This window comes from Streptomyces sp. NRRL S-244 (assembly GCF_000717915.1).
In the GTDB taxonomy this organism is placed as follows: Bacteria; Actinomycetota; Actinomycetes; order Streptomycetales; family Streptomycetaceae; genus Streptomyces.
In genome coordinates this window covers 56693-280700 of record NZ_JOCX01000001.1, presented here as the reverse complement: position 1 = coordinate 280700, position 224008 = coordinate 56693, and the positions used below count along the sequence as shown (strand labels likewise).

The 224008-nt window shown below is 71.3% G+C and carries 217 protein-coding genes, 2 tRNA genes and 4 pseudogenes (2 of these 223 cut by a window edge); 121 read left to right on the top strand and 102 right to left on the bottom strand.

Features of this window, described 5'->3' with window-relative positions:
- Window positions 1–101, bottom strand: the beginning of a protein-coding gene (locus tag IF02_RS0101345; protein WP_030153056.1) for a DUF1266 domain-containing protein. The gene continues 1120 nt to the left of window position 1, outside the view; only the first 101 of its 1221 coding nucleotides appear in the window; its start codon is at window positions 99–101; its stop codon lies beyond the left edge, outside the window.
- 292 nt (window positions 102–393) lie between these two features.
- On the opposite strand from IF02_RS0101345, the gene IF02_RS34680 reads away from it, so the two are divergent.
- The 3 genes from IF02_RS34680 to IF02_RS0101330 all read left to right on the top strand — a co-directional run bounded on the left by IF02_RS34680 (window position 394) and on the right by IF02_RS0101330 (window position 4067).
- A complete protein-coding gene (locus tag IF02_RS34680; protein WP_051695421.1) occupies window positions 394–1638 on the top strand; it encodes a hypothetical protein in 1245 nt (414 codons plus the stop codon).
- A 173-nt stretch (window positions 1639–1811) separates the two neighbouring features.
- Window positions 1812–3701 carry a C1 family peptidase gene (locus IF02_RS0101335; RefSeq protein ID WP_030153053.1) on the top strand — a complete coding sequence of 630 codons (1890 nt, stop codon included), beginning with the start codon at window positions 1812–1814 and terminating at the stop codon, window positions 3699–3701.
- A gap of 18 nt (window positions 3702–3719) precedes the next feature.
- The gene (locus tag IF02_RS0101330) at window positions 3720–4067 is read left to right on the top strand and encodes a protease inhibitor I42 family protein (protein ID WP_030153051.1); all 348 of its coding nucleotides are present in this window, start codon (window positions 3720–3722) and stop codon (window positions 4065–4067) included.
- On the opposite strand, the gene IF02_RS0101325 is transcribed toward IF02_RS0101330, so the two are convergent.
- The gene (locus IF02_RS0101325; RefSeq protein WP_030153049.1) at window positions 4024–5229 is read right to left on the bottom strand and encodes a DUF418 domain-containing protein; all 1206 of its coding nucleotides are present in this window, start codon (window positions 5227–5229) and stop codon (window positions 4024–4026) included. The genes IF02_RS0101330 and IF02_RS0101325 overlap by 44 nt on opposite strands.
- A 145-nt stretch (window positions 5230–5374) precedes the next feature.
- Here IF02_RS0101325 and IF02_RS0101320 point away from each other — a divergent pair, with 145 nt between their 5' ends.
- Together IF02_RS0101320 and IF02_RS0101315 are read left to right on the top strand one after the other, a co-directional pair.
- Window positions 5375–6040, top strand: coding sequence for a GntR family transcriptional regulator (locus IF02_RS0101320; RefSeq protein WP_030153047.1), 666 nt, complete (start codon window positions 5375–5377; stop codon window positions 6038–6040).
- Window positions 6041–6138: 98 nt separating this feature from the next.
- Window positions 6139–7437, top strand: a complete 1299-nt coding sequence (locus IF02_RS0101315; RefSeq protein ID WP_051695518.1) for an MFS transporter — start codon at window positions 6139–6141, stop codon at window positions 7435–7437.
- A 183-nt stretch (window positions 7438–7620) separates the two neighbouring features.
- On the opposite strand, the gene IF02_RS0101310 is transcribed toward IF02_RS0101315, so the two are convergent.
- Both IF02_RS0101310 and IF02_RS0101305 read right to left on the bottom strand, forming a co-directional pair.
- Window positions 7621–8646, bottom strand: coding sequence for a helix-turn-helix domain-containing protein (locus IF02_RS0101310; protein ID WP_234318054.1), 1026 nt, complete (start codon window positions 8644–8646; stop codon window positions 7621–7623).
- A 127-nt stretch (window positions 8647–8773) separates the two neighbouring features.
- Window positions 8774–9604, bottom strand: coding sequence for a maleylpyruvate isomerase family mycothiol-dependent enzyme (locus tag IF02_RS0101305; RefSeq protein WP_030153042.1), 831 nt, complete (start codon window positions 9602–9604; stop codon window positions 8774–8776).
- Window positions 9605–9753: 149 nt separating this feature from the next.
- Here IF02_RS0101305 and IF02_RS0101300 point away from each other — a divergent pair, with 149 nt between their 5' ends.
- The gene (locus tag IF02_RS0101300) at window positions 9754–10530 is read left to right on the top strand and encodes a carbon-nitrogen family hydrolase (RefSeq protein ID WP_030153040.1); all 777 of its coding nucleotides are present in this window, start codon (window positions 9754–9756) and stop codon (window positions 10528–10530) included.
- Between the two features lie 180 nt (window positions 10531–10710).
- The gene (locus IF02_RS32080; protein ID WP_051695412.1) at window positions 10711–11058 is read left to right on the top strand and encodes a hypothetical protein; all 348 of its coding nucleotides are present in this window, start codon (window positions 10711–10713) and stop codon (window positions 11056–11058) included.
- Here IF02_RS32080 and IF02_RS0101290 read toward each other — a convergent pair.
- Entirely contained in the window at window positions 10994–11515 is a 522-nt protein-coding gene (locus IF02_RS0101290) for an LURP-one-related/scramblase family protein (RefSeq protein WP_037835266.1), read from the bottom strand. The two genes, IF02_RS32080 and IF02_RS0101290, sit on opposite strands and share 65 nt — an antisense overlap.
- Before the next feature lie 32 nt (window positions 11516–11547).
- On the opposite strand from IF02_RS0101290, the gene IF02_RS0101285 reads away from it, so the two are divergent.
- From IF02_RS0101285 to IF02_RS0101275, 3 genes are read left to right on the top strand one after another with little or no spacing between them, the layout of a single operon-like run.
- A complete protein-coding gene (locus IF02_RS0101285) occupies window positions 11548–12351 on the top strand; it encodes a hypothetical protein (protein WP_030153035.1) in 804 nt (267 codons plus the stop codon).
- Window positions 12352–12391: 40 nt separating this feature from the next.
- Window positions 12392–12913, top strand: a complete 522-nt coding sequence (locus IF02_RS0101280; protein ID WP_030153033.1) for a DUF4240 domain-containing protein — start codon at window positions 12392–12394, stop codon at window positions 12911–12913.
- Window positions 12914–12973: 60 nt separating this feature from the next.
- On the top strand, window positions 12974–14812 hold the full coding sequence (locus IF02_RS0101275) for an NHL domain-containing thioredoxin family protein (RefSeq protein ID WP_030153032.1): 1839 nt from the start codon (window positions 12974–12976) through the stop codon (window positions 14810–14812).
- 72 nt (window positions 14813–14884) lie between these two features.
- Here IF02_RS0101275 and IF02_RS0101270 read toward each other — a convergent pair whose 3' ends face one another.
- The 4 genes from IF02_RS0101270 to IF02_RS0101255 all read right to left on the bottom strand — a co-directional run bounded on the left by IF02_RS0101270 (window position 14885) and on the right by IF02_RS0101255 (window position 20317).
- Window positions 14885–16012: an SMP-30/gluconolactonase/LRE family protein gene (locus IF02_RS0101270; protein WP_234318053.1), complete on the bottom strand. Its 1128-nt coding sequence runs from the start codon at window positions 16010–16012 to the stop codon at window positions 14885–14887.
- A gap of 237 nt (window positions 16013–16249) precedes the next feature.
- Window positions 16250–17542 (bottom strand): M18 family aminopeptidase, encoded by a 1293-nt coding sequence (locus IF02_RS0101265; RefSeq protein WP_030153028.1) that lies wholly within the window; start codon window positions 17540–17542, stop codon window positions 16250–16252.
- A gap of 101 nt (window positions 17543–17643) precedes the next feature.
- A complete protein-coding gene (locus tag IF02_RS0101260; RefSeq protein ID WP_030153027.1) occupies window positions 17644–18393 on the bottom strand; it encodes a hypothetical protein in 750 nt (249 codons plus the stop codon).
- Window positions 18394–18487: 94 nt separating this feature from the next.
- The gene (locus IF02_RS0101255; RefSeq protein ID WP_030153026.1) at window positions 18488–20317 is read right to left on the bottom strand and encodes an acyl-CoA dehydrogenase; all 1830 of its coding nucleotides are present in this window, start codon (window positions 20315–20317) and stop codon (window positions 18488–18490) included.
- Between the two features lie 238 nt (window positions 20318–20555).
- On the opposite strand from IF02_RS0101255, the gene IF02_RS0101250 reads away from it, so the two are divergent.
- Together IF02_RS0101250 and IF02_RS0101240 are read left to right on the top strand one after the other, a co-directional pair.
- Window positions 20556–21014: an SseB family protein gene (locus IF02_RS0101250; protein ID WP_030153025.1), complete on the top strand. Its 459-nt coding sequence runs from the start codon at window positions 20556–20558 to the stop codon at window positions 21012–21014.
- A 184-nt stretch (window positions 21015–21198) separates the two neighbouring features.
- On the top strand, window positions 21199–22185 hold the full coding sequence (locus IF02_RS0101240) for a pirin family protein (protein ID WP_030153024.1): 987 nt from the start codon (window positions 21199–21201) through the stop codon (window positions 22183–22185).
- Window positions 22186–22190: 5 nt separating this feature from the next.
- Here IF02_RS0101240 and IF02_RS0101235 read toward each other — a convergent pair whose 3' ends face one another.
- The 8 genes from IF02_RS0101235 to IF02_RS0101200 form a co-directional block, all read right to left on the bottom strand.
- Complete coding sequence (locus IF02_RS0101235) at window positions 22191–23516, bottom strand: ABC transporter permease (protein ID WP_078621786.1); 1326 nt, start codon at window positions 23514–23516, stop codon at window positions 22191–22193.
- Window positions 23513–24232: an ABC transporter ATP-binding protein gene (locus IF02_RS0101230; protein WP_037835265.1), complete on the bottom strand. Its 720-nt coding sequence runs from the start codon at window positions 24230–24232 to the stop codon at window positions 23513–23515. The genes IF02_RS0101235 and IF02_RS0101230 overlap by 4 nt, the downstream gene beginning before the upstream one ends.
- A complete protein-coding gene (locus IF02_RS0101225) occupies window positions 24229–25746 on the bottom strand; it encodes a hypothetical protein (RefSeq protein ID WP_030153019.1) in 1518 nt (505 codons plus the stop codon). The genes IF02_RS0101230 and IF02_RS0101225 overlap by 4 nt, the downstream gene beginning before the upstream one ends.
- A 57-nt stretch (window positions 25747–25803) precedes the next feature.
- Window positions 25804–26343 carry a hypothetical protein gene (locus IF02_RS0101220; protein ID WP_030153018.1) on the bottom strand — a complete coding sequence of 180 codons (540 nt, stop codon included), beginning with the start codon at window positions 26341–26343 and terminating at the stop codon, window positions 25804–25806.
- The gene (locus IF02_RS0101215; RefSeq protein WP_030153015.1) at window positions 26340–27311 is read right to left on the bottom strand and encodes a hypothetical protein; all 972 of its coding nucleotides are present in this window, start codon (window positions 27309–27311) and stop codon (window positions 26340–26342) included. Before IF02_RS0101215 ends, IF02_RS0101220 begins: the two co-directional genes overlap by 4 nt.
- A 121-nt stretch (window positions 27312–27432) precedes the next feature.
- Window positions 27433–27744: a hypothetical protein gene (locus tag IF02_RS32920; protein ID WP_051695408.1), complete on the bottom strand. Its 312-nt coding sequence runs from the start codon at window positions 27742–27744 to the stop codon at window positions 27433–27435.
- 322 nt (window positions 27745–28066) lie between these two features.
- Window positions 28067–29110: an AI-2E family transporter gene (locus tag IF02_RS0101205; protein WP_037835343.1), complete on the bottom strand. Its 1044-nt coding sequence runs from the start codon at window positions 29108–29110 to the stop codon at window positions 28067–28069.
- Between the two features lie 48 nt (window positions 29111–29158).
- Complete coding sequence (locus IF02_RS0101200) at window positions 29159–31357, bottom strand: SpoIIE family protein phosphatase (RefSeq protein ID WP_030153010.1); 2199 nt, start codon at window positions 31355–31357, stop codon at window positions 29159–29161.
- A 136-nt stretch (window positions 31358–31493) separates the two neighbouring features.
- On the opposite strand from IF02_RS0101200, the gene aspS reads away from it, so the two are divergent.
- Window positions 31494–33311, top strand: coding sequence for an aspartate--tRNA ligase (aspS, locus tag IF02_RS0101195; protein ID WP_030153009.1), 1818 nt, complete (start codon window positions 31494–31496; stop codon window positions 33309–33311).
- A gap of 78 nt (window positions 33312–33389) precedes the next feature.
- Here aspS and IF02_RS35050 read toward each other — a convergent pair whose 3' ends face one another.
- On the bottom strand, window positions 33390–34841 hold the full coding sequence (locus tag IF02_RS35050; RefSeq protein ID WP_037835264.1) for a VWA domain-containing protein: 1452 nt from the start codon (window positions 34839–34841) through the stop codon (window positions 33390–33392).
- Window positions 34842–35195: 354 nt separating this feature from the next.
- On the opposite strand from IF02_RS35050, the gene IF02_RS0101185 reads away from it, so the two are divergent.
- On the top strand, window positions 35196–37289 hold the full coding sequence (locus IF02_RS0101185; protein ID WP_030153005.1) for a PhoX family protein: 2094 nt from the start codon (window positions 35196–35198) through the stop codon (window positions 37287–37289).
- A 117-nt stretch (window positions 37290–37406) separates the two neighbouring features.
- Here the strand turns inward: IF02_RS0101185 and IF02_RS0101180 are convergent, their stop codons facing one another.
- The 4 genes from IF02_RS0101180 to IF02_RS0101165 all read right to left on the bottom strand — a co-directional run bounded on the left by IF02_RS0101180 (window position 37407) and on the right by IF02_RS0101165 (window position 42503).
- Window positions 37407–38729, bottom strand: coding sequence for a sensor histidine kinase (locus IF02_RS0101180; protein ID WP_037835262.1), 1323 nt, complete (start codon window positions 38727–38729; stop codon window positions 37407–37409).
- 16 nt (window positions 38730–38745) lie between these two features.
- A complete protein-coding gene (locus IF02_RS0101175) occupies window positions 38746–39468 on the bottom strand; it encodes a hypothetical protein (protein ID WP_234318052.1) in 723 nt (240 codons plus the stop codon).
- Between the two features lie 89 nt (window positions 39469–39557).
- Entirely contained in the window at window positions 39558–41555 is a 1998-nt protein-coding gene (locus tag IF02_RS0101170) for an FUSC family protein (RefSeq protein WP_078621785.1), read from the bottom strand.
- 120 nt (window positions 41556–41675) lie between these two features.
- Window positions 41676–42503 (bottom strand): hypothetical protein, encoded by an 828-nt coding sequence (locus IF02_RS0101165; protein WP_030152998.1) that lies wholly within the window; start codon window positions 42501–42503, stop codon window positions 41676–41678.
- A gap of 148 nt (window positions 42504–42651) precedes the next feature.
- Between IF02_RS0101165 and IF02_RS0101160 the strand changes: the two genes are divergently transcribed.
- Entirely contained in the window at window positions 42652–43056 is a 405-nt protein-coding gene (locus IF02_RS0101160) for a hypothetical protein (protein WP_030152996.1), read from the top strand.
- A gap of 80 nt (window positions 43057–43136) precedes the next feature.
- Here IF02_RS0101160 and IF02_RS34675 read toward each other — a convergent pair whose 3' ends face one another.
- The 5 genes from IF02_RS34675 to IF02_RS0101135 all read right to left on the bottom strand — a co-directional run bounded on the left by IF02_RS34675 (window position 43137) and on the right by IF02_RS0101135 (window position 45705).
- Window positions 43137–43307 carry a hypothetical protein gene (locus tag IF02_RS34675; protein WP_158708434.1) on the bottom strand — a complete coding sequence of 57 codons (171 nt, stop codon included), beginning with the start codon at window positions 43305–43307 and terminating at the stop codon, window positions 43137–43139.
- A 57-nt stretch (window positions 43308–43364) separates the two neighbouring features.
- Window positions 43365–43736 carry a hypothetical protein gene (locus IF02_RS0101150; RefSeq protein ID WP_030152995.1) on the bottom strand — a complete coding sequence of 124 codons (372 nt, stop codon included), beginning with the start codon at window positions 43734–43736 and terminating at the stop codon, window positions 43365–43367.
- Between the two features lie 113 nt (window positions 43737–43849).
- Window positions 43850–44431 (bottom strand): class F sortase, encoded by a 582-nt coding sequence (locus IF02_RS32910; RefSeq protein ID WP_051695405.1) that lies wholly within the window; start codon window positions 44429–44431, stop codon window positions 43850–43852.
- A gap of 275 nt (window positions 44432–44706) precedes the next feature.
- Window positions 44707–45462 carry a CbtA family protein gene (locus tag IF02_RS0101140; RefSeq protein WP_030152991.1) on the bottom strand — a complete coding sequence of 252 codons (756 nt, stop codon included), beginning with the start codon at window positions 45460–45462 and terminating at the stop codon, window positions 44707–44709.
- 30 nt (window positions 45463–45492) lie between these two features.
- Window positions 45493–45705 (bottom strand): CbtB domain-containing protein, encoded by a 213-nt coding sequence (locus IF02_RS0101135; protein ID WP_030152990.1) that lies wholly within the window; start codon window positions 45703–45705, stop codon window positions 45493–45495.
- Window positions 45706–45895: 190 nt separating this feature from the next.
- Between IF02_RS0101135 and IF02_RS0101130 the strand changes: the two genes are divergently transcribed.
- Window positions 45896–46348, top strand: a complete 453-nt coding sequence (locus IF02_RS0101130; protein WP_324603743.1) for a histidine phosphatase family protein — start codon at window positions 45896–45898, stop codon at window positions 46346–46348.
- Window positions 46349–46351: 3 nt separating this feature from the next.
- Here IF02_RS0101130 and pucL read toward each other — a convergent pair whose 3' ends face one another.
- Window positions 46352–47269 (bottom strand): factor-independent urate hydroxylase, encoded by a 918-nt coding sequence (gene pucL / locus IF02_RS0101125; protein ID WP_030152986.1) that lies wholly within the window; start codon window positions 47267–47269, stop codon window positions 46352–46354.
- 243 nt (window positions 47270–47512) lie between these two features.
- Window positions 47513–48865 carry an aspartate aminotransferase family protein gene (locus IF02_RS0101120; protein WP_030152984.1) on the bottom strand — a complete coding sequence of 451 codons (1353 nt, stop codon included), beginning with the start codon at window positions 48863–48865 and terminating at the stop codon, window positions 47513–47515.
- Between the two features lie 136 nt (window positions 48866–49001).
- Between IF02_RS0101120 and IF02_RS0101115 the strand changes: the two genes are divergently transcribed.
- Together IF02_RS0101115 and IF02_RS0101110 are read left to right on the top strand one after the other, a co-directional pair.
- Window positions 49002–49898: a sigma-70 family RNA polymerase sigma factor gene (locus IF02_RS0101115; RefSeq protein WP_030152982.1), complete on the top strand. Its 897-nt coding sequence runs from the start codon at window positions 49002–49004 to the stop codon at window positions 49896–49898.
- A 168-nt stretch (window positions 49899–50066) separates the two neighbouring features.
- Window positions 50067–51335, top strand: a complete 1269-nt coding sequence (locus tag IF02_RS0101110; protein WP_030152980.1) for an ATP-binding protein — start codon at window positions 50067–50069, stop codon at window positions 51333–51335.
- Here the strand turns inward: IF02_RS0101110 and IF02_RS0101105 are convergent.
- From IF02_RS0101105 to IF02_RS0101090, 4 genes are all read right to left on the bottom strand, one after another.
- The gene (locus IF02_RS0101105; protein ID WP_030152978.1) at window positions 51332–51604 is read right to left on the bottom strand and encodes a hypothetical protein; all 273 of its coding nucleotides are present in this window, start codon (window positions 51602–51604) and stop codon (window positions 51332–51334) included. The two genes, IF02_RS0101110 and IF02_RS0101105, sit on opposite strands and share 4 nt — an antisense overlap.
- 74 nt (window positions 51605–51678) lie before the next feature.
- Window positions 51679–51957 (bottom strand): hypothetical protein, encoded by a 279-nt coding sequence (locus IF02_RS0101100; protein ID WP_030152977.1) that lies wholly within the window; start codon window positions 51955–51957, stop codon window positions 51679–51681.
- Window positions 51958–52052: 95 nt separating this feature from the next.
- Complete coding sequence (locus IF02_RS0101095; RefSeq protein WP_158708433.1) at window positions 52053–52241, bottom strand: hypothetical protein; 189 nt, start codon at window positions 52239–52241, stop codon at window positions 52053–52055.
- A gap of 5 nt (window positions 52242–52246) precedes the next feature.
- The gene (locus IF02_RS0101090) at window positions 52247–52822 is read right to left on the bottom strand and encodes a DUF5994 family protein (protein WP_030152973.1); all 576 of its coding nucleotides are present in this window, start codon (window positions 52820–52822) and stop codon (window positions 52247–52249) included.
- A 348-nt stretch (window positions 52823–53170) separates the two neighbouring features.
- Between IF02_RS0101090 and IF02_RS0101085 the strand changes: the two genes are divergently transcribed.
- Window positions 53171–53671: a DUF5994 family protein gene (locus IF02_RS0101085; RefSeq protein WP_030152971.1), complete on the top strand. Its 501-nt coding sequence runs from the start codon at window positions 53171–53173 to the stop codon at window positions 53669–53671.
- Window positions 53672–53744: 73 nt separating this feature from the next.
- Here the strand turns inward: IF02_RS0101085 and IF02_RS0101080 are convergent, their stop codons facing one another.
- The 4 genes from IF02_RS0101080 to IF02_RS0101070 form a co-directional block, all read right to left on the bottom strand.
- Window positions 53745–53948 (bottom strand): hypothetical protein, encoded by a 204-nt coding sequence (locus tag IF02_RS0101080; RefSeq protein WP_030152970.1) that lies wholly within the window; start codon window positions 53946–53948, stop codon window positions 53745–53747.
- A 311-nt stretch (window positions 53949–54259) separates the two neighbouring features.
- The gene (locus tag IF02_RS0101075; RefSeq protein ID WP_030152968.1) at window positions 54260–55006 is read right to left on the bottom strand and encodes a hypothetical protein; all 747 of its coding nucleotides are present in this window, start codon (window positions 55004–55006) and stop codon (window positions 54260–54262) included.
- Between the two features lie 58 nt (window positions 55007–55064).
- Window positions 55065–55277, bottom strand: a complete 213-nt coding sequence (locus tag IF02_RS34670; RefSeq protein ID WP_158708432.1) for a hypothetical protein — start codon at window positions 55275–55277, stop codon at window positions 55065–55067.
- A 299-nt stretch (window positions 55278–55576) separates the two neighbouring features.
- A complete protein-coding gene (locus IF02_RS0101070) occupies window positions 55577–56515 on the bottom strand; it encodes an alpha/beta fold hydrolase (protein WP_030152966.1) in 939 nt (312 codons plus the stop codon).
- 128 nt (window positions 56516–56643) lie between these two features.
- Between IF02_RS0101070 and IF02_RS0101065 the strand changes: the two genes are divergently transcribed.
- Together IF02_RS0101065 and IF02_RS0101060 are read left to right on the top strand one after the other, a co-directional pair.
- On the top strand, window positions 56644–57279 hold the full coding sequence (locus IF02_RS0101065) for a TetR/AcrR family transcriptional regulator (RefSeq protein ID WP_030152964.1): 636 nt from the start codon (window positions 56644–56646) through the stop codon (window positions 57277–57279).
- Between the two features lie 388 nt (window positions 57280–57667).
- The gene (locus tag IF02_RS0101060; RefSeq protein ID WP_030152962.1) at window positions 57668–58531 is read left to right on the top strand and encodes a helix-turn-helix domain-containing protein; all 864 of its coding nucleotides are present in this window, start codon (window positions 57668–57670) and stop codon (window positions 58529–58531) included.
- 236 nt (window positions 58532–58767) lie between these two features.
- On the opposite strand, the gene IF02_RS32905 is transcribed toward IF02_RS0101060, so the two are convergent.
- Together IF02_RS32905 and IF02_RS0101050 are read right to left on the bottom strand one after the other, a co-directional pair.
- Window positions 58768–60444, bottom strand: coding sequence for an ice-binding family protein (locus IF02_RS32905; protein WP_234318051.1), 1677 nt, complete (start codon window positions 60442–60444; stop codon window positions 58768–58770).
- A gap of 759 nt (window positions 60445–61203) precedes the next feature.
- Window positions 61204–62103, bottom strand: a complete 900-nt coding sequence (locus tag IF02_RS0101050; protein WP_030152959.1) for an NAD-dependent epimerase/dehydratase family protein — start codon at window positions 62101–62103, stop codon at window positions 61204–61206.
- Between the two features lie 840 nt (window positions 62104–62943).
- On the opposite strand from IF02_RS0101050, the gene IF02_RS0101045 reads away from it, so the two are divergent.
- Both IF02_RS0101045 and IF02_RS0101040 read left to right on the top strand, forming a co-directional pair.
- The gene (locus IF02_RS0101045; RefSeq protein ID WP_030152957.1) at window positions 62944–63675 is read left to right on the top strand and encodes an ANTAR domain-containing protein; all 732 of its coding nucleotides are present in this window, start codon (window positions 62944–62946) and stop codon (window positions 63673–63675) included.
- A 5-nt stretch (window positions 63676–63680) separates the two neighbouring features.
- Complete coding sequence (locus IF02_RS0101040; protein WP_030152955.1) at window positions 63681–64409, top strand: GAF and ANTAR domain-containing protein; 729 nt, start codon at window positions 63681–63683, stop codon at window positions 64407–64409.
- A 443-nt stretch (window positions 64410–64852) separates the two neighbouring features.
- On the opposite strand, the gene sigJ is transcribed toward IF02_RS0101040, so the two are convergent.
- Entirely contained in the window at window positions 64853–65806 is a 954-nt protein-coding gene (sigJ, locus tag IF02_RS0101035) for an RNA polymerase sigma factor SigJ (RefSeq protein WP_030152953.1), read from the bottom strand.
- Window positions 65807–65977: 171 nt separating this feature from the next.
- Here sigJ and IF02_RS0101030 point away from each other — a divergent pair, with 171 nt between their 5' ends.
- The 3 genes and pseudogenes from IF02_RS0101030 to IF02_RS33395 form a co-directional block, all read left to right on the top strand.
- Window positions 65978–66382 (top strand): hypothetical protein, encoded by a 405-nt coding sequence (locus IF02_RS0101030; protein ID WP_030152951.1) that lies wholly within the window; start codon window positions 65978–65980, stop codon window positions 66380–66382.
- Between the two features lie 309 nt (window positions 66383–66691).
- Window positions 66692–67291: a hypothetical protein gene (locus IF02_RS0101025; RefSeq protein ID WP_158708431.1), complete on the top strand. Its 600-nt coding sequence runs from the start codon at window positions 66692–66694 to the stop codon at window positions 67289–67291.
- 147 nt (window positions 67292–67438) lie between these two features.
- Window positions 67439–67986: pseudogene (locus IF02_RS33395) on the top strand (hypothetical protein); the annotation flags it as partial.
- A 667-nt stretch (window positions 67987–68653) separates the two neighbouring features.
- Here the strand turns inward: IF02_RS33395 and IF02_RS0101015 are convergent.
- The 4 genes from IF02_RS0101015 to IF02_RS0101000 all read right to left on the bottom strand — a co-directional run bounded on the left by IF02_RS0101015 (window position 68654) and on the right by IF02_RS0101000 (window position 71382).
- Entirely contained in the window at window positions 68654–68995 is a 342-nt protein-coding gene (locus tag IF02_RS0101015; RefSeq protein ID WP_030152948.1) for a MerR family transcriptional regulator, read from the bottom strand.
- A 963-nt stretch (window positions 68996–69958) separates the two neighbouring features.
- Entirely contained in the window at window positions 69959–70402 is a 444-nt protein-coding gene (locus IF02_RS0101010; protein ID WP_030152946.1) for a DUF2267 domain-containing protein, read from the bottom strand.
- 50 nt (window positions 70403–70452) lie between these two features.
- Window positions 70453–70848 (bottom strand): DUF2267 domain-containing protein, encoded by a 396-nt coding sequence (locus IF02_RS0101005; RefSeq protein ID WP_030152945.1) that lies wholly within the window; start codon window positions 70846–70848, stop codon window positions 70453–70455.
- Window positions 70849–70947: 99 nt separating this feature from the next.
- A complete protein-coding gene (locus IF02_RS0101000) occupies window positions 70948–71382 on the bottom strand; it encodes an Hsp20/alpha crystallin family protein (protein WP_030152943.1) in 435 nt (144 codons plus the stop codon).
- Window positions 71383–71511: 129 nt separating this feature from the next.
- On the opposite strand from IF02_RS0101000, the gene IF02_RS0100995 reads away from it, so the two are divergent.
- From IF02_RS0100995 to IF02_RS32055, 4 genes are all read left to right on the top strand, one after another.
- Window positions 71512–72174: a hypothetical protein gene (locus IF02_RS0100995; protein ID WP_030152941.1), complete on the top strand. Its 663-nt coding sequence runs from the start codon at window positions 71512–71514 to the stop codon at window positions 72172–72174.
- A 322-nt stretch (window positions 72175–72496) separates the two neighbouring features.
- On the top strand, window positions 72497–72934 hold the full coding sequence (locus tag IF02_RS0100990; RefSeq protein WP_030152940.1) for an NUDIX hydrolase: 438 nt from the start codon (window positions 72497–72499) through the stop codon (window positions 72932–72934).
- Window positions 72935–73123: 189 nt separating this feature from the next.
- The gene (locus tag IF02_RS32060) at window positions 73124–74197 is read left to right on the top strand and encodes a hypothetical protein (protein ID WP_158708430.1); all 1074 of its coding nucleotides are present in this window, start codon (window positions 73124–73126) and stop codon (window positions 74195–74197) included.
- Window positions 74194–74985 carry a DUF3152 domain-containing protein gene (locus IF02_RS32055; RefSeq protein ID WP_051695395.1) on the top strand — a complete coding sequence of 264 codons (792 nt, stop codon included), beginning with the start codon at window positions 74194–74196 and terminating at the stop codon, window positions 74983–74985. Before IF02_RS32060 ends, IF02_RS32055 begins: the two co-directional genes overlap by 4 nt.
- Window position 74986: 1 nt before the next feature.
- Here the strand turns inward: IF02_RS32055 and IF02_RS0100980 are convergent, their stop codons facing one another.
- Window positions 74987–75391, bottom strand: coding sequence for an SsgA family sporulation/cell division regulator (locus tag IF02_RS0100980; RefSeq protein ID WP_051695392.1), 405 nt, complete (start codon window positions 75389–75391; stop codon window positions 74987–74989).
- Between the two features lie 269 nt (window positions 75392–75660).
- Here IF02_RS0100980 and IF02_RS32050 point away from each other — a divergent pair, with 269 nt between their 5' ends.
- The 7 genes from IF02_RS32050 (at window position 75661) to IF02_RS35045 (ending at window position 82318) form a co-directional block, all read left to right on the top strand.
- Window positions 75661–76596, top strand: a complete 936-nt coding sequence (locus tag IF02_RS32050) for an SPFH domain-containing protein (RefSeq protein ID WP_051695390.1) — start codon at window positions 75661–75663, stop codon at window positions 76594–76596.
- 213 nt (window positions 76597–76809) lie between these two features.
- Complete coding sequence (locus IF02_RS0100970; protein ID WP_234318050.1) at window positions 76810–77982, top strand: peptidoglycan-binding protein; 1173 nt, start codon at window positions 76810–76812, stop codon at window positions 77980–77982.
- Window positions 77983–78088: 106 nt separating this feature from the next.
- Complete coding sequence (locus tag IF02_RS32895) at window positions 78089–79384, top strand: sensor histidine kinase (protein WP_158708429.1); 1296 nt, start codon at window positions 78089–78091, stop codon at window positions 79382–79384.
- Window positions 79381–80049, top strand: coding sequence for a response regulator (locus IF02_RS0100960; protein ID WP_030152932.1), 669 nt, complete (start codon window positions 79381–79383; stop codon window positions 80047–80049). The genes IF02_RS32895 and IF02_RS0100960 overlap by 4 nt, the downstream gene beginning before the upstream one ends.
- A 110-nt stretch (window positions 80050–80159) precedes the next feature.
- On the top strand, window positions 80160–80807 hold the full coding sequence (locus IF02_RS0100955) for a hypothetical protein (RefSeq protein WP_030152931.1): 648 nt from the start codon (window positions 80160–80162) through the stop codon (window positions 80805–80807).
- A gap of 2 nt (window positions 80808–80809) precedes the next feature.
- Window positions 80810–81325, top strand: coding sequence for a signal peptidase I (locus tag IF02_RS32890; RefSeq protein WP_051695383.1), 516 nt, complete (start codon window positions 80810–80812; stop codon window positions 81323–81325).
- A gap of 81 nt (window positions 81326–81406) precedes the next feature.
- Window positions 81407–82318: a hypothetical protein gene (locus tag IF02_RS35045; protein ID WP_199809155.1), complete on the top strand. Its 912-nt coding sequence runs from the start codon at window positions 81407–81409 to the stop codon at window positions 82316–82318.
- 29 nt (window positions 82319–82347) lie between these two features.
- Here IF02_RS35045 and IF02_RS0100940 read toward each other — a convergent pair whose 3' ends face one another.
- Window positions 82348–82680, bottom strand: coding sequence for a hypothetical protein (locus IF02_RS0100940; protein ID WP_158708427.1), 333 nt, complete (start codon window positions 82678–82680; stop codon window positions 82348–82350).
- Between the two features lie 285 nt (window positions 82681–82965).
- Between IF02_RS0100940 and IF02_RS0100935 the strand changes: the two genes are divergently transcribed.
- Complete coding sequence (locus tag IF02_RS0100935) at window positions 82966–83325, top strand: hypothetical protein (RefSeq protein WP_030152924.1); 360 nt, start codon at window positions 82966–82968, stop codon at window positions 83323–83325.
- An 852-nt stretch (window positions 83326–84177) separates the two neighbouring features.
- A complete protein-coding gene (locus IF02_RS34665; RefSeq protein ID WP_158708426.1) occupies window positions 84178–84765 on the top strand; it encodes a hypothetical protein in 588 nt (195 codons plus the stop codon).
- 35 nt (window positions 84766–84800) lie between these two features.
- Here the strand turns inward: IF02_RS34665 and IF02_RS0100930 are convergent, their stop codons facing one another.
- From IF02_RS0100930 to IF02_RS32045, 3 genes and pseudogenes are all read right to left on the bottom strand, one after another.
- Window positions 84801–85049, bottom strand: a complete 249-nt coding sequence (locus IF02_RS0100930; RefSeq protein ID WP_030152922.1) for a hypothetical protein — start codon at window positions 85047–85049, stop codon at window positions 84801–84803.
- A gap of 32 nt (window positions 85050–85081) precedes the next feature.
- A complete protein-coding gene (locus IF02_RS33390; RefSeq protein WP_078621782.1) occupies window positions 85082–85972 on the bottom strand; it encodes a hypothetical protein in 891 nt (296 codons plus the stop codon).
- Between the two features lie 454 nt (window positions 85973–86426).
- Window positions 86427–86930 (bottom strand): annotated as a pseudogene (locus tag IF02_RS32045) (serine hydrolase); the annotation flags it as partial.
- On the opposite strand from IF02_RS32045, the pseudogene IF02_RS33380 reads away from it, so the two are divergent.
- Window positions 86862–87191, top strand: a pseudogene (locus IF02_RS33380) (site-specific integrase); the annotation flags it as partial. The pseudogenes IF02_RS32045 and IF02_RS33380 sit on opposite strands and share 69 nt — an antisense overlap.
- Before the next feature lie 227 nt (window positions 87192–87418).
- On the opposite strand, the gene fxsT reads toward IF02_RS33380, so the two are convergent.
- From fxsT to IF02_RS0100910, 4 genes are all read right to left on the bottom strand, one after another.
- Complete coding sequence (gene fxsT / locus IF02_RS0100920; protein ID WP_267880877.1) at window positions 87419–90145, bottom strand: FxSxx-COOH system tetratricopeptide repeat protein; 2727 nt, start codon at window positions 90143–90145, stop codon at window positions 87419–87421.
- Window positions 90146–90378: 233 nt separating this feature from the next.
- Complete coding sequence (locus IF02_RS34660) at window positions 90379–90816, bottom strand: hypothetical protein (protein ID WP_158708425.1); 438 nt, start codon at window positions 90814–90816, stop codon at window positions 90379–90381.
- A gap of 525 nt (window positions 90817–91341) precedes the next feature.
- Complete coding sequence (locus IF02_RS0100915; RefSeq protein WP_030152917.1) at window positions 91342–92046, bottom strand: restriction endonuclease; 705 nt, start codon at window positions 92044–92046, stop codon at window positions 91342–91344.
- Window positions 92047–92790: 744 nt separating this feature from the next.
- Window positions 92791–92861, bottom strand: a tRNA-Gly gene (locus IF02_RS0100910).
- 486 nt (window positions 92862–93347) lie between these two features.
- Here IF02_RS0100910 and dcd point away from each other — a divergent pair.
- Window positions 93348–93935, top strand: coding sequence for a dCTP deaminase (gene dcd, locus IF02_RS0100905; RefSeq protein WP_030152916.1), 588 nt, complete (start codon window positions 93348–93350; stop codon window positions 93933–93935).
- Window positions 93932–94432: a phosphoribosyltransferase gene (locus tag IF02_RS0100900; protein WP_030152914.1), complete on the top strand. Its 501-nt coding sequence runs from the start codon at window positions 93932–93934 to the stop codon at window positions 94430–94432. The genes dcd and IF02_RS0100900 overlap by 4 nt, the downstream gene beginning before the upstream one ends.
- 110 nt (window positions 94433–94542) lie before the next feature.
- Here IF02_RS0100900 and IF02_RS0100895 read toward each other — a convergent pair whose 3' ends face one another.
- Window positions 94543–95472: a Yip1 family protein gene (locus tag IF02_RS0100895; RefSeq protein ID WP_030152912.1), complete on the bottom strand. Its 930-nt coding sequence runs from the start codon at window positions 95470–95472 to the stop codon at window positions 94543–94545.
- 229 nt (window positions 95473–95701) lie between these two features.
- Here IF02_RS0100895 and IF02_RS0100890 point away from each other — a divergent pair, with 229 nt between their 5' ends.
- Window positions 95702–96829, top strand: coding sequence for a hypothetical protein (locus tag IF02_RS0100890; protein WP_030152910.1), 1128 nt, complete (start codon window positions 95702–95704; stop codon window positions 96827–96829).
- Window positions 96830–97697: 868 nt separating this feature from the next.
- On the opposite strand, the pseudogene IF02_RS32035 reads toward IF02_RS0100890, so the two are convergent.
- Both IF02_RS32035 and IF02_RS0100880 read right to left on the bottom strand, forming a co-directional pair.
- Window positions 97698–99923 (bottom strand): annotated as a pseudogene (locus tag IF02_RS32035) ((Fe-S)-binding protein); the annotation flags it as partial.
- A 121-nt stretch (window positions 99924–100044) separates the two neighbouring features.
- The gene (locus IF02_RS0100880) at window positions 100045–100674 is read right to left on the bottom strand and encodes a sugar transferase (RefSeq protein WP_078621778.1); all 630 of its coding nucleotides are present in this window, start codon (window positions 100672–100674) and stop codon (window positions 100045–100047) included.
- 246 nt (window positions 100675–100920) lie between these two features.
- On the opposite strand from IF02_RS0100880, the gene dnaK reads away from it, so the two are divergent.
- From dnaK to IF02_RS0100860, 4 genes are read left to right on the top strand one after another with little or no spacing between them, the layout of a single operon-like run.
- Window positions 100921–102768, top strand: a complete 1848-nt coding sequence (gene dnaK / locus IF02_RS0100875; protein WP_030152904.1) for a molecular chaperone DnaK — start codon at window positions 100921–100923, stop codon at window positions 102766–102768.
- Window positions 102768–103433: a nucleotide exchange factor GrpE gene (gene grpE, locus IF02_RS0100870; RefSeq protein WP_030152902.1), complete on the top strand. Its 666-nt coding sequence runs from the start codon at window positions 102768–102770 to the stop codon at window positions 103431–103433. The genes dnaK and grpE overlap by 1 nt, the downstream gene beginning before the upstream one ends.
- Window positions 103434–103472: 39 nt before the next feature.
- Window positions 103473–104663, top strand: a complete 1191-nt coding sequence (gene dnaJ, locus IF02_RS0100865; RefSeq protein ID WP_030152900.1) for a molecular chaperone DnaJ — start codon at window positions 103473–103475, stop codon at window positions 104661–104663.
- Window positions 104664–104665: 2 nt separating this feature from the next.
- Window positions 104666–105118 (top strand): heat shock protein transcriptional repressor HspR, encoded by a 453-nt coding sequence (locus IF02_RS0100860; protein WP_030152898.1) that lies wholly within the window; start codon window positions 104666–104668, stop codon window positions 105116–105118.
- A gap of 103 nt (window positions 105119–105221) precedes the next feature.
- On the opposite strand, the gene IF02_RS0100855 is transcribed toward IF02_RS0100860, so the two are convergent.
- The gene (locus IF02_RS0100855; protein WP_030152897.1) at window positions 105222–106235 is read right to left on the bottom strand and encodes a hypothetical protein; all 1014 of its coding nucleotides are present in this window, start codon (window positions 106233–106235) and stop codon (window positions 105222–105224) included.
- A gap of 326 nt (window positions 106236–106561) precedes the next feature.
- Here IF02_RS0100855 and IF02_RS0100850 point away from each other — a divergent pair, with 326 nt between their 5' ends.
- The gene (locus tag IF02_RS0100850) at window positions 106562–106876 is read left to right on the top strand and encodes a hypothetical protein (RefSeq protein WP_030152895.1); all 315 of its coding nucleotides are present in this window, start codon (window positions 106562–106564) and stop codon (window positions 106874–106876) included.
- A 189-nt stretch (window positions 106877–107065) separates the two neighbouring features.
- Here the strand turns inward: IF02_RS0100850 and IF02_RS0100845 are convergent, their stop codons facing one another.
- The gene (locus IF02_RS0100845) at window positions 107066–107479 is read right to left on the bottom strand and encodes a pyridoxamine 5'-phosphate oxidase family protein (protein ID WP_030152893.1); all 414 of its coding nucleotides are present in this window, start codon (window positions 107477–107479) and stop codon (window positions 107066–107068) included.
- Window positions 107480–107607: 128 nt separating this feature from the next.
- On the opposite strand from IF02_RS0100845, the gene clpB reads away from it, so the two are divergent.
- Complete coding sequence (gene clpB, locus IF02_RS0100840) at window positions 107608–110208, top strand: ATP-dependent chaperone ClpB (protein WP_030152892.1); 2601 nt, start codon at window positions 107608–107610, stop codon at window positions 110206–110208.
- Between the two features lie 46 nt (window positions 110209–110254).
- Here clpB and IF02_RS0100835 read toward each other — a convergent pair whose 3' ends face one another.
- A complete protein-coding gene (locus tag IF02_RS0100835) occupies window positions 110255–110770 on the bottom strand; it encodes a hypothetical protein (RefSeq protein ID WP_158708423.1) in 516 nt (171 codons plus the stop codon).
- Window positions 110771–110896: 126 nt separating this feature from the next.
- Between IF02_RS0100835 and IF02_RS0100830 the strand changes: the two genes are divergently transcribed.
- Window positions 110897–111442 carry a YbjN domain-containing protein gene (locus IF02_RS0100830; protein ID WP_030152889.1) on the top strand — a complete coding sequence of 182 codons (546 nt, stop codon included), beginning with the start codon at window positions 110897–110899 and terminating at the stop codon, window positions 111440–111442.
- A 10-nt stretch (window positions 111443–111452) separates the two neighbouring features.
- On the opposite strand, the gene IF02_RS0100825 is transcribed toward IF02_RS0100830, so the two are convergent.
- Together IF02_RS0100825 and IF02_RS0100820 are read right to left on the bottom strand one after the other, a co-directional pair.
- Entirely contained in the window at window positions 111453–112541 is a 1089-nt protein-coding gene (locus tag IF02_RS0100825; protein ID WP_030152888.1) for a membrane protein, read from the bottom strand.
- A 207-nt stretch (window positions 112542–112748) separates the two neighbouring features.
- Window positions 112749–113939, bottom strand: coding sequence for a pyridoxal phosphate-dependent aminotransferase (locus IF02_RS0100820; protein WP_106977184.1), 1191 nt, complete (start codon window positions 113937–113939; stop codon window positions 112749–112751).
- Between the two features lie 618 nt (window positions 113940–114557).
- On the opposite strand from IF02_RS0100820, the gene IF02_RS0100810 reads away from it, so the two are divergent.
- The 10 genes from IF02_RS0100810 to IF02_RS0100765 all read left to right on the top strand — a co-directional run bounded on the left by IF02_RS0100810 (window position 114558) and on the right by IF02_RS0100765 (window position 124393).
- Window positions 114558–115100, top strand: a complete 543-nt coding sequence (locus IF02_RS0100810; RefSeq protein ID WP_030152885.1) for a DUF2617 family protein — start codon at window positions 114558–114560, stop codon at window positions 115098–115100.
- Window positions 115101–115239: 139 nt separating this feature from the next.
- The gene (locus tag IF02_RS0100805; RefSeq protein WP_030152884.1) at window positions 115240–116880 is read left to right on the top strand and encodes a polyamine aminopropyltransferase; all 1641 of its coding nucleotides are present in this window, start codon (window positions 115240–115242) and stop codon (window positions 116878–116880) included.
- Window positions 116881–116995: 115 nt separating this feature from the next.
- Window positions 116996–117889: an SRPBCC domain-containing protein gene (locus IF02_RS0100800; protein ID WP_030152883.1), complete on the top strand. Its 894-nt coding sequence runs from the start codon at window positions 116996–116998 to the stop codon at window positions 117887–117889.
- Window positions 117890–117918: 29 nt separating this feature from the next.
- Window positions 117919–118704, top strand: a complete 786-nt coding sequence (locus IF02_RS0100795; RefSeq protein WP_030152878.1) for an aldose epimerase — start codon at window positions 117919–117921, stop codon at window positions 118702–118704.
- A 29-nt stretch (window positions 118705–118733) separates the two neighbouring features.
- Entirely contained in the window at window positions 118734–119273 is a 540-nt protein-coding gene (pyrE, locus tag IF02_RS0100790; protein WP_030152877.1) for an orotate phosphoribosyltransferase, read from the top strand.
- Window positions 119274–119560: 287 nt separating this feature from the next.
- Window positions 119561–120583 carry a class II fructose-bisphosphate aldolase gene (fbaA, locus tag IF02_RS0100785; protein WP_030152875.1) on the top strand — a complete coding sequence of 341 codons (1023 nt, stop codon included), beginning with the start codon at window positions 119561–119563 and terminating at the stop codon, window positions 120581–120583.
- A gap of 100 nt (window positions 120584–120683) precedes the next feature.
- Window positions 120684–121097, top strand: a complete 414-nt coding sequence (locus IF02_RS0100780) for a DUF3151 domain-containing protein (RefSeq protein ID WP_030152874.1) — start codon at window positions 120684–120686, stop codon at window positions 121095–121097.
- 195 nt (window positions 121098–121292) lie between these two features.
- Window positions 121293–122138, top strand: coding sequence for a tryptophan 2,3-dioxygenase family protein (locus IF02_RS0100775; RefSeq protein WP_030152872.1), 846 nt, complete (start codon window positions 121293–121295; stop codon window positions 122136–122138).
- The gene (gene kynU / locus IF02_RS0100770; protein ID WP_030152871.1) at window positions 122131–123342 is read left to right on the top strand and encodes a kynureninase; all 1212 of its coding nucleotides are present in this window, start codon (window positions 122131–122133) and stop codon (window positions 123340–123342) included. Before IF02_RS0100775 ends, kynU begins: the two co-directional genes overlap by 8 nt.
- Before the next feature lie 166 nt (window positions 123343–123508).
- Complete coding sequence (locus IF02_RS0100765; protein WP_030152869.1) at window positions 123509–124393, top strand: alpha/beta hydrolase family protein; 885 nt, start codon at window positions 123509–123511, stop codon at window positions 124391–124393.
- On the opposite strand, the gene IF02_RS0100760 is transcribed toward IF02_RS0100765, so the two are convergent.
- The gene (locus tag IF02_RS0100760) at window positions 124318–124692 is read right to left on the bottom strand and encodes a hypothetical protein (protein WP_324603742.1); all 375 of its coding nucleotides are present in this window, start codon (window positions 124690–124692) and stop codon (window positions 124318–124320) included. The two genes, IF02_RS0100765 and IF02_RS0100760, sit on opposite strands and share 76 nt — an antisense overlap.
- Before the next feature lie 227 nt (window positions 124693–124919).
- Between IF02_RS0100760 and IF02_RS0100755 the strand changes: the two genes are divergently transcribed.
- The 3 genes from IF02_RS0100755 (at window position 124920) to IF02_RS0100745 (ending at window position 128868) form a co-directional block, all read left to right on the top strand.
- Entirely contained in the window at window positions 124920–125771 is an 852-nt protein-coding gene (locus tag IF02_RS0100755) for a helix-turn-helix domain-containing protein (RefSeq protein ID WP_030152865.1), read from the top strand.
- Window positions 125768–126013 (top strand): DUF397 domain-containing protein, encoded by a 246-nt coding sequence (locus tag IF02_RS0100750; protein ID WP_030152864.1) that lies wholly within the window; start codon window positions 125768–125770, stop codon window positions 126011–126013. Before IF02_RS0100755 ends, IF02_RS0100750 begins: the two co-directional genes overlap by 4 nt.
- 80 nt (window positions 126014–126093) lie before the next feature.
- Window positions 126094–128868: a PKD domain-containing protein gene (locus IF02_RS0100745; protein WP_030152862.1), complete on the top strand. Its 2775-nt coding sequence runs from the start codon at window positions 126094–126096 to the stop codon at window positions 128866–128868.
- A 68-nt stretch (window positions 128869–128936) separates the two neighbouring features.
- Here IF02_RS0100745 and wrbA read toward each other — a convergent pair whose 3' ends face one another.
- Window positions 128937–129554 (bottom strand): NAD(P)H:quinone oxidoreductase, encoded by a 618-nt coding sequence (wrbA, locus tag IF02_RS0100740; protein ID WP_030152860.1) that lies wholly within the window; start codon window positions 129552–129554, stop codon window positions 128937–128939.
- A gap of 111 nt (window positions 129555–129665) precedes the next feature.
- Between wrbA and IF02_RS0100735 the strand changes: the two genes are divergently transcribed.
- Together IF02_RS0100735 and IF02_RS32880 are read left to right on the top strand one after the other, a co-directional pair.
- Window positions 129666–130280 (top strand): TetR/AcrR family transcriptional regulator, encoded by a 615-nt coding sequence (locus IF02_RS0100735; protein ID WP_030152859.1) that lies wholly within the window; start codon window positions 129666–129668, stop codon window positions 130278–130280.
- A gap of 102 nt (window positions 130281–130382) precedes the next feature.
- Window positions 130383–132086: a PKD domain-containing protein gene (locus IF02_RS32880; RefSeq protein WP_158708422.1), complete on the top strand. Its 1704-nt coding sequence runs from the start codon at window positions 130383–130385 to the stop codon at window positions 132084–132086.
- A gap of 82 nt (window positions 132087–132168) precedes the next feature.
- On the opposite strand, the gene IF02_RS0100725 is transcribed toward IF02_RS32880, so the two are convergent.
- Window positions 132169–133452 (bottom strand): adenylosuccinate synthase, encoded by a 1284-nt coding sequence (locus IF02_RS0100725; protein ID WP_030152855.1) that lies wholly within the window; start codon window positions 133450–133452, stop codon window positions 132169–132171.
- A 184-nt stretch (window positions 133453–133636) separates the two neighbouring features.
- On the opposite strand from IF02_RS0100725, the gene IF02_RS0100720 reads away from it, so the two are divergent.
- A complete protein-coding gene (locus IF02_RS0100720) occupies window positions 133637–134443 on the top strand; it encodes a diacylglycerol kinase (protein ID WP_078621776.1) in 807 nt (268 codons plus the stop codon).
- Between the two features lie 126 nt (window positions 134444–134569).
- Here the strand turns inward: IF02_RS0100720 and IF02_RS0100715 are convergent, their stop codons facing one another.
- Window positions 134570–135079, bottom strand: coding sequence for a GbsR/MarR family transcriptional regulator (locus IF02_RS0100715; RefSeq protein ID WP_051695510.1), 510 nt, complete (start codon window positions 135077–135079; stop codon window positions 134570–134572).
- A 75-nt stretch (window positions 135080–135154) separates the two neighbouring features.
- Between IF02_RS0100715 and IF02_RS0100710 the strand changes: the two genes are divergently transcribed.
- The gene (locus tag IF02_RS0100710; protein ID WP_078621775.1) at window positions 135155–136114 is read left to right on the top strand and encodes an ABC transporter ATP-binding protein; all 960 of its coding nucleotides are present in this window, start codon (window positions 135155–135157) and stop codon (window positions 136112–136114) included.
- Window positions 136111–137685 (top strand): ABC transporter permease, encoded by a 1575-nt coding sequence (locus IF02_RS0100705; protein WP_030152847.1) that lies wholly within the window; start codon window positions 136111–136113, stop codon window positions 137683–137685. Before IF02_RS0100710 ends, IF02_RS0100705 begins: the two co-directional genes overlap by 4 nt.
- 24 nt (window positions 137686–137709) lie before the next feature.
- On the opposite strand, the gene IF02_RS0100700 is transcribed toward IF02_RS0100705, so the two are convergent.
- Window positions 137710–138906, bottom strand: coding sequence for a cytochrome P450 (locus tag IF02_RS0100700; RefSeq protein ID WP_030152846.1), 1197 nt, complete (start codon window positions 138904–138906; stop codon window positions 137710–137712).
- Window positions 138907–139147: 241 nt separating this feature from the next.
- Here IF02_RS0100700 and IF02_RS0100695 point away from each other — a divergent pair, with 241 nt between their 5' ends.
- Entirely contained in the window at window positions 139148–139696 is a 549-nt protein-coding gene (locus IF02_RS0100695; protein WP_037835318.1) for a DUF6232 family protein, read from the top strand.
- Entirely contained in the window at window positions 139693–140049 is a 357-nt protein-coding gene (locus tag IF02_RS0100690) for a hypothetical protein (RefSeq protein ID WP_030152843.1), read from the top strand. The genes IF02_RS0100695 and IF02_RS0100690 overlap by 4 nt, the downstream gene beginning before the upstream one ends.
- Before the next feature lie 42 nt (window positions 140050–140091).
- Here the strand turns inward: IF02_RS0100690 and IF02_RS0100685 are convergent, their stop codons facing one another.
- The 6 genes from IF02_RS0100685 to IF02_RS0100660 form a co-directional block, all read right to left on the bottom strand.
- Window positions 140092–140751 (bottom strand): response regulator, encoded by a 660-nt coding sequence (locus tag IF02_RS0100685; RefSeq protein ID WP_030152841.1) that lies wholly within the window; start codon window positions 140749–140751, stop codon window positions 140092–140094.
- Window positions 140748–142100 (bottom strand): sensor histidine kinase, encoded by a 1353-nt coding sequence (locus IF02_RS0100680; protein ID WP_051695380.1) that lies wholly within the window; start codon window positions 142098–142100, stop codon window positions 140748–140750. The genes IF02_RS0100685 and IF02_RS0100680 overlap by 4 nt, the downstream gene beginning before the upstream one ends.
- Before the next feature lie 87 nt (window positions 142101–142187).
- Entirely contained in the window at window positions 142188–142868 is a 681-nt protein-coding gene (locus IF02_RS0100675; protein ID WP_030152837.1) for a response regulator, read from the bottom strand.
- A gap of 8 nt (window positions 142869–142876) precedes the next feature.
- Window positions 142877–144202, bottom strand: a complete 1326-nt coding sequence (locus tag IF02_RS0100670) for a sensor histidine kinase (RefSeq protein WP_234318047.1) — start codon at window positions 144200–144202, stop codon at window positions 142877–142879.
- Between the two features lie 10 nt (window positions 144203–144212).
- Window positions 144213–145436, bottom strand: coding sequence for an acyltransferase family protein (locus IF02_RS0100665; RefSeq protein WP_078621774.1), 1224 nt, complete (start codon window positions 145434–145436; stop codon window positions 144213–144215).
- Window positions 145429–146307 carry an alpha/beta hydrolase gene (locus IF02_RS0100660; RefSeq protein WP_420708061.1) on the bottom strand — a complete coding sequence of 293 codons (879 nt, stop codon included), beginning with the start codon at window positions 146305–146307 and terminating at the stop codon, window positions 145429–145431. The genes IF02_RS0100665 and IF02_RS0100660 overlap by 8 nt, the downstream gene beginning before the upstream one ends.
- A gap of 391 nt (window positions 146308–146698) precedes the next feature.
- Here IF02_RS0100660 and IF02_RS0100655 point away from each other — a divergent pair, with 391 nt between their 5' ends.
- Complete coding sequence (locus IF02_RS0100655) at window positions 146699–147181, top strand: HIT family protein (RefSeq protein WP_030152831.1); 483 nt, start codon at window positions 146699–146701, stop codon at window positions 147179–147181.
- 131 nt (window positions 147182–147312) lie between these two features.
- Here the strand turns inward: IF02_RS0100655 and IF02_RS0100650 are convergent, their stop codons facing one another.
- Complete coding sequence (locus tag IF02_RS0100650; protein ID WP_030152829.1) at window positions 147313–147789, bottom strand: MarR family winged helix-turn-helix transcriptional regulator; 477 nt, start codon at window positions 147787–147789, stop codon at window positions 147313–147315.
- Entirely contained in the window at window positions 147782–148417 is a 636-nt protein-coding gene (locus IF02_RS0100645) for a DJ-1/PfpI family protein (RefSeq protein WP_030152827.1), read from the bottom strand. Before IF02_RS0100645 ends, IF02_RS0100650 begins: the two co-directional genes overlap by 8 nt.
- 204 nt (window positions 148418–148621) lie before the next feature.
- Between IF02_RS0100645 and IF02_RS0100640 the strand changes: the two genes are divergently transcribed.
- The 4 genes from IF02_RS0100640 to IF02_RS0100625 all read left to right on the top strand — a co-directional run bounded on the left by IF02_RS0100640 (window position 148622) and on the right by IF02_RS0100625 (window position 154162).
- Window positions 148622–150004 carry an aspartate aminotransferase family protein gene (locus IF02_RS0100640; protein ID WP_030152826.1) on the top strand — a complete coding sequence of 461 codons (1383 nt, stop codon included), beginning with the start codon at window positions 148622–148624 and terminating at the stop codon, window positions 150002–150004.
- Between the two features lie 100 nt (window positions 150005–150104).
- The gene (locus IF02_RS0100635) at window positions 150105–150785 is read left to right on the top strand and encodes a GntR family transcriptional regulator (protein WP_030152824.1); all 681 of its coding nucleotides are present in this window, start codon (window positions 150105–150107) and stop codon (window positions 150783–150785) included.
- Window positions 150782–153295 carry a glycosyltransferase gene (locus IF02_RS0100630; RefSeq protein WP_078621773.1) on the top strand — a complete coding sequence of 838 codons (2514 nt, stop codon included), beginning with the start codon at window positions 150782–150784 and terminating at the stop codon, window positions 153293–153295. The genes IF02_RS0100635 and IF02_RS0100630 overlap by 4 nt, the downstream gene beginning before the upstream one ends.
- Window positions 153296–153511: 216 nt before the next feature.
- Window positions 153512–154162, top strand: a complete 651-nt coding sequence (locus IF02_RS0100625) for a hypothetical protein (RefSeq protein WP_030152821.1) — start codon at window positions 153512–153514, stop codon at window positions 154160–154162.
- Between the two features lie 69 nt (window positions 154163–154231).
- Here the strand turns inward: IF02_RS0100625 and IF02_RS0100620 are convergent, their stop codons facing one another.
- Window positions 154232–154996: an SLATT domain-containing protein gene (locus IF02_RS0100620; protein WP_030152819.1), complete on the bottom strand. Its 765-nt coding sequence runs from the start codon at window positions 154994–154996 to the stop codon at window positions 154232–154234.
- 267 nt (window positions 154997–155263) lie between these two features.
- Between IF02_RS0100620 and IF02_RS0100615 the strand changes: the two genes are divergently transcribed.
- The 7 genes from IF02_RS0100615 (at window position 155264) to IF02_RS34655 (ending at window position 161412) form a co-directional block, all read left to right on the top strand.
- Window positions 155264–155608 carry a YbaB/EbfC family nucleoid-associated protein gene (locus tag IF02_RS0100615; protein WP_078621772.1) on the top strand — a complete coding sequence of 115 codons (345 nt, stop codon included), beginning with the start codon at window positions 155264–155266 and terminating at the stop codon, window positions 155606–155608.
- Between the two features lie 39 nt (window positions 155609–155647).
- Window positions 155648–156247 carry a recombination mediator RecR gene (recR, locus tag IF02_RS0100610; protein WP_030152816.1) on the top strand — a complete coding sequence of 200 codons (600 nt, stop codon included), beginning with the start codon at window positions 155648–155650 and terminating at the stop codon, window positions 156245–156247.
- Complete coding sequence (locus IF02_RS0100605; RefSeq protein WP_030152814.1) at window positions 156240–156896, top strand: DUF5063 domain-containing protein; 657 nt, start codon at window positions 156240–156242, stop codon at window positions 156894–156896. Before recR ends, IF02_RS0100605 begins: the two co-directional genes overlap by 8 nt.
- A gap of 131 nt (window positions 156897–157027) precedes the next feature.
- Window positions 157028–158302 carry an aspartate kinase gene (locus tag IF02_RS0100600; protein WP_030152812.1) on the top strand — a complete coding sequence of 425 codons (1275 nt, stop codon included), beginning with the start codon at window positions 157028–157030 and terminating at the stop codon, window positions 158300–158302.
- The gene (locus tag IF02_RS0100595; protein ID WP_030152810.1) at window positions 158299–159375 is read left to right on the top strand and encodes an aspartate-semialdehyde dehydrogenase; all 1077 of its coding nucleotides are present in this window, start codon (window positions 158299–158301) and stop codon (window positions 159373–159375) included. The genes IF02_RS0100600 and IF02_RS0100595 overlap by 4 nt, the downstream gene beginning before the upstream one ends.
- A 169-nt stretch (window positions 159376–159544) precedes the next feature.
- Window positions 159545–160315 carry a SigE family RNA polymerase sigma factor gene (locus IF02_RS0100590; RefSeq protein WP_078621771.1) on the top strand — a complete coding sequence of 257 codons (771 nt, stop codon included), beginning with the start codon at window positions 159545–159547 and terminating at the stop codon, window positions 160313–160315.
- Window positions 160312–161412: a hypothetical protein gene (locus tag IF02_RS34655; protein WP_030152806.1), complete on the top strand. Its 1101-nt coding sequence runs from the start codon at window positions 160312–160314 to the stop codon at window positions 161410–161412. The genes IF02_RS0100590 and IF02_RS34655 overlap by 4 nt, the downstream gene beginning before the upstream one ends.
- Here the strand turns inward: IF02_RS34655 and IF02_RS0100580 are convergent.
- Window positions 161384–162238, bottom strand: a complete 855-nt coding sequence (locus IF02_RS0100580; protein ID WP_051695377.1) for an SURF1 family protein — start codon at window positions 162236–162238, stop codon at window positions 161384–161386. The two genes, IF02_RS34655 and IF02_RS0100580, sit on opposite strands and share 29 nt — an antisense overlap.
- A gap of 67 nt (window positions 162239–162305) precedes the next feature.
- Window positions 162306–164108 (bottom strand): prolyl oligopeptidase family serine peptidase, encoded by a 1803-nt coding sequence (locus tag IF02_RS0100575; RefSeq protein WP_030152803.1) that lies wholly within the window; start codon window positions 164106–164108, stop codon window positions 162306–162308.
- 100 nt (window positions 164109–164208) lie between these two features.
- Between IF02_RS0100575 and IF02_RS34650 the strand changes: the two genes are divergently transcribed.
- From IF02_RS34650 to IF02_RS0100495, 15 genes are all read left to right on the top strand, one after another.
- A complete protein-coding gene (locus tag IF02_RS34650) occupies window positions 164209–164376 on the top strand; it encodes a hypothetical protein (RefSeq protein WP_158708421.1) in 168 nt (55 codons plus the stop codon).
- Between the two features lie 119 nt (window positions 164377–164495).
- Window positions 164496–165791: a cytosine deaminase gene (gene codA, locus IF02_RS0100565; RefSeq protein ID WP_324603741.1), complete on the top strand. Its 1296-nt coding sequence runs from the start codon at window positions 164496–164498 to the stop codon at window positions 165789–165791.
- A 32-nt stretch (window positions 165792–165823) separates the two neighbouring features.
- Entirely contained in the window at window positions 165824–166417 is a 594-nt protein-coding gene (locus IF02_RS0100560; RefSeq protein ID WP_030152799.1) for a DUF5956 family protein, read from the top strand.
- A 581-nt stretch (window positions 166418–166998) separates the two neighbouring features.
- Complete coding sequence (locus IF02_RS0100555; protein ID WP_158708420.1) at window positions 166999–167781, top strand: hypothetical protein; 783 nt, start codon at window positions 166999–167001, stop codon at window positions 167779–167781.
- Window positions 167781–168104 carry a PqqD family protein gene (locus IF02_RS0100550; RefSeq protein WP_030152796.1) on the top strand — a complete coding sequence of 108 codons (324 nt, stop codon included), beginning with the start codon at window positions 167781–167783 and terminating at the stop codon, window positions 168102–168104. The genes IF02_RS0100555 and IF02_RS0100550 overlap by 1 nt, the downstream gene beginning before the upstream one ends.
- A gap of 64 nt (window positions 168105–168168) precedes the next feature.
- A complete protein-coding gene (locus tag IF02_RS0100545) occupies window positions 168169–170166 on the top strand; it encodes an AfsR/SARP family transcriptional regulator (RefSeq protein ID WP_078621770.1) in 1998 nt (665 codons plus the stop codon).
- A 102-nt stretch (window positions 170167–170268) separates the two neighbouring features.
- Window positions 170269–171576, top strand: a complete 1308-nt coding sequence (gene purB / locus IF02_RS0100540) for an adenylosuccinate lyase (RefSeq protein ID WP_078621769.1) — start codon at window positions 170269–170271, stop codon at window positions 171574–171576.
- Complete coding sequence (locus IF02_RS0100535) at window positions 171563–171967, top strand: GNAT family N-acetyltransferase (RefSeq protein ID WP_030152790.1); 405 nt, start codon at window positions 171563–171565, stop codon at window positions 171965–171967. The genes purB and IF02_RS0100535 overlap by 14 nt, the downstream gene beginning before the upstream one ends.
- A 66-nt stretch (window positions 171968–172033) precedes the next feature.
- On the top strand, window positions 172034–173770 hold the full coding sequence (locus IF02_RS0100530) for a hypothetical protein (RefSeq protein ID WP_158708419.1): 1737 nt from the start codon (window positions 172034–172036) through the stop codon (window positions 173768–173770).
- Window positions 173760–175280 carry an amidase gene (locus tag IF02_RS0100525; RefSeq protein ID WP_106977182.1) on the top strand — a complete coding sequence of 507 codons (1521 nt, stop codon included), beginning with the start codon at window positions 173760–173762 and terminating at the stop codon, window positions 175278–175280. Before IF02_RS0100530 ends, IF02_RS0100525 begins: the two co-directional genes overlap by 11 nt.
- The gene (locus IF02_RS0100515; RefSeq protein WP_078621768.1) at window positions 175277–176839 is read left to right on the top strand and encodes a glutamine synthetase family protein; all 1563 of its coding nucleotides are present in this window, start codon (window positions 175277–175279) and stop codon (window positions 176837–176839) included. The genes IF02_RS0100525 and IF02_RS0100515 overlap by 4 nt, the downstream gene beginning before the upstream one ends.
- Window positions 176817–178769, top strand: coding sequence for an FAD/NAD(P)-binding protein (locus IF02_RS0100510; RefSeq protein ID WP_234318046.1), 1953 nt, complete (start codon window positions 176817–176819; stop codon window positions 178767–178769). The genes IF02_RS0100515 and IF02_RS0100510 overlap by 23 nt, the downstream gene beginning before the upstream one ends.
- Entirely contained in the window at window positions 178769–180235 is a 1467-nt protein-coding gene (locus IF02_RS0100505) for a lyase family protein (protein WP_030152781.1), read from the top strand. Before IF02_RS0100510 ends, IF02_RS0100505 begins: the two co-directional genes overlap by 1 nt.
- A gap of 61 nt (window positions 180236–180296) precedes the next feature.
- The gene (locus IF02_RS0100500; RefSeq protein WP_051695366.1) at window positions 180297–180980 is read left to right on the top strand and encodes a hypothetical protein; all 684 of its coding nucleotides are present in this window, start codon (window positions 180297–180299) and stop codon (window positions 180978–180980) included.
- Entirely contained in the window at window positions 180980–182215 is a 1236-nt protein-coding gene (locus IF02_RS0100495; protein WP_051695363.1) for an MFS transporter, read from the top strand. Before IF02_RS0100500 ends, IF02_RS0100495 begins: the two co-directional genes overlap by 1 nt.
- Window positions 182216–182267: 52 nt before the next feature.
- On the opposite strand, the gene IF02_RS0100490 is transcribed toward IF02_RS0100495, so the two are convergent.
- The 10 genes from IF02_RS0100490 to IF02_RS34645 form a co-directional block, all read right to left on the bottom strand.
- A complete protein-coding gene (locus IF02_RS0100490; RefSeq protein WP_030152776.1) occupies window positions 182268–183491 on the bottom strand; it encodes a GNAT family N-acetyltransferase in 1224 nt (407 codons plus the stop codon).
- A gap of 52 nt (window positions 183492–183543) precedes the next feature.
- On the bottom strand, window positions 183544–184593 hold the full coding sequence (locus IF02_RS32875; RefSeq protein ID WP_051695360.1) for a methyltransferase domain-containing protein: 1050 nt from the start codon (window positions 184591–184593) through the stop codon (window positions 183544–183546).
- On the bottom strand, window positions 184590–185537 hold the full coding sequence (locus IF02_RS0100480; RefSeq protein WP_030152772.1) for a TauD/TfdA family dioxygenase: 948 nt from the start codon (window positions 185535–185537) through the stop codon (window positions 184590–184592). The genes IF02_RS32875 and IF02_RS0100480 overlap by 4 nt, the downstream gene beginning before the upstream one ends.
- Window positions 185538–185543: 6 nt before the next feature.
- Window positions 185544–186869, bottom strand: coding sequence for a biotin carboxylase N-terminal domain-containing protein (locus tag IF02_RS0100475; RefSeq protein WP_030152770.1), 1326 nt, complete (start codon window positions 186867–186869; stop codon window positions 185544–185546).
- A 66-nt stretch (window positions 186870–186935) separates the two neighbouring features.
- Window positions 186936–187700 carry a metallophosphoesterase gene (locus IF02_RS0100470; RefSeq protein WP_030152769.1) on the bottom strand — a complete coding sequence of 255 codons (765 nt, stop codon included), beginning with the start codon at window positions 187698–187700 and terminating at the stop codon, window positions 186936–186938.
- On the bottom strand, window positions 187697–188809 hold the full coding sequence (gene aepY / locus IF02_RS0100465) for a phosphonopyruvate decarboxylase (RefSeq protein ID WP_030152767.1): 1113 nt from the start codon (window positions 188807–188809) through the stop codon (window positions 187697–187699). Before aepY ends, IF02_RS0100470 begins: the two co-directional genes overlap by 4 nt.
- The gene (locus IF02_RS0100460; protein ID WP_051695356.1) at window positions 188806–189660 is read right to left on the bottom strand and encodes an isocitrate lyase/phosphoenolpyruvate mutase family protein; all 855 of its coding nucleotides are present in this window, start codon (window positions 189658–189660) and stop codon (window positions 188806–188808) included. The genes aepY and IF02_RS0100460 overlap by 4 nt, the downstream gene beginning before the upstream one ends.
- Entirely contained in the window at window positions 189660–190361 is a 702-nt protein-coding gene (locus tag IF02_RS0100455) for a class I SAM-dependent methyltransferase (protein ID WP_051695354.1), read from the bottom strand. Before IF02_RS0100455 ends, IF02_RS0100460 begins: the two co-directional genes overlap by 1 nt.
- A 19-nt stretch (window positions 190362–190380) precedes the next feature.
- Window positions 190381–192570, bottom strand: coding sequence for an asparagine synthase (glutamine-hydrolyzing) (asnB, locus tag IF02_RS0100450; RefSeq protein WP_030152762.1), 2190 nt, complete (start codon window positions 192568–192570; stop codon window positions 190381–190383).
- A gap of 527 nt (window positions 192571–193097) precedes the next feature.
- Complete coding sequence (locus IF02_RS34645) at window positions 193098–193391, bottom strand: hypothetical protein (protein WP_158708418.1); 294 nt, start codon at window positions 193389–193391, stop codon at window positions 193098–193100.
- 462 nt (window positions 193392–193853) lie between these two features.
- Between IF02_RS34645 and IF02_RS0100445 the strand changes: the two genes are divergently transcribed.
- Entirely contained in the window at window positions 193854–194354 is a 501-nt protein-coding gene (locus IF02_RS0100445) for a DUF4429 domain-containing protein (RefSeq protein ID WP_051695488.1), read from the top strand.
- Between the two features lie 104 nt (window positions 194355–194458).
- Here IF02_RS0100445 and IF02_RS0100440 read toward each other — a convergent pair whose 3' ends face one another.
- On the bottom strand, window positions 194459–195214 hold the full coding sequence (locus IF02_RS0100440; protein WP_030152757.1) for a GntR family transcriptional regulator: 756 nt from the start codon (window positions 195212–195214) through the stop codon (window positions 194459–194461).
- Window positions 195215–195293: 79 nt separating this feature from the next.
- Here IF02_RS0100440 and IF02_RS35330 point away from each other — a divergent pair, with 79 nt between their 5' ends.
- Window positions 195294–195572 carry a hypothetical protein gene (locus IF02_RS35330; RefSeq protein ID WP_030152755.1) on the top strand — a complete coding sequence of 93 codons (279 nt, stop codon included), beginning with the start codon at window positions 195294–195296 and terminating at the stop codon, window positions 195570–195572.
- A 185-nt stretch (window positions 195573–195757) separates the two neighbouring features.
- Here IF02_RS35330 and IF02_RS36045 read toward each other — a convergent pair whose 3' ends face one another.
- Complete coding sequence (locus tag IF02_RS36045; protein ID WP_199809154.1) at window positions 195758–196003, bottom strand: hypothetical protein; 246 nt, start codon at window positions 196001–196003, stop codon at window positions 195758–195760.
- 41 nt (window positions 196004–196044) lie between these two features.
- Here IF02_RS36045 and IF02_RS0100420 point away from each other — a divergent pair, with 41 nt between their 5' ends.
- Window positions 196045–196773 (top strand): GntR family transcriptional regulator, encoded by a 729-nt coding sequence (locus IF02_RS0100420; RefSeq protein ID WP_030152752.1) that lies wholly within the window; start codon window positions 196045–196047, stop codon window positions 196771–196773.
- On the top strand, window positions 196770–197096 hold the full coding sequence (locus IF02_RS33360) for a hypothetical protein (protein WP_078621766.1): 327 nt from the start codon (window positions 196770–196772) through the stop codon (window positions 197094–197096). The genes IF02_RS0100420 and IF02_RS33360 overlap by 4 nt, the downstream gene beginning before the upstream one ends.
- Before the next feature lie 240 nt (window positions 197097–197336).
- Here the strand turns inward: IF02_RS33360 and IF02_RS34640 are convergent, their stop codons facing one another.
- From IF02_RS34640 to IF02_RS0100405, 5 genes are all read right to left on the bottom strand, one after another.
- Window positions 197337–198221, bottom strand: a complete 885-nt coding sequence (locus tag IF02_RS34640) for a hypothetical protein (RefSeq protein ID WP_158708416.1) — start codon at window positions 198219–198221, stop codon at window positions 197337–197339.
- Window positions 198218–198799: a DUF6932 family protein gene (locus IF02_RS0100415; RefSeq protein WP_030152750.1), complete on the bottom strand. Its 582-nt coding sequence runs from the start codon at window positions 198797–198799 to the stop codon at window positions 198218–198220. Before IF02_RS0100415 ends, IF02_RS34640 begins: the two co-directional genes overlap by 4 nt.
- Window positions 198800–198959: 160 nt before the next feature.
- On the bottom strand, window positions 198960–199538 hold the full coding sequence (locus IF02_RS34635) for a hypothetical protein (protein ID WP_158708415.1): 579 nt from the start codon (window positions 199536–199538) through the stop codon (window positions 198960–198962).
- A gap of 660 nt (window positions 199539–200198) precedes the next feature.
- On the bottom strand, window positions 200199–200411 hold the full coding sequence (locus IF02_RS0100410; protein ID WP_030152748.1) for a hypothetical protein: 213 nt from the start codon (window positions 200409–200411) through the stop codon (window positions 200199–200201).
- On the bottom strand, window positions 200408–200872 hold the full coding sequence (locus IF02_RS0100405) for an NUDIX hydrolase (RefSeq protein WP_030152746.1): 465 nt from the start codon (window positions 200870–200872) through the stop codon (window positions 200408–200410). The genes IF02_RS0100410 and IF02_RS0100405 overlap by 4 nt, the downstream gene beginning before the upstream one ends.
- A gap of 18 nt (window positions 200873–200890) precedes the next feature.
- On the opposite strand from IF02_RS0100405, the gene IF02_RS0100400 reads away from it, so the two are divergent.
- The 10 genes from IF02_RS0100400 to IF02_RS0100355 all read left to right on the top strand — a co-directional run bounded on the left by IF02_RS0100400 (window position 200891) and on the right by IF02_RS0100355 (window position 207891).
- Complete coding sequence (locus tag IF02_RS0100400) at window positions 200891–201673, top strand: GntR family transcriptional regulator (protein ID WP_030152744.1); 783 nt, start codon at window positions 200891–200893, stop codon at window positions 201671–201673.
- A gap of 139 nt (window positions 201674–201812) precedes the next feature.
- On the top strand, window positions 201813–202151 hold the full coding sequence (locus tag IF02_RS0100395) for a hypothetical protein (RefSeq protein WP_030152743.1): 339 nt from the start codon (window positions 201813–201815) through the stop codon (window positions 202149–202151).
- 2 nt (window positions 202152–202153) lie between these two features.
- Window positions 202154–203512, top strand: a complete 1359-nt coding sequence (locus IF02_RS0100390) for an FtsK/SpoIIIE domain-containing protein (RefSeq protein ID WP_030152741.1) — start codon at window positions 202154–202156, stop codon at window positions 203510–203512.
- A gap of 80 nt (window positions 203513–203592) precedes the next feature.
- Window positions 203593–204222, top strand: coding sequence for a DUF2637 domain-containing protein (locus tag IF02_RS0100385; protein WP_030152740.1), 630 nt, complete (start codon window positions 203593–203595; stop codon window positions 204220–204222).
- Between the two features lie 11 nt (window positions 204223–204233).
- Window positions 204234–204425, top strand: coding sequence for a mobile element transfer protein (locus IF02_RS0100380; RefSeq protein WP_030152738.1), 192 nt, complete (start codon window positions 204234–204236; stop codon window positions 204423–204425).
- Between the two features lie 21 nt (window positions 204426–204446).
- Entirely contained in the window at window positions 204447–204605 is a 159-nt protein-coding gene (locus IF02_RS34175) for a hypothetical protein (RefSeq protein ID WP_106977180.1), read from the top strand.
- A 23-nt stretch (window positions 204606–204628) separates the two neighbouring features.
- Window positions 204629–204943: a hypothetical protein gene (locus IF02_RS0100370; RefSeq protein WP_030152736.1), complete on the top strand. Its 315-nt coding sequence runs from the start codon at window positions 204629–204631 to the stop codon at window positions 204941–204943.
- Window positions 204944–205118: 175 nt separating this feature from the next.
- A complete protein-coding gene (repSA, locus tag IF02_RS0100365; protein WP_030152734.1) occupies window positions 205119–206510 on the top strand; it encodes a replication initiator protein RepSA in 1392 nt (463 codons plus the stop codon).
- Window positions 206507–206728, top strand: a complete 222-nt coding sequence (locus tag IF02_RS0100360) for a helix-turn-helix domain-containing protein (RefSeq protein WP_234318045.1) — start codon at window positions 206507–206509, stop codon at window positions 206726–206728. Before repSA ends, IF02_RS0100360 begins: the two co-directional genes overlap by 4 nt.
- Entirely contained in the window at window positions 206725–207891 is a 1167-nt protein-coding gene (locus IF02_RS0100355) for a site-specific integrase (RefSeq protein ID WP_030152730.1), read from the top strand. Before IF02_RS0100360 ends, IF02_RS0100355 begins: the two co-directional genes overlap by 4 nt.
- Window positions 207892–207969: 78 nt before the next feature.
- Here the strand turns inward: IF02_RS0100355 and IF02_RS0100350 are convergent.
- A tRNA-Pro gene (locus tag IF02_RS0100350) sits at window positions 207970–208043 on the bottom strand.
- Between the two features lie 101 nt (window positions 208044–208144).
- Window positions 208145–209083, bottom strand: a complete 939-nt coding sequence (locus tag IF02_RS0100345; RefSeq protein WP_030152729.1) for a metallophosphoesterase — start codon at window positions 209081–209083, stop codon at window positions 208145–208147.
- Between the two features lie 67 nt (window positions 209084–209150).
- Here IF02_RS0100345 and IF02_RS0100340 point away from each other — a divergent pair, with 67 nt between their 5' ends.
- The gene (locus IF02_RS0100340; protein ID WP_030152727.1) at window positions 209151–209612 is read left to right on the top strand and encodes a GatB/YqeY domain-containing protein; all 462 of its coding nucleotides are present in this window, start codon (window positions 209151–209153) and stop codon (window positions 209610–209612) included.
- A 103-nt stretch (window positions 209613–209715) separates the two neighbouring features.
- On the opposite strand, the gene IF02_RS0100335 is transcribed toward IF02_RS0100340, so the two are convergent.
- Complete coding sequence (locus tag IF02_RS0100335) at window positions 209716–212016, bottom strand: transglycosylase domain-containing protein (RefSeq protein WP_030152725.1); 2301 nt, start codon at window positions 212014–212016, stop codon at window positions 209716–209718.
- 397 nt (window positions 212017–212413) lie between these two features.
- Between IF02_RS0100335 and IF02_RS0100330 the strand changes: the two genes are divergently transcribed.
- Window positions 212414–212773 (top strand): WhiB family transcriptional regulator, encoded by a 360-nt coding sequence (locus IF02_RS0100330; RefSeq protein ID WP_030152724.1) that lies wholly within the window; start codon window positions 212414–212416, stop codon window positions 212771–212773.
- 105 nt (window positions 212774–212878) lie between these two features.
- Here IF02_RS0100330 and IF02_RS0100325 read toward each other — a convergent pair whose 3' ends face one another.
- Window positions 212879–214201, bottom strand: coding sequence for an ArsA family ATPase (locus IF02_RS0100325; protein ID WP_030152722.1), 1323 nt, complete (start codon window positions 214199–214201; stop codon window positions 212879–212881).
- A gap of 17 nt (window positions 214202–214218) precedes the next feature.
- Window positions 214219–215199 (bottom strand): ArsA family ATPase, encoded by a 981-nt coding sequence (locus tag IF02_RS0100320; RefSeq protein ID WP_030152720.1) that lies wholly within the window; start codon window positions 215197–215199, stop codon window positions 214219–214221.
- Between the two features lie 72 nt (window positions 215200–215271).
- Here IF02_RS0100320 and IF02_RS34170 point away from each other — a divergent pair, with 72 nt between their 5' ends.
- The 5 genes from IF02_RS34170 (at window position 215272) to IF02_RS0100295 (ending at window position 218204) form a co-directional block, all read left to right on the top strand.
- A complete protein-coding gene (locus IF02_RS34170; protein ID WP_007264966.1) occupies window positions 215272–215433 on the top strand; it encodes a DUF4177 domain-containing protein in 162 nt (53 codons plus the stop codon).
- Complete coding sequence (locus tag IF02_RS0100310; RefSeq protein WP_030152718.1) at window positions 215430–215900, top strand: RidA family protein; 471 nt, start codon at window positions 215430–215432, stop codon at window positions 215898–215900. The genes IF02_RS34170 and IF02_RS0100310 overlap by 4 nt, the downstream gene beginning before the upstream one ends.
- A 275-nt stretch (window positions 215901–216175) precedes the next feature.
- The gene (locus IF02_RS0100305) at window positions 216176–217075 is read left to right on the top strand and encodes an NUDIX hydrolase (protein WP_030152717.1); all 900 of its coding nucleotides are present in this window, start codon (window positions 216176–216178) and stop codon (window positions 217073–217075) included.
- Entirely contained in the window at window positions 217072–217917 is an 846-nt protein-coding gene (locus tag IF02_RS0100300) for an MBL fold metallo-hydrolase (RefSeq protein WP_030152715.1), read from the top strand. Before IF02_RS0100305 ends, IF02_RS0100300 begins: the two co-directional genes overlap by 4 nt.
- Complete coding sequence (locus IF02_RS0100295) at window positions 217914–218204, top strand: hypothetical protein (protein WP_030152714.1); 291 nt, start codon at window positions 217914–217916, stop codon at window positions 218202–218204. Before IF02_RS0100300 ends, IF02_RS0100295 begins: the two co-directional genes overlap by 4 nt.
- Window positions 218205–218307: 103 nt before the next feature.
- On the opposite strand, the gene IF02_RS0100290 is transcribed toward IF02_RS0100295, so the two are convergent.
- On the bottom strand, window positions 218308–218982 hold the full coding sequence (locus IF02_RS0100290; RefSeq protein ID WP_003981529.1) for a Crp/Fnr family transcriptional regulator: 675 nt from the start codon (window positions 218980–218982) through the stop codon (window positions 218308–218310).
- 358 nt (window positions 218983–219340) lie between these two features.
- Here IF02_RS0100290 and nth point away from each other — a divergent pair, with 358 nt between their 5' ends.
- From nth to IF02_RS0100275, 3 genes are all read left to right on the top strand, one after another.
- A complete protein-coding gene (gene nth / locus IF02_RS0100285) occupies window positions 219341–220126 on the top strand; it encodes an endonuclease III (protein WP_106977189.1) in 786 nt (261 codons plus the stop codon).
- A 169-nt stretch (window positions 220127–220295) separates the two neighbouring features.
- Window positions 220296–221060, top strand: coding sequence for an NUDIX hydrolase (locus IF02_RS0100280; protein ID WP_030152707.1), 765 nt, complete (start codon window positions 220296–220298; stop codon window positions 221058–221060).
- Window positions 221061–221073: 13 nt separating this feature from the next.
- Entirely contained in the window at window positions 221074–222276 is a 1203-nt protein-coding gene (locus tag IF02_RS0100275) for a MarP family serine protease (protein WP_030152705.1), read from the top strand.
- Window positions 222277–222737: 461 nt separating this feature from the next.
- On the opposite strand, the gene IF02_RS0100270 is transcribed toward IF02_RS0100275, so the two are convergent.
- Complete coding sequence (locus tag IF02_RS0100270; RefSeq protein WP_030152704.1) at window positions 222738–223700, bottom strand: alpha/beta fold hydrolase; 963 nt, start codon at window positions 223698–223700, stop codon at window positions 222738–222740.
- Window positions 223697–224008, bottom strand: partial view of a phage holin family protein gene (locus tag IF02_RS0100265; protein ID WP_030152702.1) — the 3' portion only. The gene runs 147 nt beyond the window's last position; the window shows 312 of its 459 coding nt (coding positions 148–459); the start codon falls outside the window, past its right edge — the gene reads right to left on this strand; its stop codon occupies window positions 223697–223699. Before IF02_RS0100265 ends, IF02_RS0100270 begins: the two co-directional genes overlap by 4 nt.

Here is a 224008-nt window from a genome sequence, read left to right as displayed (position 1 = left end):
CAGGCGCCGGCCAGGGCGTCGAAGTAGGCGGGCCAGTCGTTCCTGAGCTTGGCTTCGTACAGCTCTCGTTCTATGACGCTCGGCGCGATCCAGGTCCCCATACGGGAAACCCTAACGGGGCCCTCCGACGCCGAACTCGCCCCATGCGGCCTCGAGCGCACGCTGTGATCTTCCTGCGGGATGGTTGCTGAGAGTGATGGTGTCACGAGGGTGCAGCACTGCTGGCAGAGCTGAAAGGGGAAGCCATTCATGCAGGTGGCGGCCGTGGGGGCGGTGGATCGGGGCAGGTTTCGGGGATCCGAGGGCCGGTTTCCGGTTGCCGAATGTGACCGGGTGGCGGTGAGTGGACAGGGGCACACCCGATGCCCCGCCACTCTGAACAGGAGAGAGAACTTGCACCGCATCACCCGCTACACCCTCCCCGCCGCCCTGTGCGTGACGCTGCTGTCCGTTTCCCCCGCTCTGGCCGGTGCGGCCGTCGCCCCGGCGAAGCCGTCGGCGCCGGTGGCGAAGAAGGCCATCCCCGGTGCCGAGGCGCTGACCGCGCAGGTGGCTTCCCTGGGGTCCGCCGGCAGCCTGATCACGCCTGTCACGAACTTCCTCGGGGAGGTCCTGAGGTCGCCGGACGGAAAGCTCCCGGAGGCGGACCTGGCCGCGCACAGGCAGAAGATCGACGCGGCGCTCGCCGGCCTGAAGCAGACCTTCGCGGCGGCCGCCCCGGCTGCCCCCGCGGCCCCCGCCGTGCCGGAGGCCGTGGCCAAGCCCCCGGCGAACGCTCCGATGACCCCGGTGGTCCTGCCGAAGCCGCCCGCGGACGAACCCCCGGCCGAGGTGGCGAAGCCGCCGGCGGACGCCGCGAAGCCGCCGGTGGAGGCTGCGAAGCCGCCGGTGGAGGCTGCGAAGCCGCCGGTGGAGGCTGCGAAGCCGCCGGTGGAGGCTGCGAAGCCGCCGGTGGACGCCGCGAAGCCGCCCGTTGAGGCTGCGAAGCCGCCGGTGGACGCCGCGAAGCCGCCCGTTGAGGCTGCCAAGCCGCCCGTGGAAGCGGCCAAGCCGCCCGTCGAGGCCGCGAAGCCGCCGGTTGAGGCCGCGAAGCCGCCCGTGGAGGCCGCGAAGCCGCCTGTGGAGGCTGCGAAGCCGCCCGTGGAGGCTGCGAAGCCGCCCGTTGAGGCCGCCAAGCCGCCGGTGGAAGCGGCCAAGCCGCCCGTCGAGGCCGCGAAGCCGCCGGTTGAGGCCGCGAAGCCGCCCGTGGAGGCTGCGAAGCCGCCCGTTGAGGCTGCCAAGCCGCCCGTGGAGGTGGCCAAGCCCCCGCTCGACGCCGCCAAGCAGCCGGCCGAAGCGGCCAAGCCGCCCGCCGCCGTCGCGCAGCCCGTCACGCTCCCGGCCGTCGCCCCGGTCGTCGCCGCGAAGCCCAAGGCCGTGGATCCCGCCCGCGTGGACGCCGTCATCGCCGCCGTCGACCACCTCAAGGCTTCCGTCGACGAAGTCGCCAAGGCGGCCGGTCCCAACGGCCGCGCCACCGACGCCAGGACCAAGGCCAACGACGTCGTGAACGACCTCGGCGCCACCGTGGTCGCCCTGTTCACCGGCCTCGGCATGCCCGGCATGCCGGCCGCTGCCGCCCCCGCCCCGGCGGAGTAGGCCCCACCCGCCCCACCCCCGCCCCCGGCGTCCCTGCGACGCCGGGGGCGGACGGGCGCCTCGTACGACCCCCCGTGCGACCGCGCGACCGTGCAGACACCCTTGACGCGCCCCGCCGCCCGATGGACGCTCCCGGGTCTCGCATACGAACGGTGTCAGCTGGGGGGCCGGTCATGCCGGAGCAGTCTGTCCAGACGGTGGGGGAGCTACGCGCGCAGCTCGTATCGCGGCGAGCGCGCTGGTCCGTCATCGAACATCTCGCCGACGAGGAGCCCGTACCCCGGCCCTCCCTCGGCCTGGAACCGGGTACGAACCTCACGCCCGCCGAGCAGATCGGCGCCATCGACCTGCGGGCCCTCATCGGCCACGAGAGCGCCAATCCGCATCTCACCCGCCGCCGCGCCGCCCACGGCCTGCTGCCCGACACGCCGCCGGCGGGACCCGGGGCCCGCCCGGCCGCCGTCGACTGGCGCACCCGCTGGGGCTGGCCCTGGATCACCAAGGTCAAGGACCAGGACCCGTGCGGCTCCTGCTGGGCCTTCGGGGCCGCGGGCCTCGTCGAGTCCATGGCCCGCATCGAGCACAACGTCTGGGCGAAGCGCTCAGAGGGGGACGTCCACGACGGTCTGAAGTTCACCTGCGGCCAGGGCTCCAACCCCGAGACCGCCCTCGACTGGGTCAAGGACAACGGCGGCCTCGCCGATCCCGACTGCTGGCCCTACTCCCCGCCCCCGCCGACCGTCCCGGCCGACCGCCGCGACGCCTGGCGCGCCGAGTACACGCCCAGCTGGGACCGGTCCGGCCGGACCGTCCGGATCACCGACTACGTCCGCCTCGGCGACGTCGGGCAGCAGAAGGTCTGGCTCGACACCGTCGGCCCGCTCACCGCCTGCTTCGACGTGTACGACGACTTCTTCGGCCTCGGCTCCGGCGTCTACCACCGCACGAGCGAGCGTCTCGCGGGCGGCCACTGCGTGCTGATCGTCGGCTACGACGACGCCGCGGGCTGCTGGCTGTTCAAGAACTCCTGGGGTACGGGCTACCACGTCGGCGGGTACGGGCGCATCGCCTACGGCGAGGTCAACATCGACTACTGGGCCAAGTGCGGCCTGCGCGGCACCAACATCGACCCGTGGAGCAAGCGCCGCCTGCACGCCGGCAACGTCTACGAGAGCGGCAACGGCCGCGCCCACCGCAACTTCGAGCTGTGCGCCACCACCGGCGGCGGCCGCCTCCAGCACTGGTGGCGCGAGGGCGACGCCCCCTTCCCGTGGGCCCGCTCCCGGTCGTACGCGAACGACGCCTCCGGCCAGCCCGCCTTCACCGGGACCACGTACAACCGGAACATGGAGTCCCTGCACGTGACCACCGGTGGCCGGCTGCGCCACTGGTACTACGAGCAGTCCGCCGGCGTCTGGCGCGACGGCGGCGCCTTCGGGCCGGGCGACGCCGCGATCGGTTCGACCCCGGCGTTCATCCAGAGCGACTACGGCAAGCCGGGCAACTTCGAGGCGGTCGTCCGCACGGCCGACGGCCGTCTGAACCACTGGTGGCGGATCAACGGCGCCCCCTGGACCTGGAACGACGGCGGCCGCTTCGCCTCCGCCATCGCCCACTTCGGGCCCGCCCTGATCCAGACCCGCAGCCGCCACCTGGACCTCGTCGCCACCCGTACGGACGGCCGGATGCAGCTGTGGTGGCGCGACGACCCGAACGGCTTCGCCTGGCGCCCCGGCGAGGTCTTCGGCAGCGCGATCACCTCCGCGCCCTGCCTGATCGAGGCCCAGTACGGGGCGGCCGACGAGGACACCGCCGGGAACTACGAGCTCTGCGCGGTCGGCGCCGACGGGCGCGTCGAGCACTGGTGGCGCGGCAACGCCTCCGGCTCCGCCTGGAGCCGCGGCGCCGTCTTCGGCCACGACGCGCTCGCCGTCACCGGGATGCTCCAGGGCAGTTTCGGGTTCAACCTGGAGGTCATCGTCCTGCGCACGGACCGGCAGCTGCAGCACTACTGGCGTGACGGGGCGGGCTGGCACGAGGGGCCGGTGATCGGCCCCGCCTGAGCCGGGAGGTCTTCGCGGGTGGAGATACGCCAGATCGCCCTCGGCGCCGGTGAGTCGTACGAGCTGCGGCTCACCGGGCGCGGGGCGCGCGGGTACGTGTGGACCTGGCAGGTCACCGGGGACGCGGACGCCGTCTCCGTCAGCGATGTGAGCGAGTCCCCGCCGCCCGCGGAGGTCCTGCCCGGCGCCCCGCTGGAGCGGACGTACGTCGTCCGGGGCCGCTGCCCGGGCGGGCGGGCCCGGATCCGCTTCGCGCAGATCCGGCCGCCGTATCCGCAGGAGGCCCCGTACGACGAGTTCGTCCTGGAGGTGGAGGTGGAGGTCACGGGCGCTGCTCAAGGGGCCCACGGGGGTTACGAGGGCTGAGCGCCCAGTGCTGTACGGCCTCCAGCGGGCCCCGCTCGAAGCGGCGCAGCCAGAGCCGCGACGCGGCGGCCAGGACGAGGCCGACCCCCGCCCACAGGCCCATCACCCACCAGGGCCCGGTCCCGCCCAGCCGGTCGGCGAGCCCGAGCCCGATGCCGTAGCAGAGCAGCATGCAGAGCAGGTTCTGGCCGACGTAGCAGGACAGGGCGGTGCGCCCGACGGAGCCGAGCGCGCCGGCCCCCGGGACCCGGAAGCGGTCCAGGGCGCAGCCGATCAGGCCGATGTACCCGACGGCGATCAGCGGGGCGATCCCGTAGCGCCCCAGGACGAAGAAGTCGGGGCCGCCCAGGGCGGCGGCGGTGCCCAGCGGCAGCCCGAGGCCGAGCCCCCACCCGGCCATCCGGACCCGGATCCGGCGCCCGTCGGCGCTCGCCGCGAAGGCCCCGGCGCGATGCAGCCGGACCCCGAGGAGGAAGAGGAAGACCAGCAGCCCGAAGGAGAAGACGGGCTCGACGCGCAGCGCGGGGGCGTGGCCGAGCCGGAAGGCGATCTGGTCGAGGTAGCCGCCCTCGGCGTACAGCCGGACGGCCGCCGCACCGGGGCCCGCGGGAGGCCCGGATTCAGGGCGGGCCAGGCTCCCGAGCGTGACGAGGCCGATCAGGGCCAGGTGCAGCCCGCCCGCGGTCCACATCGCGGCCCGCCGCACCCTCTCGGAGCGGGCCAGCAGCCAGGCCACGAGCAGGGCGGTGACGGCGTACCCCATCAGCACGTCCCAGGCGAAGACCAGGACGAAGTGGACGGTCCCCTCCAGGAAGAGGAACGCGGCCCGCCGCGGGTAGCGCCCTGGCCAGGGCTCGCCGCGGCGCGCGGCGGAGTCGTACTGGATGGCCAGGCCCACCCCGAACAGGATCGTCAGCAGGGACAGGAACTTCCCGTCGGCGAGGAAGCGGAAGACGCTCTCGGCGAGGTGCGCGGCGGAGGGGTCGGCGAGCGGGTCGGGCGGGTTCAGGCCGCCCTGGAGCACGCCCCACTCGGAGCCGGGGGACGCGAAGATCCAGACGTTGGTCATGAGCGTGCCGAGGATGGCGGCGCCGCGCAGGACGTCGAGGAGGGGCAGCCGGGTCGCGGTCACATCGGGGGCGGAGAGGGTCGTGTGGGCCATGACCCCAGCGTCCCGGCGCGCGGGGCCCGTTACGTCCTGCGGCCGGACGAAGCCCGGGTACACCCTTCGATGCAGCGGTGCGCGGCGGCTGTCCACATCCCGGACGGGGCGACCGGTGCACCCTTCATGTATCTATCCTGTGCGCATGCCGCCAGCCGCACCCCCCGTCCAAGCCGCCGCCACCGCCGCCGAGCGCGTGTACCGACACGTGAAGCAGGCCGTGCTGGTGGACCGCCGCTACGAGGGCGGCACCCTCCTCACGGAGGGCGAACTCGCCGACGCCGTCGGGGTGTCCCGTACGCCGGTCCGCGAGGCGCTGCTGCGGCTGGAGACCGAGGGGCTGCTGAAGCTGTACCCGAAGAAGGGCGCGCTGGTGCTGCCGGTCTCCGCGCAGGAGATCGCCGACGTCATAGAAACCCGGCTGCTGGTCGAGGAGTTCACCGTGCGCAGGGCCGTGCCGGCGCCGCCGGGCCTGCTGGAGCGGCTCGCCGGACTGCTGGAGGAGCAGCGCCGGCACGCCGCCGAGGGGGACCTCGCGGCGATGATGGCCGCCGACCGGGGCTTCCACGCCGAGATCGTGCGCAGCGCCGGCAACCAGATCCTGAGCCGGCTGTACGACCAGCTCCGCGACCGGCAGCTGCGGATGGGCGTGGCCCTGCTGCACGCGCACCCCGAGAGGGTGGAGCGGTCGCTGGCCGAGCACGCGGAGATCCTGCGGGCGCTGCGCGCCGGGGACGCGGAGACGGCGGCCGCGGCCGTACGGGGCCACGTGGGCCGGGTCGAGGCACTGGTGCGGGGGACGGGCCGGTGAGCGGGAACGGCGGCAACGGCGGTAACGGGGGCGGCGGAGTCAACGGCGTCAACGGCGTCAACGGCGTCTTCCGGGACCCGCCCGGCGGCCGGAAGGCGGTGGCCGTCTGGTCCATCGGCGTCGCCGTCTACTTCGTCGCGGTGATCTTCCGTACGAGCCTGGGCGTGGCCGGACTGGAGGCGGCGGACCGCTTCCACGTCAACGCCTCGGCGCTCTCGACCTTCTCCATCCTCCAACTCCTGGTGTACGCGGGCATGCAGGTGCCGGTGGGGCTGATGGTGGACCGGTTCGGCACCAAGAAGGTGCTGACGCTGGGCGCGGTCCTGTTCACGGCCGGCCAGATCGGCTTCGCGCTCTCGCCCTCGTACGGGATGGCCCTCGCGGCCCGCGCCCTGCTGGGCTGCGGCGACGCGATGACCTTCATATCCGTCCTGCGGCTGGGCACCCGGTGGTTCCCGGCCCGGCGCGGCCCGCTGATGGCGCAGCTGGCGGGGCTGGTCGGCATGGCCGGCAACCTGGTCTCCACGCTGGTGCTGGCCCCCGTCCTGCACGGGGTCGGCTGGGTCCAGGCGTTCGCGGGCAGCGCGGTGGCCGGCGTGGCGGTCCTGATCCCCCTGACGCTCTTCCTCCGGGACCACCCGGAAGGCCACGAACCGCCCTCGGCGGGGGGCGCGGGCCAGGGCTTCGTACGCCGCCAGATCCGGGACTCCTGGAAGGAACCCGGCACCCGCCTGGGCCTGTGGGTGCACTTCACGACGCAGTTCCCGGCGATGGTGTTCCTGTTGCTGTGGGGCATGCCGTTCCTGGTCGAGGACCAGGGGCTGGCGCGGACCACCGCGGCGGGGCTGCTGACCCTGGTGGTGGCCTCGAACATGGCCTTCGGCCTCGTCTACGGCCAACTGATAGGCCGCCGCCAGTCGGCGAGGATCCCCCTGGCCCTGGGCACGGTGGCGATCACGGCGCTGCTGTGGGCCTCGACCCTGGCCTACCCCGGCCCGCACGCCCCGATGTGGCTCCTCGTCACCTTGTGCGTCGTCCTGGGCACGTGCGGCCCGGCCTCGATGATCGGCTTCGACTTCGCCCGCCCGGCGAACCCGCCGGAGCGCCAGGGCACCGCGTCGGGCCTGACGAACATGGGCGGCTTCCTGGCCTCGATGACGACCCTGCTGGCGGTCGGCCTCCTCCTGGACGCCACCGGCGACGACTACCGGATCGCCTTCTCGTCGGTCTTCGCGGTGGAGCTCCTGGGCCTCACCCAGATCCTCCGCCTGCGCCCCCAGGCCCTGACCCGCGAGCGCACCCGCCTGATCGCGGCCCCGGCCCGGCCCGCGTCCGCCTCCGTACCCTCCGCCGCGCCGGCGGACCCGGCCGACTCCCCGCGGCCGACGCCCGCGTAGCCCGCACACGGCGCCGCCCCCGGAAGCACGGGCGCCGCCCGGGGCCGCTCGCGCAGCGACGCGGCACCCACATCCGGCTCCCCCGCAGGGGCCCGGCGGGACAGACCCCCGTCCAGTCCCGCCGGAGCCACCACCCCGGCGCAGCCGCCGGCACCTGCACGGCACGGCTGACGATTGCCGACCCTACGGCCGCGCGACACCCCCGGATGTGCCGGGCGCGCAAGGCTCGTTGATCTTGCGCGCAAGGGCCTCCCGGACCGCCCGGTGCCGGAACTCCGTGGGGCTCGTCCCGTACGACTCCCGGAACGTCCGGCTGAACACCGAGGCGTTGGTGAACCCCCACCGCCTCGCCACGGTGTGGACCGGGCTGGTCAGGAGCCCCGGGTCCGCGAGATCGGTCCGGCACCGCTCCAGCCGGCGCCGCCGGATCCCGGCCGCCACCGTTTCGCCCCGGTCGTGGAACAGCTGCTGGAGGTGGCGCAGCGAGATGCCGTGCCGGGCGGCGACGGCGGACGGGGTCAGCTCCGGATCGCCGAGGTTGTGGTTGACGAAGACCTCGATCCGCTCCAGCAGGGCGCGGCTGCGGGCTTCGGGCGAGAGCTCGTCCTGCGCGCCGAGGTGCCCGGCCAGGCAGGCGCCGACCAGGTCGTGGGCGACCGTACCCAGCCGGTTCAGCTCCGCCGGCCCGCAGTCGGCGGCGTGCGCCGCCAGCGACCGCATGTACTGGGCGAGGATCGCCCCCATGCCGTGGCCGCCCGCGATCCGGTGGGCCAGCAGCCGTTCCACCCGGGCGCCGCGCAGCGGCATCGCATCGCGGGGGAAGGACAGGATGATCGCCCGCACCCGGCCCCCGTCCACATCCGGGACGGCGTCCGACTCCATCGGCAGCGAGGTGTCCCAGAGCACCATGTCCCCGGTGAACAGACCCGATTCGTTCCGGTTCTGGGCGAGCGACATGGCTCCGGTGGTCACGAGCCCCAGCTGGTACTGCTCGGGATCGCTGCGCCGCACGTGGGCGGCGGTGCGCAGGGAGCGCAGCGAGCTGAACTCGAACGAGGACACCTGTACGCCGCCGAGGTCCAGGACGGACGCCTCGGCCCAGAAGTCCCGGACGCGTTCACTGCGGATCGCCGTGGGCACGAGCTCCTGCGCGATCACGTCGGTGAACCAGTCGAGCCGCTCAGACGCGGGTACCTCGGCAGCCGACATCCTTGACCACACCCCGGAAACCCCCTTCTCCCGCTCCGCGTTGTCCGTCCATGACAGGGACGCGACAACTGCGGGAGTGGTTCTCGCCGCCGGCGCCCGACCGCCCGCCGGCTACGGGGTCACGGCGCTACGGCGTGACGGCGAAGTGGGCCAGGATCGCGTCCGCCAGCTCGGCGTCGCCCTCGACCTTCACCCGGTCCGCGACGGCGCCCGCGCGGACCCGCCCCGCCGCGAGGCGGACGTACGTCTCCCAGTCCGTCGTCAGCGTCACGGCCGGCCCCAGCGAGGGCGTCCCGTCCACCGAGCCGCGTCCCTGCGCGTCCACGCGTACCGTCCGCATGAACTCCACCGGCCCGTGCACGTCGATCACGACGGCCGAGTTCGCCGGCGCCCCGGCCAGCTTCGCGACCACCTTCGGCAGCCCGGCCAGCAGGATGTCCCGCGCCACGTACGCCCCCGGCGAGTCCCAGTTCCCCGGCACGCCCAGCGCCGCCCGCAGGTCCTGCTCGTGGATCCACACGTCGAACGCCCGCAGCCGCAGTGCGAACTCCAGGGTCACCTGGTCGCCCAGCGGCCCCCGCACCATGGTGTCCGGATCCCGCTTCTCGTTCCGCAGCTGACGCGACCGCCGGATGATCGTGTACTCCAGCTCCGAGGTCATCTCCGGCGCGGTGTGGTGGCGCCGGACGTCGACCTGGACCTCCATGTACCGGCTGAACTCGTCGACCACGTGCCGCAGGTCCCTTGCGACGGTGTGGATCGGCCGCGGGTCCCCCAGCTGCTCGCATTCGATGCCGATGATGTGTGACACCACATCACGGACGGACCAGCCGGGGCACGGGGTCGCCCGGTTCCACTCGCCCTCCGCCAGGGGGAGGACCAGCTCGGATATCGCCTCGATGGAGTGGGTCCACGCGTCGGCATAGGGCTGGAGGCTGGGATGCGGCTGGACGGTCAACGGGACCCCTCGCGTGCTGTTCAGTGGCGCGTTTTCTGGAAGCGTGTGGACTGCTTCCAAAACTACGCTGCCGGTGAGCGCCCCGGCAGTGCTTTCGTGTGACGATCGTAGGCCCGAGTTGACGGCTTGAATGCCAGGACGGTGGTAATGTGCGCGCCTCGCTGATCCAAATCGCGGTGTCCGACGGGGAGTCGGTCGCCTCACGCCGTGCCCGGGCGGCCGATCTCGTACGGGAGCAGGCCGGCTCGGACCTGGTCGTGCTGCCCGAACTGTGGACGGTGGGCGCCTTCGCCTACGAGCAGTTCGAGACCGAGGCCGAGCCCCTGGACGGCCCGACGTACGAGGCGATGTCGAAGGCGGCGAGCGACGCCGGGGTCTGGCTGCACGCCGGCTCGGTCGTGGAGCGCGCGGGCGACGGCTCCCTCTACAACACCGCCCTCGTCCTGTCCCCGTCCGGCGAGCTGGCCGCCACCTACCGCAAGATCCACCGCTTCGGCTTCGACCAGGGCGAGGCCGTCCTGATGTCAGCCGGGGACTCCCTGACCACGGTGACCCTGCCGGAGCAGGTCCTCGGCATCGCCACCTGTTACGACCTGCGCTTCCCGGAGCTGTTCCGCGGCCTGGTGGACGCCGGGGCCACCACGATGGTCGTGGCCGCGGGCTGGCCGGCCCGCCGCCGGGCCCACTGGACCCTGCTCAACCGGGCGCGGGCCGTCGAGGACCAGTCGTACGTGCTCGCCTGCGGGCTGGCCGGTACGCACGCGGGCGTCGAGCAGGCCGGGCACAGCCTGGTGGTGGATCCCTGGGGCGAGGTGCTGGCCGAGGCGGGCCCCGGCGAGGGCGTCCTCACCGTGGACCTGGACCCGGCGAAGGTGGCCGAGACCCGGGAGCAGTTCCCGGCCCTGAAGGACCGCCGCCTGCACTGACCGCCGCCCCGGGGCCGGCGGGCCCGGCGCCGCGGAAGGGCCCGGCCCCGGAAGGCCCCGGCCGTGGAAGGTCCCGGCCGCGGAAGGCCCCGGTTGACGCCGGGGTTTCCGGGCAGAGGGGAGGAGTGGGCGGCGCCGGACGCCCGTTCCGCGACGAGGAGACGAGGAGGCGGGTGCGCCGTGACGGATGAAGCAGAGGACGCGCTGGAGGCCGCCCTGGAGCCGCACGAGCCCGCCGCCGCCGAGATCGAGGCCCGCCGGCGCGTCCGGGACCGGGCCACCGGCATGGCCCACCACGAGGCGCAGGCCGCCCTGGAGGCCGTGCTCGCCGACGCCGGCGACCTGGAGTCCGCGGACGCCGCCGTCCGCGCCGAGGCCGCCGAGTGGCAGCGCATCACCGGCCTTCTGCTGGACCACGGAGGCCCGTACGCGCCGGACACCGACGCCTACGTCCAGGGCCAGCTCACGGCCCGGGATCTCCATCGGGACCGGCGCCGCCCTCCCGCTCCTTCTCCGCCAGCCGGATGACGCACACGGCCACGGCGATCAGCAGCGCCGCGTCCGTGTCCTCCCGGATCACGTCCACGGCGTACGTCTCGCGGATCCGGTACCACTGGCGGGAGACCAGCGCGAGGAGCTCCCCTTCGTACTCGATCTTGAACTCCCGGTCCAGGAGCCGCCCGCTCACGTCCAGTTCGGTGCCCTCGACCAGCGTCACGAGGTAGTGGCCCCGCAGCAGGGAGAGCCGCTTGCGGCGGATCACGGCGAGACGGCGCTCGTCGCGCTCCAGCGTCATCGCGTCGCGCAGGGTGAACAGCTTCTCCCGCAGCGTGATCAGGATCTGCCCGTCCGGGTCCTTCAGTTCCAGCGTGTCCCGGAAGCGCAGCGCCTTGCCGTCGACGAGGAACGCGTGCCTGCCGTCCTCGTCCTCGATCCAGTAGTCGTCCCCGAGGGCCAGCATTTTGTCCCGAACCAGGTATTTCATGCCCGGATCGATGCCCGCGATAGGTTGCGGCCATGCCTCTGCTCTATGTGACCGACCTGGCGTACCCGGCGCGCGGCCGCCGCTACTGCGACGAGGACATCCTCCTCAGCTCCCGGCTGCGCGAGCACTTCCCGCTCGCCCTGTGCCATCCGCTGGACGCGGCGGCCATGATGGCGGACTTCGACGCGGTGATCGTCCGCAACAGCGGGCCGGTCCTGCACTACCAGGAGGCGTACGACGCCTTCCGCGCGGCGGCCCTCGCCGCCGGCACCCGCGTCTACAACCCGCTCACGGGCCGCGGCGACATGGCCGGCAAGCAGTACCTCCTCGACCTGACGGCCGCCGGCCACCCCGTCATCCCCACCATCGACGACCCCGCCGACCTCGCGCTGCTCCCCGCGGTGCCCTCGTACGCGGTGAAGCCCAAGCAGGGCGCGGACTCCATAGGCCTGACCTTCACCCCGCACCCGGCCGGACCGGCGGGGGTGAACCTCATCCAGCCGCGCATCGACTTCGCGTACGAGGTCTCCTTCTACTTCGTCGACGACGCCTTCCAGTACGCCCTCCACGCCCCGGACCCGGCCCGCCGCTGGGAGCTGGAGCCGTACGAGGCCACGGCGGCAGACCTCGATTTCGCCCGCGGCTTCATCGCGTGGAACACGCTGTCGCACGGCATCCAGCGGGTGGACGCCTGCCGCGCCCCCTCCGGTGAGCTCCTCCTCGTCGAGCTGGAGGACCTGAACCCGTACCTCTCCCTGGACCTGGTGTCCCCGGCGGCGCAGGAGGCCTTCATCACCGCTTTGACAGAATCCCTCCACTCCTTCCTCACCGTCTGACGGCACGTCCGATGTCAGAGGGGGATGCCAGGCTTCCCCCATGGACAAGCAGACGTTCTGGAAGCTGATCGACACGGCCCGTACGGAGGCCGGTCCGGACCAGGTGGCGGCGCGCGCCTCGCAGTTGCTGGCGCGCTGCCCCGAGGCCGAGATAGCCGCCGCCCAGCAGGTGCTGTGGGACCTGCTGGCGGAGTCCTACCGCAGCCCCCTGTGGGCCGCGGCGTACGTGATCAACGGCGGCTGCTCGGACGACGGCTTCGACTACTTCCGCGGCTGGCTCCTGACCCAGGGCGAGCAGGCCTTCGCCCGGGCCCTGGCCGACCCCGACTCCCTCGCGGACCACCCCGCGGTCCGCGAGGCGGCGGCGCAGGGCCTGGAGCTGTGGGACGAGGAGGCCCTCTCGATCGCCTGGGCGGCGTACGAAGCGGCCACGGGCCGCGAGCTCCCGGCGGACTCCTTCACGATCAGCTACCCCGCCCTGGACCCGACCTGGGACTTCGACTTCGACGACACGGAGGAGACCTCCACCCGCCTCCCCCGCCTGAGCGCCCTCTTCGACTAGGCCGTGTCCGGGCGGGACGGCCGTGAGGGGGCGTTCGCGGGCGGATGGCAAGCTTGAAGCATGAACGATGCCGCCCCGGCGCACACCCCCGCGCCCCGCCGTGCCCGCCTCCGTGCTCCCGAGCTGGTCGGGAAGGGGGGCTGGCTGAATACGGGTGGGAAGGATCTGAGCCTCGCCGAACTGCGCGGCCGGATCGTCATCCTCGATTTCTGGACCTTCTGCTGCATCAACTGCCTGCACGTCCTGGACGAGCTGCGCGAGCTGGAGGAGAAGCACCGCGACACCGTCGTGATCATCGGCGTCCACTCGCCGAAGTTCGTGCACGAGGCCGAGCACGCGGCCGTCGTCGACGCCGTCGAGCGGTACGAGGTGCACCACCCCGTGCTCGACGATCCCGAGCTGGCCACCTGGAAGCAGTACGCCGTACGGGCCTGGCCGACGCTCGTCGTCATCGACCCCGAGGGGTACATCGTCGCGCAGCACGCCGGCGAGGGGCACGCGCACGCCATCGCGCGGCTCGTGGACGAGCTCGAAGCCGAGCACGCGGCCAAGGGCACGCTGCGCCGCGGTGACGGGCCGTACGTGGCGCCCGAGCCGGTCGCGACCGACCTCCGCTTCCCCGGGAAGGCGCTGGTGCTGCCGAGCGGGAACCTGCTCGTGTCGGACTCGACGCGGCACCAGCTCGTGGAGCTGGCCCCCGACGGCGAGAGCGTCGTACGGCGCATCGGCAGCGGCGAGCGCGGCTTCACCGCCGACGGCTTCAGCGAGCCGCAGGGCCTCGCGCTGCTCCCCGACGGGACCGTGATCGTCGCCGACACCGTCAACCACGCGCTGCGCCGCTTCGACCCCGCGACGGGCGCCGTCGAGACCGTCGCCGGGACCGGCCGGCAGTGGTGGCAGGGCTCCCCGACCTCCGGTCCGGCCCTGGAGGTGGACCTGTCCTCGCCGTGGGACGTCGCCTGGTGGCAGGGCAAGGTGTGGATCGCCATGGCCGGCGTGCACCAGCTGTGGACCTGGGACCCGCAGACCGGGACCGTCGAGGTCTCCGCCGGAACGACCAGCGAGGGCCTGCACGACGGCCCCGCCCTGGAGGCCTGGCTCGCCCAGCCGTCCGGGCTCGCGGCCGCCGGGGACCGGCTGTGGATCGCCGACTCCGAGAACAGCGCCCTGCGGTACGTGGAACCCGCGGGCGAGGGGGGCGACGGATACGCCGTACGGACCGCCGTCGGGACCGGCCTGTTCGACTTCGGGCACCGGGACGGCGACGCCGCCCAGGCCCTGCTCCAGCACCCGCTCGGGGTGACCGCGCTGCCGGACGGCTCGGTCGCGGTGTGCGACACGTACAACCACGCACTGCGCCGCTTCGACCCGGCGACCGGTCAGGTCTCCACCCTGGCCACCGACCTGCGGGAGCCCAGCGACGCGGTGCTGGTCGGCGAGGACATCGTGGTCGTCGAGTCCGCCAGGCACCGGCTGACCCGGCTGCGGCTGCCGGAGGAGGCGGTACGGGTCGACGCCGTCGCGCACCGCACGCAGCGGGCCGCCACCGAGGTCGCCCCGGGCACGCTCCGGCTCGACGTGGTGTTCCAGGCGCCGACCGGCCAGAAGCTCGACACCCGCTACGGGCCGTCGACACGGCTGCTGGTGTCCTCGACCCCGCCGGAGCTGCTGGTGGGCGGCGAGGGGACCGGGACGGACCTGTTCCGGGAGCTGGCCCTGAACCCGGAGGTCACGGAGGGCGTGCTGCACGTCTCGGCGATGGCGGCCTCGTGCGACGACGACCCGGCCAACGAGTACCCGGCCTGCCACGTGCACCAGCAGGACTGGGGCGTGCCGGTGACCGTCACGGCCGACGGCGCCACCCGGCTGCCGCTCGTCCTCGCCGGACTGGACGCCTAGGGGTCTCCGGCAGGACGACGTCGTACGGCCGGGACCCGCAGCGGGTCCCGGCCGTACGGCTTCGGCTCGGCCTCAGTGCCTGCCGTCGTCCTCGCGCTGCTGCCCGTGGTCCTTGGGCTTGCCGTGGTCCTCGTCCTGGTCCTCGTCCTGGCCCTCGTCCTGGCCCTGCTTCTCGGGCTTGCCGTGGTCCTCGGGCTTCTCTTCGCCCTTCTCCACGTCGGCGACCAGCAGGTTCGGGTCGATGCCCGTGAGGAAGGCGCCGCTGGTGACGAAGACCCTGTGGTGGCGGACCGCCACGGCCGTGGGTCCGGACAGCCCGTCCTTCCCGGTCAGCACGACGGTGTGGGTGCCGTCGGGCCGGACCAGGGCGAGCTCGCTCGCGGTGGTGTTCAGCGCGGCGAGCACCGTCTTGCCGTGCCCGGCGAACGCGAAGTCGTCGATCCCGGTCAGCCCGGTGGCGTGCGTCCTGATCTTCCCCGCGGACCCGTCCGGGTCGACCGGGATCCGCAGCAGCGAGCCCCGGTCGTAGTTCGACACCCAGACCGCGTGGTCGCGCACCTTGATGCCGTTCGCGCCGAAGAAGGTGGTCGGCTCCAGCGCCGCGCCGGTGGCCCAGGCCGTCGCCTCGGGCTCGTCGTCGTCCAGGGAGATCCGCCACACCGTGCCGAGGACGGAGTCCGCGGCGTAGATCAGGCCGAGGTGCTCGTCGAGGGCGAGGCCGTTCACGAAGCCCTTCGGTGACATGTCGACGAGCTTGGAGACCTTGCGGTCGGGCGTGATCCGGTAGATGCCGGTCTCGGCCGTTCCGGTGTTGTAGCCGACGTAGAGCGTGCCGTCGTGGGTGCGGACGATCCCGCTGACGACGGCGACGCCGAGCAGCGGCGTCTGCGGGTCCGCGACGTCGGGCAGGGTCGCGAGGACCCGTTTGCCGCCGTGCCGGTCCACCCGGACCACCTGGCGGGCGAGGGCGAAGGTCAGATCGGCGGAGCCGTCGGGCTCCAGGGCGATGTTCTCCGGCGTCTGGCCGGCCTCGAAGTCGAAGTGCGCGACGATCCGCGGGTCCTTGAGGGAGAACGGTGCGTCCGGGGACTGCGACGGCTTCGGATCGGCGGCCGCGGGGGCGGCCACGAGCAGCGCGAGGGCGACGCCCACGGCGCCCGCGATGCGCGGCATGAGGAAGAGGCGGAACAGGCGGAGCACGGGACTCTCCTTGTCGGCCGGGAAGGACGGAACCCCAGCACAACATGACGGAGTGTCACCATAGGTTCATCGCACCGCGTCGCCGCCCAGATCGACCCGCCCGGCCGAATCCCGGAGCCGAATGCCGAAGCCGAATCCCGGAGCCGAATCCCGCACCGAGTCCCGCGCCGGATCCCGCAGCCGGATCCCGCGCCGCCCCCCGGTCCGGGAGGCGGAGCGGTCCGTACGACGGGGGCGTCAGCCCTCCAGGAACGCCACCAGCGCGTTCGCGAGCAGGTACGGGTCGTCCGCACCGCACAGTTCGCGGGCGCTGTGCATCGACAGGATGGCGACGCCGATGTCCACCGTCTGGATCCCGTGCCGGGCGGCCGTGATCGGGCCGATCGTCGTCCCGCACGGCATCGAGTTGTTCGAGACGAAGGTCTGCCACGGCACGCCGGCCCGCTCGCACGCCGCCGCGAACACCGCGCGCCCGCTGCCGTCCGTCGCGTACCGCTGGTTGACGTTGACCTTCAGGATCGGGCCGCCGTTGGCGCGCGGGTGGTGCGAGGGGTCGTGCCGCTCCGCGTAGTTGGGGTGCACGGCGTGGCCGGTGTCGGAGGACAGGCAGATGGTGCCCGCGAAGGCCCGCGCGCGGTCCTCGTACGTGCCCCCACGTGCGAAGACGGAACGTTCCAGCACGTTCCCCAGTAGCGGCCCGTCCGCACCCGTGTCCGACTGCGAGCCGTTCTCCTCGTGGTCGAACGCGGCCAGCACCGGGATGTGGTCCAGCTTCTCGGCGGTCGAGGCGGCCGCCAGCGCCGCGACGCCCGCGTGCACCGAGACCAGGTTGTCCATGCGCGGGCCGGCCACGAGCTCGCGGTCGCGCCCCAGGTACGACGGCGGCTCGATCGAGTGGACCATCAGGTCCCAGCCGGCCACCGAGCCCTGCGGCAGGCCCTCTTCCTCCTCCAGGAAGGCGATGAGGTCGCCCTCCTGGACCTCGCCCAGACCCCAGATGGGCTGCATGTGGCGCTGCTTGTCGAGCTTGAGCCCTTCGCTGTTGACCGACCGGTCCAGGTGAACGGCCAGCTGCGGGACGCGCAGCAGCGCGCGGTCCACGTTCACCAGCCGCTCGCTGCCGTCGCGCAGGCTCAGCCGGCCCGCCAGGCCCAGGTCCCGGTCCAGCCAGGTGTTGAGCAGGGTGCCGCCGTAGATCTCGACCGCGATCTGCCGCCAGCCCTGTGAGCCCGTGTCAGGCAGCGGCTTGACGCGCAGGTTGGGGGAGTCGGTGTGCGCGCCGACGATCCGGAACGGCATGTGGGCGGTCGCGCCCTCCGGGACGAACCAGGCGATGAGCGCTCCGCCGCGCAGGACGAACCGGCCTCCGCTGCCCGAGTCCCAGGCGTCCGTTTCCGACAACTGCCTGAAGCCTGCCTTTTCCAGCCGCTCGGCCGCGTTGGCCACGGCGTGGTACGGCGACGGACTGGCCGTCAAAAAGGTCATCAGATCGTCGGTGTGGCCGCGGTCGAAGCGGGCGGGAGAGCTCATGTGGTTCACCTTAACGACGGTCGTGTTCGCCATGGTCGGACTGCGGCGGATAGCCGAAACGCCGGGACCGCGGGCCGTGTGGTCCACTTCCCGGCGGCTTTTCAGCCCGGCGGGCGCTCGAATCTGCGCTGCAGCTGCCTGCGCTCGCCCCGGCGGATGCGCGGGAGCATCTCCGGGGTCGTCGCGGAGCGCTGCGCGCGTCTCTTGCGTCCGGCGCAGAAGATACAGGCCTCACCGGGCGGCGCGTCCGGGTCGATGGGCGCACCGGGGTGCTCGGAGCAGCCGGAGGCGTTGCGCGGCCGGGACAGCTCGCGGGCCACGATGAACGCCCGGTGGAGGTCGTCCGCTATCCGGACGAACTCCTCGGCGGGGGAGGAGAAGCCCAGGTGGAAGCGGCGGTCCTCGACCGTGCGGAGGTGGTCGCGCAGGGACTGCAGCGTGTACGGAGGCTCCGGCACGGGATAGCCCAGCCGGCGCTGCTCCCCCGCGGGCGGGGCGGCGGCCGCCGCGCGGGCGCCGCGGGCGCCCTGGGCGCGCAGCCCGAGGCGGCGCCGGTCGTTGCAGATCAGGCAGCGGCCCCAGCCGTCGGGCGCCTCGGGGTCCAGGGCCCCGTTGGGGTGCTCGGAGCAGCCGGTGTAGCTCTTGGCGGGCGCGAGCCCGGCGGCCGTCTGGAAGGCGGTGTACAGGGCATCGGCGACGGCCTCGTACTCCGCGGGGTGGGCGCCGTCGTACAGCTCCCGCAGATGGTCGCCGAGGCTGCCCAGGGCAGCCTGCAGCTCCTTGAGGGCGTACGGCCGCCCGGTCGGGACGGAGTACCCCCTGCTGTGGCCGTGCTGCTCTGCTGGGCTCATGCCTACGAGCGTCCCACGAACCACCGACAACCTGTGAATGCCGACGGCCGGGCCCCCAGCGGGGGCCCGGCCGTCGGGCGGGTGACCGTAGGGGCTAGAACGCGGCCTCGTCGAGCTCCATCAGGGAGTTGTCGACGACCTCGGCCAGCGCGCGGGCGACCGAGACGTTCGGGAGCACCTGCGAGGCGAAGAACTTCGCCGCCGCGATCTTGCCGGTGTAGAAGGGGACGTCCTTCGCGGGGGCGCCGGCGGCCAGCTTCTCGGCGGCCACGGCCGCGCCCTTGAGCAGCAGGTAGCCGACGACCACGTCACCGGAGGCCATCAGCAGGCGGGTGGTGTTCTGGCCGACCTTGTAGATGTTCTTGACGTCCTCGCCGGTGGCGGTGAGGTCGACGATCATCTGCCCGACGATGGCCTCCAGGTCCACGGCGGCCTTGGCGAGCGCGTCGCGGGCGCCGGCCAGCTCCTCGCCGCCGACGGCCTCGGCCAGGAACTTCTTGATCGTCTCGGAGAGGACGTTCAGCGAGGCACCCTGGTCGCGGACGATCTTCCGGAAGAAGAAGTCCTGGCCCTGGATCGCCGTGGTGCCCTCGTAGAGGGTGTCGATCTTGGCGTCGCGGATGTACTGCTCGATCGGGTATTCCTGGAGGTAACCGGAACCGCCGAAGGTCTGCAGCGACTGCGCGAGCTGCTCGTACGAGCGCTCCGAGCCGTAGCCCTTCACGATCGGCAGGAGCAGGTCGTTCAGGCCGATCTCGGCGGAGGCGTCCTCGCCCGCGGCCTGCTTGAGCTGGATCGCGTCCTGGACGGAGGCGGTGTACAGCACCAGGGCGCGCATGCCCTCGGCGTACGCCTTCTGCGTCATCAGCGAGCGGCGCACGTCCGGGTGGTGCGTGATGGTGACCTTGGGGGCCGTCTTGTCCATGAAGTTGGCCAGGTCCGGACCCTGCACGCGCTCCTTGGCGTACTCCAGGGCGTTCAGGTAACCGGTCGAGAGCGTCGCGATGGCCTTCGTGCCGACCATCATGCGGGCGAACTCGATGATCATGAACATCTGGCGGATGCCGTCGTGCTTGTCGCCGATCAGCCAGCCCTTGGCGGGGTGCTGGTCGCCGAAGGTCATCTCGCACGTGTTGGAGGCCTTGAGGCCCATCTTGTGCTCGACGTTCGTCGCGTAGACGCCGTTGCGCTCGCCCAGCTCGCCGGTCTCCCAGTCGAAGTGGAACTTCGGGACGAGGAAGAGGGACAGGCCCTTGGTGCCCGGGCCGTGCCCCTCGGGGCGCGCGAGGACGTAGTGGAGGATGTTCTCCTCCATGTCGTGCTCACCGGACGTGATGAAGCGCTTCACGCCCTCGATGTGCCAGGAGCCGTCCTCCTGCTGGATCGCCTTGGTGCGGCCGGCGCCCACGTCCGAACCGGCGTCCGGCTCGGTGAGGACCATGGTGGAGCCCCAGCGCTTCTCGACCGCTATCTGGGCGACCTTCTTCTGCGCCTCGTTGCCCTCTTCGAAGAGGATGCCGGCGAACGCCGGGCCGGAGGAGTACATCCAGATGGCCGGGTTCGAGCCGAGCAGCAGCTCCGCGTAGGCCCAGATGAGGGAGCGGGGCGAGGTGGTGCCGCCGATCTCCTCGGGCAGGCCGAGGCGCCAGTACTCGGAGTCCATGAAGGCTTCGTAGCTCTTCTTGAAGGACGCCGGGACCGGCGCGGTGTTGGTGGCCGGGTCGAAGACCGGCGGGTTGCGGTCGGCGTCCGCGAAGGATTCGGCCAGCTCGTTCTCGGCGAGGCGGGCGATCTCGGACAGGACGCTCTTGGCGGTCTCGGTGTCCATCTCACCGAACGGTCCGGTGCCGTACAGCTTGTCGCGGCCGAGCACCTCGAAGAGGTTGAACTCGATGTCGCGGAGATTCGACTTGTAGTGCCCCATGGCGACGGCTCCGTTAAGGCTCGGGAAGACAGGTTCCTCGTACATACCAATCGGTAATGTCATGATGCTACCCGCGGGTAATAAGACGCAACCCCTGATGTGGCGACTGTGACCAGGGTCAAGCCGCGGGCCGTGGGCCGTGGCCGGCGGCCGGGTGGTCGGCGGTCGGGCGGCCGGTCCGCAACCCTGGCGGGAATGCGCGTCCACGGGGTGGGGGGCGCTCGGTAGGCTTCGCCCTATGTACGGCTACGACCAGAACGTGAGCGCAGGGCAGCAGTACGCCGCCCCGCAGCAGATGGCCGGCGGGTACGGCGAGCAGCCGCTGTACCCCGAGCCCTCGCCGCCGTCGCTCGCCGACGCGGTGCGGGCCTTCACGACCGGGTCGCTGTCCGCCGAGGACTTCCAGCAGATCTTCGCCACGTCGAAGGTCTACTGCCCGCGCGGCGAGACCCCGGGCTTCCTGGCGCTGCACAACACGCAGCAGCCGGTGATCCCCATGTTCACCACGCTCAAGGAGCTCCGCCGGTACGCCGGCAAGGAGTCCAAGTACTTCGTGATCACGGGCGCCGAGGTGATCGACCTGCTGCCGACCGGCTACGGCTTCGTCCTCGACATGGAGGGCGACCACCGCATGGTCTTCGACGCGAAGGCCGTGGAGCAGATGGTCGACTACGCGATGCGCCGCATGTACGGCTGACCGCCGCTGCCGCGCGGGCGGCCGATGGTGTCCGTCAGGTCGGTCATCGTCTCGCCGTACGGCATAAGTGCAGGTGGGAGACATCGGGCCCCGGGGGGAATTTCCCCGGGGCCCCTTCTGTTCTGTGAGGTGTGGCAGAAAGTTCGAGTTTCAACTAAACTCGAGGCAGAAGGAGGTTCCGACCATGCCTGCAGTGACTGTGGAGAACCCGTTGACGCTCCCCCGCGTCGCCGAGCCCGCTCAGGAGACCGCCGCCCGCAAGGTGCTGGCCGTCACGACCGCCCCGGGTGGGTTCGAGGGCGAGGGGTTCCCGGTGCGCCGCGCGTTCGCCGGGATCAACTACCAGCACCTCGACCCGTTCATCATGATGGACCAGATGGGCGAGGTGGAGTACGCGCCGGGCGAGCCCAAGGGCACCCCCTGGCACCCCCACCGCGGCTTCGAGACCGTCACGTACCTGATCGACGGAACCTTCGTCCACCAGGACAGCAACGGCGGCGGCGGAGTCATCAACGGCGGTGACACGCAGTGGATGACGGCCGGCTCCGGCCTCCTGCACATCGAGGCCCCGCCGGAGTCCCTCGTCGTGTCCGGCGGGCTCTTCCACGGCCTCCAGCTGTGGGTGAACCTCCCCGCCTCCGACAAGATGATGCCCCCGCGCTACCAGGACATCGGCGGCGGCCAGGTCCAGCTGCTCTCCACCCCCGACGGCGGCGCCCTGCTCCGCGTGATCGCCGGTGAGCTCGACGGCCACGCCGGCCCCGGCATCACCCACACCCCGATCACGATGATCCACGCGACCGTCACCCCGGGCGCGCAGGTCACCCTCCCGTGGCGCGAGGACTTCAACGCCCTCGCGTACGTCCTGGCCGGACGCGGCAGCGTCGGCACCGACCGGCGGCCCATCCACACCGGGCAGACGGCGGTCTTCGGCGAGGGCGGCTCGATCACGGTGCGGGCGGACGAGGCCCAGGACTCGAACACCCCGGACCTTGAGGTCGTCCTCCTCGGCGGGCGTCCCATCCGGGAGCCGATGGCGCACTACGGGCCGTTCGTCATGAACAGCCGGCAGGAGCTCCAGCAGGCCTTCGACGACTTCCAGGCGGGCCGGCTGGGGACCATCCCCACCACCGCCCGGGAGCGCACGAAGTCGGCGGACCAGCACTCGTAGCATCCCTAGCGGCGCAGGGCCTCCGCCGGTTGCGTACGGGAGGCCCGCCATGCCGGGTACAGGCCGGCCAGGACCCCGGTGACCAGTCCGATCAGCGGCGCCACGGCGACGGTGAGCGGCGACATCACCGGGGTCCAGTCGCGCAGCGCCGCCACCCCGACCACGGTCAGGGTGCCGAGCGTGGTGCCCACCAGCCCGCCCACCGCTCCCTGCGCGGCGGACTCGGCCAGGAACTGGGCGGTGATGTGCCGCCCGCGCGCGCCCAGGGCCCGGCGCAGCCCGATCTCCCCGGTCCGCTCCAGCACCGCGACGAGCGTGGTGTTGGCGATCCCGACCGCCCCGATGACCAGGCAGATCGCCGCCAGCAGCAGGAACAGCTGGTCCAGGTCCGACGTCACCCCCGCCCGCAGCGTCTTCGGGTCCGGCGGCGGCGCGGGCGTCAGCCAGTCGGGATGGTCCGGGCGCAGGGCAAGCGGCAGTTCCGCGGCCACCTGGCGGGCCGCCCCCAGCTCGGTCACCACCAGCATCCGCGCCCGCTGGGCGTTCTCCGGCGGCCCCCACAGCCTCTCGGCGGTGCCCCGGGGCACGATCACCGACAGCAGCAGGTCGGGCTTGCGGTCCGCGCCGCTCGCGATGCCGATCACGGTGAACGGGTGCTCGCCGATGAACACCGCGGGGCGGCTCTCCAGCGTCGTGATGCCGAGCCGCGCCGCCATCGCCGAGCCCACCACCGCGACCTGCTCGGCGCGCCCGTCGTGGAAGGCGTCGTACGCCCGGCCGGAGCCCAGTGTCAGTCCGGCGGCGCGCAGCATCCCCGGGGAGGCGGCGACGACGGGGATCCGCTCGCCGGTCGCCCCCGCGACCGGGGCGGACCGTACGGTGGTGTCGCCCAGCGGCACGGGCCAGAACACCCCTGCCGCGCGTACCCCGTTGAGGGAGCCCGCCCGGGCGTCCGCGTCCCGGGGGAAGGCGAGGGGCACCTGCTGCGCGAGCTTGGGGTCGGCGCCGCCCGCGGTGTCCTGGACGCCGACCTCGGTGGCCGTCAGCGCGTTGAAGCGGCTGTCGATCTGCGAGGAGGCGGTGGCCGTCAGCCCCAGGATCGCCACGAAGGTGCCCACCCCGAGGACCGTGCCGAGGCCGGTCAGCGCCGAGCGGGCGGGCCGCTGGAGCATCCCGGCCAGGGCCTCGGAGAGCAGGTCGCGCAGGGACAGCCGGGAGGGCGTGATCCCGGTGCCGGTGCCGGTGCCGGTGCCGGTGCCGGTGCCTGCGTCAGTGTCGGTGCCGCGGCGTCGCCCGATGCTCCTCAGGGGGTTCCTCCGGGGGTTCCTCATACGGGGACGACCTCGCTCAGGACCCCGTCGCGGATGGACACCGTCCGCCGGCCCCGGGCCGCCACGTGCGGGTCGTGCGTGATGACCAGGAGGGTCAGCCCGTCGGCGTGCAGCTCGTCCAGCAGCGCCAGTACGGCGCCCGCCGTGGCGGTGTCCAGGTTCCCGGTGGGCTCGTCGCACAGCAGCAGCGAGGGCCCGGCGACCAGGGCGCGGGCGATGGCCACGCGCTGGCGTTCGCCGCCCGACATCCGGGTCGGGAGATGGCCGGTGCGGTGCCCGAGGCCGACCCGCTCCAGCGCCGTACGGGCCCGCTCGGCGCGTTCCGCGCGCGGGACGCCGTTGTAGACCATGGCCAGGCGGACGTTCTCCAGGGCGCTGCGGTGCGGCAGGAGGTGGAAGGACTGGAAGACGAAGCCGATGCGCTGCCCGCGCAGGGCGGTCCGGTCGCGGTCGCGCAGGGTCCCGGTGTCGATGCCGTCGAGGAGGTACCGGCCGGCGGTCGGGGCGTCGATCAGCCCGGCGACGTTCAGGAAGGTCGACTTCCCGGAACCGGAGGGGCCGACCACGGTGACGTACTCGCCGCGCTCCACGGTCAGTTCGCAGGGCCGCAGCGCCTGGACGGGCGGCGGTCCGGGGTAGGTGAGCCCGACGCCCTCGAAGCGGACGACCGGGGCGGGGCCGGCGGCCGTGTCCCGCGCGGGGCCCGGGGCGCTCACGGTTTCGCCTGCGCGACGAGGACCCGGTCGCCGTCGGCGAGCGCGCCGCCGCCGACCGGCTCGACCTGGACCATTCCGTCGGCGGACATCCCGGCCCGGACCTCGACCCGGCGCCGGGCGTCCGCGGCGGCGGGGTCCTTGCCCAGCACCGTGACGGTGGTCCGGCCGTCGGCGCCCGCCGAGACGGCGGAGAGCGGTACCACCAGCACCGGTTCGCCGGAGGAGGCGGCGGTCACGGTGAGGCGGACGCCCTGTCCGGAGAGCCGGGCGTCGAGCGTCTGGCCGGGGGTGACGGTGAGCGCGTAACCGCCGGGGTCCTGCGCGGCGTTCTCCCCCGCACCGGAACCGGAACCGGGACCGGAACCCGCTCCCGCACCGGAGCCGCCGGAGCCGGAGCCGCCCGAGCCGCCCGGCGCGGCGCCGCCCGAGGCCGGGGTCGGGGCGGTGGCGACCGAGGCGACCGTCCCGGTGGCGGTGAGCCCGGTGGACTCGGACAGCACCTCTACCTTCATCCCCGCCTTGACCAGGTCCTTCTGGTGCGCCGGGAGCGAAGCTCGGATCACCGGGGCGCCCGCCGACAGCGTGAGCAGCCCGTCCGGGACGGATTCCCCGACCGCCGCCTTGACCGCGTCCACGCGCGCCGGGAAGCCCTTGACGAAGACGAGCTCGTCCGCCGGGACCATGGGGCCGGCCGCCGCCCGGGCAGCCTCCAGGCGGGTGGTGGCCTTGGCCAGGTCCTGCTGGGCGAAGGCGAGTTGCTGCTGTGCCTCCGCGGTGTCGGTGCCACCGCCCGCCTTGGCCTTGGCGAGGGCGCTCTTGGCGGTCGTGACCCCCCGCTGGGCGGTATCGGCGGCGTCCTCCGCCGCCTGGAGCTTCTCGGCGTCGCCGGGGTCGGCGGGCCGCGGGGTGTAGCCGAGCGCCGCGTAGAGCGCGGTCACCGCGGCCTTCGTCCCCGCGCCGTACGTGCCCGCCGGATCCTTGCCGGTGGGGTGGCCCAGCGCCTTGAGCCCCTCCTGGAGCTGCCCGACGTCCTTGCCGGTGGCCCCGGGCTTGAGGTCCCGGTACACGGGCAGGGCCCCGGCCAGCGCGAACACCGGCCGCCCCGACACCTCGACGAGTACGTCACCGGCCTGTACGGCGGCCCCGGGCTGTTTGTTGACCCGGGTGACCACGGGTTTCCCGCCCGTCCCGGCGGCCGCGGCGGCTCCGGCTCCCGGGGACACCGTCAGGGACTGCTCGGCGGCAACCGTGCCCCGTACGACCACCGAGGAGGTCAGCACCCGCCGTTCGACCCGGTCGGCCAGGACGGACGCGGGCGGCGGCGCGGCATCGGCCGCGACCTGGGCGGGGGAGCGGATGGTGGTGGCGAGGACCACACCGGCTCCGGTGAGGGCGACGGCGCCCGCGACGACCCAGATCAGGATCCGTCGCCGCCGGCCGAGCGAGGCCCGTACGTCGTCGGGCTCGACCGCGGCGTCCGACTCCTCGGGGGCGGCGGCCTCTTGATGTTTCACGTGAAACCCACTTTTCCGTTCAACAGCCGCCGGCGGCAGTCGCCGTCAGCAGTCGCGTCAGCAGTCGCCGAGCACCGAGACCGACGTGACCTTCCAGGGCGCGCCGAGCCGCTCGCGGACGAGGGTGAACGCGGACAGCTGGGAGGGCTTGTCCTGCAACTGGTCGGCGAGCGTGCCGCTCGCGCGGTCGTAGATGAGCCAGCGGTCGAGGTCCACGCAGTCCTGGACCACGCGGGTCTGCTCGCCGGAGACGTCCATGCCGTCGATCCGGTGGCCGACCTCGCCGCGGAGCACCTTTCCGCCCTCGCCGAAGTGCTTCAGCATGGCGCGCATGTCGTCCAACTGGGCCCCGGTGGCGATCTGGTCGAGCACCGGATCGGCGGGGTCGGCCTTCTGGCCGGCCGCCAGCCAGGAGGTCCAGTACGCGTCGTACGCCTGGCGGACGTCGGGGGTCGGCTCGACCAGCCCGTTCCCGCTCGCCGAGGGCGTGGCCCGGGCGGCGGACCCGGCGGCGGGCGAGGTGCACCCGGTGGCGGCGAAGGCCAGCGCCGCGCACCCGACGGCGACCGCGACGGCCGGGCCTGCGGGGCGCCTCACGCCGTACCGTCCTTGAGGACCTTCCCCGCGGTCTTCACCTGCTCGGCCAGGTTCTTCTTCTCCTGCCCGAGTCCGTCCTTGTTCTTCTCCACGGCGGTGTTCTGGTACGCCGTCAGCACAGCCGTCCAGGTGTCGGTCAGCTTGCTCTTCTGCTTGCACGACACGTCCGTGGTGGCGGCGGTGATCTCCTCGGAGGTGACCGGCCCGGTCCACCGGGTGCCCTCCATGTCCTGGAGCTCCCAGGGGGTCTTCACCTGGAACCCGGCGTCCCGCATGCAGACGCTCCACTGGCCGATGGCGGCCACGACCCGACTGTCGCCGCGCGCCCGGTCGTTGGTCTGCCGGGTCAGCTCGTCGAGCAGTTTCGTGCCGGTCTTTCCGCTCTGCGGGTACAGCTTGCGCGTCGCCTCGCCCGAGCAGCCGCCCTCCGGGGCGCCGGGCTGCGCGGGCGCTCCGTCCTGCGGACCGTAAAGGGCCGCCGTCTCGTTCGGGTCCTGCTTCTTCGTGTCCCTCGGGCGGTCCGGCGAGGCGCCGCCCGTCCGGTAGCCGAATTTCTTCGCGTATTCCGCGTCGACCAGGCCGATTCCGGTACTTCCGCGCTCGCCGCCGGTATTGGCGTACGTATTCGAGTTCTTGAACGCCGCGAATCCGAGCCGGTGCATGCACGCGTCCGTGAGAATGTCCTGGGCCTGCTGCATGACTTTCAGCTGCTCCTTGTCGAACGCGTAGGCGTCGAGCGGGAGTCCGGCGTGAACGGGATCCGTCTGCGGCGTGATGCTCACCTTGGGTTCCGCGCCGGGCAGGGACGCCGCACCCGTCTTGCCGGTGTCACCGGAACCTCCCGAACCTCCGGAGCCGCCGCTGCAGGCGGTCAGGGCGGCGGCGAGGAGCAGTGCGCCGAGCGGCAGTGCGCCGAGGTGCCCGGTGGATCGGAGCGGGCGGCGGGAGGTCCGGTTGGAGCGCGGCACGATCGACCTTTCCGTGGTGTGCGGGTGGCCCTAAACTGCCGGGCAAGCCCGGTGCCGGGACCGATTCCAGCGGTCCCGGCACCAGGTGCCTGCGGGCTGATTCACATACGGCCGTCGGCCGTCAGCAGTGCGGGTTGGCGATCTTGTTCAGCAGCGTCTCCGAGGCGAACCCGACCACGCCGGTGTTGTTGTTCTTGTGCTTGGTCCAGTACGGGTTACCGCTGACGGTCGTGCCCTCCGAGTAGCAGATGGGCGTGATCGTCTGGCTGCGGTAGCCGAGACCGTTGACGCGGGTGTCGCTCGTGTACGGGGTCTGGCGGATGCGCACCCCGTCGGTGTTGTAGTCGCCGGCCTGGGCGGCGGAGGCCGCCCCGATGCCGAACGCGGCGGTGGAAAGGGCGATGGCCAGGAACTGAACTGCCTTGCGACGCACGTTGTCATCCTCTCGATGAGCCGACAGATCGTTCGTGCAGCCGAGAGGAATTGCCGCGCCCGTTTGAGCCACGAGCGCTGAGCTGGTCCCCCCGGTCCGGTGAAAGACGATGGCACGAAGACGAATTCCGTACCAGTGGGTTCCAGGGCTGCGGGCGAGAGCGGCTGAATGTGTTCCGGGGGCGCACGGGCGCCGTTCGCACGGACGTGACCGATCCATTTCCGGAAATGCGCAGGAGAGGACGGTTGCCGTAAAACGGCCGCCTTGCCTCCTCCCCGACCGGATGATCAGGGACCGTTTCACGGTTGTCCGGAAAACGTCGCTACTCGGTGGGCTCCGCCTCCGCGTAGCGTCCGCGGACCTCCGACACCACGCCGAACGCGGCGGCGGTCAGCGGTACGGACAGCAGCATGCCGATGACCCCGGCGACGCTGGCGCCGGCGGTGATGGCGAGCATGACCACGGCGGGGTGCATCTGGACGGTCCGGCTCTGGATCAGGGGCTGCAGGATGTGGCCCTCCAGCACCTGTACGGCGAGCACCACGCCCACGGTCCACAGTCCGATGATCCATCCCCGCTCGGCGAAGGCGACGAGGACGGCCACCGAGCCGGAGATGAAGGCGCCCAGGTACGGGATGTACGCGCCGACGAACACCAGGGCGCCGAGGCCGACGGCCCCGGGGACGCGGAGCACGAGCAGTCCGACCGTGATGCACACGGCGTCGATCAGGGCGATGAAGGTGGTGCCGCGCATGAACCCCTCGACGGCCTCGAAGGCGCGGCGGGCCATCGCCTCCACGGTGTCGCCGGTGGCGCGGGGCGCGAGTGAGCGCAGGGTGCCTGCCGCGCGGTCCGAGTCGCGCAGGAAGAAGAACATCAGCAGGAGGGCGAGGACGGCGATGGCGAGCACCTCGCCGACGACGCTGATGCCGGTGATGACGCCGGAGGCGGCCGTACCGCCGAACTTCGCCAGCAGCTCCTTGGCGTTCTTCGCCAGGTCCTCCAGGGAGGTCCCGGCGGGCCCGAAGCGCTCGGCGAGGTCCTGTCCGGCCCGCGTGAGGGAGCCGAGGATCTGGTCGCCGGTGCTGATCAGGGCGTGGACGACCACGTACCCGGCCCCGCCGAACACCGCGACCACGCCGAGGCAGGTCAGTGCGGCGGCGAGGGAGCGGTGCATCCCCATCCGTACGAGGCGCCGGTGCATCGGCCCGAGCAGGGCGACTCCGAGCAGGGCGAGCAGGACGGGGGTGACGGCGGTCTTGAAGGTGATGCACAGCCACACGCCGACGGCGACCACGCCGGTGACGAGCAGGGCGACCACGCACCAGGCGGCCAGCCGCCTGACCGGCGGGGGGAGCAGAGTCAGCACCCGTGCATCCAACCACGGCGTTTCCGGCGGCGACGCCCGCAGCTGCTAGCCGTCGTCCTTGGCCTGTTCGTCCATCTCGAACCAGATCGACTTGCCCTCGCCGCGCGGGTCCACGCCCCAGGTGTCCGCCAGCATCTCCATCAGCAGGACGCCCCGCCCGCTCGACGCCATCTCGCCCGGGTGCCGCTTGTGCGGCAGCTCGTCGCTGGCGTCCGCCACCTCGATGCGCAGCCGCCGCGTCCCCAGCTCGCCCACCGCCTCCGCGACCAGCAGCGCGTCGCCGTCCGTGTGCATGAGGACGTTCGTGACCATCTCGGAGACCATGAGCACCGCCGAGTCCACCTGCTCCGCGTCCGCCCAGTCGTGCAGCAGCTCCCGGATCTGCCGACGCGCGCCCGCGATCCGCTCCGGCTCCGCCTGCGCCACGGTCAGCATGGTGCGGCGCGCCGGCCGCACCGGGTGCGCCGCCGGGGTCCCGCAGCCGCAGTCCGCGGCATCCCGGCACAGCAGGACGACGGCTATGTCGTCCTCGCGCCGGTCGGCCAGCGGGCCGGTGGTGTGGTGCGAGGAGGGCCCGTGCACGGCCTGGACCAGCAGGTCGGCCAGCTTCTCCAGGCCGTCGGACCCGTGGGGACCGTTCGGCCCGTCCCGCCCGTCCCGCCCGTTCGGCCCGTTCGGCCCGTGCGTATCGGACTCGAGGATCGCCCGCAGCCGCGCCCAGCCCGTGTCCAGGTCGTGCCCGCCGGTCTCGATGAGCCCGTCGGTGCAGAGCATCATCGTCTCGCCGGGCTCCAGCGTGAACCGCGTCGTCGGGTAGTCCGTGTCCGGGACGATGCCGAGCGGGAGGCCCCCGGCGGTCGGGCGCATCAGCACCGTGCCGTCCGTCATCCGGATCACCGGGTCGGGGTGGCCGGCGCGGGCCACCTCCAGCAGCCCGGTCGCCGGGTCGCACTCCACGTACAGGCAGGTCGCGAAGCGCGGACTGCGGAAGTCGGATTCCTCGTACGCATCGGCCCCGTCCGAAGAACACAGCCCGGCCAGGAAGCGCGAGGCGCGGGAGAGCACCGCATCCGGCCGGTGGCCCTCGGAGGCGTACGCCCGCACCGCGATCCGCAGCTGGCCCATCAGCCCGGCGGCCCGTACGTCGTGCCCCTGGACGTCCCCGATGACCAGGGCGAACCGTCCCGACGGCAGCGGGATCATGTCGTACCAGTCGCCGCCGACCTCCAGCCCGCCGCCGGTCGGGACGTACCGCGCGGCGATCTGCATGCCCGGGATGTCGGGGCCCAGCATTGGCATCATCGACCGTTGCAGGCCGGAGGTGAGTTCCCGCTCGGATTCGGCCACGCCGGCCCGCTGGAGGGCCTGGGCCAGCATCCGGGCCACCGTGGTCAGGACGGACCGCTCGTCCGGGGAGAAGGACACCGGGTGCTTGAACGCGGCCATCCAGGCGCCCATGGTGCGCCCGGTGACGATCAGGGGGAGGAAGGCCCAGGAGACCCGGCCGAAGCGCTGGGCGAGCGGCCAGGTGGCCGGAAACCGCCGCTTGTAGTCCTCGGGGCTGGGGATGTAGATCGCCCGTCCCGTCCGGACGACGTCGGCGGCCGGGTAGTCCGTGTCCAGCCGCATGTCCGTGAAGGGGGCCTCGTCCCCGGGGCCGTGCCCGTGGTGCCCGATGATCGACAGCCGGTCCCCGGCCACCCCGAAGACCGCCAGCCCGTCGGGGCTGAAGCCGGGCATCGACAGTGAGGCGGCGACCCGCAGCACCTCCGCCGTGGAGCGGGCCTCGGCGAGCGCCCGCCCCGCGTCCAGCAGGAACGCCTCGCGGGAGCGCCGCCAGTCGCCGGTGATCGGGGTGTGCGCGGCGGTGGTGCCGGGCTGCGGCTCGGCGATCTCCTGGATGGTGCCGATCAGCTCGTAGTCGACGCGGCCCTCGGCGGACCGGTTCTCCACGGGCTTGGAGCGGCTCCGTACGGTCCGCAGCACCCGACCGTCCTCGTCCATGATCCGCAGCCGGGCCTCCGCGAGGGTGTCCTCGGCCACCGCGAGATTGACGATTCCGTTGATCTCGTTCCAGTCCACCGGGTGAAACCGCGACCGTACGGCGACCTCCGGCAGCACGACGGGTTCCGCGGGCAGCCCGAGCAGCCGGGCGGCCTCGCTGTCGAGGGTGACCGTCCCGGAGGCGTTGTCCCAGCGCCACAGGCCCGTCGCGATGGCGGCCAGGACGTCCTCGGTGCGCACCCGGTCATCTTTACAGGTCATCCCCCCGCCGTGCCTGTTCACGGGGGCTGCCGGGCACGCCAGCACGGTCCCCGGCCCGGACGGTAACCTTGTGAGGGTTGAATCCACCCTGGTATCGCGAAGAACTGGATGACTGATGCATCGGTACAGGTCCCACACCTGCGGCGAGCTCCGCGCCTCTGACGTCAACGCCGACGTCCGGCTGAGCGGCTGGCTGCACAACCGTCGAGACCTGGGCGGCATCCTCTTCATCGATCTGCGCGACCACTACGGCATCACGCAGCTCGTCGCCCGCCCGGGCACCGCCGCGGCCGCCGTCCTGGACAAGCTCTCCAAGGAGACCGTCGTCCGCGTCGACGGCAAGGTCGTCTCGCGCGGCGCCGAGAACGTCAACGCCGACCTGCCCACCGGCGAGATCGAGATCGAGGCCGTCGAGGTCGAGGTGCTCGGCGCGGCCGCCCCGCTGCCCTTCACGATCAACACCGACGACGGTGTGAACGAGGAGCGGCGCCTGGAGTACCGCTTCCTCGACCTGCGCCGCGAGCGCATGCACCGCAACATCATGCTGCGCTCGGCCGTCATCGCCTCGATCCGCTCGAAGATGGTGGCCCTCGGCTTCAACGAGATGGCGACCCCGATCCTCACCGCGACCTCCCCCGAGGGCGCCCGTGACTTCGTCGTGCCGTCCCGCCTGAACCCGGGCAAGTTCTACGCCCTGCCGCAGGCGCCGCAGCAGTTCAAGCAGCTGCTGATGATCTCCGGCTTCGACCGGTACTTCCAGATCGCGCCGTGCTTCCGCGACGAGGACGCCCGCGCCGACCGCTCGCCGGGCGAGTTCTACCAGCTCGACGTCGAGATGTCCTTCGTCGAGCAGGAGGACGTCTTCCAGCCGATCGAGCGCCTGATGACCGAGCTCTTCACCGAGTTCGGCAACGGCCGCGAGGTCACCTCGCCGTTCCCGCGGATCCCGTTCCGCGAGTCGATGCTGAAGTACGGCAACGACAAGCCCGACCTGCGCGCCAAGCTGGAGCTCGTCGACATCACCGACGTCTTCGAGGGCTCGGAGTTCAAGGCGTTCGCCGGCAAGCACGTGCGTGCGCTCGCCGTCCCGGACACCGCCGCGCAGCCGCGCAAGTTCTTCGACGGCCTCGGCGAGTACGCGATCTCGCTGGGCGCCAAGGGCCTGGCGTGGGTCCGCGTGGGCGAGGACGGTGCGCTGACCGGCCCGATCGCCAAGTTCCTCACCGAGGAGAACGTCAAGGTCCTCACCGAGCGCCTGGGCCTGGTCCCCGGCCACGCCGTGTTCTTCGGCGCGGGCGAGTTCGACGAGGTCTCCAAGATCATGGGCCCGGTCCGGGTCGAGGCCGCCAAGCGCGCCGGCCAGTTCGAGGAGAACGTCTTCCGGTTCTGCTGGATCGTCGACTTCCCGATGTACGAGAAGGACGAGGAGACCGGCAAGATCGACTTCTCGCACAACCCCTTCTCCATGCCGCAGGGCGGCATGAAGGACCTGGAGGAGAAGGACCCGCTCGACATCCTCGCCTGGCAGTACGACATCGTCTGCAACGGCATCGAGCTGTCCTCCGGCGCCATCCGCAACCACGAGCCCGAGGTCATGCTCAAGGCCTTCGAGATCGCCGGTTACGAGGCCGAGACCGTCGAGCGCGAGTTCGCCGGCATGCTGCGCGCCTTCCGCCTCGGCGCCCCGCCGCACGGCGGCATCGCCCCGGGCGTCGACCGCATCGTGATGCTGCTCGCCGACGAGCCGAACATCCGCGAGACCATCGCCTTCCCGCTGAACGGCAACGCGCAGGACCTGATGATGGGCGCGCCCACGGTCCTGGAGGAGTCCCGTCTGCGCGAGCTGAACATCGCGCTGCGCAAGCCGGTCGAGACGAAGGCGGCCGACGCCAAGCCGATCGCCGAGGCCGTCCACCCGGACGCCGCGCGGTAATCGCCCGTACGCGAGACGAGGGGCCCGGGATCCATCGGATTCCGGGCCCCTCGTCTTGTGGGTGGGCGGCTACGGGGCTCAGAAGCTCTGGAGCAGCCCCTTGGCCAGCGCGGCGGAGGTCAGCCCGGCGGGAGCCGGACCGGCGTGGAAGAAGCCGGCGTTCTCGGCGTCCAGCTTGCGCAGGAAGTCGAAGGCCTTGGCCTCGTGGTCGCCAAAGGCGACGAACTGCCAGTACACGCCGGGTGCCGAGGCCGCGGCGTCGGCCAGGGCCTGCTTGGCGGGCCGGACGCTGTCGGGGGCGCCGTCGGTCTGGAACACGACGAGGGCGGGGCCTTCGCCACCGTCCTTCTGGTACCGCTCGACGACGGCCTCCACGGCCACGTGGTAGCTGGTGCGTCCCATGCGGCCGAGTTCGGCGTGGCGGGCTTCGACCCAGGCGTCGTCGTGGGCTTCGAGGGCCAGGTCGGCGGTGCCGTCCACGTCCGTGGAGAAGAACACGGTGTGCACGGTCGCCTCGTCGTCGAGGTGCGCGGCGAGCGCGAGGGCGTGGTCCGCGAGGTGCTGGGCGCTGCCGTCCTTGTAGAACGGGCGCATCGACCCGGACCGGTCCAGGACCAGGTAGACCTTGGCCCGCGCACCGGCCTTGCCCTTGCCCCGGAGCACCTGCCCGGCGGCCTTGTAGGCCGCGGCCACCCCGGGAGCCGCCCGCTTCACGTCGGCGAGCGCGTGGGCCGGCCCCTCGGGCTCGGCCGCGGGCGCTTCGGCGACGACTTCGGACTCGACCTCGACGACCGGCTCGGCCTCGGGCTCGGTGACGACCTCGACGACCTCAGCCTCGGCAACGACCTCGACGACCGGCTCCGCCTCGGGCTCGGTGACGACCTCGGCGACCTCGACCTCGGCGACCGGCTCCGCCTCAGGCTCGGCAACGACCTCGACCTCGGCGATGATCTCGGCGGTCGGCTCCGCCACCGCCTCGACCTCGGGCTCGGTGACGACCTCGGCTGCGGGCTCAGCCACGGCCACGGCCTCGACGGCGGCTTCGGCCTCGGCCTCGACCGCAGGCTCGGTCACTTCGGCTGCCGGCTCCGCCGCCGGGGTCTCCACCTCGGCCGCCAAGGGCGCCACAGCGATCTCGGGCTGCACCTCCGGCTCGGCCGCGACCTCGGCCACCGGCTCCGCCTCGGGCTCCACGACGAGCTCGGGTGCGGCCTCGGCCGCGACGGCCTCCGCCACGACCTCGGGCTCCGCCACAACCTCGGCCGCCGGCTCGGCGACCGGCTCGGCGACCGGCTCCGTCGCCGGCGTCACCGCCTCGACCGCCGGACGCTCCGGCTGGGGGCGCCGGGCCTCCGGGACCGTGGGGTCCGGGGCCGGAGCGGTGAGAAGCGTCCCCGGTTCACGGTCCCGCGGAGCGGACTGCGGGGGAACCGTCGGATTGTCGAAGGAGGCGGCGACCAGCTCGGCCGCCACGTCCAGGGGGGTGCGTTCCGCCTGGCTCGGGACGGCGGCCGAAGTGGCGTCCGTCATCTCCGGAACCGGCTCGGCAGACCGTCCGAACACCTTGCGCAACAAGCTCCGAATACCCATGGGCCAGGCCTTTCGCATGAGTGCGTGCGTCATTTGTCCGTGCTGCGCGGTTGATCCCTGCCCAGAGTGGACACGTAAGGTTATCGGCCGCTTGGCTGGAACTTCGGCAGGGGCGCCCTTCGTGGCGCCCGGCCCGCCCAGCACACACCCCATCTTGCCGAACTCCCGCACCGACGTGCCCGGTTCACCGTGCGTTCATTCCAGCGCCGCCGCTTCGGCGCAACCCGCGCCTACCGTCACGGCTTGGATTCGACCGACATGCTGTCGGCACCCGTGCATCTACGGAGGAAACTCGTGCGCAAGCTCCTGCCGCTCATAGGCAACTCGCATGGGGGCGGCCGCTCCGCCCTCACCTGCCGCTACCGCTGCGGCGACGCCTGCTTCCACGAGGTGCCGAACAAGAGCGACAACGAGTACGTGGGCGACGTCATCGCCCGCGCCTACTCGCGCCGCTCGATGCTGCGCTCTGCCGCCGTCGTCACGGTCGCGTCCGCCGCCGGTACCGCGATCACCCTCGGCAGCAACGGCTCCTCGGCCACCGCCGCCCCCACCGCCGACGCCCAGGGCGCCGCGGCCGACGCCGCGGGCGCCCGCGGTCTGCGCTTCAAGGCCATCGCGCCGAACACCGACGACCGCGTCACCGTCCCCGAGGGCTACGAGCAGAACGTGGTCATCCGCTGGGGCGAGCCCATCGTCAAGGGTGCTCCGGGGTTCAACGCCGACAAGCAGACCGCCGCCGCCCAGGCCGGTCAGTTCGGCTACAACAACGACTTCCTCTCGCTGCTCCCGCTCGGCGGTGACTACGAGCGCCAGCAGCTCCTCGTGGCCAACCACGAGTACACCGACGAGATCCTCATGTTCAAGGGCTACGACCCGGCGAACCCGACCCGCGAGCAGGTCGAGATCGCCTGGGCCGCGCACGGCCTCGGCGTCGTCGTCGTCCAGGAGGACCACCGCAGCGGCAAGCTGACCGCGGTCAACCGCCACCAGCTCAACCGCCGCCTCACCGCGACCAGCGAGTTCAAGCTCACCGGCCCGGCCGCGGGCAGCGCCCTGGTGAAGACCTCCGTCGACGCGACCGGCACCAAGGTCCTCGGCACGCTCAACAACTGCTCCGGCGGCACCACCCCGTGGGGCACCACGCTGCACGGCGAGGAGAACTTCAACCAGTACTTCGCCAACGCCGGCCAGGTCACCGACGCCACCGAAGCCGCCCGCCTGAAGCGCTACGGCGTCACCGCCGGCGCCACCGAGCGCAAGTGGGAGCGCTTCGACAAGCGCTTCGACGTGCTCCAGGAGCCCAACGAGTCGCACCGCTTCGGCTGGGTCGTCGAGCTCGACCCGTACGACCCGCAGTCCACCCCGCGCAAGCGCACCGCGCTGGGCCGTTTCAAGCACGAGGGCGCCCAGCCCCGCCTCACCGAGGACGGCCGCCCGGTCGTCTACATGGGCGACGACGAGAAGTTCGACTACTTCTACAAGTTCGTCTCGTCGAAGCAGATGAAGAAGGGCAACTCGCGCGCGGCGAAGGAGCACAACCTCACGCTGCTCGACGAGGGCACCCTCTACGTCGCCAAGCTGACCGGCGACTCCCCGGCCGCCGAGATCGACGGCACCGGCAAGCTCCCCTCCGACGGCCAGTTCGACGGCTCCGGCGTGTGGATCAAGCTCCTCACCTCCTCCCCCTCCGGCAACGTCTCGCACGTCGAGGGCATGACCGCCGAAGAGGTGGCCGTCTTCACGCGCGAGGCCGGCGACAAGGTGGGCGCCACCAAGATGGACCGCCCCGAGGACATCGAGCCCTCGCCGCGCACCGGCCGCGTGTACGTCGTCCTCACCAACAACAGCGACCGCGGCAAGGCCGGCAAGGCCGGTGCGGACGAGGCCAACCCGCGCAACCTGAACAAGCACGGCCAGATCCTGGAGCTCGCCGAGAACTTCGACGACCCGGCCGGTGACGGCTTCGCCTGGCGCCTGTTCCTGGTCGCCGGTGACCCGAAGGACCCGTCCACCTTCTTCGCCGGCTTCCCGAAGGAGAAGGTCAGCCCGATCTCCTGCCCGGACAACGTGACCTTCGACCCGCACGGCAACCTGTGGATCTCCACGGACGGCAACCAGCTCGGCTCCCACGACGGCCTGTTCGGTGTCGCCACCGCCGGTGAGCGCCGCGGTGAGCTGAAGCAGTTCCTGACCGTCCCCCGCGGCGCCGAGACCTGCGGCCCGCTGGTCCAGGACAAGCGCGTCCTGGTCGCCGTCCAGCACCCGGGCGAGATCGACGGTGCGTCCGTCGAGAAGCCCCAGTCGGTGTGGCCCGACGGCCCCGGCAAGATCGTCCGCCCGGCGGTCGTGTCCGTCTGGCGCAAGGACGGCAAGAACATCGGCGTCTGATCGGGCCGGTAGGCACGGTCAGTTGACCGGTTGAATCCACCAGGGTGGGCGGTGTTTCACGTGAAACACCGCCCGCCTATGGGCGTTTCACGTGAAACATCCTCCGTCGGGGTGTGCTCAGCTTGCGCCCGTCAGGCGTCCGACGGGGAGCCTGAGCGTGGTCATCGCCCCGCCGTCGGGTGCGTTGGCGAAGCTCAGGGCGATGTCCAGGACCGCCGCCTGGCCGACCACGATGGTCAGGCCCAGCCCGTGGCCCCGGCCGCGGCCCGGGTCCCCGGTGCGGAACCGCTGCGGGCCCTGCTCGATCAGCTCGGGAGGGTAGCCGGGCCCGTGGTCGCGTACGACCACCACGGGGCCCTCGACGGTCACCTCGACCGGCGGTTCCCCGTGCTTGTCGGCGTTGACCAGCAGGTTGGCCAGGATCCGGTCCAGCCGCCGCCGGTCGGTGAGCACCACCACGTCCCGGACGACCCGTACGGAAGCCTCCAGGCGGGTCGCCGCGACGGCCCGCCGTACCGCCTCGCCGAGTTCGACCCGGGCCAGGTCGGCGCGCTCGACGCCCGATTCCAGCCGGGAGATCTCCAGCAGGTCCTCGGTGAGCAGGTGCAGGGCCTTGAGCCGGTCGTTGATCATCTCCTTGGGGCGTCCCTCCGGCAGCAGGGCGGCCGCGGCCAGCGAGCCGGTGAGCGGGGTGCGCAGCTCGTGCGCGACGTCCGCGGTGAAGCGCTTCTCCGCTTCGATCCGCTCCTGGAGGGAGCGGGCCATCGAGTCGAGCGCCTGCGCGACGTCCCGCACCTCGTCGCGGTAGCGCGGCCGGCGCCGGCCGCCGTCTTCGGCGGAGTCGTCCGTGCCCCCGGTCCGGTCCTTGCCGTTCCCGTCGTCCCCGCCGTCCTGTTCGGCGGGGAACCCCACGCGCGCGTCCAGGTCTCCGGCGCTGATCCGGCGGGCCACGGCGGCCGTGGTGGTCAGCCGGCGGCTGATCCGGTTGGCGAGGAACAGGCCGGCCAGGGCCACGACTCCGGCGGCGAGCGCGGCGGAGGCGAGGATCGCGGTGTCGATGTCCCTCAGCCGGTGGCGGGTGCTCTCGTACGGGAGCCAGACGGCGAGGGTCTTGTCGTCGGCGGGCGCCGCAGCCCACATGACGGGTTTGCCGGCCTGCTGGCCGACCATGCTGCCGGTGCCTCCCCGCGCCACGAGTTTCCGCAGCTGCTCGGGGAGCTCGGGCGGGTCCAGGGCGACGTTCACATCACCGTGGGAGGTGCCGTACTGGTACTGGGCGAGGGCGTAGTCCAGGTCCCGGTCCACGTCCTTGCGGACCTCCCCGACGATCTGCCGGGCGACCACGTTGTGCACGAGGATCCCGAGGACCGCGGCGACGGCGCAGCACACGGCCGTGGTGGTCAGGGCGATCTTCCAGCGCAGACTGCTCGTCACCCGCATGGCGGCCCGGACCCTCTCAGCCCCGGCTCGGGGAGGCGCACGGGGTGGAGCTGTCCTTCATGCCGGGGCACTCGTCGAGGGTGAGCTGGGACAGGTTCATGATCCCGGCCTTGGGGTCCCAGACGTAGTCGGAGACGGAGACCTTCTCCGGGTTCGAGGTCGGCTCGCGGACCGCCAGGTGTTCGGCGGCCACCTCCACGCCTTCCAGCACCCCGCGCCGGGACAGGATCCGGGCGATCGATCCGTCGTCCCGGACGGTGTAGACGCGCAGCTCGCTGACCCGGCCGTCGATGTCCAGGGCGGTGATCAGCTCGTCGCGGCCGTTGCCCGTCACGTCGTGCAGCACCGCGGGCCGCACCGGGCAGTCCGGACCTCCGTCCACAGCCTGTGTACACAGCGCCAGCCGCTGCACCGCCCGGGGGTCGACGAGGCGCCCGGTCCCGCCGTCCTGGGCGGTGGCGGTGGTGATGTCGGCCCGTACGACCTCCACCGCGTTCACGCCCCGCATGCTGAGGCCGACGACCTTGGGCAGCCCCGGGACCACGGCGGCCGTACCGGGCTGCTGGCCCGGGCCCGGCGGGTCCGGGTGGATGTCCGCCCACAGGGACTGCGGGGCGTGCACCGTGCCCAGGTCGCCGTCGTCGTGCAGCCCGTCCACGTCGGCGCACCCGGCCGCCGCCGCGAGGACGGCGGCGAGGACCGGGGCCGCCGCGCGGCCGCGCCGGGAGAGGGGCCTCATGCACCGATGCTCTCCCGCCGGGGCCGCGCGGGCCCGGCCCCGGGACCATTCGGGCGACGCGCGCGCCCCGGCCCCCGGGGCGGTCCGTGTCAGTGCTCGTCGGCGGCGATCGCGCGGGCCGCGGCGAGCTCTTGGCGTACCGGGGCCAGGACGGAGGTCTCGTCCCCGAGCGGGAGCGCCGCGGGGTGCAGCTGGGTCGGCGTCCGGGCCCTGCGCACCCCCTCGGCGAGGGCCCGCAGATCGGCGATGACGGTCGCCACTTCCTCGGCGCGGGGGGCTTCGGCTCCGTGGTTGACCCGGACCCGGGCGGCGGTGGTCGCGTCCACGATCCGCTCGACGGCGACGACCAGCGGCCACCAGGCTGCGGCCCGCGCCCCCGTCGGCGGCGGCTCGGTCAGCGCCCGCTGGAACTCGTTGCGCACGCCCGACATCTCGCGGTAGATCCGCCGCCGGGCCTGGAGCCGCGCGGTCCGCGCCGCCCGCTGCCCGGCTTCCGTGGCGGGATGGGACCCGAAGGCCCGTTCCACGTACCGGGCCGCGTCGTCCACGGTGTCGGCGAGCCGGTCGCCGATCCGGGTGTGCCAGCTCTCGGGCCACAGCAGATAGCCGGCGACCAGGGTGATGGCGCAGCCGATCAGGCTGTCCAGCAGCCGGGGCCGGATCAGGTCGAAGCCCTGGTGGTTGAGGAGGTCGGAGAGCAACAGGATCACCGGTGTGATCGCGGCAGTCTGGAAGGCGTACCCCTTGGTGGAGAACACGGGGATCAGCGCGGCGAGCACCACCATCACCGGCACGTCCCACCAGCCGCGCGGTACTTCGGCGAGCACGGCGGCGGCGATGACCAGCCCGGCCGCCGTGCCCACGGCGCGCAGCACGGCCCGGGAGAACACCGAGCCGAAGTCGGGCTTGAGGACGAAGGTGACGGTCAGCGCGATCCAGTAGGACCGCTCGACCGGCACCACGGAGACCAGGGTCTGGGCGAGTCCGATGCACAGGGCGAGGCGCAGCCCGTACCGCCAGGAGGCGCTGGACAGCATCATGTCGCGCACGGCCCGCCGGGCGCGGACCGTCAGTGCGGCGGGCCGGCCGAGCCGGTCGTCGACGTTGTGCAGGTCCGGATCGGGCAGGTACACGATGGCCGCGGCGTGCCGCAGCGCCGCGTCGAGGGCCCGTTCGGCGGGGGTGTGGGGCGCGGGCAGCTCCAGTACGGGCTTTCCGGTGCTGCCGCGTTCCACGGTCTGCGCCAGCTCCCGTACGGCCGCCGGGATCTCGGGCGGCAGAGCTCTGCCCCGCAGGTGCATGGCGGGGGCGGCTTCCACCAGCGGGATCACCACGTTCAGCTGGGCCAGCATCCGTACGAGCGCGGGACTGCGGCCGTGGACCCGGGCGCGGCGGCCCAGGACCAGGTCGTAGGCCTGGTTCAGGGCGTGCGTGACCTGCCTGCGGCGCTCGTCGTAGTCCGGCCCGCCCGCGGCTTCCAGCGCGTCGGCGAGCGCCCGGTAGGTGGCCGCCACGGCGACGCGCTCCGGCTGGCGCCCGCGCAGCGGCCAGCCCAGCAGGGTCAGCAGCAGGACGAACAGCCCGCCCGCGCTGAGCAGCAGCGGGGCGGTCCACCAGGGCTTGGGGAGCGGCAGGCCGGCGCCGATCACGGCGTTGAGGAGCAGCAGCAGTCCGGACACGGACGCGACGGTGCCGATCGAGGAGATCATTCCGGAGACGAGGGCGATGAGGGTGAGGGCGCCGACGGCGAGCCAGCCGTGGCCGAAGACCAGGGTGCCCAGGGCGACTCCGATCGCGCCGAAGAGCTGCGGCACGGCGATGTTCAGGAGCCGCATCCGGTAGGCGTCGGCGGTGTCGCCGATGACCCCGGACAGGGCGCCCATCGAGACGAGGGCCCCGTACTCGGGTTCGTTGAGGGCGAAGCCGACGGCGAGCGGGACGGCCATCGCGATCCCGGCGCGCGCGGCGGCGGCCCAGGGGATGGGGGCGGTGCTCGGCCGCAGTCCCTTGAGCAGCCAGGCGGGCGGAGCCAGCGGACGGTGCCGGGGGCGCCCGGAAGGTATCTGTTCGGTGCGTTCGGTGCTCATTCAGCTTCCGTGCGGCCGCTCGTGAATCGGTTCTTCTGCGCTGTTCCGGGGTCTTGCGTTCTTCTTGGGTTCTTCTCGGCTTCTTCTGGGGCGTTCTGCACGCGCCGGTACGTTCCGAGCTTATGGGGTGCGGCGTAGCCGGCCCGTCAGCCAGGCGGCGAGTGCGGCGGCGAGCCCGATCGCCAGCACCACCCAGGCGGTGGTGCGCAGGAACGCGGTGAGCGCGTCGTACACCGCCGCGGCGGCCGCCCGGTCGATGTCCGCCGGCAGATCGTCGAGGGTGAGCCGGCGGCAGACGGCCACCGCGATCCACAGGAGGACCGCGCCGACGGCGATCCCCAGCCCGGTGGCGATCACGGCGCGGCGCCGGTGGACGGCGACGGCGATCGCCGTCGCCGCGAGCACGACGGTCAGCACGGGGAGCCAGATGCCGGCGATCTGGAGCATGCGGAAGCCCTTCCGGAGCGCGCCGAGGTCGTCGTACTCCATGACCTTCACCGATACGTGGGTCACCGGGATCCGGTCGGCGAACGGCACGCCGTCGGCGACGAGGTCCCCTTTGATCTGCTCGATCACGGGCGCGAGATCGATGGTGACGGCGTCGCCGTCACCGGTGGTGAGCGCCTTGAGGAAAGCGGCGTGCGCGGCGCGGTTGGCCGAGTCCCAGGCGGTGCGGTAGGCCGGGGTGCCGGCGAAGGAGCGCAGGGCCTCGCCGAGCAGGGCGTCGACCCCGCCCTGGAAGGGCCCGGCGTCGATCTGCCCGGCGAGCGCGCGGCCCGCCTGGGTGACGACGACGCCCTGGACGGCCGGGTCATCGGCCAGCGGGGACATCGCCGCGGTGTACCGGTCGGCGTTGCCCAGCTCGTGGTCCGCCCAGTACGCGACGGCGCCGGCGGGGACGAGGAGGGCCACCAGCGCGATGAGTACCGCCGAGAGGAAGGTGCGCACGTCACCAGGGAAAGCCGCCGCGGCGAGCGGCGCGAGCGGTGCTGCTGCGGGCGGGTGGCGCCGCGGGTGCCGGGCGCTGATCCACTGATCCACTTGCCGGTCGGGAGCGGCGGGTGTGCCCTGGATGATGGGAGAGAGGAGCCCTGTCATGGCACATGCGGCACCCACCGCCCCGAGGCGGCATTGGCAGGCGACCGGTACGGACGACATGTTCAAGGGCCAGCTGACGCGTGCGCTGCTCCTTGGACTGGTCTACGGCGTCTGGGCGGCCTTCATGAGGCGCGACACGGGCGGGGTCGATGCGGGAAACGTCTTCTACGGCATCCTGTGCGGCGCCGTCTTCGCCGGCATCATGTTCACCCTTGCCCGCTTCGGCCCGCGGTTGATGCGGGAGTTGCACGCCACGGCGTACGGCGCGTTCGGCGGGATCGCGGTGGGCTATCTGTACAGCATGGCCGACCACTCCATCCTCCGCTCGTGCTGGGTCGGCTTCATCACCGGCATCGCCATCGGGCTGGCGGCGTTCTACCGCTACTACACGCGCGAGCCATGAGCCGGAAGCGCGACAGACGGCCCTGAGCGCGGCAGGCGCCGGTCCCCGCACGGGACCGGCGCCTGCCCGTGTCGGGCGGCTCAGCCCTCGGACGGGGCCTCGGAGCCGTTGACCGGGGCGGTTGCCGTGGCCGCCGCGGGGGTGTCGTCGCCGTCGGTCCCACGGACCTGCGGCTTGGGTGCCGTCGGGGTGTAGCGGGTGACCTCGGCGCGGAGCATGGCGTTCAGGGCGGCGTACGGGTCGATGGGCATGCCGGAACCTCACGGTGTTCGGGGGTGTGTGGGGGTGTGCGCTGCCGCTCGGCCCGCTCAGCAGCGCAGGACCACACCCCGCTCCGTCCACGCGGACAGCATCGGCCCGTCCGTCCGGTAGGCGTCGGCGCGTACGGCCTGACCGGCGTGTTTCACGTGAAACACCGGACGCGGCAGCTGCCGTACTCCCGGCAGCCCGCGCACGACGAGCCGTACGGCGACCCGCACCTCGGGATCCGCGGCCGGGTCGGACTCCCCCTCGGCGGGGGCGCCCGGCTCGCTCGGCGCGCCGGAGGCGGTGGGTTCGACCGCGGCCGCCGCTGCGGCCGTCGTGACGGCGGGACCGGACGCGAACAGGCACAGCAGCACGACGCAGGCCGCTGAAAGGGCCCTGGCCAGTGCCGTGCGCGCGTACCGCGTCCCGCTCATGCGAGGGGTCTGCCCCGACACGCCGGACAACTCCCCGATCGGGCCGCAGAAGCCCCCGACCGGGGGACGAAGACACCCCCCTCGGATGACAGGAGGCCGCGGCGGCTGCCGGCTCAGCCGGTGCGGCGCTGGCCGGTCAACCGGGCCAGAACGGTGGTCTCACCGCTGACCAGCCGGAGTTGGGCGCGCCCGGGCCGCTGCCCGCGACCTCTGACCCCGGCGGGCGAGACCCGGTCGACGGTGAACACGGCGGTACGGCGGTCAGCGCGTGCGATCTCGATGGTCAGCCCCCGCCGCAGCTCGGCGAGCCGCAGATCGTCGGCGGTGACCACGGCGGTGCCGGCCGAGCCCGGGGCCGGGCTGTCGTGGTCCCAGGCGGCCTCCTCCGCGTCCCCGCCCAGCGGCAGGTCGACGCCCAGGCTCGGGACGCGCAGCCGCAGCGGCCGCGAGACCCGCAGCGGTGTGATGGCGGCGGCGCGCGCGGGCCGGGCCCCCTTGCCCGGTGCGTGCTGCCCGGCATGCTCCAGCTGCTCGACGAGCCGGCGGTGGCCGGACAGACCCAGTGCGCGGGAGGGCAGCGCGTCGGCGGCGGTGGCCGCCGCGGGCCGGGCGCCCTCGGTGCTCCGCAGCATGCCTACGCCGGCTCCCAGCAGAGCCACTGTCAGCACGCCGACCACCCACTTGGCGCGGGGCATGGAATTCCCTCCTGGTCCGATCCCCGGCTCCGGCGGCCGGGACTCCTGAGAGCAGTGGATCCCTTCCTTGCCCGTCAGTACTGCTTACAACGCCGAAGACTGACGCCGCGTCACAGGCGTGTCGCCACCCCGGCGCGGACGTCTTCCCAGCTGGCGACGGGTGAACCACCGCCATTCCGTGGATTGCGCAAGATACGACCGAACGAGTGGACCGGAGAAAAGACCGCGGCCCTGGCCGCCGGGGGCGGTCAGGGCCGTGGGTGCCGGGCTCGGCGTCAGCTCACGGGCTGTGCCTCTTGCCGGGGGGCGGCGGCCGGGATGAGGGAGCGCTCGGCGAGAACGCCGAAGGCCAGACCGAAGGTCGTCCACATCACGGCCTGGATGGCCAGGGTGGCGAGGCGGAACTGCCAGATCAGGGCGGCCGGGAAGTCGGCCGGGACCTCGTTGATGCCGGGCAGGGACGCGTAGGCGATGGCGACCGCCGCGACGAAGGCGACCGAGGCCACGATCGACGCGTTCCAGTTCCCGAGCTTGGGCGCCAGGCGCCGGCCCAGGATGAGCGCCGCCGCGGACAGCAGCACGCTCAGCGCGATCATCAGGACGTAGAGGGTGGTCCTCCGGACGACGGTGTCGGGGTCTCCGACGGCCGGCGGGTTGGAGGGGTACTTGAGGAACGGTACGAGGTTGAGGGCGACGAACAGGCCGCCCGAGACCAGCAGGGCCGTGACCCGCGGGCCGAAGCGGCCGATGCGGCCCAGGGCGTAGCAGAAGACGAGCGCGGCGATGCCGCCGAGCGCGATCCCGTACAGCAGCGTGCCGGTGCCGAGGCCGGCCGTGGCCTGGAGGGCCCGGCTGACCGGGGCCGCCTCCTCGCCGTGGTCGTGGGCGGCGTGGCCCGCCTCCTCGATGGCGATGGCCGCGTCGACCTTGGATTCACCCAGGACGTACGCGACGAGGAAGGCGGCCACGCCTGCGAGCAGACCGGCCAGCATGCCCCGGACCAGCAGGACGCGGGGGGAAATGGGGTTCATGGTTCGGTTCTTCCCTTGCGGAGGTGAAGATCAGTGGCAGGGGAAGCCGAGGAGGTGGCGACCGTCGTGCATCCACTCGTGGACGGTGTCGCCCTCGAAGAGCGCGGTGGCGCCCTGCTCGGCGCCGACGAGGTAGAGCAGGACCAGCATCAGGACGCCGACGAACAGGGCCCAGGGGGCGAGCGCGGAGAGCGAAATCGGGGCGACGGCAGGGGCCGTCGTGGGCACGGCGGAGTGAGCCATGGCAGTACCTCCAGAGGGAACACGCGTCCCGGTCAGTGGTGCTCGCGACGACATGGCGGGTCTGACTTTCCCTCCCCCTCCGGGAGGATTCACAGTGGCGCGACCGTGCCGGATTTTCACCGGTACTTCCGTCATACCGTCGTCTTTTTTAGGTTGTCGTCCGAGACCGTACCGCGTTTACGCTCCCCTTATGAAGAGTGCCGTGGTACGAGTTCAGTTCGTGACACGCCCGTTCGACGCAGCCTCGCGGCAGATACGTTTCGGCCACGGCGACCCCTGCCCCGGCCACGAGGGCCTGCGCGGCCCGGACGCGGGGGAATGGGCGGGCCGGACCCTGGACGAGGTCGCGGCCGAGGATCCGGCCGCCGTACAGCGATGGCTGACCGACCCCGACTACGCGCCGACCGGCGGGGAGTCCGTCACCGCGCTGATCGCCCGCGTCGGCTCCGCGCTCGCCGGCCTGGCCCCCGGCACGCACCGCGCCGTGGTCGACCAGGCGGTCGTACGGGCGGGCGTGGTGCACGCGCTGGAGCTGCCGGCCGCCGCGTTCTGGCGCCTCGACGTACGGCCGGACACGGTGACCACTCTCACCGGGCGGCTCGGCAGGTGGAACCTCCTGATCGGCCAGCCGATCGACACGTAGCCGCTACGCGGCGATCCAGTCGCTCGTCGCGATCACCGGCTGCACGCCGTCGCGGTGGATCGTGCCCTCGATCAGGCCGTACATCCGGTCCGCCGCGAAGTAGACCTCGTTGTCGTTCTTGAGGCCGAAGGGCTCCAGGTCGACCAGGAAGTGGTGCTTGTTGGGGAGGTTGAGGCGTACCTCGTTGACCCGCGGGCAGTTGTCGAGCACCCGCTCGGCCATCTGGTTCAGGGTCTGCTGGAGCGAGTACGAGTAGGTCTCGGCGAACGCCTCCAGCATGTTCTTGCGGACCTTCTTGTACGACTGGTCCCAGTCGAACGCGGAGTCGTCGGCGGCCAGCGCCGAGTGCGCCCAGCGCGCGGTGACCTTGGTCGCCAGGATCCGGTCGTACGCCTCCTTCAGCGTCGTGTACTTGTCCTTGATGTAGCCGTGGAACTCGGAGTTCGTCGAGTTCATCACGGTCAGGTCCTTCAGACCCGAGATGACCTGGAGGCCGGTCGTCTCGCTGTACGTGATCTGCGCCGTGCGCACCTCCTGGCCCTTGCGGACGAAGGAGTGCTGCTCCTTGCGCGTCGGGACCGGGATCCGCTCCCAGGCGTACTCCTCGATCCGGATCTGCGCCTCGCGGATCGGCGACTGGGAGGAGACGAAGTGCTTGGCGAGCAGGATGCCGAAGGCCTCGGGCGAGGCGATGCCGTGCTCCTTGCCGAAGGCGTACACCGTGTTCTTGGTGGTGTCGGTCGGCAGGCAGTTGGCGTTGTCGCCGGTCAGGTGGACGTCGCGGAACTCGCCGCGGAGCGCGACCGAGACGTTGAGGTCGCGGATCTCGTGCCACGACCCGTCGGATCCCTTGCGGGTGACCTTGACGATGCGGTTCTCGGCCTTGCCGTACTGGTTCTGCGCGAGGACGTGCTTGCTCATGGCTGTATTCCTTCGGGTACACGGAGTCCGACCGACTGGATCCCGTACGCCCGGCGTCCAGCGGTCGCCCCGCTCCCCGCCGTTCGGTCACGGAGGACCGCCCCGGGACTGACGTGCATCCCGGTCCGTAGGTGCTCTGTCGGATTCCAGCACGTTCACGTGGTGTTCGGAATGGCGCGGAACGTCCAAGACAGGCACCCACGGATTGGGTGACCGTGCATCCGTGCAGGTCAGGCCGTCTGCTCAGGCCATGTGCGCATCCGCGACGGACAGGGCCTCGTCGAGGATCTGCAGGCCCTTGGCCACGTCCTGCGGGCCGATGTTGCAGGGCGGGGCGACGTGGATGCGGTTGCCTGCGATCAGCGGCCACAGCCCGCCCTTCTTGCAGGCGGCCCCGAACTCGGCCATGGGCGCGTTGTCCGCCCCGGCCGCGTTGTACGGGACGAGCGGCTCGCGCGTCTGCCGGTCCCGTACGAGCTCCAGGGCCCAGAAGGTGCCCAGACCGCGGACCTCACCGACCGACGGGTGCTTCTCGGCGAGGGCGCGCAGGCCCGGCCCCAGCAGCTCCGCCCCGGTGCGGGCGGACTGCTCGACGATGCCCTCCTCCTCCATGACGTTGATCGTCGCCACGGCGGCTCCGCAGGCGAGCACGTGCCCGGAGTACGTCAGCCCTCCCGGGTAGGGCCGGCGCGCGAAGGTCCCGGCGATGGCGGCCGAGATGGCGACCCCGCCGAGCGGGACGTATCCGCTGGTCACGCCCTTGGCGAAGCAGATCAGGTCGGGGGTGACTCCCCAGTGCTCCGACGCGAACCACTTCCCGGTGCGGCCGAAGCCGACCATGATCTCGTCGAGGATGAAGACGATGCCGAAGCGGTCGCAGAGCTCGCGGACCCCGGCGAGATAACCGTCCGGATGGACGAGCACGCCCGGAGCGCCGCCGACGGTCTCCAGGATGATCGCGGCGATCGACTGCGGGCCCTCGAAGACGATCGTGTCCTCGAGGTGGCTCAGCGCGCGCTCGCACTCCTCGGCCTCCGTGGCCGCGTAGAACGGCGAGCGGTAGGTGAACGGCCCCCAGAAGTGCACGACGCCGGCGGTCGCGCTGTCGTTGCCGAAGCGGCGCGCGTCACCGGTCAGGTTGATCGCGGTGGCGGTGGCCCCGTGGTACGAGCGGTACGCGGACAGCACCTTGGGCCGGCCGGTGTGCAGGCGCGCCATCCGTACGGCGTTCTCGACGGCCTCGGCGCCCGCGTTGGTGAAGAAGATCTTGTCGAGGTCGCCGGGCGTGCGCTCGGCGATCAGCCGGGCCGCCTCCGAGCGGACGTCGACGGCGAAGCCGGGCGCGACGGTGCAGAGCTTGGCCGCCTGCTCCTGGATGGCCGCGGTCACCTTGGGGTGCTGGTAGCCGATGTTCGTGTAGACGAGGGCGCTGGAGAAGTCGAGGAAGCGGTTGCCCTGGTAGTCCCAGAAGTACGAGCCCTCGGCCCCGGCCACGGCGAGCGGGTCGATGAGCTCCTGCGCCGACCAGGAATGGAAAACGTGCTTCCGGTCGGCGTCTTTCACGGCGGCGAGCGCGTCGGCGGCTTCTGCGTTCATGTCCCGAGCGTAGTTGTCCATGATGTGGACCCCTGGGAGGGTCGGACGATGTTTCACGTGAAACACCGCTCCGGCGATGCGGCATCCGGTTAGCGTTTTCGGGTGCATTGACGATCGCGACGCGAGGACGTGACAGGTGAGCGAGCAGGACATCCTGGCCCGGCGCTTCGAGGAGCACCGCCCCCACCTGCGGGCCGTGGCCTATCGGATGCTGGGTTCGCTCAGCGAGTCCGAGGACGCCGTACAGGAGGCATGGCTGAAGCTCAGCCGCTCGGACGTCTCCGCCGTGCAGAACCTCGGCGGCTGGCTGACCACCGTCGTCGGCCGGGTGTGCCTGGACATGCTGCGCTCGCGCACCTCGCGACGCGAGGATCCGCTGTACGACCAGGACGGGTACGTCCGGCTGCCCGACCCCGTCGTGACGGGTCTCTCCGGCATCGACCCGGAGCGCGAGGTGCTCGTCGCCGACTCCGTGGGCATCGCCCTGCTGGTCGTCCTGGAGACGCTGGCCCCCGCCGAGCGGCTCGCCTTCGTCCTGCACGACCTCTTCGCTGTCCCGTTCGACGAGATCGCCCCGGTGCTCGGCCGTACCGCCGCCTCCACGCGGCAGCTCGCCAGCCGCGCCCGGCGCCGGGTCGAGGGCGCCGCGCCCACCCCCGACCTCGACCTGGTGCGCACCCGCGAGGTCGTGGACGCCTTTCTCACCGCCGCCCGCGGCGGGGACCTCGACGCGCTCGTCGACCTCCTCGACCCCGATGTCGTGGCCCGCTCCGACGGCGGCACGCTGCGCCCCAGCGCGGTCCGGCGCGGTGCGACCGACGTCGCCTCGAACGCGATCACCTTCGCCCGCTTCGCCGCGGCCGCCGTCCCGGTCCTGGTCAACGGCATACCCGGGGCACTCGCGATGGCGGACGGCAAGCCGCTGTCGCTCATGGCGTTCACCGTCAAGAACGGAAAGATCATCGCGCTCGACATCCTCGCGGACCCCGAGCGCCTCGCCCGGATCCCCCTGGGCCCCGCCGCGGCCGGCTGACTTCAGAACCCCGTATCGCCATCGATACCGGCGTCGGCGTCGGCGTCGGCGTCGATCGGCTTGATCCCCGCCGAGCCTGAGCGGCGGCTGGGGCGCGCGGGCTCTGCCGTGCGCGGCCCGTGCACGTCGGCTGATGATGGGAGTACGGCCGAACAGTCGGAGCTGATCATGACGGGTTGGCGTGTCAGGGACTACACCCAGGACGATCTCGAAGCGGTGATCCGCGTCGATGCGGAGAGCAGCAGGGCCGAAGAGGCCCCTCTCTTCCCGCTCTCGGACGCCGTCGCGGCCCTCCAGGCTCCGCACCCGGCGGTGGTCGCCACCGCGGACGAGGTGGTGGTCGGCGCCGCGGTGAGCAGGGTGGAGGGTGACCGGGCGTGGATCCTGCGCATCAGCATGGCGCCCGCCTGGCGGCACCAGGGGCTGGGCAGCGACCTGATCACGGCTCTGGAGCACCGGTTGTTCGCCGGTGGTGTGCGAACGGTGCACGCGGTCCTGCCCGACGGCGAGACCGGTGCCGCCGCCCTCCACAACTGTGGCTTCGGTGCCCGTCCGGGCCTGGTCTTCTTCGAGAAGCGCGGGCGAGTGACCCCTCAGGCGGTCAGCATGCTCTCGTCGCTCGGAGCGGAGCTGCCGCCCGGGGGACTGTGGGAGAAGGTCGTGGGCATGCAGAGGGAGAAGCGGCTCATCGAGCGGCGCCTGGTCCTGCCGCTGGCACATCCCGAACTGGCCACCCAGCACGGAGTGGAGCTGCCGCGGGCGGTGATGCTGTTCGGTCCGCCCGGGACCGGCAAGAGCACGTTCGCGCACGCGATAGCCAGCCGTCTGGGATGGCCCTTCCTCGAACTGTTCCCCGCCCGGCTGGCCGCCGAGTACGGGCTGGCGAGCGGGCTGAACCGGCGCTTCGACGAGATCGCCCGGCTCGACCACGTCCTGGTCTTCATCGACGAGGTCGAGGAGATCGCGGGGACCCGGAGCGGCGCGGACGCGACCGCGGTCGGCGTCGTCAACGAACTGCTCAAGGCGATCGTCCGGTTCCGGGGCCAGGACGGGCGGCTGCTCGTCTGCGCCACGAACGACGTGACCACGCTCGACCCGGCGTTCCTGCGGCACGGCCGTTTCGACTACGTGCTGCCGATCGGCCCTCCCGATGACCGCGCGAGGACCGCGCTGTGGGAGAGCCATCTGGCCCGCGCGGGCGCGGAGGCCGACAGCGCGGTGCTGGCGACCGCCAGCGAGGGGTTCACCCCCGCCGACATCACCCATGTGGCGCGCACCGTCTCCCAAGTCCAGTTCGAGCGCACCTTCGACACCGGAACCCGGGCCCGCCCCACCACCGAGGACTACCTGGGCACCATCGGTGAAACCAGGCCCACGGTCAGCGCGGCCATGGCTCTGGAGTTCGCCCACCAGACCGAGAAGTTCGCCCGCGTCTAGGCCGACTCTTCCTCCTCGGACTCCATGCGCCGGATTCCCTCGTGGGTGAGGGTGACCATCGCCGGGGTGTTGCCCGGCTCCCAGTCCACGGTGATCAGTCCTTCGCCCGCCAGGTAGGTGCAGGCGGCGGCCAGGTCCTGTTCCGGTACGTGGAGGTCGCGCCGCAGCTGCGTTCCGGTGATGCCGAGGAGGCGGTTGCCCTCGACGGCTTCGTACAGGACCCGGAGCACCTGATCGCGGTAGGTCTTGCGTTCGCGCAGCGTGGCCATGACCGCGTCCTTTCGTGCGTGTGCGTGTGCGTGTGCGGGGCGGGCTCCGGGTGCGGTCGGGGCTTCGGGGCTTCTCAGATCTCGTCGGAGTGGGCGCCGACGCCGACAGGGGTCCGGCTGGCGGCCAGCCAGGAGCGGGCGGGACCGGCGGGTGTCGTCGTGTCCACGGTGAGGTGGAGGCGGGTGTCGCCGTCGAGGCCGGGGTAGCTGCGCTGTTCCGCTCCGGCGAAGCACTGGCGGAGCGCCTCCGCCACCGCTCGGGCGGCCTCGGGAGTGTGCGCGATGATCCGTACCTCGGCGTGCCCGAGCGAGGGCAGTGTCTGTGTCTGTGTCTGTGTCTCGATGTACTTCACGGGGGCGTGGTTCCCTTCGGGCTGGGCGAGAGGCCGGCGGGTCGGGGCGCCGTGGCGCCCCGACCGCTGCCCCCGGTCGGAGGAAGGTCCGTTCCTCACCGGTCGGCATCCGTGTGGTGGGCTCGACGACCGGTGTCGTCCGGCAGGCCAGGAGGCCTCGGCAGGGGGGTGCTGAAGCGGTATGCCTCGATCCGCGCGTCGTGCTGGGCGTTCAGCAGGTGGATCCACCACATTCCGACGCCGATCATGAGGATGATCACCGCGATGAGGACGACGGTCTCCACGGAGCTCACCTCCAGCCGTTCGCGGGCAGCGGCAGGGCGGATCGGCCCATCGGGCTCCCGAAGGGGGACATGCAGGCCCCGCCTTCGCTCTCCCAGGTGGATTCCCGGCGGCGGGCATCGCGGATGCCGCGCCCGATGGCGGTCTCGTTGGCCATCAGGACGCCTGCCGTGAGGACGCTGCCCGGAATCGCTGCGGCGGCCATCAGCCGGGCCGCGGCGGCGGGTTCGGTCTCCGGCGGGATGACGAGGAGGTCCCAGCGGCCTACGCCGTAGGAGAGCAGGATCAGCTTGTCGGGGTCCTGTTCGGTGAACCAGCCCACGTGCAGTACGTGCCCGTCCACGGCGACCGTGTGCGGTACGACGGGCCAGCGGGTGGGGTTCACGGTGACGCGGGTGACACGGCCCCAGGGTTCCTGCAGGGTGGCGGCGAGCGCGGGAAGCTCTGCTTCGAGGTCGCGGGAGTGGGGCCACCAGGCCCCGTCCAGCTGGCCGGCGAGCGTGGTCTTCGGGGTGAGGGACAAGCGAGCCGGGACTTCTGCGGCGAGGTCGCGGGGCGCGGTCCGGTCGAGAGTACTGGTCATGGTGTGGACCTGCCCCCGGACTGCCCGTCGGCAGCCCGGTTTTTAGGCGATCGCCGGAAACGACACCCGCGTGAAAGCCGGTGCGCGAAGTACTTCCGGTGCTTTCACTGTACGCCTGTTCGGTGGGCCATGGCCGATCTGACCAGGTATTTTCCGGCGGGCGGTGGAGCGGGGGGCGGGAGTACCGTGAAAGGACGACAGGCCCGCGCACGTCGCCCGACCGGCAACGCCGGCATCGGCACCGACGCCGGCACTGATGCCGGCGCTGACGCCGGCACCGGCATCTACGCCGACACCGGTGCCGACCTGCGACGCAGTACGGCCGCACCCGTAGACGGGCGAACCCACATGGCTGACTCCGACATCCCCGACACGCCTCCACTGCTCCTGCCGGATGCGATCCACGAGGCGATCAAGCCGGGCACGGCCCTGCTGCGGCTGGAGACCACGCGGTCCCGGGAGGGGCTCCTGGACGGCGCGTGGTGGCCGCGCACGCGCGACATCGAGACCGAGCTGCCGGCACTGATCAGCGTGTTGACCGGGCACCTCGGGCCGATCACCCGGGTGGGCGTGGACGCGTCCGCCTGGAACGGCCTCCCGACCCGGCTGGTCATCGACGGCCAGGTCGTGCACCTCGACTCCGACCCGGTCGGGGACGACACCGTCCTCATCACCCGCGGCCACAACGACCACTTCGCCCTGCTGGTGGTTCCCCCGGACACCACCGCCGACGCCGCCCGCGAAGCCATGGCCCGCGCCGTCGACGCCGACAACATCACGCAGGCCGCTCAGATCCTCGTCGCCACGACATCCGAACCCGAGGACAGCGCCGCCGACGCGGCAGGCTGACCTCGAGCCGACCTCGAGCCGACCTCGAGCCGACCTCGGATCCTCGGCGGCCGAGCCGTCCGTGGTGCCCCGGTCAGAGCCCCTCGTCGTGCAGGTCCTCTTCGCGCAGCAGGTCGTCCTCGAGGCGGCGCGAGGTCTCCTTCTCGCCCGGCTTCCGGCCCTTCTCGCGGGACTGCTTGCCCGGCTGGGGCTGCGCGGGGTCTCCGGGGCGGCGGTGGTGTTCCTGCGCCCCGCGGCCCTTGCCCGGATCCTGACGCTTGTCCTGCGTACCGTCCATGACGGCGACTCCTCGTGATGCGTGGGGTACGGACTCCTCTCGGATCACGCTGACACGCGCAGCGACGGCCCGCATCATGTCGCCTGCGAAGCGGGGCACACGGATGACGCCCCGCCCCGGACCGGTCTCCCGGAGCGGTCCCCCGGGGCGAGAAGCCGGGAAACGGACTGCCGGGGTGGGGTGGCTCGAATGCCGGTGTGGTTGGAACTGCCGGACGGGCGTGGCTAACCTGGTTCGACGGCCTGCGGCCGTTCGCCCTCACTGCGATTGAGGGCGAACGGCCGCGGGTCTTGTTTCCGGCGAGGGGCCTGTCAGCTGGTGGCCTTGCCGATGCAGAACCACACCGTGCCCGCGCCCAGCCCTCCGGCGGCGGTGATGCAGGGCACGCAGGCCGCGCCGGCGGTTCCCACGCAGGCGGCGGCGCACGCGGTACCGATCAGCGCAAGGGTCCAGGACGAAACGCCCGCGCTGGCGAGGCAGTTGTTGAGTTTGCTCCAGCTGAAGCCGAAGGTGGAGAACTGCGGCTGCTTGACGCTCAGGTCCGTGGGGAGGTCCGCCGCGTTGATGATCTTGTCGGCTGTCAGGGAGCCGTTGCGCCACACCTGGGCGTGACCGGTCTTGTCGTCGTGGGTGAGCTGCATCTCCAGCGTCTCGATCAGCTTGCCGGAGGAGTCGTACACCGCGTTCAGGCTCGCGCCGACGACCTGGTCGCTGATGGGAACGGCGACCTGGGTGTTGCCGTTCTTGAACTTGTAGACGGTGGCGCCTTCCATCGCCAGGGACGAGCCGGGCTTCAGGTGCGTGGTGATGTTCTTGCCGTCCACGTCGGCGCCGACCCGCTTCACCCAGGTCTGCGCCTGCTCGCCCTCGATGACGGAGGACTGGCTCTGGAGGGTCTGGATGTTCTTCGCCAGCGCGGCGGTCTCGGGGGAGACGCCGCTTCCGGCGGACACCGGGGCGAAGGCCGAGGGGGTGAAAGCGTGGCTCTGCGCGGCCGTTGCGCCGACGAGGGCCACGGAGGCCAGGGTGGCGGTGGCTATGCGGTACGAGAGCTTCAAGGGAGCGTTTCCTTCTTGGTCACGGATATGTGGGAATGGCCCGCACGGATCGCGACCATCAGCGCTTGCGAAGGAGTACGAGGAAGACGAGTACGGAACTCGCGGCAGCAGCCACCCATGGAGTGGGGCCGTCGTCCCAGGTGACGACGGCCGCGCCGATGGTCAGGGCCGCGTTGAATCCTGCAATGCCCAGGATTGATACCGCTGTTCGCCTGTCTTCCATCTGTATCCCCTGCTGTGGTCGATCACCGCTGCGGTCGGAAATGACCATATGAGTGGGATAAGGGCCTCTCAAGCATGTTCGGGTCATACTGATGGTTTTCGGACAGGCTGGGGCGATGTTTCGGTGTCCGGGATGCTCGCTCGCGCCATGACTCAGTGGCGGGCAACGACGTCTTCCTCTGCTGGAGTTGACCGGTGGCGTCAATTCCAGGGGGACCCCCTGATGCGGCGATCGGCAGTCCGGGTGTGCCTCGACGAGATGTCCTGATTCGAGGGAACGAGCCCGGCCCCGGCCGGGCCCCGTGCAGGCACCGGCCGTCGCGGAGCGTCGAACTCCGGCCGCCCGCCCTATGCGCCGCCCTCGGCGGGGGCGAGGGAGTCGACGTCTTCCATGAAGCCGAGCATCCGGGCGTTGACCACATCGGGGTGGTCGATCTGCGGGCCGTGGCCCGTCGCGGCGACGATCTCGGCGCGGGCGCCCGGTACCAACCTCGGTACGCGCTCCAGCTGCCGCTTGGGGTGTACGAGCAGGCTGTGCTTGCCCATGATCACGTAGAGCGGGGTCCGGATGGACCGCAGCGCGTCCTCGGCCAGCGGTAGGGGTGCGGGGCGGCGGATCCGGTACGCGCGGGCGCCGAGCTGGATCCACTTGCGCATCTCGGGGATGGCGAGGACCGGCTGGTCCAGCCACTTGGCGAGCCGGGGGCGCAGCGCCTTCGGGGCGAAGGTGGCGAACAGGCTCACGAAGATCCAGGCGAAGAAGCGCAGGCCGACCTTCTCCAGGCCGCCGGGGTCGAGTGCGGTGACCGAGGCGAGCCGCCCGGGCCGTCGGTGGGCCTGGTTGAGGACGAGCCAGCCGCCATAGGAGGAGCCGACGAGGTGGACCTTGTCGAGGCCGAGGGCGTCGAGGGCCTCGTCCATCCACTGGGCGGCGCGCTCGGGCTGCCACATGGGTTCGCGGTGGACGCTGCGATTGGCGTCGCCGGGGGTGTCGAGGGCGTAGACGGGGCGGTCGAGGCTGAGCCCGGGGGTGTTGGGGTACCACATCGCCGAGCTGTAGGCGGCGCCGTGGATCAGGACGATCGGCGTACGGGACTCGGCCGCGGGGTCCGCGGGTCCGTACCGGTAGACGTGCGTGGTGCCGAAGCTGGTCTCGACGTCCGTCTCGGAGCGCAGGGGCGCCCCCATCGCGAAGAGCACGTCGGCGGCGGCGAAGTAGCGGTCGCGCAGGGTGTCGTTGACGTAGCGGCCGACATCGCGGCGCACGCGGGTCGTGTTCTTGGGCACGGGGCACCTCCGGGAAGATCCGTTCGTCGTGATACGACCGTACCATGATGTTGATACGGCGGTACCATAAAGGGGTCCGGTCCGAACCGGACCGCGAACCCACCACCGACGGGCGGAGAAACCGGCACATGCCAAAGCGCGTTGATCACGGAGAACGGCGGAGCCAGATCGCCGAGGCGCTCATCCGTGTCGCCGGACGGCGAGGTCTGCACGCCGTCGGCATGCGCGACGTGGCCGCCGAGGCGGGCGTGTCCCTCCGGCTCGTGCAGTACTACTTCGAGACCAAGGAGAAGCTGCTCTTCTACGGACTCCAGCACCTGACCGACCGCTTCACCGCGCGAGTGGGTGCCCGCCTGGCCGCCGCAGGTCCGGACCCGGGCCCGCGCGCGACGATCGAGGCGCTGCTGCTGGCCTCACTGCCGACCGACGAGGAGAGCCGCACCTTCCATCTCCTCTACAGCTCCTACTCGATCCTCTCGGTGACCGATGAGGCACTGGCCGCCCAGCCCTTCATCGACAACCCCGACGCCGCCGAGAACGCCCTGGCCGGCCTGCTCGAACAGGCCCAGGCGTCGGGCCTGGCCGACCCGGGCGTCGCCGCGCGCACGGAGGCGATCAGCCTGCTCGCGATGACGGCGACCATGGGCACCAGCATCCTGGTGGGGCAGCGGACCCCGGAGTCGGCGGTCGCGGTACTCCGTCACCACCTGGACCGGATCTTCACGGTCGCCGAGACGCCGTCGAACGGCGCGGGCCCGGTCTGACTCCGGCAGCTCCGAGTGAGTGGGCGCGGCCGTTCCCGCCTAGCCGCGGTGTCGTGGCGACCGCGACACAACGACCCCGGCACATTCACACGCCGGGGTCGCCCTTCCGGGCCGCCGCACGTGAGAGTGCATTGACCCACTTGTCATGGTATGCCCCGTGGCGAGTGCGCGACATAAGGGGCTTTTCGCCGCACCGCGGGCCGCCCTCTCCCGGCGCTGGCATATTGCGGGGAAACCTGCGCTGACCTGCGGTTCAGTCGGGCGCCCAAGGCCGCTCTTCGCCCGGCGCTCACCACCGTGCACGACACGGCGCCAAAGCGGATCCAGCTGTCCCGGCCGTGGCAATCTGCTCGCTCGGGCAAGGTTTTCGAGCGGAGGTACGCGTCCTGTGGGGGTCACTGTCAATCCCACCGTCAGCAGGCGCCGACTGGGGGCGGAGCTACGCCGGCTCCGGGAGAACTGCGGTTTGACGACGCAGCAGGTTGCGGAGCGCCTGTTGATCTCCCAACCCAAGATCAGTCTGTTGGAGAACGGCCGTCGCCTCGCCAAGCCGCGCGACGTACGCGATCTCTGCGGGCTGTACGGGGTTCAGGATCAGCGGCGAGTCGACCATCTGATGCAGCTGGCCAGGGAATCGGGTCAGCAGGGCTGGTGGAACTTCTACGGCGACATCCCGTACGGCGCCTACATCGGCCTGGAGGCCGAGGCGGCCGCGATCCGGCTCTACGAGCCGCTGGTGATCCCCGGCCTGCTGCAGACCCCGGCCTATGTCCGGGCGGTCATCGCAGGAACGATGCCTCACGTCACGCCCGAACAGGCCGCCGCACGCCTCCAGGTGCGGCTGCGGCGCCAGGACCGACTGAAGGCCCCGCGGAATCCCATGCGCTTATGGGCCGTACTGGACGAATCGGCACTGCGGCGCGTCGTGGGCAGTCGCGAGGTCATGCGCAAGCAGCTTGACCATCTGACCCACCTCAGCGCCCAGCCGCACATCACCCTGCAGGTCCTCCCTCACGATGTGGGTGCGCACCCGGGTGTCTCGGGGCAGTTCTCGCTGCTGGAGTTCGCCGACGCCACCGACGCGAGCGTGGTGTATCTGGAAAGGTTCACCAGCGACCTCTATTTGGAGAAACGATCCGACGCGCGGCTCTACAGCGACATATATGCGCACTTGCAGGCTCAGGCGCTGGGCCCGGACAGTACCCGGCGCCTCATCGACGAAGTCGTCGCGGCGTACGCCGGCCCGGGATGATGCGAGGGACGATCTCGGAGCTGTTCCCTCGCGAGTGCCGCTGAGCCCCTGGACGATGTGTCCAGGGGCTCAGCGGCCGAACGGCGGACGGTACGTCCTGCGCGCTTGACCGGGCTTCAGTCCCTGCCACCGACGCTTACGCAGCCGTCGGTGACGGGGGGACGGATCGTTCGCCGATCCGGCCGAGTGCCTGTAACCGGAGGGTCAGGGCGTGAGGCGGTCACGTCTGCGATGGGCTAGTCCTGTCGAGTCGCCGTACCTCGCCGGATTCGCTTCCTGGTGAAGAGGACCGAGCCTCCGATGAATGCCAGCAGTGCCGCAGAGGTGGCCATGATGCCGGTCCCGCTGCTTGAGCCGGCCCCCTCCGGCTGCTGACCGGTGGCGGCGCTCACGTGGGCGAAGTTGACGGTCTTGGCCGCGTTGCCGGGACCCGCGTTGCCGGGACCCGCTTGGACGGGACCTGGTTGGACGGGACCCTCTTGGCCGGGAGCACCGCCCTCGCTGTTCGGCAGGAAGTCGGCCCACGGCGGAGTGAACTCGTCGCGGTCGTCCCGACCGTTGTCGCCCTCGCCCTTGTCGTGGTCGTGATCGCCGTCCTCGTCCTTGTCGTGGCGGCCGTGCTCGCCGTTGTCCTCGCCCTGGTCCTGGTCCTTGTCCTTGTCGTGGCGGCCGTGCTCGCCGTTCTCGTCCTTGTCGTGGCGGCCGTGCTCGCCCTTGTCCTTGTCCTTGTCTTTGTCCTTGCCGTGGCCGTAGTGCCCCTTGTCGCCGCGAGGCCCCTTGGGTCCGGCGGGTCCAGCGGGTCCGGTGGGTCCTACAGGTCCTGCGGGTCCGGTCGGGCCGGGGGCACCGGCGGAGCCGGTCGGGCCGGGGGCTCCGGGGACACCGGGTGCGCCGGGGGCACCGGCGGAGCCGGTCGGGCCAGGGGCGCCAGGAGCGCCGGGTGCGCCAGGGGCACCGGGGCTGCCGGTCGGGCCAGGGGCGCCGGGGGCGCCAGGAGCGCCGGGTGCGCCAGGGGCACCGGGGCTGCCGGTCGGGCCAGGGGCGCCGGGGGCGCCAGGAGCTCCGGGTGCGCCGGGGCTGCCGGTCGGGCCGGGGGCTCCGGGGACACCGGGTGCGCCGGGGGCGCCGGTCGGGCCGGGGGAGCCGGTCGGGCCAGGGGCTCCGGGGACACCAGGAGCGCCGGTCGGGCCGGGGCTACCGGTCGGGCCGGGGCTGCCGGTCGGGCCGGGGCTGCCGGTAGGACCGGGGCTGCCGGTCGGCCCGGGAGGACCGCTCGGCCCGGGCGGGCCAACGACGCAGTCCGGCCTCGTAATGGTGTTGTTGTCCATCGTGACCGCGCCATTGCGCGCCAGGGCGCGGCCTTCGATCACGGCGCTGTTGTTCAGCGTGATGGACTGCATGGCCAGGATGGTGCCCTTGAACTGGGTGGTCGTGCCGAGGGTGGCGGAGCTGCCCACCTGCCAGAACACGTTGCAGGCATTTGCTCCGTTGATGAGGGCCACGACACTCGACGAAGCCGTGGTCAGGGTCGTGGGGATCCGGAAGATGAAGACGGAGTTGGGGTCGTTCTGGCCGTCGAGGGTGACCGTATTGGTGAGTTGCAGGGACGGCGGGGACGCCGGGGCCGTGTAGACGCCGGGTGCCAGCGTCAGTCCGCCGATCTCGTCCGAAGCGAGAATGGTCCCGGGCCCCCGGCCTGCCGCGTCGTCGTAGGCGACGACGAGGTCGGACTTCGCCTGAGCGGCGGCGGCGTTGGGGGCCACGCGCGTCACTCCGTTGACGATGCCGGGCGGGAAGCCGGTCACCGATGTGCCCGGATAGAGCCCCACGTCGCCGTTGATGACGGTGGGGTTCGTGTTGGTGACCGTCGAACCGGCCAGGACCCCGTAACTGGTGGTGGTCCCCAGCAACACGGTGGATTCCGCGGCGTGAGCGAGGTTCGGGACCAGGGCGGCCGACGCCAGGAGCGCTGCGGGGAGCAGGGCAAAGGCTCCCCGTTTGAGCAGACTGCGTTGAGGGCTTGTGTCGGGTGGAGCTGACCGGATGACGTCCAATGCCATAGCAGGACCTTTCTTGTTGCTTCGATCCGCAGTCCTCCCACAGGAGGATTCCGAGCGCCCGCGACGATGACTGCTCAGGGCCGCAAGCTCCCTACCTGCGCCGGCGCGCAGGCTCAACCTGGGCCGGGGATCGCGGAGTGACTCCCTGCCCGTGGCGATGATGCGCCGTCACCCGGCAGTATTGACGCATATTTCACAGCAATAGCCCACATATCGGAAAAAGGGTCTGCATGGGTGACGCAGCGTCAGGAAAGCGGATGTCCCGCACGCCCGTGCGAATCGGTTGCGCGGTCACAGTGGGGAGCGGGCGCGTACGGGCCGGACCTGATCCGCTTGGCGCGCGAGGCCGGCGGCTCAGCTGCCCCGCGGCCCTCGACGCGCGGGCGGACGTGGCGGGGGGGTCGGCGGCGAAGGCGGTGCGCCGGGCGCGCTGCGATCAGAAGGACGCGCACTTCGCAGCCGCCGAAGCCGGGCATCCGCTGCTGCCGCACGGCTGAACCGGCGGGCGTCCGTGGGCGACCCCGCTCCGCGGAGCCGAGTCCGAAGTCACGTGCGGACGCCATGCGTTGCCGGTCCGACCCCATGGCGGCGGGCTCCGTGGAGCCGCCCCGTTCAGCCGGCGCGCATACCCGCCCGGTGGTCCGGGTAGCGGGGGGTCCAGCCGAGTTCGCGGGTCGCCTTCGCGTGCGAGACCCGCAGCCGCGTGTCGAGCATGAGCGCCCCGAGGTACGGGACCATGAGGCGCAGCGCCCACCCGGGCAGCAGGAGCCGTCGTCCGCCGCGCGCCGCGGCGAGTTCGCCCCAGTGGGACGGCCGGTCGTCGGCGATGTTGTACGCCTCGCCCGCCCGGCCCCGCGTCAGCGCGGCGACGGTGGCCTCGGCGGCGTCCTCGACGTGGACCCACGGCACCACGCCGCCCCCGCCCATCGGGACGGGCGTGGCCCGGCTCCCCGGGGTGGGGTCGAACCAGGTCCCCGGGCCGTAGAACACCCCGTACCGCAGCGCGGTCCCCGCCACGTGACCGGCGGAGAAGAGCCGCCCCTCGGCCTCCAGGAGGCCGGTGATCACGTGGTCGGCGACGCCGCCGCCGCGGACCCCGAACGGGTCCTCCTCGGTGACGAACCGGTCCCCGTGGTCGTGGTAGCCGTAGCCGAGGACGAGGGACTGGGTGAGGAACCGGCCCGCCCCGAGGGCGCCGGCCGCCTCCAGCAGGTTCGCCGTGCCCCGCGCGCGCAGCACGTTGCCGGGATCGTCCGCGGTCAGCGTCCGCTTGGGCCTCTTGAGCGCGGTGAGTTGGTGGATCACCGCGTCGGCCGCCAGACCGTCCAGGGCGCGCAGCAGGCCGTCCCGGTCCAGCGCGTCGGCGCGTACGGGCTCCGCGCCGAGGGCGCGCACGGCCGCGGCGGAGCCGTCCGTCCGGGCGAGGGCCAGCACCTCGTGCCCGCCGCGTATCAGGGCGCGGGTCAGCGGACGGCCGATGGCACCGGTCGCTCCGGCGAGCAGGACTCTCATCGTCAACCTCCTGGGGCGGGCCGCACGGCTTCACGGGTACGCCCAGTGGACAACGGCCCCGGCCCGTACGTGACATGCCACCCGCCCCGGCCGCCGTGATCCGAGTCACGGCGTCCGCGGCCCGCGCAGCCGGTCCGGCCGCGGTGAGGCGACTCGAGCAACCCGACCCGGCCCACGGCGAGCGTGATCGACGCAGTCGCGTGCCCGGGGCCCCGGTGTCCATCGGCCCTGAAGGCGTTCCGTTCTTGCTGGTGGAGAGCCGTTGGCTCCCGCGCCCACACCCCGAGGGTGGGCCCGGGAACCACCGGTCGACCGTGCCCGGGCGCGACAGCCAGGGCACGGAAAGCCACGGCCGTCGGGCCGCGCACTCGTACAGCCACTCAAACAGCCACTCAGACAGCCACTCGTACAGGCATTCGTTCAGGACGGACGATCACGGGGTCTGGGTGATCGGTGACACGCCCTCCGCAGCCACGGGGTCCGGGTGGCTGTGAGGACCGGATGATCACGGGGTCTGGGTGATCACCGACGGCCGTGCCGACGCCCCGGAGCCGACTGCAACGGCCCGTGCAGGAGGCACGGGCGTACAGCGGTGACGGGCCGTGAACGGCTGGCCGGGACCCATGGTGGCAACACATATGGCGTAGCGGCAGCCGTGACGCAGCGCATTCACCCGATCGCTGAGAGAGTGACGTTTCTCCGTACTGACGCACAAACATCGGTACGCCCCGGCCCGGACCCGGCGTTCCGGAAGGCCCCGCCGGGGGGCCTTGACCAGGTCTAGGCTGGAGATGACCTCGCGGCCTGCGGGATCCGGGGCGGGGCGGGGAGGTGTGACGCATGGCGGGCAGCCCGGAGATGGCCACCGTCCTCGCCGACCTGCGTCCCGACGTGGGCAGCGCGGACTTCTTCGGCGGCGACCCCACCCGGTGCGCGATCGTGCTGGGCTTCGACGGGATCGCGGTCTCCCTCACCACCTCGCAGGGCTTCAGCGAGCTGGTCTGGTCCTCACCGGGCGTCAGCGCCCGCTTCGAGGACCTGCAGTTCACCCTCGGACAGGGGCCCGCCTGGGACGCGGCCGCCGGTCTCATCTCCGTGACCGAGCCCGATCTGCACACGATGACGGCGGACCGCTGGCCGGTGCTGGTGTCGGAAGCCGTCGCGCTCGGCGTCCGGACCGTGTTCTGCATGCCCCTGCACCTGGGCGGCGCCTGCCTGGGCACGGTGACCTTCCAACGCGCCACGCCCGGTCCCATGACGGCCCCGGCCCTTCTGGACGCCCGGCTCCTGGCGGCCGCCATGCTCGCCGTCATCCTCGACAAGCCCCCCACGGGGCAGGGGCCGACCACTGCCGGGGAACCCTCGAACTTCCACCGGGCGGCCGTGCACCAGGCCACCGGCATGATCAGCGTGCAGGCCGGCGTCACCCTCGCCCAGGCCCTGCTGCTCCTGCGCGCCTACTCCTACCGCCACGACCGCCCGGTGGCGGACGTCGCCGCCGACGTGGTGGCACGACGGGTGCATTTTCGAGAACAACCGGAGCCGGACGCATCTGGCCGAACGAAGGAGTGAAGGCCATGAACCGCGAGACCCGCGTCCTGGAAGTCGTCGTCGAAGCCGTCGACACCATGCTCGACGACTACGACCTGATCGACTTCCTGCAGCGCCTGTGCGAACGCTGCGTCGAGCTCCTCGACGTCTCCGCCGCGGGCGTCATGCTCGTCGACCACAGCGACACCCTCCAGCTCATCGCCGCTTCCGACGAGCACACACGGCTGCTGGAACTCTTCGCCCTCCAGCACGACGAGGGCCCCTGCGTCGAATGCCACCGCACCGGGCAGACCTGGCTCAACGTCGACCTCAACACCCCGGCCGCCACCGTCGGTTTCCCCGCGTTCGCGGCCCGCGCCCGCGAGGCCGGCTTCGCCACCACCCATGCCCTGCCCATGCGCCTGCGCCACCAGGTGATCGGCGCCCTCAACCTCTTCCACGAGCGCACCCGGACCCTCACCCCCGCCGACGTACGCCTCGCCCAGACCCTCGCCGACGTCGCCACCATCGCCATCCTCCAGCAGCGCACCATCGACCGCCAGACCGTCGAGCACCAGCAGCTGGAGGCGGCACTGAACAGCCGCATCACCATCGAACAGGCCAAGGGCATCCTCGCGGAACGCTGGCAGACCGACCCCGACGCCGCCTTCACCGCCCTGCGCCGCCACGCCCGTACCCACCGGATCAAACTCTCCGACCTCGCCACCCGCATCACCTCGGGCACGCTGGACACGGCCACCATCGACCGAACCTGACCGGCCACCCGCACCTGCCGAGGACGTACATCTGGAACGCGGAGAACCGCCTCACGGGGGCCACGAACTCCTACGACCCCCCGGGCCGCCGCATCGCCCGAACTCCAACGGGACTACAGGAGAGGCCGCAGCGCGTGCGCAACGGGGAGTGCAAGCCCCAATGCGGCTGCTTCCGGTCAGCTGGCGGTTGCCTCAGCCGTTGATCGGCACATTGCCGAGCCGGGTTGTCAGGAAGGACGCGAGGGTCAGCAGCCCTGCCGTACCCGCGATCAGCCGGGCGCGGCCGCGCGCCAGGGTCGCGAGAGTGAGGGGCTCAGCGCATGTTCGTTGGCTCCAGTGCATGGCTGCTTGTGGGGCCGGGGCCTGCCGACGGGTCTGAGTGGTGAAGGCGGGGGAGGACCCGGGTCAGACCTGTGGTGCGTCACCGCATTCACGGCGCCGGGTCAGCTCTGTCCGTTCTCGGTCCACGGACGGAGTTTCTCCGGGTTGCGGACCGCCCAGATGCGGGTGATGCGGCCGCCAGTGAGGCTGAACGCCGCCACGGTGACGGTGACGCCGGCGTGTTGGGCGACCAGGCCGGGCCGGCCGTTGACCGTCCGCTCCAGGAGCGTCAGCCCAGGGGCCTTGTCGGCGATGTGGATCAGGTACTGGGCGATGCGCTCGCTGCCCTCGACCGGGCGCAGGGCGGTGCCGACCATGCCGCCGCCGTCGGCGGTCATCGTGGCGCCGGGGTCGAGGAGGTCGACGAGGGCCTTGATGTCCTTGGCCTCCCACGCCTCCTTGAAATTCCGCACCAGACCCGCCTGCCCGGCCGTCGCAGCCGCCGGAGCCTGCGCGGCGCCAATACGCCGGCGGGCCGAGGACGCCAGCTGCCGGCAGGCCGCGGGCGTCCGGCCGACGATCTCGGCTACCTCGGCGAAGGGGTACCGGAAGACGTCGTGCAGGATGAACGCCACCCGTTCGGCCGGCGTCATCGACTCCAGCACGACGAGGAAGGCCATGTTCACCGACTCGTCCAGGGTGATCCGGTCGGCGGGGTCGGCCGGCTCGGTCCTGCCGCCGCTCGCCGATCCGCCGAACCACTCCGTACGGTCGGGCAGCGGCTCGGGTATCCATGCGCCGACGTAGCGCTCGCGCCGGGCCCTCGCCGAGCCGAGCATGTCCAGGCAGATGCGGCTGGCCACCGTCGTCAGCCAGGCGCCGGGAGACTCGATGGCCTCCTGCCGTTGGCGCGACATCGCGTACCAGCGGGTGTAGGTCTCCTGCACGGCGTCCTCGGCCTCGGACAGCGAACCGAGCAGCCGGTAGGCGAGATTGATCAGCTGGCGCCGCTCGTCGACGACGGCGCTCAGGCCCGGCTCGGACCGTTCATGCCCTGGCTCGAATGGGGTGCTCATGGTCGCGACCGCTCCCTGGTTCTTCTCGTCCGATTCCGCTCTCGACACTTCGACGAAACACCGCACCGGAGTGTGAGGTCGGCGCTTCGCCTCACATTTCGCGGAGCTGCGTCGTCGGACCACCGAGACACTACTGATCCATCGCCGCGAGGCAGATGAGGGGACCGCGTCATGGCCACACAGACGACGGCAGTACAGGGCAGAGTCACGTTCCCGCAGGTCGCGGTAGCCCTGCAGACGTTGGCCCTCTTCTTCCAGGCGGTCACCGCCGGAATGCTGCTGTCCTCGTCCCACGGCTACGTACTGCACGACGCCGGATCGAAGGTGATGTACGGCGCGTCGATGCTGTACGTACTCGCCACGATCCTGGCGTGGAGGCCGGGCGGCGGGTCACCCCGCCCCATCCTGTACGCGTCCGGCTTCCTCGTACTCGCTTCGGTGCAGGTGGTGCTGGGCGTCGCGCACATGCCGTCGTTCCATGTCCCCCTGGGCATCCTGATGTTCGGCTTGAGCGTGCTGGCGCTGGGCCAGGCGCTGTCCACCCGCTGGTCGGAGCGCACCGGCACCCGGTCGTAGCCGCCGCGCGATGCAGGCCTGCTGGGAAGAAGGCCGCCGAGCAGGGGCCAATCGGCGGCAAGTGGTCCGGGACTCCCGTAGCTCTGGCCAGACCGGTCAGCGACGGTCACACCAGCTCTGCCAAGGCCCCGGAGGGGCAGAAGCGGCCCGAGGCCGTTGCTGACGATGATGCATGTTGACTCTTGTGCGTGGGGACGGTTAGTCGGAGGCTGCTCGTCACCTAGGTCCGCGGGTTGCACCGGTCCGCGCCTGCACAGGTCGATATCGACAGGCGTCCTTGCGGGATCGTTTCTAAAACGGGGAGGGAATATGGAATGGGGGACAGTTATCGCCGTCCTCATCGGCGGACTTATCGGCTTGAGTGGTGACGCTATAGGAAGAATAGGGGCTCGCCGCCAAGCGCAGGTAGCCCGACGGGAAAATTTGGAGGACGCCGAGATAGCTCGACGCCAGGCCATTGAAGACGACAGCAGGAAGGAGAAGGGGGCCAGAGAGATGCGTGCTGTGGAAAGCATCCTCTCCGCCTATCTTGAGAACCCTATCGGGCTCGTGAATCAGCCCAGGGAAGAGACCGTGCTGAGCATCACCAAGATATTCACGGTCTTGGGGTTCGAGCAGTCCTTCATTCTCAATGGCGAGCTGCGTCAACGCGTCGCCGAGATATGTCACTTCCTGGATCTTGCGGCAGTAGGTGACGTGGGCGCGTACTCACCTGCAGAGGTGGGCTTCCTGGCCAGAAACGAGACCCGGATGCTGATGGGAGCGTGGGCTAGAGGGGAGGAATTGCCGGATTCCATCGAAGGGTGGGGAGAGATCCGGCGCAGCCGTGCAGAGATAGAGGCGCGCTGGCAGCAACATTTGCGCGATGCCGGCTTGAGGGTGAAAATACCGCCACTGTCCATCTATTAAGGTGCGGCCTGGTCCTGGATGGAGAGGTCGGTGGAGCCTCAATGGGTGAGCATCCCCCTTGAGTCATCTTGAAAACCGTCCTGGCACGAGTCACCCTGGGTTCAAAACACACACCCACCGCACGTGAACGGCCCCTGACCGGCTAGTGCGGGGGCGGTCAACTTCCGCGAGTACGCCGTTCAGCGGGTGGACGAGCGCGGTTTGGAGGAGACCACCGACGAGCTCTACCAGCGGTTGCTGCGGCTGCACATCCTGCCCACCTTCGAGGAACGGGACCTTGACCAGATCACCCCGCCCCATGTGCGCACCTGGCGCGCGGAACGTCTCAAGGTCACCGGAGGGACGACCGTCGCCAAGTCGTACCGGCTACTGAGCGCCATCATGGGGACCGCCGAGGATGATGAGTTGATCAGACGGAATCCCTGCCGGATCAAGGGTGCGGGGAAGGAATCGCCGGCCGAGTGGTCCACCGCCACCGTGGACCAGGTCGATGCCGTCGCCAAGGCCATCGGGTCACGCTGCGGTTGATGGTCTACATCGCCGCTTACGGTCCGGCTCGGCCCGAGGAACTGGCAGGCCTACCCGATGACTTCACCTTCTACGACCTTCGTCACACCCGGCACACCCTCTCGCCCCAGTCGGGGGCCATCCTGAATGGCACGATGGTGCGCGCCGGCCAGTCTTCGGAGAAGGCGGAAGCGCGCCGGCGGCCTGGGTGACACGGCCCAGCGCGGCGAGTGCGGCCAACGTGTCGGCCGCGGCCGCGGGGGCCTGCGGGGCGGAGACGCTGTGCGAGGAGCCCGCGGCGGGTGCCAACTCGGCTGCCTGCGCGGTGTAGGAGAGCAACCCAGCCGTCGCGGCCATCGTCAGGGCGAGACCGGTGGCGATGCAGGCATACGGCTTCCCTTTTCTGGTCGGCACATGGACATCACCGACAGCGATACCTGTCACACCGTCACCCGGGCGGTCACAGACCGCAACCGGACCGCACCCGTCCAGGGCAGGGGGCGCTCGGCGGCCTTCGGCCTGCCGGCTGCGGGGTGACTGCTGTCGAGAAGCACCAAGGACAGCTGCGCTCGAACCAGCACTCTGACGACGAGCGTCAGCAGGAGGTCGCCGGGGGCATCGACGCCAGAGTGCGCGCCGCCCGCGACAAGGGGTTGGTGAAGAGGCCGGCGAGGGGCGCCCGACGACGGGTGGGTGGGGAGGGCTTCAGGCTTCCCTCGCCCACCGACTCTGAGATTGGCTGCGTGTGCCGTTCGGCCGCGTCCGGCGGCCGGGGTACGGCACGGCACACGGCCTCGGTCGCTCCCGCTGTGAAACGCCCCGGCCCACGGCATCCTTGGCTCGTAGGCGCAGCCGTCACACTGCGGATGGTGGATTGGGTGTTCCGGTGGTGCGGCGGTATTCGGCGTTGATGCGCTGGGCTTCCGCGAGCTGGTCTTCGAGGATGACGATGCGACAGGCCGCCTCGATGGGGGTGCCCTGGTCGACGAGCTCTCGCGCGCGGGCGGCGATGCGCAGCTGGTAACGGGAGTAACGGCGGTGTCCGCCCTCTGAGCGGAGCGGGGTGATGAGGCGGGCTTCTCCGATGGCGCGGAGGAAGCTTTGGGTGGTGCCTAGCATGGCTGCGGCCCGGCCCATGGTGTAAGCGGGGTAGTCGTCGTCGTCGAGACGATCGTCGAACGATTCGTGTGCTGTCATTTGCACCTCTCTCCGTGGAACGCGTGGAGGGGCCCTGGTGCCGTACGGCACCAGGGCCCCGAAGGAACTGCTACACCATCTGCCGACCCTAGTACCGCGTCGGCCTTCTGTTTCCGCGGGCCTGGCCTGCACTCGGCCGGGGGCGCGGGGATCGCGGTTGCTTGACCGGAGACCACCTCACTATCGATGTCCTGCGGTACCCGGGCTCAGACTTCGACCCGGGCGATCCTGATGGCGGTCAACTCCTCCGTTCTTCCCTCTGGACCGATCACTTGCCAAACGGGGGACTGCGTACTGCTGGTACTGCGAACTGCACTTACTGAACTGCCACTGCGTCAACTGCGGTACTGCTCGTGGCAGCCCCTGATCACTGCGGGCCGCCCGGTCCGGTCGTCAGCCCCGTCGCCGTCCTGCGTCTGCTCTGGCTTCGGAACTCCACCACCGCACCGCCCTGCGTACTGCGTGAACTGATGCCCGGCAGTTCGTCTCTCCGGGCCTTGCTCGATCTTGGCTACGAGAGAAACCATAGCCATGCAGCAATCGAATGTCTACTGTGGCCATCACAGATTTTCATGTGTTCGACGAGGAGGTAATCGGGGTCGAACGCAACCCTGTATCCGCGGGCTGGGCAGCCGGCAGGTGCTACCGCCTCCAGCCGTCCCACCGCCTCGGCGGGCTGAGTGGGCGGATCGTAGGGGCCGGGCCGCCAGGGTGGGGCGAAGAACAGAGTCGGCTTCCATGTCGAAGCCTGACGCGTTGCTCGTGAGCGTCGCCGCCCTGGTGGAGTCCGGGCAGAGCAACCGGATGTCCCTGACCGTGGTCACCGGCGGTGCGGTCATCACTCCGACCACTGCCCCGCCACTACGACCAGAACCCGCCCTCACTCGTGTAGGGGGTGTGCCGACAGCGGCGCCCGCCCCTGCGGTCAGGCGTTGCGGAAGTCCGGGAACGGGTCGGGCGGGATCAGGCGGCGGGCTGGGGCTGCCGCAGTTCTGCCTGGCCGAAGAGGAGTGCGTAGCCGCCGGGAAGCCGGTGGAGGATTCGGGCGAGGAGGTCGGGGCCTGCGAGCCGGGAGACGACGGCGAGTACGGCGCCGGTGTCCCAGCGCGTGGTGGCAGGGGTGCCCCCGGTGCGGGCGGCCAGGTCTTTGACGAAGCCCCAGCCGGTGAGTTGTTCGGTGTCGGGGATCTGGGCGGTCAGGGTGAGGGCGGCCTCGACGGGCAGGCACTGCGCGAGGTCGACGCGTTCGTCCCCTGTGATCTGCCGGCCGAGGGCGGCCAGGACGGAGCGGACGGCTTCCTCGGCGCGTTCGCGAGTGGGATAGGCGCCTTCGTAGCGCACGCGTTCCAGCATCTGGTCGAACGTCATGGCCGCGAGGGACGGGTTCGCTCGAGGCTGGTCGTACATGGTGCTGAGGTTGCCTTTCTCTTCGAGGGCTCGGTTCATGCCGGCCGCGGTCAGGTGGGCTGGGGGTGGCCGAAGAGGAGGTCGTAGCCGGGCGGGAGCTGCAGCAGGACCTCGCGCATGAGGGCGTCTCCCGCCGCGGCGGCCACGGTGGAGAGGACCGCGCCGATGTCCCACAGGGCCGTCTTCTCGGTGGCGCCTTCGATCCAGGCCGCAGTCGCGCGGATGAAGCGTTCAGGTGAGAGCGGTTCGGCGGCCTGCAGGGGGTTGAGGAGGATCAGGGCGTACGTCTCGGGGAGCCGGGCGGCGAGCTCGGCCCGTACGGTGCCGACCAGGTGTGCGCCCAGCAGGGCCAGGACGACGCGGGCTGCCCGTTCGGCCTCCTCCCGGGTCTGATACTCGCCGCGTTCCTGGACGTGGTCCAGGAACGCTTCCCGGCTCATCGTCATCACGTCACCTCCGGATGGGGGTGAAGGGGCGAGAGTGCGGAGGACGGGGTGCCGGAGGGGGAATCGGTTCCCCGTCCTCCGCCGCTGGTGCCGGGCTCTTCAGCCGGAGATCTGCTTGCGGCCGGACTCGCCGCCGATGCTGATCTTCCGCGGCTTGGCGCGCTCGGCGATCGGGATCCGCAGGGTCAGGACACCCGCGTCGTAGTCGGCTTCGATGCGCTCGGTGTCGAGGGTGTCGGCCAGCATGATCTGGCGGGAGAAGACGCCGAGGGGTCGTTCGGAGAGCTCCATCTGCACGCCGTCGGACTTCTCCGCGGGCCGGCGCTCGGCCTTCACGGTGAGCATGTTCCGTTCGACGTCGATGTCGATCGCCTCGGTGCTCACGCCGGGGAGGTCGAAGGCGATCACGTACGCGTCGCCCTGGCGGTAGGCGTCCATCGGCATCACGGACGGCTTCGACCATGTGCCCGACGCACCAGAGAGCTGCTGAACGATCCGGTCCATCTCGCGGAACGGGTCAGTGCGCATCAACATCGCGAAACACCTCCAGTTGGTTCAGGCAGGAACTGCCAATGCGCTTCAACGTGCTCCCGTTGTAACATGTCATCGAAACGATGACAAGCAAGGAGTCATCTGGAGGATGACAGAGTCACGGAGAACGCAATGAACGAGGCCGCCGAGCCGACCACACCAGTCCCCTTCCTGGCTGCCGCCGCGGCACTGGAGGCCATCAACCAGGCCGTCAAGGACGCGCAGCAACCCTCCGCGAGAACAGCCGCTTCGCCGCCCGCGCCGGACTCGGGCCCGCACCCGGCTCTGGCTGCACTGCTGACGCTGCGCGAGATCCGTGAGCAGCTCGCCGGCTGGGAGAGCGGCCTGATCGAAACCGCCCGCGGGAACGGGGCGAGCTGGGCCGATCTCGCGGGGCCGCTCGGGGTCGCAAGTCGGCAGGCCGCCGAACGCCGCTACCTGCGCCTGCGCCCCGGCACCGCCGGAACCACCGGGGAACAGCGCGTCCAGGCCACCCGTGACACCCGCGCCGCCGACCGCACCGTTACCGCCTGGGCCCGCGACAACGCGGCCGCCCTGCGCCGACTCGCCGGGCAGGTCACCGCCCTCACCGGCCTCCCCGCCAACGCCCAGGGCGCCATCGGCGACCTGAACCTGGCCCTCGCCGACAACGACGCTGCCCGTCTCGTTCGCCCTCTGACCGCCACCCGGGCCCATCTGCGGCCCGAGGACGCCGAGCTCGCCGAACGTATTGACGCCCTGGCCCAGCACACGGACCAGCTCCGCCAGGACACCCATGACCAGCGGAACACGTGACACGGAACCGCGACCACACCGTCGCGGTCAGGCCCACGGTCGAGGCCGCCGAGCACTCCGCCGTCGCGGCCCTCGCGCCGAAGGGCCTGCGGCTCCGCCCTCGGCATGCTCGCCACCGTCCAGTCGCTCGGCAACCTCGCCGCCACCACGATCGCCGGCCTCCTGCGGACTCCGTTTCCCCGACCGCCGCCTTCGCCTACCTCGCCGCCTGGATGGGTGTCGCCCTCATTCCCGAACGTCGTTCATCGTTAGGCAGCCGTTCGACGCCAATGGCGGCCGGCTGCTGCACTGCGACCGCCAACGAGCATGGAGACAGAGCGAAATGATCGAACGAGTCCGCGCCGTCCTCGTCACCGCTGACGACACGATGCTGGTCATCCGCCGCACCAAGCCCGACATCCCCGAGTACTGGGTCCTCCCTGGCGGCGGCGTCGAAGCCGGCGACGAGTCCCGGGAAGCCGCCCTCCACAGGGAGATCCACGAGGAGATCGCGGGGAAAGCCGACATCGTCCGCCTCCTCCACACCGTGGAGTCCGACGAAGAGCGTCAGCTCTTCTACCTCGCCCGCATCGCGACCTGGTCCTTCGAGGACCGCACGGGTCCCGAGTTCAGCGCCGAGGGCCGCGGCGAGTACGCGCTGGAGGAAATCCCGCTGACCGTCGAGGGACTTGACGGCATCGACCTCAAGCCCGAGGAGATCGCCCACGTTCTGAGGGGCGCCATCAGTGCCGGAAGCCTTGGAGGCGAGGCAACGCACTGAGCCCTCGACACATCAACACATCGCCGGGGCCGTCCCCGGGCGGGGGCCATCCGAAGTGCCCCGTGGTGCCGGCTGCTGGGAGTTCACCGACGTGCGTCGGGTGGATCCCTTAAGTGGATGCCGATTTTTCCGTTTGGTCCGACCTGTCCCAGTAGCTTCTCCGGGAAGTGAGCTACTGGAGGCTTCCTGATGACATTTCTGTCCGCCACTGCGGCCACGCGGATCCCCCTGCTTCCGAGACCGGCCGTGTACCGTCCGCTCGCCGGGGTGTGGCGTGCGATGGACTGGTACGCGCAGGAGACCATGCAGGCCTCGAACGTGCGCGACGCGCGGTCGATCGCCACCGACCGGTGGAACGGACCTGGTGTGGCGTGTCTGGAGCGTCGGGTCCGCCAGCTCGCCAGGGGGCAGGTGGAGCCGGTGGCGCTGCGGCTCGCCGCGATCGGCGTCAGCTGCGGCTGGCCCTCGGTCGTGTCGGAGGGCGGCTCCGTACCGTACGGGGTTCCCGACAGGTTCGCGGCCCTGTGGGCGGCGGTGGCCCAGCGCATCGGAACCGTCAGGTTCGGTGCCGTGCCGCTGTTGGCGGTCGTCAACCACACCGCCACCGCCACCGCCACCGCCTCGGCCGGAGAGGCCTTCCAGCCCGTCCTGACGTGGGCGGACGCGGAAGAGTCCAGTCGGATCGACCTGTTGCTCGCCACCGCCGCGCGCATCGACGCGGTCAACGCGTCCGTCCTGCTGAAGTCCCATCTGCTGGAGTACGCGGGGGCCCGGCCGATGACCGCGGTGCGGGGTCTGCACCGCGTCGTCCGGGTCCAGAGCGTCGTGCACCAAGTGCTGCAACGCCGGCTCGAAGCCATGGCCGACACGGGTTGCACCCCGTCCGGGATCACGGCTGCGCTGACCCTCGCAGCCGACGCGCCCGGGGTTCGCGACCGCATCCCGCCGCGGCTCGTCACCCCCGTCCAGCAGGCGGTCGAGGCCATGCTCGGCATGCGGCAGCTGGACAGCGGACTGGTGTCCAGGCCGCGGGCGCGTCGGCACCTGGGGCGGGAGCAGGCCCAGGCGGTCGTGGCCTTCGACCAGATCGGCCAGCAGGTCCGCAGTCTCGCGCACGCCTGCACGGAGGTCGGCGCCGCGTACGACGAGGCGGTGGCCTCGGTCCGGCACAGCAACGTGCTCTACCGCAGGCTCATCGACGCCGCGGTACAGCCGGCCAACGTGCGGGGCAGGGCGCCCGGTTCCCGACCTTCGGTCATATGAAACGGCCTGGGAACGGGCGCCGCGGCGCCGGCCTCCGGAACTTCCTGGGGATCACCGGGTCCCTCGTGGCGGCCTGGTGGTGCCTCTCGTCGGCCACCCCCTCGCCCTTGCCCTCGCCGGACACGGAGCAGCAGGCCGTCCAGGCGGTCCGTCCGCCGGAGCCCGCCGCCCCCGTGGACGACGGCCGCCCGCGCCGGCCCCCGCTGGACCGCGCCCTCGCCCTCAGCGGGGCGTTCGCCGCGATGCCGGGCGGGGACCAGCCCGTACCCGTACGGGAAGGCGGAAGCAGGCTGCGCTACCGGGTGGACGTCGAGGACGGCCTCGCCGCCCTGGGGTTCGACGGGCAGCGCTTCGCCGCCTTCGTCCACGAGACCCTGAACGACCCCCGCAGCTGGTCCCGCGGCGGCAACGGCGGCGACCAGGTCTTCGAGCGGGTGTTCTCGCCGGATGCGGACTTCGTCGTCACCCTCGCGAGCCCCGGGACCGTCGACGCCTGGTGCGCCAGAGCCGGTCTGGACACCTCCGAGCAGACGGTGTCCTGCGACGCGCACAACACCGAACGGGTGATGATCAACGCGTACCGCTGGGCACAGGGTTCGCCCACGTACGGGGACGACATGACCGGCTACCGGCAGATGGTCGTGAACCACGAGGTCGGCCACCGCATCGGGTACGACCACGCGTCGTGCGGGGCGAGCGGCGCGCCCGCCCCGTTGATGATGCAGCAGACCAAGACCCTCAGCTCGGGTGATGCGACCTGCGTACCCAACCCCTGGCCGTACCCGTGAATCAGCCCAGGAACCGTTCGAGTTGCGTGTCGATGTCGAAGTGGAGCTCCTCCGCACCGCGCGGCACGAGCGCCTCCACCGCCTCGCACCAGGCGTCGATCGCGCGGGCGTCGGCGGACAGCACGCACTCGCCCGTGTCGGAGGCGAGGCTGAAGAACACGCGACGTCCGCCCGGGTACCACATGGGCCATATCCGGATGTCCCCCTGGCCCGTGAAGCAGTGCCGTCCGTCCAGCAGCAGTTCGCGGGCGAACACCCAGCTGTTCGGGCACTCGTCCTGTTGGTAGAAACACGCGGCCACCTCGAACGGCCGGTCGGTGCGGTAGCCGAATCGCGCCCGCACGGTGATCGGGCCGTCCAGGCCGTCCAGCCGCATGAGGACGTCGGCGCTGATGCTCTTGGTCATGGTGCCTGTTTCCGGGAGTCGTTGGTGAGCCGGGTGCGATCCCGGAAGGACGCTAGCCGCCGTGTCGTGCACCTTCGTGAATTCCGCCGCGCCCACCCCGGCACGGCCTCTGTCGTCGCCGCGGCCGTTCGCGGGCCGGAGCTTACGAACACATCCGAGAGGAATCCGAGGAGATGGCGGACAGCGTGTACCGAGAGCACCCGGGGCAGGGGCAGGGGCAGGGGCCGGGGCCCCGTGGCCCCGCGCCGAGGTCACCGCGCCTGCCCGAGGTGCGCGAGCGCCCGGGCCGGGCGCTCTCCGGCCGGGGTGCCGTGGCGGTGGCCGTGGTGGCTACGGCCGGCTGCCTGCTGGCGCTGGTACCCGTACTGGAAGGCGTACGCATCGCGGGGCACGAGCTGTCGTTCCCGGTCCGGCTGCCGGCACCGGCTGCCCTGCGGGAGGCCGCCGTGCCGATCTGCGCGATCACTGCGGTGGCTGCCGCGGTCTGTGCGTTCCTCGCGCTGGCCGGCCTGACCTGGGGACGTGACGGCTCCGCCGTGGTGCTCAGCCGCCGCGGCAGCTACCGGGGGACCGTGCGCCGGACCGGACTCCTGTGGGTCCCCCCGCTGTCGCTGCGCTACTCCGTCGACGTACGCCTGCGGCACTGGCGCAGCGAGGCGATACGGGGCGTCGACCGCGGCGGCGTGGCCTTCCAGGCAGTGGTGCTGGTCGTCTGGCGGGTGCGGGACACGGCGCGGGCGGTGTTCGGGGTGGAGAGCCACGAGGCCTGTCTCGGGACCGTGGTGGAGTCCGCCGTCTGCCAGGTCCTGGCGGCCACGGCGGCCCACGGCCGGGGCGGTCCCGACGCGCTCTACCCGTCGTACGACGCCGACGGGCTGGCGGCGGAGCTCACCGCCGCGGTCGCCGCGGAGTGCCGGGCGGTCGGCCTGGACGTGTACTCGGTGCAGCCCTTCCACATCGAATTCGCCCCCGACATCGCAGCCGCGATGCGTGGCTGGCAGCTGCGCGCCCTGGACGCGCAGCTGCGGCAGGCCGACGCCGATGACGTGGTCGCGGCCGTCACCTCCACCGTCGACCGCCTGCTGGAGCGGGACGTCCTCAGCTGCGACGACCGCCAGCGGTGCGAGCTGGTGACGGACCTGTCGATCGCCCTCCATGCCGCGCGCGGCGCCGGTCCGCTGAGGGGCGGGCCGGGGGAGCCGTAGCTCTCTGCCGGTTCCGGGCAGCGGTTCACTTCCGTGGCGGGGATCGTGCACGATCGGCCCGGCGCTCCCTTCCAAGATCACCACAGACCGTGTTGATCACCATGGAGAGAGCAGCAGATGATTCGGACAGGCCTGCCCGTACCCGCCTTTCGTGAACTGCCCCCCGACCCCGCCTGCGCCTGCCCCGGCTGCCGCACCGCGGGTCGGCAACCGATGCGGCCCACCGCTGCACCGGCGCCGGCCTGTACCCGGGCCACCCGGCTGGGCGCCCTGACGGCAGTCGCCGGTTTCGTGGTCGCCGGCTTCGGCGCCGCACAGGCGCAGGCGGCCCCGGCCCACCATGGGACGGAGGTGATGCCGACCGGGGCCACCGCGACCGCCACCGTTCGTACAGCGGCCGCATCCCGCCCGGCGACCACGCGCGAGCAGATCCTCGCGCGCGCCAGGAGCTGGGTCGATGCGGGCATTCCGTACAGCCAGAGCCGCTGGCACCAGGGGTACAGGACCGACTGCTCGGGCTTCGTCTCCATGGCCTGGGGGCTCGGTACGAGCCACTGGACGGGAGACCTCCACACCTACGGCGTGCGCATCTCGAAGGACGAGCTGCGCCCCGGCGACCTGCTGCTCTTCCACAACTCGGGCGCCCCGACGAGCGGATCGCACGCCGTCCTCTTCGGGGGATGGGCGGATTCGGCCCACACGCGGTACACGGCGATCGAGATGACGTCGGGGAGGGGAGCGGTGGAGCGGACCGTGCCCTACGCCTACTTCTCGCACTCCGGCTCGTACGTCCCCTACCGCTACGCGGGCCTGCGGGAACGGGAAGGCGGCGGCGCCCCCGAGTCGGGCAGCGGTTTCCCCGGCGCGGGAAACTTCGGCCCCGGCGCGCACAACGCGCACGTCACCCGCCTGGGGACGATGCTCGCCGCCCGCGGCGGCGGGCGCTTCTACCGCAGCGGGCCCGGCCCGCGCTGGAGCACGGCCGACGAGGCGGCCACCCGGGCCTTCCAGCAGGCGCAGGGCTGGTCGGGGGCGGACGCGGACGGCATACCCGGCGCCGCGACCTGGCGGCTGCTGACCGAGGGCCGGGGCAACGACATCGGTGGCGGCGGACGCGCAGACGGCGGGGGCAGCGGCGCCGGTCCGGCGCCCGCGTTCCCGGGTGCCGACCGCTTCGGTCCGGGCCGGAGCGGTCCGCACGTGACGCTGCTCGGCCGACGGCTGGTCAGGAAGGGCTTCGGCGGCTCGTACGGCGAGGGCCCCGGCCCGACCTGGAGCGAGAGCGACCGGCGTGCCGTGGCGGCCTTCCAGCGGGCCCAGGGCTGGGCGGGGGACGACGCGGACGGGTACCCGGGCGCTCAGACGTGGAGCCGGCTCTTCTCCTGAAGCCGCGGCGGCCGGCAGGCGCGCTCGCTGTGCGTCGGCTGTGCATTGGCACAGGCATAATGAATAGCCCATTTGGTGGAATATCCGTATTTGATCGAGGATGCCCGTGACCGACCTCGCCCGCCCGGACGCCTTCGAGCGCTGGTACTTCGCGCTCATGACGCCCGTCGGACGGTCCCGGTGGCTGCGTGCCGACCTGCTGATCGTCGGCCTGGTGGCCGTGTCGTCGGTGCACTGTGCCTTCAATCCCGCCGCCGGGCTGGTGCGCGGCACGCTGCCGAGCGCAGCCGTCGCACTCGCCGTCACCGCGGGCTTCCTGTGGCGGCGGCGGGCCCCGCTCCCCCTGGCCCTGCTGACCATGGCGGGCCTGGCGCTGAACGGGGCCCGCATCCCGGTCTTCCTCGCCCTCTACGGCCTGGCCCGCTACCAGCGGGGCCCGCGCACGGCGGTGATCGCGGTCAGCTGCGCGGTGTTCGTACCCCTGAAGGCACTCCTGCCCGGCCACCTCGGGTCCTCGATGGTCGAGGACTTCCTGAACTCGGCGTTCTACGTCGTCCTGCCCGTGGTCTTCGGTCTGGGCGCGAACGCGTACGAGCGCAGCATCACCGCGCTGCGCGCCGAGCGGGAGCACCGGATCCGGCAGAGCCGTGCACAGGAGCGGCTGCGCCTCTCCCGCGAGATGCACGACGTCCTGGGACACCGGATTGCGATCATCGCCATGCAGGTCGGGGCGATCGAGTTCGTTCCCGGGGTGAAGCCGGAGAGCAGGAAGCTGGCCCGGGCGGCCGGCGACGCCGCGCGCGCCGCGATGGGCGACCTGCGGCAGGTCCTCGGGGCGCTGCGGGAAGGGGAGGGGTCGGTGGTCGCCGGCCGGCGGCCGGCCGATCTGGACGCGCTGGTCGCGGAGGCCCGCTCCGCGGGTCTCGCCGTCACCTTCGACCGCGAGGGGTACGGAGCCGACGGCTGCGTACCGCCGGAGATCGCGCTCACGGCGTACCGCACCGTCCAGGAGGCCCTGACGAACGTGGCCAAGCACGCGCCGGGCGCCCGTGCCGCGGTACGGGTCAGCCTGGCCGACGGCATGCTCCTCGCCTCCGTGTACAACGACCCGCCCGCGCGGCGCACCCGGCAGGACGCGGCGGGCGGCGGTTTCGGGATGGTCGGGCTCCGCGAGCGCGCCTCCCTCCAGGGCGGGTACTTCCACGCCGGTCCCACGCCGCACGGCGGCTGGCGCGTCGACATGACCGTGCCGGTACCCGGGCCCGTCGCCCCGCCAGAGGATCCACTTTCGGCGAGCCGGATGTTCACGAACGTCGACCACGGTCGTGACACGCTCCCGTGGCAGGGGGGCGAAGCCTCCGGGACCGCAGTGGGGCAGCAGCACGGAGGGAACACGTCATGATCCGCGTACTCGTCACGGACGACGAGCCGCTGGTGCGGTTCGGGCTGCGCATGCTGCTGGACGCCGCGGACGGCATCGAAGTCGTCGGCGAAGCGTCCGACGGCGCCACGGCCATGGCACGTGCCCGCGAGCTGTCCCCCGACCTCGTACTCACCGATCTGCGGATGCCCGGAATGGACGGCATCGCCGCCACCCGGCAGCTCCTCGCCCTGCCGAACCCCCCTGCGGTCCTGGTGCTGACCACCTTCGACACCGAGGAGGGGGTCACGGAAGCCCTGGAGGCCGGGGCGGCCGGCTATCTCCTCAAGGACGCCCCGCCCGAGCAGGTCGTGGGCGCGGTACGGCTGGTCGCCTCGGGGGCTCGCGTGCTCGCCGAGGCCTCCGCCGCCCGGCTGTTGGCCTCCTCCCGCGCGCGGGCCGGTCACCGGCCGCCCGGCATCCCGCCCGAGCAGCGGCGCCGGCTGGAGGCGCTGAGCGACCAGCAGCACGAGATCCTGTGCCATCTGGGGGAAGGGCTCTCCAACGCGGAGATCGCCCGGCGGATGTACCTCACCGAAGGCACCGTCAAGGCGTACGTGTCCAGGCTGCTGACCGCGCTCCGGGTCGAGAACCGGACCCAGGCCGCGATCCTGGCGCACCAGGCGGGGTTCCTCGGCGGAAGGTGATCACCTTTGCCGCGCACGGGTCGACTTCCGGCCCGCTCCACCGGGATCTGATCAAGGCGTCCACGCCGCAGCGGCGTGAACACCCTGATCAGATCAACCGAAGGAACAACATGCGCAAGGCACTCAACGCCCCCCGCGTCAAGCGCTGGTCGAAGCTCGCGGCGATCCCCGTCGGCGTCCTGGCGTCCGGCGCGATGGTGCTCGGCGCCACGCACGCCACGGTCACCGCCTCGACCTGGAACCAGGACAACACCCTGGAGGCGGGCAAGTGGACCAAGGCCGACGTGACGTCCAACAAGCCGAGCAAGTCGTTCATCAACGCCAAGGGCCTGAAGCCCGGTTCCCAGGCCAACGCCATGGTGACCTACACCTTCGCCCCCGATGCGTCCGAGGTCCCGGGCAGCCTCGGCCAGGTGCTGCTCAAGAACATCGTCGCCAAGGACGCCCAGGGCAACCGCCTCTCGGACGCCGCGACCTCCGAGCTCGCCAAGCACCTGCACCTGGGCTTCAACCACGGCCCCCAGGCCGACCCGAACGACATCACCCAGGTCGAGCACACCGCTGCCGAGTGGGTCAAGGCGGGGAGCAACGGGGCCAACGTGATCCGCGAGGGCATCCTGCTCGACAAGGACAAGACGAAGAACAAGTACGAGGTCCAGGTCACCTGGAGCCTGGACAAGGACGCTCCGGCTGAGGCCCAGAACTGCCAGATCAGCTTCGACCTCGGCGCCGAGGTGGACGTCGAGCGCGACCGCTGAGCATGACCGACCCGGCCATGGACGACGAGAGCTGGTGGCACGTCCTTCGGGTGGCGGGGTGCCGGACGCTCGTCACCATGGCCACCACGCTGCTGTGCCTGCCCCTGGCCGCGCTGCTGTGGGGCTGGAGCCCCTCCGTCGTCGTCTCGGGCTCCATGGAGCCGGCGCTCAGCCGCGGTGACGTGGTGACCGTCCGCCCCGTTCCCGCCCACGAGGTCGGAGGCGGCGCGGTCATCGCCTTCCACGACGACACGCACGGGGGCCGGCTCACCACCCACCGGGCGGTCCGGCGGCAGGGCACCACGTACGTCACCAAGGGCGACGCCAACCGGGATCCGGACCCCATGCCGGTCACCCCGGACAAGCTGGAGGGCGTCGTCTCGGCAGTCGTCCCCTGGGTGGGTGCCGCCTGGCTCTGTCTGGAGGACGGCCGCTGGGACTACCTGGCCGCGACCGTGATCGCGTACGCCCTCCTCATCCGGGGCTGCCGCGAAGCCCCGCTCCGCGGCGCACGCTAGCCGCCCCCCACGACAAGGCCCCGGGACTCCCACCCCGGGGCCTTGTCGCGCAAGCCGCAACGCAACGGAAAGCAAGCCCTGATGAACACCGCCACGAACCTCGGCACCCCGACCGCCGGCGCCCTCCGCCCGTCCCCCTACGCGCTGGAGCCGCTGGTACTGCCGCACGCCGGAGTCAGGATCCGCGAACCCGGCGGCAATGTCTCGAAGGCCGCCAACGCCCCGATATCCCTCGGCGAGATCACGGCCGCCGACCCCCTTCCGGCGCCCGCGGGTCCGGACGAGCTGTACTGGTTCCGATGGATCGCAGGCCATCAAGCCGTGTTCGCAATCTGGCAATTGATCGACGACGAACTCGAACTCGTCGTCCGGGACCACTGCGAGGCCGCCGCCGCCAGGGCGAGCACCCTCATCAACGCCTACTCCGTGCTCCTCGCCTACACCGGCTCGCCCACGCGCGAGCTGTACGACCGGCTCATCCGCCCGGCGATGATGCGAAAGCACCCTTCCTTCAGCGGCCGCTGGGCCCCCGACTACGTCACGGTCGCGCAGCGCTTGCGTACGCTACGGGCCCGCTACCGGCGCGAGGCCGCGCCGGTGGCCATCTTCGAGCTGAACCGGGCCGGCCGACGCAACCACCAGTTCCACATGGCCGTCGCCGCCAAGCTGGTGCCAGGCGGCGCGTCGCTGCTGCGCGCCGGGGACGATTCGGCTGCCCTCGGAATCCCGACGGGGGAGACCCAGAGGCTCTACGACGAGTTCTTCGCGACGCACCGTGCCACTCCGGGGCGCGACGAAGTGATCTCCCAACTCCTGCGGAGGTTGCGGGCCATCCTCCTGGACCTCCACAACAACGGCCTCTTCCCCGCGGATTCCTCCAGCGCGGCCGAATGCCCGGAAGAGATGCAGGGCGGCGAACTCGCCTGCTTCACTTCCGGGCCGGTTCCCCTGCTGATCGCAGCCGGGGAGACCATCTGCTCGCACCCGGGCTGACGCCCGGGTCCCGCGGTCCGGCTCGGACGTTATTTGGCCACGGGCAGCGGCGGCAGGGTGGGCAGGGTGACCGGCAGACCGAGGGCCGCCAGCAGGTTGGTCAGCGTCGACAGCAAACCACTCAGCAGATCCGACACCGGTCCGGCGGCGGGAGCGGCCTTGGTGGACAGCGAGGGCGCCGTCATCCGGGTGACGCCCGACGGAGTCACCTGCGGCGCCTCCAGGAGTTCGGGCTCTCCGGGAACCACCGGCGCGGCCGCCCGGGGCGCCTGGCCCTCATTCAGCGGAACGGCGGCGGCAGCGGTGACCGACGTCAGGCCCACCACGGCGGCGACTGCGGCACCCACCCAGAAAGCGCGCAAGATCTTCTCCTTTTGTCTCCGGCTGGATTGCTGAAAGCAGAGCATCCGGCTCACTGCAAACGGTGATCCTTCCTGGATGTCCCCGCCACTGGGCTTAGCCCGAACGCCCGGCCCTGGTTCCGAGCGCGGAGACCAATCCGCTGGGGTCGGTTTCCCTCCCTTCGCGGGCGGCGGGGCGCCCGCTCCCTCGCCCACATCGGACTCAGCTGCGCGGCGGACAGGGCGCTGCTCGTCGCCATCGCCGCGTTCGCGAGGCAGCTGCGCTGGGGCAGGGCCGTCCTGGGGGTGAAGGTCCTGCTGATCGTCGTCGTCCTCGCGCTGCTCCCCCTGGAGCAGTGGCAGGGCGCCGCCCAGCGCGCGCACGTCCTGCTGGCCTCGCTCTGGCTGGCGGCCACCGCGGTGTGGAGCGACATGCCGTGCGGGAACACGAGCGATTCCTCCCGGGCCGGTCACGCCCCGCTACCGGGGACTCGTGACCCCGGCCAGCCGTGCAGATCGTGCTCGGGCAGGCGCCCGGGGACAGGGCGCGCCCAGGCGCCCCGCAACGACCACTCCACCAAGGAGCATCAGCGCAGGCTCGCCGACGACATCGACGCCACCGTCCGGCTTGAGGTGATCCCCACAGGGAGCGCGACCACAACCTGACGCCCCGTTAGGGCAGTTATGGCGCGTGAATGGCACGCGGGCCCCGATAGGTCTAGACAACAAACAAGCCCCAGGTCGTTGACCTGGGGCTTTGTCGTGGAGCGGATGACGGGAATCGAACCCGCGCTATAAGCTTGGGAATCAACGACGCCCACGGCGTCGATATGCCCTCTGACCTGCAGGCATCGATTCCCGGACGGCTCGCCGTGAGGGCTTTCCCGCGCCGGTATTGACCGGTCTTCACCGCTGCCAAGGGCACGGATAGGGCACGGGATGGGCGCAGGCGGGGGCGAGACTGCTTGTAGACGCTGGGCGCGGCTGGCCGTCCGCAAGTCCTTCGTGGGGATCGAGGCGGAGTTGCGAGCGCAAGCGGATGGTGATGACGGGCGTCCGCCACAGGGGGCGCCGCATAGGTCAACCTGAAGCACCGAATGAGTGAACCCCTCGGCTTCCACTGCTGTTGTCTTGCTGGCGGGGGCAGGTGAAAAGTGTGACGTTTCCGCCTGAACGAGACCCTGAGCCGCCACTGCCCTATGAGCTCAACAGTAATCCGCCGGAATGGTGGCGTCAATCGATCGACGCGGTGCCATGGAGCCCGCAACCTCCAGATGGACCTGTTGTCTGGTACGAGAAATTCACTCAGTGCCCCCGCTGTAAGCATAACGACGGCATCAGGGTTTCGAAGGAGGCGTTCGGCTATCCAATGCAGGCCAAGCAAAAGGCAAAGGCTACTGGGATCCACGTAAAGTGCCTGTGCAGCAGTGATCACCCCCTGCGCCCCGATGGAATCGCCCAGGGCTGTGGATACAACGGCTATGTGAGCGAACCTACCACGGGAGAGGAGGCAGACGAGTGACTGAGCTGGCGAGCGAGTATTGGGAGAACAAAGCCGAAGAGGCGAGCCGCGCTAGTCTTTCCACAATCCAGGCGTCTGCCGCAGCTTGGGCAACGACCACGTCGACGTTGCTTGGACTGTTCGGTGCTGTTGCAATTGTGCAGGGACCCAGCAGCATCGAGAAGCTCAACGAGTCTGACCGTGGCACTGTGGTGGTGCTCGTTACAATGGCAGCGATCTTCGCCTTTGTGTCAGTGCTTGCCACCGCTAGGGCAAGCCGAGGCATTCCTAAGCGTTTCTCCCCACTTACTGGCATTAAACTTGCGCAGTGGCATAAGGAGGAGACTGGCTGGGCTCGCGCCCTCCTGCGCTTCGGAAGGCTATCTGGACTTGCAGCCGCCGCGCTTGTGCTTTCCGCCGGCTTGGTCGCCCTGACCGCCAGCCCAAAACCGCAACTCGTGCTCGTTCGTACAGAAACCGGAGCCTTGCAATGCGGCACACTCGTCCGCGACGGCAGTCAGCTCGTGCTCAGCAAGGGTGATGTTGAGTTGTTGCGGCTTGACAAGGGGATGGCTAACGTCACTGTTGTCGAGCAGTGCCCATGATGAAGGGCCCGTGAGCGCGTATCGCGTTCGTGCTCTCACGCCTGGTTACTGCCGTGTCCGGCTGCCTTCTTCCGTTCGGCTGGCTTCTTCTGCCTGGCGCGCTTCTGTTCGGCTTCGCTGGCGGTCTCCTGCATGCGCCGATGAACGAAGTCGCGCGGGCTCTCGCCGGAGCTCGGTTCCGTCGTCGCGGTCCCCGGGCGCGCCTTACTCATGAGTTGGCGAATCTGCTCACGCAGCTGGGCTGCGCGGGCCTTGCTCGCCTGCCGAGCCAGGTCATCAGCCATGGCCGGACCTCCCATCCCTGGAATGGCCGACTCTACTCCGGATCGCCTTGCTGTACATCGCCCAGCCAAGTTGCATCGGCATAACTTCCGTCTTCCAGGTCTGCAATCTGCGCCCGCCAGCCCCGGGCCCGCGAGTCGCCGGCCACCTTGAAGCTGGCGGTCAGCGCTGCAGTAGCGGTGTATGTGGAGGACTGAGACACGGTTCGCGCGCTGCGTTGCTCGTTGCCGGTCCGTGCATCGATCGCCGCTCGAAGGCTTCCGGTGCGGTCGCTCAGCACCCCGAGATCATGGAAAGTGGACTTTGGGGTGTCGAACCATCTCTGTTGCCACCAATGCTCGCTAATTGGGTCGTGCCAGCTAATGTACCCGCCGGGGAGGATCTGCCGAGGCTCTGCGATCTTACCGCCGAAGCTATACCTGATACCGGATGGCAGAGGGTCATGGAAGTTCGGCGTGTAGAAGTCCGAGACGAGTATTCCGTTGATTTCGTATCCAAATTGCGCATCGCCTGAGGGGTCGGAAATTTCGACGAGGAATTCCACTACCCCTTGGTTTTTTCTAGGGGATCGGCCAGGGGTCAGCCTGTTTCCCCACGGGTCGGCCAACATTTCGAGCATCTCGTGACTCGCTGTATGGGACCAGCCGTCATCGTAGAGGACCAATGCGAACGGCTGCCCTTGTTTGTCGGCGTGAACTCCGGCGCACCCTCGGTATTTCTCTTCGAGAACGTCTTGGATGATGATTGGCCAAGAGCCAACCGGAACGTCCTCCAGTTGTTGGAAGGCGTCGACGGTCGCGGTGATGTTCCAAACGGGGCGGAAATCTCGAATCGCTTGTGTCTGTAGCGCTGCAACCACTCGGCTGAATTCTGAAGAGGTGACGTTCTCGCTCTCGCACACCAGGGCAAGCTGCGTCTCGAACATGTTCGTCTCTCCTTCGCGGGAGATCCGGCGGCCTCCGGCCCTACGCCGGAACGTGGATTGGCGATCGGGAGCCATCGCACCGTGTCGGCGGCCGACTCATATAAACGTAACCACTGACTGGACTCCCGGCGACGCGGGGAAGGTACCAGTGGTTTGCGCAGTGCCCGGCCACGGCGGTAACGGGTGTGGAGATGTCAGGGATGGAGCCAGTGAACCGGATGGGCTGGCCTGGTCTGGGGTGCCCCCGGCCCATCCATGGCTGCGAGTGCCCGTGCTGCGCGGACCGCCGATCATCGGCTTGCCCTGCCGTCCAACAGTTTCGGCATGGACCCGTTCAACCCGTACGTCCATCGTCCACACGACAGGCGAAGATGCGACCACGGCTGAACTTGAGGTCCTCCTGGAAGTCAGTTCGCTCCTCGTCGCGTAACCGTAACGTTCCGCAGATCAAGGGCTATTGCACCTGCAAGCTATTCGTCAGCGTGGGCATGTCGGGCACGAAGGCGGATGCCCGGAACGCGTTGCGGATCTCCGTGAGGGGTCCGCGGTCGCGGGAGAAGCGAATCTTGTTCGTGAGGAGAGCGGCCCAGCGGTGCTGAGTGGGGCTGATCCACATGGCGGTGCCGGTGAAGCCGTAGTGGACCCAGATGCCCTGGTCGGGCTCGGTGCCGGGGGCTGGGTGCCAGAAGAGGCCGCGGGCGGGGGTGAGGGCGCCGGTGTGGATGCGGAGGGAGTCCTTGATCCAGGTGGGGCCCAAGGCGGCCTGGGTGGGGGCGAGCATGTGGCGGAGGAAGAGGGCGAGGTCGTCGAGGACGGAGAAGGTGCCGGCGATGCCGCAGACGCCGCCGAGGAGGCGTGCGGAGAAGTCGTGGGCGGTGCCCTTGAGGTGGGTGCCGGTGGTCTCGTCGTACTCAAGGGGGCGCCGTTCCGGCGCACGACCTTCGGCCGCAAGTGGGCCAGGGCCCGCACGAAGGTCGGCCTGCCCAAGGACTTCCGCTTCTACGACCTGCGCCACACGGGCCACACCCTGTCGACGCAGTCCGGCGCGACCCTCAAGGACACGATGGTCCGCGCCGGCCAGTCCTCGGAGAAGGCTGCGATGATCTACCAGCACTCCGACGACGAACGCCAGCAGGAGGTCGCCGGCGGCATCGACGCCAGGGTCCGCGCGGCCCGTGGGAAGGCGTCGGCGAAGCCGAAGCTCATACGGGAAGCGTGACGATCGTCGAGCGGGGGCAGCTAGCAGCTGCCCCCGGTGCTCCGCTGGAACCTGCTCTGTCGCCCTACCACATGACGCAAAGAGCCGAACCGGCTCGTTCAGCACCGCCCCCGATGGTGCCCGGCTCGGTGAAGTGCATGGCCTGCCCGGATATCGCCCGCGCCTGCGAGGTCACACAGTGGTTTACCGGCCCGATCGGCGACCGACGTCCAGGCCTCGCCGTATTTTCAGTTCGGCTCTGAAGGATCCCCTTCGAGTTTGGCAGCTTTGGCGTGGTGGCCGAGCTCGCGGCAGATGACGGCAAGGAGGGCCCTGGCCTGCAAGGTCGCGGGATGGTCCGGACCGAGGGCACGCTCATGGTCGACGAGCGCCTCCTCCCCCGACTGCAGAGCCTCATCATGGCGCCCAAGGAGGTACAAGGTCGCGGCGACGTGGGTCCGCACCCGCAGGGTTTCAGGATGGCTAGACCCGAGATTGCGCTCAAACCCACCCAATACTGGCTCCCATGACTGCAGAGCCTTCAGGTGGTGGCCCAATGCGTTACATGTGGCAGCAAGGTTGGCCCTTGTGCGCAGGTTGTCGGGATGGTCAGGCCCAAGAAGAGACTCGAGGCCAGCCAGCGCCTCCTCTCCTGACTGCAGAGCCTCATCATGACGTTCAAGGACGTAATACGTCGCTGCGAGGTTGGCTTTGGCACGCAGAGTCTCGGAGTGGTCAGCGCCAAGACAGTGGTCGAAGCCTGCCAGTACCTCCGTCCTCAACTGCAGCGCCTTGTCGTGGTGGCCCAGGAGGCCGTAAGTGAGGGCAAGCTGGGCCCGCACCCGGAGGGTCTCGGGATGGTCTTGCCCGAGGACACGCTCGTGGTCGGCCAGTGCCTGCTCCCCCAACTGCAGAGCGTCAGAATGACGTTCAAGAGCGTCGTACGTGGCGGCAAGGTGGGCCCGCGCGCGCAGGGTCTCGGAGTGGTCAGACCCTAGAAGGCGTTCACAGTCGACCAGCGCCGGCTGTCCTAAGCGGTGGGCCTCGTCGTAACGGCCGAGATCGCTGTAGGTGACTGCCAGGTTGATCTTGGCGCGCAATGTGTCGGGGTGGTCGGGCCCGAGGAGAAGCTCATAGTCGGCCAGCACCTGCTTCTTCAGGCGGAGAGCGTCGTCGTAGCGGCCGACGTCGTTGTACGTGACGGCGAGGTTGGATCGGGTAGTCAGGGTGTCGGGGTGGTCCGGCCCAAGTACACGTTCCCGATCGGCCAACACCCGCTTCTTCAGGAGGAGGGCCTCCTCGTAACGATCAAGATTTCCGAAGGTGACGGCGAGGTTGGCTCGGGCGCTCAGGGTGTCGGGGTGGTCCGGCCCAAGTACACGTTCCCGATCGGCCAACACCCCCTTGTTCAGGACGAGGGCCTCCTCGTAGCGGCCCAGGTTTCGGTAGGTGGCGGCGAGGTTGGCTCGGGCACTCAGGGTATTGGGATGGTCAGACCCGAGAACCCGTTCGAAGCCGGCCAGCGCCCGCTTCCCTAGTTCCACGGAGGTTTCGTAGCGGCTCAGGCGGCTGTAAGTGACGGCAAGATTGGACCAGGCAAGCAGGGTATGGGGGTGATCAGGCCCCAGAATCCCCTCGGTCTGGTCCGTCACAGTCTGCCAGTGAGTGAGTGCGGGACCGACGAGGCCGTTGTCGTTCAGGCTGCTCCCGGCGCGGAAGACAAGCGAGCGGGCTTCGCTTTGCCAGAGGTGCGACCCGGCGTATTGCCTGAGGGTGTCGCTGTTAGCGCGGAGGACGGCGCCGAGGTCGCGTTGGATCTGATCGAGGTCCGGCCAGATGTTCAGCAGCGCGTAGGCCGCACTAATGGCGAGGGCCGACTGCTGGTTGCCGGGCGTGGTTTCACGTGCTGCCCGGGCCGTAAGCGCGTGGATGCGGACTTCCTGATGTTGACTGCGGGGATCGTAAGTGATCAGGCCGTAGCGGTGCAGAACGAGCAGGGCCTCGTATGTTTCCTCCGCGGTGACGGCGCCTGTGGATTCCTTCCCCCCAATGGCAGGGGAGCAGTATCGGGGAAGTTCTTCGAGGAGGGGGGCGGTAGCCCAAATGTCCGCCGGGTGGCCGGCGGGGTCGAGAAGCGCGGCCAAGAGGAGGACGGGCCGGGCGAGCCCATTCGGCGTGGCTGCTTCCGCGGCGGCTACGGAGAGCAGCAGTGCGGCAGCTACCTGCCGACCGTATCCCTCAGCGTCTGCTGATAGTGGGAGGAGGTCTTCAAGGCTTCGCGTGCTGTCTTGGAGTCGCTGGAGGTAGCTGCCGCAGGGAAGCTGCTGATTAAGGATGTAAGCAGCAGCGTGGCCAAGGGCGAGGGGTAGCCTTCCGAGGGCGTCAGCCAGCTCGTGTTCGCGTCCGTCGAGGAGATGGGCGGCGTCGTCAGCGGTGAGCCGAGTTTGCAGATAGGAGAAGGCCTCAGCAGGGGTGTAGACGTCGACGTCAACTCGGGCCCGGCCTTGCCCGGTTAGGCGGGCGTCCTTCAGGCGGGTAGTGGCCAGAACCCAGCCCGTCCTTGGTCGGCCCGGCGGCCACCAGCGGGCGATCGTCGCGGGGTCAGTGATGTCGTCCAGGACGACGAGCCACGAACGCTCTGTGGTCGCCAGCCAGTCCAACAACACCTGTGCATCACGTTCTGGGTCAGCGCCGTCGGCACCCGGTGCCTGCACCAGGAGGGCAGCTCGGGCGTAGAGGGTGATGACCTGTTGGACCTCGCCAGCTGGCACCCATAGGACCAGATCGGTGCCTCCGAGAGTGGCTTCGTGAGCGTAGACGGCGGCGAGCTGGGTCTTGCCCACCCCACCCCCACCGGACAGGACCTGCGCCAACACCGACGTGTCATTGGCCGAGCGAGCACGATCGATCGCGCTACGCAATACCGGCCGTGGCTGGAATGCCGACGCAGGCAATGGCGGGGCCCCGACTCGCATAGGCCAGGATGGCTTCTTACGGGGCGGCGGTAGGTAGATGTTCGTGGTGGCGGTGCTGTTCGGGCCGATGGCGTTTCCGGACAGGTCCCGGCCAGCGGCGACCGCTCCCTGGGCTGCCTGAACCGTCACGTGCCTATTGCCTGAGGTGTCGAGGACGGGATCTTCTTCAGTCCCGCGGTTGCCACGTTCGGGCGAGGTGGAGGACTTGCGTGACCGGCGGGGCCACAGGGCGCTCATCGGACCTGGCTGTCATCGCCAATGGCGTTGCCAGCAATGTCCCCGCCAGCCGCGACGCCGCCAGGCCCCGCCTGCACATCTACCGCTCCAGAATCGCCGGTGGCTGCCCCTGGTGATGCCGCCGGCGATGCTGATCCGTCCACGCGCGAGTTTCTTCCGATGGCGTTATTGGCGACGTTCCCACCAGCAGCGACACCGCGTTCGGCCTGCACCCGTCGACCACTCGACGAATCCCCCCGGCTCTGGCGGGCAAGCGCCAGCACGGAAACGACGAGGCCCACAGCGGCCAGGACCGCACCGATGATGCTGGCCGTCCGATCACCGGTATCCAGATCGACCACCGCGACGATCACCGCCAGCCCTACCGCAATGAGCCCAGCTGAAACAGCCGCCGCCCACACAGCCCCACGTGCTGCCCCCGACATGCCTGCCACGAACCCTCCCTAGCCAACCAGCTGCCGGGCAACACTGCTTTCAATCAGTGGTCGTCCCGTGCACCACTCGTAGAAACGGTAGCCGCAGGGTGAGTGGCCGGTCTCGTGATCGGGCGAGGTCGCACCGATACCAAGCCCACATCCGATCGGCCGATGAAGAGGCCCTTGCGCGCCCCGGTGCCACGCGACCCTGGTGATCCGGGGCTAGAACAAGACACTCGGCGACGACGGTCTGGACGACTGGCTGACGGGGGCCATGGACGCCACCGCCGAGCTCCCGCCCGAGTGACCTCGAACTCCGACTGAGCTCGGGGCCCCGTCTGCATGTCCGGTTTCCCGATTGCCGCATCGGCCAGCTCGAACAGGAGCCCTCCTTACCCGGCCTCTCTTCAACCCCGCTGTCAGCTGCTTCCCCAACATCTACCCGACTGCGTGGTGGTCATCGAGCTGGCTCTGCTCTTCTCCGGCGTGAGAGCTCGCGGGAATCGGGCTGTTTGAGTGGCCAGGTCCAGCAACCCCAGCCGATCAGGACAGTGCGGTGGGTTTGCGGGGAGGTGGGACGGCGCGGAGGAGCTCCCACAGGGGGCGCGGGCCGCTGGCCCACTGGGCGAGGAGGTGGCGGTCGACGAGGTGGAGGCGCTGAGACTTGGCGAAGTCGAGGGCGGGCCGGGAGAAGCGGCCGTTGGTGAGCATGACGAGGACGTCCCCGCCGTGTATCTGGCGGCCGGTGCCGTTGAGGACCTGGAGGTCGGGTGTGCCGACCGCCGCCCCCTGCCAGCCGGCTTTGCGGTGCTTGCACTGGATGACCCAGCGGCGGCCGTAGGGGTCGGTGGCTTTGACGTCCGCACCGTTGTCGCCCCGGCCGCCGACCTTCTGGGCGTCGGCGCAGCCGTCCCGGTGCATGAGGTCCCGTACGGCAAACTCGAAGTCGTTGTGGTGCAGGCTGTCGAGGTGCTCGACGGCGTAGCGCAAGCCCTGGGCCCGGACCCGGTCCCATCGCGCGGCCTCTTGGCGTCGGCGCAGCCACAGCGCGCCCGCGGCACCGGCTGCGAGGAGGCCGAGTACCAGGACCCAGGGGTGGGCGGCGAGCCACGACATCACCGCCACGATGAGGCTGAGGGCCACGAGGCCGGCCAGGCCGATGAGCCACAGCTCCTCCGAGCCGGGGGCCTTCCGGCGCCGTGCTGTGCTGGTGCGCTTGCGCCTCTTCGCGGGTGGGCGGGGGCTCACCTGCTGTTCCCCGTGCTCGGGAAGACGATCGGATAGGAGACCGTCGGTATGGGTTGGGGCGCTGGGCGGTTTTCCCACGCTGGCCATTTGATCGGGTAGACCACCGTCGACTCCGGCCTGGGTAACTCCTGACCCGAGCCTGCTCCGGCCCCCGCAGATGTCGTTCCGTTCCCGAAGACGATCACTCCGGCGACGATCAGCCCGAGCAGCGCGGTCTCCCGCCGGGCCCCGGCAGGGAGCCGGACGTGGCCTTTGACCCGAGTGCCGTCTGCCCGAAAGTAGTCATTGATCCAGGGCACAGCTGTATCCCCCCACCAGTCGCGATGCGCCTCCCTGCACACCGGCTCCATGAAAGCACCCACCACTGACAACGCGTCACCTGATTGTCACCATTGGTGATCAGCTGCTGAGCCGGGGCTGGCCTGCCTACGCTTTGGTGGGGAGCGCATTCGGCGGCATTCGGAGGTGCAGGGCAGAGTGTCGCGCCGTCGCCAACTTGGCCGCGCAAGCGGTGTGGTTGAGGGTTCGCTTCAGGGTTGCGAACAGGCGAATCTGTGCTCCCGTGTGGCGCAGGTCGCATGAAATGCGGCTCGTGATCCGAGACGATTCCGCGTCCGAGCGGTGCGAGGAGGGCCCTCCGAGCAGGGCATTCCTGCGAGTTGGGGCACGCGGAGGGCGCGGCGAGGGCTGAGAGGTCTAGACAACCAAGAAGGCCCAGGTCGTTGACCTGGGCCTTCTCTCAAGAGCGGATGACGGGAATCGAACCCGCGCTATAAGCTTGGGAAGCTCATGTTCTACCATTAAACTACATCCGCATGGCGTTCCAGTTGCCTGGAGCGGTATCTTTGGACACTCTACCCCATGATCGACCCCCGGTGAATCTGCCGCGGGGTCGTCGTTGTTTGTGGGGTGCACCGAGGGTCGTGGAGGCGGGAGTTGGGGCGTAACGTACCCGTGCGCCGTGGTGCCGGAGCCGTGCTGGAGTGGCGGCTGGAGCGGGTCGCGATCATCCCCTAATGTGGCGATTCGTCGCAGTACGGCAGGTTGGGGAAAGGGACTCGATGGAGAACACCGTCGTCCGTTGTGCCGAAGGGCACGTTTTCAGTACCGCTTCGTTTCCGCTGCAGCACCTCGGTGCCGGCCGGATCGGGCCCGGGCGGCTGTTGCGGTGCCCGCGGTGTGCGCGGCTGAGGCATGCCGTGCCCGTCGGGGTGGCGGCCGTCAAGCGATAGACGGTCCGCGAGGCGCGCGGGTCCGCTCTCGATTGGGGGTGGTCCGCGCGCACTGCGTATCCTCGGGACGTGCTTCTCTCAGACAAAGACATCCGGGCCGAGATCGACAGCGGACGGGTTCGCATCGACCCGTTCGAGGAATCGATGGTGCAGCCCTCCAGCATCGATGTACGTCTCGACCGCTTTTTCCGGGTGTTCGAGAACCACCGCTACGCCCACATCGACCCCGCCGTCGAGCAGCCCGACCTGACCCGCATGGTCGAGCCGGAGGGTGACGAGGCCTTCATCCTCCACCCGGGCGAGTTCGTCCTCGCCTCGACCTACGAGGTCGTCTCGCTGCCCGATGACATCGCCTCCAGACTGGAGGGGAAGTCCAGCCTGGGCCGCCTGGGGCTGGTGACGCATTCGACCGCCGGGTTCATCGACCCCGGCTTCTCGGGCCACGTCACGCTCGAGCTGTCGAACCTCGCCACCCTCCCCATCAAGCTGTGGCCCGGGATGAAGATCGGGCAGCTGTGCATGTTCCGGCTCAGCTCGCCCGCCGAGTTCCCGTACGGGAGCGAGCGGTACGGATCGCGGTACCAGGGTCAGCGCGGCCCGACGGCCTCGCGCTCCTTCCAGAACTTCCACCGCACCCAGGTGAGGCACGAGGCATGAGCGACGTCGTACGAGAGAACCTGAACTACGAGGGCTTCGGGCGGGCCGTGCGCGAGCTCGCGCAGACCATCGCCGATGACGGCTACGAGCCCGACATCATCCTGAGCATCGCCCGGGGCGGCGTCTTCGTCGCCGGCGGCCTGGCGTACGCGCTCGACTGCAAGAACATCCACCTGGTGAACGTCGAGTTCTACACGGGTGTCGGGACCACGTTGGAGATGCCGGTCATGCTGGCGCCCGTGCCCGAGGCGATCGACTTCACCGACAAGAAGGTCCTCATCGCCGATGACGTGGCCGACACCGGCAAGACGCTGAAGCTCGTCCACGACTTCTGCCTGGGCCACGTCGCCGAGGTCCGGTCCGCCGTGATCTACGAGAAGTCCCACTCGCTCGTGAAGTGCGAGTACGTGTGGAAGAAGACCGACGAGTGGATCAACTTCCCCTGGTCGGTCGAGCCGCCCGTGGTGAAGCGTGAGGGTCAGGTTCTCGACGCCTGATATGTGAGAAGGCCTGGTACGTGGGGAAGGGCCCCGGCGCGTTGTGCGCCGGGGCCCTTTCTCGTGGTCGTGGGCCCTCGGTCGTGGGCCGTGGGCCCTGGGGCGTGGGTTTACAGCGTGCCCAGTTTGATGATCGACAGCAGTGCGACCAGCTGGATCGCGGACGCGCCCAGCGCCTTCGGCCACGGCAGGTCGTGCGACTTGCTGACGAGCGATGTGAACAGGGCTCCGGCCGCCACCCACGTGGCCCAGCCCAGCACCTGCACGAACAGGTTGTCCCCGCCGAGGAACACGGCGAAGAGCAGGCGCGGCGCGTCCGTGATGGACATGACCAGCATCGACAGGCCCACGGTCGGCTGCCACGCGCCGTCGCCGCCCAGCTGGCGGGCCAGGGTGTGCGTGACGGCGCCCAGGATCAGGCCGCAGATGACGAAGGCCACGCCGGCGCTGAGGACGATCGGGACGGCGTTGGGGAGGGTGGCCTTCATGACGTCCTCGCGGGCGTCGTCGAGGCCGAAGACCGCGAGCAGGCCGTAGAGGAAGGTCACGATCAGCGCCGGGCCCCAGACGGCGTAGTCGCGCATCTGCAGGAACGTCGGCCCCGGCCGCATCACGATGCCGCGGAGGAGTTCCTTCCACGGCAGTCGCGGGCCCGTCGGCGCGGCGGCCGCGGCGCCCGCGTGGTACGTCGCGCCCTGGCTGTACGGGTCCTCGCCGTACGCGAAGACCTGGGTGTGCCCCGGGTTGTCGTTCGCGTACGAGCCGCCGCCGTGACCGCCGTGGCCGTACGGGGGCTGCTGCTGGCCGTACGACTGGCCCTGCTGCTGTCCGTACGGCTGCTGCTCGTGCGGGTCGAAGTACTCGGGCTCGCCGTGACCTCCGGCGGCGGGCTGCTGAGGCCACTGCTGCTGGGGAGGGTAGGGCTGCTGTCCGTACGGCGCCTGCGGCGGTTGCTGCTGCTGACCGTACGGCTGCTGCCGCGGGGGTTGTTGGGGAGCGCGGTTGTTGTCCCGGCCGCGTCCGATCCTGAATCCAGCCACGTGATCGAACGTACCTGGTCCCGGGTGGCGTGGTGGGCGGGCTGCCGGAATAGGGGCCCTTTGCGGCTGAGCTGTGACATCCCCTAGGGGATCCCCGATGGGTGGTTTTGGGCCGGTTTTTGTGAGTTACATGGTTGGTGGGGAGCCTGTGGAGGTTCGTTACGTCTCCGACGGAATACGTAGATATCGCGTCCGTAGCTTCGTATGTGTCGCCGTCGACGAGACAGACATGACCCACGACCCACGACCCACGACCTACGAGTACGAGAAGAGCCCCCACATGCGCAGCACGACCCGTCGCACCACCCTTCGTACCGCCGCCGTCTCCGCGGGCGCGGCCGCCGTACTGGCCCTCCCGGTCGGATCCGCGTTCGCGGACTCGTCGGCCGGACCGGAGCAGGAGGTTCTGCCGGGGGTCGAGCAGCCGGTGCAGGAGCGGCCCGTGCAGGAGCGGCCCGTGGAGGAGGGGAAGTCGGGTGAGGGTGCGTCTGGTGAGGGCAAGCCCAAGCCCGTTACGGAGCCGGCCGTTGATCCGACCGTGCCCCAGGTCGACCCGACCGCGCCGTCGGTCGAGCGGGCCTTCGTGACCACGGTCAAGCTGGCGGACGGCTCGATCGCCAAGGTCTACAAGATCGGCAACGGCCACTTCGAGGCCGAGGTCTTCTCCGGGTCGACGAAGCTGGACACGCTGGTCAGCAAGGGCGGCAAGCCGGCGTACGGGCAGAACAACGGGCTGCACGTCGTCCTCCAGCCGAACGGGACCGTGACCTCGTGGGTGGAGGGCGAGCAGAAGCCGATGCCGAAGCCGAAGCCGATGCCCGAGCCGGTGGAGAAGCCGGTGGAGAAGCCGAAGCACGAGGTCAAGAAGGAGACCTCGGTCCGGATCACCATGCCGGACGGGCGGATCGCGAAGCTGATCGACGGCCCGAACGGCAAGCGCGTCGAGATCTCCATGCCGAACGGGAACCTCCTCGGGACGATCGACCTGAAGCACCCCAGCGCGCAGAACGACGGCTGGACGTACCGGATCGTCCAGGACGGGAAGCGCGTGAAGTTCGTCGTCATCGACGGGAAGGGTGGCGGGAGCAGCTGGGTGTACGGGTTCGACGGGAAGCTGATCGAGAAGTACGTGGCCGAGCCGTCGAAGGCGGCTGCGAAGCCGGCGGGGGACCGGGTGGTCCCGAAGGGTGGAGTGAAGGCCGGGGCGGAGGGCGTCGGAGCCGGAGCCGGAGCCGGAGTCGGGGCTTCGACGGGTGATACGCCGATGCTCGTTGCCGCCAGCGGGGGGATGGCCGCGGTGGGGGCGGCTGGGCTGGGCTTCGCTCTGCTGAAGCGGGGGCGGGCCGACCAGTCCTGACGGGGTGGGGTGGTTGGGTGGGCCGCTGCGCGGGGCCTTATCCCCACCCCGCCCCTTCCCGAAACCGGGGGCTCCGCCCCCGGACCCCGAAACGCCGGTACGGCCGGCCCCTTGAGCAGGGGCCGGCCGTACCGGCGTTTCGTTGCGGGCTGGCGCCCTGCTAGGCCTTGGCCTCCGGCTTCGCCTCGGCCTCGGCCTTGGCGTCCTCCGCAGCCTTCGGCTCCGCCTCGGTCGCGGCTTCCGCGTCGGCGGCAGCCTGGGCCTCGGTCCCAGCGGTGGCGTCCGCCTCCGGCTCGGCCTCGCCCTTGGCGGTGGAGCCTGCGTCGTCGGCCTCGGTGGCGGCTTCTGCTTCCGGCTCCGCCGGCGCCTTGGCGTCCGCCTCGGCCTCGGTCGAGGCAGGAGCTGCTGCCCCTGCCGGAGCCTCGGCCTCGGACTTCGCCTCGGCATCCGCCTTGGCCGCAGCTTCGGTCTCCGCCTTGGCTTCGGCTTCTGCCTCGGCCTTGGCCGCTGCTTCCGCCTCGGCCTTCGCCTTGGCTTCTGCCTCTGCCTCTGCCTCTGCCGCTGCCGCAGCTTCCGTCTTCGCCGTGCCTTCGGCTTCTGCCGCTGCCGCTGCCGCAGCTTCCGTCTTCGCGGTGCCTTCGGCTTCTGCCTCTGCCCCGGCCGCAGCTTCCGCCTCGGCCGTGCCTTCGGCTTCCGGCTTGGCCGCAGCTTCGGTCTTCGCCTTGGCTTCGGCTTCCGCCTTGGCCGCGGCTTCTGCCTCGGCCTTGGCCGCTGCCTCCGCCTTCGCTTCGGCTTCCGCCTTGGCTTCGGCTGCCGCCTTCGCCTCCGCGGCCGCCGCTTCCTCCGCCGCCAGGGCTTCCGCCGCGAGTTCGGCTTCCGTCGGGGCCGGGGCCTTGACCGACTCCAGGAGGAGCTGGGCCACGTCCACGACCTGGACGGATTCCTTCGCCTGGCCGTCGTTCTTCTTGCCGTTCACCGAGTCCGTCAGCATGACCAGGCAGAACGGGCAGGCCGTCGAGACGATGTCCGGGTTCAGGGACAGGGCCTCGTCCACGCGCTCGTTGTTGATGCGCTTGCCGATGCGCTCTTCCATCCACATCCGCGCGCCACCGGCGCCACAGCAGAAGCCCCGCTCCTTGTGGCGGTGCATCTCCTGTTGGCGCAGCCCCGGTACGGCCGACATGATCTCGCGCGGCGGCGTGTAGACCTTGTTGTGCCGACCCAGGTAGCACGGGTCGTGGTACGTGATCAGGCCGTCCACCGGCGTGACCGGCGTCAGCCGGCCCTCGTCGATCAGGTGCTGGAGCAGCTGCGTGTGGTGGATGACCTCGTACTCGCCGCCCAGCTGCGGGTACTCGTTCGCGATCGTGTTGAAGCAGTGCGGGCAGGTGGAGACGATGCGCTTCGCCGACTTCGGCTTGCGCGTCGACTCGTCCTCGTCGTCCTCGCCGAACGCCATGTTCAGCATGGCGACGTTCTCCTGGGCCAGCTGCTGGAACAGCGGCTCGTTGCCCAGGCGGCGCGGGGAGTCACCGGTGCACTTCTCGTCGCCGCCCATGATCGCGAACTTGACGCCCGCGATGTTCAGGAGCTCGGCGAAGGCCTTCGTGGTCTTCTTCGCCCGGTCCTCCAGGGCGCCCGCGCAGCCGACCCAGTACAGGTAGTCGTACTCCGAGAGGTCCTCGGCGTCCTTGCCGACGATCGGGACCTCGAAGTCGACCTCCTTGGTCCACTCCACGCGCTGCTTCTTGGCGAGGCCCCAGGGATTGCCCTTCTTCTCCAGGTTCTTGAGCATCGTGCCCGCCTCCGACGGGAACGCGGACTCGATCATCACCTGGTAGCGGCGCATGTCGACGATGTGGTCGATGTGCTCGATGTCGACCGGGCACTGCTCGACACACGCACCGCAGGTCGTGCAGGACCAGAGGACGTCCGGGTCGATGACACCGTTCTCCTCCGCCGTGCCGATCAGCGGGCGCTCCGCCTCCGCCAGCGCCGCCGCGGGAACGTCCGCCAGCTGCTCCGGCGTCGCCTTCTCCTCGCCCTCCATGGTCTTGCCGCCACCCGCGAGCAGGTACGGCGCCTTGGCGTGGGCGTGGTCGCGCAGCGACATGATCAGGAGCTTCGGGGACAGCGGCTTGCCCGTGTTCCACGCCGGGCACTGCGACTGGCAGCGGCCGCACTCCGTGCAGGTGGAGAAGTCGAGGATGCCCTTCCAGGAGAACTGCTCGACCTGGGAGACGCCGAAGACGTCGTCCTCGCCCGGCTCCTCGAAGTCGATCTCCTTGCCGCCGCTCGTCATCGGCTGCAGCGCGCCCAGCGCCGTCGAACCGTCCGCGTTCCGCTTGAACCAGATGTTCGGGAAGCCGAGGAAGCGGTGCCACGCGACACCCATGTTGGTGTTGAGCGAGACCGTGATCATCCAGGTGAAGGACGTGACGATCTTGAGCGCGGCGAAGAAGTACGTCAGGTACTGGATGGTGCTCAGGTCCAGCCCGTCGAACGCGGCGATCAGCGGGTACGAGGCGAAGAAGCCCGGCTCCCAGCCGTCGACGCCGTGCTGGACGCCCTCCAGCGCGCGCAGCGTCATGATGCAGACGCCGACGATCAGGATGACGGCCTCGACGAAGTACGCCTGGCCCGTCTTGGAACCCGCGAAGCGGGACTTGCGGCCCGCCGCGCTCGGCCGGCTCAGCTGCCGGATCACGATCAGGGTCACGATGCCGAGGACGGTCATCAGGCCGAGGAACTCGGTGAAGATCTCGTACGGCAGCCAGTCACCGATGATCGGGATCAGCCAGTCGGCCTGGAAGAGCTGGCCGAACGCGTTGACGATCGTCAGCAGCAGCGAGAAGAAGCCCACCGCCACGAACCAGTGCGCGAAGCCGACGATCCCCCAGCGGTTCATGCGGGTGTGGCCGAGGAACTCCTTGACCAGGGTGATGGTGCGCTGTGTGGGGTCGCCGGTGCGCGTGCCCGCGGGCACTGGCTGGCCGAGCCGCACGAAGCGGTAGATCTGCACGGTGGCACGGCCGAACAGCGCGACGGCCACCACCGTGATGACCAGCGACACGATGATCGCGGCGAGTTGCATGGAAGGGCTCCTCGGGCGGCACTTACTAAGCGGTAACTTATGAAGTCAAGGCTTGAGGTTACCCATTCCCCGCGCCGCAATGTAGGTGGGCGAGCGGTGATCTGTGTCGCTCAGGCATGCCTCAGGAGCGCCTGTGCCGACAGGCCGCCCGAGGGGTCTGAGCCAGGATCGCGAGATCCATCCCCAGCCAATGACTCTCCACATAGTGCCGGTCCAGCAGGGCCATCTCTTCCCAGGGGAGGTCGGATCGCGCGCTGACCTGCCACAATCCGGTCATTCCGGGCCGTACGAAGAGCCGGTCGGCCCGGTCCGTACGCGGTTCGGGGCGCGGCCCGACCAGCGACATCTCGCCGCGCAGCACGTTCAGCAGCTGCGGCACCCCGTCCAGGGCGCACCGCTTCAGGGTCACCCCCAGCCGGCCCGCGGCGTCCGTGCGCAGCCGCCAGGTCAGGAACGGCCGCCCGGCCAGCCCGGCCGCCGGTTCCCGTACGAAGACCCGCCCGCCCTGGGCTGCGTACAGCAGGGCGGCGGTGACCAGCAGCGGCAGTGCGAACAGCCCGGCCAGCGCGGCGGCCCCGAGGAGGTCGACCACCCGCTTCGCCGACAGGTCCGGCAGGCCTGGCAGGCCCGGCAGACCCGAGGCGGCGGGCGAGCCTGCCGGGGCGGGCAGGCGTACGAAGGGGTGCGGGCTCGCCGGGCGCCGTCGTACGAGGTGCCGGATCGTGGGGAGCGTGAGCGGCGGCAGCGGCATGGGGGCACCCTGCCCGCGCCTCCGGCGGTTTCGGCGGTGCCGCGCAGTGGACCGGCCCAGCATCGCCCGCTCGGCCCCCGGAGGGCCTCCCGGGGCCTCCGGGGGTGCCGTGAGGGCCTCCAGAGGGTGCCGTGAGCGTAAGGCCCGGATAAAAGTTGAGTCGCCTCCACTCACCTCTGTTGACGACGGCGCGGAGATGCGGCATGGTTGAGTCTGTTCCACTCAAGTCAGCTGGAGGAAATCAAAATGGCACGTGCGGTCGGCATCGACCTGGGCACCACTAACTCCGTCGTCAGCGTTCTCGAAGGCGGCGAGCCCACCGTCATCACCAACGCCGAGGGCGCCAGGACCACGCCGTCCGTCGTCGCCTTCGCCAAGAACGGCGAGGTCCTCGTCGGCGAGGTCGCCAAGCGCCAGGCGGTCACGAACGTGGACCGCACCATCCGCTCCGTCAAGCGCCACATGGGCACTGACTGGAAGATCAACCTGGATGGCAAGGACTTCAACCCGCAGCAGATGAGCGCCTTCATCCTGCAGAAGCTGAAGCGCGACGCCGAGGCCTACCTGGGCGAGAAGGTCACGGACGCGGTCATCACCGTCCCGGCCTACTTCAACGACTCCGAGCGCCAGGCGACGAAGGAGGCCGGCGAGATCGCGGGCCTCAACGTCCTGCGTATCGTCAACGAGCCGACCGCCGCCGCCCTGGCCTACGGCCTGGACAAGGACGACCAGACCATTCTCGTCTTCGACCTCGGTGGCGGCACCTTCGACGTGTCGCTCCTCGAGATCGGCGACGGCGTCGTCGAGGTCAAGGCCACCAACGGTGACAACCACCTCGGTGGTGACGACTGGGACCAGCGCGTCGTCGACTACCTGGTGAAGCAGTTCGCCAACGGCCACGGCGTGGACCTCTCCAAGGACAAGATGGCGCTCCAGCGCCTGCGCGAGGCCGCCGAGAAGGCGAAGATCGAGCTGTCCTCCTCCACGGAGACCACGATCAACCTGCCCTACATCACGGCTTCCGCCGAGGGCCCGCTGCACCTGGACGAGAAGCTCACGCGCGCCCAGTTCCAGCAGCTGACCGCGGACCTCCTGGACCGCTGCAAGACCCCGTTCCACAACGTCATCAAGGACGCCGGCATCCAGCTGTCCGAGATCGACCACGTGGTCCTGGTCGGCGGCTCCACCCGCATGCCGGCCGTCGCCGAGCTCGTCAAGGAGCTGACCGGCGGTCAGGACGCCAACAAGGGCGTCAACCCGGACGAGGTCGTCGCCATCGGCGCCACCCTCCAGGCCGGTGTCCTCAAGGGTGAGGTCAAGGACGTCCTGCTCCTCGACGTGACCCCGCTGTCCCTCGGCATCGAGACCAAGGGCGGCATCATGACCAAGCTCATCGAGCGCAACACCACGATCCCGACCAAGCGGTCCGAGATCTTCACGACGGCCGAGGACAACCAGCCGTCCGTGCAGATCCAGGTCTACCAGGGCGAGCGCGAGATCGCGGCGTACAACAAGAAGCTCGGCATGTTCGAGCTGACCGGCCTGCCGCCGGCCCCGCGTGGCGTCCCGCAGATCGAGGTCTCCTTCGACATCGACGCGAACGGCATCATGCACGTCACGGCCAAGGACCTTGGCACGGGCAAGGAGCAGAAGATGACCGTCACCGGCGGCTCCTCGCTCGGCAAGGACGAGGTCGACCGCATGCGCCAGGAGGCGGAGCAGTACGCGGACGAGGACCTGCGCCGCAAGGAGGCGGCCGAGTCCCGCAACCAGGGCGAGCAGCTCGTCTACCAGACGGAGAAGTTCGTCAAGGACAACGAGGACAAGGTCCCGGCCGAGGTCAAGACCGAGGTCGAGGCGGCCGTCGCCGAGCTGAAGGAAAAGCTCAAGGGCGAGGACACCGCCGAGATCCGCACCGCGACCGAGAAGCTCGCCGCGGTCAGCCAGAAGCTCGGCCAGGCCATCTACGCCGACGCGCAGGCCGCCCAGGGCGCGGCCGGTGCCGCGGGTGACGCGGGCCAGGCCAAGCCGGAAGACGACGTCGTCGACGCCGAGATCGTGGACGAGGACAAGCCGAAGGGCGGCGCTGCCTGATGTCGGAGGAGACCCCGGGCTTCGAGGAGAAGCCCGAAGTCCCCGCCGACGGCACGCCTGACGACGCCGCCGAGCCGAAGGCCGCAGCTTCCTCCAAGGAGGAGGCCGCGGCCCCGGCCGGGGACTCCGCAGCAGCACAGGATGTCGCTCTGCTGGCGCAGCTGGACCAGGCCCGCACCGCGCTCGGCGAGCGCACCGCGGACCTCCAGCGGCTCCAGGCGGAGTACCAGAACTACCGCCGCCGGGTCGAGCGGGACCGTATCGCCGTCAAGGAGATCGCGGTCGCGTCCCTCCTGACGGAGCTGCTCCCGACCCTGGACGACATCGGCCGGGCGCGGGACCATGGCGAGCTGGTCGGCGGCTTCAAGTCGGTGGCCGAATCGCTGGAGACCGCCGCGGCCAAGATGGGGCTGCAGCAGTTCGGCAAGGAGGGCGAGCCCTTCGACCCGACGATCCACGAGGCCCTGATGCACTCGTACGCGCCGGACGTCACCGAGACGACCTGCGTCGCGATCCTGCAGCCGGGGTACCGGATCGGCGAGCGTACGATCCGCCCCGCGCGGGTCGCGGTGGCCGAGCCCCAGCCGGGCGCGGCCCCCAAGTCCGAGTCGGCCGAGGCCGACGCGCCGTCGGACAAGGACACGGATGCCCCCGACAAGGGCTGACGTTGAACCAGTAGCGGTACGAGAGGAGGGACACCGGGGATGAGCACGAAGGACTTCGTCGAGAAGGACTACTACAAGGTCCTCGGTGTCCCGAAGGACGCCACCGAGGCCGAGATCAAGAAGGCGTACCGGAAGCTCGCTCGCGAGTTCCACCCGGACGCCAACAAGGGCGACGCCTCGGCCGAGGAGCGCTTCAAGGAGATCTCCGAGGCCAATGACATCCTCGGCGACGCCAAGAAGCGCAAGGAGTACGACGAGGCCCGCGCCCTGTTCGGGAACGGCGGCTTCCGCCCCGGTCCCGGCGGGGGCGGCGGCTCGTTCAACTTCGACCTGGGCGACCTGTTCGGCGGCACCCAGCCGGGTGGCGGCGCGGCCGGCGGTTTCGGCGGTGGCGGCGGCGGTCTGGGCGATGTCTTCGGCGGACTGTTCAACCGCGGCGGCGCCGGTCCCGGGACCCGTGTCCAGCCGCGCCGCGGCCAGGACATCGAGTCGGAGGTCACCCTCTCCTTCACGGAGGCGGTGGACGGGGCCACGGTCCCGCTCCGGATGTCCTCCCAGGCGCCCTGCAAGGCCTGTTCGGGCACCGGCGACAAGAACGGCACGCCGCGCGTGTGCCCGACCTGCGTCGGCACCGGCCAGGTCTCGCGGGGCAGCGGCGGCGGCTTCTCGCTGACCGACCCCTGCGCGGACTGCAAGGGCCGCGGCCTGATCGCCGAGACCCCCTGCGACGTCTGCAAGGGCAGCGGGCGGGCCAAGTCCTCCCGCACCATGCAGGTCCGCATCCCGGCGGGCGTCTCCGACGGCCAGCGGATCCGGCTGCGCGGCAAGGGCGCCCCGGGCGAGCGCGGCGGCCCCGCCGGTGACCTGTACGTGGTGGTCCACGTCGACGGCCACCCGGTGTTCGGCCGCAAGGACGACAACCTGACGGTCACCGTCCCGGTGACCATCGCCGAGGCCGCCCTGGGCGCCGACATCAAGGTCCCGACCCTGAACGGCCCCTCGGTGACGCTGAAGCTGCCGCCGGGCACCCCCAGCGGCCGTACGATGCGGGCCCGCGGCAAGGGGGCGGTCCGCAAGGACGGCACCCGCGGAGACCTGCTGGTGACGGTGGAGGTCGCCGTTCCGGCCTCGCTGTCGGACAAGGCCCGTGAGGCGCTGGAGATGTACCGCGACGCGACGGAGTCGGAGGACCCGCGCGCCGTGCTGTTCGAGTCCGCGAAGGGAGCATGATCATGGACGGCCGCCGCAGGAGCCACTACCAGCTCAACGACGACACTCCTGTCTACGTCATCTCGGTGGCCGCCCAGCTCTCGGGCCTGCATCCGCAGACCCTGCGCCAGTACGACCGGCTCGGCCTGGTCTCCCCGGACCGGACGGCCGGCCGCGGCCGGCGCTATTCGGCCCGTGACATCGAACTGCTCCGCACGGTGCAGGCGCTGTCCCAGGACGAGGGCATCAACCTGGCCGGGATCAAGCGGATCATCGAGCTGGAGAACCAGGTCGCGGCGCTCCAGCAGCGCGTGGCCGAGCTCTCCGCGGCGGTGGACGGCGCGGCGGCCGCGCTCCAGCAGCGCGAGGCCCAGGTGCACGCCTCGTACCGGCGGGATCTGGTCAAGTACCAGCCGCCGGTGGCGGGCAACGCCCTGGTCGTCTGGCGCCCCGCGCCGAAGCGCCAGAGCGACTGACGGCAGGTACCGGAGCGACTGCTCGAACGCACGGCCTCGAGCGCACGGCCTCGAACGCACGGCACAGGCCCCGTCCCGGATTCGGGGCGGGGCCCGGTTCGTTTCAGTCGCCCTCGTCCTCCAGGATCCCGGAGCGGGCGATGAGGAAGCCGAGCTGGGCCCGGCTGCCGCTGCCGAGGGTGCTGGCGAGCTTCGCGATGTGCGCGCGGCAGGTCCGTACGTTCATGCCCAGCCGGCGGGCGATGGCCTCGTCCACGTGCCCCTCGATGAGGAGCTGCGCGATGGTGCGCTGCACGCCCGAGATGCCCCCGCGGGTGTGCTGGTACGTGACTTCCTCCTGGAGCGGCACCGCGCGGTGCCAGAGCTGCTCGAACACCTTGATGAGGTAGTCCACGAGCCCCGGGTGGCGCAGCTCCAGGGCGACCTGGCGGTCGTCGCTGGCCGGGATGAAGGCGACGGTCCGGTCGAAGATGATGAGGCGCTCGAAGAGCTCCTCCAGCGTGCGCACCTCGACCTTGCCGGCCTTGAGGAGGTCGACGTACGCGAGCGTGCCGCGGCTGTGCCGGACGGTGTGCTGGTAGAGGGTCCGGATCCGGACACCGCGGTCGGTCAGCGGCTGGTCGCGCTCCAGGGCCTCGGTGAGCTCCAGGCTGGGGCGGGCGCCGCCGGGCTGGATGGTGAGCATCTCGGTGTGGCACTCGGCCGTGGCGAGGTTGAGGGCGGCGTTGATGGGGTCGAAGCCCTCGAGGACGGTGATGGCGTGGGTGCTCGCCGGATTCTGCGCGCTGATGGCGAGAAACGGCTCGAAAGCCTCGGACAGTTCGAGTGAGTCGCGGTGCCTGTCGCGGATCTCGCGTTCGATCGGATGCAGCCGCTGTGCGAGTGCCACCGCCGGTGGAACCGGACGGAGGGAATTAACGTCATCAGGATCTGGCTGCAACAACGCCAGATCGAGCAGGCAGGGTGCCGTTTTGACATCCCCACGTGCGATACGTCCCGTGCGCAGCGCGCTCGTGTAGAGCCGTGCCCCCTCGCTGCACAGCTCGGTGACCGAGTGGGGATGTGTCGCTTTTGTTCTGTTTGTGGTCAAATCTCCACCCCCCAGGGTCCTGAACATGCAAGAACATGATGCATCGTCCCTGTGGCAGCGACGTGCCTGAATGAGCCATCGTCTGACAGGCGGGGGAGAGGATTTCATCAAGTGAGGACGAAGCCGACCATGAACAAGAGAATGCTTCGCTCGGCGCTTGCCACCGTCATCTTCTCGGCTGTGGCCGGTCTGGGACTTGCCGGGGTCACCCTGGGGGGAGCTGAAGGGGGTGCCGCAGACCTCCAGGCGGCGCCGCTGGAGGACAGCGGATGGCGCGCGGCACCGTTGGACAGCGGATGGCGCTCGAACCCCGCAGACGCCGAAGCCGGCGCCGTTGGCGTGGAGAGCGCGGCATGACCCCCGACGACCGCGGTTTCCGTCGCGAAATGGCCTCTGCCTACCGCTCCGGCTGGCAGTTCATCGACCTCGCCACCGCCATCCCCCACGCTGGCGACTCGCTGATGGTCACCCTGTTCGGACAGCCCATCGTCATCACGCGCGAGGAGGACGAGGACGTCCGGGCGTACCGGTGCCTGCGCCGCCCCCGCGGCGCGCCGCAGCCCGTCCGCTGCGAGGTGCGCTACGGAATGGTCTTCGTCAACCTTGATCAGCGCGACCACCAGCTCTTCGAACCCGATATCACCACCGCCACCCCCCGCAGTGCCTGAAGCGATTCCCCCGTCTTCGCAGATCGCTCCAGGTGCTTCCCCCACACAACGGCGCCATCGTGGACCTGACCACGATGGCGCCGTTGTGATGTCCGCGTCCAGTGCTTGAACCGGACAAGGTGAAAACCGAACTGTTTCGCCGGCTCTGCCGGTTCCGCCAGTTCCGCCAGTTCCGCCAGTTCCGCTGGTTCAGGCCCGGCCCATCGCGCGGTCGAGGCTGATCTCCAGGACGACCCGGTCCGGATTGGGCGACGGCGTCCGCCCGTAGCGCTCCGCGTAGCGCGCCACCGCCTCGGCGACCGAGGCCTCGTCGGTACGGACCACCGCGCGCCCCTCCAGGGTCGCCCAGCGGCGCCCCGCCATCTGGCACACCGCGACCCGCGCCGGGCCCGCCTGCGTCCCCTGCGCCGCCAGCACGTTGCGGATCTTCTTGCTGTTCTTGTTGCTGATCACCCGGGCCAGGCCGGCCTCCGGGTCGTACGTGACGCCCACCGGCACCACGTGCGGGGTCCCGTCGGGGCGCGGGGTGGTCAGCGTGCAGACGTGCCGCTCCCGCCAGAAGGCGAGGTACTCGGGCGTCGGGTTGAGTACGTCAAGAGCCATGGCCCGAGAGTACGGGAGGGCACCGATTCTGCCCTTGAGTGGAATAGACTCAACTTTGCGGACGCTGCCATACTCAAAGAGCGGAACCCCAACCCTGTGTCCGACCTGTCTGAGAGGAGAAGTCGCACGTGGATGCCGAGCTGACCAACAAGAGCCGGGACGCCCTGAACGCCGCCACCAGCCGCGCCGTGAAGGACGGCCACGCGGACCTGACCCCGGCGCACCTGCTGCTGGCCCTGCTGGCCGGCGAGGAGAACGAGAACATCACCGACCTCCTCGCGGCCACCGAGGCCGACCAGGCGGCGGTCCGGAACGGCGCCGAGCGGCTGCTGGCAGCCCTGCCCAGCGTCACGGGCTCCACGGTCGCGCCCCCGCAGCCCACCCGCGAGCTGCTCGCCGTACTCGCCGAGGCCGACCAGCAGGCCGGGAAGCTCGGCGACGAGTACCTCTCCACCGAACACCTCCTCATCGCGATCGCCGCCAAGGGCGGCGCCGCGGGTGAGGTCCTTTCCACGCAGGGCGCGACGGCGAAGAAGCTGCTGGACGCCTTCGAGAACGCACGAGGAGGACGGCGGGTGACCACCCCCGACCCCGAGGGCCAGTACAAGGCCCTCGAAAAGTTCGGCACGGACTTCACGGCAGCCGCCCGCGAGGGCAAGCTCGACCCGGTCATCGGCCGCGACCAGGAGATCCGGCGCGTCGTCCAGGTCCTCTCGCGCCGTACGAAGAACAACCCGGTGCTGATCGGCGAGCCCGGCGTCGGCAAGACGGCCGTCGTCGAGGGCCTGGCGCAGCGGATCGTCAAGGGTGACGTCCCGGAGTCCTTGAAGAACAAGCGGCTGGTCTCCCTCGACCTCGGTGCGATGGTCGCGGGGGCGAAGTACCGCGGTGAGTTCGAGGAGCGGCTGAAGACGGTCCTGGCGGAGATCAAGTCGAGCGACGGCCAGATCATCACCTTCATCGACGAGCTGCACACCGTCGTCGGCGCGGGCGCCGGCGGGGACTCGGCGATGGACGCGGGCAACATGCTCAAGCCGATGCTGGCCCGCGGTGAGCTGCGGATGGTCGGCGCGACCACGTTGGACGAGTACCGCGAGCGGATCGAGAAGGACCCGGCGCTGGAGCGCCGCTTCCAGCAGGTGCTGGTGGCGGAGCCGTCCGTCGAGGACACGATCGCGATCCTGCGCGGGCTCAAGGGCCGCTACGAGGCCCACCACAAGGTGGTCATCAACGACAGCGCGCTGGTGGCCGCCGCGACCCTCTCCGACCGCTACATCACCTCCCGCTTCCTGCCCGACAAGGCCATCGACCTGGTCGACGAGGCCGCGTCCCGCCTGCGCATGGAGATCGACTCCTCGCCGCTGGAGATCGACGAGCTCCAGCGCTCGGTCGACCGCCTGCGCATGGAGGAGCTGGCGCTGAAGAACGAGTCCGACCCGGCCTCGATCGAGCGCCTGGAGAAGATCCGCAAGGACCTCGCCGACAAGGAGGAGGACCTGCGGGGCCTGACCGCCCGCTGGGAGAAGGAGAAGCAGTCCCTCAACCGGGTCGGCGAGCTCAAGGAGCGCCTGGACGACCTGCGCGGGCAGGCCGAGCGCGCCCAGCGCGACGGCGACTTCGACACCGCCTCCAAGCTGCTCTACGGGGAGATCCCGACGCTGGAGCGCGAGCTGGCGGAGGCCACCGAGGAGGAGGAAGAGGCCTCCAAGACCGGCACCTCCAAGTCCGCGATGGTCAAGGACGAGGTCGGCCCCGACGACATCGCGGACGTGGTGGGTGCGTGGACCGGTATCCCGGCGGGCCGTCTCCTGGAGGGTGAGACGCAGAAGCTGCTGCGGATGGAGGACGAGCTGGGCCGGCGTCTGATCGGCCAGGGCGAGGCCGTACGGGCCGTCTCGGACGCGGTGCGCCGCACCCGGGCCGGTATCGCGGACCCGGACCGGCCGACCGGCTCGTTCCTCTTCCTGGGCCCGACGGGCGTGGGCAAGACGGAGCTGGCCAAGGCGCTCGCGGACTTCCTCTTCGACGACGAGCGGGCCATGGTCCGCATTGACATGTCCGAGTACGGCGAGAAGCACTCGGTGGCCCGCCTGGTCGGCGCCCCGCCCGGATACGTCGGCTACGAGGAGGGCGGCCAGCTCACCGAGGCCGTGCGGCGCCGCCCGTACAGCGTGGTGCTCCTGGACGAGGTGGAGAAGGCCCACCCCGAGGTCTTCGACATCCTGCTCCAGGTCCTGGACGACGGCCGCCTCACGGACGGCCAGGGCCGCACCGTGGACTTCCGCAACACAATCCTGATCCTGACCTCCAACCTCGGCAGCCAGTTCCTCATGGACCCGGCGACCTCCCCGGAGGAGAAGCGCGACCGGGTCCTGGACGTGGTCCGCGCTTCGTTCAAGCCGGAATTCCTCAACCGCCTCGACGACCTGGTGGTCTTCTCCGCGCTGAACGAACAGGAGCTGGCCAGGATCGCCGAGCTCCAGATCGCCGGCCTCGCCAACCGCCTGGCGCAGCGCCGACTGACCCTGGAGGTCACGCCCGAGGCCCTGGCCTGGCTCGCCGACAAGGGCAACGACCCCGCCTACGGCGCCCGGCCCCTGCGCCGCCTGATCCAGACGGCCATCGGCGACCGCCTCGCCAAGGAGATCCTGGCGGGCGAGGTCCGCGACGGTGACACCGTCCGCGTCGACGTGGCGGGCGAGGACCTGATCGTCGGCAAGGCCATGTAGCCGGGTGCCCGGTCCGCGGCCGCCCGAGCCGCCGCGGGCCGGGCTCTCAGCCCTCGTGGGCGACGAACCGGATCAGGACGTCGTACCCCACCTGCTGCTCGACGCTGATCTCCACCCGCCGCGCCAGCCCGGCCACGGCCTCGGGATGGTCGACGCTGATGCACCGGTTCCCGGCCTCCGGGTCGTACCCCGGCCCCGGCTTCGGGCAGAGCGCCGGCCGCTGCCTGCGGCCGTGCTCCTGCGCCTGCGGGAAGGCGGCGGCCAGCCACGTCTCCACCCCGCCGCGGTCCATCCGGAACGATCCGCTCACGGTGGTGTCCGGCCAGTCGGTCCGCTCGCACCGCCCGCCCCGGGCCCCCGCCGGCAGGCTCCCGCGGGCGAACTGCAGGGCCTGCGCGCAGTCGGTCCCCGTCCGCTTTTCCCGGCCGTCCGAGTGGTTGGCCCAGCCGTCCAGGACCAGCCACAGGCCCACCGACCCGGCGATGCCGATGACCAGCGGCGCGGCCAGCACGACGACCGCGAGCCACGATATGCCGGTACGCCCTGCCTTACGTCCTGCCACAAGTCCCCCGGTCGCTCTTATCAGCGGCTTACTCCTGTCCGCCCTGCGCGGATCGTACGTGCGGGGGTGGACAGGGGGTGGGAGCCATGGGGGAGGATGACATCATCCGCACGAAGGGAAAACACGGTGAGCATCGACCCGGCCTCGATTCCGAACTTCGGAGGGCAGCAGCCCGATCCGCAGGCCACAGGACCGGCGGGCCCCGTCGTCCCCGACCAGGATCTGGTCAAGCAGCTGCTGGAGCAGATGGAGCTCAAGTACGTCGTCGACGACGAGGGTGACCTCGCGGCGCCGTGGGAGGAGTTCCGGACGTACTTCATGTTCCGTGGCGAGGAGGAGCAGCAGGTCTTCTCGGTGCGGACCTTCTACGACCGTCCGCACGCGATCGAGGACAAGCCCCAGCTCCTCGAGTCGATCGACGACTGGAACCGCCGCACCCTGTGGCCGAAGGTCTACAGCCACACGCACGACGACGGCTCCGTCCGCCTGATCGGCGAGGCGCAGATGCTGATCGGCACCGGCGTCAGCCTGGAGCACTTCGTCTCGTCCACGGTCAGCTGGGTCCGCGCCTCCATCGAGTTCGACAAGTGGCTCGTGGAGCAGCTCGGACTGGAGAAGGAGATCGACTCCACCGACGGCGACGGTGACGACAAGGACGGCGACGACAACTAGGCGCCCCCGGTCACAGCGGTACGCGGGCGACCAGTAGCAGGTACAGCCCGTAGCCGTACGAGAGCCCGGCCAGCCCCGCGGTCACAGCGACCGCGGAGCGCGGCCGGGCTCGCGCCATTGCGGCCGCGACCGGCAGGAGCAGCGGGAACGCGGGCAGCAGGAAGCGCGGCTTCGATTCGAAGTAGCCGGCCCCGCCGTAGGTGATCAGCAGCAGGACGGCGGTGTAGACGAGCAGGGCCGGCGGCATCCGGTCCAGCAGCAGGAGCACCGCCAGGAAACCGGCGGCGGCCAGGATCGCCACGGTCACGACGGTGGCGAGCGGTACGTGCCCGCCGGTCAGCACCCGCCAGATGCTGTCGGTCGTGTACGAGCCGAAGTCGAAGCGGGAGCCCCAGCGCCGCTGCACGGTGAAGTACCCGGCCGGGTCCCCCGTGCGTATCCCGACGGCGAGGACGTACGCGGCCCAGCCCGCCGGGGCCAGCAGCGCGGCCGCCCACACCTCGGGCGCGCGGGACCTCCGTACGAGCAGCGCGTGCAGCGCGACGGCGGTCACGGCGGCGGCGACGGCGATCCCCGTCGGGCGGGTCAGCCCGGCGGGTATCGCGAGGCCCGCGGCCCACAGCCAGCGCCGGCGCAGTACGGCGTACAGGGCCCAGGCCCCCAGCGCGGCCAGCAGCGGCTCGGTGTAGGCGAGGGTCAGCACCACGGAGTACGGGGTCGCCGCCCACAGCGCCACCAGCAGCACCCCGACGCGCCGGCCCAGCACCAGCTCGCCGATCCGGTACACCCCGGCGGCGGCCACCGCGGCGGCGGTCCAGGCCACGAGCAGCCCGGCCCAGGGGGTGGCCCCGGCCAGCCGTACGAGCAGCGGGTACAGCGGGAAGAAGGCGTAGTCGCTCTGGACCAGCCCGGAGCCGGCCCACATCTGGGTGCGGCCGTATCCGTGCACGGCGATGCCGAGGTACCAGACGGAGTCCCAGGAGTACCCGAGCACGCGGACGGGGCTCCGCCCGGCCCACCAGGCCCCGACGGCGAGCACCACCGCCCCGCCGACCCGGACGGCGGCGAAGACCCCGAGCGCGACGAGGGCCGCGGGCACCCTGCCGGTCCGGAGTCCCTGCGGCCGCACGGAAACCGACACACTGCCCGTCGCCGCCATGAACCCCGTCTTTCCCGCGCTGCGTGTGGAAGCCGTCCGGACGAGGAGGGCCTCGGGCACCCTAAAGCTCACGGCCTTCCGGGGGGCGTGAATGCCCTCGGAATCTCCGGTGAACTCGGACCCGTCCGACCCCGGAGCCGCCCGGCCTCAGAGCCTGCGCAGCCGGGCGGCGGCCTCCTCGAGGACCTCGGTCTTCTTGCAGAAGGCCCAGCGGACCTGGGTGGCGCCCGCCGCGCGGTCGTCGTAGAAGACCTGGTTCGGGATGGCGACCACGCCGCAGCGCTCGGGGAGGGCGCGGCAGAAGGCGAGGCCGTCCTTCTCGCCGAGCGGGGTGATGTCCGTGGTGATGAAGTACGTGCCCTGCGGGCGGAAGACCTCGAAACCCGCCGCCGTGAGCCCGTCGGCGAGGATGTCGCGCTTGGCGGCGAGGTCGGCGCGGAAGTCCTCGTAGTAGGCGTCGGGCAGCCGCAGGGCCTCCGCGATGGCGTACTGGAAGGGGCCGGAGGAGACGTAGGTCAGGAACTGCTTCGCCGAGCGGACCGCCGAGACGAGCTCCGGCGGGGCGGTGATCCAGCCGACCTTCCAGCCCGTGAACGAGAAGGTCTTCCCGCTGCTCGAAATGGTGACCGTGCGCTCGCGCATGCCGGGCAGCGAGGCCAGCGGGAGGTGGGCGCCCTCGAAGACCAGGTGTTCGTAGACCTCGTCCGTGACGACGAGCAGGTCGCGCTCCACCGCCAGTTCCGCGACCGCCGCGAGCTCGGCCGGGGTCAGGACCGTGCCCGTCGGGTTGTGCGGGGTGTTCAGCAGGAGCAGGCGCGTGCGCGGGGTGACCGCGGCGCGCAGTTCGTCGAGGTCGAGGGTGAACGCGCCGGCGTGCGGGCGCAGGGTGACCGGGACGCGGGTGGCGCCGGCCATCGCGATGCAGGCCGCGTACGAGTCGTAGTACGGCTCCAGGGCGATGACCTCGTCGCCCGGTTCGAGCAGGGCGAGCAGGGAGGCGGCGATGGCCTCCGTCGCGCCCGCGGTGACCAGGACCTCCGTGTCCGGGTCGTACGACAGGCCGTAGAACCGCTGCTGGTGCTGTGTGACCGCGGTCCGCAGCTCCGGGATGCCGGGGCCGGGCGGGTACTGGTTGCCCAGGCCCGTCAGGACGGCGCGGGCGGCGGCCTCGGCGATCTCGGCGGGGCCGTCGGTGTCGGGGAAGCCCTGGCCGAGGTTGATCGACCCGGTGCGGGCGGCCAGGGCGGACATCTCCGCGAAGATCGTCGTGCCGAAGGACGCGAGGCGGCGGTTCAGGAAGGGGCGGCTGCCGCCCACGGGTGCGCTCATGGGCGTCATCCTGGGGGGAACCTCTGGAGTTGCTCAAGTGTGCTTTGGCCCGGGTGGCCTGCGGGCATCTCCCTTTCACACCCGGGGGACCGGGCGATGAACGGGGGTTGAGCTCATGTCTGTTTTCGGTTGGGTGCTTGCCGCGCTGGTCGTCGTGTGCTTCGTGGCTCTGGTCAGGAAGGTGGCCCGTGCCTGGACGGGTGCCGATTCCGGCTCCGGCTCCGGTTCGGGCTCCGGTTCGGGCTCCTCGTGGTGGGCGGGCGGGGGCGGCTCCTCCGGCGGGTGTTCGAGCGGTTCCTCCTGCGGTTCCTCCTCGTCCTGCGGCGGATCGTCGTCCTCCTGCGGCGGTGGAGGCTGCGGTTCCAGCTGACCCGGGGCGGCTGGCGCCACATGCGTGGGACGCGTGTGGTTGAACACGTGAACTGTGTAGCCCCCTGGGGGATGTAAACCCAATCAAGTTGGGTAAAAACGCTGTGAGTGCCGTGCCTTTCATGATTCCCTCGGTTGAGTAGACCAGTCCTCGGACCTCCCTGGACTTCCTGTGGACCCGTGCCGGTGTCCCCCCACCCGTTGACTACCGCTGGCGGGCCCCGGCCCATCTCCCTCGCGCGTTTGCGGAGCCGACTCATGCTCACGACCCTCCAGACCACCTACACCGACACGCGTGCCGCCGATCTCGCCTGGGCCCTGGGTCGGGACCGGCTGCCCGCCCTGGCCGTACTGAACCTCGAACTGGCGGGCGCGAAGCTGGAGTTGCGCCTCCTCGGCGCCTCGCACCAGGTGCTCCTGGAGGAGGGCGGGGTGCTCTGTTCGGAGACGGTCGCCTGTATGCCCGGCAGCCGTACGCCGCTGCCGCTCGGCGTGGCCAAGCGGATGGGCGACTGGGACTACGAGTTCGCCGCGCGGGTCGAGACCCTGTCGCAGGGCTCGTTCGCGGGGCGGGCGCAGGAGCTGCTCGCGCTGGTCGCGGATCACCCGAACGGATTGGCCGGAACCTTTCCCGGCAGCCCGTACGCCTTCACCGCCATGCTCGCGCAGCACCACGAGGGCCAGGTGCGCTGGCGGACCTGGCACGCGTACCCGCAGGAAGGCCAGTTGGTGGCCACTCGTACGAGGGTCGGCGCGCGCACGGGTGCACCGACCGGAGCCCTGGAGTCCGCCGCACGGTAGCGCGGGACTGGGCTGGGCCTTCCGGGGCGCGGGCGCCGCGAGCCTCCCCACACGGTTACGCCAACCGGCTGGAACAGTAAGCCACTTGCACCCATGTGGGTGACGGGATGTGAGTGGGCGGTGACGTACCGTTCGCTTCATGATCGACCGTTCCGTCCCGCGCCGGGTGCTCCCGGCTCCGGAGCCGCGGGGCGTGGCGACCCTCCCGGCCGCCCTGCCCGTACGGCCCCGGACCGGCCGACTCCTCGTCCTGGCCACCGTGTTCGTCTGCGCCGCCTGCGGCCTGGTGTACGAGCTGGAGCTGCTCGCCCTCGGCTCCTACCTCATCGGCGACTCCGTCACCCAGGCGTCCGTCGTCCTGTCCGTCATGGTCTTCGCGATGGGCGTCGGCTCCCTGCTGGCCAAACGGCTGCGCAGCCGGCCCGCCTTCGGATTCGCCGCCATCGAGGCGGGCCTCGCGCTGCTCGGCGGGCTCTCCGCGATGTCGCTGTACGCGAGCTTCGCCTGGCTCGGCGAATCGCGGCCCGCGCTCGTGGCCTTCTCCTTCGCGATCGGCGTGCTCATCGGCGCCGAGATCCCGCTGCTGATGGTCCTCATCCAGCGCATCCGCAGACAGGACGCGGGCGGCGCCGTCGCCGACCTGTTCGCCGCCGACTACGTGGGCGCCCTCGTCGGCGGGCTGGCCTTTCCCTTCCTGCTGCTGCCGCTGCTCGGCCAGCTGACCGGCGCCATGCTGACCGGCACCGTCAACGCGGTCGTCGGCGCGGGCCTCGTCCTGTGGCTGTTCCGCCGCGACCTGAGCCGCCGCTCCCGCTGGCTGCTGATCGCCGCGCACCTCACCGTGCTCGCCGTCCTCGCCTGCGCGACCGTCCTCGCCGACGATTTCGAGCGGGTCGCCCGCCGCGCCGTCTACGGCGCCGAGGTCCGGGTCGCGCGGCAGACCGGCGTCCAGGAGCTCGTCCTGACCGGCCCCGCCACCGGCTCCCCGCGCTCCCTCGACCTGTTCCTCGACGGCCGGCTGCGGGTCAGCGGCTACGACGAGTACCGCTATCACGAGGCCCTCGTGCACCCCGCGATGACCGGCCCGCACGCCCGGGTCCTGGTGCTCGGCGGCGGCGACGGGCTCGCCGCCCGCGAGGTGCTGCGCTACCGGGACGTCGCCTCCGTGACCGTCGTCGAGCTCGACCCCGGCGTGGTCCGGCTCGCCCGCACCGACCCGATGCTGTCCGCGCTCAACGGCCGGGCGTACGAGGACCCGCGCCTCGGGGTCGTCACGCAGGACGCGTTCCACTGGCTGCGCGGGCCCGCCGCCCGGGACCGGTTCGACGTCATCGTCTCCGACCTCCCCGACCCGGGCATCACCCCGAGCACCAAGCTGTACTCGCAGGAGTTCTACGGGCTCGCCGCGCGGGCCCTGCGCCCCGGCGGGCGGCTCGCCGTGCACGCGGGACCGCTGGCCAGCCGCCCGCGCACGTACTGGACGGTCGAGGCCACCCTGCGCGCGGCCGGCCTGCTCACCGCGCCCTACAGCGCAGGCGGCCGGCTCTCGGGCTTCGCCGCCGGCCCCGACCGCAGCCCCGGCACGTCGGACGCGCCGCCGCAGGACTGGGGCTTCGTACTGGCCGGCCGGGAGCGGGTCCCCGAGCTGCGGGTGGACCGGAACACGCCGTGGCCGCGCTCCCTGTCCACGCAGTCCCTGCGGGACGCCTCGCGCGACGCCGAGCGGACGCGGGTGGCGGGCCTGCCGCCGTCGACGCTGCCGCACCCGAGGTATTCGTAAGCACCGGCTATTCGTAAGCACCGGCCGTTCGGAAGTACCGGCAATTCGGAAGCACCGGCCATTCGTGTGTGCCGGACCGGGTACGGGAAGGTCTCCCCTCGGTAGGCTCGACCACATGGAGCATCAGGTGTTCGTTCCGGTACCGGCAGACGACCTCCGCGCCGTGCTGCGCGACCCCGCCCGGGTGGCCCGCTGCGTTCCCGGGCTCCAGCAGGACGCCGACGCGGCGTCCGGGCCCGTGTCGGGCCGCCTCAAACTGCGGGTCGGTGGCAGCACCGTCACCTACCGCGGGGCCCTGACCGTCACCGAAGGGGATCCGGACCGCTTCACCGTGGCCGGCGAGGGCACCGAGATCCGGGGCAGCGGCACCGTCAAGCTGGCGCTCGCGCTGCTGCTGACCCCGGCCGAGGACGGGACCCGGCTGGAGTTCACCGCCGAGGGCACCGCGGACGGGCGGGCCGCCGCCTTCCCGCCGGAGGCCACCGCCACCGCCGTACGCCGGCTCCTGGACCGGGCCGCCGAGCAGCTCGCGGCGCTGGCGGCCGGAGCGGGGGAGCCGGTGACCGACGTCATCGCCGAGGCGGAGGAGGCCGAGGAGGCCGAGCGGGGCGCGGACGGGGAAGACGGGGAAGACGGCGGCGTCACCGACGAGGTCACGGCCTCCGTCTTCGACACCGAGGTGCCGCCCCCGTCCCTGGACCCCTTCATGGACGGCGACTTCGAGGGCCTCCCGGAGCTCGACCGGATCGGGGACATCGGCGACATCGGGGACGTCGACGAGTTCGCCGCCGCCGCGCAGCCCCCCGCCGAGGCCGCCCACGCCCGCCGCACCATGATCGGCCGCAGCGCCGAGGAAGTGGACCACGCGCCGCCGCGCGGCCGCTACGCCCCGGTCCCGGCCCCCGCGGCCTCGGGAGCCGGCGCCAGCCTGCGCTGGATCGCCCCGGCCGCCGCCCTGGCGCTGGCCTCGGCGGTCGTCGTCGGCCGAGCTCTGCGCCGCCGCCGCTGACCCGTCCGACAACCCCTAGAGTCGGCCGCATGAGTACGCAACTGAGCGCGGGCGGCGCCGAGGTGACCGTCGACCAGGAGAACGGCTGCCGGATCAGCAGCCTGCGCATCGACGGCACGGAGCTGCTGCGCCAAGGGGCGCACTTCGGGGCGTTCCCCATGGTGCCGTGGTGCGGGCGGACCGCGAACGGGCGGTTCCGGGACGGCGGAGTCCTCTACGAGCTCCCGCTCAACCACCCCCCGCACGCCATCCACGGCTTCGGCCGCGACCACCCCTGGCGCAAGGTCCGCCACGGCGACACCGACGCGGCGTTCGTCTACGACCTCGCCGACCCGTGGCCCTGGCCCGGCCGGGTCACCCAGAGCGTCGAGCTGACCGCCGAGAGCCTGACGCTCTCCTTGGGCGTCGAGACGTACGGCGACTCCTTCCCGGCCCAGGCCGGCTGGCACCCCTGGTTCCGCCGCAACCTCGGCACCGGCGAGGACGCGCGGCTCGGCTTCGAGGCCGGGTGGCAGGAGGAGCGGGACGCCGACCACATTCCCACCGGGCACCGTGTGGCTCCCAAGCCCGGCCCTTGGGACGACTGCTTCGGGATGCCGAACGGCGTGGACGTCACCCTCACCTGGCCCGGCGTGCTGGAGCTGAAGGTCCGCAGCCGCGAGGAGTGGGTGGTCGTCTACGACGAGGACCCCGAAGCCGTCTGCGTGGAGCCCCAGTCCGGTCCGCCGAACGGCCTGAACAGCCTCCCGCGCCTGGTCACGCCGGTCGACCCGCTGGAGATCTCCACGACCTGGACCTGGCGGCGGCTCGGTTAGCACGCCCGCACGCCTTTAAGCTCGGGGTCATGACTGACGTACGCGATGCGCTTCTGCAGCAGATCAAGGACAAGGCCGTCGTGCACGGCAAGGTGATCCTCTCCTCCGGCAAGGAGGCCGACTACTACATCGACCTCCGCCGGATCACCCTGGACGGCGAGGCGGCCCCGATGGTCGGCCAGGTCATGCTCGACCTCACCGCCGACCTGGACTTCGACTGCGTCGGCGGTCTGACCCTGGGCGCCGACCCGGTCGCGACCTCGATGCTGCACGCCTCCGCCGCGCGCGGCGGACGCCTCGACGCGTTCGTCGTCCGCAAGGCGCAGAAGGCGCACGGCATGCAGCGCCGTATCGAGGGCACCGACGTGAAGGGCAAGCGCTGCCTGGTCGTCGAGGACACCTCCACCACCGGCGGGTCCCCGCTGACCGCCGTCGAGGCCGTCCGCGAGGCCGGCGGCGAGGTCGTCGCCGTCGCCACGATCGTGGACCGCGGTGCCGCGGACGCCATCGCCGAGGCGGGTCTGCCGTACCTCACCGGCTACCGGCTCGCCGATCTCGACCTGGGCTGATCCCGATCCGGGCCGACCCCGCGCCCGGGCCGATCCCGCCCGATCGCATTTGATCTTGTTCGGTCTCGCATGCTGGCCCCCGGAGAACTGGTGACTTAGGTCCCCGGGGCTCCGGGCACAGGTCCTGACCTGCTCTTTCCCGGCCGGGCGGAATGTTTCACGTGAAACGGTCCACCCGGCACGGGTGGAGTGTCGCGCGGAGTCTGGAAAGATGAGCGCGACGGTTACGTCGCCCCCAGGTCAGGGCCAGCAATCGCACACTCCCCGCACATCCAAGGAGCGGACAGATGCCCATCGCAACCCCCGAGGTCTACAACGAGATGCTCGACCGGGCGAAGGCAGGCAAGTTTGCCTACCCGGCGATCAACGTGACCTCGACCCAGACCCTGCACGCTGCACTGCGCGGCTTCGCGGAGGCCGAGAGCGACGGCATCATCCAGATCTCCACCGGTGGTGCGGAGTTCCTGGGTGGCCAGTACAAGAAGGACATGGTCACGGGCGCGGTCGCCCTGGCCGAGTTCGCGCACATCGTTGCCGCGAAGTACGACGTCACCGTCGCGCTGCACACGGACCACTGCCCCAAGGACAAGCTGGACGGCTACGTCCGCCCGCTCCTCGAGGTGTCCGCCGAGCGTGTGGCCCGTGGTCTGAACCCGCTCTTCCAGTCGCACATGTGGGACGGCTCCGCCGAGACCCTGGCCGACAACCTGGCCATCGGCCAGGAGCTGCTCGCCAAGGCCGCCGCCGCGAAGATCATCCTTGAGGTCGAGATCACCCCGACCGGTGGCGAGGAGGACGGCGTCACCCACGAGATCAACGACGAGCTGTACACCACCGTCGACGACGCGATCCGCACCGCCGAGGCCCTGGGTCTGGGCGAGAAGGGCCGCTACCTGCTGGCCGCCTCCTTCGGCAACGTGCACGGCGTCTACAAGCCGGGCAACGTCGTCCTGCGTCCCGAGCTGCTCAAGGACCTCCAGCAGGGTGTCGGCGAGAAGTACGGCAAGACCAGCCCGTTCGACTTCGTCTTCCACGGCGGCTCCGGCTCCTCCGAGCAGGAGATCGCCACCGCGCTGGAGAACGGCGTCGTGAAGATGAACCTCGACACCGACACCCAGTACGCCTTCACCCGCCCGGTCGCGGACCACATGTTCCGCAACTACGACGGTGTCCTGAAGGTCGACGGCGAGGTCGGCAAGAAGTCCACCTACGACCCGCGCACCTGGGGCAAGCTCGCCGAGGCGAGCATGGCCAAGCGCGTCACCGAGGCGTGCGCGAACCTGCGCTCGACGGGCACCAAGCTGAAGTAGTACCCGCCACACCGCACGACCGAAGGGCCCGGTCCACCGTCTCGCGACGGAGGACCGGGCCCTTCGCCGCAGGAGGAGCCCGATACCCCAGACTTGGGGCATGTCCATTCACCAGAACCTGCTCGGGGGCCCCGCCCCCACCCACCTCCCCGACGAGCCGGGCCGCGAGGCCATCGCCGCGGGCACGCCCGCCGTCGAGGTGGCCGCCGCGCACCCGACCTCCTCCCTCGCCTGGGCGGTCCTCGCCGACGAGGCGTTCGCAGCCGGCCGCACCGTCGAGTCGTACGCGTACGCCCGTACGGGCTATCACCGCGGCCTCGACGCCCTGCGCCGCGCCGGCTGGAAGGGCCACGGCCCGGTGCCGTGGGAGCACGAGCCGAACCGCGGTTTCCTGCGCGCCCTGTACGCCCTGTCCCGCGCGGCCGGGGCGATCGACGAGAAGGAGGAGTACGAGCGCTGCTCGACCTTCCTGCGCGACTCCTCCGAGACGGCCGCGGACGTCCTCGGCGCCTGACGCATCCGGACGGCCGGGGCCCCGCGCGCGGGGCCCCGGCGTGCCGTAGTGTCCGAAAAACACCTGTGACCCCGGTCACACCCCAATAGAGGGAGCCCGGCATCCGGTCCTATGATGCGAGCAGGGGACCGGGGCTCCACTCACCCATCGGAAGGGGCGGACCGCTACCCGGAAGCACGTGTCGAGGAGACAGCGATGTCGAACACCCTTGATGCCTCCGGAGCCGGTTCGGACACCCCGAACCTCGACTTCGCCGGCACGACCCCGTACGAGGACTACGTCCAGGCGGACGTCCTCACCCACCTCCAGCACCTCCGCTCTGACGACCCGGGCGAGATGGTCTTCCTGGTGACGACCCAGGTCATGGAGCTGTGGTTCACGGTCATCGTCCACGAATGGGAGACGGCCGCGAAGGCCCTCCGCGAGGACCGCATCCCCGTCGCGATGGATGCGCTGAAACGATCCCTCCGCGAGCTGGAGGCCCTCAACGCCTCCTGGCGCCCGCTCGCCCAGCTCACCCCGGGCCAGTTCAACGCCTACCGCGCCGCCCTCGGCGAGGGCTCGGGCTTCCAGTCGGCGATGTACCGCCGCATGGAGTTCCTGCTCGGCGAGAAGTCGGCCTCGATGCTCGTCCCGCACCGCGGCGCCCCGCGCGTCCACGCGGAGCTGGAGAAGGCGCTCCAGGAGCCCAGCCTGTACGACGAGGTCCTGCGCCTGCTGGCCCGCCGCGGCCTGCCGGTCCCGCAGGAGGTCCTGGAGCGCGACCTCTCCCGGCGGTACGAGCCCTCGTCCGAGGTCGAGGCCGTCTGGACCTCCCTGTACGCGGACCCTGACGCGGAGCTCGACCTCCACCGCCTCGGCGAGGTCCTCACGGACGTCGCGGAGCTCGTCTGGCGCTGGCGCAACGACCACCTGGTCGCCACCCGCCGGGCCATGGGCGCCAAGACCGGCACGGGCGGCTCGGCCGGCGTGACCTGGCTCGAAAAGCGCGCCACGAAGAACGTGTTCCCGGAACTCTGGACGGCCCGCAGCCATGTCTGACGCGAACGCGAAATCCCCGGCGGACCTCGCGGCCCGCGCCGCCGCCCTCGACACCGCCGACGAGCTCGGCAAGCTCCGCGACCGCTTCACCCTCCCCGACGGCGTCGTCTACCTGGACGGCAACTCGCTGGGAGCGTTGACGACCGGGGTCGCAGCCCGTATCGCCCAGGTCATCACCCACGAGTGGGGCACGGAGCTCATCCAGTCCTGGAGCACCGGCACCTGGTGGACCGCCCCCGAGCGGATCGGCGACAAGCTCTCCCCGCTCATCGGCGCGGCCCCCGGCCAGACCGTCGTCGGCGACTCCACCAGCGTCAACCTGTTCAAGGCCCTGGTGGGCGCCGCCCGCCTGGCCCGCCCCGGGCGCACGCGGATGCTGGTCGACGCCTCCACCTTCCCCACCGACGGCTACATCGCCGAGTCGGCCGCCCGGATGACCGGCCTCACCGTCATACCGGTCGACCCCTCGCACGCGGCCGAGGAGATGGGGGAGGACACCGCCGTCGTCCTCCTCAACCACGTCGACTACCGCACCGGCCGCCTCCACGACCTCCCGGCCCTCACCGCGGCGGCCCGCGCCGCCGGGGCCGTCACCGTCTGGGACCTCTGCCACTCGGCCGGCGCCCTCCCCGTCGGCCTCGACGAGCACGGCGTCGACCTCGCGGTCGGCTGTACGTACAAGTACTTGAACGGCGGCCCCGGTTCCCCGGCGTACCTCTACATCGCCGCACGCCACCAGGGAGCCTTCGACTCCCCGCTCCCCGGCTGGAACGGCCACGCGGACCCCTTCGCCATGACCCCGGACTACACCCCGGCGGCCGGAGCGGTGCGCGGCCGGGTCGGCACCCCGGACATCCTGTCCATGCTGGCCCTGGAAGCGGCGCTCGACGCCTGGGACGGGGTCTCGGTGGAAGCCGTACGGGCCAAGTCCCTCGCCCTGACCGACTTCTTCCTGGAATGCGTGGCCGCGTACGTCCCGGCCGGGAAGGTCGAATCGGTCACCCCGGCCGAGCACGACCGGCGCGGCAGCCAGGTCTCGCTGCGCACCGAGAACGCCCGCGCGGTCATGGACGACCTGATCTCCCGCGGTGTGATCGGGGACTTCCGCGCCCCCGACGTCCTGCGCTTCGGCTTCACGCCGCTCTACGTCGGTTTCGCCGACGCGGAGCGTGCGGCCCGGACACTGGGTCACATTTTCGGGTGAAGTAGGGGCGAAACGTCACGGCAACCGGGCGGGCGGGGCTTCGGCTCCGTCCGCCCCCGCACATCCCGGCCACGGCCCCCGCCCCCCACCGACGCCCCCGTTCCGGCCTGATACGGTCCCGCTCTGCCGGAACACCAGTCCCACGCGTTACCGAGAGGTTGAGCCGATGACGGACCCCGCAGTCGAACGGGACGCCGCCGAGGCCGCCTCGGCCTTCTCCCACCCGCCGGTCGCCCCGGACGCGACCGGGGCGTACGGGGACCACCCCGACCAGGTGATCGACTTCTACGCCCCGCGCGGCGAGACCGCCACGGGCGCGGCCCCATTGGTCGTCCTCCTGCACGGCGGCGCCTGGCGCGCCCCGTACGACCGGCACCACATCACCCCGCTCGCGGACTTCCTGGCCCGCCGGGGTTTCGCCGTCGCCAACGTCGAGTACCGGCGCGGAAGTTCCATGCCGCGCCAGCACGCCCAGGGGCACGTGGCCGGCCGCTGGCCCGAGACCTTCGACGACGTCGCCGCCGCGATGGACGCCCTCCCGGAGCTCGCCCGGGCCTATCTCCCGCAGGCCGACCCGCGCCGCACCGTCATCACCGGCCATTCCGCGGGCGGCCACCTCGCGCTGTGGGCTTCGGCCCGGCACGTCCTGCCACCCGAGTCCCCGGCCGCCTGGAGGCTGCCTTCCCCGCCGCTGCTGCGCGGCGTGGTGGCGCTGGCCCCCATCGCGGACTTCGTGGCCGCGGAGGAGCTGGGTGTGTGCGGTGGCGCGTCCGCGCAGCTGCTGGGCGGCGCCGACCAGTGGGCGGAGCGCCTGCCGTTCGCGGACCCGGCGGTCCTGCTGCCGACCGGGATCGCGACGGCCGTCGTGCACGGCCGGGAGGACATCGTGGTCCCGGCGTCGGTGGCCGAGTCGTACGTGGCGGCGGCGGCCAAGGCCGGGGAGACCGTGGGCCTGACCCTGCTGGACGGGATCGGTCACTTCCCGCTCATCGACCCCGCGGCCGACGCCTGCGCGGTGGTGGCGGAGGAGATCTCGCAGCTCGCCTGGTAGAGCCCGGCGGCGCGGTACAGCAGCAGCGCGTGCACGAACCGGTCCTCGCGCGTCGGCGGACACCGCCAGGCCAGCGGCCATGCGCCGTCGAGGGCCGGGACGGGGATGTACGTGGTCCTGCGCGGCCCCGACGCGAGCCGCGTGAACCCGGGTGGCCAGACCCGGTACGCGGCGCTCCCGACCGGGATCATGAAGTAGACGGGCCGCCGCCCGTTGGCCTGCACGACGATCGGCCCGGGATCACCGCCGGTGAGCGTGACGAGGAGATCGGCGATGTCCCGCCCCATGTCACCGTCCACGCGTACGGCGTCAAATAGCACTCCTGCCTTGCGAATTCCGATGCCGGTGGCCGGAATCCAGCTGGGCGTGGGGGAGTTGGGCGAGTGACTTCCAGTGTTCATGGAACAAGCGTGACGGCTCAGGTCTACGGTTTTCTAGGTCTCGGACTTGATAGGTGAGAAGTCTGGGATATGGCGCCCATGCGCTGGAGACCATTTGAGTTCGTTTCAGCTCGGGGGTGTTCGGTATGCCCAAGGAAAACGGCAAGAAGAGTAAAGAAAAGTACGAAGGGCGACCGATGACCCAGTTCATCGCTGAGATCGCCCGCCTCCTGCGGGTGCGGGAGAACCTGACCCAAGAGGCCTTGGGTGATCAGATCGGCTACACGGGATCGGCGATCAGCGCCATGGAGACCTGTGCGCAACCGGTGAGCGACCGGATGCTGGAAGGCCTGGAACAGGTCATCGGGAAGGGGCTCGGCATCTTCGCGGCGAGCCGGAAATACGTCCTGATGGAGAAGTACCCGGTTCGCTTCAGGGAGTTCTCCCGGATGGAGGCAACGGCGTACACGATCTCGTCCTACGAGACCCTGGTGGTGGACGGCCTCTTCCAGACTGAGGCGTATGCCCGCGCGCTTATGAGCGCGGGATACCCGCCGGAGCCGAAGGCCAAGCTGGAGGAACTGGTCGAGGCGCGGCTGGCTCGCAGGGCCCTGTTCGATCGCGACCCGACGGCGATGATCGAGCTGATCCTGGAGGAGTCCGTACTGAGGCGCCCCTTCGGCAGCTGGGAGATCATGCGCGACCAGCTGAACTCACTCGTGGAAGATGCCGAACGCATCAACGTCACCGTCCAGATCCTGCCCCTGGACAGAGGACTGACCGGAGCCTATGCGGGGGCTTGCGGTCCGATGAAACTGGTGGAGACGGAGGATCACGACCACGTGGTCTACCTGGAGGTGGAGGACGAGGGCATGCTGGTCAGCGACCGGGTCAAGGTGTCCCGACTTGCTCAGCGGTATGCGAAGATCCGCGCGCAGGCCCTGAGTCCCGATGAATCCCTGTGCCTCATCAAGCAGTTGGCGGGAGAGTGGAAATGAGAACCGACGCTCTGCGGTGGCGCAAGTCGAGCTACAGCGACAGCAGCGGCGGCAACTGTGTCGAGGTGGCCTACGAGTGGCGCAAGTCGAGCTACAGCGACGGCGGTGGCGGCAACTGCGTCGAGGTGGCCGCCTGCCCGCACGCCGTGCACGTGCGGGACTCCAAGGACCTCGACGGCCCGTCGCTGGCCGTGGCCCCGACGGCCTGGGCCGACTTCGCCGGCTGGGCCGCGGGGGCGTAGCGCCGAACCGAGGTGACATCGGCTTTCGGACAGCGGAAGATGACCTCCTTGGTCATCTTTCCGCAAAGGAACTCCTGCTGGTGCGCCCCACTCGTACGGCCGTCCTGCTGACCGCAGGTCTGGTCACACTCCTCGGCATACCGGTGGCCACGGCCGCCGATGCCCCCGACTCCCTCTACGTGAGCAATCACGACGATTCCCACTGCTCCGACAGTGGATCCGGCTCACAGGCCGTGCCGTTCTGCACGATCTCGGCGGCCGCCAAGGTCGTGGCGCCGGGCCAGACCGTGCGGATCAAGCCGGGCAAGTCGTACGACGAGGCCGTCACGATCGACCGCTCCGGCGAGCCCGGCAAGCCCATCGGTTTCGTGGCCGACGCAGAGACGGGTTCCGCGGCCCGGGTGAACCTCCACTCCGGCAGGGGGCTGACCATCAGTGGTGCGTCCCACGTGGTGGTCCGCGGCATCACGCTCGCCGCGCCCCTCCAGGTCGGCCGGTCCAGCGATGTCGAGCTGGACCGGATCGTCGCCAGCGCGGGCCGGGACGCGGCCGGGGGTTCGGGGGTCGTGGTCGGCGAGGGGAGTGCCGACGTACGTATCACCCGGAGCTCGCTGCAAGGCGTCCGGGTCGACGGCGGCTCGCGGAACACCGTGCTCGCCCGCAACCAGATCTCCGGCGTCTCCGCGTCGGCGCTCAGCGTCACGGACGCGCCCGGCAGTGTCGTCACCAACAACACGCTCCGGAGTCTCTGCTCGGCCACCCTTGCGCTCGGCGGGAACTCGACCGGCTCGGCCGTGTTCAACAACGTGGTCTCCACCTACGCCCGCGGCGGGTACTGCACTTCGGACGGTGCGCGCAACCCGATCCTGGTCGCGCAGAGCGCGACGGCGGGGACCCGCGCCGACTACAACCTGGTCGCCGGCAACGCCGGCCCCGAGGCGGCGTACAGCTGGTCCGGTACCGCGTACAAGGACCCGGCCGCCTTCCAGGCCGGCACGGGGCAGGGCGCGCACGACATCCTGACGCCGTCGTCCGCAGGCGTAGGCACCATGGACGGCTCTCCGACCATCGACTCCGCCGACCCGACGGCGCCGGGCGTACTGCCCACCGACTTCAGCGGCTACCCGACCACGGACGACCCGCGGGTCCCCAACACCGGGCGCAACGGCGGGTACCTCGACCGCGGGGCCTACGAGAGCCAGGACGGCCTCAGCAGCGCCACGATGTCGATCGACCAGAGCTGGGCGCCGGCCGGGACCAAGGTGGAGGTGAAGGCCTCGTCGGACAGCAAGTGGCCCTCCACGATGAGCTACCGCGTCGACTTCGGCGACGGTACGCAGCCGGTCGTCGCTCAGCAGGGCGACGCGCCCCAGGCCCTCGCCTCGCACGCCTACGCCACGCCGGGCGACTACGTGGTCAAGGTGACGGCGGTGAGCGGGGTGGGCCGGACGGCCACCACCGAGAAGCCGGTCAAGGTGACCGCGGCCGACAAGCCGCTGGCCACGGACTTCACCGCCCCGCCGGTCCTGCCGACCTCGGACAGCCCCGACGAGCACGTCCCCCCGCTGACCATCGGGCTCGACCCGCGGTCCACGGTGGCGCCGTGGCCGGTGCTGAGCATGCTGGTCGACTTCGGCGACGGCAACGGCAGCTTCGAGGCGCGTGACTACAACTCCCCCGGGCAGCACACGTACGCCATTCCGGGCGAGTACAAGGTGACGGTCAAGCTCCAGGACATCAAGGGCGCCACGTCCACGGTCACCAAGACGGTGCGCGTGGACTACCCGGCGTCCGGCTACGTCGCCACCGATCCCTTCCGCATCGTCGACACCCGGACCTACCTCTGGTCGCTGCGCGGCGGAGAGCCCTGGTCCACGCGCCTGCCGGCCGGCGGGGCGCTCTCGGGCGGCATGACCGCCGCGGTCCTCAACGTGACCGTCACCGGGGCGAGCGAGGACACCCACCTCAGCGTGTCCCCGTACCGCCAGGACCGTCCGGCGACCTCGAACGTCAACGTCCGCGCGGGCGGTACGTCGTCCAACACGGTGACCGTTCCCGTCGGTTCCGACGGCTCCGTGTGGTTCCGGCTCAACTCCGGTGAGGCGCGGCTGATCGTCGACTTCGTCGGCTACTACCAGCCGAACATCGGGCAGCGCTTCAGCCCGGTCACCCCGACCCGTCTCGCCGACACCCGTACGGGGACGGCCGGCGCGCTGGCCGGCGGCCAGACGCGCACCGTCAAGGTCGCCGGTGTGGGCGGGATCCCCGCCGACGCCACGGCGGTCGCGCTGAACCTGACCGGCACCGGGGCGATCTCGGACACGCACGTGATCGCCTACCCGGACCCGGCGAAGCGGCCCGCGACGTCGAACCTCAACCCGGAGCCGGGCAAGGACAAGTCCAACCAGGCCATCGTGCCGGTGGGCCCGAACGGGACGATCACGCTCTACAACAACGCCGGTTCCACGCACCTGGTCGTGGACGCGGTGGGCTACTACGGCAAGGACGGCAAGGCCCTCTTCACGCCGATCGTGCCCAAGCGCCTCGGCGACACCCGGACCACCGGCAAGCTGGCCCCGGGTGCGACCACGACCGTGGCCGGGCTGCCGTCCGGTGCGGTGGGCGCGGTGCTGAACGTGACCGCGACCGACACCTCCGCCGCCGGGTTCCTGACCGTCCACGGGTACGGGAGCGCCCGTACGGACGCGAGCAGCCTGAACACGCTGCCCGGCCTCACCGTCCCGAACCACGTCACGACTCCGGTCGGGGACGGCAAGGTGAGCGTCTTCAACAGCTGGGGCGGCAGCAACCACGTGATCACGGACCTGCTCGGCTATTTCACCGAGAGCCGCTGACCTGACCTGACGAGATCAGATCTGCCACGTGTCCGGAGCCGGCCATTCCTGGAATGGCCGGCTCCGGCCTAGTTGGCGGTGGCGGTGGCGGTGGCGGCCAGACGGGCGGCGAAGGTGGCGAGGCGCTCGCCCTGGTAACGGGCCGCGGTCAGGGTCTCCTCGCTGACGGCGCCGCTGCCGCCGGGGTGTGAGGTGCCGTACGGGTTGCCGCCGGCGCCGTAGACGACCGGGTTGGTGTAGCCGGGCGAGACGATGACCGAGCCCCAGTGGTGGAACGTGTTGTAGAGGGCGAGCAGCGTGGACTCGTTGCCGCCGTGCGCGTTGTGGGCGCTGGTGAAGCCGGTGGCCGGCTTGTCGGCGAGGGCGCCCTGCTGCCAGATGCCGCCGGTGGTGTCGAGGAACTGCTTCAGCTGGCCCGCGATGTTGCCGTACCGGGTCGGCGAGCCGATCGCGTACGCGTCGGCCCAGGTGAGGTCGTCCAGGGTGGCGATCTCGACGTCCTTGGTGTCCTCGACGTGCTTGCGCCAGGCCGGGTTGGAGTCGATGGCCGCGTCGGGGGCGAGCTCGGGCACCCGCCGCAGGCGGACTTCGGCGCCCGCCTTCTCGGCGCCTTCGGCGACGGCCTTCGCGAGCTCGTGGACGTTTCCGGTGGACGAGTAGTAGATGACCGCGACCTTGGCACTCATGGTGGGACTCCCTGGTGTGACCTAACCGGATTGCTATCCGTTTCGCTTCGACGAGTGAAAGTAAAGCGGATGGGTATCCGGTTGGCAAGGGCTGTCCGGTAGCCTCTGCGTATGAGCCGCATCGAACTCCCGGTCACGGGGCAGGCCCCGCCCGAGCGCGCGGACGCCGCCCGGAACAGGCGGAAGATCCTGGACGCGGCGGCGCAGCTGGTCGCCGAGCAGGGGCCGGACGCCGTGACGATGAACGCCGTCGCCCACGCCGCGGGGATGGGGGTCGGGACGGTCTACCGCCGCTTCGGCGATGTGAGCCGGCTGCTGTTCGCGCTGCTCGACGAGGACGAGCGGCGCTTCCAGGAGGCCTTCCTGAGCGGGCCGGCCCCGCTCGGCCCCGACGCGCCGGCCGACGTACGGCTGCGCGCGTTCCTGCACACCCTGGCCGAACGGCTCGTGGAGCAGCGGGCGGTGATGGCGGTGGCGGAGGCCGCGTCGCCGGGCGCCCGGTACGAGAGCGGCGCGTACCTGACCATGCACACGCACGTCGCGATGCTGCTCCGCGGGGCCCGCCCGGAGGCGGACGCCCCGGTGCTGGCGCACCTGCTCCTCGCCCCCTTCGTCCCCAGCCTCTTCGAGCACCTCACGGCCCGCGAGGTCCCGGTCGACCGGATCAAGGCGGCCGTCGACGCCCTGCTCGGTTCCGGACGAGAACCCTGTGGATCAAGCCGCTGAGCTGTCTGTACGCTGAACGGGATTTCGAACCCGTTCAGGGTTCTGCACCAGACCAAGGGGGGTACGGTGCTCCGTCGCCGTCTCATGTTTTCCGCCGCCCTCGTGGCAGCGGGCGTAAGCCTCGTCTCGGGTCCGGCCGTGGCGGCCGGTCCTGTCGCTCCCGCCGCCGGCCACGGGGTGGCCGCGACGACCGGGGGGAACCCGGGCAAGGGCGGGTCGTTGCCGGGGGGCAAGACCTTCTCCAGCCCGGCCGACCGTACGGTGGTCACGCCGCTGGCCGGCTCCGCGTCCGGGTCCGGGGGGACCGCACGCGCGCAGGGCGCGCAGGGCGCGCAGGGCACGCAGGGCGGGAAGGCCGCACAGGCCGCCGCGTACCTCGCGATCGACCTGGAAGCCACCGCCACCACCGCGCACTCGGTCGACCTGACGACGCGCATCAGCAGCGAGGCCGCCGGTCTCGACATCACCATCGCCTGGGGCGACGGGACCACGGACAAGGTCACGGCCTCCAGCACCGGCTACGACCGGCGCAACACCCAGCACAAGTACGCCACCGTCGGCTCGTACGCCATCACGGTCACGGTGAACGACACCACGCACGGCGCCCAGGCCGTGAACCGGCTCGACTTCGTCACCTCGGGCAGCGAGTACACCGCCCACGCGCCCACGCGCCTGCTGGACACCCGCGCCGGTCTCGGCGCCGCGCAGGCCAAGGTCGCAGGGCGGGGCTCGGTGGTCCTGAAGGTCGCGGGCGCCGCCAACATCCCCGCCGGGGCCACCGAAGTGGTCCTCAACGTCACTGCCACCAACGCCGCGGGAGCGGGCCACGTCGTGGTCCAGCCCGACAAGGACGGCTTCGAGACCGGGTCGAACCTGAACTACGCCGCGGGGCAGACCGTTGCGAACCAGGTGATCGTGCCGGTCGGCAAGGACGGGTCCGTCCACCTGATCAACGGCGGCTGGGACTCCGTCGACCTGCTCGCGGACGTCACCGGCTACTTCACGGCGTCGGTCGCCAGCGGCTACACCACGCTGAACCCGGTCCGCGCCGTCGACACCCGCGAGGGGATCGGTACGGCGAAGGGGCAGGTCCCCGGCTACGGCAGCTTCGGGCTCGACGTCGCCGGGCGCGGGGGCGTCCCGAAGGGCGTCACCGCCGTGGCGCTCAACCTGACGGCCACCAACCCGCGGGCGGCCGGGCACCTCACCGCCTACCCGAGCGGGCAGGCGGCGCCGTCCACGTCGAGCCTGAACTTCTCCGCCGGTCAGACGGTCGCCAACTCGGTGATCGTGCCGGTCGGCCCCGACGGGAAGATCACCATCCGCAACGGCAGCTGGGACCGGGCCGACGTGGTGGCCGACGTGGTCGGCTACTACAGCACCGACAGCAGGGCGGCCCTCGTGTGCCTCGGGGGCCCGTACCGGGTCATCGACACCCGCATCGACAGCTGGGGCCGCAAGGCCGGCCCGGTGCCGGCCCGCACGATGCTCCCCGAGCGGTTCGACGCCGATACGACGAACTCCGACATCGACGGCTGGGTACTGAACACCACGGTCACCAACACGACCGGGTCGGGCTTCCTCTCGGTCACCGCCGACCCGAACACGTGGCCCGACTACGTGAAGGGCACCGCGGTCACGCCGCAGCGGCCCGTCTCCTCGTCCGTGAACTGGACGGCGGGTGCGACCGTGCCGAACCTGGTCCAGACGTCCGGGGGCAAGGGCGGCATGATCGACTTCTGGAACCAGGGCTGGACGGACATCGACCTGATCGTCGACCTGATCGCCTGGTACCAGACCAGCTAGTTCCCGGCCGGTTCCCGAAACGCGAGAGGGGCGGTGCGCCGTGTGGCGCACCGCCCCTCTCACGTGGTGGGCGTGGTCGCTCCTAGAGGAACGAGTTGATCTCGATCGTCTCGGTGCGGCCGGGGCCGACGCCGATCGCGGAGATCGGGGCGCCCGACATCTCCTCCAGCGCCTTCACGTACGCCTGGGCGTTCTTCGGGAGGTCCGAGAACGTCTTGGCCTTGGTGATGTCCTCGGACCAGCCGGGGAGGTTTTCGTAGATCGGCTTCGCGTGGTGGAAGTCCGTCTGCGAGTACGGGAGCTCCTCGACGCGCTTGCCGTCGATCTCGTACGCGACGCAGACCGGGATCTGCTCCCAGCCGGTCAGGACGTCCAGCTTGGTGAGGAAGAAGTCCGTCAGGCCGTTCACGCGGGTGGCGTAACGGGCGATCGGCGCGTCGAACCAGCCGCAGCGGCGGTCGCGGCCGGTGGTCACGCCGCGCTCGCCGCCGATGCGGCGCAGGTCCTCGCCGTCCTGGTCGAACAGCTCGGTCGGGAACGGGCCGGCGCCGACGCGGGTCGTGTACGCCTTCAGGATGCCGATGACGCGGCTGATCTTCGTCGGGCCCACGCCGGTGCCGGTGCAGGCGCCGCCGGCGGTCGGGTTCGAGGAGGTGACGAAGGGGTACGTGCCGTGGTCGACGTCGAGCAGGGTGCCCTGGCCGCCCTCGAAGAGCACGACCTTGTCCTCGTCGAGCGCGTTGTTGAGGATCAGGGTGGTGTCGGCGACGTACGGCTTGATCTGCTCCGCGTACTGGAGCATCTCCTCCACGATCGCGGCGGCCTCGATGGCGCGGCGGTTGTAGAGCTTGGCGAGGAGCTGGTTCTTGCCCTCCAGCGCCGCTTCGACCTTCTGGGTGAGGATCGACTCGTCGTACAGGTCCTGGACGCGGATGCCGATGCGGTTGATCTTGTCCGCGTACGTCGGGCCGATGCCGCGGCCGGTCGTACCGATCTTGCGCTTGCCGAGGAAGCGCTCGCCGACCTTGTCGAGGGTGACGTTGTACGGCGTGATCAGGTGCGCGTTGCCGCTGATGAGCAGCTTGGAGGTGTCGATGCCGCGCTCGTTCAGGCCGCGCAGCTCGGAGAGCAGGACGGCCGGGTCGACGACGACGCCGTTGCCGATGACCGGGGTGCATCCGGGGGAGAGGATGCCGGAAGGGAGAAGGTGCAGCGCGTACTTCTGGTCGCCTACGACGACCGTGTGGCCGGCGTTGTTGCCACCCTGGTAGCGCACCACATAGTCAACGGATCCACCGAGCAGGTCGGTGGCCTTTCCCTTGCCCTCGTCACCCCACTGAGCTCCGAGCAGCACAAGAGCGGGCACAGGCGTACACCTCTTCCGGATGGGGCATGTCCAAGGTCAGGGGGCGTACGACGATGTACACCGCAGGCTGAGCCGTCGGACCGGTACCCCGGAATAGACGAAGGCCCTGGCGCAATAGCGCAAGGGCCTCTTGCACAAAGATGCTACCCGAGGAAGGACCGAGGTGTCGGCTCCAGAGCCCACCATGAGCCATGCGGGCGCGCCGGTAGGCGGCCTGCTCGTGCTCGTCGACCCGGTCGCCCGCCGTCTTGACGGCGAGTCCGTGCGGATCGCGAAGGATGTCCTGTCGGCAGGGGCGGCGGCGAAAATCTGCCTCCCGGACTCGCAGGAGGAGTTTGCGCGGGCGCTTGCCCGCCGGGGCCATCGGCAGCCGGTGATCGTCGGCGACGACCGGGCGCTGGTGCGGGCCGTGGGGCTGCTGCACCGCGAGCGCGGGCTCGGGGACGGGGCCGTTTCGCTGATTCCGGTGGGGCAGCTGGGGTCGCTGGGGCTGGCGCGGTCGCTGGGCGTTCCGCTGTCGGCGGTGGCGGCGGCGCGGTCGGTGCTGGACGGCGCCGTACGGACCCGGGACCTGCTGGTCGACGACAGCGACGGGGTGGTGCTCGGGGATCTGCGGATTCCACCCGTCCGGGCGGCACCGAGACCGGCGGTGCCTTCGGTGTGGAGCGCGTACCGCTCGCTGGTGCGGACGCTGGTCCCCGCGGGGGCCCGGGTGGGGCACCGGCTGCGGGTGGAGGCGGACGGGCAGGTGCTGGTGGACGTGGACCGGGCGGTGGAGGACCTGCGGATGGTGCCGGGGCCGTCCGGTGGGCTCGCGGAGGTGACGGTCCGGCTGGCCGGCGGCCCGTCGCTGCGGGTGAGGGCGGCCTCGGTGACGGTGTCGGGCTCGGACTTCCGCTACCGGGCGGACGCGCTGGTGGCGGGCCCGGTGCGGCGCCGTACGTGGACCCTGCGGCCGGGGGCCTGGTCGCTGACGCTGCCGCGGGGGTAGCGGAGGGCGGGGCGTCGCGGAGGGCGGGCGCTACGGCGCGAGGGCGCCTGGGCGCCAAGGCGTTGCGGAGCTGCGGCGCTACGGCGCCAGGGCGCTGAGGCGCCAAGGCGTTACGGAGCTGCGGCGCTACGCGCTCGGGAGGTCCAGGGTGGCCCGGTGGGCCCGCCAGCGGTCCATCATCGCGTGCATCTCGCCCTGGAGGAACTCGAAGAACGCCGCCGTCTCCGCCATGCGCGCGCCGGCCGGGGTGTCCGCGCCGACCCCGGCCGCGCCGTCGCGGAGGGTCTTCTCGAACAGGTTCAGCACCTGGTCGCGCCGGGTGAACGTCTCGTACCAGAGCTCGTTGTGCAGGACGTACCGGTCCCGCCGGGAGCCCGGCTCCCGCTCCCGGCTGACCATGGTCACCTGCGTCAGGTACGCCACGGCCCCCGACACCGCCGCCGGGCTGATCCGGAGCGCCTCGCTCAGCTCCGCCGAGGTCATCGATCCGCTGTCGCTCGCGAGGAGCTGCGCGAAGACCCGCGAGGCCATCCGCTGCATTCCCGCCTCGGTCAGCTGCGCGGCGAACCGCTCCACGAAGCGGGAGACCGCCGCCTCGTCGCTCCGTACGTCCTGCGCCTGTACATCCGTGTCCATGTCGTCCGCCACCCTCCTGACTTTATATGTTTCCCTAGCTTCACAAGTTTGTGAAAGTAGCGTACGTTCAGAATCATGACGAAGGCAATCAGCGTCGCCGGACTCCACAAGGCGTTCGGCCGCACGCACGCACTGGACGGTCTCGACCTCTCGGTCGCCACCGGCGAGGTCCACGGCTTCCTCGGCCCCAACGGCTCCGGCAAGTCCACCACCATCCGGGTTCTGCTGGGCCTGCTGCGCGCCGACTCCGGAACCGCCGAGCTGCTCGGCGGCGACCCCTGGGCCGACGCCGTGCAACTGCACCGCCGCGTCGCCTACGTCCCCGGCGACGTCACCCTCTGGCGCAACCTCTCCGGGGGCGAGGTCATCGACCTCTACGGGCGGCTGCGCGGAGGCCTGGACCGGGCCCGGCGCGCCGAGCTGATCGAGCGGTTCGAGCTGGACCCCACCAAGAAGGGGCGTACGTACTCCAAGGGCAACCGGCAGAAGGTCGCGCTCGTCGCCGCCTTCTCCTGCGACGCCGAACTGCTCATCCTCGACGAGCCCACCTCCGGGCTGGACCCGCTGATGGAGGAGGTCTTCCAGGACTGCGTCGCCGAGGCGCGCGCCGCCGGGCGCACCGTGCTGCTCAGCTCGCACATCCTGAGCGAGGTCGAGACCCTCTGCGACCGGGTCAGCATCATCCGCAAGGGCCGCACGGTGGAGACGGGCACGCTGGCCGATCTGCGGCACCTGACGCGCACGTCGATCAGCGCCGAGCTCGCCGGCCCGCCGAACGGCATCGCGCACCTGCCGGGCGTGCACGACGTGGAGGTACAGGGGCTGAAGATCCGCCTCCAGGCCGACACGGACAAGCTGGACGCCGTACTGCGCTCGCTCGCCGACTCCGGGGTGCGCTCGCTGACCTCGACCCCGCCCACGCTGGAGGAGCTCTTCCTGCGGCACTACGCGGACGACGCGGACGACGCGGACGACGCGGACGGCGTGCGTGGCAACGGCGGCGGTGCGGACGTGAAGGCGGGCGTGTCGCGATGAAGGACCAACTGGCCGGCACCGGGACGCTGCTGCGCCTCGCGCTCCGCCGGGACCGCGTGATGATGCCGGTCTGGATCATGGTCGTGGCGCTGCTCGTGCTCAGCCTGCCCGCCTCGCTGGAGTCGGTGTACGGGACGGCCGCCGAACGGGCCCGGCTGCTCACCACGATGAACACCAACGGCTCGCTGCGCGCCCTGTACGGGCCGGCCTTCGGCGACTCCATCGGCGCCCTGACCGCATGGCGCGGCGGGATCTTCGCCGGGGTGCTCGCCGGGATCATGAGCCTGGTCATCGTGGTCCGGCACACCCGCGAGGAGGAGGAGACGGGCCGTCAGGAGATGCTCTCCGCCGCGATGGTGGGCCGCCGGGCACCGCTGACGGCCGCACTGCTGGCGGCCTTGACTGCCAACGGGCTGGCCGCGCTGCTGGTGACGGCCGGGCTCGCCGGGCGCGGGGCGGGCGGTGCGCTCGCCCTCGGGCTCGGCATCGGCGCCACCGGGATGCTGTTCGCGGCCCTGGCCGCCATCGCGGCGCAGCTCACCGAGAGCGCGCGGCTCGCGAAGGGGCTCACGGGCGCGCTGATCGGCGCGGCGTTCGTACTGCGCGCCGCCGGGGACGCCGGGAGCGCCGGGGGTTCGAGCGTGCTGACCTGGGTCTCGCCGCTGGGCTGGCTGGAGCACGTACGGGCCTTCGCGGCCGAACGCTGGTGGGTGTTCGCCCTGTTCGCGGCGGCCGTGGCGGTGCAGGTGGCGGCGGCGTACGCGCTGGCCGGGCGCCGCGACGTCGGCATGAGCTTCCTGCCGGCCCGGCCGGGCCCGGCGCAGGGCCGGCTCGGCAGTGCGGGGGCGCTGGCCTGGCGGCTCCAGCGGGGGAGCCTGGTCGGGTGGAGCCTGGCGTTCCTGGCGGCCGGGGTGGTCTTCGGCGGGATGACGGACGGGGCCACGCAGCTGGTCGGCGACAACGAACGGACCCGCGAGATCATCGAGCGGATGGGCGGGCAGAGCGGGATCGCGGACGCCTTCCTCGCGACGATGGCCGGGATGCTCGGCATGATCGCCGCCCTGTACATCGTCTCGGCGGTGCTGCGGCTGAGCGGCGAGGAGTCGGGGCAGCGCGCCGAACCGCTGCTCGCCAACGCGGTCGGCCGGCTGCGCTGGGCCGGCGGCCACCTGGCGGTGGCGTTCGGCGGCTCGGCGCTGATCCTGCTGCTGGCGGGGCTGGGCCTGGGGATCGGGCACGGCCAAGACGTGGGTGCGGCGGTGGGCGCCACGCTCGCCCAGCTCCCGGCGGTCTGGGTGATCGGGGCCCTCGCGGCCCTCCTGCACGGCGCCGCCCCGCGGTACGCGGTGGCCGCTTGGGCGGTGGCCGGGGGTGCGCTGACGCTGGGCTGGATCGGCCCGGCGCTGAACCTCCCGCAGGCCGCCTTGAACCTCTCGCCCTTCGCCCACCTGCCCAAGCTGCCGGGTGCCGAGGCTCTGGCCTGGGCCCCGCTGCTGGTGCTGACCGCGCTGGCGGCGGCCCTGCTGGCGGCCGGCCTGGCGGCGCTGCGCCGCCGGGACCTGGCCGCGTAACCCCGCTCGGAATTCCCGTAACTCTCAGAACTCCACGAGGAGTTCGTCCAGACCGCGGATGACGTACCCGTCCCGCCACCGAGGCTCCCGTACGAGCTTCAGGGGCGGGACGCCGTCTGCCAGCAGGGCCCCGAACGAGGCGGTCAGCTCCCGCCGCGCGAGCGGGGCGCCGAGGCAGTAGTGGATCCCGGCGCCGAAGCTGAGGTGCGGATTGTCGGCCCGTACGAGGTCCAGGGCGTCGGGCCGCTCGAACCGGGCGGGATCCCGGTTCGCGGACCCGAAGAGAAGCGCGACCTCGGCTCCGCGCGGGATGACGGTGTCGCCGATCCGGATGTCGTCGAGCACCCAGCGCTCGAACATCTGGAGGGGGGTGTCGTAGCGCATGAGTTCATCCACAGCTGTGGACAACTTTTCGGAATCGAGCGAGGCGAGCTGCTCGGGATGGCGGAAAAGGGTCCACCAGCCGTTGACGGTGGTGTTCACGGTGGCCTCGTGGCCCGCGTTCAGCAGGAGGACGCAGGTGGAGATCATCTCCTGCTCGCTGAGCCGGCCCTCGTCGTCGTGGGCGGCGATCAGACCGGAGATCAGGTCCTCGCCGGGCTTCTTGCGCCGCTCGGCGATCAGCTCGCGCAGGTAGGCGCTGAACTCCACGCTCGCGCGGACCGCCCGCTGCGCGGTCTCCTCGTCGGGACGGAGCTCGTACATCCCGCAGATGTCCGCCGACCAGGGCCGCAGCGGGGCCCGGTCCGCCTCCGGGACCCCGAGCAGCTCGGCGATCACCGCCACGGGCAGCGGCTCGGCGACGACGGTGAGCAGGTCCCCGCCCCCGTCGGCGAGGAGCTGCCCGACCAGCTCCCGGGCGAGCCGGTCCACGGCGGGCGCGAGCCGCTCCACGGTCCGCGGGGTGAACGCCTTGGACACCAGCCGTCGTACGCGGGCGTGGGCGGGATCCTCCAGGTCCAACAGGCCGTTGTCGTTGAGGACATGGAACGGCTCGTGCCCCGGGGGCGGGGCCTCGCGGCCGAACTCCTCGTGTGAGAAGCGGTGCAGGTAGGTCCGGCCCAGCCGGCGGTCGCGCAGCAGCGCGCTCACATCGGCGTAGTGCGGCACGAGCCACTGCCCGGTGGCCTCCCACCACAGCGCCCGCCCCTGCTCCCGCAGCTCCCGGTAGGCAGGGTAAGGATCGGCAACAAACGCGGCGTCCCACGGATCAAAGCCCATCCCTTCACTGTAGAGGAAGGCCCCGCGCGCGGCCGGAACTCGCCTTGTGGGGCCGGCGCGCCAGGGGCCTAATGAGGCTTCGTTCCGATGCGGTTCCATCTCAGGGGGATGTATGGAAGCGACAGAGCCACCTGTGCCTCAGCAGCCACAGAGGCCGTGGCACCGGCCGCCGGCACCGCCCGCCTCGCCGCCGCCGACTCCGCAGAACCCGCCGGGGTCGCCTCCGGCCACCGGTGCCGGGCTGCCGGGAAGTCTGGATCTGAGCGTCACCAAGCGGCTCTTGTGGGTGGGCGGGGCGGTCTATCCGCTCCAGAACGTGGCCCGTGTGTACACGTTCGTTCTGCATCCGCGGCGCAAGGAAGCCGTCGTGACCTTCCTGAGGCGAACGGCGATCACCCTGCTGACGGCGATGGGGTTCACACTGTTCGGCGCCATCGCGGACTTCCTCGCTCATGAGACCGAGACCTTCAGCACCCTCCTCGTGTTCGTCTGGCTCGGCAGCGTGGTCGCCGCGATCTATTTCTTCGCGGACATGATGGGGGTGCTGACCGCGGCCTCCCATTTCGTCCTGGCCGTCGAGTCGAACGGCCAATCGACCGCGCTGGTCACCGGGGAGGCCGGCCACCTGAACCGGCTCGTCCACCAGATCGCCCACGCGATCGAGAACCCGGACACGGAACTCCGTGTCCAGGTGGAGCGGCTGACGATCAGCAACCCGAGCAACTACTACTTCGGCGACGCGGTGAACATGTACGGGGGCTCGAACAACGTGGGGATGGCGACCGCATGAGCGGGAACAACTACTACTTCGACAAGGCCGTCAACATCCACGGCGGCTCGCACAACATCGGCATGGTCAACCACGGCTCGGAACCCGCCGCCCAGCCGGTCGATCCCGCCCTCGCGGAGGCCGTCGGCGAACTGATCGTGCTGCTGGAGCGACTGCGCGACCACGTGTCCCCGCTGACCGCCCAGTCCATCGACGACTCCCTCCCGGCCCTCGCGGTCGGCCCGGGTGCGGCGGCGCCGCAGGAGCGGCACCGGGCGCTGATGGCCGTCGCGGGCATCGCCGCCACAGTCGGTGCGATCGGCCAGCCCGTTCTCGACGCCGTACGGGCCGTCTTGGAACTCCTCGCCGTCTAGGCCGTGTCTTTCGGATCATGCCGGGCCCGCCTGGTGACCCCGCTACGCCGGGGTCACCAGGCGGGTCTCGTAGGCGAACACCGCGGCCTGGGTGCGGTCGCGCAGGCCCAGTTTCACCAGGATGCGGCTCACATGCGTCTTGATCGTGGACTCCGCGACGATGAGCCGGTCCGCTATCTCCGCGTTGGACAGCCCCTGAGCGATCAGCACCAGCACCTCCGTCTCCCGCTCCGTCAACTCCCCGATCCCCGCCGGGTCCGCCAGCTTCGGCGGGGTCGACAGCTTCGAGAACTCCAGGATCAGCCGCTTGGTGACCGTCGGCGCCAGCAGCGCCTCACCGGAGGCCACCACCCGCACCCCGTCGGCCAGCTGCCGGGCCGAGGCGTCCTTGAGCAGGAACCCGGAGGCCCCGGCCCGCAGCGCCTGGTACACGTACTCGTCGAGGTCGAAGGTCGTCAGGACCAGCACCTTCGCGTCCGTGTCGGAGGCCACGATCTCCCGCGTCGCCTCCAGCCCGTTCATCACCGGCATCCGGATGTCCATCAGCACCACGTCCGGCCGCAGCGCCGCCACCTTGGCGATGGCCTCGCGGCCGTCCACCGCCTCGCCGACCACCTCGATACCGTCCATCGCGTTCAGCAGGACGGAGAAGCCCTCCCGGACCATCATCTGGTCGTCGACGATCAGCACCCGGATCGTCATGCCGACTGCCCCGGCCCCTGCGCCGCGTCCTGGGCCTCGCCCTGTCGCCCGCGCACCGGTATGAACACCGCCACCTCGTACCCGCCCGCCTCGGTCCCCCCGGCCGTCATCTCACCCTCCAGCATGGCCACCCGCTCCCGCATCCCGGTGATCCCGTGCCCCGCGCCCGGCGAGGGCCGCACATTCCCGGTCGCCGCCGCATTGACCACCCGTATGCCCAACCCGCCCAGTACGTACGAGACCTCCACCGAGGCCGCCGCCCCCGGCGCATGGCGCAGGGTGTTGCTCAGGGCCTCCTGGATGATCCGGTACGCCGACAGCTCCACGCCCGGTGGCAGCTCCCGCACCGCACCCGTCACCGTCTTCTCCACGCTCAGCCCGGCCTCCCGCACATTGGCCAGCAGCCCGTCCAACGAGGCCAGCGTCGGCTGCGGGGCGTCCGGCGCCTCGTAGTCAGCGGAGCGCACCACACCCAGCACCCGGCGCAGCTCCGTCAGCGCCGCCACCGCGTTCTCCCGGATGGTGGCGAACGCCGCCTCCAGCTCCGGCGGCGGGTTCTTCACCCGGTACGGCGCGGCCTCCGCCTGGATCGCCACCACCGACATGTGGTGGGCCACCACGTCGTGCAGCTCCCGCGCGATCGTCGTCCGCTCCTCCAGCAGCGTCCGGCGGTCCCGCTCGACGGCCGTGACCTCCTGCTGCGCGCTGACCTCCTGCTCCGCTTCCCTGCGGATGTTGCGGACCGTCACCACCAGCAGCGACACCGCCAGGAGGAAGGCCATCGGCATGACCTCGACCGGCTCCCCACGGCCGAGCAAGACCGGTACACCGATCCCGACCCCCAGGGTGATCAGCCACATCCAGCCCGCCGCCCGGGGCCTGGTCCGCATCGCGGCGAAGGTCACCGTGGCGAGGTAGGAGACGAAGGCACCCGGCGTCCAGGGCCACACGTCGTTCATGCCGGAGCCGACCACCGCGAGTGCCCCGGTGGCGGCGATGGCCGCCCAGAACGCGCCCACGGGCCGCACCAGGGTCATCAGCACCGGCGTGGCCGCGACCAGCCCCATCACCAGGGAGCTGCTCGGTACGACGTACTCCCCGCTGGTCGTGGACGTCAGCATCACCACGAAGAACGCGACGAAGCCGACGACCGCATGAGGCAGATACGCCATGTACGGCCGTATCCGCCCGGGCAGCCGCCGCGTCACCGGGCCGTCGGTGCGCATCGGCGCCAGCGGCCGGTACGCGAAGGCGTCCGTGATCAGATCCTGGCGCACGCTCCGGAGCAGGCCGGAGGCCATCCGGAACTCGGGTGTCCGGGGGTTCGCCCGGGAGGTCGTCTCGCTCATACCCACACCGTAGGTCGGCCGCCCCCTCGTCCGCGTCGCCGCTGATGGGGATATCCCGGCCTCCCCCTCAAGTACTACCCGGGGCACTCAGTAGCCCGCCGGACGGACCAGACCCGTCTCGTAGGCGAACACCGCGGCCTGGGTGCGGTCCCGCAGGCCCAGCTTCACCAGGATCCGCCCCACATGGCTCTTCACGGTCTGCTCGGCGACCACCAGGTGCGCGGCGATCTCCGCGTTGGACAGCCCCTGCGCGATCAGCGACAGCACCTCCGTCTCCCGCTCGGTCAGCTCGTCGATCCGCGCCTTCGAGGGCGCCCGCGGCGCCCCCATCCGGGAGAACTCCGTGATCAGCCGCTTGGTGATGTTCGGCGAGAGCAGGGCCTCGCCGGCCGCCACCACCCGGACCGCCTCCGCGAGCTGGTCGGCCGACGCGTCCTTCAGCAGGAACCCCGAGGCCCCGGCGCGCAGCGCCTCGTACACGTACTCGTCGAGGTCGAAGGTGGTCAGCACCAGCACCTTGACGGCGCACTCCGGGGCGGCGGTGATGACGGAGGTGGCCTCGATGCCGCCCATCCCGGGCATGCGGATGTCCATCAGGACCACGTCCGGCCCGAGTTCGGCGACCTTGGCCACCGCGTCGGCCCCGTCCACGGCCTGGCCGACGACCTCGATGTCGGGCTGGGCGTTGAGGAGGACGGTGAAGCCCTGCCGGACCATCATCTGGTCGTCGGCGATCATCACCTTGATCGGGTCGGCCGGAGTGCTCATGCGCCTCTTCAGTCCTTCTTCGTCTCGGGATCCATCGGGAGCACGGCGCTCACCTCGTACCCTCCGCCGGGGCGGGGGCCGGCGGCGAGCTCGCCCCCCAGCATGCCCGCCCGCTCCCGCATCCCGAGCAGACCGTGCCCGGCGCCGTGCGAGGGCGGGGCCGGCCGGGTCGGGGCGCTGTTGGCTATGCACAGGTGCAGCTCGCGCGGCCCGTACGCGATGCCGACCTCCACCCGCGAACCGGGCGCGTGGCGCAGACAGTTGCTCAGCGCCTCCTGCACGATCCGGTACGCGGTGAGCTCGACGCCCGGGGTGAGGGGCCGCCGGATGCCCGCGATCTCGGTGGTGACGGCCAGGCCGGCGCTGCGCACGTTGTCCACGAGGCCGTCCAGTTCGGCGAGGGTGGGCTGCGGATGGTGCGGGTTCGCCGGATCGTCCGGCTGCTCGGAGCGCAGCACGCCCAGCACCCGGCGCAGTTCCGTCAGGGCCTCCAGCGCGTTCTCCCGGATGCCCGCCAGGTTCTCCTTGAGCTCCTCGGAGGGGTTCTCCACCAGGTGCGGGGCGACCTGCGCCTGGATGGAGATCACCGACATGTGGTGGGCGACGACGTCGTGCAGCTCGCGGGCGATCCGGCTCCGCTCCTCCAGCAGGGTGCGCTGGGCCCGCTCCTCCTCGGTGATCGTCTCCTGCTCGACGAGCTTTCCGCGGGCCAGGCGGGTGGCCCGCAGGGCGTATCCGAGCAGGCCGACGAAGCCGAAGAGGAGAAGTGCGGCCAGGACGCTGCTCTGGCTGTGCTCCGGCCTGAACAGCACCTCGGCCAGACCGGTCAGAGCGATGGGGACGGAGACCGCGGCGACGGTCAGCCGGGGCGGCACCCGCAGGGCCACCAGCAGCAGGACGGGTGCGAACGCGAAGATCCCGGAGGGCATCCAGGGCCAGGTCTGGCCGGGGCCGACATTGTCATGGATCGACCAGGCGGTTACTCCCGCGGCCAGCAGGCCGAGCCACCATCCGCCGATCGGGCGGAACATCGCGAGGACGATGGACGCGCCGGTCAGGATCCCCGCCAGCAGCGGGATGCCGCCGTAGTCGTCGTAGTGCTCGCCCATCTGCTGCGCGGTGAGGAACCCGAAGAAGACCGCGGCGTAGATGACCACCGCGTGCGGCAGCCGGGCCAGCCAGCGCGGCCGGGACATCCTGGGCAGCGGGTCCCGCTCGATGGTGAGCAGGTCGTGGGCCAGGGTCCGCAGGGGCCGGGCCCGCGGCGCGGTGGTCCTGCCGGAGTCCGCTTGCGCTTGCGCTTCCACGGCGGGCGGCCCGCTCTGCTCGTTCACGCCGTCCAGCCTAGGCATGGTGGATCACCTCGTCGGTCGCCCGCAGGGTGAGGGCCGCGGTCCCGGAGCCGGTGACCGTCCGGGAGGCGGTCCGGGAGGCCGCGCTCTGCTTCGGCCGCCTGGCCTGCTCGTACGTACGGAACGCGGCCCAGCAGACGCCCAGCGCGGCGGCGAACACCGGCAGCCACAGCAGCCGGGCGGCTATCCACTGCGCGGAGTCGGGCACGGTGTGCAGCCCGGGCAGGTCTGCGGGGGCCAGCAGCCCCAGGGCGGTGACGGCCATCATCGCGGTCTGGTGCCACAGGAAGATCGTCATCGCGGACAGGTTCATCAGCGCCACCTTCGCCCAGGCCCGGGGCCGACGCATGGCCCGCTCCAGCGGCCCGCGGAGCAGCAGGGCCAGCCCGCACTGGGCCAGGCCGAAGGCGACGGCGGCCAGCGTCGGCGGGTTCAGGTTCGATATCGGGGCCCCGGGGACGCCGACCATGGAGGCCGGATACCCGCCCCAGAGAACAAGCCCGACGGTGGCGGCGGCGCCGGCGCCGAGCAGCAGGGCCGCCGGGGTGCGCCGGGCGAACGCCCCGCGGGACCAGGCGGCGCCCAGGGTGTAGGGGACGAGCCAGCCGGCGGCCACATTGACCCAGCCGATCCACTCCGGCCCGCCGAGGCCGAACCGCCACACGTCCACACCGGCCACCACGGCCAGCGGCCACAGGGGGTTGAGCCGGGCCACGAGCGGCGTGGCGGCGGTGAGCACGGCGAAGACGAGGAGGAACCAGAGCGGGGAGAGGACGAGCTTGACCAGCGTCTGGACGGTGCTCGGCTCGGCGCCGCCGAGCAGCATCCCGACCGCCGTCACGGCCCACAGGGCGAGCACCGCGGCGACCGGCCGGAACAGCCGCGACAGCCGCTGCCCGACCCAGACGCCGTACGGGACCCCGCGCTCGCGCGCCGAGGCGTGGCCGCGGGCGGCGACATGGCCCCCGACCAGGAAGAACACGGCCAGTGTCTGGAACACCCAGGACACCGGAGCCAGCCACGGCAGGTGGGCCAGCGGACTGGTGTTGCTCAGGCCGCCGTTGGCGGTGGTCAGCGCGGTCACCAGCCAGTGGCCCAGCACCACGCCGAGGATGGCGAAGGCCCGTAAGGCGTCCACGGTCCGGTCCCGGTCGGCGGGTGTCCCGGCGTCGATGCGGTCCGCGAGGACGGACCAGCGGGCGCGGAGCTTACGCATGGGGGGCCTCCGTGGCGGTGCCGAGGACGATGCGGGTCAGGCTGTCGAGCGACGCGGTGCCGGGCTTGAGGTAGTCGCTGTGCCCGCCGGGGCCGGCGGTGAAGGGCCGGGCCCCGAAGGCCGGGTCGACGGGGTCGGTGCCGAAGCCGACTCCGCCGAGGCGGACATGGGGGACATGGCCGATCCAGTCGGCCCCGCCGCGCCCCGCCCAGACCCGGGCGCCGGTCGGCAGTTCGGCGGCGGAACCGGCGCCGGTGCCGGGGCTGCCGAACAGGGCCATGTCGGAGACTTCGGGGCCGGTGCGGGTCCGGGCGCAGACCACGGACCCGTACGAGTGGCAGAGCAGGGAGAGCCGGGCCTCGGGCGCGGCGGCCCGCCCCAAGCGGTCGAGGAAGGGGCCCAGTTCGGCGGCCGCGGCATCCGCCCGGTCGGCGGTCAGGACGGTCGCGCTGACCGTGCCGGGGGTGTCATAGCCGAGCCAGGCGACCACGGCGGAGCGGGGATGCCGGGCCTGGAGGCGCTGTTGCAGGGCGACGGCCCCGGCTCGGAACCGCTGGTAGGTGTCCAGCGTGGTGTCGGAGCCGGGCACCAGGACGGCGACCCGGTCGGCGGTCTCCAGATCGCCGAGCACCTCGACGGCCCGGCCCTTGCCGCGGCCGTCGAAGGCGAGGAACCGGGCGGTGCCGTCCGCCTCCATGGCGCGCAGCTTCGCCGCGCGGCCGGTGCGGCCGGCTTCCTGCGCCATGCGGGCCGCCTCGGCGAGGTTGGCACGATGGGCGGCGTACCGGTCGGGGAGCGTGGCGTGTTCGGCGAGCGCTACGGGCGCCGGAGCCGGGACGTCGGGAGAGGCGGCGGCTGATACCGGGAGCACGACGGCCGAGGCGACGAGCCCGGCCAGCAGGGTGCGCCGCAGCCGGCCGCGGGGTCGTCCTGCACGGCGACCGGCGCCGGTGCGCCCATCGAGGCGTCGATCGAGGCGTCCAACGGGGCGTCCTGCGGCGCGGGTCATGGCGGGTCCCTTTTCCTTCGCTCGATCCAGAGGGGCTGTGCTCGCGTCATCTCTGGTTCCGAAGTTAGGAATTGATGGGCATCGTCGGCGTCCCGCTGCAGAGCCCCCTTTCCGCATGGCTCTCAGGTATGACAGGGCAGACCTGAGAGCCACCCTCGAAGAGGCCGGTCATCCCCGGGGATGCATCCCCGCGGTGCATTCCCGCGGTGCATTCCCGCGGATGCACCCCGGGAGCGTGGACTAGGGTCCCGGGATGACCAACGGTGACTGGCGCAACGACCGTATAGGCAGCGCGCATCGGGGCGAGAACCCGACCGTCCTGCGACGCCTCGACCAGGGCTTCGCCGTGATCGGGGACCGGCAGTTCCTCCCCGGATACGCGGTGCTGCTGACCGACGACCCGTCAGTGACCCGGCTCTCGGATCTGCCGCGGGCGCGCCGGACGGCGTACCTCGGTGACATGGAGCGGCTCGCCGAGGCCGTCGAACGGGCCTGCCGGCGGCTCGACCCGGCCTTTCGGCGGGTGAACATCGAGATCCTGGGCAACACCGACCCGTACCTCCACGCCCACATCTGGCCCCGCTACGACTGGGAGCCCGCCGACCTGGTCCGCGTGCCGGTGTGGCGGTACGAGCAGGAGGAGTACTGGCGGGGCGGTCGCCACGAGCTGGGCCCCCGGCACGACGGGCTGCGCGTCGCCATCGGGGAGGAACTGGACCGGCTGGGCCAGGGGTAGCCGTACGCGCCCACGGCGTTGTCGCCACGCGGATGCCCGGGACGTGGACCGGGCGCTGGTCACCGCGGTGAACGGGGCGCTGGTCACCGCGGTGAACGGGGCGCTGGTCACCGCGGTGAACGCGGCGCTGGTCACCGCGGTGAAGTCGTCCCGGGCAGCAGGGTGTCCAGGGCCTTCGTGAGGCGGTCCAGGACCTCGACCGTTTCCGCGAAGGCCGCCTCGCCCAGTTCCTCCGCGAGGCGGGTGGCCAGGACGGCGTGGGCCGGGGTGATGCGGGCCACGGCGGCGCGCCCCTCCTCCGTCGGGCGGAGCAGCTTCGCGCGCCGGTGGGCCGGGTTCGGGACGTACTCCGCGAGACCCTTGGCCGCCAGCAGGTCCGCGATGCGCTGGACGCTCTGCCGGGTGATGCCCATGACCCGGGCGATCCCCGCCACCGGCAGCGGCTCCCGGAGCACCGCGCCCAGCACCTGCCACCAGGCCGCGGTCAGCCCGGCCGGTCTGGCCAGTTCCTCGGAGAGCGCCAGGAACCGGCCGTTCAGGCCGAACACCCCGAGTGCGGTGCGGCTCAGCAGGTCCTGCCGGGCCCGTTCCGGCGAAGGGTCAGGCATCGCCGCGCTCCCCCGCCGCCATCAGCACCGGGAAGGCGCTCGCGTCCGAGTCGTGGAACAGGCGGTACCAGGCGTCCAGGACCTCCGGCCCGTAGACGTCCAGCCGGGCGAAGACCTCCCGGGCGAAGGCCACCGGTTCCGTCGGGCCCGCCGTGATCAGGTCGCCGTCCGTCACCGCGTCGGCCTCGACGTACCGCCCGGCGCCCGCGTAGCCCGGCTGCCCCGCGAGGTAGCCGGCGGCCGCGCTGGTGTGGGCGTACGCGTCGAGCAGGCCTTCCCGGGCCAGGCCGGCCGTGGCTCCGCAGATCGCCGCGACCGGGACCCCGGCCGCCAGGAACTCCCGCGCCTTCGCCGCGAAGGGGGCCAGGTCGTCGCCGGAGTCCCAGAGCGAGGCGCCGGTCAGGATGAGGAGGGAGGAGTCCTCGGGCGAGAGGTCCGAGAGGGCCAGGTCGGGCTGGATGCGGACGCCGCCCATGGTGGTGACCGGCGCTCCGGCGGCGAAGCCGACCGTACGGACCCGGTGGCCGCGCTGGGTCAGGTGCGCGGTGGTGTGGCCGGTCTCCCAGTCCGCGTACGTGTCGTACACCGCGAGGTGGACCGGCCGGGTGCGGGGAGTGGACGTCGTCATCTTCATCGCCTCTTCCATCATCGCCTCTTCCATCGGCATGACAGTAGGCTGTCACTTCGACAGTGTGCTGTCAATCACTCGGTTCCTGTACTCCGTTCCGCACTCCGTTCCGCATTCCGTGCCGACAGACTGCCGAGGCCCGGCCCCCACCCACAGACAGTCCGCCGATATCCCCTCCCACCTGGGCACTCTTAGCGTGGCCGCATGACCCCTCACGTCACCACGGGCAACCCCGCAGACATTGCGGCCGCCGGCGCGGCCGTCAAGGCCGCCGACCGCGCCCACGTCTTCCACTCCTGGTCCGCCCAGGCCCTGATCGACCCGCTCGCCGTCGCCGGGGCCGAGGGGTCGTACTTCTGGGACTACGACGGCAACCGCTACCTCGACTTCTCCTCCCAGCTGGTGAACACCAACATCGGCCACCAGCACCCCAAGGTCGTCGCCGCGATCCAGGAGCAGGCCGCCCGGCTCTGCACCCTCGCGCCCGGCTTCGCCGTCGACGTCCGCTCCGAGGCCGCACGCCTCATCGCCGAGCGGACCCCGGGCGACCTGGACAAGGTCTTCTTCACCAACGGCGGCGCCGAGGCCGTCGAGAACGCCGTCCGCATGGCCCGTCTGCACACGGGCCGGCAGAAGGTGCTGTCGACGTACCGCTCGTACCACGGGGCCACCGCCGCCGCGATCAACCTGACCGGCGACCCGCGCCGCTGGCCCTCCGACACGGCCGCCGCCGGGGTCGTGCACTTCTGGGGCCCGTTCCTCTACCGCTCGCCGTTCCACGCCGCCACCGAGGCCGAGGAGTGCGAGCGCGCCCTCGCGCACCTCGCCGACACCATCGCCTTCGAGGGTCCGGCGACCATCGCCGCGATCATCCTGGAGAGCGTGCCCGGCACCGCCGGGATCATGACCCCGCCGGCCGGCTACCTCGCGGGCGTACGCGAGCTCTGCGACCGCCACGGCATCGTCTTCATCCTCGACGAGGTCATGTCCGGCTTCGGCCGGACCGGCAAGTGGTTCGCCGCCCAGCACTGGGACGTCACCCCCGACCTGATCACCTTCGCCAAGGGCGTGAACAGCGGGTACGTGCCGCTCGGCGGCGTCGCCATCTCCGGCGCCATCGCCGAGACCTTCGCCACCCGCCCCTACCCCGGCGGCCTGACGTACTCCGGCCACCCCCTGGCCTGCGCCGCCGCCGTGGCGACGATCAACGCCATGGAGGAGGAGGGTGTCGTCGAGCACGCCGCCCACCTCGGCGCGAACGTGATCGGCCCGGCGCTCGCCGAGATCGCCGAGCGCCACCCGTCGGTCGGCGAGGTCCGCGGCCTGGGCGCGTTCTGGGCGCTGGAGCTCGTACGGGACAAGGAGACGCGCGAGCCGCTCGTCCCGTACAACGCGGCCGGGGCGGCCAACGCGCCGATGGCCGAGTTCGCCGCGGCCTGCAAGGCCTCCGGCCTGTGGCCCTTCGTGAACATGAACCGGACGCACGTCGTGCCGCCGTGCACCATCACGGAGGCCGAGGCCAAGGAGGGCCTGGCCCTGCTGGACGAGGCGCTGACGGTCGCGGACCGGCACACCACGGCGGCCTGACCCGCGGCGGCCGATCGGGAAACCCGCCGACGCCGGATCGGTTTCAGCCTCGCTGCCTGGCCTAAGGTGTCCGAAAGTTCACTGAAGGAGACGGACCCCTATGTCAGGCAGCGGCGCTGTCACCCGCAACACACTTCGCCAGCAGATCGCGGACGCGCTGCGCGACGAGGTGCTGGCGGGACGCCTGCCACCGGGCACCGAGTTCACGGTCAAGCAGATCGCCGAGCAGTACGAGGTCTCCGCGACCCCCGTACGCGAGGCACTGGTCGACCTCGCGGCCCAAGGGCTGCTGGAATCGGTCCAGCACCGGGGCTTTCGCGTGCGTGTCTTCTCCGTGGACGACTACCGGGGCATGATCGAGGCCCGTACGCTCATAGTGGACGGGATCTTCCGGCGGCTCGTCGAGCGCGGCACCGCGCCCGGCTCCGGCGAAATGCTGGTGTCGGTGCGCCGTCGTGCCGAGGAGGCGTGCAGGGCCGCGCAGAGCGGTTCCCTCGAAGTGCTGATCGGCTACGACCTGCGCTTCTGGAAGGAGCTGAGCGGGCTGGTCGGCAACACGTACATCTCGGAGTTCCTGCACCGCATCCGGGTGCAGTGCTGGGTCTTCGCCGTACCGCATCTGAAGGCGGCTCCGGATCTGCACACCGGACTGTGGTCCGGCCACAACGAGCTGGTGGACGCGGTGACCCGGGCCGACGCCGACGAGGTACGCAGCCTCGTGTACGCGTACAACCAGCACGGGCTGGACTGGGCCGCGGGCCTGAAGGCGGTCGGCGCATGACCGACACGACCGCAACCGGCGCGGCCGAAGCGGCTGAAGCGGCCGAAGCGGCCGAAGCCATTGAAGCCACCGAAGCAGCCGACGCCGCAGGAGCCGCAGAAGCCGCCCCCGCCTGGCTCGGCGCCGTCGGGCTCTCGGTCGTCATCCCCGCCCACGACGACGCGCACCGGATCGGCCCGACGCTCGACGCCTTCCGCGCCCACCTCGACGCCCGCCGCGGCAGCGGCCCGGGCGACTGGGAGCTCGTCGTCGTCGACGACGCCTCCACCGACACCACCGCCGCCCTCGTCGAAGCGGCGGCGGCCGACGAGCCCCGGATCCGGCTGATCCGCTCCGGGCACCACCGCGGCAGGGGCGCCGCGCTGCGCGCCGGAGTGCTCGCCTCCGCCGGGGAACGGGTGCTGCTCGCCGACGCCGGGCTCAGGACTCCGCCGGCCGAGCTGGACAGACTGGAGCAGGCCCTCGGCGAAGAGGGCCGGAGCGAGAACCAGGACAGCGGCGAGCCCGCGACCGCCGCCCTCGGCCGGTCGGGAAACCGCCTGGTCCGCGCCCTTGGCATCCCCGGGATGCCGGGATTCCGCGCCGACACCTGCGGCTTCGCCCTCTTCGACGGGGACCGGGCGCGGGCCGCCTTCGGCGCCTCCGTCCTCGACGGCCCGGCCATCGACGCCGAGGTGCTGCGCTGGGTGCGCCGCCAGGGCTGGCACGTGGCCGAGGTACCGGTGCGCCGCACCCCGAACCCGGCGGCCCGCCCCCGCCGCGCCGCCGGCGACCGCCGCCGCGCGCTGGCGGAGCTGTTCCGGCTGAACGCCGGCGGCCTCGCCGTCGCCGCCGTCTTCATCGCCCTCTCCGCGTACGTCTTCCACGGCCTGTGGGCGGACCTCGACGGCCGCTACCTCAAGGACGCGCTCCAGGACCAGAACCAGTGGGAGTGGTTCGTCGGCGTCGCCACCGACAACATCACCCACCTGCGCAATCCTCTCTTCACCACGGCCCAGGGCATGCCCGACGGCGTGAACCTGATGGCCAACGCCACGATGCTCGGCCTGACCGTCCCGCTGATCCCGGTCACGCTCCTGTTCGGGGAGACGGTCACCTTCGCGCTCGTCCTCACGCTCGGCATGGCCGCCAGTGCCTGGACCTGGTACTGGCTGATCCGCCGCCGCCTCGTGCAGAGCCGCTGGGCCGCCGCCGCGGGCGGGGCGCTCGCCGCCTTCGCGCCGCCGATGGTCTCGCACGCCAACGGCCACCCGAACTTCGTCGTCCTCTTCATGCTCCCGCTGATCATCGACCGGGCCCTGCGCCTGTGCGAGGGGCGCGACATCGTCCGCGACGGGGTCCTGCTCGGCCTGTTCGCGACGTACCAGATCTTCCTCGGCGAGGAGCCGCTGCTCATCGCCGCGCTCGGCATGCTGGTGTTCTCGCTGGCCTACCTGCTGGTCGACCGGCGGCGCGCCCTCGCGGCCGCGCGGCCGCTGGGCCTGGGCCTGGTCATCGCCGCCGGCGTCTGCGTACCGCTGCTGGTCTTCCCGCTGTACTGGCAGTTCTTCGGCCCGCAGAGCTACCACTCGGTGCTGCACGGGGACAACGCGGGGAACAGCCCGCGCGCCCTGGTCGAGTACGCCGCCCGCTCGCTCTTCGGCGACGCCGAGACGGCCGGCCGGCTCTCCCTGAACACCACCGAGCAGAACGCCTTCTACGGCTGGCCGCTGCTGGCGCTCGGCGTGGCCGTGTGCGTGTGGATGTGGCGCCGCAGGGTCGTCCGGGCGCTCGCGATCACCGGCGCCGTGGCGCTGGCGCTGTCCCTCGGGCCCTGGGTGCCCGTCCCGCGTACGGACGTCGTGCTGCCGGGGCCGTGGCGGCTGATGCTGAAGCTGCCGCTGTTCGAGTCGGTGATCGAGGGGCGCGTGGCGATGGTGTGCGCCCCCGTACTGGGCGTGCTGCTCGCGCTCGCGCTGGACCGGATCGTACGGATGCGCTCGCGCGAGCTGCGCACGCTCGGCCTGCTCGGGGTGGCGGCGGCGCTGATCCCGGTGCTGCCGCTGCCGCTGGCCGTACGGGAGCGGGCGCCGGTGCCGGCGTTCATCACCTCGGGCGCCTGGAAGGGCTACGTCAAGGACGGCGAAGCACTCGTTCCGGTACCGCTGCCGGACCCGGGCCAGGCGGACGCACTGCACTGGCAGGTCGAGGCCGACTTCGGCTTCCGGCTGGCCGGGGGCTACTTCAACGGCCCGTGGGGGCCCGACCGGATCGGCATCTACGGGGCCACCCCGCGCCACCTCTCGAACCTCCTGAGGGACGTCCGGTACGGGGCGCAGCCGCCGGAGATCACCCCGCAGTGGCGGGAGCAGGCCCGCCGCGACCTGGAGTTCTGGAAGGCGGGCGCGGTCGTGCTGCCGTTCCAGGACCGGGGGGTGGAGCTGCGGGACATGATCAGCGAGCTGCTGGGCCGGCAACCGCAGAAGGTGGAGGACGCATGGGTCTGGAGGGTGGGCCCGGGGCAGGTGTAGCGGGTGGCTCGGCGCGGGTGCAGCGGGTGCAACGGTGCAGCGGGCGGCTCGGCGCGGGGATCGCGCCTGATGGGAGCACGGGTTGCGCCTGAGGGGAGCACGGGCTGCACCGCGGGTTCGCCAAGGGTTCCGCCACAGGTTCTGCGCAGCCCTTCGCGGAGGGTGTTCGGCGCACTACGCTGACCGGATCGGCGACATCGACTGATCGGAGCCCGCGTGGCCTGTGACCTGTGGCTGGTCCCCCTTGTCGACGTGCTGTGCCACAGCCCCGACAACCCGTTCGCGGAAGAGATCGCCGCGTACGACAAGGCACTGGGCGAGGCGGGGCTGCCGTCGGTGCCGGTGTTCGCGTACATGCCGGGCCTGAGCGGGGACGTGGCCCCCGTGGCCGGCTTCGACTACGACGCCCTGCACTTCCTGCGGCGGGCGTACCTGCTGCAGATCTGCGGACTGCCGGTGACGCCGGTGGACGAGCTGGGCGGGGACTACGAGCAGCTGCTGGAGATGTTCGAATCGACGGCGCAGCAGTCGCACCTGGTGTGGCACTACGACCATGCCGGGGCGTACGTGCCGGTGGATTTCGCGGCTCCGCTGGCCAATGAGGAGCTGTTGGCCGGGGGCGGGCCGCTGGGGTCGGCCCAGGGCTTGCTGCGCGAGCTGATGGTGGTGGCCCCGGCGATCGGGATCGACCCCGGCAATCCGCCGGTGGCGCCTGCGGCGCCGGGTCGGCCCACGTCCCTGGAGGAGCCGGCGGGGCCGATTCCGTACGACGAGAGCCCCTTCGCGCGGGAGCGGCACGTGTGGCTGGGGCTGCATGCGGCCGCGACGCGCAGCCTCGGACAGGGCTCGATGATCATCTTCAGCTGACCCGGGGCCGGGTCGGGGGCTCGCCCCCGACCCCCCTCAAAGGCCGGCCGGCCCGGTCAGCCGGCCTGGTCAGCGGGGCTGTTCCGGGGGGCGCTGGCGGGGCATGTTCGGGCGGGTGCCCGGGGGGAGCGGGAAGCGGGTCGGGGGGAGGCCCGCTTCGGCCCGGGACGACGGGGCGCCCAGCGACTGCATCACCAGCGGAGCCGGCCCCGACGAGAACTCCACCATCCACTCCGCGGTCTCGGACCGCACCAGCTCCGTCACGTCCTCCGAGAAGCGGCGCAGCACGGTCAGGCAGCGCTCCGCCGCCTCGCTCGCCGTGCCCTCCGTGGGCCCCAGGACCTCCCGTACGTTCTCCGAGGCCCAGTCGAACTGCAACGTCAGCAGACGGCGCTGCACCGCCTGCGCCGTCGCCACGTCCCGCATCCAGCCCGAGGTCAGGCCGAAGAACCGGTCGCAGGCCAGGCACGCCGCGGCCAGCAGCAGCGAGAGGTACCCGTACGGGGCCGCGCCCGGCGCGGCCCCCGTCAGCTCCAGCAGCGGGATCGCGGCCCCGGCCACCGCCCCGGCCGCCGCGCCGATCCGCAGCACCCGCGCGCCACGGCGCTTCCAGGCCCGGTCCGACAGATACCACTCCGCGGTGCGCAGCGCATCGGCCTCGACCCGCCGGTAGAGCTCGTCCAGCCGCTCGGCCGGCTCGCCCCAGTCCCCGAGGGGGAACGGTCCACCGGTCAGATCGCCCGCCGCCATCGGTCCGCTGCCCTCCTCCCGGGAGTCCCGGGGTTCCCGGGGATCCCGGGGTGGCCCCTCGGGCTGCATCTCCGGCTGGCTCACCCGGCACTCCCTCTGCCTGCGCTGACGTGTGGTGGTGCGCGTGTGCGCAATGATGCGCATGCTCTTCCTACCTTCGAATGGCGGCCGATGGGCGACGAATCCCCGGTTTTCCGCCCGCAAGGAGGTCTCCATCAGGTACGCGCACGCCCCGTCTCTCACTCGAAAGAGTTGGTCCTCACGGCGTAGGGCGCGCCGCGCGGGGAGCACGTAGGCTCGGATTGACCAAGCTGCCCCAGTCTTGGACCGACGTGACGGAGTGAGTGACCTGTGATTCCCGGTGGTGGCCAGCCCAACATGCAGCAGCTGCTGCAGCAGGCCCAGAAGATGCAGCAGGACCTTGCCGCGGCCCAGGAGGCGCTCGCACAGGCCGAGGTCGAGGGCCAGGCCGGCGGCGGCCTGGTGAAGGCGACCGTCACCGGTTCCGGTGAGCTGCGCGCGCTGGTGATCGACCCCAAGGCCGTGGATCCGGCGGACACCGAGACCCTCGCCGACCTGGTCGTCGCGGCGGTCCAGGCGGCCAACGAGAACGCCCAGGCGCTCCAGCAGGAGAAGCTCGGCCCGCTGGCACAGGGCCTGGGCGGCGGCAGCGGCATCCCCGGCCTCCCGTTCTAGCCCTCCATCCACCCCCCCCATAGCGAAAGAAGGCAGTCCGTGTACGAAGGCGTGGTCCAGGACCTGATCGACGAACTGGGCAGGCTGCCCGGCGTCGGGCCCAAGAGCGCGCAGCGGATCGCCTTCCACATCCTGCAGGCCGAGCCCACCGACGTCCGGCGCCTCGCGCACGCGCTGCTGGAGGTCAAGGACAAGGTCCGGTTCTGCGCGGTGTGCGGGAACGTGGCGCAGGAGGAGCGGTGCAACATCTGCCGCGATCCGCGCCGCGACACCACGGTCATCTGTGTGGTGGAGGAGCCGAAGGACGTGGTCGCGATCGAGCGGACCCGCGAGTTCCGGGGCCGGTACCACGTCCTCGGCGGCGCGATCAGCCCGATCGAGGGCGTCGGCCCGGACGACCTGCGCATCCGCGAGCTGCTGGCGCGCCTCGCGGACGGCGAGGTGACCGAGCTGATCCTCGCCACCGACCCGAACCTGGAGGGCGAGGCGACCGCCACGTACCTCGCCCGCATGATCAAGCCCATGGGCCTGAAGGTCACCCGCCTGGCCAGCGGGCTCCCCGTCGGGGGAGATCTGGAGTACGCGGACGAGGTCACGCTCGGGCGGGCCTTTGAAGGAAGGCGACTTCTCGATGTCTGACGCAACGCTGCACGCCCTGGCCCAGGATCCGGACGACTTCGCCGCCTCGATCGCGGACCAGATCGGGTCCTTCATCGTCGCGGTCACCGAGGTGGCCAAGGGCGAGGACCCGGACAGCGCGGTGCCCTTCCTCCTCCTGGAGGTGTCCCAGCTGCTGCTGGCGGGCGGCCGGCTGGGCGCGTACCAGGACGTCCTGCCCGACGAGCGCTACGAGCCCGACCTCGGTCCGGAGCCGGACGTGGACGACCTGCGCGAGCGGTTCGCGATCATGCTGGAGCCGGTCGACGTCTACTCCGAGGTCTTCGACCCGTACGAGCCGCGCAAGGCCCCGGTGGCGCACCGGATCTCCGACGATCTGGCCGACGTGGTCGCCGATCTGCGGCACGGGCTCATCCACCACGAGTCGGGCCGCGTCACGGAGGCGCTGTGGTGGTGGCAGTTCTCGTACTTCACCAACTGGGGCCCGACGGCCTCGGCCACCCTGCGCGCCCTCCAGTCGCTGATCGCGCACGTGCGGCTGGACCAGCCGCTGGAAGCCCTGGACGGCCTGGACACCGACGAGGACCTGGCCGAGGACGACCTCGCCGAGCAGGCCGGACGGGTGATGGCCGAGGAAATCGGTGCCCGGCTGGGCCTGCCGGGGAAGTAGGGAGCGGGGAACCACGACAAAACGGAACCTTGGCTCCGGTCTGTTCGTCTCATGATGCGGTACGAAGCGGTCGGATCGCGGCCGCTCGTTACACTGCACCAGCAATGAGACGGACTGAGCGAGGAGCGCACGTGGGCCTTGTCGTGCAGAAGTACGGAGGCTCCTCCGTAGCCGATGCCGAGGGCATCAAGCGCGTCGCCAAGCGGATCGTGGACGCCAAGAAGAACGGCCACCAGGTGGTCGTCGTGGTTTCCGCGATGGGCGACACGACGGACGAGCTGATCGATCTCGCCGAACAGGTATCCCCGATGCCTGCCGGGCGCGAATTCGACATGCTGCTGACCGCCGGAGAGCGTATCTCCATGGCCCTGCTGGCCATGGCGATCAAAAACCTGGGCCACGAGGCCCAGTCGTTCACCGGCAGCCAGGCAGGCGTCATCACCGACTCGGTCCACAACAAAGCGCGCATCATCGATGTCACGCCGGGCCGTATCCGCACTGCGCTGGACGAGGGCAACATCGCCATCGTCGCCGGCTTCCAGGGCGTGTCGGCCGACTCCAAGGACATCACCACCCTCGGCCGGGGCGGCTCGGACACGACCGCCGTCGCGCTCGCCGCGGCGCTGGACGCCGAGGTCTGCGAGATCTACACCGATGTCGACGGCGTCTTCACCGCGGACCCCCGCGTCGTGAAGAAGGCCCGGAAGATCGACTGGATCTCGTCCGAGGACATGCTGGAGCTCGCGGCCTCCGGTTCCAAGGTGCTGCTGCACCGCTGTGTCGAGTACGCACGCCGATACAACATCCCGATCCACGTCCGCTCGTCCTTCTCGGGACTGCCGGGCACCTGGGTCAGCAACGAGAATCCGCAAGGGGACGAGCAGGTGGAGCACGCCATCATCTCCGGAGTCGCTCACGACGTCTCCGAAGCCAAGATCACGGTCGTCGGCGTACCGGACAAGCCGGGCGAGGCCGCGGCGATCTTCCGCGCCATCGCGGACGCCGAGATCAACATCGACATGATCGTGCAGAACGTGTCCGCCGCGTCCACGGGCCTGACGGACATCTCCTTCACCCTCCCCAAGACCGAGGGCCACAAGGCCATCGACGCGCTGGAGAAGGCCAAGGGCGCCATCGGCTTCGACTCCCTGCGCTACGACGACCAGATCGGCAAGATCTCCCTGGTCGGCGCGGGCATGAAGACGAACCCGGGCGTCACCGCCTCCTTCTTCCAGGCGCTGTCCGACGCGGGCGTCAACATCGAGCTGATCTCGACCTCCGAGATCCGCATCTCGGTCGTGACCCGCCAGGACGACGTCAACGAGGCCGTCCGCGCCGTGCACACGGCCTTCGGCCTCGACTCCGACAGCGACGAGGCCGTCGTCTACGGAGGCACCGGACGATGACCGCGACCCGGTCGGCCCCGGCTCCGGCGCTCGCCGTGGTCGGGGCGACCGGAGCAGTCGGCTCCGTGGTGCTCCAGATCCTGTCCCAGCGGGCGGACGTCTGGGGCGACATACGCCTGATCGCCTCCGGGCGCTCGGCCGGCCGCATGCTGGCCGTGCGCGGGCAGGAGTGCGAGGTGCTCGCCCTCACCGAGGACGCCTTCGAGGGCATCGGCCAGGGCGACGTGGTGCTGTTCCTGACCCCGGCCGAGGTCTCGGCCCGCTGGGCCCCGGTCGTCGTCACGCGCGGAGCCGTCGCCGTCGACCAGTCCGCGGCCTTCCGCGAGGACCCCGAGGTGCCGCTGGTGGTGCCCGAGGTCAACGCGCAGGCCGTACGGATGCGCCCGCGCGGGATCGTCGCGAGCCCGGACTGCGTCACCGCCGCGATGATCGCGACCCTGGGCGCGCTGCACGCCGAGTACGCGCTGGCCGACCTGACCGTGTCCTCGTACCAGGCCGCGAGCGCGGCCGGCCGGGCCGGATCCGAGGTGCTGCGCCGCCAGCTGTCGCTGGTCGCCGGGACCTCCCTGGGCGAGCAGACCGGTGACGTGCGCCGCGCCGTCGGCGAGGACGCCGGCCCCTTCGCGGCCCCGCTCGCGCTGAACGTGGTGCCGTGGTCCGGCGAACTGCGGGACGGCGGCTGGTCCTCGCACGAGCTTGCCGTACGGGCGCAGACCCGCCGGGTGCTGCACCTGGACGCGCTCCCGGTGGCGGTGACCTGCGTACAGGTGCCCGTGCTGACGGGGCATTCGCTGAGCGTACGGGCGCGGTTCGAGGCCGAGGTGGACGCCTCGCACGCCCGCGAGATCCTGGAGGCCGCGCCCGGTGTGGTCGTGGTGGACGACCCGGCGGCCGGGGAGTTCCCGACCCCGGTGGACGCCGCCGGGACGGATCCGGCGTGGGTGGGGCGGCTGCGGTCCTCGCTCGACGATCCGCGCTCCCTGGAGTTCTTCGTGTGCGCGGACAATCTCCGCAACGGGGCCGCCCTGAACGCCACTCAGATCGCGGAACTGATCGCTGGTGAATTCGCGTAATTCACTTTGTAGGATCAGTGCTGATCCCTTGATCAAGGTGATGGCCTGACTGCCGCCTGGACGGGCGGGGCAATCAGGAAGAGCGGGTACGCATGAGGGCTATGGGGATTTTGCTGGTGAGGCGGCCTCACGCGTACAACCCTGGTGGGGGGACGCGTGTCCAACTGGCGTGGCAGAGGCACTTCTCGACTTCGCCGTCGTACCGGCGCGCAGCGCACTCGGTGCGCCGCTCCGGCCTTCCCGCGCGCCCGCGCCCGGCGGGTTCCCCGTGATCCTTCCCGGTCCGCCGGCCGCAGCGCCGATCGCCGTGCCCTCCGCCGTGCCGACCCGGGGCGGCCGCGTGCCCGCGCCCCGCGATAGCGCGGAGGCCGCGGGGAGCGGGGAGGAGGCGGCCGCCCAGTCCGCCGTTGCCGCGGCCGCGGCCGCCGAGCCGGTGGTCGTCGAGGGCACCACGGTCGACCACCTCACCGAGACCTACCAGGCCCACTACCGCTCGCTGCTCGGCCTGGCCGCGCTGCTCCTCGACGACACCGCCTCCTGCGAGGACGTCGTCCAGGAGGCGTTCATCCGGGTCCACTCGGCGCGCAACCGGGTTCGCGATCGGGACAAGACACTGGCGTATCTGCGCCAGACCGTCGTCAACCTCTCGCGCTCCGCGCTGCGCCGCCGCATCCTCGGCCTCAAGCTGCTCTCGAAGCCGATGCCGGACATGGCCAGTGCCGAAGAGGGCGCGTACGACCAGCTGGAACGGGACGATCTCATCAAGGCGATGCGCGGACTCCAGCGGCGTCAGCGCGAGGTGCTGGTGCTGCGGTACTTCGCGGACATGACGGAGGCCCAGGTCGCCGAGACGCTCGGCGTCTCGCTCGGCTCGGTCAAGGCGTACGGATCGCGGGGCATTGCCGCGCTGCGGGTGGCGATGGAGGCTGCGCAGTCATGATGGACGACCACACCCCGCCGGGCGGGGCGGGCGAGGAACAGGCGCTGCGGAGCCTGCTGCGCGGAGCCGTCGAGGGCCTGGAGCCCTCCGACGGCGCGCTGGAGCGGCTGCGCCACGCCGTCCCCGTACGCAGGACCCGCAAGCGGCAGGCCCTCGTCGGGGCGGCTGCGGCCGCGCTGCTGGCCGGTACGGCCATCCCGGCGGCCCTGCACCTGCACATCACCGGCGGTGAGGGTTCCGCCGCCGAGCACTCCGCCATGGCCGGACACGGTGAGCAGCCCGGGACCACGGCCGGCGACGGCACCTCCGATCCGCACCAGGACGGCGCGGGCGCGCAGCCCCGGCCCGGCAAGGTCGCCGGCAAGGGCGCGGAGACCGGCGGCGCCGGCGCGCGGCCCGAACCGCAGGAGGGCGGAGCCCCGACCGGTGGCGCCGTGGCCGGCCCGGACACCGCGGGAGCGACGGCGGGGGCCGGGGCCGGCACCGGCCCGCAGCCCCCGGTGGTGGCGGCGCCCGGCGTGCCCGGGTGCAGCGCGGAGCAGCTCGGGGTGCAGGGCAGCGCCAAGGCCCCGGAGGCCGACGGCAAGGTGTACGGCAGTTTCAAGGTCACCAACGTCTCGGCGCGCGGCTGCACGGTCATCGGCCCGGACACCGTGACGGCGGCCTCGGTGTCGGCCACCGTGCCCGGCCAGTCCTCGGGGGTCACCGTGGTCGGCCACACGGCGGGGGATCCGGCGGCCGGGCTGCCCGACCCCTCGGCGGAGACGCCGCTGCTGCTGCTCCAGCCGTACACGGCGTACGAGGTCCGCTTCGCGTGGGTGCCCTCGGCGCAGTCCTGCCCGGCGGCCACGCCCGACCCGGCGCCCAAGCCCCCGGTGGGTGCCCCGGAGAGCGGGCAGGGCACGGCGGCCCGTGCCGATGGCCCGGAGCCGGAGTCCGGCGCCAAGACCCCGGAGCCGACCGGGGTGGAGGTGACGCACACGCCGCACACGGCGGTGCCGGGCGCGCCGACCACCACGCAGACGACGATCCCCGCGGCCTGCGGGGGGACGGTCTACCGGACGGGCGTCATTCCGCTGGACGCCCCGAAGCCGTAGCCGTAGCCGCAGAGGCAGACGCAGACGCAGTAGAAGCCGAAGCCGCGGCGGGCTCCGCCGACCGGCCGTCGGTCTGCGGCAGCAGTCCAGCCTCGGCATCGCGCAGGGTCTCCACCTCGCGGCGGTAGAGCCGGAACCACATGAACAGCACGAACGCGGCGAAGACGAACCACTCGCCGGTGTAGCCGAGGTTCTGGAAGGCCTTCAGGTCCAGCCCGGTGTTGCTCGGCGCCTGCGCGGGCACCGGGGTCAGCCCGTCGGCCGGGGTCTGCACCGTCAGCCAGGCGTCGTACAGCTCGTACGGCACGAGGTTGACCAGTGAGGCCGCCCCGATCACCCCGAGCTGTCCGGCCGGCAGCCCGCCGTCGGCGTACACGCCCTTGCTGGTGGAGTTCTCCGAGGCCTGGAGCGCTCCCGTGACCTCGACCCGCCCGGTCGGCGCGGCCGGGGCCTTCGCCGCGTCGGCCGCGCCCGGCAGCCAGCCCCGGACCACCGGGACGGCCTTGCCGGAGTCGGTCCTGAGCAGGGTCAGGACGTAGAAGCCGCTCTTGCCGTCGAGCCGCCGCTCGGGGACGAGCAGCTGCTCGGCGTACTCGCCGGAGGCGGAGGCGAGGCGTCCGGAGGTCTTCTTGTCCACCGGGAGCAGCGACTCCAGCGGCGCGGCGGCCTCGGCGGCGGGCCGTCCGGTGGCCGCCTCCTTGTGGCTGTCGACGCGGTCCTCGAACCGGCCGAGCTGCCAGGTCCCCATGAACAGGCAGACGGGAACGGCGAGCGCGACGAAGACGTTGATCCCCCACCAGCGCGGGGTCAGGAGAAACCGGTGCACCCCACCACCGTACGGGGGGTGCACCGGATCACCGGGGCCGGGGCCGCCGCTCCGGCCCCGGACGCGCCTACCTCGGCAGGTGCTTCTGGACGAACTCCAGCTCCATCCGGACCTGCTTGATCCGCTCCTCCACGACGAGCGAGCCGTGCCCGGCGTCGTACCGGTACACCTCGTGCACCGCCCCGCGCGCCGCCAGCCGCTCGACGTAGTTGTCGATCTGCCGGATCGGGCAGCGCGGGTCGTTGACGCCCGCCGCGATGTGGACGGGGGCCTTCACCGCGTCGACGTAGGTGAGCGGGGAGGACGCCTCGAAGCGGTCCGGGACCTCCTCCGGCGTGCCGCCGAAGAGGGTGCGGTCCAGGGACTTCAGTGCCTCCATCTCGTCGTGGTACGCCGTGACGTAGTCGGCGACGGGTACGGCGGCCAGGCCCACGGCCCAGGCCTCGGGCTGGGTGCCGAGCCCCAGCAGGGCCAGGTAGCCGCCCCAGGAGCCGCCGGAGAGCACGAGGCGCGCCGGATCGGCGAGGCCGGAGGCCACCGCCCACTCCCGGACCGCCGCGATGTCCTCCAGCTCGATCAGGCCGACGCGGTGCTTGAGGGCGTCGGTCCACTCGCGGCCGTACCCGGTCGAGCCCCGGTAGTTGACCCGGACCACCGCGAACCCGTGGTCCAGCCAGGCCGCCGGGGTCGCCGCGAAGGCGTCGCTGTCGTGCCAGGTCGGCCCGCCGTGCACCTCGAAGATCGTCGGGAAGGGGCCGTCGCCGTGGCCCGCGGGCCGCTGCGCCAGCGCGTGGATCCGTCCGCCGGGGCCCTCCACCCACGCGTCCTCCACCGGCACCGAGCCGGGCGGCCGGAATCCGGGCGCGTCCAGGACGATCCCGCCCGCGGTGGACCGTACGGCCGAGGGCTCGGCCGCCGAGGACCACTGGTACTCCACCGTGCCGTCGGGCCGGGCCGTCGCACCAGAGACCGTGCCGGGCGGGGTCTGCACCCGGACGAGCTCCCGCGCCGCCAGGTCGTAGCGCCAGAGCTCGCTGCGCGCCTCGAAGCCGTGCGCGATCAGCAGCGCGGAGCCGTCCGGGTACCACTCGGCGCTGACGTCGCCCGGCAGCTCGATCGCGAGGTCCTCCTCGGCCCCGGTGGCGACGTCCCACACCATCGGCTCCCAGCGGCCGCGCCGCTGGTGGCCGACCAGCAGCCGGGTGTCCCCGGCGACCGGCGCGAAGCCGAGCACCTCCAGGCCCAGCTCCACCGTGCCGCCCCGGGAGTCGTCGAGCTCGGCGACGGTGGCCCCGTCGAGGGTGACCACGCGCAGCGCCGAGTGCATGGCGTCCCCGTGCTCGGTGTGCTCGATCGCGATCAGGGTCCCGTCGTGGGAGAGGTCGCCGACGCCGGCCGACTCCCGGTGCCGGTAGATCACCACGGGCTCCGCGCCGTCCGGCCGCACCACGTGGATGGTCGAGCCGTCCTCGTCGGTGGAGCGGCCGACGACCGAGGTCCCGTCGCGGCCGATGGCGAGCCCGGCGGGGTACGAGGGCTCCAGCCCGGGGGTGGCCGGTTCGTCCGGGCCGCCCCCGAAGGGCTGGCGCACCCAGGTGCCGAACTCGTCGCCGTCGGTGTCGGAGAACCACCAGATCCACTCGCCGTCGGGCGAGAGGGTCCCGTCGGTGGTCCCGTTGGGCCGGTCGGTGGCCTGCCGCCGGCTGCCGGTGGCCCGGTCCCAGGCGTAGAGCTCGTACGTCCCGGTGGCGTTCGAGACGAAGAGCGAGCGGTCCGGGGCATCCTCGGCCCAGTCGGGCAGCCCGACGCGCGGCGCCCGGAAGCGCTTCTCCCAATCGGGCACGGCCGTGTTGTCAGTCATACCCTCCATGTAACCCGATTGGCGCTGCCGAATGGTCGTGGCGGACGGGAGGGGGCAGCGTGGGCGGGGTCCCACCCCAGCCGTTTTCCAGTTCCAGTGAGGAGTGATCATGGCGAAGCAGCGCAAGGAACAGACTCACGAGGACCGTCGGTCGTCCGAATCCGGGATGCCGAGCAAGCCGGCGATGCTGGTCGAGGACGTGCGCGAGGCGCAGACCATGGCCATGAAGGAGGACCGGATGCGCGAGCAGCAGCGCCGCAAGGGCGGGCGCGGCTGACCCTCGCTCCGGACGCGCGGTCCGTGCGGTCCGTCTCCGCGAAGACGCGCTGATCCGATGCACCGGGCGTGGCCCGCGGTTTCCCCGGAAACCGCGGGCCACGGTCGTAGGGTGGCCGCATGCGGATGATCGTCCGGGGCGCCCGGCTGTCACACACCGAGGGCCTGTACGACGTCGAGGTCGCCGAGGACGGCCGGATCGCGCGGGTGGTCCCGTACGACGACCAGAAGGAGCCGCCGGCCACCGGCGTGCTGATCGAGGCGCACGGCGGGCTGCTCAGCGCCCCCTTCGTCGAGCCGCACATCCACCTGGACACGGCCCTGACCGCCGGGGAGCCGCGCCCGAACGCCTCCGGGACGCTGTGGGAGGGGATCGCCTGCTGGAGCGAGCGCAAGCGGACCCTGACCCGCGAGGACGTCGTCGCGCGGGCCACGCAGGTGCTGCGCTGGCAGGCGGCCCAGGGCGTGCTGCACGTGCGGACGCACTGCGACGTCACCGACCCGGAGCTCACCGCGCTGGACGCGCTGCTGGAGGTCCGCGACCGGGTCCGGGACTTCATGACCCTGCAGATCGTCGCGTTCCCGCAGGAGGGCATCGTCTCCTTCCCGGGCGGCGCGGCGCTGCTGCGGGAGGCGGTCGCCCGCGGCGCCGACGTCGTCGGGGCGATCCCGCACTTCGAGGACACCCGCGAGGACGGGGTCGCTTCGCTGGGCATCGCCTTCGCGGTGGCCGAGGAGCACGGCCTGCGCGTGGACGCCCACTGCGACGAGATCGACGACGAGCAGTCCCGGTTCGTGGAGGTGCTGGCCGCGCTCGCGCTGCGCACGGGGCTGCGGGAACGGGCGACGGCCTCGCACACGACGGCGATGGGCTCCTACGGCGGTGCGTACAGCTTCAAACTCCAGCGGCTGCTGTCCCGCTCCGGGATCAACCTGGTCTCCAACCCCTTCGCGAACCTCAATCTCCAGGGCCGCTTCGACGGCTACCCCAAGCGCCGCGGCCTCACGCAGGTCAAGGAGATGCTGGGGGCGGGGGTCAACGTGGCCTTCGGCCACGACGACGTGATGGACCCGTGGAACGCGCTCGGCACCGCGAGCCCCCTCCAGACCGCCCTCGTCGGGCTGTACGCCGCCCAGCTCACGGGAGCGGACGAGATCCCGGTGGCGTTCGAGATGGTGACGGAGCGCGCGGCGCGGGTGCTGGGCCTGACGGACGCGGAGTACGGGATCTCGGAGGGCGCCCCCGCCTCCTTCGTGCTGCTGCCGGCCGAGACCCCCGCCGAGGCGGTCCGCCGCCAGGTCCGGCCGCGGTACGTGGTCGCGCGGGGCACCGTACTCGCCGAGACCCCGCCGGCGCCGACCCGGCTGAACTGGCCGGGGGAGCCGCCGGCCGAGGTGGACTTCCGCCGGTCGTAGGCCGGCGCCCGCTCCGGCGGTAGCCTGCGCGCATGTCGTGGGACGCGCCGGACTCGTCGGATTCGTCGGATTCGTCGGATTCATCGGACTCGTGGGCTTCGTGGGCCTCGTGGGACGAGGACGGAACACCGCACCCGCTCGCGCTGCGCCGGACCGGCCGCAGCGAGCAGGAGCCGGACCGGCTGCCCGAGGTCCGGGAGCTGGAGGTGCTCGGCTGGGAGCCCGCGCCCGAGGACACGCTGTGGGTGTTCCTCCCGTACGTGTGGCCCCCGGCGGCCCGGACCTGGATCCCGGACCGGTCCACCCACTGGGCGGTGGAGACCCGGCTGGACGGCCACGGGCACATCACCGACGTGGAGGCCGCCCCGCTCGCGGACCCCGATCTGCACGACCTCGACTGGGAGGCCGAGGAGGTCCTCACGGCCCTCGGACTCCCGCGCCGCCCGCCCGGGCGCCTGTGGCTGCTGCGTCCGCTCGGCTCCCTGCCCACGCTCGGCGCGGTCCTCGACCGCCTGCGGGCGGTCGCGCGGGAGCGCGGGGTGGAGGCGGCGCCCTCGGTCGCCTTCCTCGCGCTGGTCCGCGCCGAACTCGGCTCGCTGGCCGCCGAGTCCGGGACCGGTACCTGAGCAACCGGTAAGGGCGGCACGCCGGTTCGCTCCCTTGCGCCGGTGAAGAACCGGTGCCACCTCGGCCTCGCGGTGGGCGAGATTGCAGCCGCGACCCCGGGAAGGCAAATATTTCTTCACCGTCGGCAGCCCGCGGCGGGGTCGCGTATGGCGAGAATCGGTGGTTTGCACCCGCGTCGGACATGCCTTCCGGGCGTTCCTGTGCGCGGGAGCGCCGTCACGCGGGCACGGCCGGGTCATCCGCGCGCGGTTGATTCCCGCGGCTCAACTGGGCCGTACACGTTTACTGATGCTCCCTTTACGGACAGTAAGCCCCTGAATGTAAAGGCAAATTCGCGCCACCAGATTGTTCTGGACTCAACTGAAGGTTTGTCAATATGCTGGTCCGTGCCGAAGTTCAGGACTTCTGCATGGCCAGCCGATTCTTCGGGTGAGCCGGAATTGGCCCCGGGGTCGGAGATCACCTTTCCGGGGCGTGCCGCCCGTTCCGACGCCGTGGCGGCGATCCAAGGAGAACCAGGGCACGCCGTCATCCGATGATCTCGGTCGCGGCGGTCCGAGACGGGGAAGGGCCGTGCCTCATGACGTATGACACCTCCGGGGTAATCGCCGAGCTCAAGAGCCGCAATCTGCTCCCGGACGCGTACGAGACGGTGTTCGCGAGCGGTTCCCTGATCAGAGGCTGGGGCAACCCCACCAGCGACCTCGACGTCCACGTCGTCACCCGGGACGTCTGGACCAGCACGATCGACGAGACCAACCACGTCGCGCTCGAACCCAACACGCTCCAGTACGAGGGCACGTTCGTCGACGGCCGCCGCTGGGACGTCGAGTACTGGACCGCGTCCCAGATCGAGCAGGTCCTCTCGAAGGTCTCCCAGGAGCAGTTCGCCGACGGCCGGGGCACCTGGCGCACCCTGAGCTACCACGAGATCGCCATGCTGGAGCGGCTCCCGTACGCCGCGGCCGCGGACGACGGCGCCTGGCTGGAGGGCACCCGCGAGCGGCTCGCCGCCTCGGCCCACCGCTCGGTGCTCATCGTGAACTCGCTCAAGCAGGCCGACAGCTACACGGAGGACGCGGCCGGCCAGATCGCCCGGGGCGATCTGTACAGCGCGGTCATCGCGACGAAGAACGCCTTCAACCACTCGGTGGACGCGCTCCAGGCCAGCCTGGGCCAGTTCGGCAGCCTGTGGCCGAAGTGGCGGGCCCGGCGGATGGAGATCCTCGACCCCGCCCTGCTGCCGTTCGACGCGTACTGGGCCATCGAGACGATGCGCTCCTTCGATCCGGACCACCCGCGCAAGTGGGTCGAGGAGACCATCGCCGTCTGCCAGCGGATCTCCATGGAGGTGTCGGTCTGATGGCGCTCGACGAACCGCCGCTCGGCAAAGACGTGCAGGTGGGCCCCGGTTCGGTGGCCTCGCTGCCGCTGAACGTGAAGATCCGCAACCACCGCGGTACGACGGTGGTCGGCGGGTACGAGCACTTCTTCGAGCTGACCGCGTCCGCCGCCCACATCTGGCGGCAGATCGACGGGAAGCGCACCGTGAGCGATATCGCCGCGCTGATCGCCCAGGAATACGACATCGATCAGGAATCCGTGGTGCAGGACATCGTCGAGCTCTTCACGGAACTCGCTCGGCACGATGTCGTGAACATCACCCAGGGTGATTCCCGGGGCTGAATCGCCTCAGGGGTCACCACCCCTGCGTATTTTCCCGTGGGTGAGACATTACGGGGGCCATCACATGCTGGACGATCTCCAGTTCGATGTATTCGGTCCGCTGACCGTACGGCGGAACGGAGAATTATTGGAAATTCCGCGGGCCAAACACCGCGTCGTTCTGGCGGCCCTGCTGCTGCACGCCCCCCGCGCGCTCACCGCGGAGGAGCTCATCCAGCAGCTGTGGGGCGGGGAACCCCCGCTGACCGCGCGCAAGACCCTCCAGGGGTACATCGCCCGCCTGCGCAAACTGCTGGGCGCCGAGGCGGTCGTCAGCCGGGCCTCCGGCTACGCGATCGCAATCGGCGCGGAGCGGCTCGACCTCGACCGGTTCAATACCTTCCTGCACAAGGCGGAACTCACCACCGAACCCGCCGAGCGCGCCCGGCTGTTCCGGTCGGCGATGGAGCAGACCAACGGAACCCCGCTCGTCGACATCCCCTCCGAATACCTCCAGCAGGGCGACGGGGCGGCCCTGCTTGAACGCTGGCTGAATGCCACGGAAAGCTGGGCCGACGCCGAAATGGCAGTGGGACGTCACGCCGAAGTACTGCCCCGGCTCAGGGCGCTCGTATCGGAACACCCGTTCAGGGAAAGCGCGTGGGGCCGTCTCATGACGGCCCTGTACCGGGCGGGCCGCCAGGGCGAGGCCCTCGCCGCCTACCAGGAGGCCCGGCGGCTGCTGGCGGACGAGCTCGGCGTGGAACCCGGCGAGGAACTCCGCGCCGCCCACGGCCGGATACTCGCCGGTCCCGCCCGGTCGACGGCGCAGCCGGCGCCGCCCCGGTCCGCCCCCGCCGGCCCCCGTCCGGGCGCCGCCGGAGCCCCTGCGCGCCGGGGATGCCCGTACACCCTCCCGCCGGGCCTCGCCGAGTTCGCCCGGCCCGGCATCGAGGCGGACCTGATCCGGCGGCTGCGCGACGTCTCCCGGGAGGGCGCGGAGCGCACCGCCGCGCAGACGCTCAACTTGTACGGGGCCGCCGGAGTCGGCAAGACCACCATGGCGGTCCGGGTCGCCCACGCCGTCAGCCCGGCCTTCCCCGACGGCCAGCTGTACGTCGAGCTCCAGCGCGGCGACGCCTTCCGCGAGCCGGCGGACGTGCTCGGCGAGCTGCTCCGCGCGCTCGGCGTCGGCCCCGGCGCCGTGCCCGCCGACTCCGGTGAACGGGTGGCCCTGTACCGGGGGCTGCTCTCCCACCGGCGCGTGCTGATCGTGCTGGACGGGGCGCGCGACGAGGCGCAGGTACGGCCGCTGCTGCCGGCCTCGCCGACCTGCGCGGCCGTGGTGACCAGCCTGGAGATGCTGTCCACCCTGGGCGGCACCCGGCACGTGCGCCTCGGACTGCTGACCGCGGAGGAGTCCCGCGAGATCCTGGCCAGGATCCTCGGCCGCGAACGGGTGGCGGCCGAGGAGGGGGCCGCGCGGGACCTGGTGCGGTACTGCGGGCGGCTGCCGCTGGCGATCCGGATCGTCGGCGCGCGCCTGCTGGAGCGTCCGCACTGGCGGCTGGAGACGCTCGCCCGGCGGCTGGAGTCGGAGCGCAGGAGGCTCGACGAGCTGGCGGTCGGCGACCTCGGCGTCCGCGACAGCCTGGCGGTCGGCTACGCCGCGCTGGACGCTCCGGAGCGCAGGGCGTTCCGGCTGCTCAGCCTGCTGGAGACGGCCTCGTTCCCGGTACGGGTGGCCGCGGCCGCGCTGGGGCTGCCGGACGACCGTACGGAGGAGACCCTGGAGCGGCTGACCGCGCAGCACCTGCTGGAGGCCGACTTCGTCAAGGGCAGCGGGGTGCGCTTCTCGTACCACCCGCTGGTCCGGCTGTACGCGCGGGAGCTCACGTTCGACGTGGACCCGATGCGGAGCCGGCACGGCGCGGTGCAGAACGCGCTGGCCGCCTGGTACGCGAGACCGGCCGGAGCGCTGGTCCCGCTGCGGGCCACCCCGTCCGCGAGCGGCCCGGCGGCCCGTGCCGAAGCCGTCGCCGCCGCAGGCCCGTTGCCACCGGAGCTCGGCTTCACCGCCTGAGCCCCGCGAGCTCCGCCCCCGCGAGCTCCGCCCCCACGTCCCGTCCCCCGCGTCCCGTCCCCCGCCGTGCCGTCCGACGGGGAGATCCGAGGAGAACCGACCTTGATCGAACGCTATTCCACTCCGGAGCTGGCCGAGCTCTGGACCGAGGAGCACAAGTACGCCACCTGGACGCGCGTCGAGGTACTGGCGAGCACCGCCCAGGCAGAACTCGGCGTCGTGGACCAGGGCAGCCTGGCCGACATCCGCCGCGCCCCCGTCCCCGCCGTCGCCCGGGTCCGCGAGCTGGAGCTCACCCGCGACCACGAGATCCTCGCGTTCCTCGCGGCCTACACGGAGACGATGCCGACCGCTTCCGCGCGCTGGGTGCACCACGGGATGACGAGCTACGACCTCGTCGACACCGCGCTGGGACACATCCTGGCCCGCTCGTGCGACCACGTGCTGAATGCCGCCCGTACGTTCGCCGAACTGCTCGTGGAGCGCGCCCTGGAGCACTGGGACACGGTGTGCATCGCCCGCACCCACGGCATCCACGCCGAGCCCACCACCTTCGGGCAGAAGCTCGCCGTGCACGCCTTCGCCCTGCACCGCAGCATCGCCCGGCTGACCGCCGCCCGCGCCGCCGTCGCCGTTGGCACCCTCTCCGGGCCGGTCGGCACGTACGCGCACATCTCCCCGTACGTGGAGGGGTGGGTCTGCGGGCAACTCGGGCTCGGCGTCGAGCCGATGCCCACCCAGGTCGTGGCGCGGGACCGGCACGCCGAGCTGCTCTCCGCGCTCGCCGTCACGGGGGCCGTCGTCGAGCAGTTCGCCCTGGAGATGCGGATGCTCCAGCGCACCGAGGTCGGGGAGGTGGACGAGCCGCGCACCAGCGCCTACCAGGGGTCCAGCGCGATGCCGCACAAGCGGAACCCGACGACCAGCGAGCGGCTGTGCGGTCTCGCCCGGATCCTGCGCTCCAACGCCGGGGCGGCCTACGAGAACGTCGCGCTGTGGCACGAACGGGACCTCGCGCACTCCTCCGTGGAGCGGGTCATCCTGCCCGACAGCCTGACCGTGGCCCACTACCAGCTCGTGTCGGCCGCCGGACTGCTGCGCGGGCTGCGGGTGTTCCCCGAGCGCATGGCGCGCAACATCGACGCCACCCGGGGCCTGGTCTACAGCTCCGAGGTGTTCCTGGACCTCGTCGAGGAGGGCCGGGACCGCGAGGAGGCCTACCGGCTGGTCCAGGCCGCGGCCACCGAGGCCTGGGAGCGCGGCACGAGCCTGGCCGAGGGCCTCGGCTCCCGCGGCGTGGACGTCACCGCCGATCACATGGACCCGCGGCGCTTCCTCGGAAACCGCGACCACCTCAAATCCCGACTGAACGAACTGAGCAAGGAGCTGCAGCAGCATGTGGAAGTGTGAGCCCGTCGTCGGTGCCAGCCTCGACGTCGCCGAAGTCACCGCCCTGTACCGCGCGTCCACCCTCGGCGAGCGCCGTCCCGTCGAGGACGTCGAGCGGTTCACCCGGATGCTGGCCGGCGCCAACCTCGTGATCACGGCCCGCCTCGACGGGCGGCTCATCGGCATCGCGCGCTCGATCACCGACGGCTCGTACGTCACGTACCTGAGCGACATCGCCGTGGACGCCGAGTTCCAGCGCCGCGGCGTGGGCCGGGATCTCATCCGCGCCACCCGGGAGGCGGCGCCGCAGGCCAAGCTCGTGCTCCTCTCGGCCCCGGCCGCCGTCGCGTACTACCCGCACCTCGGGTTCAGCCGCCACGAGTCCGCATGGACCCTCGATGCGCTCGGCTGAACCCGGGTCCCGCGGGGCGGGCCGTCCCGCCCCGATCCCGAACCGCCGTCGAATGACGTTCCGTAGGTGACGACAATGCAGCTGAAGACGCCCGGATTCGATGCCCAGGTCAAGGCGGCCGCCGAACGGGCCCGCGCCTGCGGCCTGGCCGCCGACGCGATACGGATAGCGGCCACCCTCGACGGGATGGTCCCCGAGCAGATCGGCCGAGCGGCCATGGGGCTCGGCGAGCGCGTGTACACGGAGATCGCCGAGTCCCAGGTCGCGGGCTTCGCCCCGACCGGCGGCCCCGACACCGCGGCGGACGACGGCGCCGGGGACCTGCTGGTCCTGACCGGGACCGGGCGGCTGCGCGTCGTCCCGGCCGGCACCCGGCCGGCCGGCCCCGAGGAGGCCGAGCCACTCGGCACCCTCAAGTGGCAGAACCGGCCGGAATCCCTGGGCCGGCTGTGGGCGCTGGCCCAGGACGTCCAGCGGATCCAGTTCGAGGAGGTGCACCGCTGGCTCGCGCAGCAGGACGCCGACTCCGTGCGGCAGCGGATCGACGCCGTGGGCCACGCCCTGGTCCACATGGCCCCCGTACTGCTGTACGTGGGCGACCGCTTCTACAGCAACCTCGGCAAGTTCAGCAATCTGCCCGGCCGTTCGCTGGCCGCCGGGTCCGAGGGCTCCGTGCTCACCGCGCTCCGGGCGGCCCCGGCCGCGCGGTGGTCCCCCGAGGACGCCACCTTCGTCGTCTGCCTGAACGCGCTCATCAGCTCCGGCTCCCCGGTCCGGGCCGAGGAGTTCAACGGCGTACAGCTCACCCCGGACCTGCTCGCGGGCTTCCTGCGGGAACGCATCGAGACGTACGGGGCCCCGGTCCCGGACCTCGCCGGCTCGCCGACGGGCGCCGCGCTCGACGCCCTGGCCGCCGCCTGCGCCGCAGCGCGGGCGGAGCGGTTGCGCGCGGGCGCCGTGTTCTACCGCGAGATCAACGGTGCCTCCCTGCACAAACGCGAGCGGATCATGGCCGAGCCGCTCGGCTGGGACGAGCTCCCGGCGCCGGTGGCGGAGCTGCTCTCCGGCGCCGCGGGCCGGCCCTTCCCCGTGGCGGCCGCCCCCGCGGCGGTCTCGGCGTACGCCGAGGAGGTCGTGGAGCGCGTCGTACGGCTCGCCGCGCCCGCCGGGTTCACCAGCGCGTACGAGGGGTTCCTGCACCGCTTCTTCGAGACGCTGGCCGGGGCGCTGGACTGCGACGTCGTGATGGGCCGGGGACCCAAGAGCGTCGCCGTCCTGCACAGCGGCCACCCGGCCGAGGACCGGATCGCCCTGGCCACCCGCGATTTCTACTGCTGCGTCGCGCCCGGCGCCGCGTTCGCCCGGAAGTTCGCCGAGGACCGGGCCGCCCTCGCCCGGACCCTCTCCGCGTACAGCGCGCGGATGCGCTACAACACCTGGCACTACCTGCCGCACAGCATGTCGTGGACCGCGGAGTCCCCGGGCCGCGACGACTGGTTCTTCGCCCCGATGACGGCCGACATCACCAACTGGTCCGACCAGCACCACACCGGGCACGTCACCTTCGGCGTCCGGCACGCCCTGCGCGTCCCGCTCGGCATCGTGCTGGAAGGCGCGTACCGCCCCGGCCTCTACGACCTGCGGCTGCTGCGCACCTCCGGCGCCGAGTTCGGGCAGGGCGACCTGCGGGCGGCCATGACGGCCGGCCGGATCCAGGCGCTGCTGCACCAGGCGGCCGCCGACCGGGGCCTGGAGATCCGCGATTTCGACAACGGCTGGTACCGGGATTTCCATGGCGCCTGACCTGCCCGCCGCACCCCACCTGCCCGCCGCACCCGGCCTGCCCGCCGCACCCCACCTGCCCGCGTCGCCGTCCGCCGGGATCCGCACGCTCCGCGCCGCCTACGGGGACGGCAGCCTGCTGCCCTCGGAGCACCTCGCCGCCACCTTCGGGCTGCTGGACCGGTGGGAGCCCCGGATCGGCGCCTTCCTCACGCTCGCCCGCGAGCGCGCCACCGCCGAGGCCGAGGCCGCCGACCGGCTGCTCCACCGGTACGGGAACGCCGTCTGGCGGGACCGGCCGCTGCTCGGCATGCCCGTCTCCGTCAAGGACCTGACCCCGACGGAGGGGATACGGACCACCCGCGGCTCCCTCCTGCACGCCGACGCCGTACCCGGCCGGGACGCCCCGGCCGTGGCCCGGCTGCGGGCGGCGGGCGCGATCGTCATCGGCAAGACCAACACCTCCGAGGGCGGGTGGAGCGCGGCCGGCGTCAACCGGCTCCAGGGCCCCACCCGCAATCCGTGGGACCCCGCCCGCACCCCCGGCGGCTCCAGCGCCGGCGCGGCCGCCTCGGTGGCCGTGGGCATCGGGGTCGGCGCCACCGGCACCGACGGCGCCGGGTCGATCCGCATCCCGGCCGCCTTCTGCGGGGTCGTCGGGTTCAAACCCTCGCTGGGCCGGATCCCGTACGTGCCCCAGAGCCCGGACGAGCTGTCCCACCTGGGGCCGCTGACCCGGACGGTGGCCGACGCGGCCCTGCTCACCCAGGTGATGTCCGGCTACGACACGGCCGACCCGCTGTCCTTCGGGGCGCCCGGCGGGCCGGCCGGGGACCTGGAGGAGACGGCCGGGCTCCTGCCCCGCCTGCGCATCGGCTGGATCCCCTCGCTCGGCGATCCCGTACCGCCGCCCGGTATCGCGGCCGTCGCCCGGCGGGCCGTGGAGGCGCTGGCGGCCCGGGGGCACGCGGTCGAGGAGATCGCGCCGCCCTTCGAGGACCCGTACCGGGCCCTGGAGACGATCCTGGCCGGCTGGGAGGCGGCCGCCCACCCCCGGGACCTCGACGAGGTCGCGGACCGCCTCGACCCCGGCCGGCTCCGCGTCATCCGGTACGGGCGCACGCTCAGCGCCGCCCGGCTGGCCCGGGCGTACGAGGCGCGCGCCGTGCTGCGCGCCCGCAGCCAGGCCCTGATGGAGCACTACGACCTGCTGGCCATGCCGACCGTGGCCATCGCGCCGTTCGCCGCCGACCGGCACGAGCCGCCGGACCCGGTCCGCAAGGGCGCCCTGTCCTGGCTGGCGTGGGCCCCCGAGGCCTACACCTTCAACCTGACCGGCCAGCCCGCCGTGTCCGTCCCGGCGGGGCTGTCGCCCGAGGGCCTGCCCGTCGGCCTGCAACTGGTCGGCGGGCGGGGCGAGGACCTGCGGGTCCTGGCCGCCGCGTACCAGCTGGAGCAGGCGCGGCCCTGGCACCACCACTACGCGGCGCTCTCGGCGCGATCGCCGGAACCAGCAAAGGAATCGACATGACCAAGGCCACCACCGCCCGCGAGGCCGACGAGCGGCGCTACGCCCGCTTCGCCACCGGCAGCGTCGGCTTCGTCGAGCGCCACGGCCTGTGGAGCGCGGACCAGCGGGCCGCCGCGGAGGCCTTGGAGGAGACCCTGGCGGGCCTGGAGTTCGTCCGGGTCGGCTTCGGCGATCCGCACGGGCTGATGCGCTCCAAGACCCTGACGGTCGAGGCCTTCCGCACGGCGCTGCGCAACGGCATCGACATGAGCCCGGGCCCCTTCGTCTTCGACACCGGGCACGCCGTGGGCGTCGACTTCTTCGCACCCGGCGGCGGCATCGGCATACCCGAGCTGACCGGCGCCGGCGATTTCCTGATCGTCCCCGATCCGCTCACCTTCAAGGTGCTGCCGTACACCGAGGCGGCCACCGGCTGGGTCATCGCCGACGAGCACCTGCGCGACGGCACCCCCCACCCGCTCTCCAGCCGTGCCGTGCTGCGCCGCCAGTGCGCCCGCGCCGCCGGGCGCGGCCTGAGTTACGTGGTCGGCCTGGAGGTGGAGTGGTACGTGACCCGGCTGGCCGGCGCGGAACACGGCCCGGGGGCCGCCGCGGCGGTCGGCGGATTCGGCGTCCAGGGCGAACCGCCCGCCGTGGAACCGGTCAACAGCGGCTACCAGTTCAACCTGGACACCTTCACCGACGGCCTGATGCACCTCGTCACCCCGCTCGCGCGGGCCCTGCGCGAACTCGGGCTGCCGCTGCGCACCGTCGAGCACGAATCCGGCCCGGGCCAGCTGGAGTTCACGTTCAGCCCGATGAACGGGCTGGACGCCGCCGACGCCATGCTGCTCTTCCGTACGGTCGCCAAGCAGATCTGCGCCCGCCTCGGCCACCACGCCTCCTTCATGGCGCTGCCCCGGCTGGAGCGCTTCGACCCGAGCGGCTGGCACCTGCACCAGTCGCTGTTCGACACGGCGGCCGACCGCAACGCCTTCGTTCCGCTTCCGGGCGAGGGCGGCGCCGCGCTGCTCTCGGACGAAGGCCTCGGCTACGTGGCCGGGCTGCTCGAACACGCCGCGGACACCGCCCTGTTCTGCATCCCGACCGTCAACGGGTACCGGCGGCTCGACGAGCAGTTCTCGCTCTCCCCGGACCGGGTCGTGTGGAGCGCCGAGAACCGGGGCGCCCTGATCCGGGTCCTCGGCGGCCCGGGCGAGGAGTCCACGCACGTGGAGAACCGGATCGGGGAGCCCTGCGCCAACCCCTACCTCTACCTCGCCGCGCAGCTCGCCGCCGGGCTAGACGGCATCGAGCGCGGGCTGCGGCCCGGCGCCCTCGCCGAGGACCCGCACGCCCCCACGGCGGCGGCGCTGCCGCGCGATCTGGCGGAGGCGGTGGCGGCGATGGAGGGCAGCGCCCTGGCCCGGGACCTGCTGGGCAAACCGCTCCAGGACTGCCTGGCGCAGCTCAAGCACAGCGAGGTGGCCCGGTTCGGGGAGTGGCTGGCCGTCGCGGGGCCCGCCGGACCGGGCGAGACCACCGCATGGGAGCACCGTGAGTACTTCGGCACGTACTGACGAACACGGCGACGGGGAGCGCTGGTTGACGGTCTGCGTCATCGGGTCGGGCCCGCGGGGGCTGTCCGTCCTGGAGCGGCTGGCGGCCAACGCGGACGAGCTGCTGCCGGCCGGGGTGCGGCTGCGGGTCCACCTCGTCGACCCGCGGCCGGGCAGCGGGCAGGTGTGGCGCTCCGACCAGTCGCGGCACCTGCTCATGAACACGGTCGCCTCCCAGGTGACCCTGTTCACCGATGACAGCGTGACGATGGACGGCCCCGTGCGGCCCGGCCCCAGCCTGGCCGAGTGGGCCGCCGACCCCGCCCTGCACGGCGGCGCCTCCCCGGCCGGGGACGAGGTGCCGGGTCCCGACGGCTACCCCACCCGGGCCCTGTACGGGCGCTACCTGGAGTGGGTGCTGCGCGGCGTGGTCCGGCGGGGCCCGGCGGACATCCGTACCCACCCCGCGCGGGCCGTCCGCCTCGACGCGGACACCTCCGCAGGGGGCCTCGACCGGGTGACCCTGGACGACGGCACGGTGCTGTCCGGGCTCGACGCGGTGGTCCTGGCCCAGGGGCACCTGCCGGTCTCCCCGGCCCCCGCCGAGGCCGCCTTCGCGCGGTTCGCGGCCCGCCGCGGGCTCTGCTACCTGCCCCCGGGGAACCCGGCCGAGGCCCGGCTCGACGGGATCGAGCCCGGGGAGCCGGTCCTGCTGCGCGGCCTCGGGCTCAACTTCTTCGACCACATGGCCCTGCTGACGGAGGGCCGCGGCGGGGTCTACGAAGCCAAGGACGCCGGGCTGGTCTACCACCGCTCCGGGCGCGAGCCCGTGCTGTACGCCGGATCGCGCCGGGGGGTGCCGTACCAGGCGCGCGGCGAGAACCAGAAGGGCGCGCACGGCCGCCACCTCCCGCTCGTCCTCACCCCGGCGGCGGTGGCCCGGCTGCGCCGGGGGCCGCGGCGGCCCCGCTTCCGGTGCGACATCTGGCCGCTGGTCTCCCAGGAGGTCGAGACCGTCTACTACGCCGCCCTGCTGCGGGCCGGCGGCCGCCCCGAGGCCGCGGCGCGGCTGCTCGAACGGAGCGCCTCCGGGCCCTGGACCCCGTACGACCGCGACCGGCTGCTCGACGTGCTGGGCGTGCCGGCCGGGCGGCGCTGGGACTGGGACCGCGTCGCCCGGCCCTGCGCGGACCGGGTCTTCGCCGACCGCGCCGCGTTCACCGGGTGGCTGCTGGAGCACCTGCGCCGGGACGTGGCCGAGGCGCACGCCGGGAACGTCGACGGCCCGTACAAGGCGGCCCTCGACGTGCTGCGCGACCTGCGCAACGAGGTGCGGCTGCTGGTCGACCACGGCGGGATATCCGGCGCCGACTACCGGGACGAACTGACCGCCCGCTACGGGCCGTTGAACGCCTACCTGTCGATCGGCCCGCCGCCGCGCCGGATCCGGGAGGCGATCGCGCTGATCGAGGCCGGCGTGCTGACCGTCCTCGGCCCGGGGGCGGAGTTCGGCGCGGACGAGGCCGCCGGCCGTTTCACCGCCCGCTCGCCCCGGGTCGGCGGGGACGCGGTGCACGCGCGGGCGTTCATCGACGCGCGGCTGCCCGAGCCCGATGTGGTGCGCACCGAGGACCCGCTGCTGGGGTACCTGTACGCCACCGGCCAGTGCGTCCCGTACGTGATCGACGACGAGCGCGGCCCGTACCGGACCGGAGGGATCGCTGTCACCGAGCGCCCGTACCACGTCATCGACGCGACCGGCGCGGCGCACGAGCGGCGCTTCGCGTACGGCGTGCCCACCGAGGGCGTGCACTGGGTGACCGCCGCCGGGGCCCGGCCGGGCGTCGACTCGGTGATCCTCGGCGACTCCGACGCGATGGCCCGCGGCATCCTCCGCCTCGCCCGGGGGGCGGACCGCCGCTTCGACTCGCTGACGAGGAGCACCACCTGATGGACCGCCCCACCACATCTCCGGACACCGGCTTCCTCTCGCCGGTCCGGGCCGGTACCGCCACCGAGGCGGCCCTCACCGACACCGCCTGGGCCCAGGCGATGCTCGACGCCGAGGCCGCCCTGGCCCGGGCCCAGTCCCGGCTGGGCACCGTACCCGCGAAGGCCGCCGAGACGATCACGGCGTGCGCCCGGGCCGGGGCGATCGACCTGCCCGCGCTGGCGGTACGGGCGCGCGGCGCCGGCAACCCGGTGGTCGCCCTGGTCGAGGAGCTGACGGCGCTGGTCGCGGCCGAGGACCCCGCGGCGGCGGAGTACGTGCACCGCGGCTCCACCAGCCAGGACATCCTCGACACCGGCGCGATGCTGGTCACGGCCCGTGCGCTGCGCCTCGTACGGACCGAGCTCGACCGGACGGCCGGGGCGCTGGCCCACCTGGCCGACGCGCACCGGGGGACGCCGGCGGTGGCCCGTACCCTCGGCCAGCACGCCGTCCCCACCACGTTCGGCCTCAAGGCGGCGGGCTGGCTCGTCGCGGTGGTCGACGTACGGCGCCGGGTCGGGGCCCTGCTCGACGGGGGGCTGCCGGTCCAGCTCGGCGGGGCCGCGGGCACCCTCGCGGGCTATCTCGAGTACGCGCGGCCGGCACAGGACCGGGCGGGCACGGGCGCGGGCACGGATCCGGGCGCCGACGCGGGTGCGTACGCCGGGGAGCTGATCGCCCTCTTCGCCGCCGAGACGGGACTCGCGGAGCCCGTCCTGCCCTGGCACACCCTGCGCACGCCGATCGGCGACACGGGCGCCGTCCTCGGGCATGCCGCCGCGGCGCTCGGTAAGTTCGCCACCGATGTGCAGACCCTGGCCCGCACCGAGCTCGCCGAGGTGGCCGAACCCGCCGGGGCCGGCCGCGGCGTCTCCTCCGCCATGCCGCAGAAGCGCAACCCGGTGCTCGCCGCGATGATCCGCTCCGCCGCCCTCCAGGTGCCCTCGCTCGTCCTCACGCTGTCGCACTGCGCGGCCGCCGCCGAGGACGAGCGGCCCGCCGGGGCCTGGCACGGCGAATGGCAGCCGCTGCGCGAGGCGCTGCGGCTGGTGGGCGGGGCCGCCTGCACCGCGGCGGAGCTGGCCGAGGGGCTGGAGGTGCGGCCCGCTCGGATGGCGGCGAACCTGCGGCTCACCGGCGGGGCCGTGGTCACCGAGCGGCTGGCCGCCGCACTGGCCCCCGTACTCGGCAAGGCGGGCGCGAAGCGCCTGGTCGGCCGGGTGGCCGCGGGCGGAGGCGGGGGCGGGGCGCCGGCGGACTCCGCGGAATCCCTGGTCGGGCGGCTCCTCGCGGAAGCGCCCGAACTGGCCGAGGAGTTCACCGCCGCGCAGCTGGAGCGGCTGCTCATCCCGGCCGAGTACACCGGCGCCGCCGAGGCGCTGATCGAGCGGGCTCTCGCGTACCACCGCGGCAGCACCGCATGACTTCCGTACGGCGATGGCCCGTGGCGGATCTTCCGAAGGGATTTGAACAGTGATCGTTGCGATGGACGGACCCGACGGCGCGGGCAAGAGCACGCAGGTCAAGCGGCTCCAGAGCTGGGCCGAGGGCCAGGGCCTGTCGTTCCGCGTCGTCGGCAAGTGGCAGGTGTTCGCGGAATCGGAGGTACCGCAGGCCCGCTTCCTGCGCGGCACCACCCTCGACGAACTGCGGGTCTGCATCGCCGAGATGCCGAACCCGGCCCGGATGCTCTTCCTCGGCTGGCTCAACACCCTGGCCGCGGAGCGCGCCCGCGCCGCCGAGGCGGACCTCGTCGTCCTCGACGGCTACTGGGTCAAGCACGCCGCCACCGAACTGCTGGCGGGCTGCCCCCAGGAGCTCGTGGACGCCATCGTCCACGCCATGGCCCCGGTGGACAGCGTGGTCTTCTTCGACGTCACCCCCGAGGAGGCTCTGCGCCGCAAGAAGGGGGACATCACCCCGTACGAGTGCGGCCGCGACCCGGAGTGCCGGCCGGAGAGCTTCCTGTCCCACCAGGCCGCCGTCCGGGACGTCATGCTCGACTGGGCGGCCCGGCGCGGCTGGGACGTCGTACGGGCGAACACCGCCGAGGCGGCGGCGCAGCAGCTGCGCAAACTGCTGGCGCCCAAGCTGGGGGTCGAGGTCAACCCCCGCCCCGCGGAGTCCGCCCCCCGCCCCGCCGCCGTCGAAGCCCCGGCGGGCCACTGATGCCGAGCGACGGACGGAGCCTGAGACGCGGCCTGGCGGCCGCACTGTTCGTCCGCTACCTCGGGGCGGGCAGCTGGGCCCCTCTCCAAGTCCTGTTCTTCGTCCGGTCCGTGGGACTGTCCACGGGCAACGTGGTCATGGGGCTGACGGCGGCCGGGCTCGCGGGCCTGGTCGCCGGGCCGCTCGTCGGCCGGCTCGCCGACCGGTTCGGGCCGCGCGAGGTGGGCATCGCCGGACTGGTCGCCCAGGCGGCCGCCGCGGGCGCCCTGCTGCTGGTGGAGGGCATGGCCGGGTTCCTCGTGGTGATCACCCTGATCGCCCTGGGGCGCGGCGCCTTCCCCGCGATCAGCGGGGCGCTGATCGCGTACGTCGGCGGTGCGGACCGCGTCGCGTACCGGGCGCGGATCTACTCCCTCCAGAACCTCGCGATGGTCTCCGGCTCGCTGCTCGGCGGGCTGGCGCTACAGGCCGACACCCGGACCGCGTACGTGATCGCGATCTGCGCCGACGTCGTCTCGTACCTCGTCGCCGCGGTGCTGGTGGCCCGGCTGCCGCACCTGCCGCCGATCCCCAAGGAGCCGGGGAGCGGCCGCCACTACGCGCTCGCCGACCGCCCGTTCCTCGCCGTCAGCGTGCTCGCGGGCACCCTCGTCATGTTCGACGTCTTCATGACGGTGCTGATGCCGGTGTGGATCGCCGAGTACACGAAGGCGCCGCGCTGGACGGTGTCGCTGGTCTTCGCGCTGAGCTGCGCGCTGGTGGTCCTGCTCCAGACCAAGGTCGCCAAGGGGGTCGAGACCCCGCGCGACGGGGCGCTGGCCATGCGGCGCAGCGGGCCCGTCATCGCCGTGGCCATAGCCCTCGTCTACGCCGCCGCGCACGTCCCGATGTACGGGGCGATGGGGCTGATCCTGATCGGCACGGCGGCGCTGACCTTCGGGGAGATGCTGTTCACGGCGGGGGAGTACGCGCTGTCGTTCGGGCTGGCCCCCGAGCACGCGCAGGGCGAGTACCAGGGCGTGTTCTCCGTCGGCGTCGGCATCGGCGGCGCGGTGGCGCCGACCGTGCTGAACGCGCTGTGCCTGAGCGCGGGCCCGCTGGGCTGGGCCGTGCTCGTCACCCTCATGGTCGCGGCCGGGGCGGCGGTGCCGCCGGTGGCGGCCATCGCGGAGCGCGGGCGCGACCAGCGGGAGCGGGAGTGGGAGAAGGAGCGGGAGCCCAGACCGGCCGGGTGAGCGTCGCGGCCGGCCTGGGCCCGTCTTCGGGGGCCCGGGCCCTGTCGTCGGCCTACCGGCCGCGCGCGTCCACGAGCTGCGCCACCCGCGACTCGATCCCCGGGTCGTGGGAGGCGAACTCCCGGCGCCGGGCCCGCTCCTCGGCGCGTACGCGCTCCAGGACCGGCCCGGTCCACGGGGCGTCGAGGAGGACGCCCCACAGGGGCTGGAGCCGGGCGGCCCGGGACACCTTGGCCTGGAAGGCGTCGCAGCTCAGGTCCACGCAGTGGTAGCCGTTGGCCGCCGCGTACTTCACGGCCTCGTAGTAGGTGAGGTTGAAGTAGAGCTTGGCCTCGCGGGCGATGGAGTCGTCCAGCCCGTGCGAGCGGGCGTACATGGTGTTCCCCCAGAAGAAGTACTGGGTGAAGCCCACCATCCGGTCGCCCTGGTAGGCGCCCAGGATCCGGCAGTTGTCGTCGAACAGCGTGGCCTGCTGGGCGAAGCGCTCCGACTCGCTCTCGTCGGTGACGGGGTGCCCGTACCGGATGAGCACCTGCGCGGAGAGCGGGCCGAGCAGCTGGTGGCACTCGGAGAGGAGCTTGACCTCGGTGCGGCAGCCGGCGTCGGTGTAGCGGCGCATCTCGCGGCGGATGGAGGTGAACTGGTGGGAGGTGAAGCGTCTGCGGTAGCCCTCCAGGCCGTCGGGGTCGACGGGCAGGACGGCGGTCGCGTCCATCATCACCACCTGGTCCCGGGGGCCCAGGTGCGGCAGCAGCCGCTCCACCGACTCGTCGGTGAGGTAGAGCAGGGCCGCGAGGCCGTCGTCCTCGGCGCCCATCGCGCGCAGCCGGTCCAGTACGGTCCGCACGCCCGCCGCGGCGAGCGGCTCGGCGGTGCCCGGAGCGACGATCACCTCGCTGGTGTAGCCGAGGCGGGTGCCGCCGAGGAGCAGCGGGCGCTCGGGCGTGGCCGGCTCGGCGGCGCCGGGGAACAGCACGGCGGGATCGTAGAAGTGCGGGACCTTCCCGGTGAAGCGGTGGGTGGGGAGCCCGACGGTGTACGAGCCGTCGCAGGCGGCGACCAGGTGGCGGGAGCCGGCGTCGGCCAGCTCCTCGCCGTAGAGCAGCCAGCGGTGGGTCGAGTAGAGGGCGGCGTCGCCCGCGAGGGCGTTCCACCGGTCGACTTCCGCGTCCTTGATGGAGGCGAGCTCGATGAGCTCGGGGCCCTTCGAGCCGATGCTGCCCGTGCCGTGGGTCGTGTTGCCGTTGCCCGCGCCGTCCGTCCCTGCCGTCGTCACGCTGTGCGTCCTTCCCGATCGCGATCGAGTGCGCGGGTCACGGTAGCCACCTTCAGCCGCCCGCGCGGTCGAGGACACGAAAGTCGGCCATCCCGGCGTCGATCCGCAGATAGGCCAGTCGGGCGGCCGTCGCCCCGCGGCTCGCGTACACGGCGACGGCGGCGGCGGTGAGCTCCTCGGGATCGGCCTGCGGATCGGTCTCCAGGTGGTCCGACACCGTCGTCTGGACGAGGTCGGAGTCGGCGTCCACCGCCATCCGCTCGGTCAGCGTGACCGTCAGGCCGTATCCGTTCGCCGCGGCCCAGGCCCGCAGTTCGCCGTCGGTGACGAGCTGCTGGTCCGCCTGGAGGAGGAGCGCGGTCAGATGGGCCGTACCGCCCGCGCCCAGGTGCCGGGGGAGCCCGGCGAGGACCCGCCGGCCCACGCCGAACCCGTCCTCGCCGCCCTCGTGGGCGGCCTCCTCGCCCGGGGCGGCGAGGGTCGGCAGGAAGGGGATGTTCGCGATGACGTGGTCGTACGGTTCCACCCCGGCCGGCAGCGGCTCGTACAGGTCGCCGACGAGGACCTCGATCCGGTCGGCCACCCCGTTGATCTCCGCGTTGATCCGGGCCACTTCGGCGGTCTCGGGCAGCAGCTCCACCAGCGTGGCCCGGGCGCCGCCGCGGGCGGCGAGCAGCCCCTGGAACCCCGGCCCGGAGCACAGGTCGAGGACCCGCGCCCCCGCCCGGAAGCCGGTGCGCCGGGCCAGCGCGATCGAGTCCCGGCCGAAGTAGTGGCGTACGGGGAAGGGGCTCGGCGGCTCCGCGAACAGCCACACCCCGCCCGAGCGGAACAGGCTGACGTCGACCAGCTGGACCTCGGCCCCGCGCTGGTGCGCGACCCCGCTCGTGACCAGGGCCGGCAGCGCCCCGGCGAGGGCGGGTGGCAGCCGGTCGGCCGCCGCAGCCTCCCCGAGCAGCAGGAACCCGGCGAGGGTGCGCAGTTCGCCGTCGAGGCCGCGGGCGCCGGCGGCCCACTGGCGGCGGTCCACCGAGTCCCCGGGGAAGTCGGCCAGGAACTCGGCGAGGCCGAGCCGTTCGAGCTCGGTGACGACCCGTGTCACCGGACGGCCCCAGCCCCGGCGTCGGTGTCCGTGCCCGTGCCCGTGTCCGTGTCGGCCGCGGCCGCGCGCTGCGCGGTGAGCCCGATCCAGGTGCGGAGCATCAGCCGCCCGCCGTCAACCGGCCGGTCCTCGTCGAACGGCGTCCGGCCGTGCACGATCGACCGGTTGTCGATGAAGATCATCTCGCCCGGTGCCAGCCGCCCGTGCGTCTGCAGATCGCGCCGCTCCAGCAGCGAGTCCAGCAGGTCCAGCGCCTTGACCTGCTCGGGCGTCAACGGCGGTACGTGCGGATGGCTGTGCCCGATCTCGATGTAGTCCCGCAGGTAGTACATCCGCTCCCGGCCGTCCTTGGACTCCAGTACGGGCCGCTCGGTCGTGAGCGGCACCCCCGGCGTGTCGTCCCGGGTGTCGAAGTGGACCGGCAGCCGCAGCGCCGCGAGCTCCTCGGGGTGGCCCCGGAGGATCTCCAGCAGATCGCTCACGTGCACCGTGACCAGGGCCCCGCCGCTGGAGGCCTGCCGGACGCAGAACAGCGCGAAAATGTCCGGAAGCCGCCCCGGCCGGTGCGCCGCGTCGGTGTGCAGGCTGCCGCCCTGCCGGCTGTCCGAGTAGCGGCCGGTCGCGCCCTCGCCGAGCCGCACCCCCCGGTCCCGTACGTCCCGCAGCAGGGCCCCCGCGCCGTCCTGCGGCAGCAGGTCCCCGGCCAGCCGGGAGACCGCGACCGTGAACCGGCGCGCCTGCTCCTCGCCCAGGTGGTCCAGGCCGCTCAGCACGAAGTAGCCGGGCCGGGCGTCGAGGTGGCGCCGTACGTGACCGCCGATGGTCTGCCCGAACTCCCGGTACCAGGGCGCGCGTACGTCCTCCTCCCCGCTCTCGGCGACGGCCGTCGCGAGCGCGCGGTCGACGGGGTGGCGGACGGTCGAGAACGGATCGTTGCTGTTCATCTCAGATCAGACTCCCAAGGCCTGGCTGCCGAGGCGTTCCGGGACCAGCCCCGAACCCCGCAGCCACACGGCTATCTCTTCCGCGCAGGTTCCGACCCCCGAAACCCCGCTGCCCTCGACGGCCCGCAGTACCGCCCCGGCCGCCGCGCCGCGGCGCTCGCCCAGGGCCAGGACCTGCGTGACGATGTTGTCGAGGACGACCGGCCCGCGTACGTCCAGCGCGCAGTTGTACGTCACCCCCGGCTCGGGGGCCAGCTCCAGGGCGGTGATCCGGCCGGGCGCCCCGTCCGGGGCCGGCTCGATGAACAGGCGCGCCTCCAGGCAGTGCGTGTCCCGGTCGACGCGTATGCGGCCGGGGGCGGGCAGCGCGCCCTGCGCCAGCTCCATCTGGAGGGCCACCACGTCCAGGCCGGTCTGCGCCTCGCACATCCGGTAGGCCAGCGGCAGCCGCCCGTTGACCTCCAGGAAGTAGTGGCTCCGGGCACCGGCACCGACGCCGGCACCGACGCCGCCACCGACACCCGAGCCGACGATGAACTCGACCGTCGCCACGCCCCGTAACCCCATACCGGTGACGAGCCGGGCCGTGTCCGTCCGCATCCGCTCCACCAGCTCCGGGGCCACGCCCTGGACGGGCGAGGCCTCCAGCAGCTTCATGCTGCCGTCGACCAGGAGGCTCTCCCGCTCACCGAGCGGGTGCACGGTTCCGGCCCCGTCCACGGCGACCGTGACCCCGACCACCGCTCCGCGCTCCACGTACCGCTCGGCGTACCAGGCGTCACCCTCGTCCGTACCGATCTGTGCGAGCGCCCGCTCCGCCTCCGCCTCGGTGTGCACGATGCGCACGCCGAGGCCCCCGCACCCGGTGACCGGCTTGAGGATGACCGGCAGCCCGATGTCCGCCACCAGCTTGGCGATGGGCTCGTGCCCGGTCGCGTGCGGCAGCACGGGCAGGCCCAGCCGGTCGGCGGTGGCGACCGCGTGGTCCTTGTCGCGGGCCGCCGCGAGCACCTCCGCCGTCGGCCCGACGAAGGCGATGCCCGCCGCCGCCAGCCGCTCGGGCAGCTCCGGATCCTCCGCCAGCGCCCCGTAGCCCGGGTAGACCGCGTCGGCGCCGCAGCGCCGGGCGGCCTCGACGATCCGGCCCACGTGGTCGTACGTCTCCGCGAGCCCGGTGCCTTCCAGGTACTCGCACCCGTCCGCGGCGAGCGCGTGCAGGCGCTGGGGGTCCGATGAGGCGACGACGGCGATCGGCGACCAGCCCAGCCTGCGGAAGGTGTCCACGGCCCGGGCCGCGATCGCACCGCGGTTGGCGATCAGGACTCTTCTCATGGCCTTCTCCCAGCGCTTCTCGGTGGCTTTCGGGGCTCGCAGGCTCGGCAGCGGCTCGGCGGTGGTTCAGTGCTCGGGGAGGTGCGGTCGGCCGAGCGCCCTGTAGTGCGTGACCAGCCGCCGCCGGTCGTCGAGTACGTGGAAGGCCAGCGCCGGGGCCAGCTCGTAGTCCACGGCGGGCAGGCCCTCGAAGGGCAGCGGGACGGTCGAGGCGACCCCGGGCGCCACGAGCAGCGGGCGCCCCGCGAACGTCGTGGCCGCGGCCACGTGCGCGTGTCCGCACAGCAGGGCCACGACCTGCGGGTGCCGTTCCAGCACCGCGGCGAGGCGCTCCTCGCCGAACTGCCGGACCCGGTCCACGTACGGGGTGTGCAGGTCGACCGGCGGGTGGTGGAAGCAGACGAAGACGGGCAGCTCCCCGCCCGCGGCGGTCAGCGTCTCGTCCAGCCACCTCAGGGTCAGGTCGCTGAGCAGGCCCTCGTCGCTGCCTGGGACGGTCGAATCGCACAGCAGGAAGACGGCTCCGGGCGTGCGGACGACCTGGTTCAGCTCCCCGTCATCCGGCGCCGCGTCGAGCAGGCCCGTACGGAACGGACCCCGCCGGTCGTGGTTTCCGGGCAGTACCAGCACCGGGTAGGGCAGGTCGAACAGCTTGCGGGCCTGCGCGTACTCGTCCGGCGTCGCGTGGTCGGCGATGTCACCGGAGACGAGGACGGCGTCGATGGGCCCCGGCATGTCGCGCAGGTGGTTCATGACGGTCAGCGCGCGCTGCGTGGCGCGCTCCGAGAGGTCCAGGTGCAGATCGCTGACATGGGCGATGACGGTGGTCACGGCAGGTCGTCCTTCCGGGCTTCGGTCGCCGCGGCCTGGAAGCGGGCCCTGACCTCGGCGTTGGTGTGCGCCGAAGTTACCCGCGGGGGCGTGGCCCCACCCCTGCCGATGTGCAGGGCGACCAGATGCGGCCCGGGCCGCCCCTTGATCTCCCCCAGATGGGCGGTGACTTCCTCGGCCGTACGGCAGACCCTGCCCGTGCGGTATCCGGCCGCCAGCGCCAACTCGTCCCAGCGCATGGCCGTGGCGCGGGTGCGCTGGCCGCCGGTGGAGTCGTACGCGCCGTTGTCGAGCACGAAGTGGGTCAGGTTCGGGGGCCGCCGCTCGCCGACGAGCGCGAGCCCGCCGAGGTGCATGACCGCCGCGCCGTCGCCGTCGATGACCACGACGTCCTGGTCGGGGCGGTTCAGCGCGGTGCCCAGGCCCAGGCCGATGGCGTGCCCCATGGAGCCCTGCATGTAGAAGTTGCGCGGGTCGTCGACGACCCCGAACAGCTCCCGGCTGATCATGCCGGTGGTGCTGTAGACGAGCGCGTCGCCCAGGTGCCCGGCGATGACGGACACGGCGGCCCGGCGGTCCATCCGCGCGTCCGGGGCGGGCGCCGGCACCGGGCGGGCGTCCACGGTCTTCGCCGGTACGAGGACGACGAAGGACCGCCTCTCGCGCCGGGCCGACTCCGCGCGGTCGAGGAGAGCGCCCAGGCTCTCCTCGGCGGGGTCCAGGATGCCGTGGGCGACCCCGAGGGCCTCCAGTACGCCGATGGTCCCGGCGCCCATCGCCGCGTGGTGCGGCTCGTCGTCCTCGGCGTGCGGCCAGCCGCGCAGGCTGACGAACAGCAGCAGCGGGATCTCGTACGCCATGGTGAGCGAGGTCAGCGGGTCGAGGAGGTTGCCGAGCCCCGAGTTCTGGGCCAGCACCACGGCCCGGGTCCCGCCCAGCTCGGCCCCGGCGGCCATGGACAGCGCGATGCCCTCGTTGGGCGCCGGGACGTAGCTGTCGCGCTGCTCCAGCAGCGCGAACGGGCCCTTGAGGAAGGAACACGGCACCCCGCTGAAGAACCCGTACCCGCGGCGGTCCAGCTCCGCGCAGAAGAACTCGGCGCTGATCATGCGCTCCACTCCTCCCACCGGTTCACCTGGGTGAGGCCGAACAGCTCCTTCATCGGGGCGATGGTGTCCTCGACCCCGCCGGTCCCGCCCTGGAGCCGGATCTCGCCGAGGACGTCGCGCATGGCGGAGACCGAGGCGCGCAGCGCGTGGTTCGCGTAGATCACCATCGAGACGCCCGCCGCCTCGGCCTCGGCGAGGTCCCAGTGCGGATAGGTGGTCGGTACGACGACCACGGGCGTGCGGGCCTGCCAGGCCTGGAGGAACTCCAGGATCTCGATCGGCGTGGACTTCTTGGAGTGCATCAGTATGGCGTCGGCGCCGGCGTCCGCGTACAGGTGGGCGCGGCGCAGCGCCTCGGCGAGCCCGGCCCCGGCGATGAGCGCCTCGACGCGGGCGATGACGGTGAAGTCGGCGGTGGTCCGGGCCCGTACGGCGGCCTGGATCCGGCCGGCGAACTCGCCCGCGTCCTCCAGGTTCTGGCCGCCGCCGAGGAAGCTGTTCCGCTTGGGGAACACCTTGTCCTCCATGCAGATGCCGCCGATGTCCGCGGCCTCGAACTGGCGGACCGTACGGACGACGTTGATGTTGCCGCCGAAGCCGGTGTCGCAGTCCGCGAGCAGCGGCAGCCCGGTCGCCTGGTTCACGTGCGAGCAGGCTTCGAGCAGCTCGGACATGGTCAGCAGGCCCAGGTCGGGCAGGGCCCGGGAGGCGGAGATCTCGAAGCTCGACGCCCACAGGCCGTCGAACCCGGCTTCCTCGACGAGCAGGGCGGTCAGCGCGTCCCGGGATCCGACGATCCGGGCCAGTGCCCTGCGTTCCAGCAGTTCGCGCAGTCGCGTCGCCTTCGACACTATTCCCCGGCCCTCTGCGCGAAACGGCCGTGGCGGGTGCCCGCCACGTCCTCCCCCGCCGACTCGAACACGCAGTGCCAGTGGAAGGAGCCGGGCGCGGAGTGCTCGGCGTCGGTGGCACTGAGCAGGCGGAACCCGGGGTGCAGGCGCAGCAGGTCGGCGGCGTCCACGTACAGGTGCGGGTGCACCTTGTCGTCGGTGGCCCCGGGCTGGCGGAAGGTGTTGGGGCTCACCTCGATGCCGCGCCCGTACTCGCCGTTGCGCTTGGAGAGCATCGTGGACTGGTACGCGCCGCCCGGGCGCAGGACGCGCCGGACCTCGTCGAGTACGCGGCCCAGGCCCGCCTCGTCGTTGTGGTAGACCACGTTGAAGGCGAGGACGTAGTCGAAGCTGGCGTCCGGGTAGGGGAGTTCGCCGAAGTCGCCGATGTCGAGGGCGACCCGTACCCCGCGCTTCTCGCCCTCCTCGCGGGCGGCGCGCACGGCCGCCTCGCTGGCGTCGGTGCCGGAGCTGGTGAACCCGGCCTCGGCGAACCAGAGGGCGTGCCGGCCCACGCCGCAGCCGAGGTCCAGTACGTCCTGCGCGCCGAGCTTCCGCAGTCGTGCGGCCTCGTCCACGACCCACGGGTGCGGCCGCGACCAGTCGCCTGTGCGCCCGCTGTCGGTGCGCCAGATCTCGTCCCAGTAGAGATGGGCTGTCATCGGATGACCTCACTCGTGATTACTTTTCAGGGGCGTCGACGGACTCCAGCAGGCCGGCTTCGAGCGATCCGTCCAGCAGCGGCCGCATCGCGTCGAATGCACAGCCGGTGGCGGCGAGCGCCTCCGACAGCGGCCGGCGTCCGTCGAATCCACGCAGCAGGCGCAGCCAGTCCGCGTGGGTGAGGTGGTCGATGACGAAGCGGATGCCGCCGTCGACCACGACGTACGAGGTGTTGGCGCCCTGTACGTCGTCGAGCACGAGGACGCCTTCGGCGAGGCGGAACACCGAGGTCTCCTCGATCCGTGCCTGCGGGAACAGCTCCCGGACCTCCGGGCCCTCGAAGTCCGTGACGCGCAGTGCGTACGGGGCCGGCCCGTTCGGGGCCCGGCTGCCGGGGACGTCCACGGCCATCAGGTCGAGGATGCCCAGGTTGACCACGCGCAGCAGCAGTTCGACGTGGCCGGAGCCCTGGTCCCGCTCCAGCCGGCGCAGGGCGCGGTGGATGTTGGCGCCGTCGAGGTACTGGGCGGCGCGCGGCGAGGAGAGGGCCTGCTCGACGAGCTCGTCGCCGTTCTGCGCGAGCATGCGGGTGAAGGTGCGGTGGGTGTGGCGCACGCCTTCGCCCTCGTAGAAGGCGAGCTTGGGCCGGCCGATCACCTCGGCGGGCAGGATGTCCCGTACGGCCTCGCGGATGACCTGCTTGTCCCAGAACAGCCGCTTGCGGTAGGCGCGCGGCACGGTCGCGAGCAGCTCGATGATGCGGTGGTCGAGGAAGGGGACGCGCGCCTCCACGCCGTTGCCGGAGGCGGTGCGGTCCTCGACCCAGAAGTTGTACTGCTGCATGTCCCGGAACTTCCAGGCCAGGTAGGAGCCGTACGGGTCGTCCACCGCGCCGGGGGCGTACGCGCCGACGGCGTCGTCGCTGAGCAGCGGCAGGTCGGTGCCCTCCCACCAGACGGAGAGGGCGGACTGTGAGCCGAGCGCCTTGCGGCGGGCCATCGTCCGCAGGTTGCCCTCGAAGTCCTTCCAGTCGCCGCCGCCGGAGAGGGCGACGCTGTAGCCGCCGCTGAACTCGTCGGCGCCGGAGCCGAGCAGGATCGCCTTGAGCTCGGGGCGTTCGGCGCGGGCGAAGCGGTACATCTCGCTCTTGTAGAACTGCTCGGGGCCGCACAGCGGCGTCTCCATCAGCCAGAGCAGGCGGCGCCACTCGTCGGGCGAGGGGATCCGGTCGGCGCCGAAGGCGACCTGGTGGTTGGGGAGTCCGAGGAGGTCGGCGGTCTCGCGGGCGTACTGGGCGTCCTTGTTGACGACGGTGGCGCCGGTCAGCGCGGAGAAGGTGTGCAGTCCGGTGTGCGCGGCCAGGGAGGTGATGGCCGCGGAGTCCAGGCCGCCGCTGAGGAAGACGCCGATCTCGGCGTCGGCGATCAGGCACTCGCGGACGGAGGAGGCGAGCAGGTCGCCCATGCTCCGTACGAAGAAGCTCTCGGGGAGCCCGCCGGCCTCGGCCGGCGTGGGCAGCTCCCAGTACCGGTGCACGCGGGTGGCCCCGCCGCGCAGGCTGATGTCGACGATGGCCCCGACCGGAACGTGATCGATCCCCTTGAACCAACTGACGGGCTCGTCGTCGCTCATCACCGGCGCGGAGCTGAGCCCCTGGTCGGCGAGGGCGCGCGTCCAGTCGAGCTCGCGCGGGCATTCGGGGTGCGCGAAGAGCGCCTTGACCTCGGAGCCGAAGAGCACGGTGTCGCGGTTGCGGTGGATGAACAGCGGCTTGATGCCGAGCCGGTCGCGTGCGAGCAGCAGCCGCTGCTCGCGCAGGTCGATGACGGCGATCCCGAACATCCCCCGCACATCATCGAGAAACCCGATCCCCCTCTCCAGATAAAGATGGAGAAGCACCTCGCAGTCGCTCTCACTCCGAAAGCGAACCCGCCCCTCGAACCCCTTCCGCAGCTCCCGGTGGTTGTAGATCTCCCCGTTCGCCGCGAGGATGACGTTCCCGTCCTCGCTGATGAACGGCTGCCGCCCGCCCTCGGGGTCGATCAGCGCGAGCCGCGTGAACGACATGCACGCGGGCCCGGTGTGATGGAACTGCATGTCGTCCGGCCCGCGCGGCCGCAGCGCATGGGCCATGTCCCGGAGAATCGCGTCGGCGGACCCGGCAAGAGCGCTTCCGTCCGTATGGGCGAATCCAGCAATTCCGCACATAAGCCTTCCGATTCCCCTGTGACTGGTGACTGGAGCGGACATGCCACGCCCCCCGAACGGGAGGCGTGGCATGGGATCGCTGCTAGCGGACAGCGGCGACGATGGTGCCCTGGTCGACCTTCTTGGCCTCCGGCTTGACGTAAACCTTCATCTGATTCACCTCCGCTCGGCGTCAGTGGTCACCTACTGCTGAACAGCATCCCCACCCCCGGTGTCCCCCCGGTGGCCCCCCAGTGGCCCGAACCGGCACGCGCCGTACGCGGCGGATGACACGCAGTACGCCAAGCCAAAACGAAACAGGGCCGGTCTCCCAAAGGAAACCGGCCCTGACCTCGTACTACAGCGTCGGGGTGGCGGGATTTGAACCCACGACCTCTTCGTCCCGAAGCAACCCCGGTGGTGGGCCGACCATGGGGCGCGATGCCGCTGACCTGCGCTAACAGTCCCAGACAGTCCGCCGCCGTCCGGCACTGTCCGCCCCCGTTGTCACTCAGTTAGACACTCAGACCGAGCCGCCAGGTGACGCCCTACGACGGTGGCACAGTCCACTCGGTAGAGGTCGTGGCGCTCGCCGGTTGATAGACGATCTTTGTGGGTCGCCGCTCTTTCGACACGGGGAACGGGATCTTGCCGCGCAGGCAGTCGCCGGCTTTGACCACGGTGGGGAGCGTCGGATACTCGGGCTTCGGCAAGTCGCCTCCGTTCAACCCGGTCGTCTGCGTTCGTGTCCCGTCGGCAAAGGCCAGCGACCAAGGCTGCTGATCGCTGCTGATGTCGGGCCCCTGCTTGTTGCACACCTTGACCTCGACGGCTGCCCACACGCCGTCGTTGACACCAAGACCATCCCCGGGTGGCCTGGCGCCCTTGACGGGCTGCTCGTAGGACAGGACGACAGTTGTGCCGCTCGCCGGGTCTGGTGCGCCCCCTCCCCACGTGGCTTCCTGGCCGATCTGAAGGGGAGCGACCGGTGTGGGTCTCGTTGGGAATGGTGTTGCAACCTTGGGCGTCGGGGTAGTGCGGTTGGCTCCGTCGGTGGAGTCCGCAGACTCTGAGCAGGCGGTGAGACAAATGAGTAGGCACACCCCGACGGTGATGTTGCTGCTCCGCATGGTCCCCCTCAGCCACTTTCGCGTTGAGGGCGATCATCTCGCTTCACCGCCTTGAAGTCCCCGAGATGGAGGTTTTGGTGGAGCGGAATGTCCGCGGGTCCGTCTTCGTGATTCTCCTCCGCGGGGGACCCGCAGTACCGGATGATGGCGACCCGACGGTTCAAGGGGGCAGCCATGATTGAAGTGTCAGGCTACGGCGGACAGATCGTGTTCGACGGCCAGTACGTCACCATCACCCGTAAGGGCTTCCTCGCACGTGCAACGCACGGCAAGGGGGAGAAGAGACTGCACGTCGCCCAGATCAGCGCGGTGCAGTGGAAGCCCGCCGGCGCTGTGGTGAACGGCTTCATTCAGTTCTCCATCGGCGGAGCCGACCGCCAGGCTCCGAAGGGTGGCCGCACACTCGACGCCAGTAAGGACGAGAACAGCGTCGTCTTCACGAAGCAGCAGCAGCCGGAGTTCGAGCGCCTTCGCGTCGCGCTCGACCAGGCGATCGCCGCCCAGCACGCACCCCAGGGCACGGCACCGAGTGCCCCTGTGTCGGTCGCAGACGAGCTTCTGAAGTTGCGGAGCTTGGTCGAGCAGGGACTACTCACGCAGGGGGAGTTCGACCAGCAAAAGGGCGCGCCTCCTCAGCCAGTAGGAGCCGAGGTGTTCGCTCGGGCTCACGCCTAGCGCAGTACGTGAGCCCGAGACGCCAAACGAGCCCGTGATGACCAGCAGGGCGATCTGCCAGCGAGCTGTTCATGGTGCAGGCGCACTGGGGTGCCGCTGGCTCTCTAGCGGTTGACGGGAATCTCGTAGACGATCTCGCACAGCGCAGCGGGGATGACGACGTCCGCCGTCTCCACGGGCTGCCCCTGGTCGCTGTAGTACGTCCGCCGGATGTGGGTCACGACGGAGGACTTCTGAATCCCGAGGAGCGACGCTTCTTCGGCGGTCGCGTTCCGCGGCTCGGGCTGCTCGACGGCATGGCTGACGGTGACACCGATCTCCGCCATGCGGTTCACGACGCCGATCCCGGCATGCGGCCCACCCTCCGGAAGCACAACGAGCGTGCCGCCGGTGAGCTCGTACGGCTCCCAACTCGTCGACAGCTGCACAGGCCTGCCATCGGCGAGGAACTCGTAGACGGTTCGGACGCACAGATCGCCCTCGGCGATCCCGAGCCGCGCCGCGATCTCAGCCGGCGCGGGCACCTTCGCCTCGGTCCGGCTCTCCCAGTTCCCCTGCTTGCCCAGTGCCTGCATGTCCGCCCGGAACGGAGAACCGCCCGGCTGCTCACGCGCCGAGGATCGCACCACCCGTACGCGCTGCCTGGGCTCGGCGACGTAAGTACCCGAACCCGCGCGCCCCTCCAGCACACCCTGAGAGATCAGCAGTTCCTGCGCCCTGCGAACCACGTTCTCGCCGACACCACACTCCTCGGCGATCTGGGCGCGTGAGGGGAGCCGATCGCCGGCCGTCCACTCGTGCTCCGCGATCCGCTGCCGCAGGACGTCGGCGATGCGGAGATAAGGCGGCTGCTCAGGCATGTGGAAAATCTAGTCCACTAGCTCTAATCTAGTTAACTAGCTTCACTCAACGTGTTCAGTCGGCGACGGAGGCCCTTCTGTGCCCGCTTCGGATGCAAGGGCCAGGGATCTCGCCGCCCGGTTGTCGGCTCTCGGGCTGACCACGCGCGTGGAGCCGCACGCCGCCTACACGTCGATCGAAGCGGAGGTACCGGAAGCGCTGCCCGCCGAATCGTGGCGGGAGGTCCTGAAAGTGGTGGCGGAGGCTGACCGATTCGGACTCGTCGCCAGCAGCTTGACCGGCCGCACTCTCTGGGCCGCCGTAAATAAAGCGGTCCCCGCGACGGGCGACGTCCGGGGACCTGGCCGTCAGCGATAGGAGCTGATCAGCGTGCACAACCGTATGGGCCCTACCCCCGCCCGCACCAGTGGGCCGCAACTCCCCGCACTCTCCTATGCCACGCACGGGAGGACCACGTACCGGTCGAGCTCGTGCGCGATCGGCACGCACTCGGAATGCGCCCAGTCGTCCCCCGCCGCGGCGCCCGTCGGCGTCCCCGTGATCTACGAGGCCTGCGCCTGCTCCTGCCACGTGGCGGACGACGCCCCTGAACCGCGGCAGGCGAACCAGTGAGAGGGCAGCCCCCCACTGGCGCGTACGCCGCGAGCATCGAGATCACATCGGTCAGCGTCCAGCTCGGCGACGTCATCCAAATTGGTGGCCAGCCATGCCGGGTCGCCGACCTCATCCAGATGCCGGCCGGGGCCAAGCGCCTGTTCTTCGAGACGGGCGAGGTGCTGACGCTGCATGCGCGGAGCCAACTCATCGCCCTCCGGACGATGAGGAAGTGGTGATCCGCCCCGTGCCTTCCCGCCGCCACACCATCGCGGATGACCTCCGCCGCCAGATCGCGACAGGCCACTTCAAAGCCGGCGAACGCCTTCCCTCCGAAGCCCAACTCGCCACCCGCTACGAGGTCAGCACACCAACGCTTCGAAGCGCCCTCGCGCTCCTGCAAGGCGAAGGCCTGGTGGAGAAGATCCACGGCAGCGGTAACTTCGTCCGCCACCTGCTGCGCAAGATCACGTACGTCGGTGGGGGAGCCGCGCCGTACCCGCACACTGAGCCCCTGCGCCTGACCGTCCGAACCACCAACGTCCAGGCGCACGGCCACCTGACCGCCCTCCTGCGCGTGCCATTCGGCAGCCCCCTGACCGAATTCCACTGCCTCAGTCACCAAGGAAAATCGCCGCACGGCCTGGCGCGCATCTACGTCCCCCGCGACCTGGCGCCGGCCGACATGGGTGAGGAGTCACCCGAGGCCCTGACGACACGCTTGGCAGAGCTCTGCCCTCCACTGGCCGAGGTCCAGGAAAGGCTCAGTGCCCGCCTCCCAACCCCGGAGGAGGCGACGACCCTTCGAATCGGCACGTCCTTGGCCGTCCTCTCGATCACACGCGTGGCGACCGACACGACGGGGCGCGCGGTAGAAGCGGCCCTCCTGGTCCTGCCAGGCGACCGATCCGACGCACTCTTCACTGCCCACCCTCCGACGAAAGCGAGGACGTCGAAGAAATGACCTCGTACACCGAGCTGAGACTCCTCCCATGGCCCGGCCTCGACGGCAAGCCCTGCTTCCTGAGCACTGACGACGCTGGCGGCTACCTATCACACCTGGCCGACAACACCGAAGTGATACAGCTCAGCCGGGGCATCGAGCTCTTGGACCAGGCACTAGAGGTACTCGCGGACGCCGAGACCGACCCGGACGAACTCCGCCTGCTAGCAACGGATCTGACCGGCGCGCTACGAGACGCAGTCCGCGTAGCAACAAGCCGCGGCCACCGCCTCCCGCGTCCAGGCCACCTAGCTCATCCAGGACCGCCAACGCACCTCAGATAGCAAGATCCCGTACAAGGCAAATAGAGCGGCCCCAGACCCAGTCTGGGGCCGCTCCTACTTGGCGCACACCCGGCTGCGGAGACCCCGTGTGTCTCACGCGTTTCAGCAGGTCAAGAGGTTGTGAGCCCCTACGCCCCAGCCGTCGTCCGCAAGTAGGCCGCGACTATGGCTTCTGGGTCATGATCACGGCCAAGGGACTGTTTGCTGGCGCCGATGACCGCCGACATGCCGCGGCGCACATTACTGTTGTCCGTTCCAGCTCACGAAGTACGTTTCTGTTACGACCGTGCCATCTCGCTTGATTTTCGTGCGCTCTTCGACAGTGAATGTGACGTGTTGATCGAGAGTCAGTCGAAGGGACACTAGATCTCCTGGATCGAAGTGCACAGCGTATGCCTTCGATTTTCGGGACGGGCCAGTTTTCACCTTTGCTACCCCGGTGGATTTGTCAAGGGTTGCAATATGGCCGGTGATAGACATCTGGGGTGGGGTGGCTTCTGGAACATGCGCATGCCAGGTCTTGACGTTATCCCGCCCGCGTTCCGTGAGAGACGATGAAACTACCCCGCCGCCTCCGTCTAGCCAGCGTAGATCGGCCGTCAAATCGAACTTTGAGAGTACTCGGGCCAAGTCGCCGAGATGCTTCTCTGTATCCCCCCAGTTTTCGGCCTGCCTTCCATTGTCGGCCGCCTCAAACAGGGTGTGAATCTTGCGGACGGCACCTTCAATCACTTGACCGGGAGTGGTCTCGGTCTCACTGGTGATGGGGCCCGCTTCTTGAGGCTGGAAATGCAGAACCGTACTTCCGGGAGACACGCCCACCAGGAGAAGCTTCACGTTCCGTTCAGCCGCAGCTGTGATCATCTCCTGTAGCGGCTTGAGGAGGAGGCCCCCGACGCCAAGGTCCAGACCGCCTGCACTAGCTGCATCTCCGCGCAATCGGAACATGAGCTCTTCTGTGAGGCTTGCACCTGGGTCGTGGCTGCGTGCGACCTCAAGCCACCGCAAACGCACGTCTGAGTCGTACTCATCCTCCGAGGGGACTGGCTTTGCAAGCTCGCGCTGTAGCCAAGAGTGCGCCTCATCTTGGTGCTTCGACATGAGGCGTTCACGGGCGGTGCTCACAGTGTCACCTCCAGGTACCCTCGGCTGGCTACTGCGGTCTCCACGGTAGGGCCATCCTTGATGTGATCGGAAGCGCGACGGCGCTGCCACCAGTCGTCCCATGCCCCCCTGTCCGAGTAGTACTGCCTGTCCTTCTGGTCCAGCTCTCTCTTCTTGAAGGGGGAGGCTACTCGGACGTAACGCATCGGTATGGGGCTGAGACCGAACTCGGTTTTGATCGACTCTCGCTGAAACGCGTCAGTCAGCCATCTGGCGCCCAGCTGATTCCGGACGCGCTGCTCCGCCTCATGGTCGATGATGACCGTGAGGTCTATGTTGTCCGGGTTGACCCTGTGGCTAACGTAGCTCCCGCCGAGCCATAGCCGATCGATCAAGGTTGAGCCCGCTAGGCGTGTGGAATGTTGATCTTCGAGGGCCCAGAAGCGGATCAGGTACCTCTCCAGGCCCTCCCAGAGGGGCGCCCGTGTCAGGGACTCTGAGAAGCGGTGGTGTTCAACGAGAAACTCCCGTGCTCGGTCTAGATCAACCTGGTAGCGGCCCGGCTGAAGATGTCCGTTGTCCTCGAAGGTCAGCTCCACACTTGCCCCCTGCGTCCGTCAAAGCTGCGCTCACCTTAGGTCCTTGCCGTGACATTGGCTGCGGAAACGATCTAGTCGGGCTCCGAATTTGTGCACGCGGGCTGGCTTGACTGGTCTGTGATCTTCAGCGGTCGCTGGGTTCACCCCTGGCGGGGGCGCCCTAGGGTGACGGTGTAGCCGCTTCGGGCTGTAGAGCGGCACGGGCGGCCCGGATGAAGGCGCTCGTGTTCGTATAGCGTGTGGTGTTCTGCGTATTTCGAACATCGGAGTAGAGAGTTCCTAGGTCGTCGCTTCTGCCTCTGCTCTCATGAGCGACATCGCCTAGCGCAGCTAGGGCCTTCGCCTCGTCGACCGCGCATTGAAGTGCTGCGATGTGCAGTTCCTCCGGGCCTTCAAGAGCTATCAGACGGGCTCGGTCGACGAGCGCGTTCAACTCCGCGCTAGCGGCTACGAACGGCTCGTGCGTCCGGATGTTAGACCCCTCCGCCGGGGCAACGGCCTGCCAAAAGCTGATCATGGCTCTTTCCGTCGCAGTAAGTTGACTTATGAATTGCATGCAGGCGTCTCGCTGTAGAGATAGACGTTCGCTCTTTTTCCGTTCTATGTCTTGAATGGACGCGAGAGCGTGATTTGCCTGTAGCTGCTTACGCGTATTCCAGGCGGCGACCAGGGATGCGATGCTTCCGCCCGCCAGTGTTGAGGCGGCTGTGATGATGGCAACCCACACGGTTTCGCTCATTGCAGCAGTATGCCGACGCCAAGCGTCCTGTTGGGCTGGCAGCCAAAGTCCGCCCAGCTGTCATCCCGTCTGCCGTCGACCCACACGGAGTGATAGCGGGGCAGGCTTCTGGGGCCCAGGTGGAGCGCCCTGCTGGACGAACGACCTGGGCCCCAGAAGCCTGGTCTGCTATGGCTTGCCTGGGTCGACGGCAGACGGGATGACAGCTCCCCACCACCCACCATGAACCGGCCGGCAGACGCAGAACGGGCCCCGTGCATCCCGGAGCCGGAGCGCCCCCGCCGGAGGCATAGGTCTGTGACGGGTGGCTGACGGATCAGGGGCGTGTGCGCGGGTGGCTGCCTGGTGCGGCGGTGCGCTGCCGTTGCTTTCCCCGGCCTGGTCTTTCGCCCCTTGTGGGCGCGGGCGGGTGACGGACGTGCGGCCCCGGTGACGGAGGCAAGGAGGGGCAGCGCGGCCGGCGCCCGACCGGCGCCGTCGCGCTGTGCGCGGCACCTCTGATCCCTACATCAGACTGCTCTTGCAGTTCAGGAGGCCGGGAACGATGACGACCTGGTCGTCTGAGTGTGTCTTGCTCTTCCGAGCTGGATGGGGCAGCCAGCGCCGCGAGCGAAGCGAGCCTTGATGAAGTAGGGAAACTCTTATCGCATCGCTGCTGGGTCAGAGGGCGATCGGGTGGTAGGCCATGGCTCGGTCCACGATCTGTTCAGCGGTGGGCTCCGGTCCGGGAGCCGGATGGAAGATGTAGTTGATGATGTGCGGGCACCGCAGGCCCCGTTGCAGGGCTTCGATGATGGAGTCGTCCTCGGCCTCGCTCAAAGTGCCGCCGTCCATGAGGAGCTGGACCAGGCGGATGGCCTCCTCGCGGGTCATGACGTGACGAGATGGCGGCCGTCGTGGCTGCGGACGTGGGGGCCTGCTTCGTCCAGGGCGTCCAGGAGACGGATCGCGTAGACCTCGGACATCTGGGCCGAGACCTCGTCCGGAGTGAGCCAGGCGACCGCGGTTGATTCCTCTGAGGTGCGTTCCGTGCCGCCGGACGGCTTGCAGCGGAAGACCAGGGCTACGACGCCGCGCGTGGTGTTCTTGTAGACCCCGGTCAGGTCATTTACCTCTACCTCGATGCCCGTCTCTTCGACGACCTCACGGCGGACGCCGGCCTCCGGGGACTCGGTGAGTTCGAGGACTCCGCCGGGCAGCTCCCAAGTCCCGTTGTCCGCTCGGCGGATCGCCAGGAGTCGGCCGTCCTCGCGCAGCACTGCCCCGGCTACGGACACGGAGTGCAGTGGCGTTGACTTGGCCTGCGGGGAACCCGTACTCATGTACAGGAGCATAGGAGGAAGAGAAGGACTATGGGAACCGCAGTGGGAGGTGGCCGCGGGGCAGGGCCGCGCTACGTGCAGATCGCTGACGAACTCGTCCAGCAGATCCGGGCCGGCGTACTGAAGGCCGGCGACATGGTGCCGAGTGAGTCCGAGCTGGTGGATCGCTACGGCGTCTCCGGCGGGACGATCCGGAAGGCCATGGTCGAAGTTCGGGCCAGTGGGCTCGTGGAGACCCGGCACGGCAAGGGCTCGATGGTGAAGGCCCGGCCCCCCGTACGGCACCGGTCCTCGGATCGGTTCCGGCGTACGCATCGGCAGGAAGGTCGGGCCGCCTATCTTGCCGAGTCTGCGCAGTCCGGCGCTGAGGCCAAGGTGAGCGTGCTGTTCATCGGGCCCATGGAGGCGCCGGAGGAGATCGCCGCGAGGCTGGGAGTGACTGCGGGGACTCAGGTGCTCGCGCGGCGGCGGTTGTACTTCCGGGACGGGACCCCTGTCGAGACGGCCAGCTCGTACCTGCCGTGGGACGTGGTCAAGGACATCCCGGAGCTGTTCGCCGAGAACCCTGGTCCTGGTGGCATCTATGCGCGACTGGAGGATCACGGGCACGTCTTCGCGGAGTTCGTGGAGACGCTCCGGGCTCGGCCGGCCACCAAGGCGGAGACCACGGAGCTGTCCCTGAGCCCCGGCGCGCCCGTGGTGCATCTGGTTCGCGATGCCGTCACGGAAGAGGGGCGAGTGGTCGAGGTCTGCGACACCCTCATGGCCGCTGACCAGTTCGTCTTCGAGTACAGGATCCCTGCGCGAGACTGACGGCCGCTCAACTCCCCACAGCCCGCTGCGAGTTTCTCTTCGTAGCGGGTTGACTCATGTATAGGAGTGGTGCACTCTTCTTCATGTCACTCATATACATGAGTGACGGAGTTCGACCCCTATGTAGGAGTGATCTTCCGTGCGTCAGATCCCTGTGGACACCACCGGTGCGACCGTGATGGTCGCCCAGCCCCCGCAGCTCAAGCTGCGCGACAAGAAGACCGGCCAGGTCGCCGTCGACACCGAGAGTGGCAACAACCTCATGACCGTCGACGTGCTGTTCGTGATGAACGGCAACGCCGAGGTCGTGTCCGTCACCGTCGCGGAGCCCGACATCTCCGGCGACTTGGTCACGGGGACCCCCGTCGCGCTGACCGGCCTCGTCGCCCGACCGTGGGAGAACGAGTTCAACGGCCAGAAGCGCCACGGGCTCAGCTTCCGCGCCGTCGCCGTCACCTCACTGGCCAAGGCGGGCTGAGCGTGGACGCCTTATGGGTCACGCTGCTGGTGGTCCTGGCCCTCGCGCTCGTTCTGCGCTGGCGGTGGCCCACCTGGTACTGGATGACTTTCGGGGTCACCTTCGCGACGATCCGCGTCCTGATCCGCTACCGGTCGGTCATGGACGCCTGCGGGCTCACCGTCCCGCCCGCCCGCTGGCGGCTGACACTCGCCCGGGTTACCAACCGCCCCGTACCCGAGGCTCGTTCGCCGCGCATCCTGCGACTGCTGCCCACTGCGACCGGCCTGGTCCTGAGGCTCAAACTCCGGCCCGGACAGGACGCCTTCGACTTCTCCGCCTCCTCCGACCGGCTTCGCCACTCGTTCGGACTGCACAACGTCGTCTCCCGGGAGATCCGGTCCGGCGTCGTTGAGCTGCGGATGACCGGGTACGACGTACTTGAGCGCGTGCGCATGCCGCGGGCGCTGCCGTCTGAGGTGCTCCGGGTTCCGGTGGCCCTGCGTGAGGACGGGCAGGTCCACTACCGGGACTACCGGCAGGTTCCGCACGCCCTGAACGTCGGCGCGACGAAGTCCGGCAAGTCCGTCTACCAGCGCACCCTCGTTGCCGGGCTGGCGCCGCAGAACGTCGCGCTCGTCGGCATCGACTGCAAGAACGGCGTGGAACTGTCCCCGCTGGCGGCCCGGTTCAGCGCCTTGGCAGAGAACCCCGCCGATGCGGCTGTGCTGCTGTCCGCACTCGTCCAGTACATGGGCCGCGTCTACCAGGTCATCCGGGCCGAACAGCGCATCAGCGTCGGCCTGCCGGATGCGGAGATCACCGCCGACATCTGGGACCTGCCCGCGCACCTCCGTCCCGTACCCGTCGTGGTCATCGTCGACGAGGTCGCTGAGCTGGCTCTCGCCGCGAACAAGGCCGAGGAACTCCGGCGGGACCAGATCGTCACCGATCTCGTACGTCTCGCCCAGCTCGGCCGCGCCGCCGGCGTACACCTGGAGATCTGCGGCCAGCGCTTCGGCTCCGAGCTCGGCAAGGGCATCACCATGCTCCGCGCCCAGCTCACCGGCCGTACCGCCCACCGCGTCAACGACGAGACCTCGGCGAACATGGCCTTCGGGGACATCTCCCCGGACGCCGTCCTCGCCGCTGTCCAGATCGACAGGGACCGCCCCGGCACCGCCGTGGCCGGTGACTCGTCCGGCGGCTGGTCCCGCATCCGGGCCCCGCACACCACGCTCCGCCAGGCCGTGGACACCTGCAACGCCCACGCGCACCGCACCCCGAGCATTCCTGAGCTGGACCCCTTCCGGCCGGCGCTCCCGCCTCGCGTGCACGTCGGCAAGGTCCAGCCCAAGGCCACCGCAGCAGGTGCCTTCTAAGCACTTGGCCCACCCCGGTCGGCGCGGCCTCTCGCGCCAAGTCCCTACCCGCCCCATGCCTGAAGGAGGTGAAGAACACCATGACCCGCCTGGTCCGCCCGGACGCCGTCCTCGTCCAGGCCGTCATCGCCGGAGCCCTCTCCTTCGCCCACCTGCACGACCTCGCCGAAGCCGCCGGTCAGGACGGCTGGAAGGCCTGGGCCTACCCGGTCAGCGTGGATCTGCTCCTCGTCGCCGCCTGGCACCGCCTACGCAGCCTGCGAGACGCGGGCGAGCCCTCGCGGTCGGCTTGGTCCTGGTTCGCCGTAGCCCTCGCGGCCTCGCTCGGCGCGAACGTCGCGACGGCCGGCCTTCTCGACCTGCGCGACGTCCCGGACTGGCTCCGGATCCTCGTCGCCGGATGGCCCGCGCTCGCCTTCCTCGGCGGCACGCTCCTGGTCCACCGGCCTACGACGACCAGCGCTCCGGATCCCGAACCTGAGCCGGTGGTCGAGCGGGAGACAGAACCCGGCGTACAGGCTGCTCCGGCCGCCGCCCTGCCCGCCCCGGAGCCGACGGTCACGGCACCACCCGCCCTCGTCGCCCACGCCCAGAAGATCGCCGCCGAGCACCGCACCCGTACGGGCTCGGACATCGACACCGAGACCCTGCGAACCCGGCTCGGCGTCCCGCCCTCGCTGGCTGAGGCCATCGCCGCCCAGCTGGCCTGAGAGGAGATCCCATGCCCGCCCGGATCAACTTCCGCTCGCTCATGAAGATCGGCCCCGTCCAGATCGGTAACTACCGCGACCGCCAGGGCCGCACCAAGGACGCCGCCGTCTGCACCACCGACGGATGCGGCTGGTCCTCCGACTACAGCTCCTCGACCGCCGCCCAGCTCGCCGCCCGCACCCACCGCTGCCGCGTCAGCTGAACGCCTCGAAAGGCCACCGCCATGGATGTCCCGCTCTGGTTGGCCCTGCTTGCCGTCGGAGTCCTCGGCGTGAAGCTCATCCGTCCGCCCTGGTGGCTGGTCGCCGTGACCCTCCTTGGCGGCTTCCTCCTCGCGGACAGCTTCCTCGCCCCGGCCATTGACACCGCGATCAGCAAGTAGCCCAACCCGGAAGGAGAACGACCGTGTTCAAGCCCAAGTACCCGAGCCCTGACTCCTACACGCCGGCGACGATCCGCCCGGCTCCGGCGCCCGCCGAGCACTCCACGGCGGCCCCGGTGTCGGCCAAGCCCCAGACCGCCCTCGGCGGCCTGGTCCAGAACTCGCCCGGGACCGCGCTCGCCCTCGCCGCCGGGGGAGTCGCCGGAGTTCTCGCCCTGGCGTCCGTCGCCGTCTCGCTGCTCTTGGCCGTCGCGGTCACCGCGGTCGCCCTGTCCGTCAGCGGCGTCGTCCTGCTGTTCCTCGTCCGCGCCCTGCGCCAGGACTTCAGGAACCACTGACCGGCCTCCGGGCGGCGCACAAGCCACCAAGCATCGCCGCCGCCCGGAGAGACCGGCCCCTCCCGACCGCAATCGAAAGGACCACCATCATGGACCGGGGCACACGCCCGCCGTGCCGCATCTGCCCGAACTGCGAGGCACACCCCTCCACCGCCCGCCGTCAGGTGGCGACCGCGTGACCGGCTCCGCGCCCCTCGCGGACCTGGATCCCGGCCTCCTCGGCGACATGCTGAAGGCGGCCGCCGATCCCGGTTACGCCCGCTGGGAAGACCAGATCCGCCGTACGGGCGGCTGCTCGGACCCCATCCACATCACCGGCTGGACCGTCACCAAGGACAAGACCACCGGCGAGACCCTGTACCGCTACTCCACCGAGAACGAACCCGGCGCCCGCCTTCGTATCGCCTGTGGCAACCGCCGCGCCTCGCGTTGCCCCAGCTGTGCCTGGACCTACGCCGGAGACACCTACCACCTCATCCGGGCCGGGCTCGCGGGAGACGACCGCCGGGACATCCCCGCCACCGTCCGCGAACACCCTCGCGTCTTCGCCACGCTCACGGCACCCTCTTTCGGTCTCGTGCACAACCGCCCCGTGGGCCGTCCCTGCCGCTGCGGCAAGCACCACCAGGAGGACGCCGCCGAACTTGGTACCGCCCTCGACCCCGAGACGTACGACTATGCGGGCTCCGTCCTCTTCAACAACCACGCCGGACAGCTCTGGCAGCGCTTCACCACCCGCCTGCGCCGTGAGATCGCCGCGTACGCCGGGCTCACTCAGCGGGAGCTGAAGGAGGTTGTCCGGATCTCCTACGGCAAGGTCGCCGAGTTTCAGAAGCGCGGCGCGATCCACTTCCATGCCGTGGTCCGCATCGACGGTCCTGACGGGCCGGACAGTCCGCCGCCCGCCTGGGCCACGACCGAGCTCCTCGACCGTGCGATCAGGGCGGCCGCCGCCCACGCGTACACCTCGGTCAGCGTCCCTGCCGTCGCGGATCAGCCTGCTCGCACCTTCCGCTGGGGGACACAGCTCGACGTACGGCCCATCAAGGCGTTCGGGGACGGCTCGGACATCACCGAACAGGCCGTCGCCTCGTACGTCGCCAAGTACGCCACCAAGGCGGCCGAGAACACCGGCACCCTCGACCGGCGCATCGGGAACAGGGAGGCACTCGTCCTCCTGGACGTCCCCGCGCACACGGCCCGGCTCGTCGGGGCCTGCCTCGACCTGGACCCGCTCTACCCGGAACGCAGGCTCGCCGCCTGGGCCCACATGCTCGGATTCCGCGGGCACTTCTCGACCAAGTCCCGCCGGTACTCGACCACCCTCGGTGATCTGCGGCAGACACGCGCCGATTACCGCGCCGCCCAGGAACGCGAAGCACGCGGCCTCGGCGACGTCGAGCCGGGCACCGTGCTCGTCCTCGCCTCGTGGCAGTACGCCGGCCATGGCCACAGCCCCGGGGAATCCGTGCTCGCCGCCACTATCGCCCGCGACATCCAACTCAACCGCCAGACCGCCCGCGAAGCGCTCGCGGAGCACACCACGGATCAGGAGGCCGGGCTATGACCGTGATGAGTCATCACGGGGTCGACGTCGTGGCACCGGTGCTCTACCGCGTCACCGAGGCCACGACGGTCCTGAGGCTGAGCCGGACCGTGATCTACGAGCTGATCCGTGCGGGTCGCCTCCGGACGGTCACGGAGGGCCGCACGCGCCTCGTTCCCGCTTCCGCCATCGCGGACTACGTGGCCCTTCTGGAGCGCGAAGCAGGTGCAGGGCGATGACAGCGCGCCGCAGCCGCGGGGACGGCGGTCTCCACTGGGACGAGGATCGGCAGCGGTGGATTGCCAGCGTGACCCTCGGCTTCTCGCCCAGCGGGAAGCGCATCGTGCGGAAGGGCAGCGGCAGGACCAAGACCGAGGCCAAGGCCAAGCTCAAGGAGGTGCTGCGGGATCACGAGGACGGGCTGGCCATCGCGCCCACCAACTACACGGTGGAGAACGCGGTGAACGACTGGCTCATGTACGGGCTGGCCGGCCGCGACGCGAAGACAGTCGCCACCTGCACGTCCCTCGGCCGCATCCACGTGATCCCCGCGCTCGGAGCCCGGAAGCTGAGGGAGCTGAGCGGCGAGGACGTCGACAAGTGGCTGGCAGAAAAGGCCATGACGCTGAGCACGCGCACGCTTCAGGCGATCCACTCGTGCCTGAACCGCTCCGTGAAGCGAGCCATGGTCCGGGACAAGGTGAAGCGGAACATCGTGGAGCTGTGCTCGATCCCGACAGGCCAGCCCGGTCGACCGTCGAAGGCGCTCAAGCTCGCCCAGGCTGAGGCGGTGCTGAAGGCGGCAGCGGGGACGTCCGCGTACGCGTACATCGTGGTGGCCCTGCTCACCGGCGCGCGGACGGAAGAGATGCGGGCGCTTACCTGGGACCACGTCTTCCTGAAGGGGGACCCGGACGCGTCGCCGCCCGTGCCGCCGCACATCGCGGTGTGGCGGTCGGTTCGCTCCACCGGGGACACCAAGACCAAGAAGTCGCGTCGGACGATCGCCCTGCCGGCCAGGTGCGTGGATGCGCTCTGGCAGCAATTCGAAGATCAGGGATGGGATCGGCTGGCCGCTGGTGATCAGTGGACGGAGAAGGGGCTCGTCTTCTCTTCCGCGACAGGGACGGAGCTGGACTCCACCAACGTCCGGCGCGCCTTCCGGCAGGCGATCACCGGGGCCGAGGGAGTCGACGCGAAGGAGTGGACCCCGCGGGAGCTGCGGCACAGCTTCGTCTCGCTGCTCTCGGACAAGGGTGTCCCGCTGGAAGAGATCTCCAGGCTCGTCGGCCACTCCGGCACGGCGGTCACGGAGGCGGTCTACCGGAAGCAGATCCGTCCGGTGATCCAGACGGGGGCGACGGTCATGGACGGCATCTTCAAGGAAGATCCAAAATCGTAGTCACTCAGTTAGACACTCACAGAAACAGGTCGGACCACGTACCAAAATTGGTACGTGGTCCGACCTGGTCTTACGAAGTCGGGGTGGCGGGATTTGAACCCACGACCTCTTCGTCCCGAACGAAGCGCGCTGCCAAGCTGCGCTACACCCCGATCGCCGCCTTGCAGCGGTTGCTGTCCTGGCGACATCGATTACTTTAGCGGACCCTCGGCCGGAGACGAAATCCGGTTTTCGCGAGGGGGCGGCGGGGGCGCTACGCCTTCGGGGTCAGCGTCAGGAGGGTGGCTTCCGGGGGGCAGGCGAAGCGGACCGGGGTGTAGCGGTTCGTGCCGCAGCCCGCCGAGACGTGGAGGTAGGCGCGGTGCCCGTTCGCCTCGTGCGTGGAGAGCCCCTTCACCCGCTTCGTGTCCAGGTCGCAGTTGGTGACGAGCGCCCCGTAGAAGGGGATGCACAGCTGCCCGCCGTGCGTGTGCCCGGCCAGGATCAGCGGGTACCGGTCGGCCGTGAAGGACTCCAGGACCCGCAGGTACGGGGCGTGCACGACCGCCATCGAGAAGTCGGCGTCCGCCTCCGGCCCGCCCGCGACCCGCTCGTACCGGTCGCGCTTGATGTGCGGGTCGTCGAGCCCGGTGAAGGCGAGCTCCAGACCGGGCAGTTTCAGGCGGCCGCGGGTGTTGGTGAGGTTGACCCAGCCGGCCGCGTCGAAGGCGTCCCGCAGCTCCTCCCACGGGTTGTGCACGGCGCCGACGACCGGCTTGTTGCCGTTCAGCCCGTGCCGTCCCTGGACCTTCTCGATCAGGTAGCGCCCGGGGTTGCGCAGCCGCGGCCCGTAGTAGTCGTTCGACCCGAAGACGTACACCCCGGGGAAGGACATCAGGGGGCCGAGGGCGTCCAGTACCTCCGGGACGCCCTCCGTGTCGGAGAGGTTGTCCCCCGTGTTCACCACGAAGTCCGGGCGCAGGCCGGCCAGCGACTGCAGCCAGGCGCGCTTCTTGTGCTGCCCGCCGACCATGTGGATGTCGGAGACCTGGAGCACGCGCAGCGGGCGCATCCCGGCGGGGAGCACCGGCACGGTGATCCGGCGCAGCCGGAACGACCGCGCCTCGAAACCGGCGGCGTAGGCCACACCGGCGGCCCCCACCGCCGCGATCGACGCCGTGACCTTCAGGGGTACTCCGTAACGCGCACGCATGGCCCCATCGTCGCAGACGCGGAAAACCGGCGGGCGCCACCGGCCCTCCACCTGGCAGACTCAGGTCATGACCACGCTCAAGGCCAAGCTCCAGGAAGACCTCACCACCGCCATCAGGGCGCGCGACGAGCTGCACTCGTCCACGCTGCGCCTGACCCTCTCCGCCATCACCAAGGAGGAGGTCGCGGGCAAGGAGGCGCGCGTGCTCTCCGACGACGAGGTCCTCAAGGTGATCGCCAAGGAGGCGAAGAAGCGCCGCGAGGCCGCGGAGGCCTTCGCGCAGGGCGGCCGTCCCGAGCAGGCCGCGCGCGAGACGGCGGAGGGCGAGTTCCTCGACACCTACCTGCCCAAGCAGCTCAGCGACGAGGAGCTCGGCGCGATCGTGGCGCAGGCCGTCGAGGAGGCCAAGGCCGCGGGTGCCGAGGGGCCGCGGGCCATGGGTGCCGTCATGAAGATCGTGAACCCGAAGGTGGCCGGTCTGGCGGACGGCGGCCGCGTCGCCGCCGCCGTCAAGAAGCACCTCTCGTAGACATGAACGCGTGAACGCGTGAACGCGTGAATGACTGAGGGCCCCTCCGCGCGTTGCGCGGGCGGGGCCCTCAGTCATTCGGTTTCGGTCAATGCATGTCCTGCTAGTCCTCCAGGCCGCCGATCACGCCGCCCGGGAACGGGTCGGTCGGGGTGTTGCCGCCCGTCGCGCCGCCCGTCGCCCCGCCCGTCGCGCCGCCCGCCGGGCCGCCCGTGGCTCCCGCCGCCGTCTGGCCGCCGGGGCGGCCGCCGGGCTTGTTGTCGCCGCCCGGCTTGCCGGGCTTCCCCGGCTTGTTCGGGTTCGGGGTGCTGGGCCGGCCGCCGCCCGTCGGCGCGCCCGTCTCCGGCCCGAGGCCGACCGTGACGAAGCTCGGCGCCTCCCGGCCGTCCAGCGCGCCCGAGACCGCCTGCTTCCAGATCGGGCCGGGCAGCCCGCCGCCGTAGACCTTGTCGTAGTACTGGCCGCCGATGGTGATGTTCTCCATCGACACCTGCTTCGCGCCGCCCGAGCCGACCCACGTCGCGCCGGCCATGTTCGGCGTGTACCCGACGAACCAGGCGTTGTAGCGGCTGTCGGTGGTGCCGGTCTTGCCCGCGTTCTGCCGGTCGGTCAGACCCGCCGCGGTACCCGTACCGGAGTCGATCACGCCGAGCAGCAGCGTGTTGACGGTGTCGGCGGTCTTCTCGCTCATCACGCGGTCGCACTGCGACTTCGGCACCGCCAGCGCCTTGCCGTGCGCGTCGGTGATGGACTCCAGGGCGACGGGGGTGCAGTACACACCGCGGTTGGCGAAGGTCGCGTACGCGTTCGCCATGGTCAGCGGGGACATGCCCTCGGTGCCGAGCGCGATGGCCGGTACCTCCGGCAGCTTCGTCCCGTCGGCCGGGATCACGCCGAGCTTCGTGGTCATCTCGGTCACGGGGCAGAGCCCGTTCTCGGAGATCATCTCCACGAAGTACGTGTTGACCGACTTGGCCATCGCCTCCTGCATGCCGTACGGGCCGCGCTCGGACTCCGACTCGTTCTCGACCCGGTCGTGGGAGGTGTTGACCCAGGGCTTGTCGCCGCAGGTCTCCACCGGGCTCGGGTACTCCATGTCGTGCGGGGAGGGGTACGTCTTGCCCGCGGACACGCCCTTCTCCAGGGCCGCGGCCGCGACGAACGGCTTGAAGGTCGAACCGGTCGGGAAGCCGAAGTTCGATCCGCCCATCCGCTTGTCGACCGAGAAGTTGATCTGCGTCTCGTTCTTCCCGAAGCCGTACGGCTTGGACTGGCCCATGCCGAGGACCCGGCCCGTGCCCGGCTGCACCAGGGTGACGGCCGTGGCGACCTTGTCGTCCTGGTTGACGTGGTCCTTGATCGACTCGTTGACGGACTCCTGCGACTGCGGGTCCAGCGTCGTCCGCACGGTCAGGCCGCCCTGGTTCCAGAGCTTGGCCCGCTCCTCGCGGGTCTTGCCGAACACCGGGTCGGTCAGGAACGTGTTGCGCACGTAGTCGCAGAAGAAGCCCGCGCCCTTGACCGCGGTGATGCAGCCGTTCTTCGGCCGCGTCACCTTCAGCGTCACCGGCTTCTTCTTCGCCTCGTCCGCCTCGGTCTGCGAGATGTCCTTCATGTCGGCCATCCGCTGGAGGACGACGTTCCGGCGCTTCATCGCCTCCTGCGCGTCGTTCACCGGGTCGAACCGGCTCGGCGACTGCACCACGCCCGCCAGCAGCGCCGACTCGTCCAGGGTCAGGTCCTTGGCCGGCTTGCTGAAGTAGCGCTGAGCGGCGGATTCGATTCCGTATGCCTGCTGGCCGAAGTAAGTGATGTTGAGGTAGTTCTCGAGGATCTTCTTCTTCCCGAGCTCCTCCTCGACCTGGATCGAGTACTTCAGCTCGCGGATCTTGCGGCCCAGGCTCTTCTCCTGGGCCTCGCGCACCTTGGTCTCGTCATCGCCGGCCTCTTCGACGAACACGTTCTTCACGTACTGCTGCGTCAGCGTGGAGGCGCCCTGCGCGGCCCCGCCCTCCTGCGCGTTGCGGTTGACCGCGCGCAGGATGCCCTTCGCGTCGATCGCGCCGTGCTCGTAGAAACGCGAGTCCTCGATCGCGACGATCGCCTTCTGCATGTACGGGGAGATGGCCGTCAAGGGCACCACCTGCCGGTCCCGTGAATAGACCGTGGCGATCAAGCCACCCTCGGCGTCCAGAATCGTCGTGCGCTGACTCAGCGGCGGTGTCTTGAGATTGGCCGGGATCTCGTCGAATCCCTCGACCGTCCCCTTGGCGGCGAGCCCCAGGGCGCCTGCGCCCGGGATCGCGATGCCGGCCAGCACAACTCCGGAGAGAACGGACACCCCGAGGAACTTGGCGGCCTGCTGCGGCCCCGTGAGCCCGGCGCCCGAGCGCTTCTTTCCCATGGAGGGCAGCCTACGTTCTCATTCACCGGACACGCGCGAATGCCTTGGCCTAAGCTGTCCTCAACTGTCACAGCAGTGCGGTGCGACATCAACCCCTCGGCTTGATTTTCACCCTTCCCGAATGGGGTGGACTTATGTCCGAATCTCGCCCCTCACTCTGACGGTCGCTCGTCCGACGTCCGCCGATTCCACCCGAATTGCCGGAATGGTCGGGCATGTCGCCGGATCACTCCGTCGGGTGATCTGCCGCTTACCCATAGTCCGTTCGGACCATTCAAGATTGGGCCCGTCGGGGGTGTTGCACTGTGCTCGCCTTCCGTAACGTCCTCAACTGGCAGCGGTGAATATGCCGCTACCGCCGTGGGGGAGCCTCGATTCGGGAGAGGACGGCGCCGGGATGGGCTGGGTTACCGACTGGAGTGCGCAGGCAGCCTGCCGCACTACCGATCCGGATGAACTGTTCGTTCAAGGAGCGGCACAGAACAGGGCCAAGGCGGTGTGCACCGGATGTCCGGTGCGGACCGAGTGCCTGGCCGACGCGCTCGACAATCGTGTCGAGTTCGGAGTATGGGGCGGAATGACCGAGCGGGAGCGTCGCGCACTGCTGCGCCGGCGTCCCACCGTCACCTCGTGGCGACGGTTGCTCGAAACCGCTCGCACGGAGTACGAGCGCAGTACGGGCATCCTCACCGTGGATGTCGACGCGGACATGGCGGAGATCGACGTCGCGTACGAGACGTACGCGGCAGCGGGGTAGGCCGCAGGCCCCCTCGCGCGGTCCCGCGTACGACCGCCTCGCCTCCGCACCCGGAGGCGCCGCTCGTACGCAGGCATCCGTCGTAGGCATCCGCCGTACGAACGCCTACGCTCCGGCCGGCATCCCGGCCGCGAGTCGCTCTCCGATGGCCCGCAGCCCGGCGAGGTCGTGCACATCGCCGGGCAGGGCGGCCACTTCGGCCACCGCCACCTCGGGGTGCAGCGAGGTGAAACGATCGCGTGTGCGCTGTTCACGCGCGATCACCTGCATCCGCTCGGCGTGCAGACGCAGCAGCCCTGCGGTGATCTCGTCCACATCGGCCCCCGCCGCGTCGGCCCCCGCCACGTCGGCGTCCGCCGCTTCAGCCCCCGCGGCCGAGTCACGAAGTCCAGCATTCCCGGACTCCTGATCGACAATGCCGCCCTCTTCAAGATTCTCTGCGGCGGCCAACGCCCGCTCCGCGGACAGCTGATCGGCACCACTGCCGTGCACCCGGTTCAGTACGAGCCCGGCCAGCGGCATCTTCTCCGCCGCCAGCCGCTCCACGAAGTACGCCGCCTCCCGCAGCGCGTCCGGCTCGGGCGCCGCGACCACCAGGAAGGCCGTACCCGGAGCCTGGAGCAGCCGGAACGTCGCGTCCGCGCGGGTGCGGAACCCGCCGAACATCGTGTCCATCGCCGCCACGAAGGTCTGCACGTCCTTCAGCAGCGAGGCGCCCATCAGCTTGCTGAGCGTGCCGGTCATCAGGGACATGCCGACGTTGAGGAACTTCATCCCCGCGCGGCCGCCCACCTTCGCCGGAGCCATCAGCACCCGGATGAACTTCCCGTCCAGGAAGGACCCCAGCCGCTTCGGCGCGTCGAGGAAGTCCAGCGCGGACCGGCTCGGCGGGGTGTCCACGACGATCAGGTCCCAGTCGTCGCGGGCCCGCAGCTGGCCCAGCTTCTCCATCGCCATGTACTCCTGCGTGCCCGCGAAGCCGGCCGACAGCGACTGGTAGAAGGGGTTGGCGAGGATGGCCTCCGCCCGCTCGGCGTCCGCGTGCCCCTCGACGATCTCGTCGAAGGTCCGCTTCATGTCGAGCATCATGGCGTGCAGTTCGCCGCCGTCCGCGCCGTCCGCGCCGTCCGCGCTGCCGACCCCCTTGCCTCCCTTGCGCCCGTTCACCCCCTTGACCTTGCGCGGGGTGTTGTCCAGCGAGTCGATCCCCATCGACTGGGCGAGCCGCCGCGCCGGGTCGATGGTCAGCACGACCACCTTCCGCCCGCGCTCCGCCGCCCGTACGCCGAGGGCCGCGGCGGTCGTGGTCTTGCCGACCCCGCCCGCGCCGCAGCAGACGATGATCCGCGTCCCGGGGTCGTCCAGCAGCCGGTCCACGGGCAGCCGCGGGGGAGCGTCCATGCCGACGCCGGTCTTCATTCCCGTCATTCCCGTCGTGGCCCCGGTCATTCCTCGCCCGCCTGCTTCCGCAGCTCCGAGGCCAGCTCGTAGAGCCCGGCCAGATCCATCCCCGTGCCGAGCAGGGGGAGTTCGTACGTCGCCACGTCCAGCTGCTCCAGTACGGTGCGCTGCGCGCGCTCCAGCTCCACCCGGCTCGCGTGCTCGGCGGCCTGCGCGAGCAGCGGGTCCACCAGCCGCTCGGCGAGGCCGCCGCGGCGTGCGCCGCCCAGGCCCGCCCGGGACAGCGCCTTGGCCACGTCCGCCCGGCGCTCGCCGGCGGCGGCGCGCAGGGTGTCCTCGTCCAAGTGGTGCGGCCGCACCATGTTGACGACGACGCGCCCGACGGGCAGTCCGGCCTCCTCCAGCTCGGCGATCCCGTCGGCGGTCTCCTGGACGGGCATCTCCTCCAGCAGCGTGACCAGGTGGACGGCCGTCTCCGGGGACTTGAGCACCTTCATGACGGCCTGCGCCTGGTTGTGGATCGGCCCGAACCGGGCCAGCCCCGCCACCTCGTCGTTGACGTTCAGGAACCGGGTGATCCGCCCGGTCGGCGGCGCGTCCATGATCACGTGGTCGTAGACGTAGCGCCCGGCCTTGTCCTTGCGCCGGACCGCCTCGCACGCCTTGCCGGTCAGCAGGACGTCCCGCAGACCGGGCGCGATGGTCGTCGCGAAGTCGATGGCGCCGAGCTTCTTGAGGGCGCGGCCGGCGGAGCCGAGCTTGTAGAACATCTGGAGGTAGTCGAGGAGCGCCCGCTCGGCGTCGATGGCGAGGGCGAAGACCTCCCCGCCGCCCGAAGCGACGGCGATCTTCCGCTCCTCGTACGGGAGCGCCTCGGCCCCGAAGAGCTGTGCGATCCCCTGCCTGCCCTCGACCTCGACCAGCAGCGTCCGTCTGCCCTCGCGCGCGAGGGCGAGCGCGAGTGCCGCGGCGACCGTGGTCTTTCCGGTTCCGCCCTTGCCGCTGACCACCTGGAGCCTGCTCACAGCGTCTGAGCCTAACCACTCGCCCCTCGGGCTGCGCATGAGCCCTCTGTCTCACGCGTTACGCTCGCCCCCATGACCAAGAAGTTCGAATACGCGACGGTCCCGCTGCTGGTCCACGCCACCAAGCAGATCCTGGACACCTGGGGCGAGGACGGCTGGGAGCTCGTCCAGGTCGTGCCCGGGCCGAACAACCCCGAGCAGCTCGTGGCCTACCTCAAGCGGGAGAAGGCATGAGCGGCGTCGTCGAGGCGAAGCTGGCCGAGCTCGGCCTGACCCTGCCGGACGTCGTCCCGCCGCTGGCCGCGTACCAGCCGGCCGTGCGGTCGGGCGCGTACGTGTTCACCGCGGGGCAGCTCCCGATGGTCCGCGGCAGCCTGCCGACGACCGGCAAGGTCGGGGCGGAGGTCTCCGCGGAGGAGGCCAAGAAGCTGGCGGCGGTCTGCGCGCTGAACGCCCTGGCGGCGGTGAAGTCCGTGATCGGCGACCTCGACAAGATCGAGCGAGTCGTGAAGGTCGTCGGCTTCGTGGCCTCGGCCCCGGACTTCACGGGCCAGCCGGGCGTGCTGAACGGTGCGAGCGAGCTGCTCGGCGAGGTGCTCGGCGAGAAGGGCGTCCACGCCCGCAGTGCGGTCGGCGTGGCGGTCCTGCCGCTGGACGCCCCGGTCGAGGTCGAGCTCCAGGTCGAGGTTTCCGCTTCCTGACGCGCCGCCGCTTCCTGACGTGGCGCCGCCTCTTGGCGCGCCACACCCCCTCTTGACGCGCCACTCGCGCGCTTCGGCCCTGGCGGGCCCCACCGGCTTCGTGCCGCTGCGCCGGACTCCGTCCGGCGGCCCGCCGGGGCCGTTCCCGTACCGCCGGGCTCGTTCCCGTACCGCCTCTTCCGGCCCGTCCTGCGTTCGGGTACCGGGTCCGGGCGACCCGGCCCGCCGCCCCGGTGGCTCTCGAACATCGGGCCGGATACCCGTAGCATCCCGTCATGCCGAATGGTCAGTACGGTCAGCAGCAGCCCCCCGCCGGAGGCCAGTGGTACCCGCCGGAATGGCCCGACCGCATCCGCGCGCTCATGGACGGTTCCCTCGTCCCGGTGGAGCCCCGCCGCGCCGCCACCGTCATGCTGCTCCGCGACACCCCCGCCGGACCCGTCGTGCACATGCTGCGCCGCAAGGCCTCCATGGCCTTCGCGGGCGGCGCGTACGCCTACCCCGGCGGCGGGGTCGACCCCCGCGACGAGGACCACCTCGTCGGCTGGGCCGGCCCGAGCCAGGACGACTGGGCAGCCCGCCTCGACACCGACCCCCGCACCGCCCAGGCGATCGTCTGCGGCGCCGTCCGCGAGACCTTCGAGGAGGCCGGCGTCCTGCTCGCCGGCGAGTCCCCCGACACCGTCGTCGGCGACACCACCGGCGACGACTGGGAGGCCGACCGCGCGGCCCTCGTCGCCCGCGAGCTCAGCTTCGCCGAGTTCCTCGACCGCCGCGGCCTGCTGCTGCGCTCCGACCTGCTCGGCGCCTGGGCCCGCTGGATCACCCCGGAGTTCGAGCCCCGCCGCTACGACACCTGGTTCTTCGTCGCTGCCCTCCCGGAGGGCCAGCGCACCCGCAACGCCTCCACCGAGGCCGACCGGACCGTCTGGATCCGCCCCGCGGACGCCGCGGCCGGCTACGCCAAGGGCGAGCTGCTGATGATGCCGCCCACCATCTCCACGCTGCGCTCGCTGGAGCCGTACGGGAGCGCCGCCGGCGCCCTCGCCGCGGCCGCCGGCCAGGACCTGACCCCCGTACTGGCCCAGGCCACGCTGGAGAACGGCGAGCTGGTGCTCAGCTGGCCCGGCCACGACGAGTTCACCAAGCACGTCCGCCCCGGAGGCACCCCGTGACGAATGCGGCCGCTCTGCCCGGACAGCCCAGAGGAATCGTTACCTCAGGGCCCGCCACCGCCCGCGCGGTCAACATCCTGGCCCCCAACGCCTCCGCGATGACCCTGGACGGCACCAATACCTGGCTCGTCTCGGAGCCCGGTTCCGCGGAAGCCGTCGTCATCGATCCCGGCCCCCTGGACGAGGCCCACCTGCGCGCCGTCGTGGAGCGGGCCGAACAGGCCGGCAAGCGGATCGCGCTGACCCTCCTCACCCACGGCCACCCCGACCACGCCGAGGGCGCGGGCCGGTTCGCCGAGCTCACCCGTACCAAGGTCCGCGCGCTGGACCCCGCCCTGCGCCTCGGCGACGAGGGGCTCGGCGCCGGGGACGTGATCCGGACCGGCGGCCTGGAGCTGCGCGTGGTCCCGACCCCCGGCCACACCGCCGACTCGCTCTGCTTCCACCTGCCCGCCGACCGCGCCGTGCTGACCGGCGACACGATCCTCGGCCGCGGCACCACCGTCGTGGCCCACCCCGACGGGCGGCTCGGCGACTACCTGGACTCGCTGCGCCGCCTGCGCTCGCTGACGGTCGACGACGGCGTGCACACGGTGCTCCCGGGCCACGGGCCGGTCCTGGACGACGCGCAGGGCGCGGTGGAGTACTACCTGGCCCACCGGGCGCACCGGCTCGCCCAGGTCGAGACCGCCGTGGAGGACGGGTACACGACCCCCGGGGCGGTCGTCGCCCACGTCTACGCGGACGTGGACCGCTCGCTGTGGCCGGCCGCGGAATGGTCCGTACGGGCGCAGCTGGAGTACCTTCAAGATCACGGACTGATCCCTGGGGGCCCCGAATGACCACCCTGTTCCTGCTGCTCGCGCTGATCGCCACGGCCTCGTGGATCACCTCGACGGTCACCCTGCGCATGAAGGCCCTGGAGCGGCGCTCGGAGCGGCTGGAGCGGCGCCTCGGCCTGGTCCTGGACCACTTCGGCATCGAGGAGCCGGAGCCGGCCGGCCTGGACGAGGTACGGGCGCTCGTGCGCGACGGCCGCACGGTCGAGGCCATCCGGGTCTATCGGCGGATCACCGGGGCCGCCCTGCTGGAGGCGAAGCAGGCGGTCGAGGCCCTGACCGAGGTCTGAGCGCTGCCGGAGACGGATACCCGAATACGGCCGAGCCGCCCGGAGACGCCAGAGGGGCCCCGCCCGACCGGGCAGGACCCCTCCACGCACATCCGGACCGCGGTCAGCGGGACCGCTTCGCCAGCCGCTCCACGTCCAGCAGGATCACGGCGCGGGCCTCCAGGCGGAGCCAGCCGCGGCCCGCGAAGTCCGCGAGGGCCTTGTTGACCGTCTCGCGGGAGGCGCCGACCAGCTGGGCCAGCTCTTCCTGCGTCAGGTCGTGCACGACGTGGATGCCTTCCTCGGACTGCACGCCGAAGCGGCGCGACAGGTCCAGGAGGGCGCGGGCGACACGGCCCGGGACGTCGGAGAAGACCAGGTCGGACATCTGGTCGTTGGTCTTGCGCAGGCGCCGTGCCACCGCGCGCAGCAGCGCGGTCGCGACCTCGGGCCGGGCGTTGAGCCAGGGCTGGAGGTCGCCGTGGCCGAGCCCGAGCAGCTTGACCTCGGTCAGGGCGGTGGCGGTGGCGGTACGCGGGCCGGGGTCGAACAGCGACAGCTCGCCGATCAGCTCGCCGGGGCCGAGGACGGCCAGCATGTTCTCGCGGCCGTCGGGGGAGGTGCGGTGCAGCTTCACCTTGCCCTCGGTCACGACATACAGCCGGTCACCGGGGTCGCCCTCGTGGAACAGGGCGTCACCGCGTGCGAGGGTCACCTCGCCCATGGAGGCGCGGAGCTCCGCGGCCTGCTCATCATCGAGCGCCGCGAAGAGCGGGGCGCGCCGCAGAACGTCGTCCACGAGTCTCTCTCCTATGTCGACCAGCTCAGGGGGACCTGGTCCCCCATTTTGCCGGACGGCTCAAACAGTGCGATCAATCACTACCAAGGATGCCGGACGTACGCGTGTGCTGTGCGGTGAGAGGCCAATCAGAGTGGTGTTACCTGAGGTCCAGGCGGGTGTCAGCGCCCGGCCTTAGGCTGGCCGGGTGTCCAATAAGCCGGTGAGAGCACAGGCCAAGGGGTCCGCAGGAGTGACGGGCGGGCCTAATTCAGCTGTGGGCGAACAAGCCCCCGAGAAGACGCCCGGGAAGCCCCGGAAGGCCCTGCCGAGCCCCCAGGGCAAAGGTTCGGCCAAGAAACCGGAATCGCATCTGGCGATGGTGCGCCGGGCCCGCCGCATCAACCGCGAGCTGGCCGAGATCTATCCGTACGCCCACCCCGAGCTCGATTTCCGGAATCCCTTCGAGCTGCTGGTCGCCACGGTCCTCTCCGCGCAGACCACCGACCTGCGCGTGAACCAGACGACCCCGGCCCTGTTCGCCGCCTACCCGACCCCCGAGGACATGGCGGCGGCCGTGCCCGAGGATCTGGAGGAGATCATCCGGCCGACCGGGTTCTTCCGGGCGAAGGCGCGGTCCCTCCTCGGCCTCTCCCAGGCCCTGCGGGACGACTTCGGCGGGGAGGTGCCGGGCCGGATCGAGGACCTGGTGAAGCTGCCGGGAGTCGGCCGGAAGACGGCCAACGTGGTGCTCGGCAATGCGTTCGGAGTCCCGGGGATCACCGTGGACACCCACTTCGGCCGGCTGGTGCGCCGCTGGAAGTGGACCGAGCAGGAGGACCCGGAGAAGGTCGAGGCGGAGATCTGCGCGATCTTCCCGAAGAGCGAGTGGACGATGCTCTCGCACCGCGTCGTCTTCCACGGCCGCCGGATCTGCCACTCCCGCAAGCCCGCCTGCGGCGCCTGCCCGATCGCCCCGCTGTGCCCGGCGTACGGGGAGGGCGAGACGGACCCGGAGAAGGCGAAGAAGCTGCTGAAGTACGAGAAGGGCGGCCAGCCCGGCCAGCGGCTGAGCCCGCCGCCCGACTACCCGGGCCTCCCGGCGCCGCCGCTGGGCGCGGGCAGGGTGGCAGAGGCGGACGTGTCCGCCCCGACCGCCTCCTGAATGCGGAACACGGAGCGGAACCGGGCGCGGAACGGGGAGCGGAACTGAACGGAGCACGGCCGCGGGCCGCCGCACGGCGGCCCGCGGAGGAACCAATCCGGCCCGGGGCTGCGTTGTCCCCGTATCGGGTCGGCGACGGTGTCGGTGACGGCAGGGAGCAGGGGTGCCTATGACGCGCGGAGCGCGGGACGAGAGCGGTGTGGCCCAGGCGGCCCCGCCGCCGCAGCACGGCAAGCCGCAGGCCCCGTACGAGGGCCGGGGTGCCGGCGCTCCGCCTGTGACCACCCAGGGCCTGCCCGGGTGGCTCGATCCCGTCGTCGAGGCCGCGGTGAAGGTGCGGCCGACCCAGCTCAGCCGGTTCCTGCCGCCCGAGGACGGCCGCGGCCGCCAGTCCGCCGTGCTGATCCTCTTCGGCGAGGGCCCCCGCGGCCCCGAGCTGCTGCTCATGGAGCGCGCCGGAACCCTGCGCTCGCACGCCGGCCAGCCCTCGTTCCCCGGTGGCGCACTCGATCCGGAGGACGGCGATCCGCACACCACCGGCCCGCTGCGCGCCGCCCTGCGCGAGGCCGAGGAGGAGACCGGGCTCGACCCGGCAGGCGTCCAGCTCTTCGGCGTGCTGCCGCGCCTGTACATCCCGGTCAGCGAGTTCGTCGTGACACCGGTCCTCGGCTGGTGGCGCGATCCCAGCCCCGTCGGCGCCGTGGACCCGGCCGAGACCGCCCGCGTCTTCACGGTTCCCGTGGCCGATCTCACGGATCCCGATCATCGGGTCATGGCCGTCCACCCGAGCGGCCACCTGGGCCCCGCTTTCACCGTCGAATCGGCTCTGGTCTGGGGTTTTACCGCCGGAGTGATCGACCGGCTGCTGCATTTCGCGGGGTGGGAGCGCCCCTGGGACCGTTCGAGGCAGGTCCCGCTCGACTGGCGCGCATGAGACGGTGACCCTCGTGAACGTGCTGGACATCCTGTTGCTGCTCGCCGCCGTGTGGTTCGCGATCGTCGGCTACCGCCAGGGGTTCGTCGTCGGCATCCTGTCGGTGATCGGCTTCCTCGGCGGTGGTCTCATCGCCGTGTCCCTGCTCCCGCTGGTCTGGGACCGGGTGACCGACAACGGCACCCAGGTGTCCACCACGGTCGTGGTGATCGCCGTCGTCGTGATCATCGTCTGTGCCTCGATCGGGCAGGCCTTCACCACCCATCTGGGCAACCGCCTGCGCCGCCACATCACGTGGTCGCCGGCGCGCGCGCTCGACGCGACCGGCGGAGCCCTGGTCAACGTCGTCGCGATGCTGCTGGTGGCGTGGCTGATCGGCTCGGCCCTCGCCGGGACGTCACTTCCCACCCTGGGCAAGGAAGTCCGCAACTCCAAGGTGCTGCTCGGCGTCTCGCGGGTGCTGCCCGCGCAGGCCAACACCTGGTTCTCGGACTTCAGCTCCACCCTCGCGCGCAGCGGCTTCCCGCAGGTCTTCAGCCCGTTCTCGAACGAGCCGATCACCGAGGTGAAGGCGCCCGACCCGGCGCTCGCCCGCAGCCCCGTCGCCGAGGCGGCCAAGCGCTCGATAGTGAAGGTCGTCGGTACCGCGCCGAGCTGCAGCAAGGTCCTGGAGGGCACCGGATTCGTCTTCGCGCCCGGCAAGGTCATGACCAACGCGCATGTCGTCGGCGGGGTCGGCGAGCCGACCGTGCAGATCGGCGGCGAGGGCAAGCTCTACGACGGCAAGGTCGTGCTCTATGACTGGGAGCGCGACATCGCCGTCCTGGACGTGCCCAAGCTGAAGGCGCCCGCGCTGGAGTTCACCGACAAGGACGCGGCGAGCGGCAGCGACGCGATCGTCGCCGGCTTCCCGGAGAACGGCGCGTACGACGTCCGCGCGGCGCGCGTCCGCGGCCGGATCAACGCCAACGGCCCGGACATCTACCACCGCGGCACCGTCCGCCGTGATGTCTACTCGCTGTACGCGACCGTCCGCCAGGGCAACTCCGGCGGCCCGCTGCTCACGCCCGACGGCAAGGTGTACGGGGTCGTCTTCGCGAAGTCGCTCGACGACCCGAACACCGGGTACGCGCTGACGGCGGACGAGGTCCGCGACGACATCCGGATCGGGAAGGCCTCCGACCGGCGGGTCGACAGCCAGGGCTGCGCCCTCTGATCGGTACGGGTCCGGTGATCCGTCCGGGTCCGGTGATCCGTCCGGGTCCGGTGACCCGTCCGGGTCCGGGTGCGCCCCTACGGGTGCGGGCGGGCCCGGGGTCCGTACGGGACGGGGCGCGGCTCCGGCTACGTCCGTGGATGCCGCAGGCGCGCCGAGACCCAGCGGGCCCGGCGGCGCAGGATGCGTGGAATCCCGAGTCGGGGGTCGTGGCCGTCCCGGCCCGTCCTCCCGTGCGTGCCCGGCGTCGCTGCCGGGCGGCGTTCGCGTGCGGTGTCACCGTAGTCGTGCGTCCAGCCCATACAACGAGCTGTGCCCGGGCCCCAAGGTCGGTAACCCCGTCCGGGGCGGCCAATTGGCCTATGCGCCGGGCAATTGAATGTTCGTAGGACAGTCGCACTGACGGTTGCTCAGTTGGTCAGCCGGCCGGCTGGCAGCCGGTCAGCTGAGACCCCGTCGGGTCAGCGGCGGTCCGGCTCGGGGTCCTTCAGCCAGTTCACCAGCTCGGTCGAGAAGGCCACCGGATCCTCCTCGTGCGGGAAGTGCCCGAGGCCGTCGAACAGCCGCCACCGGTACGGGGCTTCGACGTACTCCCCGGAACCGGCCGCGCTCCGGGTCCGCATCACCGGGTCGAGCGATCCGTGCAGGTGCAGCGTCGGCACGCGCACCGGCCGCTTCATCCGGCGGTTGAACTGCAGCCCGTCCGGCCGCGCCATCGACCGCATCATCCAGCGGTACGGCTCGATCGAGCAGTGCGCGGTGGACGGGATGCACATCGCGCGCCGGTACACGTCGAGGTCCTCGACCGCGGGCGGCAGGGGACCGGACCAGTCCCGGATCAGCTCGGCCACGAGCGCCCCGTCGTCGGCGACGAGCTGCCGCTCCGGGATGAACGGCCGCTGGAAGCCCCAGATGTGCGAACTGGCCCGGGTCTGGCCGAAGTCGGACAGCATCGCCGAGCGCCAGCGCCGCGGGTGCGGCATCGAGGAGACCACGAGCCGGCGCACCAGCTTGGGCCGCATCACGGCGGCGGTCCAGGCGAGGTAGCCGCCGAGGTCGTGTCCCACGAGGGCGGCGTCCGGCTCGCCGAGGGACCGTACGACCCCGGTGATGTCGAGCGCCAGGTTCGCGGGGTCGTAGCCGCGCGGGGTGCGGTCACTGCCGCCCACCCCGCGCAGGTCCATCGCGACCGCCCGGTACCCGGCGTCGGCGAGCGCGGTCAGCTGGTGCCGCCACGTCCACCAGAACTGCGGGAAGCCGTGCAGCAGCAGCACCATCGGCCCGTCGCCCATCTCGGCGACATGGAACCGCGCCCCGTTGGCGGCGACGTCCCGGTGGGTCACCGCTCGCCCGCCGGGCACGTCGATCCTGACCGCCGTGGCGGCGGTGGGCGGAGTGCTGGAGTCCGGTGAGGGCGCTGTCATGAGGACGAGCGTGCCACACCCACGGCCTGGTCACTCACCGACCGCGGATGCGGCTTGACGGTCGCGACGACCGCCGCGGTCTGCTTGACCGAGGCGATGGTCTTCTCCGGCGGCTTGACCTTCTTGAACTTCGATACGGCGATCAGCGCCAGCAGGCCCGCGAGCAGCAGGAACGCCACGCCGACGATGAGGAACGACCAGGCGAGCCCCAGCCCGAGGTTGTGGATCCCGTACGCCGCGGCGAAGCTCAGCACCGGCAGCGAGAACAGGGCGAACACCCCTGCGATCCCGATGGCGCTGCCGCCGAC

What these genes read in the sequence shown, in the direction of transcription:
- IF02_RS0101335 (WP_030153053.1), top strand. Translation starts at nt 1,812, where the DNA reads ATGCCGGAGCAGTCTGTCCAGACGGTGGGGGAGCTACGCGCGCAGCTC.
- IF02_RS0101325 (WP_030153049.1), bottom strand. Translation starts at nt 5,229, where the DNA reads ATGGCCCACACGACCCTCTCCGCCCCCGATGTGACCGCGACCCGGCTG.
- IF02_RS0101320 (WP_030153047.1), top strand. Translation starts at nt 5,375, where the DNA reads ATGCCGCCAGCCGCACCCCCCGTCCAAGCCGCCGCCACCGCCGCCGAG.
- IF02_RS0101310 (WP_234318054.1), bottom strand. Translation starts at nt 8,646, where the DNA reads ATGTCGGCTGCCGAGGTACCCGCGTCTGAGCGGCTCGACTGGTTCACC.
- IF02_RS0101290 (WP_037835266.1), bottom strand. Translation starts at nt 11,515, where the DNA reads ATGAAATACCTGGTTCGGGACAAAATGCTGGCCCTCGGGGACGACTAC.
- IF02_RS0101285 (WP_030153035.1), top strand. Translation starts at nt 11,548, where the DNA reads ATGCCTCTGCTCTATGTGACCGACCTGGCGTACCCGGCGCGCGGCCGC.
- IF02_RS0101280 (WP_030153033.1), top strand. Translation starts at nt 12,392, where the DNA reads ATGGACAAGCAGACGTTCTGGAAGCTGATCGACACGGCCCGTACGGAG.
- IF02_RS0101275 (WP_030153032.1), top strand. Translation starts at nt 12,974, where the DNA reads ATGAACGATGCCGCCCCGGCGCACACCCCCGCGCCCCGCCGTGCCCGC.
- IF02_RS0101265 (WP_030153028.1), bottom strand. Translation starts at nt 17,542, where the DNA reads ATGAGCTCTCCCGCCCGCTTCGACCGCGGCCACACCGACGATCTGATG.
- IF02_RS0101260 (WP_030153027.1), bottom strand. Translation starts at nt 18,393, where the DNA reads ATGAGCCCAGCAGAGCAGCACGGCCACAGCAGGGGGTACTCCGTCCCG.
- IF02_RS0101255 (WP_030153026.1), bottom strand. Translation starts at nt 20,317, where the DNA reads ATGGGGCACTACAAGTCGAATCTCCGCGACATCGAGTTCAACCTCTTC.
- IF02_RS0101250 (WP_030153025.1), top strand. Translation starts at nt 20,556, where the DNA reads ATGTACGGCTACGACCAGAACGTGAGCGCAGGGCAGCAGTACGCCGCC.
- IF02_RS0101240 (WP_030153024.1), top strand. Translation starts at nt 21,199, where the DNA reads ATGCCTGCAGTGACTGTGGAGAACCCGTTGACGCTCCCCCGCGTCGCC.
- IF02_RS0101235 (WP_078621786.1), bottom strand. Translation starts at nt 23,516, where the DNA reads ATGAGGAACCCCCGGAGGAACCCCCTGAGGAGCATCGGGCGACGCCGC.
- aspS (WP_030153009.1), top strand. Translation starts at nt 31,494, where the DNA reads ATGCATCGGTACAGGTCCCACACCTGCGGCGAGCTCCGCGCCTCTGAC.
- IF02_RS35050 (WP_037835264.1), bottom strand. Translation starts at nt 34,841, where the DNA reads ATGACGGACGCCACTTCGGCCGCCGTCCCGAGCCAGGCGGAACGCACC.
- IF02_RS0101180 (WP_037835262.1), bottom strand. Translation starts at nt 38,729, where the DNA reads ATGCGGGTGACGAGCAGTCTGCGCTGGAAGATCGCCCTGACCACCACG.
- IF02_RS0101175 (WP_234318052.1), bottom strand. Translation starts at nt 39,468, where the DNA reads ATGAGGCCCCTCTCCCGGCGCGGCCGCGCGGCGGCCCCGGTCCTCGCC.
- IF02_RS0101170 (WP_078621785.1), bottom strand. Translation starts at nt 41,555, where the DNA reads ATGAGCACCGAACGCACCGAACAGATACCTTCCGGGCGCCCCCGGCAC.
- IF02_RS0101160 (WP_030152996.1), top strand. Translation starts at nt 42,652, where the DNA reads ATGGCACATGCGGCACCCACCGCCCCGAGGCGGCATTGGCAGGCGACC.
- IF02_RS34675 (WP_158708434.1), bottom strand. Translation starts at nt 43,307, where the DNA reads ATGCCCATCGACCCGTACGCCGCCCTGAACGCCATGCTCCGCGCCGAG.
- IF02_RS0101150 (WP_030152995.1), bottom strand. Translation starts at nt 43,736, where the DNA reads ATGAGCGGGACGCGGTACGCGCGCACGGCACTGGCCAGGGCCCTTTCA.
- IF02_RS32910 (WP_051695405.1), bottom strand. Translation starts at nt 44,431, where the DNA reads ATGCCCCGCGCCAAGTGGGTGGTCGGCGTGCTGACAGTGGCTCTGCTG.
- IF02_RS0101140 (WP_030152991.1), bottom strand. Translation starts at nt 45,462, where the DNA reads ATGAACCCCATTTCCCCCCGCGTCCTGCTGGTCCGGGGCATGCTGGCC.
- IF02_RS0101135 (WP_030152990.1), bottom strand. Translation starts at nt 45,705, where the DNA reads ATGGCTCACTCCGCCGTGCCCACGACGGCCCCTGCCGTCGCCCCGATT.
- IF02_RS0101130 (WP_324603743.1), top strand. Translation starts at nt 45,896, where the DNA reads ATGAAGAGTGCCGTGGTACGAGTTCAGTTCGTGACACGCCCGTTCGAC.
- pucL (WP_030152986.1), bottom strand. Translation starts at nt 47,269, where the DNA reads ATGAGCAAGCACGTCCTCGCGCAGAACCAGTACGGCAAGGCCGAGAAC.
- IF02_RS0101120 (WP_030152984.1), bottom strand. Translation starts at nt 48,865, where the DNA reads ATGAACGCAGAAGCCGCCGACGCGCTCGCCGCCGTGAAAGACGCCGAC.
- IF02_RS0101110 (WP_030152980.1), top strand. Translation starts at nt 50,067, where the DNA reads ATGACGGGTTGGCGTGTCAGGGACTACACCCAGGACGATCTCGAAGCG.
- IF02_RS0101105 (WP_030152978.1), bottom strand. Translation starts at nt 51,604, where the DNA reads ATGGCCACGCTGCGCGAACGCAAGACCTACCGCGATCAGGTGCTCCGG.
- IF02_RS0101090 (WP_030152973.1), bottom strand. Translation starts at nt 52,822, where the DNA reads ATGACCAGTACTCTCGACCGGACCGCGCCCCGCGACCTCGCCGCAGAA.
- IF02_RS0101085 (WP_030152971.1), top strand. Translation starts at nt 53,171, where the DNA reads ATGGCTGACTCCGACATCCCCGACACGCCTCCACTGCTCCTGCCGGAT.
- IF02_RS0101080 (WP_030152970.1), bottom strand. Translation starts at nt 53,948, where the DNA reads ATGGACGGTACGCAGGACAAGCGTCAGGATCCGGGCAAGGGCCGCGGG.
- IF02_RS34670 (WP_158708432.1), bottom strand. Translation starts at nt 55,277, where the DNA reads ATGGTCATTTCCGACCGCAGCGGTGATCGACCACAGCAGGGGATACAG.
- IF02_RS0101065 (WP_030152964.1), top strand. Translation starts at nt 56,644, where the DNA reads ATGCCAAAGCGCGTTGATCACGGAGAACGGCGGAGCCAGATCGCCGAG.
- IF02_RS0101050 (WP_030152959.1), bottom strand. Translation starts at nt 62,103, where the DNA reads ATGAGAGTCCTGCTCGCCGGAGCGACCGGTGCCATCGGCCGTCCGCTG.
- IF02_RS0101045 (WP_030152957.1), top strand. Translation starts at nt 62,944, where the DNA reads ATGGCGGGCAGCCCGGAGATGGCCACCGTCCTCGCCGACCTGCGTCCC.
- IF02_RS0101040 (WP_030152955.1), top strand. Translation starts at nt 63,681, where the DNA reads ATGAACCGCGAGACCCGCGTCCTGGAAGTCGTCGTCGAAGCCGTCGAC.
- sigJ (WP_030152953.1), bottom strand. Translation starts at nt 65,806, where the DNA reads ATGAGCACCCCATTCGAGCCAGGGCATGAACGGTCCGAGCCGGGCCTG.
- IF02_RS0101030 (WP_030152951.1), top strand. Translation starts at nt 65,978, where the DNA reads ATGGCCACACAGACGACGGCAGTACAGGGCAGAGTCACGTTCCCGCAG.
- IF02_RS0101025 (WP_158708431.1), top strand. Translation starts at nt 66,692, where the DNA reads ATGGAATGGGGGACAGTTATCGCCGTCCTCATCGGCGGACTTATCGGC.
- IF02_RS0101015 (WP_030152948.1), bottom strand. Translation starts at nt 68,995, where the DNA reads ATGACAGCACACGAATCGTTCGACGATCGTCTCGACGACGACGACTAC.
- IF02_RS0101010 (WP_030152946.1), bottom strand. Translation starts at nt 70,402, where the DNA reads ATGTACGACCAGCCTCGAGCGAACCCGTCCCTCGCGGCCATGACGTTC.
- IF02_RS0101005 (WP_030152945.1), bottom strand. Translation starts at nt 70,848, where the DNA reads ATGACGATGAGCCGGGAAGCGTTCCTGGACCACGTCCAGGAACGCGGC.
- IF02_RS0101000 (WP_030152943.1), bottom strand. Translation starts at nt 71,382, where the DNA reads ATGTTGATGCGCACTGACCCGTTCCGCGAGATGGACCGGATCGTTCAG.
- IF02_RS0100995 (WP_030152941.1), top strand. Translation starts at nt 71,512, where the DNA reads ATGAACGAGGCCGCCGAGCCGACCACACCAGTCCCCTTCCTGGCTGCC.
- IF02_RS0100990 (WP_030152940.1), top strand. Translation starts at nt 72,497, where the DNA reads ATGATCGAACGAGTCCGCGCCGTCCTCGTCACCGCTGACGACACGATG.
- IF02_RS32060 (WP_158708430.1), top strand. Translation starts at nt 73,124, where the DNA reads ATGACATTTCTGTCCGCCACTGCGGCCACGCGGATCCCCCTGCTTCCG.
- IF02_RS32055 (WP_051695395.1), top strand. Translation starts at nt 74,194, where the DNA reads ATGAAACGGCCTGGGAACGGGCGCCGCGGCGCCGGCCTCCGGAACTTC.
- IF02_RS0100980 (WP_051695392.1), bottom strand. Translation starts at nt 75,391, where the DNA reads ATGACCAAGAGCATCAGCGCCGACGTCCTCATGCGGCTGGACGGCCTG.
- IF02_RS0100970 (WP_234318050.1), top strand. Translation starts at nt 76,810, where the DNA reads ATGCGGCCCACCGCTGCACCGGCGCCGGCCTGTACCCGGGCCACCCGG.
- IF02_RS0100960 (WP_030152932.1), top strand. Translation starts at nt 79,381, where the DNA reads ATGATCCGCGTACTCGTCACGGACGACGAGCCGCTGGTGCGGTTCGGG.
- IF02_RS0100955 (WP_030152931.1), top strand. Translation starts at nt 80,160, where the DNA reads ATGCGCAAGGCACTCAACGCCCCCCGCGTCAAGCGCTGGTCGAAGCTC.
- IF02_RS32890 (WP_051695383.1), top strand. Translation starts at nt 80,810, where the DNA reads ATGACCGACCCGGCCATGGACGACGAGAGCTGGTGGCACGTCCTTCGG.
- IF02_RS35045 (WP_199809155.1), top strand. Translation starts at nt 81,407, where the DNA reads ATGAACACCGCCACGAACCTCGGCACCCCGACCGCCGGCGCCCTCCGC.
- IF02_RS0100930 (WP_030152922.1), bottom strand. Translation starts at nt 85,049, where the DNA reads ATGGCTGATGACCTGGCTCGGCAGGCGAGCAAGGCCCGCGCAGCCCAG.
- IF02_RS33390 (WP_078621782.1), bottom strand. Translation starts at nt 85,972, where the DNA reads ATGTTCGAGACGCAGCTTGCCCTGGTGTGCGAGAGCGAGAACGTCACC.
- fxsT (WP_267880877.1), bottom strand. Translation starts at nt 90,145, where the DNA reads ATGCGAGTCGGGGCCCCGCCATTGCCTGCGTCGGCATTCCAGCCACGG.
- IF02_RS0100900 (WP_030152914.1), top strand. Translation starts at nt 93,932, where the DNA reads ATGAGCGACGTCGTACGAGAGAACCTGAACTACGAGGGCTTCGGGCGG.
- IF02_RS0100890 (WP_030152910.1), top strand. Translation starts at nt 95,702, where the DNA reads ATGACCCACGACCCACGACCCACGACCTACGAGTACGAGAAGAGCCCC.
- IF02_RS0100880 (WP_078621778.1), bottom strand. Translation starts at nt 100,674, where the DNA reads ATGCCGCTGCCGCCGCTCACGCTCCCCACGATCCGGCACCTCGTACGA.
- dnaK (WP_030152904.1), top strand. Translation starts at nt 100,921, where the DNA reads ATGGCACGTGCGGTCGGCATCGACCTGGGCACCACTAACTCCGTCGTC.
- grpE (WP_030152902.1), top strand. Translation starts at nt 102,768, where the DNA reads ATGTCGGAGGAGACCCCGGGCTTCGAGGAGAAGCCCGAAGTCCCCGCC.
- dnaJ (WP_030152900.1), top strand. Translation starts at nt 103,473, where the DNA reads ATGAGCACGAAGGACTTCGTCGAGAAGGACTACTACAAGGTCCTCGGT.
- IF02_RS0100860 (WP_030152898.1), top strand. Translation starts at nt 104,666, where the DNA reads ATGGACGGCCGCCGCAGGAGCCACTACCAGCTCAACGACGACACTCCT.
- IF02_RS0100855 (WP_030152897.1), bottom strand. Translation starts at nt 106,235, where the DNA reads ATGTTCAGGACCCTGGGGGGTGGAGATTTGACCACAAACAGAACAAAA.
- IF02_RS0100850 (WP_030152895.1), top strand. Translation starts at nt 106,562, where the DNA reads ATGACCCCCGACGACCGCGGTTTCCGTCGCGAAATGGCCTCTGCCTAC.
- IF02_RS0100845 (WP_030152893.1), bottom strand. Translation starts at nt 107,479, where the DNA reads ATGGCTCTTGACGTACTCAACCCGACGCCCGAGTACCTCGCCTTCTGG.
- IF02_RS0100820 (WP_106977184.1), bottom strand. Translation starts at nt 113,939, where the DNA reads ATGACGCCCATGAGCGCACCCGTGGGCGGCAGCCGCCCCTTCCTGAAC.
- IF02_RS0100810 (WP_030152885.1), top strand. Translation starts at nt 114,558, where the DNA reads ATGCTCACGACCCTCCAGACCACCTACACCGACACGCGTGCCGCCGAT.
- IF02_RS0100805 (WP_030152884.1), top strand. Translation starts at nt 115,240, where the DNA reads ATGATCGACCGTTCCGTCCCGCGCCGGGTGCTCCCGGCTCCGGAGCCG.
- IF02_RS0100800 (WP_030152883.1), top strand. Translation starts at nt 116,996, where the DNA reads ATGGAGCATCAGGTGTTCGTTCCGGTACCGGCAGACGACCTCCGCGCC.
- IF02_RS0100795 (WP_030152878.1), top strand. Translation starts at nt 117,919, where the DNA reads ATGAGTACGCAACTGAGCGCGGGCGGCGCCGAGGTGACCGTCGACCAG.
- pyrE (WP_030152877.1), top strand. Translation starts at nt 118,734, where the DNA reads ATGACTGACGTACGCGATGCGCTTCTGCAGCAGATCAAGGACAAGGCC.
- fbaA (WP_030152875.1), top strand. Translation starts at nt 119,561, where the DNA reads ATGCCCATCGCAACCCCCGAGGTCTACAACGAGATGCTCGACCGGGCG.
- IF02_RS0100780 (WP_030152874.1), top strand. Translation starts at nt 120,684, where the DNA reads ATGTCCATTCACCAGAACCTGCTCGGGGGCCCCGCCCCCACCCACCTC.
- IF02_RS0100775 (WP_030152872.1), top strand. Translation starts at nt 121,293, where the DNA reads ATGTCGAACACCCTTGATGCCTCCGGAGCCGGTTCGGACACCCCGAAC.
- kynU (WP_030152871.1), top strand. Translation starts at nt 122,131, where the DNA reads ATGTCTGACGCGAACGCGAAATCCCCGGCGGACCTCGCGGCCCGCGCC.
- IF02_RS0100765 (WP_030152869.1), top strand. Translation starts at nt 123,509, where the DNA reads ATGACGGACCCCGCAGTCGAACGGGACGCCGCCGAGGCCGCCTCGGCC.
- IF02_RS0100755 (WP_030152865.1), top strand. Translation starts at nt 124,920, where the DNA reads ATGCCCAAGGAAAACGGCAAGAAGAGTAAAGAAAAGTACGAAGGGCGA.
- IF02_RS0100750 (WP_030152864.1), top strand. Translation starts at nt 125,768, where the DNA reads ATGAGAACCGACGCTCTGCGGTGGCGCAAGTCGAGCTACAGCGACAGC.
- wrbA (WP_030152860.1), bottom strand. Translation starts at nt 129,554, where the DNA reads ATGAGTGCCAAGGTCGCGGTCATCTACTACTCGTCCACCGGAAACGTC.
- IF02_RS0100735 (WP_030152859.1), top strand. Translation starts at nt 129,666, where the DNA reads ATGAGCCGCATCGAACTCCCGGTCACGGGGCAGGCCCCGCCCGAGCGC.
- IF02_RS0100720 (WP_078621776.1), top strand. Translation starts at nt 133,637, where the DNA reads ATGAGCCATGCGGGCGCGCCGGTAGGCGGCCTGCTCGTGCTCGTCGAC.
- IF02_RS0100715 (WP_051695510.1), bottom strand. Translation starts at nt 135,079, where the DNA reads ATGGACACGGATGTACAGGCGCAGGACGTACGGAGCGACGAGGCGGCG.
- IF02_RS0100710 (WP_078621775.1), top strand. Translation starts at nt 135,155, where the DNA reads ATGACGAAGGCAATCAGCGTCGCCGGACTCCACAAGGCGTTCGGCCGC.
- IF02_RS0100705 (WP_030152847.1), top strand. Translation starts at nt 136,111, where the DNA reads ATGAAGGACCAACTGGCCGGCACCGGGACGCTGCTGCGCCTCGCGCTC.
- IF02_RS0100700 (WP_030152846.1), bottom strand. Translation starts at nt 138,906, where the DNA reads ATGGGCTTTGATCCGTGGGACGCCGCGTTTGTTGCCGATCCTTACCCT.
- IF02_RS0100690 (WP_030152843.1), top strand. Translation starts at nt 139,693, where the DNA reads ATGAGCGGGAACAACTACTACTTCGACAAGGCCGTCAACATCCACGGC.
- IF02_RS0100685 (WP_030152841.1), bottom strand. Translation starts at nt 140,751, where the DNA reads ATGACGATCCGGGTGCTGATCGTCGACGACCAGATGATGGTCCGGGAG.
- IF02_RS0100680 (WP_051695380.1), bottom strand. Translation starts at nt 142,100, where the DNA reads ATGAGCGAGACGACCTCCCGGGCGAACCCCCGGACACCCGAGTTCCGG.
- IF02_RS0100675 (WP_030152837.1), bottom strand. Translation starts at nt 142,868, where the DNA reads ATGAGCACTCCGGCCGACCCGATCAAGGTGATGATCGCCGACGACCAG.
- IF02_RS0100665 (WP_078621774.1), bottom strand. Translation starts at nt 145,436, where the DNA reads ATGCGTAAGCTCCGCGCCCGCTGGTCCGTCCTCGCGGACCGCATCGAC.
- IF02_RS0100655 (WP_030152831.1), top strand. Translation starts at nt 146,699, where the DNA reads ATGACCAACGGTGACTGGCGCAACGACCGTATAGGCAGCGCGCATCGG.
- IF02_RS0100650 (WP_030152829.1), bottom strand. Translation starts at nt 147,789, where the DNA reads ATGCCTGACCCTTCGCCGGAACGGGCCCGGCAGGACCTGCTGAGCCGC.
- IF02_RS0100645 (WP_030152827.1), bottom strand. Translation starts at nt 148,417, where the DNA reads ATGACGACGTCCACTCCCCGCACCCGGCCGGTCCACCTCGCGGTGTAC.
- IF02_RS0100640 (WP_030152826.1), top strand. Translation starts at nt 148,622, where the DNA reads ATGACCCCTCACGTCACCACGGGCAACCCCGCAGACATTGCGGCCGCC.
- IF02_RS0100635 (WP_030152824.1), top strand. Translation starts at nt 150,105, where the DNA reads ATGTCAGGCAGCGGCGCTGTCACCCGCAACACACTTCGCCAGCAGATC.
- IF02_RS0100630 (WP_078621773.1), top strand. Translation starts at nt 150,782, where the DNA reads ATGACCGACACGACCGCAACCGGCGCGGCCGAAGCGGCTGAAGCGGCC.
- IF02_RS0100605 (WP_030152814.1), top strand. Translation starts at nt 156,240, where the DNA reads ATGTCTGACGCAACGCTGCACGCCCTGGCCCAGGATCCGGACGACTTC.
- IF02_RS0100595 (WP_030152810.1), top strand. Translation starts at nt 158,299, where the DNA reads ATGACCGCGACCCGGTCGGCCCCGGCTCCGGCGCTCGCCGTGGTCGGG.
- IF02_RS34655 (WP_030152806.1), top strand. Translation starts at nt 160,312, where the DNA reads ATGATGGACGACCACACCCCGCCGGGCGGGGCGGGCGAGGAACAGGCG.
- IF02_RS0100575 (WP_030152803.1), bottom strand. Translation starts at nt 164,108, where the DNA reads ATGGAGGGTATGACTGACAACACGGCCGTGCCCGATTGGGAGAAGCGC.
- IF02_RS34650 (WP_158708421.1), top strand. Translation starts at nt 164,209, where the DNA reads ATGGCGAAGCAGCGCAAGGAACAGACTCACGAGGACCGTCGGTCGTCC.
- codA (WP_324603741.1), top strand. Translation starts at nt 164,496, where the DNA reads ATGCGGATGATCGTCCGGGGCGCCCGGCTGTCACACACCGAGGGCCTG.
- IF02_RS0100560 (WP_030152799.1), top strand. Translation starts at nt 165,824, where the DNA reads ATGTCGTGGGACGCGCCGGACTCGTCGGATTCGTCGGATTCGTCGGAT.
- IF02_RS0100555 (WP_158708420.1), top strand. Translation starts at nt 166,999, where the DNA reads ATGACGTATGACACCTCCGGGGTAATCGCCGAGCTCAAGAGCCGCAAT.
- IF02_RS0100550 (WP_030152796.1), top strand. Translation starts at nt 167,781, where the DNA reads ATGGCGCTCGACGAACCGCCGCTCGGCAAAGACGTGCAGGTGGGCCCC.
- IF02_RS0100545 (WP_078621770.1), top strand. Translation starts at nt 168,169, where the DNA reads ATGCTGGACGATCTCCAGTTCGATGTATTCGGTCCGCTGACCGTACGG.
- IF02_RS0100535 (WP_030152790.1), top strand. Translation starts at nt 171,563, where the DNA reads ATGTGGAAGTGTGAGCCCGTCGTCGGTGCCAGCCTCGACGTCGCCGAA.
- IF02_RS0100525 (WP_106977182.1), top strand. Translation starts at nt 173,760, where the DNA reads ATGGCGCCTGACCTGCCCGCCGCACCCCACCTGCCCGCCGCACCCGGC.
- IF02_RS0100515 (WP_078621768.1), top strand. Translation starts at nt 175,277, where the DNA reads ATGACCAAGGCCACCACCGCCCGCGAGGCCGACGAGCGGCGCTACGCC.
- IF02_RS0100505 (WP_030152781.1), top strand. Translation starts at nt 178,769, where the DNA reads ATGGACCGCCCCACCACATCTCCGGACACCGGCTTCCTCTCGCCGGTC.
- IF02_RS0100500 (WP_051695366.1), top strand. Translation starts at nt 180,297, where the DNA reads ATGGACGGACCCGACGGCGCGGGCAAGAGCACGCAGGTCAAGCGGCTC.
- IF02_RS0100495 (WP_051695363.1), top strand. Translation starts at nt 180,980, where the DNA reads ATGCCGAGCGACGGACGGAGCCTGAGACGCGGCCTGGCGGCCGCACTG.
- IF02_RS0100480 (WP_030152772.1), bottom strand. Translation starts at nt 185,537, where the DNA reads ATGAACAGCAACGATCCGTTCTCGACCGTCCGCCACCCCGTCGACCGC.
- IF02_RS0100475 (WP_030152770.1), bottom strand. Translation starts at nt 186,869, where the DNA reads ATGAGAAGAGTCCTGATCGCCAACCGCGGTGCGATCGCGGCCCGGGCC.
- aepY (WP_030152767.1), bottom strand. Translation starts at nt 188,809, where the DNA reads ATGATCAGCGCCGAGTTCTTCTGCGCGGAGCTGGACCGCCGCGGGTAC.
- IF02_RS0100455 (WP_051695354.1), bottom strand. Translation starts at nt 190,361, where the DNA reads ATGACAGCCCATCTCTACTGGGACGAGATCTGGCGCACCGACAGCGGG.
- asnB (WP_030152762.1), bottom strand. Translation starts at nt 192,570, where the DNA reads ATGTGCGGAATTGCTGGATTCGCCCATACGGACGGAAGCGCTCTTGCC.
- IF02_RS0100445 (WP_051695488.1), top strand. Translation starts at nt 193,854, where the DNA reads ATGATTGAAGTGTCAGGCTACGGCGGACAGATCGTGTTCGACGGCCAG.
- IF02_RS0100440 (WP_030152757.1), bottom strand. Translation starts at nt 195,214, where the DNA reads ATGCCTGAGCAGCCGCCTTATCTCCGCATCGCCGACGTCCTGCGGCAG.
- IF02_RS36045 (WP_199809154.1), bottom strand. Translation starts at nt 196,003, where the DNA reads ATGCAGCGTCAGCACCTCGCCCGTCTCGAAGAACAGGCGCTTGGCCCC.
- IF02_RS33360 (WP_078621766.1), top strand. Translation starts at nt 196,770, where the DNA reads ATGACCTCGTACACCGAGCTGAGACTCCTCCCATGGCCCGGCCTCGAC.
- IF02_RS34635 (WP_158708415.1), bottom strand. Translation starts at nt 199,538, where the DNA reads ATGAGCGAAACCGTGTGGGTTGCCATCATCACAGCCGCCTCAACACTG.
- IF02_RS0100410 (WP_030152748.1), bottom strand. Translation starts at nt 200,411, where the DNA reads ATGACCCGCGAGGAGGCCATCCGCCTGGTCCAGCTCCTCATGGACGGC.
- IF02_RS0100405 (WP_030152746.1), bottom strand. Translation starts at nt 200,872, where the DNA reads ATGCTCCTGTACATGAGTACGGGTTCCCCGCAGGCCAAGTCAACGCCA.
- IF02_RS0100400 (WP_030152744.1), top strand. Translation starts at nt 200,891, where the DNA reads ATGGGAACCGCAGTGGGAGGTGGCCGCGGGGCAGGGCCGCGCTACGTG.
- IF02_RS0100385 (WP_030152740.1), top strand. Translation starts at nt 203,593, where the DNA reads ATGACCCGCCTGGTCCGCCCGGACGCCGTCCTCGTCCAGGCCGTCATC.
- IF02_RS0100380 (WP_030152738.1), top strand. Translation starts at nt 204,234, where the DNA reads ATGCCCGCCCGGATCAACTTCCGCTCGCTCATGAAGATCGGCCCCGTC.
- IF02_RS34175 (WP_106977180.1), top strand. Translation starts at nt 204,447, where the DNA reads ATGGATGTCCCGCTCTGGTTGGCCCTGCTTGCCGTCGGAGTCCTCGGC.
- IF02_RS0100360 (WP_234318045.1), top strand. Translation starts at nt 206,507, where the DNA reads ATGACCGTGATGAGTCATCACGGGGTCGACGTCGTGGCACCGGTGCTC.
- IF02_RS0100355 (WP_030152730.1), top strand. Translation starts at nt 206,725, where the DNA reads ATGACAGCGCGCCGCAGCCGCGGGGACGGCGGTCTCCACTGGGACGAG.
- IF02_RS0100345 (WP_030152729.1), bottom strand. Translation starts at nt 209,083, where the DNA reads ATGCGTGCGCGTTACGGAGTACCCCTGAAGGTCACGGCGTCGATCGCG.
- IF02_RS0100340 (WP_030152727.1), top strand. Translation starts at nt 209,151, where the DNA reads ATGACCACGCTCAAGGCCAAGCTCCAGGAAGACCTCACCACCGCCATC.
- IF02_RS0100335 (WP_030152725.1), bottom strand. Translation starts at nt 212,016, where the DNA reads ATGGGAAAGAAGCGCTCGGGCGCCGGGCTCACGGGGCCGCAGCAGGCC.
- IF02_RS0100330 (WP_030152724.1), top strand. Translation starts at nt 212,414, where the DNA reads ATGGGCTGGGTTACCGACTGGAGTGCGCAGGCAGCCTGCCGCACTACC.
- IF02_RS0100325 (WP_030152722.1), bottom strand. Translation starts at nt 214,201, where the DNA reads ATGACGGGAATGAAGACCGGCGTCGGCATGGACGCTCCCCCGCGGCTG.
- IF02_RS34170 (WP_007264966.1), top strand. Translation starts at nt 215,272, where the DNA reads ATGACCAAGAAGTTCGAATACGCGACGGTCCCGCTGCTGGTCCACGCC.
- IF02_RS0100310 (WP_030152718.1), top strand. Translation starts at nt 215,430, where the DNA reads ATGAGCGGCGTCGTCGAGGCGAAGCTGGCCGAGCTCGGCCTGACCCTG.
- IF02_RS0100305 (WP_030152717.1), top strand. Translation starts at nt 216,176, where the DNA reads ATGCCGAATGGTCAGTACGGTCAGCAGCAGCCCCCCGCCGGAGGCCAG.
- IF02_RS0100295 (WP_030152714.1), top strand. Translation starts at nt 217,914, where the DNA reads ATGACCACCCTGTTCCTGCTGCTCGCGCTGATCGCCACGGCCTCGTGG.
- nth (WP_106977189.1), top strand. Translation starts at nt 219,341, where the DNA reads ATGGTGCGCCGGGCCCGCCGCATCAACCGCGAGCTGGCCGAGATCTAT.
- IF02_RS0100280 (WP_030152707.1), top strand. Translation starts at nt 220,296, where the DNA reads ATGACGCGCGGAGCGCGGGACGAGAGCGGTGTGGCCCAGGCGGCCCCG.
- IF02_RS0100270 (WP_030152704.1), bottom strand. Translation starts at nt 223,700, where the DNA reads ATGACAGCGCCCTCACCGGACTCCAGCACTCCGCCCACCGCCGCCACG.